Source organism: Acidobacteriota bacterium (assembly GCA_030697165.1).
Taxonomy (GTDB): Bacteria; Acidobacteriota; Vicinamibacteria; order Vicinamibacterales; family UBA2999; genus 12-FULL-67-14b.
This window is the reverse complement of the sequence record JAUYQQ010000008.1, coordinates 120,344-351,029: the sequence shown is the minus strand read 5'-3', so window position 1 is coordinate 351,029 and position 230,686 is coordinate 120,344. Positions and strand designations below refer to the sequence as shown.

Sequence of the window (230,686 nt, the reverse complement as noted above, 5' to 3'; positions counted from 1 at the left end):
CGGCTCGGCCAAGACCTACGACATCGAGGTGTGGCTGCCCAGCCAGAAAGCCTACCGCGAGATCTCGTCGTGCTCGAACTGCGAGGGGTTCCAGGCGCGCCGCGCCAACATCAAGTTCCGGCCGGCCGGCACCGGCAAGGCCGAGCACGTGCATACGCTGAATGGTTCGGGCCTGGCCGTCGGGCGCACGTTGATCGCCATTCTCGAGAACTACCAGCAGGCCGATGGTTCGGTGCTGATTCCCGAAGCGCTCAGGCCATACATGGGTGGGCGGGATAAGATCAGTAGCCAGTAGCCAGTAGCCAGAAAAACGTTTGGCTTTCTGGCATCTGGCTACCGGATACTGGCTACTGACTTGCGGAGAGATGGCTGAGTGGTCGATAGCGGCGGTCTTGAAAACCGCTGAACCTTCACGGGTTCCGGGGGTTCGAATCCCTCTCTCTCCGCCAACTCACTCGGCTTTTCGCCTCGTTCGGCGGAGAGAGAGGGAGTCGGACTCAATTGTCGGCGCTAGCGCGCCGCCAACAGTGCGAATCCCTGGTACCGCAATACTCGCTCGCTTCGCCTCGCTAGACAGATTGCCAGTTAGAGACACCTACATGAAAAGACTATCGTTCGCGTCGCTGCTCTTGTTCGCCACCATCGCGTGCGGCGGCTCTACTCCAACTTCTGAACCCACCGAAGGGGCTCCCATGGCTAATACCGGCGTCAACGAACTGCAGATGGTCGACTCGAAGGTTGGCGACGGCGCCGAAGCTGTGTCTGGGCGGGTGGTGCGGGTGCATTACACCGGCTGGTTGTTCGACGCGTCGAAGGCCGACAAGCGCGGCGCGAAGTTCGATAGCTCCAAAGACCGTAATGACCCGTTCGAGTTTCCGCTCGGTGGCGGGCAGGTCATTGCCGGGTGGGACAAGGGCTTTGCCGGCATGAAGGTGGGCGGCACGCGGGTGCTGACCATTCCGCCCGCCCTGGGCTACGGCGCCGGCGGGGCCGGCGGCGTCATTCCGCCAAACGCGACGCTCGTGTTCGAGGTTGAGCTGCTCGAAGTCAAGTAGTCCGGCTGAAGCCGGACGCTACATCTGTAGTGTCCGCCTTTAGGCGGACCACACCATGCACTGTAAACATTTCGGCGTCTGCGGAGGATGCAGCCTGCCCGGTGTCGATTACGCCGAGCAGCTGCTCCAGAAACAGGCGCGGCTGGCGCGGTTGCTGGGCATGCCGGTGCCGCCGCTCGTGCCGTCTCCGCGCGAAGACCGGTTCCGCACCAAGGTCGCCTTTGTGTTCGGGCCCGAAGGGCAGGGCCGCGGCCTGGTGATGGGCCACTACGCCCGCGGATCGAAGCAGATTGTCCGCGTTGACGAATGCCCGGTGCACAGCGATCGCGGCAACCGCATTGCGTTTGCGCTGCGCGATCGCCTGGTGCGCGCCCGCATTTACGGCGTCGGCGCCCAACGTAACGGTCTCGTCCGCCACATCATCGTCCGCACCACGGAGGACGACCGCCAGGCGGTGGCCATGCTGGTGGTGACGAAGAACGACAAGGCGCTGCGCACACCCATTCGAGGGTTGCTGGCCTCGGCGGATCGCCCGGACGGATTCTTCATCAACATCAACGACCGTCCTGGACCCTTCATGGTGGGCTCGGAAACCATCAAGATTGACGGCCACAGCCACGTCAAGCAGGACGGCATTCTCGAGACGTCGTTCCTGGTGTCGCCGACGGCGTTCTTCCAGACCAACGTCGGCGCGGCCCGGGAGATCGTGAAGCTCGTCGTCGAAGGGTGCTTCGGTGCTGGCGTGCTGGCGTGCTCGAGTGCGGCGGAGGGGCCACCACGGGTTCTGGATCTGTACAGCGGCAGCGGGTTGTTCGCTCTGCCGCTGGTCAAGTCGGGCGCGCGGGTGACGGCGGTGGAAGAGAACCGCCAGGCCATGAAGGACGCCGAGTCCAACATCCGCCTGAACCGCATTCCGGGCGGCCTGGTGCGGTTGATCACGGCCAGCGTCGAAGACACGTTGCCGCGCGTGGCCAGGGACAAGTGGGACGCGGTGGTGCTCGATCCGCCGCGGCAGGGGTGCCCGCCCGAGGTGCTGGACGGGGTGTTCAACCAACTGGCTCCGGCGAGGGCGGTTTACGTGTCCTGCAATCCCGAGGCGCTGGCGGCCGAGTTGCCGGTTATCCTCAATGCCGGGTACCGCGTGACGAGCATTCAACCCGTCGACATGTTTCCTCACACCGACCACATTGAAACCGTGGTGGCCTTTTCGCGCGGATGAATTCGTTCACTAAGGGCGTGGTGATCGCGTCGACGCTGGTGGTGGCGTTCGCCCAGCTGTACCTCGCCACCCGGCTCACATACCTCGAACTGATGGGCCTCGCCACCGCCGGCTTCGCGATCGGCCTCGTTACCGGCCGCTGGCGGCCAGGCGTGGTGACCACCCTGCTGTTGTCAGTGGTGTACGTGGCGCCGGCGATCCACGTGGCGCTCGGGCGCTTCGAGAGCGCGAGCCTTGAAATTGCCTGGGCATTGCCGTTGCTCGGCCTGATCCTCTCCGGCCGCGCCGGCTGGCGCTGGAATGTCCCTTCGCGCTTCCGCTGGCCACTTGTCGCCTGGGCTCTCGTCATCGCCGTGTCGTGGCCCATCGTCTTCTTGCGCGAGCTCGACTTCCGCATCTGGACCCTGTTCATGCCTGGCGTGGCGAACACCAGCATTGGCATCACGCCCTGGGAGGCCGCGCATGGGGTCGCGTACTGGGCGCTGGTCAACCTGTTGGGTTTGCTGTGGTTCGATCGTTTGTTCGGCTGGTATGCGAACGGCGGGCTGGCAGAGTTCCGCGCCCGTGCGATCTACCCGATGGCAACCGGTGCGTTCGTGGCCTGCTTCATCAGCTTCTACCAGGGCGCGATCGACATCCAGTTTCTGAATCCTCACCAGTGGCCGTACATGCGCCGCGCGTCCGGCACTCTCGGCGACGCCAATATTCTGGGTGCGGTGGCCGCGTTGTGGGCGCCGCTGCTGGTGTTGCTGGCGCGCCGGCTGACGCCGCCATGGCCCGCGATTGGCGGCATCATCGGCGTGTCGGTGGCGGCCCTTGGTGTTGCGATGTCCGGCTCGCGGTCGGCCTTGATCGGCCTCGTGCTTGGAATCGGCGCGCTCGCCGTGGAGGGCCTGCTGGCGTGGCGTCGTTCGGCGGGACCATCGCGGCGGCTGCCACCGGCCAGGCAGTTGCTGCCGATCGTGGCCGGGCTCGCTGCTCTCGTCCTCGTCGGCTGGCTGGCCGCCACCGGCTCCGCGGTGACGAGCGTCGTCAGCCGAGGCGCTGTCCGCTATATGCCGTTCTTTGGAGAGGTCAGCATGGGCCAGGCGGTGTTCGAGATTTTCTGGGAGCGCTTCGGCTACGGGACCGCGGCCGTCCAGATGATCAGGGAGCATCCCGTCAGTGGGACCGGCATCGGCACCTTCCACACGCTGGTGAATGACTTTTCGATGTTGGTTAACGGCAAGAACCTGGTACCCGACAACGCACAGAGCTGGTACAGACACATGCTCGCGGAACTCGGCGTGCTGGGCAGCCTGCCGTGGATCGCGTGGTGCGCGGTCTTCGGGTGGACGTTGTTCTCGCGGCCGCCGCCGTCGGCCGATCGCTTTGCGGTGGGTGTGTTGCGAGCGACGCTGGCTGCCTTCGGAGTCATCTCGATGATGGGAATGCCCGGGCAATCAATGCCCGTGGCCCTCACGTTCTGGACGCTGGCGTTCTGGTTCGTGATGGAGCAGGGAACGCCTGAGGAGCCGCGGCCATGGTCGCCGGTGGTTTGGGGCGCGACGTTCGTGCTCGTGCTCGCGCACGCCGGGCTGACCTATGCCGACGCGCGCGGCGACCTGCGGCCGCGCAACCGGTCCATGCGTTTCGGGTGGGACTACCGCTATGGCATCAGCAACCCCGAGCTGTCACCTGACGGCTCCCCCGGCCGCCGCTGGACCGAGCTGCGCTCGCTGTCGATGGTTCCGGTCAAGGGCAAGGTGCTGAAGTTCGTGGCGTGGGTTGATCACCCCGACGCCGATGAGCGTCCTGTTCACACGCGCGTGTGGGCCGACAAGCGGCTGGTCTATGACGACGGCCTGAAGCGGAGCGCGGCGATCTTCCTGGACTTGGAGCCGGCCCCAGGCCAGACGCACTTGATGATCGAAACCGAGATCAGCCGGATGTGGAGCCCAACCGACTTCGGCCGCAGCGATCGCCGCATTCTCGGATTGTCCGTGCGCGACTGGACGTGGGAGTAGTCCGGCTAAAGCCGGACTCTACCTTTTGCCAACCGTTCGTTCGAGATAGGCGCGAATCGTGTCGTAGGTGTGCGCTTGCGTCCAGGCATGGACGACGCGCGCGTTGAGATCTGACAGGCACGCCGTGCGGTCGAGGATGAGCGTGGTGAAGGCTTCCTTGGTGAGCGCGAACGCGCCGGCCGGGATGCTCGCGAGCTGGCTGGCCACGGCAATGGCCCGTTCAAGCAACGACTCGGCCGGGCACTTCTCGTCGACGAGGCCGAGCGTGACGGCCTCGTCCGCCAGCACCGTGCGTCCCGTGAAGACCAGGTCGCGGAACACCGCATCGGTCACCCGCGCCGCGACAATTTGCAGCGGCAGCGCCGGAAACGGCACGCCCACCACCAACTCCGGCACGCCCATGCGCCCGGTGCCCTCGGCCATGATGCGGCGATCGCAGGCGGCGGCCAGGATGCAGCCGCCGGCAATAGCGTGGCCATTGACCGCCGCAATCAGCGGCTTCGGGAAGGTCAGCGTGTCGCGCAGCATCGTGTCGAGCACCGGAAGGAAGCGCTCGCCGTAGGCCGGGCCGTCCTTGATCACCCGGAACAGGTCAACGCCCGCAGAGAACGACGAGCCCGTGCCCGTGACCACCACCGCGCGCACCGGCGCGTCAGCCGCGGCCTTCAGCTCCGCGGTAAAGGCCTCGCCCAGCTCGATATCCATGGCGCTGACCTTGCCATGCGCCAGGCGCAGCACCCGAATGCCATCCCGATCCTGTCGTTCGATCATGCCGGCAGATTATCCTATTGCTTCATGACCCAGATCGTCGAGGCGCGACCCGCCGCCACCGTGATCGTCCTGCGGGAGGGCGACCCGTTCGAGTTCCTGCTGTTGCGCCGCAACGACAAGGTGGCCTTCATGGCCGGCTCCTACGTGTTTCCCGGCGGCCGCGTGGATCCGGGCGACCATCCGGCGCCGGGTTCGGCGATGCCGCCGCACGCGTTCAGCGACCTCACCGATGCCGAAGAAGCCGCCTACCGCCAGGCCGCCGTCCGCGAAGTGATGGAAGAAGCCAACGTCACGATCGCGCCCGCTGACCTGGCGCCGCTGGCGCACTGGGTCACCCCGGAGATCGAGATCCGCCGTTACGACACCCGCTTCTTCCTGGCGCGCCTGCCCGACGGGCAGGACCCCCGCCATGACGATGGCGAGATGACGGCCCTGGAGTGGATGTCGCCGAAGGCCGCGATCACCAGATTCGAGCGGCGCGAGCTGCTGTTGCCGCCACCAACCTGGACGACCATCCGCCAGCTCGAAAAGTGCTCATCGATCGACGAAGTGTTCGTGTGGGCGCGGCAACGAACGGTGGTCCGCATCATGCCGGGCTTCGTCAAGACCGAGAGCGTGACCATGCTCACGCTGCCGGGCGACCCGCTCTTCCCATCGATTCCCGGCTGGGAGGTGCCCGAAGAAACGCGGTTCGTGCTCGAAGGCGGCGCCCGATGGCAACCACTGAAACCCTGACCGCGACCATTGATCGCCTGATCGCGCTCTTCAACGCGAAAGGCATGGACCTGCCCGACGGCTTCTTCGATCGCCGCACGCAGTTCGTGCTGAACGGCGCACCGTTCGAAACGCTGCTGGGCCAGCCGCCCACCGATCCGCTGGTGCTGATGCTGGCCAGGGGACCCGCCGGCTATCGCTTCATGGCCAAGGCGCTGCAGCACGCGCTGCCCGACGCTCGCGTCGAGCGCGCCGCTCTCGACACCGGCAGCGATCCCTTCTTGATCACCACGCGGCTGCGGCTGTCGGGCACGCTGCGCGGCAGCGGCGGACGGCTCGACACCGCCGTGGCGGTCACGTTGAAGCTGGGCGAGCCGGGCCGGGTTGGCGTGGCCGAAGCGGTGGTCGATCCGGGCGACCTGGATAGGCTCCGAGCGGCCCGCCTGGAACCTTGAGGTCGATTCGCGTGTGGTCGAGACGACCTAGTCGAGACTGATGAAGCGGTACAGCACGCGGATCACGCGGTACGCCTCGGGCATCGACCCGGCGGGCGCGCGGATCCAGGTCCTCGTCTGGTCGTCGCCGATCACGCCGCTGATGCCTTCCATGTCGACCGAGATGTAGACCTTCTTGCCTTGTGCGGATGCATCAAACGCAACCACGAAGGACGCGAAGCCATCTTTCAAAGACAAGACAGGCATTTTGGTATTCCTTGAAAGAGTTACTTCGTGTCCTTCGTGGTTCTTACTTCGTGTCCTTCGTGGTTAAGGGTTCGTCTCCGGCAGTTGCAGCACGGCCCGGACGAAGTCTTGTTCCGGCAATCCGCCCATGATCTCGATCGTCTCGTTGACGATCGTCTTGGGCACGCCGGTGACGCGGTACTTACGGCTCAGGTCCATGAACTCCGTGGCCTCGACCGCGTCCGCGGTGATCAGCGGGTTGGCGGCTGCCATCTTGTGTGCGAGGACGACCGCCCTCGGACAGTGTGGTCAAGTGGGTGTCGAGAACACCTGGATGTGAGTGGGCGTGGTGACCGCCTGCACCCACGCCATGGTCTCGGGCTCGAGGTCGATCTTGCCGGTCCCCGCGACCAGGATCGCCTCGACCAGGCCGACGAACTCGTAGCCGGTCGGCGCGCCGTACATGCGCATGCGGGTATCGACATCGTTAGCCAGGATGACGATGGCCGGGGCCTTGTCGACCTTGTACTTGGCCTTGTCATCGAGATCGAGGACGAAGTTCTTTTCGACCACGGTGATCTTGTCGTTGAGGCCGGCGATTTCGTCGAGGATCTGCTTGGCGACCGGACCGCTTTCGGATCCGCCGAAGGCCTGCGTGAAGAGCAGCAGCTGTACGGGTTGGGTGATGGTGGAGAGATGTTGCTTGAGCGTTGCTTCGTCCTGCGCGCTGAGTAAGCCCATGCCTCGATTATCGCTCACCGGCTCGCCAGTGGAGGCGCAATGGAAGCCCGACACTAGAACTTGAACAGGTCGTCGAAGGCCTTCTTGGCGCCGGTCGGCTCCTTGGGGTTCTGGCTCACGGCCGCGGTGGTTTCGCGCTCGAACGAGGTCCGGCCCGAGAACAGCGGGCAGTCGTTGGCGACGTCCTTTGGCGAAACGCGCGCCGGAATGCGCTCGGCGCATTCGAGGCTGGCACTCGGGTCGAAGTTCACGCACTGCACACAGGAGCGCAGGTCGACCTGGCATTTCGGGCACTTGCTGCGCGACATGATCTCGGCATCGACGATGGTGCCGCAGCGGGCGCAGCGGGCAACCTGGCGCGACGACATCATGCGGGGGTTGCGCGCGCCTTCCGACGAGATGCGGCGGGCGCCGGCGGGGGCGCCCGGTTCGCGCTCGGGCTTGGGCGTGGCCGGCCGATCGGGGCGTGGCCCCGAAGGGCGGTCGCTCTCTTGATACCCGCGCTGTTTGTATTTGCGATCGTCGGACACTACGGCTGCTCCCGCGCCGAGGTGATCTTCATAGGGGGCAGAATATACGCGCGGCTGATGTTGGCGGGAAATTGTTTCTTGTCGGGAGGGTAATTGCGGGTCGGGAGGGTGTTACTTGTCGGGATCCCGACGGGAAGTTCCCTCCCGTCAAGGATTGCCTTCCCGGCAAGGTGTATCGCCCCGTCAAGAACCGGGAGGCAAGAATTGCCAAGACGCATGGCGCTGGGTTTAACAGTGGGGGAAGCACCGGGTGGCCCATCACCATGCGCTGGCAGGATGCTAGTTATGCGCGCACAAGATGCGTTTGTCAAGGGACCGTCATTAATTGTTCTTATGGAATATCTACTAATAGTGGTTGGTCTGTTGACCAACTACTACGTGGATTCCGACAAATACGGTCGCATTTGCGCTACCTGAAGCCTTGTGGAAATGCCGGGGACTTTTATATACAATCCCAGCTTGCGAAATTTTTCACAAAGGTCGCTCCCGAAGATATTCGGGTTAAAGTGTGCGACTTCGGCACTGCTATTTTGAGCTGGTGCCCTAACACCCGGGGGCTGCAAGGGACGCATGTCGCAGGTATTCCCAAAGAGCGCTAACGCCTGGTCCAAGGCCAGCGTGCTCGCCATCGTGTTCGTGCTGCTCAGCCTCGGCTGGGTGGTGCTCACGCTTCAACGTTCTGATTTCGTCACGTCGGCCAATCAGTTCGTCGAGCAACCCGTGCAATTCAGTCACCAGCACCACGCTGGCGGCATCGGCATCGATTGCCGGTACTGCCACACGTCGGTGGAGGTGTCGTCGTCGGCCGGGATCCCGCCGACCAAGACCTGCATCAACTGCCACTCGCAGATCTGGTCGGACAGCCCTTACCTCGAACCGGTACGGGCCAGCTTCCGCGACGACACGCCGCTCAACTGGGTGCGCGTGCATGACCTGCCCGACTTCGTCTACTTCAACCACAGCATCCACGTCACCAAGGGTGTCGGCTGCGAAACCTGCCACGGCCGCGTCGACAAGATGCCGCTGATGATTCAGAAGGTCTCGCTCCAGATGGAGTGGTGTCTCGATTGCCACCGCGACCCGTCCCGCTTCGTGCGGCCGCGCGAAGAGATCACGACGATGGGCTACCAGCCGGCCGTGGCGCAAGCGGAACTGGGCCCGCGCCTGGTCAAGGAATACAAGATTGCCGGCCTCGCACACATGACTAGTTGCTCGGTATGCCACCGATGAAACCGATGCACGCAGACGAAACCGATCCGAAGGCGCACCGGTCCATGAGCGCACCGATTGACCTCCAGGCCGTGCGGGCCCGACTCGAGCAGAAGGGCGGACCGCAGGTCTGGCGCAGCCTTGAAGCGGTCGCCGAAACGCCCGAGTTCAAGGACTACCTGCACCGCGAGTTCCCGACCAACGCGTCGGAATGGCTCGATCCGGTTGGCCGCCGCTCGTTCATGAAGCTGATGAGCGCGTCGATGGCGCTCGCCGGCGTCACCGCCTGCACCGTGCAGCCGACCGAGCTGATCGTCCCGTACGTGCGCCAGCCGGAGGAAACCATCCCCGGCAAGCCGCTGTTCTTTGCCACCGCCATGTCGCTTGGCGGCGTCGCCACGGGCCTGTTGGTCGAAAGCCACGAGGGCCGCCCGACCAAGATCGAGGGCAACCCCGACCATCCCGCCAGCCAGGGCGCCACGGACCTGTTCGCGCAGGGTTCGGTGCTCACGCTGTACGATCCGGACCGTTCGCAGACCATCACGCAGCTCGGTGAAATCCGCCCGTGGAGCGCGGTCATTGGCGCGGTGCGCGGCGGCTTGTCGGCGCAGTCGGCCACCAAGGGCGCCGGCCTCCGCATCCTCACCGAAACGGTGAACTCGCCGTCGCTGGCGGCGCAGATTCAGCAGGTGCTGCAGCAGCAGCCCAACGCCAAGTGGATCCAGTGGGAGCCGATGCCGCGCGACAACGCCCGCGCCGGCGCCCGCACCGCATTTGGTGAATATCTCGAGCCGGTCTACGACCTGTCGAAGGCCGATGTCATCTTGTCGCTCGACGCCGACTTCCTGGCGTCGGAAGGCGCCGGCAACCTGCGCTACGCGCGCCAGTTCGCCGGCCGCCGCCGCGTTGAAGAGAGCGCCGACAACCTCAACCGCCTCTACGTCGTCGAGTCCAACCACACGGTGACGGGCGGGCGCGCCGACAACCGCCTGCCGCTCAAGTCGAGCCAGGTCGAGGCGTTTGCGCGCGCGGTCGCGCAGCAGGCCGGCGTGGCCGGCGTGACCGGCACGGCGCCTGCCGGCAGCGAAGCGTTTGTCGATGCGGTGGCCAAGGACCTGGCGGCGCATCGTGGCCGCGCGGTGGTGATGGCCGGCGATTCGCAGCCGCCCGCCGTGCACGCGATTGCCCACGCGCTCAATGCCGCCATTGGCGCGGCCGGTGAGACGGTGTCGTACCTGCCGACCCCTGAAGCCGTGCCGACCGAGCAGCATGCGGCGCTGCGCGAGCTCGTGACCGACATCGAGGCCGGCCGGGTGCAGATGCTGGTGATCATCGGCGAGTCGAACCCGGTGATGAGCGCGCCGGCCGACTTCAAGTTCGCCGAGGCGATGAGCAAGGTCGCCCTGCGCATCCACTCGGGCCTGTTCTTCGACGAGACGGCCACGCTCAGCCAGTGGCACGTGCCCGCGGCGCACTACCTCGAGGCGTGGGGTGATGCGCGCAGCTTTGATGGCACCGTGTCGATCGTGCAGCCGCTGATCCAGCCGCTGTACGGCGGCAAGTCGGCGAACGAAGTGATCGCGACGCTGTCGGACCGCCCCGAACGCGCCGGCTACGACGTCGTTCGCGAATTCTGGGCGGGTGAGGCTGGTAGGGCGGGTCAGGCGGGTGGGGTAATACCAGCCGCGACCGCACCCGCCCTACCCGCCCCACCCGCCCCACCGGCCCAACCCGCCGCCACTTTCGAACTGTCCTGGAGAAAGTGGCTCCATGATGGCTTCATTGCCGGCACGGCGTTCACGCCGTCGGCCGCGGTGGTCGCGCCCGATGTGGCCAGCCGCATCACCGCGGGTGCCGCCGTTGGCGGGATCGAGATCAACTTCCGCCGCGACGAGACGATCTACGACGGCCGCTTTGCCAACAACGGCTGGCTGCAGGAACTGCCTAAGCCCGTGACCAAGCTCACGTGGGACAACGCCGCGTTGATGGCGCCGTCAACGGCCGAAGCCAACCAGCTGCACACCGGCGACCTCATCACCATCACGCACGACGGCCGGACGCTGGACGTGCCGGTGTGGATCACGCCGGGTCACGCCACGGACGCCATCACGGTGTCGGTCGGCTACGGCCGCACCGCCGCCGGCCGCGTCGGCAACCTGGCGGGGTTCAATACCTACCTGCTGCGCGGTTCGGCCTCGCCGTGGTTCGGCGAGGCGACGATCGCCAAGACCGGCGACACCTACGACCTGGTCGGCACGCAGGACCACTGGTCGATCGAAGGCCGCAACATCATCCGTTCGGCCACGCTCGAGGAGTTCAAGGCCAAGCCCACCTTCGTCAAGGAGATGGAGCACCTGAAGCTCGACAAGCGCATCTCGCTCTACGCCGACAAGGAGTACAAGGGCGACCAGTGGGGCATGGCGATCGACATGAACGCCTGCACCGGCTGCTCGGCCTGCATCATCGCGTGCGTTGCCGAGAACAACATCCCGGTGGTCGGCAAGGCGCAGGTCAAGCGCAACCGCGAAATGCACTGGTTGCGCATCGACCGCTATTTCTCGGGCAACCTCGACACCCCCGACACCTATTACCAGCCGATGCCCTGCCAGCAGTGCGAGAACGCGCCCTGCGAGGTGGTGTGCCCGGTGTCGGCGACCGTTCACAGCGACGAAGGCCTGAACGACATGGTCTACAACCGCTGCGTCGGCACCCGCTACTGCTCGAACAACTGCCCGTGGAAGGTGCGCCGGTTCAACTTCCTGCTCTACCAGGATTTCACGACGCCGCAGTTCAAGATGCAGCGCAACCCGGACGTCACCGTCCGCAGCCGCGGCATCATGGAGAAGTGCACCTACTGTGTGCAGCGCATCAACGCCGCGCGCATCCAGTCGAAGCGCGAGGATCGCGCGATTCGCGACGGCGAGGTGGTCACCGCCTGCCAGGCGGTGTGCCCGACCAGCGCGATCGTGTTCGGCAACATCAACGATCCCAACAGCCAGGTGGCCAGGCTGAAGTCGAGCCCGCGCAATTACACCACGCTCGATGACCTCAACACGCGGCCGCGCACGACGTATCTCGCGGCGGTGCGTAACCCGAACCCGGCACTCCCCTCGAACCCGATGGTCGGCGGCCACCATGCCGGCACCGAGGATGGGGGCGGACACTAATGGCGATCAAGACCAAGACCGCGTTGCTCGAAGAGTCGCCGGTCATTCTCCCGGGGCACGACTTCGAGACGGTCACCGAGACCGTCGCGGAAATCCCGCTGTCGAAGCGCTTCCCGCTCGGCTGGATTGGCCTGCTGCTCGTCGGCCTCAGCCTCGCCGGCGCGCTGCACATGGCGCTCGGCTACCTGGTCCTCAAGGGGATCGGCATCTGGGGTAACAACGTCCCGGTCGGCTGGGCGTTCGACATCATCAACTTCGTCTGGTGGATCGGCATCGGCCACGCCGGCACGCTGATCTCGGCGATTCTGCTGCTGTTCAAGCAGCAGTGGCGCATGTCGATCAGCCGCTTTGCCGAAGCCATGACCATCTTCGCGGTGGCCTGCGCGGCGATCTTCCCGGTGTTCCACACCGGCCGTCCGTGGCTCGCCGCCTACTGGCTGTTCCCGTACCCGAACGCGATGGGCCTGTGGCCGCAGTTCAAGAGTCCGCTGATCTGGGACGTGTTCGCAGTCTCGACCTACGCCACCGTCTCGATCGTGTTCTGGTATATCGGCATGATTCCCGACATGGCGACGCTGCGCGACCGCGCCGTGTCGAAGGTCAAGGCGACCATTTACGGCATGCTGTCGCTCGGCTGGCGCGGGTCCGCGCGCCACTGGCATCGCTACGAAGTGGCGACGCTGATTCTCGCCGGTCTGTCGACGCCGCTGGTGCTGTCGGTGCACACGGTCGTGAGCTTCGACTTCGCGGTCTCGGTGATTCCCGGCTGGCACGCCACCATCTTCCCGCCGTACTTCGTCGCCGGCGCCATCTACGCCGGCTTCGCGATGGTGTTGACGCTGGCCATTCCGGTGCGCCGGTTCTACGGCATGGAAAGCCTGATCACCATGCGCCACATCGACAACATGGCCAAGATCACGCTGGCGACCGGCCTGATGGTCAGCTATGGCTACGCGATGGAAGCGTTTTTCGCGTGGTACAGCGGCAGCCCGCACGAGCGGTTCATGATGTGGAACCGCATGTTCGGCCCCTACGGGTGGTCGTACTGGACGCTGATCGCGATCAACATGGTGATGATCCAGTTGCTGTGGTCCCCGCGAGTGCGCCAGAACACCACCGTGCTGTTCGTGATGTCCTTGCTGATCGGCGTCGGTATGTGGCTGGAGCGGTTCGTCATCATCGTGACCTCGCTCAACCGCGACTTCATCCCCGCCTCGTGGGGCATGTATTACCCGACGCAGTGGGACTTCATCACGTTCTTCGGAACGATTGGCCTGTTCCTGACGCTGTTCCTGCTGTTCCTGCGGTTCGTGCCGATGATTTCAATCTTCGAAGTCAAGATGCTGCTGCCGCAGTCGAAGGTGAAGGGCGACCATGCACACTAACGAGCCGACCAACCGCCTGCATGGCGTGATGGCGGAATTCGAGTCCGCCCAGGCCGTGGTCGATGCCGCGCGCAAGACCATGGCGCAGGGGTTCACCAGGGTCGAGGCCTACTCGCCGGTCCCGATCGAGGAACTGAACGATATCATCCACCGCAAGCGGACCAAGCTGGCGCAGATCGTCCTGGTCGCCGGCCTCACCGGCATGGCCACCGGCTTCGCGCTGCAGTACTGGGCGTCGGTGATCGAATATCCGATGAACATCGGCGGGCGCCCGCAGGCCAGCTGGATCACCTTCATCATCCCGTCGTACGAACTGACGATCCTGTTCGCCGCCCTGTCGGCGGCGATCGGCATGATCGTCCTGAACGGGTTGCCCCAGCCGTATCACCCGGTGTTCAACGTCGAGCGCTTCGCGATGTGCAGCTCCGACAAGTTTTTCCTGGTCGTGGAGTCGGCCGATCCGAAGTTCGACCAGCAGGGGACGGCGGAGTTCCTGCGCAGCACCGGCGCGAAGGGAGTCTACGACGTTGACGAATAAGTTCACCTGCGCATTCCTGGCCGCCGCCTCGCTGTTGGTCGCGGGCTGCCGCCAGGACATGCACGATAATCCGCGCTACGAGGCCTACGAGGCCAGCCCGATGTACCCCGACGGCCGCGCCTCGCGCTCGGCGCCGCTCGGCACGGTCGCGCGCGGCTGGCTGCGCGATGACGAAGCGCTCTACACCGGCAAGGTGGCGGGGCAGATGGTCGAGCAGTTTCCGTTCGCGATTGCGCACGCCGACCTGGCCCGCGGCCAGCAGCGCTACAACATCTACTGCACGCCCTGCCACGGCAAGCTCGGTGACGGCAACGGCATGGTGGTGCAGCGCGGCCTGCGCCAGGCGGCCTCGTACCACCAGGATCGCCTGCGCCAGGAAAAGACCGGCTACTTCTACGACGTGATTACCAACGGCTTCGGCGCCATGCAGGGATACGCGGAGCAGATCCCCGTCCGCGACCGCTGGCTGATTGTCGCCTACGTCCGCGCCCTGCAACTCAGCCAGCACGCGTCGGTCGACGACGTGCCCGCCGACCGGCGCGCCGATCTCGACGCGCCACCGGCATCCACGGAGAGACATTAATGGCGGGCCGACGCGCCAGCCATGCGAACCGCTCCGTGGTCGCGGTTTCATTTCCGGAGAGTAGACGCCAGTGACCGTCACTTCTGAATCGTTCAAAGCGGGCGAGACGCCGCTGCCCGGCCTGAAGCAGTTCGGCCTGATCGCGGCCGTCCTGGGCGTGGTGCTCACCGGCGCCGGCTTCATGATGTCGGGCGCCGACCGCTTCTTCCAGGCCTACCTGGTGGCCTACACCTTCTGGACCGGGGTCGCGCTCGGCTGCCTGGCGCTGCTGATGGTGCAGCACCTGACCGGCGGCGCCTGGGGCGTGGTCCTGCGCCGGCCCATGGAAGCCGCGGTCCGCACGCTGCCGTTCATGGCGGTGCTGTTCCTGCCGATCGCCTTCGGCATGCACTCCCTCTACGAGTGGACGCACGAGAGCGCCAAGACCGACCCATTGCTGATGCTGAAGGCCGGCTACCTGAACACGCCGTTCTTCCTGGCCCGCCAGGCCATCTACTTCGTGATCTGGTCGGTGATGGGTTACCTGCTGACCTCGTGGTCGGCCGAGCAGGACCGCACCGGCGATCCGGCGCTGGCCGGCAAGATGGAGCGGCTCTCGGGCGGCGGCCTGGTCGTCTACTTCCTCACCATCACCTTCGCGATGGTGGACTGGACGATGTCGGTCAACGCGCACTGGTTCTCGACCATCTGGGGCATGCTCTACATCGGCGGCCAGGGCCTGTCGGCGTTCGCGTTCTGCATCATGGTGCTGGTGATGCTGGCGCAGACCGCGCCCATGAACAAGGTGGTGACCACGCATCACTTCCACGACCTGGGCAAGTTCCTGTTTGCGTTCCTGATGCTGTGGGCGTACCTGTCGTTCTCGCAGCTGCTGATCATCTGGTCGGCGAACATCCCGGAAGAAATTCCGCACTACATCATCCGCTGGGAAACCAGCTGGCGCTACCTGAGCGCCTTCATCATCATCGGGCACTTCATCGTGCCGTACGCGCTGCTGCTGTCGCGCGACCTGAAGAAGAACGCCGGCAAGCTGAAGGTGGTGGCGATCTGGATCATCTGTGCCCGCGTGGCCGACTACTACTGGCACGTCGCCCCCGAGTTCCACAAGGGCGGCATGAGTTTCAGCCTGCTCGACATCGCGCTGCCGCTGGCGCTCGGCGGGATCTTCATTTCGATCTTCGTGTCACAGCTCGCCGGGCGCCCGCTGCTGCCCGTGAACGACGCTGGGCTGGATAAGGCACTGAGCCATCATGTCCACTAACGAGCACCTCAACCCCCACGACGTCGAGTACGGGCCCAACCCGCCCGGCGCGCAGTACGAGCACACCGACATCGACACGTCGGTCGGCTACAAGTTCGCGCTGTGGCTGTTCGTCGCCATGCTGATCTCGGTGGCGATCGTCTATGGCACGTTCTGGTTCTTCGAGAACCGGTCGCAGGCCGCCGATGCCGCGGCGCAGAAGTACCCACTGGCGGTCGGCCAGCAACGCAACCCGCCGGTGCCGAACCTGCAGATGCAGCCGTTCAAGGACATCTACGTGCTGCACGAGGGCGAAGCCCAGAAGCTGGGCAGCTACGCCTGGGTCGACAAGGACGGTGGCGTCGTCCGCGTGCCGATCGACCGGGCGATGGAATTACTGCTGCAGCGCGGGCTGCCAGTCCGCGCCGATGGCGGCGATGGCAAGACCGTGGTGCCCCAGGATAGTTCGTCGGGGCGAACGATCGCCCCTCGATGATCTGGCGATTTGGTGATTTGGCGAGCTGGTGATTGTGGTCCGGATTTGGTGATTTGGTGATCGGATGATTTGGCGGGGTGAGCTGCGAACGGCGGTGATGGCGATGAGCGCGGTCGCGCTCATGACGGCGGTCGTGTCGGCACAGGGCGCGGCGCCGGGGGTTCGGCCCGCGCAGTCGCTGCCGTCGGGCCAGGTGCCGGGCGTGCTCGGCCAGGTGGCGTTCGAGCAGCGCCTCAACGAGCAGCTGCCGCTCGAGTTGCCGTTCACCGACGAAACCGGCGCGACGGTGAAGCTCGGCGACTACTTCGGCAAGAAGCCGGTGGTGCTGGCGTTCGTCTATTACGAGTGCCCGATGCTGTGCACGCAGGTGCTGAACGGCCTCGAAAGCGCGCTGCGGGTGATCAACGAAACCGTCGGCAAGGAATTCGACGTGGTGACCGTCAGCTTCGACCCGCGCGAGACGCCGGTGCTGGCGGCGGCCAAGAAGGCGGCGTACCTGGATCGCTACAAGCGGCCCGAGGCGGCGCAGGGCTGGCATTTCCTGACCGGCAGCCAGGCGTCGGTCGACGCGCTGACCAAGGCGGCCGGCTTCAGCTACGTGTGGGACGAGCAGTCGCAGCAGTTCGCGCACGCCAGCGGCATCATCGTGGCCACGCCCGAGGGCCGGATGTCGCGGTATTTCCTCGGCATCGACTACTCGCCGCGCGACGTCAAGTTCGCGCTGATCGAGTCGTCGGCCGGCAAGATCGGATCGCTGGCAGACCAGCTGTTGCTGTACTGCTACCACTACGATCCGAACGCGGGGAGCTACGGCTTCGTGGCCATGAGGGCCGTGCGGATTGGTGGCGCCGCCACGCTGGTGGCGCTGTTTGGATTCATGTTCGTGTCGATTCGGCGCGATCATCGCGCGACCGGACACTAGCTAATGACAATATTCGGCATTCCAATATTCCCAGAGCAGGCTTCGACGTTCGCCAAGGACGTTGACGCGCTGTATTTCTTCATCTTCGCCGTCAGCGCGTTCTTCGCGGTGGTCGTCGCGATAGCGGTGATTTACTTCGGCATCCGCTACCACAAGACCCATAACGGCGAGATTGGCGCGCGCATCGAGGGCAGCCTGCCGCTCGAGCTGCTGTGGAGCGTGATTCCGACCATCATCGCGATGGTGATGTTCGGCTGGGGTGCCACGGTCTACTACCACCTGCGCCGCCCGCCCGCCGAAGCGATGCACATCTACGCCGTCGGCAAGCAGTGGATGTGGAAGTTCCAGCACCTCGAAGGCCAGCGCGAGATCAACGAGCTGCACGTGCCCGCCGGCCGGCCGATCAAGATCACGATCAGCTCCGAGGACGTGCTGCACAGCCTGTTCTTCCCGGCGTTCCGCACCAAGATGGACGCCATCCCCGGCCGCTATACCGAACTCTGGTTCGAGGCGCAGACGCCGGGCGAGTACCACATCTTCTGCACCGAGTACTGCGGCACCAATCACTCCGGCATGATCGGCACGGTCAAGGTGCTGGAACCGGCGCAGTACCAGGCGTGGCTGCAGGGCGGGGCCGTGGAGGGCACGCTGGCGCAGCGCGGCGCCAAGCTGTTCAACGACCTGGCCTGCTCGACCTGCCACCTCGACACCGGCCAGGGCCGCGGGCCCTCGCTGAAGGACATCGTCGGCAAGATGGTCGAGCTGCAGGACGGCTCGACGGTGCTGGCGGACGAGGCCTACCTCCGCGAATCGATCCTGAACTCGCAGGCCAAGATCGTGAAGGGCTTTCAGCCGCTGATGCCGACCTTCCAGGGTCTGGTCAGCGAAGAGAACCTGGTCGCCCTGATCGAACACGTCAAGTCGCTGTCGCCCAATGCGACCACGGCAGCAGCGCCCGCGACGGGCGCCGCCGCCGCCACGCAGAATCCGGCCGCCGCCGCGGCTGAGAAGAAGTAAGCCATGTTGGACAAGCTCAAGATTCCCGAGCGGAACTACCTGAACAACGGTCACGGCCTGGCGTCGTGGCTGCTGACCAAGGACCACAAGCGGATCGCGATCATGTACCTGATCTCGATCTCGGTGATGTTCTTCCTCGGCGGCCTGTTCGCCGTCGGCATCCGCCTCGAGCTGGCGACGCCGCAGGGCGACTTCGTCTCCGCCGACACCTACAACAAGTTCTTCACCGCGCACGGCGTGATCATGGTGTTCTTCTTCCTGATCCCGTCGATTCCGGCGGTGCTCGGCAACTTCCTGATTCCGCCGATGATCGGCGCCAAGGACCTGGCGTTCCCGCGGATCAACCTGCTCAGCCTCTATATCTACTGGATCGGCGGCGTGTTCACGCTTTATGCGATGCTGGCGGGCGGCGTCGACACCGGCTGGACCTTCTACACGCCCTATAGCGCGACCGGGTCAAACAGCAACGTCGTGCCGGTCGCCCTCGGCGTCTTCATCGCCGGGTTCTCGTCGATCCTCACCGGCCTCAACTTCATCGTCACCATCCACCGGATGCGCGCCCCCGGCATGACCTGGTTCCGCCTGCCGCTGTTCGTGTGGGCGCACTACGCCACCAGCCTGGTGCAGGTGCTCGGCACGCCGGTCATCGCCATCACCATCGTGATGCTGTTCGTCGAGCGCGCCTTCGGCTTCGCCATCTTTGACCCGGCCCGCGGCGGCGACCCGGTGCTGTTCCAGCACTTGTTCTGGTTCTACTCGCACCCGGCCGTCTACATCATGATCCTGCCGGCGCTCGGCGTGCAGAGCGAGCTGATCTCGACCTTCTCGAAGAAGACCATCTTCGGCTACAGCTTCGTGGCGTTCTCGTCGCTGGCGATCGCGGTGTTCGGGTTCATCGTGTGGGCGCACCACATGTTCGTCTCCGGCATCTCGACCTATGCCGCGATGGTGTTCTCGTTCCTGAGCTTCTCGGTCGCCATCCCGTCGGCGGTCAAGGTCTTCAACTGGACGGCGACGCTCTACAAGGGCGCCATCTCGTTCGAGACGCCGATGCTCTACGCCTACGGCTTCATGGGCCTGTTCGCCATCGGCGGCCTGACCGGCCTGTTCCTGGCCACGCTCGGCATGGACATCCACCTGCACGACACCTACTTCGTGGTGGCGCACTTCCACTACATCATGGTGGGCGGCGCGATCATGGGCTACATGGGCGGCCTGCACTTCTGGTGGCCGAAGATCACCGGCCGGATGTACTCCGAGTTCTTCTCGCGGATTGCCGCGATCCTGGTGTTCGTCGGCTTCAACCTGACTTTCCTGCCGCAGTTCGTGGTCGGCTACCTGGGCATGCCGCGCCGCTACCACTCGTATCCGGACGAGATGCAGGTGCTGAACGTGATGTCGTCGGCGGGCGCCAGCGTGCTTGGCCTCGGCTACGCGCTGCCGGTGATTTACCTGCTGTGGTCGCTCAAGAAGGGCGAAGTCGCCGGCCCCAACCCGTGGGGCGCCTCGGGCCTCGAGTGGCGCACGCAGTCGCCGCCGCTCACCGAGAACTTCATCGAGGTCCCGATCGTCGAGCACGAGGCCTACGAGTACGAGCACGTCGTCGCCAAGGAGAAGCATCTTGTCTAACCCGGTAGTGCACGCTGACGGGCACGGCCAGGCGCACGCCGCCCACCACCCGGCGCTGCAGCACCATTTCGAGACGATGGGGCAGCAGAAAGAAGCTGCCGTGGTCGGGATGTGGGTGTTCCTGCTCACCGAAATCCTGTTCTTCGGCGGCCTGTTCGCGGCCTACATGGTCTATCGCATCTGGTACTTCGATGCGTTTGCCGAGGCCAGCCGTTCGCTCAGCCTGTTCTGGGGCGGCCTCAATACCGCCGTGCTGATCGGCAGCTCGCTGACCATGGCCATGGCCGTGCGCGGCGCTCAGACCAACAAGCGGACCGCCACCGTCAACTGGCTGATCCTGACGATGATCCTGGGCGGCGTCTTCCTGGGCGTCAAGGTGATCGAGTACGCCGACAAGTTCGAGCACCATCACGTGCCCGGCTACAACTTCCAGTGGGCCGCGGCACACGAAGCGCCGGCGGCCGGGGCAGCTGCCGCGCCCGCCGCGGCTGCGGCCGCGGAGCCCCATCGCGAGCTGACCCTCAGTCCCGAGCAGCTGCAGCTGACGACCCAGATCTACTTCAGCCTGTACTTCACCATGACGGGCCTGCACGCCCTGCACATGATCATCGGCATCGGCATCATGCTGGTGATCACGTGGATGGCGTATCACGGCCGGTTCGACGAGCATTACTACACGCCGGTCGAAATGGCCGGCCTCTACTGGCACTTCGTCGACATCGTCTGGATCTTCCTGTTCCCGCTGCTTTACCTCGTCGAGAGGCACACGTAATGTCTGGACACGTTTCTCCCGTCAGCCTCTACGTCACCATCTTTGGCGCGCTGATGGTGTTGACCGCGGTCACCGTCGGGGCGGCCTTCATCGACCTCGGCCAGCTGAACTTCTCGGTGGCCATGCTGATCGCCGGCTTCAAGGCGACGCTGGTCATCTGGTACTTCATGCACGTGAAGTACGCGAGCAAGCTGACCAAGCTGACGGTCGCGACCGGCCTGTTCTTCCTGGTGATCCTGCTCGGGCTGTTCATGGTCGACTACGGCTCAAAGGCGCTCACGCCGATGCTGCCGAGTCTGCAGTAGGTTCAAGCGCGAAGGTTCAAGCCCGCGGGTTCAATCACGTGGGTTCAATCACGTGGGTTCAAAGGCGCGCGAACACGTTGTAGCGCGCCTCGTTCGTTGCTCCGCCGTCCCCCTTCACCACTTCCATCTGCACCGCCGAGACGCCGATCTCGGCGAAGGCGCGCAGCATCCAGCGTTGGTCGAACCTGGCTTCAGGGACGTCCAGCAGCGCCACCGCGTGCGTGGCCTTGGCGGCCATGCGCGCCAGCACGCCGCGGGCGTAATCCACATCGGGAAAGGCGCCGAAGGCGCGGCACACCACCACTTGCCACGGTTGGGCGGGATCGAGCTCGGTCAGGAGGCCGGTTGTAAAGCGCCCCTCCGGCATCGCGGCTTTCGCCTCGGCGATGAGCGTGGCATTGGAGTCGAGCCCACCCACCATGAAGCCGTTGTCGTGGAAGGGAAGCAGGAACTCGCCCGTACCGCAAGCGACCTCGAAGACTTCGGTGCCGGGTCCGATATCGAGCGTCTCGGCGACGTGCTCGACGTCCTCGAGCCTCACTGCTTCTCGAAGGCCGCCAGGTCGATCGTGGCCGTATCGACCTGCACGGACGCGACCTTCGTGCCGCTGGGCACGCGGAACGGGAACGAGCACTGGTATTCGGGCTGTGAACCCGGATCGATGATGGCGACCGAGGTGTTGTAGACCTTGCCGGAGGCGTCGGTCAGCACCGGTTTCTTGACGATCGTTTCCTTGAACGCGGGTGTGACCTTGAACGCCATGGTCACGACGGCGAACTCTTCGCCGGCCCTGGCGTTGCCACGCTGGGAGTTGGTGGTCGGTGGACAATCAACCAGGGGCACATTTTGCGCGCGCGCGACGCCGAGCGCGGTGATCTCGAGGCCCTGGTAGTTGGTCGGCCGGCCTGACTGAATCGCCAGGCCGGCTTCCACCTTCGCCAAGGCTACGGCGGACAAGCCGAGAATCGCCATCACGGCCAACTTCATCACAGCGGCGCGTCAGGATTGGCGAGCGTGCGCCACATGTGCGAACTGGGGGTGTTGTCGTTACCGAGCCCTTCCTTCGGTGTCTTGAAGTGGCGCCCGATGATGTCCTCGAACGGATCGATCGAGACCTTCGCGTTCGGGTCGAAGGCGTACAGGTCGTTGACCGTCACCAGGCGCGGCTCCATGTACCACTTGTGGTTGCGGAGCATCTTGTAGGTGGCCTCGATGTGCGGCGGCGGCACGTAGTCCTGGCCGAAGATGCGGTAGTAGAGATCCGGATACTCGTAGCCCGCGTCGGCGTCGGCATAGAACCGCAACGTCTGGTGATAGCGGATGCCGAACGTGGACTTCTCGGGGATGTACGGCTCGAACAACTGCGCGCCCCACCACCCGTGGTCGGCCTTCATCAGTGCCTGCGCGCAGTCGTGCAGCAGGCAGGCCAGGATGATCTCTTCCGACATGCCGGTCTTGAGCGCGCGCGTCGCGCTCTGCAGCACGTGGTTGGCCGGCGCGAAGCGCAGGCGGAAGAAATCCTGGAGGGTCGGGTTCTTGGGCATCTCCGGGAGGCGCTTGACGTTGCCGCCGCGATTGCCCGAGGTGAAGACGTTGCCCGCGCCGCGCCGGAAGGAGCGCGTCTCGATCTGCGCCTCGAGCTCGGCGACAGTCGGAAACTTCTCCTGGCCACTGGCGGCGGCGGCCTGCTCGTCGAGCTGGTCTTCCATCCAGTGCTCGAGCGCGTCGGCCTTGGCCTCCGAACTCATCAGGCTGACGGCGGTGGTGCCGCCAAGGCTGGCGATGAAGGCTCTGCGGTCAATCTCCATGGGTGTCTCCCTCGCGAGACGATAGACCCATTGGGCCAGGGGTTCAACCCAAATTCACAGCCCTTGGGCCGCCACAGCCTCGGGGACGGCGCCTTGCGTCGTGAGGTCGGTGAGCCATTTGCTGGCGAATTCGCGGGCCGCGTCGGTGGCCGGCTTGCCCGCGCGAAAGCACATCTTCCATTCGGCGGGTTTGGCCTCGAGGGCCGCGTCCGCGAACTTGCGCACTTTGCCCTGCTCGACCAGCCGGGCCGTGTAGTCGATGTCGCGCGTCCCGTCGAGAAACGCGCGGAGCCGCAGGGCGACCAGCGCCCGCGGGTCGGCCGGATAGGCGGCGTCGAACGCCTTCGTCGCGGCCGCGTGCGCGCTGACCTGCTCGGTTCGCTGGGTCTTCAGGACACTCTCGAGTTCGGCCTTCCGCGGCCCCGTCTCCATCGCCGTAAACTGCGCGCGCATGGTCTCAAAGCCTTCCTCGAGCGTCGCCTTCTGTTCCGGGGTGATGGCGTCGCTGCCAAACTGCTTGCGCAGGGCCTCGACCTGCTGCTCGAAGCCGGCGCGTTGCTTGGCCAGCACCTGGTCGGCGGTCAGCTCGGCGGGCAATGGGTCCGGGCCATTGGCCTCGCGATGGTCGGCGTAGCGGCGCCTGAACTCATCGCTCTCGACAAACGCGCGCGCCAGCGTCGTGGCGGCATTTACCATGGCGACTTTGGCCTGTGGCGTCGCGGCCGTGAACACTTCGGCCTTGCCGGCAACCGACACCGCGCCGGCCATGAACGAGTCGAACACGGCCTCCCGGGCGCGCCCTTCGGTGATGCCGACCTGCGTGGTCACGGCTTGTCCGGCGAGCGTGGTGCCGACGGCGATCGCCGCGAAGAGGGCGCCAATGACGGGTCTGCGATTCATGTCGCCAAGAATAAGGGCAAACACGAAGATCACGAAGGACACGGAGCACTCTTCTTTACACGAACAACAGGTCGGTCTTCGTGGTCTTCGTGACCTTCGTGTTAGGAAAGGCTAATCCGCCCGTGTCGCCGTCAGCGGATCCACCCGAACGGCGCGCCAGGCCGGCAGGATGCTGCCGGCCACTGCCATCAGCAGCGCCAGGCCGGCGGCGGCCGCGAAGACCGTGGCGTTTGCCGGTTCGACGCCCGCCAGCAGCGACTGCATCGACCGGGCGGCGGCATAGGCCACAGTGACGCCAATCGCGACGCCCATGCCCGCCAGCAAGGCACTTCTGCCGGCGACCATCTTCAGGATGTCGCGCGCGGTTGCGCCGAGCGCGATGCGCACGCCGATCTCACGCGCGCGTGCCGACACCGTGAAGGCGAGCAGCCCGTGAATCCCGATGGCTGCCAACAGGACGGCGGCGGCCGCGAACGCGCCGAGCACGCGCAGTTGGACCACCCGCGGCGCCGTCTCGAGCGTCATCACTGCCTCCAGCGTCCTGATGTCGGTGACCGGCTGCTGACTGTCGGCGCGGTTGATGATCGCCCGCACGGACGGGATCAACGTTGTCGACGTTACGGTCGAGCGAATCACCAGGTCCTTGGGCACATAAAAGGTGAGCTGGCCGTCGAACTGCTGCGCGGCCGGCATGTAAACCTGCGGTTCGCTTTCGCGCTCGAGGCCGCGCACCCGGATGTCGCCGACCACGCCGACAATGGTGCGCGCCGCGAAGGCGACCGCGAACTGGCGGCCGACGGGATCCTGGTTGGGGAAGTGCTCGCGCGCGAACGATTGGCTCACGACGGCGACCCGCTGGGTGTTGAGCGTGTCACTGGAGGACACGTCGCGTCCCTGCAGCAGGGGTGTGCCCATGGCGTCAAAGAACCCGGGTGTCACAAAGCGCACGCTGGCGCTTCGCTGGTCGCGCGGATCGGGCGCCACGAAGCCGCCGGGACTCTCGGGGTCCTCGGCCGTCGTCAGGATCGGCCAGATTCCGCCGCGCATCGTCATGGGCAGAAAGCTGATGTACGCGGCCCGCGTGACGCCCGGCAGCGCGTGGACCTCGTCGAGCACGCGTTGATAGAACTGCTGGCGCGTCGTCGTCAATTCGTACTTGGGGGTGGGGAGCGCCGTGCGCAACGTCAGCACGTTGGTCGCGTTGAAACCGGGATCGATGGCCTGCACGCGCAACAGCGCCTGGATCATCAAGCCCGCCGACACGAGCAGCACCACCGCCGCGACGATCTCGGCAACAACCAGCGACGAACGCAGGCGTTCGGTGCCCCGTCCGGTGCCGCCGCGCGCGCCTTGCTTCAACGCCGACCCGTCCGCCCGGCGGCAAACCTTGAGCGCCGGCAGCACGCCGAATGCGATGCCGGTAAGCAGCGTTAACACCGCCGCGCCACACAGCATCCGCAGGTCGAGCGGCGGGACCTCCGCAATCGGCAGCATCGAGGGCACCAGGCGCACGACGAGCGGGGCCGACACCACGGCCAGCAGGACGCCGAGCGCACCGCCGGCGCCGGCCAGCAGCAGGCTGTCGGTGAGCATCTGGCGGACGAGCCGATCCACGCTTGCGCCAACCGCCGCCCGCACCGCGAACTCAGTGCGTCGGGACAAGGCGCGGGACATCAGGAGGTTGGCGAGGTTGGTGCACGCGATCAGCAGCACGCACAGCGATGCCGCGACCAGGGCCGTTAGCAGCATGCGCGATTGGGCCCTGACCTCGTCGCGCCAGCGGAACGCGCCGGCGCTGGTGTCGGCCAGCTCCTTCGGGTGCTGCTGCCTGAGTTGCTCGGCGATGACCTGCATCTCCGAACCCGCCTGCTCGAAGGTGACGTCCGGCTTCAGCCTGGCGATCACGCCCAGGTAGTGGTTGTTGCGATCGTCGTCGCCGGTCTGAGGGTTGAACCGGAACGGCCGCCAGAAGTCGCTCTCACGATCGGGAAAGATGAAGTCGGGCGGCATCACGCCGACGATCACGGAGGTGGCGTCGTCGAGCGCCAAGGTCTGCCCGAGCACGTTGGGGTCGGCGCCGAAGCGCGACCGCCAGAGCCGATCGCTGATCACAATGGGATTCTGGTCCGACGCGATGTCCGACTCGAGCAAGGTGCGGCCCAGGGTCGCCGTGCGGCCGAGCAGCGTAAAGGCGCCGCCGGTCACGCGCTGTCCGGCAATTCGCTCGGGTTCACTGCCGCCGAGCAGCGTGGCGGCGGTCCCGGTGTAGGCCTCGACCCCCTCGAACGACGAGGCCAGGCGCTGCCAATCCAGGAAGTTCGGCGGCGACGGCTCGAGCCGTGAGTTGCCGCGCGTCAGCTGCGTTTGCCACAGCTTGACAAGCCGTTCCGAGTTTGGGAACGGCAGCGGCCGCAGCAGCACATGGTCGGCGACTGAGAAGGTCGCCGTGGTCGCGCCAATGCCCAGGGCCGCGACGACGATGGCGGTGATGGTGAAGCCCGGGGTGCGGCGGAGCGACCGGACGGCGTACTGCAGGTCTTGCTGCGTAATATCGCCATGCACGCGGGCGGCGTTGAGGAGCGCGTCGCCGAGTGCGCGCAACAGGAAGACGATCCGCCCAAAGCCGCGGGTGGCCTGCCACTCGCGGGCGAACACCGCGCTCATCTCGCCGCCATACTCGGCCCGAAACGACCGCGGGTAGAGCCGCAACAGCGCGCGATAGAACCGCATCACGCCTTCCCCGGCATGAAACCGCTGGCGCGGGCCAGCTTGATGAGGTCGGTGAGCCGCGAGGCCTCGGCCTGCGCGACCGCCTGGCCAAACCTGGTAATGGCGTAATAGCGACGACGCTCGTCGTCCATTTCCGGCGCCGGCCGCTCGTGCGTCTCCACGATCAGGTCGTCATCGAGCATGCGCTGGATCGATCGGTACAGCGTCCCCGGGCTCAGCCGGACCTCGCCCGCCGTGCGCGCCAGCACTTCCTGGATGATGGCGTAGCCGTGGCGGTCTTCGTCGGCCACGGCCATGAGGATGTGGAACACTGCCGGCGGGAGCGGCAGCAGGGATTCGGGACGGGGTCCAGACGGGCTCATTCCGTAACTATATCCATGGTGGATATACCTTCCATGGACATAGACGGAAGGCGCCGGCAAAAGGTTTGCGGGCCCCGTCGGCCGGGCCCGCCCGGCTAGCGCTGCGGCGTTGGCGCGGGCGCGGTGACGATGCTGAAGGTGAGGCTGGTAAACATCATCTCCTCGAACGTCTGGTCGCCCCAGCGGACGTCCTTGGTCGGATCGGGATTCGACTTATTGGCCGGCGAGTTGTCGTACCATGCCGAGGCTTCGAGCTTCGTGCCGGCCGGCAGGCGGAGCGGCTCGCGGAACACGTACTCGTGCTGCCAGTCGAAGTCGTAGTTGGGGACCGACAGAATGGTTTCGCGCCGGCCACCCGGGTAGACCACCTCGTAGCGCCAGCGAATACCCCTGACGTGGGTGTGGGGCACCATGCTGAAGAGCAGGATGTCGCTGTTGATGGTCATGCTGGCGTCAACGCGATGATTGGCGGCTCCCGGCGGGATGTGCAGGCTGCCATTGATGAGGGGCGTTGACCTGAGCGCGACTCGAGGAGGCGCGGCGGCGAATTTGATGCCGAAGCGCGACCGATCGGTGGTCGCCTGGCCGATGGTGGTGTAGTGCATCTGGAAGACCAGCGAATGCCCCGCCGGCAGCAGCATGGCGGTGCCCTCGGGGAAGCGCCGCACTGAATTGCCGGGCACATAGCCGCCAATCGAGGGGCTGAGCGGACCGGGACGCGGCCGATCGTTCGGACCCGCCGCCTTGCGTTGATCGGGAGGCAGCGGCGGTCCGCCGGTCTGCCCGGCGGGAATCTGGGTATTGCCATCGAAGGTGAAGATGGGCGTCGGCCGTGCCGCTGCTGTCCGTGCCGCACCACCTGCCGGAGCTGCCGCCGGCGGCGCCATCGTATAGACGATCACGTGATGCACTACCTTGGGATTCCCGGGCCGCAGTTCCCACGCCTGAATCCACCGGTCCTCGGCGAAGTTGGCCGGCACCACGAGGTACTGATAGTCAACGACCCCGGTGGCCGGGATGGGGTAGTCCTCCTGCATCGACAGCACCGCGTCGGGCTCGCCAATGCTCCAGCCATTGGGATACCGCGGCGCCGGCGGCAGGTCGGCCGCGTTGCCTTCAGGCGCGCCGCCCTTTGCCCAGCGGTCGACTATCGACTTCTGGGCGTCGCTCAGGCGGCGCTCGTTGACGAACGCGCCGTACGCCGGGTCGGCGTGCCATGGCGGCATGGTGCCGTCGGCCACCCTGGCGGCGATCGCGCGCGCCCACGGCCGGGTGTCCTTGAAGGTCACGAGCGACATTGGCGCGATCTCGCCGGGCCGATGGCAGGTCACGCAGTTCGCGAACAAGATCGGGGCGACGTCCTTGTTGAAGGTGGGAACCGCCGCGCCCGGCGCGGTCTGCGCCGACGCCGGCGAAGCCCCCCACGAGCCAAGCAGTACCACCGCCACCACCACCCAGTGCGTCATCGCCATGCTGAGACTCCTTGGCCGCTCCGGTACGGCTGAGCCAAAGAATACGAGCGCCCGCCGCTGTTAGCAACCGGCAAGCGCTCCGCACTCAACGAGCGGGCTTCGACTGAACCGTGACCCGGTGGCCGCGGATCTGCGTGCGTTTCAGGGCCGTAATCACGCGTTCGGCGTGCTCGTCGGGGATCTCGACCAGCGAGTAGTCGTCGTGAATCTTGATCGCGCCGATCACGCCTGACGGGATCTTCGCTTCGCCGGCAATGGCGCCAACCAGATCCGCCGGCCGGATGCTTTCGTCCTTGCCCACGCTGATGCGCAGCAAGGTCATGGGGCCTTCGTCCCTCGGCGCCCGTGACGCCGGCCGCGGAGCACGATCGTAGTCACGCGCGGGCGAGTCGTACGAGCGTGACTGACGCTCATCCACCACCGGAACGTCGCCAACCACCGTCTTGTCGGCGCTCTCGTTGGCCATGGCCACCGCCGCGGCGGCAATGTCGATCATCTCGAATTCCTGGGCGAGGGATTCGACCAGCTCCTTGGTGTCGTCGAGTCCGCCCGCGGTGATGCGCTCGCGGATCGCATCCTTGGCCGCCTCGAGCCGGCGCTTGCGCAGGTCGGCCTCGGTCGGCAGCTTCCCAATCTCCACCTTCTGCTTGGTGAGGCGCTCGACGTACTGCAGGAATCGCTGTTCGCGCGGGGCGCACAGGGTAATCGCCACGCCCTCGCGGCCAATGCGGCCGGTGCGGCCAATGCGGTGCACGTAGACTTCCGGCGCCGTCGGCAGGTCGTAGTTGATCACGTGCGAGACGTGATCGATGTCGAGGCCGCGGGCGGCGACGTCGGTCGCCACCAGGATGTCGGCCTTCTCGCTGCGGAACAGCTGCATCACGCGGTCGCGCTGCTTCTGCATCATCCCGCCGTGCAGCGCCTGCGCGCCGTAGCCGTGCGCGTTCAGCGTGTCGGTGAGTTCATCCACCTCGAGGCGCGTGCGGCAGAAGATGATCGCCGACTTGGGGCTCTCGAAGTCGAGGATGCGGCTGAGCGCGCCGGTCTTCTGGCCGCGGCCGACGATGTAGGCGACCTGGCGGACCTGGGGGAGCTTGCCGGCGGCGCGCTTCTCTTGCGCGATCTGCACCTTCTTCGGCGTCTTGAGGTGCTTGCCGGCAATCGACAGGATGCGCGGCGCAAAGGTCGCGGCAAACAGCGCCGTCTGCCGCGTCTCGGGCGTCTCGGCGATGATCGCGTCGATGTCTTCCGAGAAGCCCATGTCGAGCATCTCGTCCGCTTCGTCGAGCACCACCATCTCGATCGTCGCCAGGTTCAACGTCTGTCGCCGCAGGTGATCGAGCACGCGCCCCGGCGTGCCGACCACGACTTCGGCGCCGCGGCGCAGCGCGCGGATCTGGTGATCCATCGGCGCGCCGCCGTAGACCGGCACCACGTTCAGGTTCGAGCCCTTGGCGTATTTGTGCAGCGCCTCGGCCACCTGCATGGCCAGTTCGCGCGTCGGCACCAGCACCAGCGCGCGGGCCTTGCCACGATTGGTCTTGGTGTCTTCCGCCAGCCTGTTCAGCAGCGGCAGCGCGAACGCCGCCGTCTTGCCCGTGCCGGTCGCGGCCTGGCCGAGCATGTCGTGGCCGGCGAGCAGCACCGGAATGGCTTCACGCTGAATGGGCGTGGGTTCTTCGTAGCCCAGTGCCGATACGGCAGCAACGAGGGGCGCGGCGAGTCCGAGCGAGGCGAAACCGGACGTGTCGCCGGCGGTTGGGGTCTTCATGTGAGTTTTGTTCTCTGTCTTTCGTTGCGGTCTACTGTGGAGGCAACCCTTTAGGGTTGCCTATTCGTTGGCCTGGCAGTTGGTCTTGAGCCAATCGGCATAGCCTGATTCGTCGAGTTCACCCGCGGCCAGTGCCAGCGTCTGAATGGTCGCATCGACTTCCGATGCGCTGAACGTCGCTCCGTTCCGTTCGAGGAACATGATCGCGATCGTGAAGCCCGTCCGCTTGTTGCCATCAACGAACGGATGGTTCTTCACGACTCCGAACGCGTACGCCGCAGCCAATTCGAAGTTCGTCGGCTGGCCGTAGGCCAGCAGGTTCTCCGGGCGGGCAAGAGCAGAGTCGAGCAGGCCGCTGTCACGAACGCCAGTGGCGCCGCCGAAATCCGCCAGCAGCCGCTCGTGGGTGGCGAGCACCGCATCCCGAAGCAGCCAGAACGGCGCCGTCACTTGGCGAGTTCGCGCAGAGTGTTACGGTAGCGACTGATTACACTGTCGGCTGCTTCCATCTGCTTCTTGAACTCGTCGTTCGACGGACCTACGCGCAGGCTGCCATCGACCGTTTCGGTCACGCAGATGGTGTCTCCTTCGCCAACCTTCAGGTGGTTGAGCACTTCCTTGGGAAGCACCACCCCAACCGAGTTGCCGATTTTGCGGAGCTTGAGCTCGACGACCATGCGCTATTGTATCAACAAATGTTATAACACCCCAACTACTCATTCCGGAGCGCGACGATCGGATCCACCGTCGTCGCGCGCCTTGCCGGTAAGTAGCTGGCAATAAAGGCGATAGCCGTCAGGAACAGCGCCACACCAATGAAGCTGATCGGGTCGCTCGGCGTCACGTTATAGAGAATGGAGGCGATCACGCGCGTCGCGCCAAAGGCGCCGATGACGCCCACGGCGACGCCGATGAGCGCCAGCGTCACGCCTTGCCGGACGACGAGGCGAAGCACGTCGGCGCGCTGCGCGCCGAGCGCAATGCGCACGCCCATCTCCTGCGACCGCTGCGACACGGAGAACGACAGCACCCCATAGACGCCGATGGCGGCGAGAAACAGCGCCGCCGCGCCAAAGGTCCCGAACATGAACCCGAACAACCGGTATTGCCAGAAACTCGACTGGCGCAGGTCCTCCATGGTCCTGACGCTGAAGATCGCGAGGCCCGAATCGGCGGCGCGAATCTCGCCGCGAGCGGCGGCCGCGAGTGCCGACGGGTCTCCGGTTGTGCGAATCACCACTCCGCTGTTCTGGAACACTGCGAAGGGCAAGGGCACCAACGCCACCGGCAGGGGCGCGTCGTCCGTCATGTCGTACTGACTGACATCTGGCGCGACGCCAATCACGGTGAACCAATCGTCGGCGGTCGCCTCGGCCAACCGGAATCGCGCTCCGACGGGGTCGCTGCCAGGCCACAACTTCCTGGCCATGGTGTCGTTGATCACCGCCACCGCGGTGCGGCTCACGCCCTCGGCGGGGGTGAAGTCTCGACCCTTGATCGGTGTGAGCCCCAGCGTCCGTTGGAATCCCTGGGTAACGGGAATATAGAGAACGCGCGGCTCCTCGCCGCTCGGCACGGCGCGGCCGTCCACCACGACCGCCCGCTCGCCGCCGCCACCGCCGTCCAGCGGGATGAAGTTGGAGGCATAGGCCGCCTCGACTCCGGGCAGGCTCTCAATGCGCCGGATCACGTCCTCGACGCGTTGATGGCGTTGCTCCGGGCGTGGATACGCTTCGGTCGTCATGAAGAAGCGCAGGGTCAGCAGCGGGCTGGTGTCGAAGCCGGCACTGGCGCTCTGCAGGTTGATGAAACTGCGCACGAACAAGGATGCGCCCACGAGCAGCACCAGCGCGAGCGCGACTTCAGCCACCACCAGGCCGTTGCGAACACGGGCGCGGCGGCCGCTTTGTCCCGAGCCGCGCGCGCCGTCGCGCAGGGCCTCGGTCAGGTTCAGCCGTCCCGCCTGCAGCGCCGGCGCCAGGCCGAACACGAGTCCAGTGAGCGCCGAAACGACCACGGTGTAGGCAATGACGCGGGGGCTGATCGACCAATCGATGTAGTACGGAATGTCATCCCGTGGTACCGCGCCGTCAAGCAGCCAGACGCCAAGGTAGGCGACCGCCAGGCCGAGGGGCGCGGCGGCAAGACCGAGCAACACGCACTCAGTCAGCAACTGCCGAACCAGTTGCGCACGTCCGGCACCGAGCGCCGCCCGAACCGAGAACTCGCGCTGTTTGCCCGATGCGCGGGCCAGCATCAGGTTGGCCACGTTCGCGCACGCAATCATCAGCACCAGCGTGACGGCGCCCATCATGGTCAGCAGCACCAGCCGGACGTCGTCGGGAATGAACTCTTCGGCCATGGGTCTTGCCATGGCGCTCCACCCCTCGTTGGTCGTTGGATACTGCGCCGCCGCCGTGGCCGCCATCGCGGCGACATCCGCGCGGGCCCGCGCCAGATCGACGCCGGGTTTCATCCGGGCGAATATCCAGAGGCTGCGACTGCTGCGTGGGTCCGCCGCGGCCAGCGGCCCCAGCGGGATCCACACTCGCTGATTTTCGGGAAAGCGGAAGCCGGGCGGCATCACGCCGACGATCGTGTGGGGCCGGCCGTTGACCGAAACGGACCGGCCAATAGTCGAGGCGTCGCCGTTGTAGCGCCGCCGCCACACATCGTCGCTGATCACGACCACGGGTTCGGCGCCGACCTGATCGTCCTGCGGCGTGAGGTGGCGGCCGAGCGCTGGCGGGATGCCCAACGTGGGAAACAGGTCCCAACTAATGGCCGCTCCGTCGAATTGCTCAGGCTCCGCGCGATCGGCCAGCGTGATGGTGCGGCTGCTGACGGCGACAATGGCCGACAACGTGGTGGTCTGTCGCTTCCAGTCCTGCAGGCCCTGGTACGAGACACCGGCCTCGCGGATCCCGCCACGCTCGAACGTTTCGTTCAAGATCAACAGGCGCTCGGCCGCTGCATACGGCAACGACTTGATCAGGACGCCGTCGACCATGCTGAAGAGGGTCGCGTTGATGCCGATGCCCAGGGCCAGGCACAGCACGACCAGGGCGGTGACGCCGCGGTCGGCGACGAGGCTGCGAATGGCGTATTTGATGTCTTGGAGCAGCATGCCTCTGGGATATACGGCCGGCCGTTAGTTAGTGTTCGCCTCCCGTGGCCCCTCAGACCGGCCAAACCCCGTGGCTACGGCCAGAATCACGACGACGATCAGCGCCCAGGAGTAGATGTTGTGCATGCCGGCGTCAAAGGCCGAGATCCGGGGCATCCCCAAGGCGACTCCCGACTGCGTGGCGTTGGAGGAGAGAATCGTCGGCAGGAAGTACGGCAGCAGGAAGGGCCAGGTGCAGACCGTAAGATCGAGCAGGTTGGCGCGGCGATAGGGCCCAATGCCGGCCCGCCCGCCCGTGGCGGCCGCGAACGGACCGACCGCCAGGACCGCGACCACGCTGTGCGTCGTCAACAGCACCGCCGCCGACACGGCCGCGACGATCCCGGCTTCGGCGCGCATGGCGCTGGCCGCGTGCCCGGCACGCGTGACGAAACGTTTCAACACCCCGGTGGCCTCGAAGCCCGAGACCAGCGCGACCAGCAGCAGGGTGAACACCGACACCCCGACGCCGCGCTCGAGACCATCGATGATCAGGCTGCGGGCCGTGAAGCTGCCGGCCTCGAAGCGCAGCAGTTGATCAGCGCGCAGCAAGCCGAGTGCGAGACCGAGCACGATCGCCACTCCCGCACCCGCGATCAGCGATTCGACCAGGTGCCGCTTCAGTAACAGCATCACAATCACCAGGATCGGGACCAGGATCATGGGCAGGCCATCGGGCCGGCCAACCGCCGCGGCGATCGCTCCGGCGGTGGGTGCTTCGACAGCGCCGCCGGCCACGGCGTACGCCGCCAGCGCGACCGCGGCCGCCGGCAGCACGTACTTCAACCGCGCCCGCACCGTGCCGGCGATGTCGGCCTGCTGCGTTCCCGCCGACGCGATCGTGGTATCGGAAATCGGCGAGATGCTGTCGCCGAATGTCGCGCCGCCAAGAATGGCGCCGATCAACATCGCGGGCTCCGCACCAGTCGCCGCGCCGGCCGGATAGAGCAGCGGCCCGCCAATGATAATGGTGCCGAAGCTCGTGCCGGTGGAGGTGGCGACGAGGCAGCACACCACGAACGCGGCGGCGACGTAGGCGCCGCCGCCTACGCCCGCCGAGCGCGCCAGCCAGATCAGCGCCTCGACAAAACCGGCGGCGCCGAGCAACGTGCTGAGCACGCCGGCGAGCAGCCAGGCCATGATCATCAGCATGACGATCGGCTGGGCCATGCCGGCCAGCAGCGCGTCGCAGTAGCGGTGCCGATCGCGGGCCAGGGCAATGCCGGTGGCGATGGCCGCCAGCAGGATCGGCCAAAAGCCGCGTTCGTCGGGCGCGCCCATGAACGCGAGCCACCCCACGCCGCCGAGGAATACTGCGAACGGCGCCAGGGCGCCGGCGATTCCGCCGCGCATCACGACACTGGGGCGCCCGCCTTCAGTCGGACGGTCAATTGCCACTTCCGGCATCGGCGCTATAGTACCCGCCATGGCGGATCGTGACGACAGCTTCGAGCTGTATGACTTGCGCGTGGCAGTCATCGCCACCGAGCGGGCCATGGTCTGCAGCCATGCCGCGGGCGATTGGTTCGAGGTGCGCGGCGAAAACCTGACGCTGCCGGCCGGGCAGGCGTTCTCGATCTACGCGCTGGCGGCGCTGCTGCCGCTGCTGCCCGCCAAGCAGCGGGTGACGCATGCCCACGACTGGATGACCACCGACACCGATATTGCGTGCCCCGATCCCAACTGCGGCGCGCGGTTCCGGATCACGCGCCTGGGCAAGCGGACCTTCCGCCATCGTGACGTGACGGCCGTACCCCTGCCACCAGCATGAGCATTCCGCGGATCGCGATCGCACCGGGATACGACATCTCGCGCATCCTCAAAGGCGGCTGGCAGCTGGCCGGCGGCCATGGCACGATCGATCGAGCGGCGGCGCTCGACGACATGGCGCGCTTCGTGGACGCCGGCATCACCACGTTCGACTGCGCCGACATCTACACCGGCGTCGAGGAACTGATCGGCGCCTTTCGGCGCGGCCGGCGCGGCGTGCCGATTCAGGTCCACACCAAGTACGTTCCCGATCTCAACACGCTGGCCACCGTCACGCGCCGCGATGTCGAGGCCGCTATCGATCGGTCGCTGGCGCGTCTGGGCGTGGCGCAGCTGGACCTGGTCCAGTTCCACTGGTGGGACTACGCCGTGCCGCGCTACGTCGACGTGGCGCGATGGCTTGATGACGGCCGCCGTGCCGGCAAGATTGCGAACCTGGGCGCGACGAACTTCGACAGCCGCCGGCTCCGCGAGCTGATCGACGCGGGCGTGTCCCTCGTGTCGAACCAGGTCCAGTATTCAGTGATGGACCAAAGGCCTGCCACGGCGATGAGCGCGCTCTGCGAGGAAGCGGGTGTTCAGCTGCTGTGCTATGGCGGCCTGGCCGGCGGCTTCCTGTCGGACCGCTATCTCGATCGACCGGCGCCACCCGCGCCGCTCGATAACCGATCGCTCGTGAAGTACCGGTTAATCATCGATGAGTTTGGCGGGTGGGACGGCTTTCAGCGGTTGCTGCGCGCACTACACGACGTGGCCACACGCCACGGGGTCACAATCGGCACGGTCGCGCTGCGCTGGGTGCTCGATCGGCCGCAAGTGGCCGGCGTCATTGTCGGGGCGCGCCATGGCCGGCACCTGGCCGACCTGCAGACGGTGGCGGCCCTGACGCTCACGCCGGCCGACCTGGCGACGATTGCCTCGGCGCAGGCCGGCTCGGCCGGCCCGTCAGGCGACGTTTACGAGCTGGAGCGGACACCGGGCGGCGCGCACGGCTCGATCATGCGCTATACCCTCAACGCCGGACCCCACAGTCCGGTAGAGTGAATGGTCGGAAGTCATCCATGCGCATAGTCATTGTCGGCGGCGGTGAAGTGGGGTCGGCCCTGGCCCGGGCCCTGGCCGCCGAACACGAAATTGCGGTCATCGATAACAACCCCGCCATCGCGGATCGCTTCGCGTCCCTCGATGTCGATTTCGTTCACGGCAGCGGCACCAGCGAAGACGTGCTGGCGCGCGCCGACATCAAGGGGGCCGGGTTCTTTATTGCCTGCACCGGCCTCGACGAAGTCAACATCGTGGCCTGCGCGATCGCGAACCGCATCTCGAGCCCCGAGACCATTTGCCTGGTTTCGCGCGCCGACTTCATCGGCTCGTCCAGCAACGCCGGCCTGGCGCCCTTCGGCATCAACCGCGTGCTGTGGCCCGAAGCGCAGCTGGCCGTGGATATCGAGCAGGTGGTCACCGCGCCGGGCGCGATCGATGCCGAGGTCCTCGCCGGCGGCGTGGTCCGGCTGCTCGAATACAAGCTGGACGACTCGTCGCCGCTGGTGGCCGCCCCGGTGGGCGCGTTGCACTTGCCGCGCGGGTCGCTGATCGTCGCCGTCAAGCGCGGCGGCAGGCTGTTCGTGCCGCGCGGCGCGACGCAGTTGGCAGCGGGCGACAAGGTCATCCTGATGGGCACGCCCGAGGCCATGCGCGAGGTCCAGAAGATCGTCCAGCCGGGCGCCAACCAGGGGCGTCAACGCGTCACCATCATCGGCGGCGGCGACGTCGGTCTCGAGGTGGCCGAACGCCTCGAGAAGGCCGACAACGTTGACGTGCGGATTGTCGAGCGTGGCCAGGAACGGGGCGCCCTGCTGGCCGCGCGGCTGAAGCACACCCTCGTGTTGAACGGCGACGGCACCGACCTGGAGTTCCTCGAGTCCGAGGATGTCGGCCATAGCGATGTGCTGGTGTGCGTGATCGACAACGACGAGCGCAACCTGCTGGCGTCGCTGCTCGGACGCCAGCTCGGTGTTCCGAAGATCGTGACCCGGGTCAGCCGCCCTGGCAATCTCCGCCTGTTCGAACGGGTCGGCATCGACGTGGCGCTCTCGGCGCGCGGCGCCGCGGTGGCGGCGATCCTGCACCAGATTTCCGGCGGCACCTCCAGCCTGCTGGCCGTGCTCGAGCACGGTGAAGCGCGCGTACTCGAGCTGACCGTGTCGAAGGACTTCGAGCCGCGGCAGCTCAAGGGCATCGGCACGCCCGAAGATGTCATCGTCGCCGCCATCCTGCGCGGCGACCACGCGATTGTGCCGCGGGGCGACGACCGCATCGATCCCGGCGATCGCATCCTCGTCTTCTGCACGCGCGCGGCGGCGCCCCGGGTGCAGGCCTACTTCAGCGGCACGGGTGCGTAGTTCGCGATGAGGCTGTCGCTCGTCGTTCACGTCTGCGGCCTCATCATCCGCGTCTTTGGCGTGATGTTCGCGGCGCCGGCGGCGATTGCCCTGGCCTACGGCGAGCGCGCGGACGCGATCGCTTTCCTGGTGTCTGGTGCGGTCACGACGGCAATCGGCCAGGCCATGCGCCGCGCCGGTGGCGTCGACGCCGAGCAGGCCATTGAACGCATGCGCCGGGTCGAGGGCCTGGCGGTCGTCTCGCTGTCGTGGCTGTTCATCTCCTGGTCCGCGGCCCTCCCGTATTTATGGGTGGGCCTGAGCCCGATCGACGCGATGTTCGAGTCGATGTCGGGCCTGACCACCACCGGCGCGACCGTCTTGCGCGACTTCTCGCTCTACGGACAGGGCCTTTTCTTCTGGCGATCGATGACGCAGTGGCTCGGCGGCATGGGCGTGATCGCCCTGTTTGTCGCGGTGTTGCCGCGCCTGGCGATTGGCGGCCGCGAGATCTTCTTCGCCGAAGCGTCGGGCCCGGACGATGAGAAGGTGAGCCCGCAAATCCGCCGCACCGCGTCGCTGCTGTGGCGGGTGTACGCCGGCCTCACCATCCTGCAGACCCTCGCACTGAGGTGGGCGGGTTTCTCGTGGTTCGATTCGATCTGTCACGCGTTCACGACGCTGGCCGCCGGCGGCTTCTCACCTCACCCGCAGTCGATCGCCGGCTACAACAACCCCACCGCCGAGTGGGTGATCATCGGGTTCATGTTCCTGGCGGGCGCGAACTTCGCCCTGCAGTACCGGGCGCTGGCGCAGCGCAGCATTCAGTTGGTGCTGCGCGACGAGGAACTGCGCGCCTACACGGGCGTGATTGTCCTCGCGACTGTCGCGCTGGTGTTCATTCTCTGGAACGCCATGTCCGCGGGCGCCAACCTCCGCACTTCGCTGTTCCAGGTGCTGTCGATCCTGACGACCACCGGATACGCCAGCGTGGACTTCGAGCTGTGGAGCCAGCAGGCAAAAACCGTGCTCCTTGGACTGATGTTCATTGGCGGTTGCGCCGGGTCGGCCGGCGGCGGCCCCAAGGTCGTCCGCCACCTGTTGCTCGCGAAGTTCACCATGCAGGAACTGCGGCGCATGCTGCACCCCCGCGCCGTGCTGCCGGTCAAGCTCGGCGGACGGGTCGTGCAGCCCAGCGTGCTGCAGGGCGTGATCGTGTTCTTCCTGTTCTACCTGCTGACGTTCGCGGTGTGTTCGATGATCGTGATCCTCTTCGGCGCCGACATCGTGACCGGCATTTCGGCGACGGCGGCCTGCCTGGGCAACGTCGGCCCCGGCTTCGGCGCCGTCGGCCCGATGGGTCACTTCGCCGACCTTCACCCGGTAAGCCGGATCACGCTGACGGCGGCGATGTGGATTGGCCGTCTCGAGGTGCTGACGGTGCTCGTCATCCTGCGTCCTGAAGCGTGGCGATCGGGACGGTGGTCGTCGGGCGAGCGGGCAGCCTCGTGATCAGCGAAACGATCGCCGTGGCGGCGATGACGGCGGCAAGCAGGTAGAAGACCGTGGTGTAGCTGCCGGTCCACTCGACGCACCACGCCAGCAGCAGCGGGCCCACGGCCGACGCGAGCACCGTCATTGCCTGCGCGGCGCCCTGAATCCGGCCGAGGTGCTTGCGGCCGTAGACGCGCGGCCACACGCCGAAGAACAACACCATCACCAATCCACCGCCCAGTCCCATCGCCGCCGCCCAGGTCATCACTTGGGTGATCGTCGTGACATGCGGAAGCGCCGCGAGTCCGGCGGCCAACACGAACAGCGAAGTGGCCATCAATCGCGGCAACGACATCCGCATGGCGAGCCAGCCGCCGCCGAAGTTGCCGAGCAGCCCGGTCATGGCCGTGACCACCAACGTCTGGTAGTAGACGTCGGGACCGAAGCCGCGCTCCGCAAGAATGGATTCGTTGAACAGCCCGATGCCCGACGCGACCAGCCCGTAGAGCGCGGTGCCGATCGAGAACAGCCAGAACGCCGGAGTGGCGACGGCTTGCTGCCAGGTGTATCCGGATTCGGGCTGGTAGGGCTGGTGGGGCTGGTAGGGCTGGTGGGGCGGGTGGGTCTGGTGGGGCGGGTCGGCGGTGCCGCCGTCGGGCCGAAGACCGAGGTCTTCCGGGCCCCGGCGCGCGAGCAGCCAGCTGAAAGGCGCCAATCCCAGCGCCAGCGACAAGCCAACGGTGAGCCAGGCTCCGCGCCATCCCCAGAACTGCACCAGCGCCCCGACGATGGGAAAGGCCATCATGAAGCCGATGCTCAGCACGATGCTGTAGGTCGCCATCGCCAGGTCGATCTTGCGGACAAACCAATGCCCGACCATGGCAATGCTGACCACCGACAGCGCGCTTTGCCCCAGGCCGCGGGTCAGCGTCACCGTGATCGCCAGCGCCCAGAAGCCTTGCGCCGTGGCCATGACGCACACCGTGATGCCGAGAGCGACGGCGATCGTCGTGAGCACGACTTGCGAGCCGAAACGATCGAGCACCCGGCCGATGCCGATGGCGAAGACCGACCCGACGAGCGTCGCCCACAGGTTCAATTCCGCGTAGTCCACCCGGCCGATGCCCAGATCGGCGAGCAGGGGCTCGGTGACGAGGCCCAGGCCTTGCGTCCGTCCCGGGAGGGTCCCGACCATGGCGGCAGCCGCCAGGCCGACCATCACCCACCCGTAGTAGACGCGCGTCAACTCCACCCTCGAGGGGCAGGACGGGCCGGTCGCGAGATAGAATTGCTGTCCACATGAAGATCGTACGGATCCTTGCCTACCGTGTCGAGTTGCCGCTGCACGAAACCACCTACAAGTGGTCGGGTGGCAAGTCGGTGACCGTGTTCGACTCCACTGTGGTGCGCGTCGAGACCGATGCCGGGCTCGTCGGACACGGGGAGGTCTGCCCGCTCGGGCCGTTTTACCTTCCGGCCTACGCCGAGGGCGTGCGATCGGGCATCCGAGAGCTCGGCCCTCATTTGATTGGCGCCGACCCGCGCGAGCTCACCAAGCTGAACGGCGTCATGGACGCGGCGCTGAAGGGACACGCCTACGTCAAGAGCGGGATCGACATCGCGTGCTGGGACATCCTGGGGCAAGCCGCCGGCCTGCCGGTGTGCGAGCTGCTCGGTGGCCGCTACGGCGACGACTTCCACCTGTATCGCGCGATCTCGCAGGAGTCGCCCGATGAAATGGCCAGCCGCGTCGCCGGATACCGCGCTGAAGGCTATCGCCGATTTCAGCTCAAGGTCGGCGGCGATCCCGATGTGGATATCGCGCGCATCCACACGGTAGCGGCGGAGCTGCAGCCAGGCGACCGGCTGATCGCCGACGCCAACACCGGCTGGACCCAGCACGAAGCCATGCGGGTGGTGAAGGCCGTGCGCGACGTCGATGTCTACATCGAGCAGCCGTGCCTGACCTACGAGGAGTGCCTGAGCATCCGCCGGCACACGCCGCATCCGTTCGTGCTCGACGAAAACGTCGACGGCCTCGACATGCTGCTGCGCGCGAAAGCCGATCTCGCGATGGACGTCGTCAACCTGAAAATCAGCAAGTTCGGCGGCCTGACCAAGACGCGCCAGGCCCGCGACCTGTGCGCGAGCATGGGCATCGCCATGACCATCGAGGATAGCTGGGGCGGCGACATCGTGACCGCGGCGATTGCGCACCTCGCCCACAGCACGCCTACGCCCCTACTGTTCACTAGCACCGACTTCAACAGCTACGTCACCGTGTCGATTGCCGAGGGCGCCCCGCAGAGGACGAACGGCCGCCTGGCGGCGTCCACCGCCCCTGGCCTTGGCGTCACACCACGAATGGACGTGCTCGGCCCGCCCGTGCTGGTCGTGGAATGAGCGCTGGCGCGTCGGCCGGCGGGGTGAGCTAGGCTTCCTTGCCCTGCACGATTTCCACGCTGGGTCTGACAACGGACTCAGTTCACTGGGGAGACCGATAATGCCGCTTATTGTCTTGCTTGACACACCCCGCTGAGCTATAAGACAGCCTCCGACCACCTTTCCACCTTTCCACCTCTGGTTTGGGATGTGGATTCGTCTCGTGTTCCAGGAGGAATCGTCCATGCGAACAACCCTGTTCCTGCTGGGGGCCGGCGCCGCCGTTTGCGTCGCCGCCGCCACCCCGCCCACTCAGACCCAGCCTCCGGCGCCGGTGAGCGCCACAGCCGCGGCGCCAGTTGCCACGCCAGCCGTCACGACTGCCAACGTGCCGATGCCGACGCTCACGCCTGACGAGCAGAAGGCGCTGGCGCAGCGCTTCTCGCCCGAGCGGCTGGCGGCCGTCCGCGCGCGCTTCCAGGCCGATGCGCAGCGGGCGGTTCGTGACGAGGCGGAGCAGGGGTTCCGCGAGCCCACGGCCGGAGAGGCCGCGGCTCTTGCCGGGCCCTCATCCCAGGGCGCCGCCGCCGAGGTGGTGCTCCCCGGTGGCGGCGCGGCGCTCAAGGCCGATGCCGCGAGCCTCGAGTTCGTCAAGGTGACCGTCGGCAAGGACGGCACGGTCATCACACACGACGGAAAGGGGGCGCGCCGTGACCAGTAGAGTCGCCTCGATCGTTCTCGCGCTCGCCCTTCTCGCGGGCCCGGCCGCCGCGCAGTCGGCCCGCATCATCGTGGTCAACGGCGACGGCCCCGGTATCGGCTTCAACGACCCGACACCTGCCACTCCTGTGGGCGGCAATCCGGGCACGACGCGTGGCCAGCAGGCGCTCAACGTGTTCCAGCACTCCGCCAACCGGTGGGCGGCCAACCTGCAGAGCCAGCAGCTCATCACGGTCATCGCGACCTTCACACCGATGACGTGCTCGCCGACATCCGGCGTGCTCGGGGGGGCGGCGCCGAACTGGAGTGTCCGTGACTACCCGGCAGCGACGGGCGGGACGGAACTCGAACCGAACACTTGGTATCCCGCGGCGCTGGCGGAGAAGCTGACCCGCCAGGAGATCACGGAGTTGATCGACCCGAACGACGCATACGAGATCTTCACGCTCTTCAACAGCCAGCTCGGCATCGGCACATGCCTGACCGGCAACGGGTGGTACTTCGGTCTCGACAACAATCAGCCTGCCAATCGCATCGACCTGCTCTCGGTGGTGATGCACGAGTTCGGGCATGGTCTGGGCGTCACCGTCGGGCCGACCAGCGGCGAAACCGGCGCCCGCGCCAACGGCTACCCGTCGGTCTGGGAGAGGCGGATGGGTGACCTCTCGACCGGCAAGCGCTGGATCGACATGACCAACGCGGAACGCGCGGCGTCGGCCCGCAACACGAACAACCTCGTGTGGGTCGGCCAGAAGGTCACTAACGTTGTGCCCTCCGTGCTCGACTTCGGTCTGCGCCTCGAGGGCATCGACCCCGCGTTCGCGCCCCAGGAACTGGGTGCGTCGGCCTTCGGGCCGACGATCCGGAATGGCAGGGGAGTCGAGGGCTTCGTGGTGGCGCCCAACGATGGCGGCGGGATCTCGCTGCTGGACGGGTGTGAGCCGTTCCCCGCGGGGGCGCCGATCGCCGGCAACATCGTCCTGGTCAATCGAGGCACCTGCCCGTTCACCACGAAGGTGCTGAATGCCCAGAACGCCGGTGCGCTGGCGGCGCTGATTGCCAACAACGGCCCGGGCCCGCTGTCGCTTGGAGGCGCCGGCCCGACGATCACGATTCCCAGCTTCGGCATCACGCAGGCCTTGGGCGCGCAGCTCCGCTCGTACCCCGCCCCGCCGCTGGTGCGGATCGGGCTGCACCCACTGGAGCGGCAGGGCACCACGGCCGGCTTTGCGCGCCTGTTTGCGCCCAACCCCTTCCAGCGCGGATCGTCGGTCTCGCACTTCGACGTCAGCATGACGCCAAGCGTCCTCATGGAGCCGTCGATCACGTCGGACCTCACGACCAAGGTGAAGAACCCGTTCGACCTCACCCTCGCCCTCCTGCGCGACATCGGCTGGTAATCAGCAGGACACAAAAGGGCCGGTGCGAGCCGCGCGCTCGTGCCGGCCCTGTGTTTCAGTCCCGACTCCCAAGCCCCATCTCCCCGCGGAAGTCGGCCGTGGGCGCGTGACCATCCTGGTGCGCCGCATATCGCGGATAGCCTGCTGTAATGTCTCGCCCGAAGTCCCGATGAGAAGCTTCCTGCCCGGCGTCATCTGCGCAGTGTGCGGCCCCTTCGTGTCTTCGTCATGGGCTCAGGGATGGCCGGCGTTTCGAGGGCCGGACGGGCAAGGGCACGCAACCGAAAGTCGATTGGCGACTGAGTGGAGCGAGTCGAAGAACATTGCCTGGAAGACCGCCGTGCCCGGCCTGGGATGGTCGTCGCCGGTCGTCGCCGGTGGCCGACACGGCGTGCAAACTGAGCCGCGGCGCGCCGCTCACGCCGTCGCCGCTGGTCGTTGGTGATGTGCTGTATGTCGTGACCGACGGTGGCATTGCCACCTGCCTTGACGCGCGCACCGGCGCCACCCTCTGGCAGCAGCGGTTGGGCGGCGCGTATTCAGCATCCCCCGTTTTCGCCGGGGGAGCATATACTTTTCGGCTGAGCAAGGCGTGGCCACGGTCACTGCCGGGTCGGCTCGTTGTTCGCGGATTGATAGTTACTTGTTCTGAATCATGGAGAAACGTCGATGAGCACACGGCGCGCGATTTCATCCCTAGGGATATTGGTAATGACGTTGATGGTCAGCGCGACGGCGTCCGCGCAGGCCGCGGCCGGCCAGAAGCCCTTCGAGCCCCAGGTCGGGCAGGCCGGCAAGGACGTGGTATGGGTCCCCACCCCCCAGGCCGTCGTCGACAAGATGCTCGACATGGCCGAGGTCACCAAGGACGACTTCGTGATGGACCTGGGTTCGGGCGACGGCCGCACCGTGATCACCGCCGCCAAGCGCGGCGCGCGGGCGATGGGCGTTGAGTACAACCCCGACATGGTGGAGCTGTCGAAAAAGAACGCCGAGGCGGCGGGGGTCTCCGCCCGCGCGACGTTCGTGAAGGCTGACTTGTTCGAGACCGATTTTTCGAAGGCCGACGTCATCACCATGTTCCTGCTGCCCTCGATCAACATGAAGCTTCGCCCGAAGCTGCTCGACCTGAAGCCGGGCACGCGCATCGCGTCGAACACGTTCACCATGGAAGACTGGCAGGCCGACGAGACCTCGACCGAGACCGATGGCTGCTCGAGCAGCTGGTGCACGGCGCTGTTCTGGATCGTGCCGGCCAAGGTGGAAGGCACGTGGGGCACGCCGAGCGGCGACCTCAAGCTGACGCAGACGTTCCAGATGATTTCGGGAACCCTCGGCAACCAGGCCATCCAGGGCCGCCTGCGCGGTGCCGAGATCACGTTCACGGCCGGGAACACGAAGTACGCCGGCACGGTTGACGGCAACACCATCAAGCTGACGTCGCCATCGGCGATGACGGCGACAAAGAAATAGGGGGCCCAAGGTGGCTCAGGTGCCTCAGGTGCCCCAGGGGCCTAGGGTGCGGGTTCTGAAACGGGCGGGTTGACCCACTAGGTCATCCGCCCGTTTCGTGTTTTTGGGCCCGAATGTCTGTAAATGTCACCAGAAGTCATATCTCCTTGCCTCAGCCATGCGGCCTTGTAATCGGGTGTATAGTCTGCCCAGATAGGGAGGCTAGGTAGCCGAGCTAGCAACTGGCTCAGCCCCTGGCTTGCGGGAGTGTTGGGATGAAAAGCGTCGGTTCCATCACCCTGGGCGCAATGTTCGTGTGCCTCGGGCTCGTAGTCGCACTCGCGGGACAGCAACCCGCCCCTAAGGCGCCAGCCGCCACCACGGGCAAGCCGGGATCTGTACCCACTTCCGCGCCCGGCGCTACGGTGGGCAAGCCCGCGACGACCAAGCCTGTTTCCTCGCACGCCGCCGCGAAGCCGGTGCTGGCGTCAACCATTTCCCACGAAGAACAGAACGCGCTCGTCAAGCGCTACTGCGCCGGGTGCCACAGCGATCGCGCCAAGGCGGGCAATCTGTCGCTTGCGTCCTTCGATGCCGCGAAGGTCGGTCACGAGTCCGACATCGCCGAGCGGATGATCCGCAAGATGCAGGCGAGCATGATGCCGCCGCCCGGCATGCCGCGGCCCGAACCGGCCGTCTACCAGAAGTTCATCACCTCGCTCGAGACGACCGTCGACAGCTACGCGCGGGCCAACCCGAATCCCGGCGGCCGCACGTTCCAGCGGCTGAACCGCCCCGAGTACTCGCGCGCCATCAAGGAACTGCTCGACCTCGACGTCGATGCCGGCCGCTGGCTGCCGCTCGACACGATGAGCGCGAACTTCGACAACATCGCCGACGAACAGGCGCTGTCGCCGACGCTGCTCGAGTCGTACTTGAACGGCGCCGCCGACATCAGCCGCATGGCGGTGGGCGACAAGGACGCGCCGTCGATCGACTCCACTTACACCAACCCGAGCTACATGTCCCAGCACCCGTGGGACTACGTCGAGGGCGCGCCCTACGGCACCCGCGGCGGCATGGTGGTGAATCACGTGTTCCCGGCCGACGGCGAATACGCCTTCGAGATGACCTTCAATGCCGGTGAGAACACCCGCTTCGAGGACATCGACATCTCGATCGACGGCGAACGGCTGGCGCTGGTCGAGTACGAACTGATCAACATTGCCGGCGCCGACGGCCGCGGCCAGACGCCGCTGCGCACCGAGCCGTTCCTGGTGCGCGCCGGCCAGCGCAAGGTGGCCGCCGCGTTCGTCCGTAAGATCGACGGCCCCTACGAGGACCTGATTCGTCCGCACGACTGGTCGTACGCCGGTGGCGGATCCGGCGGCAGCGGCATTACCACCCTGCCGCACATGCGCGACCTGGTCATTCGTGGCCCGCTCAAGACGACCGGCATCTCGACCACGTCGAGCCGCCAGAAGGTCTTCACCTGCCGGCCGACGTCGCCCGGTGACGAAGCGGCGTGCGCGCGCCAGATCGTCACGCGCCTGGGCGCGACCGCGTACCGCCGTCCGCTGGCCGCTGCTGAAGTCGATCGGCTGATGCCGTTCTACGAGTCGTCCGCCGCCAAGGGCGGTTTCGAGATGGGGGTGCGCGGCGCGCTCGAGGCGATCCTGGCCAGCCCGCACTTCATCTTCCGTCTCGAGCGCGCCCCGACGGATGCCCGCTCGGGTGGCACCTATCGCGTCGCCGACGTTGACCTCGCGTCGCGGTTGTCGTTCTTCATCTGGGGCCTGCCCCCCGACAAGGAACTGCTCGACGCCGCGGCGAAGCGCGAGTTGTCGTCGGCGGCGGGCCTCGAGAAGCACGCGCGGCGCATGCTCGCCGATCCCCGCTCCGAAGGGCTGGCCGATCGATTCGCGGCCCAGTGGCTGCGCCTGCAGGACGTCGAGAAGGTGCACCCCGACCCGAATTTCTACCCGAACTTCGACGAGAACCTGGCCGAGGCCATGCGCAACGAGACGCGCCTGTTCTTTGCCAGCCTCGTGAAGGACGATCGCAGCATTCTCGACCTGCTGACTGCCGACTACACGTTCCTGAACGAGCGGCTGGCGCGTCACTACGGCTACCGCGGCGTCACCGGCAACCAGTTCCGCCGCTTCACCTATCCGGACGACTCGCGCCGCGGCGTGCTCGGCCAGGGCAGCGTGCTGGTGCAGACCTCGATGGCCAACCGCACCTCGCCGGTGCTGCGCGGCAAGTGGGTGATGGAAGTGCTGCTCGGCACGCCCCCGCCCCCGCCGCCGCCCGACGTCCCGGATCTCGAGGCCGCCGGCGAAGCCAAGGAAGGGCGCCTGCTGACGACGCGCGAGAAGATGGAGATCCACCGGAAGAACGCGACCTGCAACTCGTGTCACCGGTTCATGGATCCGATTGGCCTCGCGCTCGACAACTTCGACGTCACCGGCAAGTGGCGGGTGCGCGAGAACGGCATGCCGCTCGACACCACCGGCGACTTCTACGACGGCACCCCGGTGACGTCGCTGGCCGAGTTGTCGGCCGTGCTCAGCAAGCGGCCGACGCCGCTGGTGCGCAACTTCACCGACAACCTGATGGCCTACGCGCTCGGCCGCCGGGTCGAGTATTACGACCAGCCGACGATTCGCGCGATTGCGAAGTCGGCCGAAGCGAGCAACTACAAGCTGTCCTCGTTCGTCCTCGGCGTCGTGAAGAGCGATGCCTTCCGGATGAAGCGGGTAGAGACCGAAGTCACCACGACCGAAACCAAGGCAGGGAGATAACGATGTCGTACCTCACTGGTAAGCACATGCCGCGTCGCACATTCATCCGGGGAGCCATGGGCGCCGCGGTGGCGCTGCCGTTCCTGGATGCAATGGTGGCCGCCAAGGGCATTGGCGCCGCGCCGGCGGCGGCCGAGCGCACCCGCCTGATCTGCATCGAAGAGGTGCACGGCCTGGCCGGCTGCAACAAGTGGGGCGCGACCAAGCACCTGTTCGCGCCCGAGCAGGTCGGCGCCGACTTCACCATGGTTGCCGACAGCGCGCTCAGTTCGCTCGAGCCGTATCGCGACTACCTGACGATTGTCAGCAACACCGACGTCCGCATGGCCGAGGCGTTCACCGCCCCGGAAATTGGCGGCGACCACTTCCGCTCGAGCGCGGTGTTCCTGACCCAGTCGCACCCGAAACAGACGCAGGGCTCCGACATCTGGGCCGGCACCTCGTTCGACCAGTTCTATGCCCAGAAGTACGGGCAGGCGACGCCGCTGCCGTCGATGCAGTTCTGCATCGAGAACCTCGACCAGGCCGGCGGCTGCACCTACAACTACTCGTGCGCCTACACCGACTCGATCAGCTGGGCCTCGCCCAACGAACCGCTGCCGATGATTCGCGACCCGCGCGTCGCGTTCGACATGCTGTTCGGCACCGGCGGCTCGCCGCAGGATCGCATTGCCCGCCGCCAGTCGCGCCGCAGCATCCTCGACTGGATCCAGGGTGAAGTGGCCAGCGTGCGCAGCGAGCTCGGCACCGGCGACAAGAACCGCCTCGATCGCTACCTGACCAACGTTCGCGAGGTCGAGCGCCGCATCCAGGCCATCGAAGCGCGCAACAGCAGCGGCGAACAGCGCGAGCTGCCCGAGGCGCCGGCCGGCGTGCCCGACTCGTTCTCGGAGCACATGAAGCTGATGTTCGACCTGCAGGTGCTCGCGCTCGAGACCGACATGACGCGCATCATCTCGTTCAAGACCGGCCGCGACTCGCAGAACCGCGTGTTCCCCGAGAGCGGTTCGCTCCAGCCGTTCCACCCCGCGTCGCACCACGGCGACCGCGAAGACCGGATCCTCGAATTCAACAAGATCTGCAAGTACCGCGTCAGCCAGGTGACCTACCTCCTCGATCGCATGAAGGAATCGATGGAAGGCGACCAGAACCTGCTGGACAAGACGATGATCGTGTGGGGCTCGCCGATGGCGGATCCAAACGTGCACAATCACCGCCGCTGCCCGCTGATCCTGCTGGGCCACGCCAACGGCGCGCTCAAGGGCAACCTGCACATCAAGGCCGCCAACGACACGCCGATGGCCAACGCGTTCATGGCCATGGCCGAGGGGCTCGGCATGGAAATGGATCACTTCGGCGACAGCACGGGCAAGCTCTCGCTCACGCAAGCGATGCCGTCGACGGCCGCGGTCTGATCAGGGATCAGGGATCAGGGATCAGGGAAGTTCGTGCCAGGAGGGCGGCACTTCGGTGCCGCCCAAGTTCGTTCAGGGAGAGCCGAATGAAGCGTCACGTTTCCATCAGTCTGGCTATTGCGTTGGTCCTGACGACCGCGCTCGGCGCGCAACAGCGGGTCTCACCGATCGCCGACGCCGCCATGCGCGGCGACCAGGCCGCCGTCCGCGATCTGCTGAAGCAGGGCGCCGACGTCAACGGCGCGCAGGGCGACGGCATGAGCGCGCTGCACTGGGCCGCCGAACGCGGCGATGCCGAACTGGCCGAGATGCTGATTTACGCCGGCGCCAACATTGCTGCGGTGACGCGCATCGGGCAGTACACGCCGCTGCACCTGGCCGCCAAGTCGGGCAGCGCCCCGCTGGCCAGGACGCTGCTCAAGGCCGGCGCCGACGTCAACGCGCGCTCGACCAACAGCGGCGCCTCGCCGCTGCACCTGGCCGCCTCGGCCGGCAGCGCCGAGATCATCAACATCCTGCTCGATGCCAAGGCCGACATCAACGCCGTGGAAGGGGAAGCGGGCCAGACGCCGCTGATCTTCGCGGCCGGCCTCAACCGCGTCGACGCGGTCAAGGCCCTGCTGGCGCGCGGTGCCGATGCCGCGGTGACCACCAAGGTGATCGACATCCCGAAGTTCAACGCGCTCGACCGCGCTGCTGCTGACCGCCAGCGCAAGGTGCTCGAGGGTTTCGTCGGCAAGGACACCGAAGCCAAGCCCTCGCCCAGCCAGGTGCAGGCCGCGATCCAGGCCGGCCGCGAGATCGTGCGTTCGGGCAAGATCCCGCCGCCGGATCCGAACGCGCCGCCCGACCCGCGCGCCAACTTCAACCCCGAGGAGATCAACCCGCCGGTCGCCACCAAGGGCGGCATGACGGCGCTGCTGCACGCGGCGCGCCAGGGCTACCTCGAAGCCGCCGAGGCGCTGCTCGATGGTGGCGCCAACATCGACCAGCAGAACGCCGGTGACGGCACCACGCCGCTGCTCACCGCCATCATCAACGGCCAGTTCGACACCGCGATGATGCTGATCAAGCGCGGCGCCAACACCAACATCGCGGCCAAGAACAACGGTGTTGCGCCGCTGTGGGCCGCCGCCAACACCCCGTGGCAGCCGCGCACCCGTTTCCCGCAACCGCAGGAAATGGAGCTGCAGAAGCACACCTACCTCGAGGTGATGCAGGCGCTGCTCGACAAGGGCGCGGACCCGAATCACCGGATCGGCTCGCACCCCTGGTACCTCGTCTACACCGGCTGCGGCAACCGCAACTGCGGCCTTGCCGACACCTCGGGCTCGACCGCGTTCTGGCGCGCCGCCTACGGCGTGGACGTCATGGCGATGAAACTGCTGGTGGCCTACGGCGCCGACCCGAACATTGCGACCATGTCGCCTCGCGAACGCGCCCGCCGCGGCGGTGACTTCGTCGCCGGTGGGGGCCAGCCGCAGGGCGCCGGCGGCGCGATCATGCCGACCGCCGAGAAGGACATGGAGAAGTACGACGCGCCGGCCATTCCGTACGGCGGCCCTGGCGCCTTCCCGATTCATGCCGCCACCGGTGTCGAGTACGGCGAAGGCTTCGCCGGTAACGCCCACCGCCACGCGCCGGAAGCGTGGATGGCGGCCGTGAAATACCTGGTCGAGGAGCTTGGCGCCGACGTCAACCACCGCGACAACGACGGCTATACGCCGCTGCATCACGCGGCCGCCCGCGGCGACAACGAGATGATCCTGTACCTGGTCAGCAAGGGTGCCGATCCGAAGGCCGTCGCGCGCAGCGGCCAGACGACGGCCGATATGGCCAACGGTCCGGTGCAGCGCCTGTCGGCCATTCCCGAGACCATCGAGTTGCTGATGAAGCTCGGCTCGAAGAACAACAATCGCTGCGTGACGTGCTAGTCCGGCTAAAGCCGGACACGACATTCAAGTGTGGCGTCCGCCTTTAGGCGGACCAGGGGGTCTATGAGCGAGATGAACCGTCGTGACGTGATGAAGACCGGGCTGGCCGTGGCGGCTCTCGGCGCGGCGAGCAACTTCGATTGGATCCTCCCTGCGTTAGCGCAGGGCGAAGTGATGGTGCCGTTCTCCGATTCGCACCAGACCTTCAACGCCAATCCCGCGATCGATCGGCGGTTGTTCGACACGCGCACGCTGAGCGGCGCCTACACGCCCACCGACCAGTTCTTCACCACGCAGCACTACGGCCATCCCGAAGTGGACGCCGCCGCGTACCGCCTGAAGGTTGGCGGCGAGGTGAACTCGCCGAAGTCGCTGTCGCTCGATGAGATTCGCAAGATGGGCAGCACCGAGCTCATCGCCGGCTTCGAATGCTCGGGCAACCGCCGCCCGGTGCAGGGCCTGATCGGCAACGGCCGCTGGACCGGCGTGCCGCTCAAGACCGTGCTCGACGCCGCCGGCCTCAAGGCCGACGCGCACGAGATCGTGTTCTTCGGCGCCGATCGCGGCAAGGAAACCGTTGCGTTCCGCGGCACCAACTTCGAGGTCGAACAGCAGTACGGCCGCAGCCTCCCGCGCGCCCGCGCGCTCGCCAGCGACCCCGCGCCGTTCCTCGCCTATGCGCTCAACGGCGAGCCGCTCACCAAGCACCAGGGCGCGCCGCTGCGCCTGATCGTGCCGGGTTGGTACGGCGCCCCGAACGTGAAGTGGCTGTCCGAGATCGTCGCGCAGCCCGATCCCTACATGGGCAAGTTCCAGACCCACTGGTACCGCACGCTCAAGGGCGAGATGATCAACGGCGAGATGAAGTGGGTCGAGACCGGCATCACGCGTCTCAACCTGAAGTCCTTCGTCGCCCGCGTCACCAAGACCGGCAACGCGCACAAGCTGACCACCATCGTGCTGAACGACGGCACCCCGATCAAGTCGGTCGAAGTGAAGATCGACGATGGTCCGTGGCACGCCGCGACGGCCGATTCGTCAACGACGGCGAAGTACGGGTGGAAACTCTACCACTACACCTGGAACGGCGCCAGCGCCGGCGAGCACACCGTGATCTCGCGCGTCACCGACGCCAATGGCAAGGTGCAGCCCACCGAAGCCGACCTCGCGAACAAGAAGACCTTCCTCGAGGACAACTCGCAGCATCCCCGCAAGGTGATGATTTCCTGAACCTGACGGGAGTCGGGAGTCGGGAGTCGCAAAAAGGGGATCAGCCTGTGGGCCGGTCCCTTTTTCTTTGTATGATGCCGGGAACCTGCGATGCCGACCGCCATTCGACTCGTCCTGATTGCGCTTTTCGCCGCCGGCTCGCCACAGGCCGCCTCGGCACAGGTGTCCACGTCTCCTGCGTTGGCCGGTCAGGTCGACGCGATCTTTTCCCGTTTCACGCCAGATACGCCTGGTTGTGCGGTCGCCGTGTACCAGAACGGCCGGACCATCTTCGCCAAGGGGTACGGCTCGGCCAATCTCGAGTACGGCGTGCCCATCACCCCGGCCACGCCGTTCATCGTGGGCAGCGTCTCGAAGCAGTTCACCGCCGCGGCGATTGCGCTCCTGGTCGAGGAGCAGCGGCTGGCGCTCACCGACGATGTGCGGAAATACGTGCCGGAGCTGGCGGATTACGGCACACCGATCACGATCGCCCATCTCGTGCACCACACCAGCGGGCTGCGTGACTGGTGGGAGCTGGTGGCCCTGGCGGGCCTGCGTTTCGACGACACCTACGCGGTGACGGATGTCCTCGAGATGACTGCCCGGCAGCGCGGCCTCAACTTCAAACCCGGCGATCGGTATCTCTACAGCAACACCGGCTACATTGTCCTCGGCATCGTCGTCCAGCGGGTGACCGGCAAGACGCTGCGCGAGTTTGCCGCCGAGCGAATCTTCGGCCCACTGGAGATGACCAATTCGCACTACCAGGACGATCACACGCAACCCGTGCGGGGGCGCGCGTACGCCTACAGCCCTCCAGTGAACGGCCGCTACGCGATCAACGTGTGGAACAACGATCTGGTCGGGCAGGGGGGCGTGATGACGACGGTGGTCGATCTCGCCAAGTGGGACGACAACTTCTCCACCGGCCGCGTCGGTGGGCAGGGGTTTCTGACGCGTCAGCTCGAGCGCGGCCAGCTGAACGACGGGACGACCCTCAACTACGCGTTCGGCGTGACCGTCGGCACCTATCGCGGACTCGACCTCGTTGAACACACCGGCAGCACCGGTGGCTATCGGGCGGTGCTCACGCGGTTCCCGACACACAAGACGACCGTCGCCGTGCTCTGCAATGTCAGCAACGCCGAGCCGGCGACACTGGCTCACCGCGTAGCCGATCACCTGCTGGGCGCCGCCTTTACCGGCCCCGCGCCCGCGCCGTCCCCGTCAGCTGTGGCCGCCGCGGCGGCGGCTCGCGCCGGTGCCGCCACGCCGGTGCAGTCGGTGGAGGCGATGGGCCTGTTGGCGGGCCAGTACTATTCGGAAGAGCTCAACGCCAACTACGAGATCACCGTCAACGGATCGTCGCTCACGTTGAAGCGGCCACGGGCCGTTCCCGAGACGCTGACGCTCATTGATGCGGCCTTTCTTCGCAGCTCGGTCGGGACCCTGCGCTTCACGGTGGGAAGTGGCGGGCGTGCCACCAGTTTCGTCCTTACGGGCAGCCGCGTTCAGGACATCGTGTTCGTGCGCCGGTAGCCGGCGGCCCCGAGTAGACGCGGTCGTTATTGGCTCGCAGGCGTGAACGCCGCCTGCGCCTTCTTCAGCGCCCTGATCGTGATGTCGGCGCGATAGTCAGCCAGCTTCTTTCCGTTCTCGACCAGCTTTTCGATCGAGCCGATCTCCACCCCGTAAATGCTGAACTTGCCGGCCTTGATGCGCTGCTCGGCGTGCACCAGCTTCGGATCCTGGACCGCCACGAGCGCCTCGTAGTGGTAGTCGTCGTGAATGTCCCAGCGCGTCGCTGACTGGACGTCGGGCACCTGGACGATGCCGAGGGTCTGCTTCAGGTAGTTGTAGCTCCATTTGTCCTCTTCGTAGTACTCGGACAGATAGAACACGCGCGACGGGCTGCCTTTCCACTTGGCGTTCAGTTCGCTCGCGACCTCGATCATCGCCGGCGGGTTGCCGCCGCTTTCGGCGACCATGACGATGTCCTTGAAACCCTGGCTCTTGAGGCTGGTAATCGCGTCGCGCAGCAGCGCGCGATAGGTCTCCTGGCTGACGCAGAACGAGCCGGGCGTCAAGCCGTCGCGGTCCGGATCGCACGGCTCCCACGTGACGAGCGGTGCCACCAGGGTCTTGGTGTTCTTTCTCGCAATCACCTCGAGCGTGGTCTTCAACACGTAGTTGTGCTTGCCGGTGGCAGTGTATGGCCCGTTCTTCTCGACGCCGCCGGTGCCGAGGAACACCGTCGTGTAGCCGTCCTTCATGAGGTCGCGCACTTCCATCCACGACAGCTCTTCAATCCAGACCGAATCGAGCATGTCGATGGGGCGCACGCCCTCGGCGATGGCGGTGGCGGCCTGACGCGCCTTGCGCTCGGCTTCCTGCTCGGGTGTGAGCGGCGCGCGCGGCGGGCGCTGCGCAAAGATCGAGGTGGAGACGGCACCGACAAGCAACAGCGACGCACCGAGCATCTTGGTCATGGTCATGGTCATGGGTGTCCTCCGGGCCGCGCCCGTGCCCGACATTCTAGGTCAGTTGGCGGCCTTGCTTGGGGTCACGGTCGCCTTCTCAACAATCGCGTCGTAGGCATAGCCCGAACCAAAATCCTTGTCGGTGGTCAGCGTGCCCGAGATGGTCACGATGTCGCCGACATTGACCGTGGCGCTGGTTGTGACCGTCAGGTCGTTGGTGCCGTCCTTGGCGGTGCCGGACCCATCCTGCAGGTGAAACCAGTTGCTGCCCATGACCTGGTTGTTGACCTTGACCACCTTGCCGCGGACCACCACGGCCTTGCCGGACAGCTCCTTGCGCTTCGCCCAGAGGTCGGCAATGGTGATGCCCCCGGGTGCGGGCGCGATTGGTTCGACCACTTGCGGCGCACCCGCTGGTGTCGGTTCATGGCTCGTCGCCAGGGCGAGCGCCGCGGTGCCGTCAGCTGGCGGCACGATCTGGCCATTGCGGGTCACATTTGCCACGAAGTAGATCACCGGGAAACTGCGATTCAGCGTCTTGCTGTTGAAGTTCTCCATCGGCATATCGATGGTTGCCGAGATGCGGTCGCCGACCTTGACCGGCAGCTCGCCGGCAGCAATCCACATGTCATTCGATTCGGTCTTCAGCAGCGCGTAGGTGTAGCCACCCGAGTTCATGGTTTCGGCAATCGTGCCGGTGATGGTTGCCGCCGCCGGGGCCGCTGCCGGCGCAGGCGTAGCCGCAGCCGCGGGTGTGGTCGTCGTGGCCGCCGGCTCTGGGCTGCAGGCGACGAGGCTGGTGACAGCAAATAAGATGACAATGAAGGCGCGGTTCATGGCTTTCTCCTGCGATGACGTGGACGAATATACAGCCATGGTACCGCAGGCCGGGCCAGACCGCGGCTTTCGCCAGGTGCAAATTTGCCAGGAAGAACGCTGAAGGGCCTGAGCGATTGTCGCCGCTATTCCGACCGCAGCGCGACCAGTGGATCCACCAGGGTCGCGCGGCGGGCGGGAAGCCAGCACGCGAGCCACGCGACGCCGAGCAGCAGCACCGGCACGCCCACCAGCATTGGCACGTCCTCGGCGCCGCCAGCGAAGAGATGCAGGTCCACCATCACGGCCACGACCATCGCCAGGACGACGCCGGCGGCGATCACCAGCATGCTCTCCTTGACGATTTGCTTCACCACCCGATCCGTCGTTGCCCCAAGGGCAAGGCGGACGCCGATCTCCGAAGTGCGATGGGCGACCGAGTACGAGACGACGGCGTAGATCCCCAGCGATACGAGTGCCAGCAACAACGGCGCGATGACCAGGAACATGCGCGCCGGAATCTTCCGCAGGAACAGGTTGCGCTCAACGTGCTCCGCCATGGTGCGGATGTTGTAGACCGGGAGCGACGCGTCGATCTCGCGCACGGCCCGTTGCACCTCGGAGGCGAGCATCGTTTCCGAGCCCGGCCGCGCGCGCAGGTGCACCTCGCCAAGGTAGCGCGGGCGGTCCCGGTAGGAGAGGAAGAACGCCGGCGTGGGCGGCTCGCCAAACGCCTCGTAGGTGGAGTTCCTCGCGATGCCGGCAATCGTGTACGTGACACCGCCGTTCATCAGGCCGCGACCAATCGGGTCGGCAGGCGCAATAAATCGGCGGACGAACTCTTCGTTGACAATGACCTGGGGTGGCTGCGTGCGATCAGACAGGCCGGTGAAATCACCGCCGGCCACGAGCGCAATGCCCATGGTGCTGAAGTAACCGGGCGACACGATGTTGCTGAGCGCCAGCTCCTGCTGCGCCGTCGTCTGCGCGCGGCCTTCAATCGTGAAGCCGCGCATGGGCAGGCCATGAATGTCGAGCGGCATGGCGTTGGCGATGGCCACCGATTCAACCGCGGGCACGCGCTTCAGGCGATCGAGTAACTGGACGGCAAACTGCCGGGCGTAGTCGTCGGTCGGTGCGCCGGGGCCGAGGTCGTAGGTGGCCAGTAGCAGCCCTTCAGTGCGGAAGCCGGGGTCGGTATCGCGAGTCTCAACGAAGCCCTGGAAGAACAGGCCGGCCACCACCAGCACGAGCACGGCAAGGCCGCACTGCGCCGCCATCAGGCCGTCGCGCATGGTGCTGCGGCCGGCGCCCTTCAGTCCGCTTCGAATCGCGTGCTGCGGGTCGATGCGTCCGAGCTGCCACGCCGGCGCGGCGCCGAACAGCAGGCCGCTGCCGACGCCGAGCGTGATTGCGAACAACAGGCCGAAGCCATCAAGGCTGGTTTGAAAGCGAACGGGGAACGCGCCATACGCGGGCATGGCGCGCAACGCTTCTGTGCCCCACCAGGCGATCAGGATTCCCAGGGCCGCGCCGAGTAGCCCCAGCAAGACGTTCTCGACCAGCAGCAACCTCATTACGCTGCCCGGCCGCGCACCAAGCGCCAGGCGCACACCAACTTCTCGGTAGCGGGAACTGGCCCGAGCCAGCACCAGGTTGGCGGTGTTGCCGCACACGGCCAGCAGCACCAACAACATCACGCCCTGCAGCAGGCCAAGTGCGGTCACGAACATCTGCTGCGGCCCGCGAACCGCCTTCCAGAATGGCCGAAGCTCGCCGCTGATGCGCTCGTTGGTCTCGGGAAACTGCGCGGCCAGCGCGCTCATCGCCGACACCAGCTGGGCGGTCGCTTCGGCCGCGGTGGCGCCAGCGCGCAAGCGCCCGATCGCCGAGTAGCCACGCTGGCTTCGCGACTCGAGCTCGGCCGAACCAAAAACCAACACCGGCGCGAGTGTGGCTGGCACCCACAGGTCGAACTGCAGGCCCATGATCGTGCCTTGGAATCCCTCTGGCGCGACGCCGACGACTGTCAGGCGACTGTCGTTGACCTGCAAAGTTTGGCCGATGGCATCCGGGCTGCCGCCGAAGCGCGTGTGCCAGTAGTCGTAAGAGAGGACCACGATGGGCTCCGCCCCTGCGACATCCGCTTCATCGGGCCGTATGAATCGTCCGGCGGCGGGCCGCAGGCCGAGCGCCGCAAAGTAGTTGCCCGACACCAGCAGGGCATAGGTCCGTTCGGTTCGCGCTGCCTCGCCGACGTTGAGCGGCGCCATCCGATAGGCGATGAGCTCGTCGATCGCCTGGAGCTGCGGGACCAGGTCGCGGTACTCGGTCCACGACATGCCAGGGTAGGTGCCGGTGTCGGTCTTCGGTTCAACCGAGAGAAAACTGGCGCCGTTCGACACGCCAGGCAGCGGCTTCATCGTCACCGCCTGCAGCCACGAAAAGACCGCGGTGTTGACGCCAATGCCGACGCCCAGCGACACGATGACCACCGCCGCCAAACCGGGCGAGCGGGCGATCATTCTCAAGGAGTGCGAAATCACTGGCCTCCGTGGAGCAGCCGTCCAAGAGCGGGCCCGAGTCCGAAGAAGTGCATCGCGAGGGCGAGCGCGATGACGCCGCCGGCAGCGATGGCGAAGAGAAGCTTTGAGCCAGTCAGCATAGGCAGACAGCCTACTCACCCGAGGCTGAACCGGTCGTGAAGGCTTCATTCAGGTGTCGTTCAGCCTCAAAGCAGGCACAATTGCCTCGTGCGCATCCTGGTGGTCGAGGACGAAGCCGCCTTGTCTGAACAACTTGCGACCGCCCTGGCTGCGGCCGGCTATGCCGTCGATTGCGCAGCTGACGGCGAACGTGCCGACTTCCTGGGACGAACGGAGGGATACGATGCCGTGGTCCTCGACCTGGGCCTTCCAAAAATGGATGGCCTCACCGTGTTGCGCCGATGGCGCGAATCGGGCATCGCCATCCCGGTGCTGGTATTGACGGCCCGCGGCAGCTGGCACGAGAAGGTCCAGGGCATTGACGGCGGCGCCGACGACTACATGGCCAAGCCGTTCGAGATCGAAGAGGTGCTGGCGCGCTTGCGCGCGCTGATTCGCCGCGCCAGCGGGCACGTGACCCCGGAAATTCGCATCGGCCCGCTCGTGCTGGACCCTCGCGGTGCGCGCGTCACGCTCGCCGGCGCGCCGGTCAAGCTGACCAGCCACGAGTTTCGCGTCTTGTCGTACCTGATGCATCACCGCGGCCGCATCGTGTCGCAGGGCGAGCTCACCGAACACATCTACTCGCAGGGGTTCGATCGTGATTCGAACACCGTGGAGGTGTTCGTGGCGCGACTGCGCCGCAAGCTTGGCGGCACCTTCATCGAGACGGTGCGCGGCATGGGCTATCGCATCGAGGGCCGGTCGTGAAGGCGATGCTGTCGCTGCGTGCGCGCGTGTTCGCCGGCGCGCTCCTGTGGTCGGCGGGCCTGTTCCTCGGCGCCGGCCTCCTGCTGACGCATTACATGCTCTTCGCGCCGCAGGCTGCCGGCAACTTCCACAGTTTCTTTTTCCATTTCATGTGGCCGATCGCGATCACGACGGTGGTGTGCCTCGTAGTCGGGCTCTCACAGGTCCGCCGCGGGCTCGCCTCGTTCGACGAGCTGCGCGCGCGGCTGGTCGATGTGCGTGAAGGCCGCCACAATCGCCTCGAGGGCGACTATCCGGTGGAAGTGCAGCCCCTCGTCAGCGATTTGAACGGGCTGTTGAGCGATCGCGAACAGCGTGTGGCCCGGGCGCTGACCAAGGCCGGCGACCTTGCTCATGGCCTGAAGACGCCACTGACGGTGCTGAATCAGGAGGCCGAGCGGGCCAAGGCGGGCGGCCACACGGAAGTGGCGGCGGCCATCACACGGCAGGTGGACCGCATGCGCCGGCAGGTGGACTACCACCTGGCGCAGGCCCGCGCGTCGGCATCGGGCGGCAACCCGGGCGTGCGGTGCCATGTGCTCACCTCCGCCGATGGCCTGGCCCGCACCATGCACATGCTGCATGCCGAGCGCGGCGTCCGCGTGGACGTCGAGGTGTCGCACGAACACTACGTGCAGGGACAGCGCGAGGACCTCGACGAGATGCTCGGCAACCTGCTCGATAACGCCTGCAAGTGGGCGAAGTCGCGGGTGACCGTGGCCTCGGCGATCGAGCCCGGCCGCGTCGTCATATCCGTGGACGATGATGGCCCCGGTCTGGACCCGTCGCTTCGAGAGGCGGTGCTGCGCCGGGGCGTGAGGGCAGACGAGGCGGCGCCCGGCTCGGGTCTGGGCCTCGCGATCGTCCGCGATCTTGCGGAGCTATATGGTGGCTCGATCTCGCTGCACGAGTCGCCGTCGGCCGGCGTCCGCGCGCGCTTGGAGCTCCCCGGAGCCTAGCTCCTGGTCATTTTCGCGCGTCGATGGCGGGAACGTCGTACGCCAGGATCTGGGCGTCCGCCGTCACGAGCGTGTGCCCCTCGGTGAGCGCCTGCGCGATCAGCAGACGGTCGAATGGATCGCCATGATGCCGAGGCAGGGAAGCAAGGCGCAACGCGTGGGCGACAGGGTTCGGCCTTCAGCCATAGCCAGCAGTGCGTGTCGAGCAGGAGCACTACAAGCCCCACTTCTTGAGTTCCTGGTCCGATAGCGGCGCGTCAAAGTCCGGGGAGATCCAAATCTTCCCTTTCCAGTCGCCGGTGCGGAGCTTCTTCCTGGGCGCCGGCGTGAACGGCACCAGCTTGGCCACGGGCTTGACTGGCCGGCGCGCAAGGCCGCGTGCATCGATCCCGCAACGGCGTTGCGCGCCGAATAGCGACCGCTTTAGGCAACACTTCGATCTTGGTGGCGGTATGGGCGGCGTCAGGTGAGCCATTACTCACGGTGAGCCGCGGGCCTGACGTCATCTCAGGAGATCAGAAGCCCAGGAGTTCAACTCTAAGCTACTCCTGATCTCTTGATCTCCTGTTTCACTTAGGCGCCTTGCCGAACACCTCGACGATGGTGGCGGTGACGGTGCCGGTGTTCTTGAAGGTGTGCATGACGCCGCCCTTCAGGTCGACGACGTCGCCGGCCATCACCTCCACGGGTTCCTGGCCTTCGATCGTCAGGACGAGCTGGCCCGTCAGCAAGGTGAATACGTGGTAGGTGGTGTTCACGTGATTGTGCATGCGGCGGACGGCGCCCGGCTCGGCCCAATCGCGCAGGACCCGAAACTCCGGACGGTCCATCACTACCATGGATGAAATGCCGGGATCGCCGGCGACCGGTTTGCCCTTCTCGGGCCCGCCGATGGCCTGCGCATCGATTGGTCCGGCTTCCACCTCCGCCAAGGCTACGGCGGACAAGAAAGCCGGACGCCACATCAGTAGGGAGCAGAGCACAAATGCCGCGAGCAGTAGGGATCGCCTCATGCGCCCTATACTAACCGTCGCCATGGCCACGCGCGTCCTTTTCACCCTCAGTCTCTTGCTTGCGGCGACGGCGGCAACGGGCGGCCAGGCGGGGACGCCCGACATCTTCTTCAACCCGACCCGCCACGCCGTGGCCGACGCCATGCTGCAGCTGGCCGGCGTGACCGCCGGCGACGTGGTCTACGACCTGGGATCCGGCGACGGCCGCATCCCGATCATCGCGGCGCAGAAGTACGGTGCTCGCGGCATGGGCATCGAGATCAACCCGAACCTGGTTGCCCAGTCGTGGGGCAACGCCAACGACGCTAAGGTCGCCAACCGTGTCCGCTTCATCACGGGCGATCTTTTCGAGGCCGACTTGAGCGAGGCGACCGTGGTGACCGCGTACCTGTCGCCGAGCATCATGAAGCGCCTGATGCCGAAGCTGCGCGCCCTCGCGCCGGGGACGCGCATTGTCTCGCACCAGTTCGACATGCCTGGCTGGCCGTCCGACGAACGCCGCCGGGTGGATGAGGCCGAAATCCTCTTGTGGAGAGTTCAAAAATGACGTCCGCCGCGCGCACGCTCGAGATTCGAGGCACCCTCCAGGCCGATTTTGCCGATGTGCTGACGCCGGCGGCCGTGGCCGCCCTCGAGCACCTCGCCCATTTCGATCGCGATCGCAAGACGCTGATGGACGAGCGGATCGCACGCCGCCGCCAGCGCGCCCGGAACCAGCAGCGCATTGGCTTTCTGCCAGCCGGCGACCTGATCGGCCGCACCGCCATCCGCGTCAGCGACGCGCGCGAGGGCCGGTTCACCGGCAGCGAGATCCCGCCGGACCTGCAACGCCAGTGGATCCAGGGCACCGGCCCCGCTTCGCGGCCACATGCACCAGTTGAAGTCGGCCTCCGTAACGTCGCGTACGCGCTGCTGTCGGGCGCCGACGGCTGGATGTTCGACGGTGAAGACGCCCTTGGACAGGTCTCAACCATGTCGCTGGAGAATCAGCGCAACCTGAAGCTGGCAATCCACGAAGATCCGCTGTTCCTGAAGGTGGCCGAGCAGGTCGCCGCCGAGATGAACCAGTGGGCCGCGGGGTTCTTCCAGCGGCCCATCATCGACGACTGGCGCCGGCAGTTGCGCTTCACGACGAAGATCTTCCGCGCCCGCGGGCTGCACCTCGACGATCGGCAGGTCCGCCACGCCAGCGGCGAAGGGTTTTCCGCTTCGATCGTTGACGCGACGCTCTACGTGGTGAACAACCATCGCCGTCTCCGCGACGCGGGCGCATCGGTGGTGTTGTACCTGCCGAAGATCCAGACCGCCGAAGAGGCCGCCCTGTGGAGCGACCTGCTGTCGGCGCTCGAGGCCCACCTGGGTCTCGAACCCGGTGCCATCAAGGCCTATGTCCTGGTGGAGCAGATCGAGGCGTGCTTCCAGTTGATGGAGATCCGGGCCGCGCTCGGCCGGCATTTCGTCGGCTTCAACACCGGGCGCTGGGACTACATCAACAGCGTGTCCGATGCCATGGCGTGGGACGGCACCTTCATCAACCCGAACATCGACGCCATCACGATGACCTACGGCTACATGCGCCAGTACGAGGATCGCGTGCGCCGGGCCGTGAACACCCCAGACCGCGAGGGCCGCTTCGCGCTATGGCAGGGCGGCATGGAGCCGAACATCCCGGTGGGGTCTGAAGCCGGTGTTGCCGCCGGCATGAAGCGCGCGCTCGCTGGCGCCGAGCGGGAACAACGCGAGGGCGCCAGCGGCAAATGGGTCGCCCACTGGAAGATGGTCCACATCGTCCGGCCGGTCTGGGAGCAGGCCGGCGAGGCCAACCAGATGGGGCGCGCGTTTCCGCGGCTGACCTACACCGATGCCGATGCGGTGGGCCTGACGCAACTGGAGCCGGCGCCACGCACCGTGCGCGGCGCCCGCGATCTGATCAGCGTGGCCATCCAGTACGGCAACGCCTTCGGCCAGGGGCTGCAGGCCGCGGCGCTCAAGCCCGCCGACTTCTTTGGTAATGACGATGTGCTCTATCTGATGGAAGACATGGCGACGGGTGAGATCCGGCTGAGCATCCTATGGGAGTGGCTGCACAAGCAGGCCGTGCTGACCGAGGGCGAGCACGCCGGCGAGGTGTTCTCGGCCGAACTCTGCGCCCGGCTCATCGACGAGGAGTATGCGAAGCTGTTGACTGCGGCGAATCGCGACGTCCACGAGGTGTCAAAAACCACCACGCTGCCTATTGCCCGGGAGATTGTCGTGACCTACGTAATGGGCCACACCAAGCTGCCTTGGTATATCGATCTGCTCAACATCAACCTCGGCAACCACGATCTCAACGAGGCCAGACGCCGAATCAGGCTGGCCGCAGACGCCTTCGCCACCGATGGCACAAGGATCACGGCGAACCTCGACTTCTCACGAAAACCAGCCACCGATTGACACCGATTGACACCGATCTCCAGGTTCTGCCTTGACCAAGGAAATCGGTGTTTGATCTGTGCCTAATCGGTGGCCGCTTTTAATCCGTGGCCGAGAGCGCGGCAATGTCCGACTTGGCTTCGCTGCGAGCGCGCGCCACTTCACCGGCCGCGTCGAGGCCGGGTTTCGACGCGCGAATCGCCGCTTCGAGCGACTGCCCCTCGACGAGCACGCGGTGCTTGAGCAGGATGAACGGCACCTGCGTGTTGCGTGCGGCGTGGGCAATGGTCGCAAACTGCTCGGCATCCTTGAAGCCTTCAACGGCCATCGGGATCCTGGTGCCGCGGGCGAGCACGGGCTTCATGCGGTCGTGCAGCTCGGGCGCCGACACCGGAATGGTCATGACCAACTTCGGCGCGCCGGCTTTGGCGGGAGCCACCGTGGCCGGCAAAGCGCGTACCACCCGGGCGCGCCGCGGCGTGGCCTTCACCGGCTCCGGTGCCGGCGCGGCGATGGTCTCCTCAACAGCCACCGGGGCCTCGGCCATCGCGCGGCCCGATGTCATCTCCGCGCCAACCCATACGCCAAGGGCAACACCACCGATGAGTCCGAGCGCCGCGGCTGAGGTTGTACCGTTCTTCATGCCGTTGATAATCCAAGAAGCGTGCCCGTCTGTTCGTGGGCGAACGGAACGGTTTTCGCCGTGTGATCGGCGAATTTCTTACACGGTGAGGTATAAGAGGCCAGAGGACAGCCCATGCAAAAGACACTGCTCGTCGTCGTTATCGGTTTGATAGCCGGCTGTGCTTCAGAACTGGTCGCGCAGCAGCCCGCTCCGCCGCGTCCCGTGCCCACCGGCGCGTGGGCGCCCAAGCCGATCAAGACACCCGGCTATGTGCCGCCGCAGAAGCCATGGGTCAAACTCGCGGACCTGAAGGCGAAGCACAAAGGGCAAGCCGACTGGCACGAGCTGCTGGTGAATGACGGGCGGCTGACGGCCGAGTATTTCTTCGCCGCGCCGGGCACCAGGGTCAGCCAGCGATTTCATCCCGACACGCGCGAGTGGTTCGCGGTGGTTGAAGGCGAAGTGCGGGTGGAGATCGAAGGGCAGGCGCCGATTACGGCGCGCCGCGGGTCGTTGATTAACATCCCGCGCCAAACCATCTACTCGGTGGAAACCATCGGCACGACGCCGAGCCTGCGATTTGTCGTCAACGTGGCCGGCGCCAAGACGATGTATCCGCAAGAGGCCGCCCCGCCTGCGCCGGCGGCCGGCACGGCTTGGGTGCCCGTCACCATCAACCGCACACCCGGCCGGTACGACGAGTTCAACCAGCCGCACCTGAACATTCACGAGGCCGCGGCGAAAAACGAGAAATACTCCGGCGGCCGCTTCGTTCGCGATGACAAGTCGGAGATGCTCGTGCTCTACGGCCACGAGAAGAACCTGCCGCCGCCGAATCCGCTCGACAAGGGCCACTTTCACGCCGAGAGCGCGGAATTCTGGCTCGTGTTCGCCGGGCAGATCCGTTACGCATTCGAAGGGCAAGAGCCGTTCGTGGCCAGCGAGGGCGACGTAGTGTACGTGCCCGCCAGCACCTGGCATGCCACGCGCTATACCGGGCCCAACCCATCGTGCCGGCTCTCGATCACCGAGTACGTCGGCAACGCGCTGTTGCTCGAGCCTCGTCCGGTCAAATAGACGGGCGGGCTGAAGCCCGCCCCTACGGGTGGTAGAAACGCAGGGGCGCACTTTAGTGCGCCCGGAAGCGCTAGCGGTCGTTTAGCCTGATCGACCGCGCGACGCGGGTAAAGGCGGCTGAGTAGAGGTCGATCTCCCGATCCGGCGCGACCGCGAGGTGATAGAAGAGGTTCCCGTCAGCCAGCAGCGTTGTGTAGACATCCACGTGCTCGACCCCGCCAAGGACCGAGCGCCCTTCGAGCGGAGTGAGGATGGCGGCGCGGCCCGAGAGCTGCACGCTACGCTGGGAACCGGCCACCCGCATGCCCTCGTTGCCCTGAAGGAAGCCCTCCACCAGCGTTTGCGTGGCCTGCCGAAGGTCGCGCGATGACGCGCGCATGACGCCCATCTCGACGCCGTGGGTCATGGTCTCCTGTCCGTTAGCCTGGCCGTAGCCGTTCTGCGGCACGTACTTCACAGAGCTTTCTGACGCGAGCGCCGTCCAGTTGCTGGGGATGCTGACCTGGAATAGCTGCCCGCCCTTCACTGTGCGGTACTGCGCTGAGGGTCGCGGCACGGGATCGCCGACCCGTCCTACTGATACCGGCGCGCGGTTACCCTCGCCGCTCTTGGCGTTCCTCTCGACCTCGGCCATCGTGCGCGCCGGGCCGAGCGAAGTCAGGCGCGAACGGGTGCGTGCGAAGCCGCTGTCGTCGGGCCGCGGTGCCACGCGCAACTGATTCGCTTCCTGCGTGATGTACTGCGTGCGGTTGCCGGGATTGGGGTGGCTGCTGAGCCACTGGGGCGGGGCGCCGTTGCCCTGCTTGGCAATGGTCTCGAACATCCGCGCCAGTTCACGCGGGTCATAGCCGGCGCGTGCCATGATCTGCGCACCGAGCAGGTCGGCCTGCTTCTCGTAGTCGCGGCTGTATTTCATCATCCAGGTGCCGAGGCCAAACTGCGAGCCCTGGGCGATGACCTGTCCGAGGCCGCCGCCGACCACCGCGCCGGCAATGGCGCCGGCGAGCGCGCCAATCTGGAAGCCCTGCGCCTTGGTGGCGTTGGCCGTGCCGTGGCGCAGCAGCACGTGTGCCAGCTCGTGCGCCATCACGCCGGCGACTTCGCCTTCGCCGCCCGCTGCCTCGATCATGCCGCGGTTGACGAACATGGGGCCGCCGGGCAACGCGAACGCGTTGATGTCCTTGAGGTTCACCGGCGTGAACGAGTAATCGAACTGCGGCTTGTTGAGGTCGGCGGGCGCCGCGCTCACCAGCCGGTCGCCGAGCCGTTCGAGGTAGCCCTCGATCTGATCGTCGGTGATGATCGGGTACTCCCTGCGGACCTCCGCGGAGGCTTCCCGGCCAATCTGCACGTCCTGCTCGACCGTAAACTTGTTCTTCGGTGGGGTCACCTTCGTCTGGGCCACCACGGTGGTAGCGACCAGGGTGAACACCAATGCCAGCCGGCTGTGCAGTTTCATCTCGATGCTCCTCACGCGAAACTGTTTCAAGAATCGCGCCGTCGGCCAACGTCCCCTTTGAGTCTTTTATATCCAAAACCAGATGATTTCGGCAGCAAACTGCCCAGAATCGGTAACACGGCAGAGCTGGGCAAGGGTTTCCAGGGGTTTCGATGGGCACGACACTTGCTCTCTCCACACCCGTGAGCGCAATTGTCGCGCTCGGGGAGTGAAAGATGAAAATTGGAATTGGTGTGATCGCCGCGGTGCTTCTGACCGCCAGCGTCACCGCAGCGCAAACCGGCACCGACATGGCAGCCCTCGAACGCAAGGTTCAGGACGCCCAGTCGGCGCTCGCCCGCGTCGAACTCACGGGCAACTACCGTGAGCTGAAAGACCTCGAAGACGACCTGGCCTACCTGCGCGTCAAGGCGCGCCGGGGCGAAACCGTGACCGCCCGTGAACGCCGCGACCTGAGCGATCGACTCGATCGTTACATCGCGCGCGTCGGCGGCACCTCGAACAACAACAACAACTACGATTCGCGTGACAATCGCGATCGCAACAACCGGCAGAACAACAATCAGCAGGGCAACAACCGCCAGAACAACAACCAGCAGAGCAACCAGGCGGCCCGCACCATCCCGGCCGGCAGTGAGCTCGACGTGCGCTTGAGCACCGCCCTCACGTCCGACACCGCCAAGGTCGAGGATGCGGTCGAGGCGACCACGGTCGTCGACCTGTATCGCGGCGAAGACCTGATCGTTCCGGCGGGCTCGCGTCTGACCGGGTACGTCTCATCCGTCGAGCGCGCCAGCCGCACCGATCGCCAGGGCAAACTGACGATTCAATTCACCCGGCTGATTGTGAACGGCCGTACGAATGACGCTCGTGCGCACGTGACCGAGGCGCTTGAAAGCGACGGCCTCAAGGGTGAGCTTCCTCGCATTGGCGCCGGCGCCGGCGTGGGCGCCATCATCGGCGGCATTCTCGGCGGCACCAAGGGTGCCATCGCCGGCATCCTGATCGGCGGCGGCGGCGTGGTCGCGGCCACCGAAGGTAAGGACGTGCACCTGCCCGAGGGCACCGTGCTGCGCGTGCGCTTTGACGATGCGGTTCAGCTGGCCCGTTAGAACCAGGAGCGTGGACCGGGGTATACCCGGCCACGCACACCGGCCTGTCCAGCTAACTCCCTGAGGTAAGATCGCCTTCTTGGGGAGACCAACATGAAGCTCAGAGTGATCGCGGCCGCCTTGACCCTTGCAGTGGGCGGCGCCGCCAGCAGTGCAACCGCACAGGGCGTGGACCCGCGTCCGGCCAATAATCCCGAACAGAAACCCGCCAGCGCCGGACAAACCGATGCGCCCGAGACCAAGTCCGGCGTCGCGTTCGACGTGGTGACGGTGGCCGAGGGGCTGGTCAACCCGTGGAGTCTGGCGTTCCTGCCGGGTGGCAAGATGCTCGTGACCGAGCGGCCGGGGCGCCTGCGCGTACTCGGCGCAGACGGCACGCTGTCAGCGCCAGTCGCCGGCCTGCCGGGGGTTGACGCGCGCGGCCAGGGTGGCCTGCTCGACGTGGTGCTCGACCCCGCGTTCGCCAAGAACAACCTCATCTACTGGAGCTACGCCGAGCCGAAAGAAGGCCAGGCCGGCTTCAACAACACCGCTGTTGCCCGCGGCAAGTTCGTGGACGACCCGGCGGCGCCGCGGGTGGACGAGATGCAGGTGATTTATCACCAGCGCCCCTCGTTCAACTCGCCGCTGCATTTCGGCAGCCGCCTGGTGTTCGGCCGTGACGGCACCTTGTTTGTCACCCAGGGCGACCGGTCGAACATTCCGGGTCGCATGCAGTCGCAGAACCTGGATAGCGGCATTGGCAAAATCGTCCGCATCAACACCGACGGTTCGATTCCAAAGGACAACCCGTTCGTCGGCAAGGAAGGCGCGTTGCCGGAGATCTGGTCGATTGGTCACCGCAACATCCAATCGGCGGCGCTGCACCCCACCACCGGCGAGTTGTGGGAAGTCGAGCACGGCACCCGCGGCGGCGACGAGCTCAACATCGCGCGCAAGGGCAAAGACTACGGCTGGCCGACGATTGCCTATGGCATCGAGTATCGCGGCGGCGCCATCACCGGCGGCATCACGCAGCAAGCCGGCATGGAGCAGCCCGCGTACTACTGGGATCCCGTGATCGGCCCGAGCGGCATGGCGTTCTACACCGGCAGCCTGTTTCCGGCGTGGAAGGGCAACCTGTTCGTCGGCGGCCACGCCACCAACGACCTGGTGCGCCTGGTCCTGGACGGCGAGAAGGTGGTGGGAGAAGAGCGGCTGCTGAAGGATCTGCAGCCAAAGCCCGAACGGATTCGCGACGTGCGCGTCGGTCCCGACGGCGCCATCTACGTCGTCACCGACAGCTCCACCGCGCGCATTCTCAAGTTGGTTCCGAAATAAGAAACAGGAGTTCAGGAGGTCAGGAGAATTACTTTCTTCGGGCCTCTTCGTCTCCCGTTATTTCTTGCCGCCCGTGTCGACCTTGCCCTTGAGGGTGGCGCCCTCTTCCATCACGAACGTCGGCGCGTTCACGTCGCCCTCGATCGACGCCGTCGACTTCAGCTCGACCCGCGCGGCACCCACGACATTCCCGACCACCGAGCCGCTGACAGTGACCACCTTGGCGGCCAGGTCGGCCACCACCGTCGCGCCGGGACCAATCGTCAGGCTGTGATCCCCCAACTCGATGGTGCCTTGCACCTGGCCGTCGATCACCAGATCTTCGGTCGAAACCACATCTCCCCGAACCAGGATCGATCCGCTGATCCAGGACGCTCGCCGCCGTTCTTCCATCAACGCCTCCGGTCTGATGGTACGTCAAGCGCCGGCCTGGCGGACGAAAGCTTCGATCTGGTCGGCGCCCATCGCGCCGGCCGTGCGGGCCGCTTCGCGGCCGTGCGCGAACACCGCCAGGGTCGGAATGGACTTGATGCCCAGGCGCGCGGCCACGTCCTGCAAGTTGTCGATGTTCACCTTCACGACCACCAGCCGGCCGGCGTTGCGCCGGGCCACTTCCTCAATCTGCGGGGCGACCGTGTGGCACGGCCCGCACCACGGCGCCCAGAAGTCGACCAGCACCGGCAGCGGCGATTGCTGCACCACCGCATCAAATGCGGCGGTCGCATCCGCCCCGACCGGGGCCGCCGCCGCCGGCAACCCGGCATGGCACTGCGCGCACCGGGCCGGGTGGTCCAGACGGGCGAACGCCGTCCGGTTCTGCTTCCCGCACGACGGGCAGGCGGCGATCACGCCGCGGTCATCCATTCGCAAGGCGCTCATACCTGGAGACATGCAAACTCCGCGCTCGCGGCGGTCTTGCTGACCTCTATAGCGGCCAGAGGCCGGCCATTTGTCCCAATCCCCAGACATTTCCAGCCGTTTTCCATTGGTACTTCTCTTGCTCTCTTGGCAGCCAGCCCCTCGCGGCCAGCGCCGGGGTGGGAGGAATTCATAACATGCTGCTGAAATCTGCGCTCGCAGTGATGCTGGCCGTTACGCTGACCGGGTGCGCCTACGACACTTACGGCAACCGCGGCGGCTACGGCAACAACGGCCACAACGGCCGCCACGGCTCGCGCAACGAGCGGGCCGCATACGACAGCGGCTACCGCGACGGACAACGCCAGGGCCGCGACGATGCGCGTGACGGCGACCGCTACGATCCACGTGGTCAGCGGGACTACCGCACGGCCGACAACGGCCGTTGGGGCTCGCGCTATGACGATGACTACCGCGACGGGTTCGTTCGCGGCTACCAGGAGGGTTACCGGGACGGCCGGGGAAATCGCGGGAACGGCCGCGGGCGGCGCCGCTAAAACGACATACAATCCGGCCGCGTAGTTCCGGAAGAGCCGCCCAGCACCGATTAGAACTTCACCGGGCCGTTCCGAAGGGACGGCCCAACACCGCCTAAAAGGTTTGACGGGCGACCCATTCGCGATAGAGGGAGTCGCTGGCGACGTAGCGATTGGCTTCCCTCATCACAATGTCCTGGCGCACCAATGCCGCGAGTGCGGCCTGGACGGTGGACGCGCCGGGCAGCCGATGCCGCGTGCGCACATCCGCCGACAACAACTCGCGGCCATCCTGCAGTACGAGCGCCCGCAGTACCGCGCGCTGCGGCAGCGTCAGCCGTTGCCATGACTCCTCGAAGATGGTGTGTTGCTCGCCCAGCAACCGTGTCAGCGTGGCGTGGAGATCGGCGAGTCCGACGGTCCTGCGTCCGGCCGCCCTGGTGTCGTCCCAGGTCTCGTGGGCCAGGCGTTGCACGTCGTACGGCACGTTGGCAGCGAGGTCAACGATCGCGGCGCCGAGCCCTGGCTCCGCTCGCATGCCACTCGCCGCGAAACGCTGATCGAGAAAATCGGCGAACAACGCTTCGTCGATCTTCTCCAGCCGCATCACCGGCCCGGCCTTGTAGAACGGCCGGCGCGGGCCGAGCATCCGTTCCATCAACGATGGTTCCGAGCCGGCAAACACGTAGCCGACCGCGCGCTGGTCCTGCACCGCGGCCCTGAGTGCGTGCTCGACGCTGCCGCCGTTGAACGAGGCAATTGCCTGGAACTCGTCGAGCGCGATCGCCAGGCGCTGCTTGCGGGCGGCGGCGATTCGTCCGGGCAACGCGAACACCTCGGCGGCCAGGCGGGCGGTGTCCCGGGCGGTGCGCACCGACGGAAAGGCCAGCGCGAACCGAGACTGGCCCATCGGGTCAGTGTCAAAGCGCAACTCGGGCCGCACGGCCTGCAGCAGCTCGCCGGCCCACCGGCGCAGCCGGCTGGCGGGCGTGTCAGCGGCGATCAATGCCTGGGCGTAGGACTCGAGGAAGCCGATGTACGAGCTGGACGCGGCGACCGTCACCTCGACCGTGAGCACCCGCTGCCCGGCGAGGCTGCGCAGGACGTCGCGGACCAGCGACGACTTGCCGTAGCGCCGCGGCGAAATCAGGAACACCTTCTGGCCGGCGGCCAGGTCGGCAGCCAGGCGCGCCCGCTCATCGTCGCGGTCGGCGAAGGCCCCGGCGGTGACGATCTCGCCGTAGATGAACGGGTTCCCTGGTTCCATTACGTCATTATACGTAATGATTACGCAAAATAACGTAATCGGCCGGGCCGGCGGCGGCCCAGGTTGACAGCGGTCAATTAAATGAACGACCATTAATTTCTTATGGCCCGCCCCAAGAACGCCGACGGCCAGCGCACCCGCCAACTGATTCTCGACGCCGCCCTCGACCTGTTCGCCGACAAGGGCTTCTTCGGCACCAGCCTGCGCGACGTCGCCAGGGCGGTCGGCGTGCGCGAGAGCGCCCTCTACAACTACTTCACCGGCAAGGACGCGTTGTTCGAGGCGCTGCTCGACGCCCACCAGGCCATCAAGTCGGAACGGCTGACCGTGTTTGCCGAGGGCCCCATCACCGATGGCCGGGCCCTGCTCGAGCGGCTTGCGATCACCACGCTGGAATGGTTCGTCGAGCCCCGCGAGCAGAAGATGTTCCGGATCCTGCTGTCGGACGGCGTGCGGATGGCCAGGCTCGGTCGCGTCAACCTCTACGAGCGGCTCACCAGCGGCCGCGTCGGCGTCGCCGCCATCCTGCAGCGCCTGACCCGTGACGGCTGGTTGCGCAAGGCCGATCCCCACCTGCTGGGCGTGGCGTTCATGAGCCCGCTCGTGATCTGGCGGCAGTTGCATGCCATTGATGCCGACTTGCCCATGATCAGGAACCCGCGCCTCTACGCGCGGCAGCATGTCGACCAGTTCCTGCAGGGCGCCGCGGCCCCATCGGCGCGGCGTCCGGCCGCCGGCCGCGCGCGCGTCCGTGCCTCGAAAACCCCCGCGCGCCCGGCGAAGTCCCGGCGTCCGTCGCAGTAACCCTGAAGGAGCGCCGCCCGTGTCCCGTCGAAATCTCGTCCTCGTGTTCTTGAGCGCCACGTTAGCGGTCGGGTGCGACCGCGCCGGTGCCGACGCGCCGGCCTCGCCCGCCGCCGCCGCCGTGATCAACGTCACGACCGCCGTGGTGGCGGAGGAGCCGATCAAGCGCTTCATCCGCGTGAGCGGCACCCTGACCGCGCAGGAGGATGCCGAAGTGGCCGCCGAAGTGGCCGGCCGGGTGATGGCGACGCCGGTGGAGCGGGGCAGCCGCGTCAACGCCGGCGACAGCTTGATCCGGCTGGCGGCAGCCGAGGGCGAGGCCCAGGCGATCGAGGCGCAGGCCAATGCCGCCCAGATCGAGGCGCGGCTCGGGATTGCCAATGGCACGCCGTTCGCGGTCGACCAGGTGCCCGAAGTCGCCAACGCGGCGGCAGCCCTGCAGCTGGCGCGCACCGAGTTCGAGCGCGCGCGCATGCTGCACCAGCAGCAACTGTTGTCGCAGGCGGAGTTTGACCAGCGCAGCGCGCAGACCGAGGCGACCGAACGCCAGTTCGACATGGCGCGCAACACCGCGGCCCAGCAGTATCAATCGCTGCTGGCGGCCCGCGCCCGCGTCACGCTGGCGCAGAAGGCGCTGTCCGACACGACCGTGCGCGCGCCGTTTGCGGGCATCGTCGGCGAGCGCTTCGTGTCGGTGGGCGACTACGTCACCCGCGGCACCAAGGTGGCCACGGTGATGCGCGTCGACCCGCTACGCGTGGAGTTGACGGTGCCCCAACAGTTCGTGTCAGCGGTCGCGAGCGGAAGCGCCGTCACTTTCGAGGTGGACGCCTACCCGGGCGAGAAGTTTGTGGGCGAGGTCCGGTTCGTGTCGCCGTCGCTGGCGGCGGCCACCCGCGCTCTCACGCTGGAAGCAATCGTGCCGAACGGCAGCAATCGCTTGAAGCCAGGCTTCTTTGCCACGGCGCAGATCGAGCACGCCAGCATGCTGCCGGGCTTGCTGGTGCCGGCGACCGCCGTGCGTACCGTGTCGGGCACGGCCCGGGTGTTTGTCGTGAACGGCGACCGGGTTGAAGAACGCGTGGTCATGGTCGGCCAGGCGGTCGGCGAGCGCGTCGAGGTCACGAGCGGGGTCAAGGCGGGCGAGCGCGTGGTCGCCAGTGGCGTGGAGCGAGTCGTCGACGGCGTCCGCGTCGTCGTGAGGTAGCCCATGCAGTGGCTGGCTGAGATCTGCGTCCGTCGACCGGTGTTCGCCTGGGTGCTGGTGCTGTCCCTGACGGTGGTCGGGCTGTTTGCCTTTGGCCGGCTGGGTGTCGACCGTTTTCCCAACATCGATATCCCGACCATCTCGATCACCACCCGGCTGCCCGGCGCGGCACCCGAGCAGATCGAGACCGAAGTCACCGACAAGATCGAGGAGGCGGTCAACACCATCAGCAACATCGATACCCTCAGCTCGACCTCGTCTGAGGGCATCTCCCAGGTGGTGGTCTCCTTCACGCTCGAGAAGAACGCCGATATTGCCGCGCAAGAGGTGCGCGACCGCATCAACCGCGTGCTGCCGCTGCTGCCGCGCACGGTGCTGCAACCGACGGTCGAGAAGCTCGACTTCAGCGCCGCGCCGGTGATCACGGTGGCGGTGACCGCCGACAAGCCGGTTCGCGACATCACCGAGTTTGCCGACAAGGTCCTCAGGCGCCGGCTGGAAAGCTCCGACGGCGTGGGCCAGGTCGTCGTCATTGGCGGCCGCAGCCGCCAGCTGAATCTTTGGCTCAACACGGAACTGCTGCGGGCGCAGAAGCTGTCGGTCAACGACGTGGCCCGCGCGTTGCAGTCGCAGAATGCAGACATTCCTGGCGGCCGCATGGACCAGGGCGCCGAATCGGTGACCTTGCGCACGCGCGGGCGCATCGAAACCATCGACGCCTTCGGCGACGTCGTGCTGCGCAGTGTCGATGGCCACCCGATTCAACTGCGCGATGTGGCGCGCATCGAGGACGGCATGGCCGAGCCGCGCACGCAGGCCAGCGTCAACGGCGAAGCCACCGTGCTGCTGCAGATCCGCAAGCAGTCCGGCACCAACACCGTCCAGGTCGCCAACAACGTCAAGCAGCGCCTCGCCGACCTGGCCGCCATCCTGCCCGCCGGTTACCAGCTGCGCATCGTTCGCGACGAGGCCCAGTTCATCGAGGCGTCGATCGCCGCGGTGCAGGAACACCTCATCGTCGGCTCGCTGCTCGCGGCCTTGGTCGTGTTCCTGTTCTTGCGCAATCTCCGATCGACGGTCATCGCCGCGATCTCGATCCCGACCTCGATTGTCGCCACCTTTGCGCTGGTCTGGTACATGGGCTTCACGCTCAACATGCTGACCATGCTGGCGCTGACGCTTTCGGTCGGCATCGTGATTGACGATGCGATCGTGGTGCTGGAAAACATTTTCCGGTTCATCGAAGAGAAAGGCATGCCGCCCATGCAGGCGGCGGTCGAAGCCACCAGGGAGATTGGCCTCGCCGTGATGGCGACCACCTTCTCGCTGGTCGCGATCTTCGCGCCGGTCGGCTTCATGAGCGGCATGGTCGGCAAGTTCATGCAGAGCTTCGGCCTGACCATGGCCTTTGCCGTGATGGTGTCGCTGTTTGTCAGCTTCACGCTCACGCCGATGATGTCGGCGCACTGGCTGAAGCCGGCCAGGAAGGGCGCGCACGGCGACTCGAAGCACAACCGGCTGTTCGATCCGATCGACCGCAGCTACACGCGCATGCTGGAGTGGTCGATGGCGCACCGCGGCCTGGTGGCGATCGGCGCGATCCTGGTGCTGCTGTCGAGCGTGCCGCTGTTCCAGATTACGAAGGTGAACTTCACGCCCGAAGACGACCAGTCGCAGTTCGACGTGACCATGCGCGCGCCGGAGGGCACCAGCCTGGCGTCGATGGAAGTGCTGGCCAACCGTCTCAGCACGGCGGTCCGCGCCATTCCCGAAGTGGAGTTCACGCTCGTGACCGTGGCCGGCGATGCGGCCGGCACGCTGAACACCGCCAGCATGCTGGTCCGCCTGCATCCCATCGAAGACCGCGACCGCGATCAGTTCGAGGTGATGGCGCAGGTGCGCGACGAGATCCTGCCGCCTTATATCGAGGCCGGCATCCGCACGGCGGTGCAGCAAGGCGGCGGGCCCGGCGGCGGCGGCGGCGGCATCCAGTTCATGATCCAGGGCCCCGACCTGAAACAGCTCGAGGAGTATAGCGAGGCCCTCCGCGTGAAGGCCCTCGCCATTCCCGGCCTGGTTGACGTCGATACGACGCTGAACGCCGGCAAGCCGGAAGTGTCGGTCTATCTCGACCGGCCCAAGGCGGCCGACCTGGGCGTCTCGGTCGCCGATGCCGCCGAAGCCATTCGGCTGCTCGTGGCCGGCGACCAGGTGACGACGTTCAACGATCAGGGTGAGCAGTACGAGGTGCACCTGCGCGCGGAAGAGATCAACCGCAGCACGACCGAAGCCATTGCCGGTCTGCCGGTGCCCTCATCGCGACTGGGCATTGTCAGCCTCGACAACATCGCCTCGTTCACTCGCAGCGACTCGCCGGCCACTATCAACCGCATGGGCCGCCAGCGGCAAGTGACGCTGAACGCCAACATGCTGCCCGGCACCTCGCAGGGTACTGCCCAGGAGCAGATTGCCGCGGCCGCCGCCGGGCTGAACTTCGGTCCCGAGTATCGCGCCGACTTCTCCGGCCGCTCGCGCGAGCTGAACCGGACCGCCACCGCGTTCCTGACCGCGATCGCCCTGTCGTTCATCTTCATGTACCTGATCCTGGCCGCGCAGTTCGAGTCGTGGCTGCACCCGGTGACCATCCTGCTGTCGTTGCCGCTCACGCTGCCGTTCGCGCTGCTGTCGCTCATCATCTTCCAGCAATCGCTCAATATCTTTTCGGGCCTCGGCCTGCTGGTGCTGTTTGGCGTCGTGAAGAAGAACTCGATCCTGCAGATCGATCACGCCAACCAGCTGAAAGAGGCGGGCATGAACACGCACGACGCGGTCGTGCAGGCGAGCCGCGATCGACTGCGGCCGATCCTGATGACCACGCTGGCGTTTGTGGCGGGCATGATTCCGCTGGTGGTGTCGCAGGGCGTGGGTGCGGCGACGAACCATGCCATCGGCTGGGTCGTGATCGGCGGCCAGACCATGGTGTTGCTGGTGACGTTGCTGGTCACGCCGGTGGCCTACTCGTTGTTCGATGAGCTGCATGGCGCGCGGGTGTTCGCTCGCGGCTGGAACTGGCTGCGCTCGCGACGCGCGGCTCAGCATCCCGTGACACCGCTGTGAACGGGCGCCGGTGCCGGGCTCCCGTGGCGATCTGTCAGTGCCTGGCGAGGTACTGCTGCATCACTTCCGCAATGCGCGACGCGCGCGCCTTGGCTTCAGTGGCCATTGGCCCTTCGAAGTTGGCGTCGACGTTGGCGTGAAACTGCTCGATCCACCGGGCGAACTCGCGCGCGCCTAGCGGTGTCTGGCGCGCCAGGGCGAGGTGCACCGCCATGGGGCTGCCCTTGAAGCCGGGCTCGCCAAAGAGCACGGCCGCCCAGAAGCCGTACATCTTCGGCAGGTGCACGCGCCAGTCGATCTTCGCGATATCGTCGAAGATGGGGCCGAGCAGGTCGTCGGCCCGGACGCGATCGTAGAAGGTGTCGACGAGGCGGACGACATCCGCCCGCGACTCGATGTCCGGCAGGGCCGTGGGGGTATCAGGCATGGGTCATCACCGGGCCTCGGGGGTGCTCACGAGCGGCGGCGCGTTGGTTTGCGGCACGTGGCAGGCCGTGCAGTTCCAGCGCGCGCCGGCCAGCTGCGGGCGCGCGACGCCGGGGGCCTCGCGTGTGTCCACGAAGTGGCTCGCCGGCGCCGGCGGCGGTCCGGTGGTGGCGCCCGCGCGACCATGGCATCGCACGCACGCGTTGTTCCGTCCGGTGATGGGTATCAGCCCACGGATGGCGTGGGGCACGAGCGGCGGCGCGCCTTCCCACGCGCGCGGCAGCCGCTGGCTCTGGCCGGGCCGCTGGTCGTTGTACTCGTAGGCGGGCGGCGTATCGGTCGCCGCAGGCCTGTCCGTCGTGGCTTGTCCGAGGAGGGCTGGCGGCGCGGCCAGCAGCATCACCATCGAGAGGAACACCTGCCGTCGCACGATTACCCTCCAGCCGCAGTGGGGTCGGTGGCCCGCACCACCCGGACCGCGCACTTCTTGTAGTCGGTTTGCTTCGAGATGGGACAGGTGGCGTCGAGCGTCACCAGGTTGATGAAGACGTTCTCGTCGAACCAGGGCACGTACACCATGCCGCGCGGCATGCCGTAGCGCCCTTCGGTCTCGACGCGCAGCCGCACGCGACCGCGACGCGACTCGATCCAGGCCGAGTCATGGCGCGACAGCCCTCGCGCCTTGGCGTCCTCGGGATGCATGAAGAGCAGCGCCGCCGGCACCGCGCGGTGCAGTTGGGGCACGCGGCGGGTGATCGTGCCCGAATGCCAGTGTTCGAGGACGCGGCCCGTGCTGAGCCACAGGTCGTAAGTGGCATCGGGCGTCTCGGGTGGCGCCGCGTACGGGCGGAAGAAAATCTTGGCCTTGCCGGCCAGCGACACCGGCGGCCCTGGCGCGGGGCCGTGGAGGTCGCCCGAGGGCTGCGACTTCATCGCCGGTCCGTAGAAATCGATCGCGGCGCCGGCGCGCACGTACGGGTCGTGTTCACCGTTGAAGCGCCACCGTGTCTCCTTGCCGTTGACCACCGGCCAGCGGAGCCCGCGCACGTCGTCCGCGAGGTAGGTGTCGAACGATGCCAGGTCGTGCGCGTGGCCACGGCCGAACGACGCGTACTCCTCGAAGAGCGCCTTCTCAGGAAACCACCCGTCCCCGAGGTGGACGGCGGTGTCGTTGGCGTGGCCCTTCGCCACGGGATCCGGCCAGGCCACCTTGCGTCCGGCCGGCGTCGCGAAGAGCGCCTCGTACAGCGTAGTGTCCGGCGCCAGGCCGTGGGCCTTCGCATGCTCGATCACGTCGGGTAGCGTGCCGTCCGTAAAGCCCTGGGCGACCAGGCCTGCCACGCGCTGGCGCCCCCAGACGTCGGCAATCGTGAAGCGCTTCGAGAACTCGAGCATCTGCCATAGATCGGAGCGCGCCTCGCCAGGGGCGGACACCTGCTGGCGCCACAGCTGCGTGCGCCGTTCGCTGTTGCCGTAGCCGCCCCACTTCTCGAAGATCATGGCCGACGGGAGCACCAGATCGGCCACGCGCGTGGAGATGCCGGGGTAGACGTCCGACACGACGATGAACGCGTCGAGCTGCCGCGCCGCCTCCACCCAGTGGCCGGCGTTGGCCGTGGACTGGAACGGGTTGGTCACCTGTACCCAGAGCCACTTGATGCGGCCGTCCTCGAGGTCGCGCATCATCTGGATGATGTGGCTGCCCGCCTTGGGATTGATCGTCCCGGCCGGGAGCCGCCACAGCTCCTCGGCGCGCCTCCGGTCGGCGGCGCTCTCTACGGTCATGTCCGCCGGCAGCCGGTTTGCGAACGTGCCCACTTCGCGGGCGGTCCCGCAGGCGGAGGGCTGGCCCGTCAGCGAGAAGGCGCTGTTGCCGGGCTTGGCGTACTTGCCCGTGAGCAGGTGCATCATGTACGCCTGCTCGTTGAGCCATGTCCCGCGCGTGCTCTGGTTGAAGCCCATCGTCCAGAACGAGACGACCTTTCGTGCGCGGTCGGCGTAGGCGTCGGCCAACTGCACGAGCTTGGCCTTGAATTCGTCCAGGGGCTCGTCGGCGCGGCCTCGCGCGAGAGCGGCCACGAAGTCGAGGGTATAGGGCTCCACGGCCTTGCGAAACTCGTCGAACGAAATGAGCCAGTGGTTGTGGGCCTGCGCGCTGCGGGCCTGCGGCACCGCCCGGCCCGCGTCGGCCGCCCGCCCCTGCGCCACGGCTTCATCCTGGGAGAGGACATGCGCGCGCTGCTCGGCTCGCGTGTCCCGCTCGGCCGGACGCATGCCGCGGTCGTCGTCGCGCAGCCCGTACCCAATGTCGGTGGGCCCGGCGGCGAACACGCAGTGGTTATCGACAAACTCGCGATCGACCGCGCCGCGGGCGATGATTTCCCGCGCGAGGTAGTTCCAGATGGCCAGGTCGGTCTGCGGCCGGAACACGATCTCCACGTCGGCCAGCGCCGAGGTGGGCGTGGTGAACGTCGTCAGGTGCATGATGCGGTAGCCGGGGTCGGCCAGCTTGCGCGCGGTGACCCGCGCCCACAGCATGGGGTGCATCTCGGCCATGTTGGCGCCCCAGCTGACGACGGTGTTGGTGAGCTCGATGTCGTCGTAGCAACCGGCGGGCTCGTCGATGCCGAAGGTCTGCATGAATCCCGCCACGGCCGAGGCCATGCAGTGGCGGGCGTTGGGGTCGAGGTTGTTGCTGCGCCAGCCGGCCTTGACCAGCTTGGCGGCGGCGTAGCCCTCCTGGATGGTGTACTGTCCAGACCCCATCACCGCCACGCCGGTCGGCCCCAACTCCTGGTGGACGCGCTTGAACTGGCGCGCCATCTCCTCGAATGCCCGCTCCCACGTGACCGGGGCGAACGCGCCCTGCTTGTCGAAGCGGCCGTTCTTCATGCGCAGCAGGGGCGTGGTGAGCCGGCCCTCGCCGTACAAGATCTGCGCATTGGCGTACCCCTTGACGCAGAGCAACCCGCGATTGACCGGGGAGTCGGGGTCGCCTTTCACGGCCACGACCCGGCCCTCGTTGGTGGCAATCTGCAGGCCGCAACCAGTGCCGCAGAAACGGCAGACGCCCTTGTCCCAGCTCCACGACTCCTGGCCGTCGCGGGCGAGTGCCGCCAGGCCGGCGGGGAGTTGCAGGCCGGCGGCGGCGGCGGCGGCCGCCGCGGCGCTGGCCCGGAGGAACGCGCGTCGGCTATGACCCGTCAAGCGGCACCTCCGGCCCAGGGGGCCTTGCGGTCGGCGGCGGGACCGTCGACGTAGTGGCACACCACGGCCACCGACACCACGTGTGCCAGGCTGGCCATGGCGGCGTACCCATTCTTCAGGTCTTCGAGCGTGGGCGTTTCGAGGGTGGTGACGAGCCGGCCCCCGGCCTCGTCGCTGACGTGCACCACCACGCCGGGGAGGGCGGCGAGGCTGCGTGCCACGGAATCCAGATGGCCCGGTCGCACCGTGACGAGCAGGCCCGACACGTGCGCCTGCCCGTATGCAAAGGCCGGCATCACGGCAATGATGGCTGTCGGCACCCCGTTCTGCCATGACGGCCGTCATATCGCGCCGGGCTGGCGGCCCTCGGGGCAGTTGGAGTCGAGCGGCGGTGGGTGGCCTTCACCTCACTGAGCCATGCCGCTGTAAAGTACCGGCGTGACACAACTGCCGGACGCTGTTCGGGCCGAGCTGGCGCCTGGTGCCCGGCTGCGCGCCGCGCTGAACTACGCCAACACGCTGCTGATTTCGACCCGGGGCGAGGAGCCCACCGGTGTCGCGCCCGACCTCGCGCGCGAGCTCGCCAAGCGAGCCGGGGCCTCAGTCGAGTTCATCGGCTATGCCAACGCCGGCCTGGCCGCGGATGCCGCCGCGACCGGCGCCTGGGATGTCGCGTTCATCGGCGCTGAACCACAGCGTGCTGCCGAGATCACCTTCTCGCCGGCCTACGTCGAGATCGAAGCGTCCTACCTGGTGCCGGCCGGTTCCTCGTTACTGCGAATTGACGATGTCGATCGCGACGGCGTTCACATAGCCACCGCGGCGCGCGCGGCCTATACGTTGTTCCTGCAGCGCACGTTACGCCACGCGGCGCTGGTCGAGGCCGAGGGCCTCCCCGGCGCATTCGAGAGGTTTGTCGAGATGCGGCTGGATGCCTTGGCCGGCTTGAAGCCCAACCTGGTGGCCAACGCTCGCCAGCTGCCAGGCGCGCGCGTGCTGGAAGGCCGATTTACGTCGGTGCAGCAATCGATGGGTGTGCCCAGGCGTCAGGCGGCCGCGGCGCGCTACCTCGAAACTTTCGTCGCCGAGATCACCTCGTCGGGCCTGCTGCGCGACCTCATAGCGCAGCATCGCGTCGAGGGCCTGTCGATTGTCGCCAGATAGACCTACTTGAACAGTCCGTCGCGCGCCGCCGCGGTGATGGCCAACACCCCGGGGTGCTTCAATCGCCTTTCTGCCGAGATCGCGTAGTAGTGTTCGCGCACGGCACCGGTCAGGCCGATGGCACGCACCCCGTAGATGCGGCCGATGTCCTTCGCGATCACCACCGGCGCGGGAAAGACGGCACCCGTATCGTGCGCGAACGCCTTCATCAGCGCCGTGTCCTCGAACTCCGCGACGATGCGTGGCCGCAACCCGGCGGCGTCGAACCAGGCGTTGAGGCTGCGGCGAGCCGCGGTATCGACCGAGGGCAGCACCATCGGCACCTCCTGCAGCGACTCCGGGAAACGCCGACGCAGCCGGGCGGCGAGGGCCGCGGGCGCAAAGAACGCGGTATCCGACTCGCCCAGCAAGTGATTGAAAACCTTCACGCGAAGGTGCGACGGTGCCGGGGAATCGGCAATCACGAGGTCGACGCTATGCAGCGCCAGGTCGGCCACGAGTTGTTCAACGCTGTCCTCACGGCACATCAGGTGCAGCGGTGGTGACAGGTGCGCCGTCGGTCGCAGCAGGTGGCAGACGATCAGCTTCGGCACGGCGTTCGCCACGCCGACCGCCAACTGCATGGGCCGGCCCGGCGGCCGGCCGCGCAGGGTTTCAACCAGTTCACGACCGATACCAAAGATCTCGTCGGCGTGCCGGTAGACGATGCGGCCAGTCTCGGTCAGTGCCAGGGTCCGGCCCTGCCTCTGGAACAGCCGCTCGCCCAGCGACTCCTCGAGCAGGCGGACCTGGGCGCTGATGGTGGGCTGTGACAGGCGCAGCTTGACCGCGGCCTTCGACACGCCGCCTTCCTGGACCACGGTCCAGAAGTAGAGCAGGTGATGGTAATTAAGCCAGAGAGTGGACTCGGGGACCGTCACGGTCTATAGTTTAGGCCTTCAGCCGCGGCCCTCTCGATCGGATTTGTTATATGGAGGGTTTGCCTTGACCGGTTCGTCGGCCAGGCGCCTTGCCGGCCTCGCCTGAGGACAAAGCGATGCCACCGATAACGACTATCTATTGGCATTGCGCTCCGCCAAGGCCTGATCCTGTGGCGTGATCAGCATGACCACACTCGATCCGGTCGTCCTGTTCTTCCTGCTGGGCCTCACCGCCGGCCTGCTGCGCGCCGACTTGCGGCTGCCGCCGGCCATCTACGACTTCCTGACCATCCTGCTGCTGCTGACCATCGGCCTGAAGGGCGGCGTCGAGCTGGCGGCGCAGCCGTTTGGCGCGCTGTTGCCGCAGATGTTGGTGGTGGTCCTGATGGGCGTCCTGCTGCCGCTGGCGGCCTACCCGGTCCTGCGGATCGCAGGCCGCCTGGCGAGGGCCGATGCGGCCTCGATTGCCGCGCACTACGGCTCGGTGAGCGTTGGAACGTACGCGGTGGCCGTCGCCTATCTGGCCAGTCGGCAGGTCGCTTTTGAGGGATACGTCGCCGTGTTCCTGGTGCTGCTGGAGATGCCCGCCATCGTCGTGGGAATTTTGTTGGCGCGAGGCATCGACCGCAACGCGCCCTGGCGGCCGATCGCGCGCGAAGTCCTGCTGGGCAAGAGCATCGTGCTGCTGCTCGGCGGGTTAATCATTGGCTGGGTCGCCGGCGCCGAGGGCATCAGGCCAGTCGAGCCCCTGTTTATGGATCTGTTCAAGGGCGTGCTCGCCCTGTTCCTGCTTGAAATGGGCCTGATAGCCGCCGGCCAGGCCGGGAGCCTCCGCCGCCATGGCGCGTTTCTGGTTGTGTTCGGCATTGCCATGCCGCTGGTCGCCGGCGCCCGTGGCGCCGGGTTGGGGTGGGGGATGGGGCTGTCGGTGGGAGGAACGGCGCTGCTGGCGACCCTGATGGCGAGTGCGTCGTACATCGCGGTGCCCGCCGCCATGCGCCTGTCGGTACCCGAGGCCAATCCGGCGCTGTCGCTGGCCGCCTCCCTGGGGATCACCTTTCCTTTCAATATCGTGGTCGGCATTCCCCTCTACCACCGGTTTGCCGAGTACCTTTATCGCCTGGGAGGATGACCACACCATGTCCGTGGAACATCGCAAGCTGGTGACCATCGTTACCGAAGCCGCACTGGAGCACGAGTTGGTTGGCGAGATTCAACGGCTGGGTGCGTCCGGCTACACCATCACCGACGCGCGCGGTAAGGGCGGCCGCGGCGTCCGCAACGCCAGTTGGACGCCGAGTGCCAATATTCGGATCGAAGTGGTGTGCCAGGCCGGCGTCGCCGATGCGATTGCGGCCATGCTCCAGACGCGCTATTACGACAACTACGCCATGATCCTGTACATCGGCGAGGTCGCGGTCCTTCGACCCGAAAAGTTCTGACCGCCAGCCCCCGCTCAGCCGCACCCGCGGTTACGCCGCGCCCTCGGGCCGCCGGCCAGTCGTCACCACCCGCACGGCGGCGCGCGGCTGGTTGGCCGGGCTGGTGAGCGGCGTCTTTCGCTTGCTGCTGCCCGGCTGATCGCTGTCAAAATGTTGACCGAAGTAGATCATGGTGCCCTCGTCCCCTCTGGCTGGTGAACCAGCCGCTGTGACGAGGTCAATGTAGCGAGCGCTGCGGCCGATAGACAAATAGATAGTTAACTCGAATAAATTAGTTTTTTGTTATGTATCTGCCGCACCCCTTTGGACGGCCGTTGGCGGGGAGCGAGTCTTGCTCAATGCCGTCAATTCGACGAGGACGCCCCCCTGCAGAGGGCGTCCCCGCGAACCATCACTAGTGCTTGTACGGCGGCCGCGCGAGCCACTCCAGCGGTTCGTCGCCGATCGGCGCGCCGGGGGGCGCCGGCGATGGCGGCATAATCCGCCCCGAGAGCTGATCGTTCACTGGCCGCTCGATGAAGCGCTTGATGTCAGCGGCCATCATCAAGCGATGGGCGCGCTCCGATTCAGCCTGCGAACCCGCGGCGGCCGGCCCGACATTGGCCGCCCGCGCCCGAAGCCGATCGAGCTTGAGAGACGCGATCGCCCGCACCTGGGCGTTGGGCGCCGCGCTCGCCAGCCACATCAGGCGGTCGACCAGCACGCGTTCGGTGGCGCGCCGGACCTCCGCTTCATAAGTGCCCGACGTCGGCGCGTCGAACGTGGCCCTCACCAGCCGGTCAATCACCTCACCCAATCCGGGCAGCGACTGATCGACGGCGGACTGGGTGACCATGCGCGCGGCGCGGTCGGTCTGGAGCATGAAGCCAATCGTGACGTCGGCGGCGATCGACGCGGGGTTCACGGGATCGAAGCCCTCGCCGGTGGTGCGCGGGAACAGCTCGCGGTGCGAGGGGTAGCCTGGCGGCCGCGGCGGAATCAGGTCGAGGATGCGCTTCGGGATGGTCAGCTCCGACGGCTTGAGCGTCGCGGTCAGCGCGTCAATCGCCTTGCGCTGCGCTTCGCCCGACACCCAGCTCACCGGCGTGCGGCCATCGTCTCGCATCGCGTAAACGAAGTCCTGGCCGCCAATCGACGATGAGGTGCTTTCGACGGCGTAGCGGTGGTACATGTAGATCGGCACCAGTGGTTCTTCGATCATCACAGTGGGCACACCGGTGCGGATGGTGTTGGTGCCGATGCGATCGAGCGCGGCGCGCCGGACCTTCATCAAGCGGGTCAGCTCGTCGGTCTGGTTGGCGCCGTTGGTCCACTGGTCGGCATTGGGGTGGATGCTGATGTCCTGGTTGGTGAAGTAGCGCAGGTCCGCCGCCCAGGCGTCGTTCTGGATCTTCAGCAGCGCCGCCGCGTCTTCGGCGCGATTGGGAAACTCGCGGTAGCCCCAGTTGATGGCCACCTTGTCCCACTCGCCGATGTTCTGGTGGTAGGCACGCGAGAGATCGATCGTGCCGTCCTCTTTCAGCTCGGCGAGGGCGACCGGATAGTCCATCACCGAGATCCAGCCCTTGCTGCTGTTGTAGTAGTTGTGGCCGATGCCGAGGGTGTGCCCAACCTCGTGCGCCGACAACTGGCGGATGCGCTGCAGGGCGGTCTCGTAGAGGACCGCCGGGCGTTCGGTGCCGTTCGCATACGGCGACAGCAGGCCCTCGAAGATCATGTAGTCCTGGCGATCGCGCAGCGAGCCGAGCGTGACGGTGGCCTTGATGATCTCGCCGGTGCGTGGATCCGACACCGAGCCGCCCATGCTCCAGCCGCGGGTCGAGCGGTGGACCCAGTTGATCATGTTGTAGCGGATGTCCATCGGGTCGGCGCCCTCGGGCAGCACGTCCACCTTGAACGCGTTGCGGAAGCCGGCGGCCTGGAACGCCGCATCCCACCACATCGCGCCTTCGATCAGCGCCTTCCTGACGTCTTCGGGCGCGCCGGAATCAACCCAGTACTGGATTGGCTTCACCGGCTCGCTGATTGCGGCGGTGGGATCCTTCTTCTGCAGGCGATGGCGGCGGATGAGCCGGAACTGGATCGGCTCGCTGATCGGCTGGCTGAAATCCACGAACGTCGCGCCGCCGTAGCCGGCGCGCGGGTCGTCGTGGCGAGGCGTGTAGTTGTTGTCGGGCAGCTGCACGAACGAGGCGTGCTCGCGAAGCGTGACCTCGTTCGGCGAGGGTGTCACGCTGGCCACGGAGCCGGAAAAGAGGCCGCCGCCAAAGCCGCCGCCACCACCGCTACCACCAGCGCCCGGAGGCGCAATCGGCGCCGGGCCCTGGGTGGGACCGCCGCCGCCACCGCCGCCAGTCGGTTCGTTGACGAACGTCAGCGTCATGTCGACTTCGGTGTTCATCGGGAAGTTGCGGGTGTTGGGCAGGTAGAAAGCGCTGCGGGTGCGGTCAAGGCGGTAGTTGCCGGGGCGCAGGCTGCCGGCGGCGCCGGCCACGTCGCGCAGGAAGAAATCGGTGGCATCCACGAGCACGCTTCCGCCGGACTCGGCTATCACGGCGAACCCCCACAGCGTGGACTTGGCGAACGATTCGGCGACCGATTTCACTTCGAGCGGGTTCTTGCTGCTGGAGCGGAACGACTGGTTCGGTTGCACCAGCATCACGCGCGGACCGACGCGCTCGAAGTAAACCAGGCGCCCGCCGCCGCGGCCGGTGCCGCGGTCGAGACCGATGTCGTTCGAGCCGAGACCGGCCGAGAGGCCGGTCGAGAACAGGAACTCGGTGTCGAACCGCGAGATCTCCAAATACATGGAGCCGGTGCGTTCATCCCAGTACAGCGGGAAGTAGCCGTCCATCTTCTTCATGCCGGTGGTGCGGTCCTCGATGGACTGCAGGGCAGCGGGACGCTGTGGCTGCGCGGGAGCCTGGGCGGAGATCGCCGGACCCGTGAGCAGGATGGTACCGATAAGCAACACGAACAGTTTCAACATGGCCACTCCTTGGCGTGGTCATTCTACTGTTCGGCGCACCTCCGTGAAGCCCGGCGTTGCCTGCGCAAGACAACGAATGACAAACGCCGGGCCCCCGAGCATCAGGCGGCCTGGATCGACAGGCTCACCTTCACATCGTCGCCGACGAGGAACCCGCCGGTTTCGAGCGCGGCGTTCCAATTCAGGCCGTAGTCCTTGCGGTTCAGCGTGAGCTCCGTTTCGAACGCCACCTTGGCGTTGCCCCACGGGTCCTTGGCTTCGCCGAGGTAGGCGACCGGCAACGTGATGGTCTTGGTCACGTCGCGGATGGTCAGGTCGCCGGTGACGTCGAACTGGCTGTCGCCGCGCGCGGCCACCGCGGTGCTCTTGAAGGTCAGCAGTGGGAACTTCTCGACATCGAAGAAGTCGGCCGAGCGCAGGTGCTCGTCGCGCTGCGCCTGGCTGGTGTCGATGCTCTTGGTCTGGATGGTGAATTCAACCGACGAGCTGGCCGGCGCGTCGGCAGCGAACGTGACGGCGCCGTCGAACTCGGCGAAGCGGCCGCGCACCTTGGTGATCAGGTGGCGGACCTGGAACGTCGCCTCCGAATGGGCCGCGTCGATCTTGTAGGTCTTGAGCGTGGGAACGGTGGCGATGGCGGTAGTCATGATGGTCTCCTGAACGAAAGTTACAACAGTTATTGTTTAAACACGTATTGGACGCAAAAAATGGACTCAGGGTTTCTTACGAACTTCGGCCAATCCGTCGATGACCGCCCGCAGGCTCTTCTCGCTTACGTGGCCCAGCTGCGTTTGCACCAGCTCGCGCATCGGCTTGTCGAGCTTGTCCACGAGGTCCAGGCCCTTGCGGGTAATTCGGGTCGTCACGTAGCGGCGATCCTCGGCGCTGCGCTGACGGGAGATCAAGCCGGTCTCTTCCATCCGGTCTAGCAACCGGGTCACGTCAGGCACCTGGGCCACCAGGCGCTCGCCGACCTCGTTGCGGCACAAGCCGGCAGCGCCGGCCCCGCGCAAGATGCGCAGCACGTTGTACTGGCTCGGCGTCAGGGCGTGGCCCTTCAGGGCCTGCGCCACCTGGTGGTCGAGCACCGCCGCCGTCCGGGCAATGCTGAGCGCCGCCTCTTCCTTGAGGCTCGCGAACGGCTTGTTCTGCTTCAGTTCCGCGGCCAAGGCCGATGACATGTCATGACAGTAGGTGTTTTCACACCTATTGTCAAGCACACGTAATTCAGACCTAATCCAGCCGGTGGTAGGGGATCTCGGTGAACATCGGCAGGCCCGCCATAGTGATGATGTCGACCAGGCCGGCGCGTTCGTGGAATTCCTTGCTGTCGCGGTCGATCACGATGGTGTTCGGATAGTGCGGCGCGAGCCGGCGGAACTCCGCGTCGATCAGCCGGAACCGGCGCACCATGTTCTCGGCGCTTTCGTGCGGCCGGTTGCGCAGCCGGATGTGCTTCTCGATGGTGTCGGTGCTCGACGTCAGCACGATCACCTTGTCGGGCGACCACGCGTCGCCAATGGCCAGCACCTGGCGCAGGGCCGCGTGGTGCTCCTGCGGATATTCGGCGATGTGCGCCTCGAGCGTGATCCGCGCGCCCTCGAAGAAGATCACCTTGGCCGGCGAGTCGTTCAGCGCGGCGTCCTGGTAATTGGCGTCGTAGAGGCGGCCGAAATACTCGGTGACGCCGACGGCGTTGACGCCATTGGCAATGTCCTCGAGCACGCGCGGATCCCACACGCCCTTCTCACCTTCGCCGTACGCCCCGTTGTGGTACAGGTCGGCCAGCTGCCTTACGAGGGTGCTTTTGCCCACCCCGGGCCCGCCGACGATCGCCACGCGCATCCAAGGATATTGGCCTCAACCGCCCGACCTCGTCCATATCCTTCTGCGCGTCCGTGGCGGCCTGCCACATCAGCATCACCGCCGACGCCCGCCACGGACGCCAGCGTTCGGCATGCCGTTCGAGTTCACGAGCGCTGCAGCCGCCGGCCCTCTGCCGCAGGATCAGGTCGCCGGCCAGAAAGGCGTCGGGGTCACCGAGCGCCCGCATTGCGATGTACTGTGCAGTCCAGGGGCCGATCCCGCGCAAGGCCTCGAGCGAGCGCGTCACCTCCGAAGCCGGCGTGTTGCTGAAACGCACGTCCCCAGCCAGGACTGCGCAGGCAAGGGCGCGAATGCTGCCGGCGCGGGCAGAGATGACGCCAACCTCCTCGATCGGCGCCTCGGCCAACTGCTCGGGGACCGGGAAGAGGCGATTGAGGCCGTCGGCTCCTTCGACCACGCCGCCAAAGCGCCTGGCCAATCGGCCGGCAACCGTCGTGGCCGCCGCCACCGACACCTGTTGTCCCAGGATGGCGCGCACCGACACCTCGAACCCGTCCCAGGCCCCCGGAGTCCGCAGCCCGGGATGCCGTGTGAGGACAGGCCCAAGCCAGGGATCGCCACCCAGGTGCTCGGCGACAACTGCGGGATCCCCGTCCAGATCGAACATGCGCCGCACGCGTGCAACGATTAGCGCATGCGCGCGAGCGTCGGGGAACCGGATAGCCAAATCGATCGCCGGCGCGGCCGAAGACAGGCCTACCGCGAGGGTGCCGACCCGGCCGTCGATCGCGATGGTTCGCCGATAACCATCTGCTTCGACCACCTCCACCCCAGGCGTGGCGCGCGCGGCCAGGAAGCCAATCAGCGCACCCCAATCGAATGGGGCCCGATAGGCCAGGCTCACGCGGACCGCTTTCGTCACGACCTCGAGCTTAGCGCGGATATTTAAGGAGTGGTTCTTGCAAGCTAAGATGGGATGGTGACTCGTCTGTTCACGCTCCTGTCGCTCGTCCTCATGCTCGTGGCAACTGCTTGTGCCGACGCGCCACTCAGCCTTGCCAACATCCAGGTCGGCCGTGCCCTCAACCCCGACCGCAGTGTGGCCAGCATCACGACCCTGTTCAAGCCCAACGAGACGATTTACGTATCGGTGCAGACGGCGGCAGCCGGCAAGGGCACCGTCGGCGTGAAGTGGATGTTCGGGACCCAGGTGATCGACGAGCCGGTCAAGCAGGTGTCGTACGACGGTCCGGCCAGCACCGAATTCCACCTGGTCAACTCCGGGGGTTTTCCAGCGGGCGACTACAGTGTTGAAATCTTTCTCGACGGCGTGTCCGTCGGCCAGCGAACCTTCAAAGTGGGTGAGATGTAGATGATCCAGCAGGGATTGATCGCCGCGGCGATCGCAGTTCTGATGTCCTCCGGCCAGGCCACGCTGCGTCCGGATCCACCCATCAAGTGCTCGAGCTGCGACGAATGGAACGAGCCGATCGAGCCGTTCCAGGTTTACGCCAACACCTACTACGTTGGCACCGCGGGGCTGTCGGCCCTGCTAATCACCGGGGAAGCGGGCCACGTCCTGCTCGACGGCGGCCTCTCCCAGTCGGCGCCACTCATCGCGGCCAGCATCCGCAAGCTGGGCTTCAAGCTCGAGGACGTCAAGCTGATCCTGAACTCGCACGCGCACTACGACCACGCCGCCGGCATTGCCGCCCTGCAGCGCGCCAGCGGCGCCACCGTCGTGTCGAGCGCGTCAGGCGCGCAAGGCTTCGCCATTGGCAACGCCGTACCCGATGATCCGCAGGCCGGCTTCGGCAACAACGACTTCCCGGCGGTCAAGAACGTGCGCGTCGTGAAGGACAAGGACGTGGTGCGCCTCGGACCGCTGGCGATTCAGATGCACAACACGGCCGGACACACACCCGGCAGCACCACCTGGACGTGGCAGTCGTGCGCTGATGGCAACTGCCTTAACCTGGTCTACGCCGACAGCATTTCGGCCATTGCAGCGCCGGGATTCCGCTTCACCGGCGATGCGAAGACGCCAAGCCGCGTCGATCAATTCCGCAAGAGCATCACCACGGTCGGTGAACTGCCGTGCGACATCATGATCACCACGCACCCGATGGCCACCGACCTGGCCGGCAAGCTGAAGAAGCGGGCCGCGAAACCGGCCGTGGACCCGTTCATTGATCCGCAGGCCTGCCGGGCGCTGGCCGCCAACGCCATGAAGGCGCTCGAGGCGAGGGTCGCGGAAGAAATCAAGAAGTAGCCAGATGCCCGTAGCCCGTAGCCAGAGGAACTCTTGCTCCCTGGCTACTGGCTACTGGCTACTGGCTACTGGCTACTGGCTACTGGCTACTGGCTACTACTGCTGCGGCTTGCGGTAGCTGCTGACCGGCGGCAGGTACGATCCGGTGCCCGGCGTCGGCGCCGGCTCCGCGACCACCGGCATCGTCAACGTGCCGATGCCCTCGATGCTCGCGGTGATCACGTCACCCGCCTTCAGGAAGCTCGGCTTGCCGCGAACGGCCGAGCCCATGCCCACTCCGCCCGAGGTGCCGTTGTTGACCAGGTCGCCCGGGAACAGCGTGATGATCGACGACCCGTACTCGATGATCTCGTAGACCGAGTGAATCATGTCGCCGGGCAGGCCCTCCTGCATCTGCTGGCCGCCGACCGACAGCGTCTGGCGCAGCCGCTTCATGGGGTCGCCGTAAAACTCTTTCGGCACGATCCACGGACCCATTGGCGCAAACGTGTCGTGACCCTTGCCGACGAACCAGTCCGAACCGGGACGCGAGTCTGGCGGACGTCCGCCGCGATCGGACACGTCGATGGTGACGGTGTAGCCGAAGATGTACTCGGCCGCCTTGCTCGCCGGCACATACTTCGCGGCCTTGCCGATGACGATGCCGAGCTCCACTTCCCAGTCGATGCGATCGCGGCCATACGGCAGGATCACGTTGGCGCCGTTGCCGATGATGGCGCCCTCGGTCGGCTTGAGGAACAGGTACGGCACGCCGCGCGAGGCGCGCCGCTCATCGGCCGCCTTCTTCTGCTGCTCGGGCGTACCGCCCTCGTTGACGTGGCTGTAGAAGTTCACGGCCGCGTTCAGGATCTTGCGCGGCTGCAGCGGCGCGAGCGTCCGCACCGCGGCGAGGTCGTGGATATACAGCGGGCGCGGGCTCGCCGACACGCGCTTGTTGGCGACGATGTCGTTGACGATCTCGTACAAGCGGGTCTTCATCCCATACTCGTACTGGCCGACCAGCGCCCGCATGTCTTCAGGCATCGGGATGCGCGGATAGGCGGGGTTGCGCTCGAGCGCGCGGTTGGCGGCGTTCAGGTCGACGATCAGCTTGTCCTGGAGGACGATGCCGATACGTTCGTCGCCGGCGATCTCAAAAGTGCCGAGCTTGAATGGTTCGGCGCTGGTGATGGCGGTTTGAGCGGTTGACCAGGACGGGCTGGCCAGAAGTACGAGCAGGACGGTAATCAGGATGCGTTGCATGGCGGGGTAACTCTGACGCCCCGCACCGGGCCCTGTCAACCACCCTGTTGAGCTGGCTATTCATACCGCAGTGCCAGGATTGGGTCGATCTGGCTCGCCCGCCGCGCGGGAATCATCCCCGCCGCCGCCGATACCAGGGTCAGCAGCGCCATGGTCGAGACGGCCATCCATGGATCGTTCGGCTCGATGCCGAACAACTGCGACGACACGTACCGCCCCAGGGCAATCGCCGCGGGGACGCCGACCACCAAGCCAATGACCAGCAGCAGCAGGACTTCCTTCATCACCAGCCAGACCAAGGACGCCGGCTCGGCGCCGAGCGCCAGCCGCAGGCCCAGCTCCTTCTTGCGGCGGGCCACGATGAACGCCATTACGCCGTAGAGGCCAACCGAGGCCAGCAGCGTCGCCAGCAAGCCGAAGCCGGCCGACAGCATGGCGATCAGGCGATCGCTCAACAGCGTTTCGTCGAGCTGGCCCTGCAGCGTCTTTATGCCGAATACCGGCATGCCGGCATCCAGCCGCTTGACCTCGCTTCGCACCAGGTTGAAAGCGCTGCTCGACGCATCGGTCGTGCGCATGTAGAAGGCCACGCCGCCGCGACCCCAGCTGGGAATGAACACCTGGCGGCGTACCCCTTCGCGCGGGCCTTCGTAGAGCGAATCGGCGACCACCCCGACGATCTGAATCGTCAGTTTGGCCTCGGGCCCCGGACCGAAGCCGACGTGCCGGCCAACGGCGCTCTTGTCGCCGAAGAAATGCCGCGCGAACTTCTGGTTGACGATGGCAACCGTGGCGTCTTGCTTCGCATCGGCACGGGTGAAGTCGCGGCCCTCGATGAACGGGATGCCCATGGTCTGGAAGTACCCGGGCGACAGCGAGTTCATGAACGCCTGCATGTCCTCGCCTTCCTCGGCTTGGTGGCCCTCGACCGACATGGTGCTGTCCCATTCATCGCCGGCGAGGATCGACACCGACGCGGTGCCGGCCGACTTCACGCCGGGCGACGAGTTGAGGCGATCGAGCAATTCGCGGTAGAAGTTCACGCCCTGCTGGTTCTCGTAGCCGCTGAGCGCGGGGTTCAGCCGAAACGTCACCAGGTTGTCGAGTACAACACCGGTGTCGGTGGTCTGCAGGTTCTGCAGGCTGCGCACGAACAGGCCGGCGCCAAACAGCAGGAGGAAGCTGAGCGCGACCTGCGCTGCGACCAGGCCCTTGCGCAGGAACAAAGATCCGCCCGACCCGGCAATGCCGCCCACGGTGTCCTTGAGCGTGCCCCACTGATCGGGATTACTTGCCTTCAGTGCGGGCAGCAGGCCAAACACCACGCCGGTCAGCAGCGTCAGCGAGAACGTGAACAGCAGGATGCGCAGATCCGGGGTCGGCTGCACCAGCAGCGGCTGGTCCGATGGAATCAGCGAGATCAGGCCGCGGGTGAGCGCGACCGACAACAGGATGCCGGCCGAGCCGCCGATGAATGACAGGAGCACGCTTTCGGTCAGCAACTGCCGCACCAGCTGTCCGCGGGTCGCGCCGAGCGACAGCCGCACGGCAATTTCCTTCTGGCGCATGAAGCCGCGGGCGATCAGCAGGTTGGCGACGTTGGCGCACGCGATCAGCAGAACGAGGCCGACCATCGCCATGAGCACGACCAGCGCAGTGGAGAAGTCGTTGCGCAGCGACGAGTACCCCATCGCCGCCGGCTCGACCTTGAGTTGCCCGGTCATGAAACGGTCGCGCACGAACTGGGTCCAGTTCTTCGCGCCGGGCAGCGTCATCTCGTGCTGGCGGATCTGCGTGAACAGGCCCTGCATGGGCGCCTGCGCGGTTTCGGCGGTGTAGCCTGGCTTGAGGCGCGCGAACACCTGCACCCAGCGCGTCCGCTCGTCGTTCATCCTCACCCATTCCCACTCGGGCACCACCACCGGCTTCATCTGGATCGGCACGCGGATCTGCGGCGAGCGCGCGGGATCGATCCCGGCAAAGCCTTCGGCCGAGACGCCGACGATCGACATGGGGTAGTTGTTGACCAGAATCTTCTTGCCGATCACGGCCGGGTCCCTGCCGAAGCGCGTGACCCAGTAGTGGTGGCTCAGCACCACCACCGGGTGGCCCTGGTAGACCTGGTCGTCTTCCTGCGAGTTGAAGACCCGGCCGAGCGCCGGGCCGACCCCAAGCATGGTGAAGAAATTACCCGACACCATCTCGACCTCGACCCGTTCGGTCTGGTTGTCAACGCTGATCGAGGCGGAGGCCAGCCGCCGCGCCAGGACCTCGGCCAGCGGCTCGCCGCGCTTCCGGTACTCCTCGTAGATGGGATACGAGTGCATGCGCGAGCCCATGTTGCTGCCGCTGTGCGGACCCTGCTGGTGGAGCATGACCAGCTCATCCGGGTTCTTGACCGGGAGCTTGCGCAGCAGGATCTGGTCGATCAGTGTGAAGATCGCCGTATTGGCGCCAATTCCCAGGGCCAAGGACAGGACGGCGACGATCGAGAACAGCGGGCTGCGGAACAGGCCGCGGACGGCGAGCTTCAGGTCGTTCATTACGCGGGGTTAGACGGGTCGCCCCGGTCCGGGGTTGGGACGGCCACCCCCGCTATCGCGCGCGGGCCTTGCCGCCGCGCACGCTGACCATCAGCTTGACGATCTCTTCCAGCACGCTCGGCTCGAGCCCTTCGGTATGGCCCTTGTCGAGCCGCACGAAGTCGGCGACGACCCGGCCATCACGGCACTTCGGGTAGATATAGGCTTCGGAGGTGCCCGGCCGCGCATGCCTGGTCGGTGGCGGTCACATAGCCGGCGCGGGAGTCGACGATGTCGGCGCGGCGTAGGCGGTACTTGTCCTTGAGGTCAACGATCGGGAAGTGCCAACCCTGAACCGATTCGGACCGTCTTACGTAATCAAAAGCTAGGGTGCCTAGGGTGCCTAAGGTGCCTAGGGTGCCAGGGTGCCAGGGTGCCAGGTGCAGATAATTGGCCGGAGGGGTCATGTCGTTTTTGAATCGTCTGTTGGGGAAGAGCGAATCGCCGAAGCAGCGCGTCCAGGTCTGCGTCGAATGTGGCATGCCGGTGGCAGACCACAAGCAGTGGTGCTCGATCCTTCAGGGCCAGAACGAGATGAAGCTGAAGGCGGCCGAAAAGCAATCCGCCTGATCAGTGTGCCGCTGGCACGGGAGTCGCAATGACCCAAAGGCCCCGGAGGCCCATGTGTCACAGCGTCCCGACGACGAGTCTGCTGATTCCGATCCGTTGCTGTTGTTCGCGACCGAGCCGCAGCCCGAAGCCGCACTCGCGCCGCAAGTCGAAATCCCGATAGAAATCGAACCGGCCCGCGCCACTCCGGAGCGGGCCGCGCTCGTTCACCGCGCCGAAACCGCCGAGCGCTTGCTGCGCGAATCAAGACGAGACGCCGCGGCACTGAAGCGTGAGGTGGCGACCTTAGTCAGCGCTGCCAAGGACAATCGCGCCCGGGCGCGCCGGTCTGCCGTCACCCTTGGTCTTGCCGCGGCCTGCCTGGTCGCGCTCGTGACCGTGGGTTGGCGTTCCATTCCTTCCGTGGCGCCACCCATTGTCGCAGCCGTCGAGCCGGCGAGGGCGGCGGCCGTTGACCCGCCGCCGGCCATCACGGAACCGGAACCCACGACGGAAGCCAGGCCCCCAGTTCCCGCTCCGAGACCTGTTGTTCGAGCGCGCGCGCCGCAGCGCACCGAACCCGAGCCTCGAGCACAGTTTGTCGGAACGCTGTCGATTGAGGCCGTGCCCACGGGCGGGGAAGTCTTCATCAACCGACGGAGCGTGGGCAAGGCACCCGTCCGCTTGTCGGGGCTGCGGGCGGGCTCGCACCTGGTGTGGATTGAGCGCGCGGGCTATCGGCGCTTCACTCGCGTGGTGACGGTGCCCGCGAACCAGGTCACGCGGGTCAGCGTGGCGCTCGAGCGGGACGATTCGCCCGTGCCGCGCCCTTAAGCTCATCCCGGCCAGTTTCTGCCCGCGTGAGAGGTCTCGGGCTAACGCGTTGCGATAAGCTAGCGGCGCCACTATGACCACCGCTTCCCCTCTGAGCGAGACCATGTTCGGCGCGAGCACCGCCCGCGCCCTGGCCACACCGGCCCTCATCCAGCAGATGATCGATTCGGGCGACGGCATCAGCGACCTGGTCCTGTCGCCGGGCCGGCCGCCGCAAGTGGAGCGCCACGGCGACCTGGTGCCGGTCGAGATTGCCGAAATGCCCATCTTGCGCGCCGAAGACACGGCCGGCGTCGCCTGCGACCTGATCAACGATAACCAATACCTGCTCGGCACGCTGAAGGACCAGGGCGCCTGCGACTTGTCGTACGTGCTGCCCGAACGGTGCCGCTTCCGCGTCAACGTCTTCCGCCAGCGCAACACCTACGCCATCGTCATGCGCATGATCGCGTCGCGCATTCCGAGTATTGCCGAGCTCAACCTGCCGCCGGCGATTGCCGATACGGCGACCTTGAAGAACGGCATCGTGCTGGTGACCGGGCCCACCGGATCGGGCAAGTCGTCCACGCTGGCCGCGATTATCGACCTCATCAACGAGAGCCGCGCTGAGCACATTCTCACCATCGAGGATCCGATCGAGTTCCTGCACAAGCACAAGAAGGGCACGGTCCACCAGCGCGAGCTGCATACCGACACGCCGACCTTCGCGCTGGCGCTGCGGGCCGCGTTGCGCCAGGCGCCGAAGGTGATCCTGGTCGGCGAAATGCGCGATCGCGAGACGATTGAGATCGCGCTGACGGCGGCCGAGACGGGCCACCTGGTGTTTTCGACACTGCACACCATTGATGCCTCGAAGACCGTCGAGCGCATCGTCGGCACCTTCGACGTGGCCGACCAGCAGGCGGTGCGCGCGCGCCTGGCGGCGTCGTTCCGCTACTTCATCTCGCAGCGGCTGCTGCCGAAGAAGGGCGGCGGGCGCATGGCGATCATCGAGATGCTGAAGTCCACCATGCGCACGCGCGAGTACATCGAGAACGGCGAGAAAGAAGGGCGCTCGCTGATCGACGCCATGCGCGACGGCGTGCTGGACGGCATGCAGTACTTCGACGGCGAGCTCGAGAAGCTGGTGCGTGCGGGCCTGATCGCGCCGTCGACCGCGTATCTCTACGCGACCAACGCCGGCAACCTGCGGGTGCAGCTGGCCGACGTGCCGGATGAAGATGATCTGATCATGAGATAGGCCTTAACAGGAGGATAGGAGTTCAAGAGGCATTTGATTTCCAAACTCTTTAACTCTTGATCTCCTGTTATTCCGATCTGAGCGCCTGCATCACATCCACGCGCGCCGCCCGCGCGGCCGGCATCAGCGACGCGAGCACTGCCGCGGCCATCAGGAGCAGCGCGGCGCCGGCCAGCGGCGCCGGTCCGGGCATGCTCAGCTCGCCGATGAACCCGCCGGCGAATCGCGCCAGCGCCAGCCCGCCAACAACGCCCGCGGCGACGCCGAGTCCGGCAATCACGGCGCCTTCAGCGAGAATCTTCGCCAGCAGGCTCGACGGCGTCGAGCCAATGGCCAGCCGCACGCCAAATTCGCGGGTGCGCGCGCTCACCGAGAAGGCCAGCACGCCGGCCACCCCGACCACGGCAATCGTGAGCGCGACGGCGGCGAAGCCGCCAAACACCATGGCGTTCAACCGGTCCGGCGCCAGCACTTCGGTGCGGACATCCTCGAGCGTGGCCGCTTGCTCCACCGGCTGCTCCGCCGACAGGTCGCGGATGAGCTTCGTGACCGGCGGCACCAGCGCGTAGGGATCGGTGGCGGCGTGCACGAACAGCCGTCCCTGGAACATCTCCTGCTCCATCGGGTGATAGACCGCGATTACCGGCTCCGCCACCACGTTCTCATCATCGAGGTCTGCGACCACGCCGATGATGCGGCGCGGGCCGTTGCTGACGCCGATGAACTTGGTGACCGGGTCGGTCCACATGAGGTTGCGGTTCAACGCTTCCTGGTTCGGGAACATTCGCTTGGCCAGGCTCTCGCTGACGATTACCACCTTCTCGCCGTCGGTGCGATCGTCGGCGTTGAAGTCGCGGCCGGCGATGATCGGCACGTTGAGCGCGCGGAAGAAGCCGGGCGACACGGTGCGGAACTTGGCGCGCGGATCGTCTTCGCCGTCGGCCTTGCGGTAGCCCTCGACCGTAAACTGCGCCGCAAACCATTGGCCGGCGTCGCGCCACGGCACCATGGTGCCGATCGCCACCGTCTCCACGCCGGGCAGTTCGCCGATGCGGCGAATGACCTCGCGGTAAAACGGCAGAATCAGCGCCGGCGGCCGCTCGTAGTTGACCGGCACGTTGAGCACCAGGACATTGCGGGTGTTGAAGCCCGGGGCCGTCGACTGCAGCGCAATCAGCGTCGTGACCAGCATGCCGGCGCCGGCCACCAGCACGAACGACGCGGCGATCTGCGTCACCGCGAACAGGCGCAGCCGGCGATTGGTGCCGCTCGTAATGCGGACGCTGCCGTTCGACAACCCGAGTCCATTCGAAGCCTCGGCCGAGGGCAACCTGGGCACGAACGCCAGCAGCACGGCCGCGATCAAGGCCAGGGTGACGCCGACCCACAGCAACGTGGCGTCAACGGTCAGGTCGAGGGCGCGTACCGAATAGCGTGACGCGTACCGGGCCAGGATCGCCACCATGGGCCGCGCGATCAGCACGCCCAGGATGGCGCCGGCACCGCACATCAGCAGGCTTTCGGCCAGCAGCGTCCGCCGCAGGGCCGCGCGGCTGGCGCCGAGGGCCGCGCGCACCGCCAGCTCGCCCTCGCGTCTCACCGATCGGGCCAGGATCAGGTTGGCGACGTTCGAGCAGGCGATGATGAAGATCAGCGCCGAGGCCGCCAGCAGGATCAGCAGCACGGTTCTCGCCGGCGACACGATCTGGTCGCGCAGCTGCACCGCGTTGATCTGGAAGTCGTCGTTCACCGGGTAGTCCTGGCGGTGCTCGGTGAGCATCGCGCCATGGGCGGTCTGCAGCTCGGCGCGGGCTTGCTCGAGGGTCGCACCGGGCGCGAGCCGGCCAAAGAGCTCTGTCATGCGGTGCACCCGCCCGTCCACCATGGTCGCGTCCATGTGGTGCGAGCTGGTGACGACGTTCGCCATGAGTTCGGTCTGCGCGGGATACGGAATGGACGGCTCGAGCACGCCGACGATGGTCACGGCGCGGTCGCCGAGCTTGATCACCGTGCCGACAACGGACGGATCGCTGTTCAAGCCCGTGCTCCAGAAACGGTGCGTCAGCACCGCCGTCGGCGCCGCCGCCGGACCGTCGTCTGTCGCGTCGAGCAGGCGCCCAGCCACCGGCCGGAGCCCCATCACGTTGAAGTAGTTGCCGCCCACCACGCCGGCCCGGACGACGCGAGGTTCGCCGAGGCCGACCATGGTGAACTCGATGGTGGAGAAGTCACCGAACGCCGCAATCGACTTCACCCGCGCGCGCAGATCCCGGATCTCGGGCACCGAGAAATTGGCATTCTCGGAGCCGCGACCTTTGGCGCTCTGGCGAATGTAGATCAACCGCTCCTCATCGTCGTTGACCAGCGGCTTGAGCAGCACGCCGCGGACCAGGCTGAAGATGGCCGCGTTTGCGCCGATGCCGAGAGCCAGGGTGAGAATGACCGTGATGGCCACTCCCTTGACCCGGCCGAGGGACCGAAGCGCGACGCGGAGATCGATGATGAAACTCATGACTGCTGCAACTCCTGGGTGAGGTCTTCGAGACGGTCGTAGACCGGCACCGAGAAACCGGCGCCAAGATTACCCCACCCGGCCCATAGACCGGCAGGGCGAATACCTGCGCATGGCGTTTGCAAAGCCGTCGCTCCGGGCGTAGAGTGCGCGCATGTTCCTGAAGCACGCCACCGCGACTGCCGTCCTGTCACTTCTCCTGGTGGGCACCATTTCGGGCCAGGCGCCGCGGGGCCGCGCCCTGGCGATCGAGGATTACTACCGCATCAAGACGATCGGCGATGTCTCGATCTCGCCCGACGGCACGCGCGTGGCCTATGCCGTGTCTACCCGTATCGAAGACGACAACACGAACGCCATCGAAACCTACATCGTCAACGTCGATGGCTCGGGCGAGCGGCGCATCACGCACCACGGCGCCAACGTCGCGAACCCGCGGTGGACCGACGGCAACCAGTTGTCGTACTCCCTCAACGCGCGCGTGGCCAGCGCGGTCTTCATCGGGCCCGGCGCGCCCGCCCCGGCGCCGAGCGTGCGAACGGTGGACGGACGGTGGCAGATCCCCGTGAATGCGGCCAACGCGACGCCGGTCGCGTCGCCGCCGGCGATGCCGGGAGTGCTGAGCGCCGACGGGCAGTGGCGTGCGCACGCGCAAGACGGCCCACGCCGTGCCACGGAGCCCGCCACGGGCACTGACTTCGAGAAGCGCCACGCCGACCGCTTCCAGGGCCGCACCTTCGACTGGATGCGCTTCCAGCAGGACGGCCAGGACTACCCGGTTGCCGACCCGCGCCTGCGACCGGCGGCCGAGATCACCGTCACGCCGGCTGCCGGCGGACCAGGCAAGACGCTGACGACGCTCGGCATGCGTCCGGCAAGTCTGGCGTGGCACCCGGACGGATTGCAGATCGCCTTCACCGCCGACGAGTCATGGCGCGACGAACAGTCGTACGAAGACCCCGACATCTACATCGTCACGACCGCGGGACAGGTCAGGAGGCTGACCGCCGACGGCTACGTCTGGAGCTCACTTGCGTACTCGCCCGACGGCCGGTTTCTGCTTGGAGAGCGCACGTTCGGCACCGACATGATCATCGAGCAGCGGCTGAACCATGGCGGTTCCAACGACCTCTTGGTGTGGCCCGCGGATGCGGCACCCGGCGTCGCGCCGCTCAACCTCACGGGCTCGTGGGACCTCGAGCCGAATGCGCCGCGCTGGTCACCCGATGGCCGCTACGTCTACTTCGTGGCCGAGAAGGGCGGCACCACCCACCTGTTCCGCGTGGCCGCGCAAGCAGGAGCCACCGTCGAGCAGGTGACGCAAGGCGAACGGCGCCTCGGCAGCATCACCTTTGACCAGTCGATGACCAGGATCGCGTACACGGTGGGGACTTACGACAGCCCGTCGGAAGTCTGGACCGCCAACCTCGACGGCTCATCTGAACGCCGTCTCACGAACGTGCACGCGGAGATCCGCGACGCCATCGGCATCACCCGCACCGAGCGGCAGACGTGGCGCAGCACCGACGGCACCACGATCGAGGGCTGGCTTACTTACCCGCATGGCTACGACCGCGCAAACGGTTTCTATCCGCTGGTGGTGTTCAACCACGGCGGCCCGCACTCGGCCGTCGGCTACGGCTTCAACTTCAAGCAGCAGTACTTCGCCGCGAACGGCTACTTCGTGCTCGATACCAACTTCCGCAGCTCAACCGGCTACGGCGACGCATTCAAGTGGGGCACGTGGGGCGCCTGGGGCACCAAGGACGGGCAGGATGTCGTGTCGGGCATCGACTTCGTGCTGGCGAACTACCCGGTCGATCGCGGCAAGGTCGCCACCATGGGGCATTCGTACGGCGGGTTCATGACCAATTGGCTGATCACGCAGTACCCCGATCGCTTTGCCGCGGCCGCCTCCGGCGCCGGCATCTCGAACTGGTTCAGCGACTACGGTACGGCCGACATCTATCGCACCAAGGAAACCGAGTTTTACGGCGCGCCGTGGAATGAACGCGCCATCGGGCCAATGATCGCCCAATCGCCGCTCATGCAGGCGGGCAAGGTGCGAACGCCGACCCTCTTCATCCAGGGCGAGCAGGACCAGCGCGTGCCTTACGAGGAAGGGGAGCAGATGTACTTCGCCGTGCGGCGGCAGGGCGTGCCGGCGAAGATGATCCAATACGCCGGCCAGCCTCACGGCATCAGCGGTCATTGGAACAACGTGCACCGCATGCTGAACGAGCTGAAGTGGATCGACTCGTACGTCAAGAACGGAACGGCTACCCCGACCGCCCAGAAGCAGTTTTTCGAGTAACGACGGGGTAGAACTTGGGGCGGCCGAGATGAGTATGATGGGAGGTCCAAACCAGGAGGCTCTGAATGGTTCGCAAAGTGTTGGGATTGATCGCCGGCGCCGCGCTGTTGTCGGCCACCGTGCTGGCGCAGACGCCGCTTCGGTCAGCGCTTCACGACTACCGCGTGGTCACCGTCGTGGATTCGCTGGTGCAGCCGTGGTCCATGGCGTTCCTGCCGGGCGGCGACATGCTGATTACCGAACGGCCCGGCCGCCTGCGCATTGTGCGCAACGGCACGCTGTTGCCCCAGCCGGTCGAAGGCGTCCCCGCCGTCTCGTACGCCAACCAGGGCGGGCTACTCGAGGTCGCGCCGCACCCGGACTTCGCGTCGAACCGAATGCTGTACCTGACATTCTCGAAGCCGCTGGCCGACGGCAAGGAAGCGACGACGGCGCTCGTGCGAGGCCGGTTCGAGAACGATCGCCTGACCAACGTGCAGCAACTGTTCGAGTCGGTCTCGAAGGGCCGCGGCCACTTCGGCGGCAAGATCGCGTTCGACGGCAAGGGCTTCCTGTTCCTGACCCTCGGCGATCGCCAGGTGCCACCGACGGGCAATCTCGAGGCGCATCCCGCGCAGGATCTGACCAACCATCACGGCACGATCGTTCGCCTGCATGACGATGGCCGGGTGCCGGCGGACAACCCGTTCGTCAGCCGCGCCGGTGCGCGCCCGGAGATCTGGAGCTACGGCCATCGCAACGTCCAGGGCATTGCCGTCCAACCCGAGACCGGCGATGTGTTCGCGACCGAGCATGGTCCCATGGGCGGCGACGAACTGAACCGCATCCTGCCCGGCCTCAACTACGGCTGGCCGGTGGTCGGGTTCGGCGTGAACTACACGAGCGGCCTCGCGATCCACCAGGGCACCATGCGTGAGGGGATGGAGCAGCCGCGCCACATCTGGGTGCCGTCGATCGGCATTTCGGGCGGGATGTTCTACACCGGCGATCGCTTTGCGCAGTGGAAGGGCAACTACTTCACCGCGGGCATGTCCGGGCAACAGCTCGCGCGTCTCACCATGAAGGGCACGAGCGTCGTCAACGAAGAAACCCTGGTGCCGCAGATGGGCCGCATCCGCGACGTGCGGCAGGGGCTCGACGGTTTCATCTACCTGGCCATTGAAGACCGCGACGGCAAGCCGACGCCGATCCTGCGGATGGAGCCCGTCGAGCGCAGCACCAGATGAACAAGAGACCAGGAGATCAGGAGAAAAACTTTCCTCCTGATCTCTTTAGCTCCTGTCTAAAGATGTGGTGTCCGGCGTTAGCCGGACCTATCGCGCCAGAATCTTGCCGGCAAGCGCCTGCGTCAGCTTGCCGGCATCAACGACCGCGATGCCGTTGACGAAGACGTAGTCGATGCCTTCGGAATGCTGGTGCGGTTCGAAGAACGTCGCCTTGTCGCGAATGGTGGCCAGGTCGAACACCACCAGGTCGGCGGCGAACCCTTCGCGCACCTGACCGCGGTCGGCCAGCCGCATGATCCGCGCCGGCAGCGACGTGGCCGCTCGAATCGCGTGCTCCAGCGTGATGGCGCCGCGATCGATTGCGTAGTGCCGGATCTTCCGCGTGAAACTGCCGTAGAACCGCGCATGCGTGGCCGGTCCATCCGCCGGCAGGGCGATGCCGCCATCGGTGGAGGTTGCGACCCACGGCTGCTTCGCGATCAGTTCCATGTCGAACTCGGCCATCGAGAACCCTCGCATGCGCGCGCCGCCGTTGCGAGTGGTCAGGCCCTCCATCTGGATTCTGATCGCGGCTTCGACGGGATCGAGCTTCCACAGCCGCGCGATCTCCGCGAGCGACTTGCCGTAGAGCGACTTGTCGGTGAACTCGTAGACGGTAATGTTGTCGGCGCCGCCGCGGCGGCGGATCTCGTGGGCGATGTCGCCGCGCACCTGCTTGGCCGTGGGCGGATCGCCGAGCACGCGCTTCAGCATGGCCGCGCGATCGGTCGGCGGCTGGCCGCCCGCGGCTCCGGGCGCCCGCGTGGCCCACGCGGGGATCAGCACCGTTGAGCCGTCGGTGCCGCTGGTCGGGTACGGATACTGATCCGCCCACACGTCCACGCCTCGATCGCGAGCGCGTTGGATCAGTGTGATCGCCGTCGCGCTCGATCCCCAGTAGTGCTCGCCCTTGGCCTTGAGATGGGACGCGACCACGCGGGCGCCCGACTTCTCGCCAATCTCAATTGTTTCGCGCACTGCGTCCAGCAACGTCGGGGCGATGGGGCCGTCCTGGCTCGGCACGTACCACAGCGGGTCGCTGCCCTCGCTGCGCTCGTGCGAGATGTAGACGCCGTCAACCGCGGGTAGCTCACGTGCCAGCTCCACCACTTCGTCGGTCGTGCTCCAGCGCCCGGGGTCGTACTCGAGGCCCGCCGACAGGCCCACCGCGCCTTCTTGCAGGGCCTGCCGCACGAGCGCCCGCATCTTCTCGATCTCATCCGTCCGCGCCGGCCGTCGCACATCATCGCCCATGACCCGGCGTCGAACGGTGCCGTGACCGACCAGCAGCATGGCGTTCGGTCCAATGCCGTTGGTCTCGAGCTGCCGGCGCTGGTCGGCCACCGGCCAGGGCGAACGGCCGTCCTGATTGACGACAACGGTGGTGATGCCTTGTGAGACGAGGTTCGGTGCCGATCGCCGTACCGGATCCGGATCGCGGAACCCGCCCCGCGGGCCCGACCCATCGTCCGCATGCGAGTGGATGTCAATGAAGCCAGGAGCGACGTACTTGCCGGCGGCATCAACGACCCGCGCCGCCTGCGCGTTGGCGAGCGATCCCACGGCGACGATGCGCCCGTCCTGGATGGCGATGTCGGCCGGAAACCATGGGTTGCCGGTGCCATCGAGCACGCGGCCGTTGCGGATCAGCAGGTCGTAACGCGCCGCGGGCTGGGCGGCGAGCCCTGCGGTGAGGACGGCCAGAACGACGATCCCAATCGACGCAGTCCACGCTTTCATCGCGCCATTATCGGTGAACTCGGGACCTTGTCCTAACCCACCATCCAAATAGACTTTCTCCTGATCTCTTTAGCTCCTGTTTCGACGCTGCGTGGCGGCGTAGACGACAGTCGCGGCCACGACGCACACCCCGAAGCCGAGCCATTCATCGAATGTCAGGCCGGTAAGCAGCCACAGGATCACCGCGCACGCCAGCCAGGGCACGGCGCCGGCGGCCGGCACCGTGAACGCGGTGGCCGAGCGATCACCCTGCACGCCCAGCTGCCGCAACCGCCATGAGGCGAGCGCGCAGCCCAGGTATAGCGCCAGCGCCGACACATTGGCGAGAATCGCGAGCTTCTCGAACGTGCCGGAGATGGCAAGTGTCAGGCCCAGCAGCGACTGCGCGATGATCGCCGCTTGCGGCGTTCGGTGGGTCGCGTGCACGGTCGCGAGGGCACGGGGAAGGAACCCGTCCTGGGCCAGCGCAAACACCATGCGCGGAATCGAGAGCGTCATGCCGCCCAGGTAACCAAACATCGACAACGTGGCGCCGCCCAGCAGCAGCGCGCGGGCCCATCCGCCCATCGAAGCACCGGCGGCATCGGCGAGTGGCGAGACCGTGGCCTGCGCCAGGCCGTCGCCGAGAATGCCCTGCGCCACGGTCTGCAGCGCGAGATACAGGACGGTGATGCCCACCATGGCGAGGGCGATCGCACGCGGCACGGTCCGCGCGGAGTCGCGCACCTCGCCGCTCGGCACGAGCGCACACTCGATGCCGGCGAACGCGAAGATCAGCAGTAACGACGTGCGCGCGACATCCCCGGCGGCGGGCATCGCGGCGACCCGCAGGTTGTCGACGTCGATGAAGAAGAACCCGCCAATCGCAATCAGCAGCAGCGGCAACAACTTGGCGACGGTGGCGATCGAATTCAGCCGCACTCCCAGCGTGACGCCCCTCAGGTTGACGATGGTCCAGAAGCCAAAGGCCGCGACGAGGATGCCGATCTCCATGCCACGGCCGGCCAGGACCGGCACCAGCAAGCCGAGGCCCGAGGCGAACACCGTGGAGACCGCCGCCGTGGCAAAAGTGCCGAGCATCCAGAGCAGCACGCCAGAGAGGAAGCCCGCGTAGGGGCCGAATGCCGTGCCGACATAGGCGTATGGCCCGCCGGTGAGCGAAACGCGGCTGCCCGCGTCGGCAATGCACAGCACGATCAGGCCCATCGCGACGGCGCAGACCAGGTAGGCGATGGGCGCGGCCGCGCCGAGTGACCCCGCGACATTCGCCGGCAGCCTGAAAATGCCACCGCCAATGGTGATGTTGATGATGGCCGCGGCGAGGCCGAACGTGCCGATCACGCGGACGAGCGACTCGTTCCCGGCCGTGGATGAAGACATGGACCGGGATGTTATCGTGTTCACAGCAATGCGACTTTGGGATATTTCGCCGACGATCTCGGTTGCGACGCCGTGCTTCCCCGGCGACACGGCGTACGCGCAGCGGTGGAACGCGCAGATTGGACCGGGCTGCCCGGTCAACGTCAGCGCCATCACCCTCTCGCCGCACCTTGGAGCGCATGCCGACGCGCCGCTGCACTACGGCGCCGATGCCGCCGCGATCGGCAGCGTGGACCTGTCGCCGTTTCTCGGGCCCTGCCGCGTCATTCACGCCATCGACAAGGGCGCGTTGATCACGCCGGAGCATCTGGGCGATCCTTCCACCTTCGCGCGTCGCGCTTCGGCGGACAAGGAAGGGTTGCCTCCACGGATCCTGGTGCGGACCTGCCGGCGCGCACCGACGGAGTGGTCACCCACCTTCAGCGCCTTCGCACCGCAGACCATCGCCTGGCTGGCCAAGCGCGGGGTCCGGCTGGTCGGTATCGATTCGCAGTCCGTCGATCCGGCCGACAGCAAGACGCTCGACAGCCACCAACAGCTGCTGGCGCACGACATGCGCGTGCTCGAGAACCTGGTGCTCGACGATGTGGACGAGGGTGATTACGAGCTGATCGCCCTGCCGCTGAAGCTCGCGACTGCCGATGCCTCGCCGGTGCGCGCCGTCCTGCGGTCGCTGCCATGACCCGCGACGAATGCCTCGCCCGTGATGCGGCCGATCCCCTTGCGCCCCTGCGCGCGCAGTTCGACCTGGCCGGCGCCGACGCCGAAGGCGTCATCTACCTCGACGGCAACTCGCTTGGCGTCCTCCCCGCCGCCACCGCCGCCCGCGTCGCTGCGGTGGTGCAGGACGAGTGGGGCGTCGGCCTGATCCGCAGTTGGAACCACGCCGGTTGGATCGACCTGGGCCAGCGCATCGCCGCCAAGATCGCGACGCTCGTCGGCGCCGGTCCCAGCGAGGTCGTCGTCGCCGACTCCACCTCGGTAAATCTCTACAAGGTCTTGAGCGCCGCCATCGCGATTGCGAAGGCGAGCGCGCCGCCGCGCACGGTAATCGTGTCGGAACGGACCAACTTTCCGACCGACCTTTACATTGCCGACACGCTCGCGCGCGCGCATGGCTTCGAGCTCGTCCTCGCCGATGCGGACACCATCCCCGCGCTGCTCGATCGTCGCACCGCCATCCTGATGCTGACGCACGTCAACTACCGCACCGGCCGCATGCACCGCATGGCCGAGGTCACGAAGGCCGCGCACGCTGCCGGTGCGTTGGTGGTGTGGGACCTGGCCCATTCGGCGGGCGCCGTGCCCGTGGATCTCACCGGCGCCGATGCTGACTTCGCGGTGGGATGCGGCTACAAGTACCTGAACGGCGGCCCCGGTGCTCCGGCGTTGGCGTGGGCGCATCCCCGTCACGTGGCGTGGATGGACCGCGAGCAGTGGCGCCAGCCGCTATCGGGATGGCTGGGTCACGCGGCCCCGTTCGCGTTCACGCCCGACTATCGGCCCGGGCCGGGGATGTCGCGATTCATGTGCGGCACGCCGCCCATGTTGTCGCTGGCGGCGCTCGAGTGCGGGGTTGACACGGTGTTGGCGGCGGAGCCATTCGGCGGCATGGCGGCAGTTCGCGAGAAGTCGATCGCGCTAACCGACCTGTTCATCGCGCTCGTCGAGTCACGCTGCGCGGGTCACGGACTGACGCTGGTCACGCCGCGCGCGCCGGCCGACCGCGGCAGTCAAGCCAGCTTCGCGCACGCCACCGGCGGCTACCCGATAGTGCAGGCGCTGATCGCGCGCGGCGTGATCGGCGACTTTCGCGCGCCCGACATCCTGCGCTTCGGCTTCACGCCTCTCTACACAAGATTTGTCGATGTGTGGGATGCCATGGCCCATCTGGAACAGGTGATGACGTCGGGAGAATGGCGCGAGCCACGATTCAACGTCCGCGCCGCCGTGACCTAAATGCTTACAGGAGATCAAGAGACCAAAAGAAACTCTTGATCTCATGGCCTCCTGTTGTTTATTGCGATCTCGTACGACCGAAGCCTCGCCGCGTGATCGTAGATGTGCGACACGATGATCAGCTCGTCGGCCCTGGTGCGCTCGACGAACTCCGCCATCTGCGATTGGACAGTCTCGGGCGATCCGACAAACGACACGCGCGTTCCCTGATCGACAGTCGCCGTATCTGACGGTTCGCGCTCCCACTCTTTCGACGGCGGCGGCAGCGTCACAGGACGCCCGGCGCGCAAGGCGGCGAATGACTGCCTCCCAGACGAGGCCAGGAACCGGCCCTCGGCATCGGTGTCCGCGGCCACGACGTTGACGCCGAGCATCAGGTACGGCTGCGGCAGTTGTTGCGAGGGCTTGAACCGCTCGCGATAGATCGCCGAGGCCTCGCCGAGCAGCGCCGGCGCAAAGTGCGAGGCAAACGCGAAGGGCAGTCCCAGGGCCGCGGCCACTTGTGCGCCGAACGTGCTCGACCCAAGGATCCAGATCGGCACGGCCAGCCCGCCGCCCGGGACTGCGCGCACCGCCTGGCCGGGCTGTGGCGCGTGGAAGAAGTCCATCAGCTCGATCACGTCCTGTGGAAACTGATCGGGATTGGCATTGAGCGTGCGGCGCAGGGCATAGGCCGCGGCGTGGTCGGTCCCCGGCGCGCGGCCGAGGCCCAGGTCCACGCGGCCGGGGAAGAGCGACTCCAGCGTGCCGAACTGTTCGGCCACCTGCAGCGGCGCGTGGTTGGGCAGCATGATGCCGCCGGCACCAATGCGAATGGTCGTCGTGGCGGCGCCGACCTGGCCAATCAAGACCGCCGTCGCCGCGCTGGCAATGCCGGGCATGTTGTGGTGCTCGGCGAGCCAGAACCGCCGATAGCCCCAGCGCTCCGCGTGCTGCGCCAGGTCGACCGTGTTACGGAATGCGTCGGCCGCGGTACCGCCCTCGATGATGGGACACAGGTCGAGAACCGAGAGTGGAACCATTCCACATCATGGCACTCATCGTGCACGCTGGAATCCGTCACGTCGACGAAAAGAGGGGCCTCCGCATGAGCTACATCAAGACATCCGATGGAACGAAGCTGTACTACAAGGACTGGGGCACCGGCCGACCGGTGGTGATGATGCACGGGTGGCCGCTATCGTCGGCGACCTTCGACGATCTGTCGATGGCACTGGCAGATAACGGTTTTCGAGCCATTTCTTACGACCGTCGCGGCTTCGGCCGATCGCACCAGCCGTGGGAGGGCTACGACTACGACACGCTGGCCGACGATCTTGCGGCCGTGCTGGAGCACACAAAGGTGAGCGATGCCACGTTGCTGGGCTTCTCGATGGGCGGGGGCGAGGTGGCGCGGTACCTGTCCCGCCATGGCACGTCGAAGGTGCAGCAGGCCATCCTGATTGCGTCAATCGTTCCCTACATGTTGAAGACGACAGACAATCCGAATGGTACCCCGCAGGCCATGTTCGACAAGATCGGCGCGGCTATCAAGGAAGACCGGGCGAAGTTCTGGTCGAGTTTCTTCAAGGGCTTCTACGGCGTGAGCACGGCGTCGCAGTCTGTGAGCGACGAGGTCCTGGAGTGGTCGCGCGATGTCTCGATGTACGCGAGCCTCAAGGCGACGCTCGAGTGCGCGAAGGCCTTTGGCACCACGGATCTGCGTCCCGATCTCGCGGCCTTCACCGTGCCCACGTTGATCATCCACGGCACCGAGGACAAGACGGTGCCGATCGATGCGTCGGCCCGCGCGGCGGCAGCAGGCATTCCGGGCTGCACGCTGATCGAATACGAGGGCGCGCCCCACGGGCTGCTGGCCTCGCACAAGGATCGGCTGATTGCTGACGTGCTGAAATTCGTCAAGCAGTCCGGCTAAAGCCGGACTCTACATCGATGTGGCGTCCGGCCTGATGTGGCGTCCGGCTTTAGCCGGACTATCTAGTTCGCGAACGCGGCAATACCGGTTTGTGCGCGCCCCAGGATCAGCGCGTGAATATCGTGCGTGCCTTCGTACGTATTCACGACCTCGAGGTTCACCAGGTGGCGGATCACCGCGAACTCGTCGGTGATGCCGTTGCCGCCCATCATGTCGCGCGCCATGCGGGCAATCTCCAGCGCCTTGCCGGCCGAGTTGCGCTTCAGCAGCGACGTGAGCTCCACCGCCGCCGTGCCTTCGTCCTTCATGCGGCCCAGGCGCAGGCAACCCTGCAGGCCGAGCGCGATCTCGGTCTGCATGTCGGCGAGCTTTTTCTGGATCAACTGGTTGGCCGCGAGCGGCCGGCCGAACTGCTTGCGCTCGAGCACGTACTCACGTGACCGCAGCCAGCAGTCTTCGGCAGCGCCGAGCGCGCCCCACGAAATGCCGTAGCGGGCGCTGTTGAGGCAGGTGAACGGCCCCTTCAGGCCCTTGATGTCGGGGAACGCGTTCTCTTCGGGGCAGAACACGTTGTCCATCACCACTTCACCGGTGATGCTCGTGCGCAGGCCGACCTTGCCGTGGATCGGCGGGGCCGTCAGGCCCTTCATGCCCTTCTCCAACACGAATCCCCGAATCTCGCCCGCATCGTCTTTTGCCCAGATGATGAAGACGTCGGCGATCGGGCTGTTGCTGATCCACGACTTGGTGCCGGTGAGCTGGTAGCCACCATCCACCTTCTCGGCGCGGGTCGTCAGGCTGCCGGGATCGGACCCCGCGTTCGGCTCGGTCAGCCCGAAGCAGCCAATCCACTCGCCGGTGGCAAGCTTGGGCAGAAACTTCTTCTTTTGAGCCTCGGTGCCGAATTCGTTGATGGGCACCATCACGAGCGAGCCCTGCACGCTCATCATCGAGCGGAAGCCGGAGTCCACGCGTTCGATCTCGCGCGCCACCAGCCCGTAGGCGACATAGCCAAGCCCAGCGCCGCCGTAGGCCTCCGGGATGACAATGCCGAGCATGTCGAGGGCGCCCAGCTCGCGGAAGATCGACGGGTCGTTCTGTTCCTTGCGGAACATCTCGAGCACGCGCGGCGCCAGCTTGTCCTGGCAATAGGCGTGGGCGCTGTCGCGCACCATGCGCTCTTCGCTGGTCAGCTGCTGATCGAGGAGGAACGGGTCGCTCCAGTCGAAACGGGTCTTGGTGGTAGCCATCAGCAATATCGTCCCCTTTCCTCAAGTTGGAAACCACTACTTTCTTATATTGGATATGAGACGGCCTCTACCTATTCACTATCGTCATGAACAACGCCGACCTCGAGTGCGCGACGAGGGCGTCGGCGTGGACGTCACCGATCACGGTGAAGACCAGGACGCGGTCACGCCAGTGCCGGCCATCGAGTAACGGGGTCCATGCCCATATCGCATGCTAAAGATAAATAGATTGCGCTTTGGTTATGCTTGGCCTTCCTCTCTAATACCGACCAGGGAAATGGGTGCACACCAGCAGCGGTCTCTATATCGATCGAGCGACGAGCACGATGCCTGTGGCGTTGGCTTCGTCGCGCACATCAAGGGCGTCCGTTCGCACGCGATAGTCCGCCAAGCGCTCGACCTCCTCATCAACCTCGAACATCGCGGCGCCTGCGGCTCGGACCCCGACACCGGAGATGGCGCCGGCATCCTCGTGCAGATGCCCGACCGGTTTCTGCGCAAAACCGTGCAGTTCCTGCTGCCGTCGGCGGGTGCATACGGCGCCGGCCTGGTGTTCCTGCCGCACGACCACAAGGTGCAGGCGCAATTGCGGGCCCTCGTGCATCGCATTGCCGTCGAGGAAGGGCTGGCCGTGCTGGGCTGGCGCCCGGTGCCGACCAACCTGGCCAAGATCGGCACGAGCGCGGCGGCCGTCGCGCCGGTGTTCGAGCAGTTGTTCATGTGCTCGGCCGACACCGGGCCGCGCACGACCGGCCCGGCCTTCGAGCGGCAGCTCTACCTCGCGCGCAAGCGGATCGAGCACGAACTGGCGACGTTGAACCTGGCGCCGCAGCACCGCCGCGACTTCTACATCGCCAGCCTGTCGGCCGGCACGCTGATCTACAAGGGCATGCTCACGGCGACGCAGATCGAGGGAATGTTCCCCGACCTGTCGGATCCGGCCTTCGACTCCGCGCTCGCGCTCGTGCACCAGCGCTTCTCGACCAACACCTTCCCGTCGTGGCCGCTGGCGCATCCCTACCGCTACGTCGCGCACAACGGCGAGATCAACACGCTGCGCGGCAACGCCAACTGGATGAAGGCGCGCGAGGGCCTGCTGCAGTCGGCGGTGTTCGGCGACGACCTGCAGAAGGTGCTGCCGGTGATCGTGCCCGGGGGCAGCGACACGGCGACCTTCGACAACGTGCTCGAGTTCCTGGTGATGTCAGGGCGGACGCTGCCGCACGCGGTGCTGATGATGATCCCTGAGCCGTGGACCGGCAACCCCGCCATGGATCCCGCGGTGCGCGCGTTCTACGAGTACCACGCGTCGCTGATGGAGCCGTGGGACGGACCCGCCTCGATCACGTTCACCGACGGCACGCTGATCGGCGCGGTGCTCGACCGCAACGGCCTGCGGCCATCGCGCTACTGCATCACCAAGGACGACCTCGTCATCATGGCCTCGGAAGTCGGCGTCCTCGACATCCCCGCCGACAACATCGTCCGAAAAGACCGCCTGCGGCCCGGCAAGATGCTGCTGATCGACACCGCCCAGGGCCGCATCATCAGCGACGAGGAGATCAAGCAGACATTGGCGAGTGAGCAGCCCTACGGCGACTGGCTGCGGCAGAACCAGGTGGACATCGAGAACCTGCCCACCGCCGCCGCCGAGCGGCCCGACCACCAGACGGTGGTCCGCCGGCAGCAGGCGTTCGGCTACACGCAGGAAGACTTGCGCGTGCTGATGACGCCGATGGCGCAGAACGGCGAAGAGGCGATTGGGTCGATGGGCACCGACACGGCGATCGCGGTGCTGTCGGACCAGCCGCGCCTGCTCTACGACTACTTCACGCAGCTCTTCGCACAGGTCACCAACCCGCCGCTCGACGCGATTCGCGAAGAGCTGGTCACGTCGATGGGGTCAACCATCGGGCCCGAGGGCAACCTGCTCGACCCGACGCCGGCCAACTGCCGCCAGATCAAGGTCGAGTTCCCGGTGCTGCACAACGACCAGGTAGCCAAGCTTCGGCACCTGCCGCCGGGCTCGCCGTTTCGCTCGACGACGCTGCCGCTGCTGTACAACCCGGATGACGACGGCCCGGGGCTCGAGCGGGCGATGGCGGAGTTGTGCCGCAAGGCGAGCGCCGCGGTCGCCGCCGGCTACGGCATCCTGATCTTGTCGGACCGCGGTGTTGACGCGAAGCACGCGCCCATTCCCAGCCTGCTGGCCACGGCCGGTGTGCATCACCACCTCGTGCGCGAGGGCACGCGCACCAAGTGCGGCCTGCTGGTGGAAACCGGCGACGCGCGCGAAGTGCATCACGTGGCCCTGCTGATCGGCTACGGCGCCGGTTCCGTCAACCCCTACCTGGCGTTCGAGACGCTGGACGACCTGATTCGGCAAGGGGCGCTGCCAAACCTGACCCACCACCAGGCGGTGACCAAGTACATCAAGGCGCTCAACAAGGGCGTGCTGAAGGTGATGTCGAAAATGGGGATCTCGACGCTGCAAAGCTACTGCGGCGCCCAGATCTTCGAGGCGGTCGGCCTCGACCGGCAGTTCGTCGAGAAGTACTTCACCTCCACCGCCTCGCGCATTGGTGGCGTCGGCGTGAAGGAGATCTCGGAAGAGGTCCGGCAGCGCCATGCCCGCGCGTATGGTGGTGCCGTCTCGTCGGCGTTGGTGAACGGCGGCGAGTACCAGTGGCGCAGGGATGGCGAGGTGCATCTCTTTAATCCCGACACCGTCTTCAAGCTCCAGCACGCCACCCGCACCGGCCAATACGCCATTTTCAAGGACTACACGCGCCTGGTCAACGACCAGAGCCGTCAACGCGCCACCCTGCGCGGACTGTTCGGCATGACGCCGTTCGGCCCGCCCGTGCCACTCGACGAGGTGGAGCCGGTGGAGCAGATCCTGCCGCGCTTTTCGACCGGCGCCATGTCGTACGGATCGATCAGCAGCGAGGCGCACGAGACGCTGGCCATTGCCATGAACCGGATGGGCGCCAAGTCGAACACCGGCGAGGGCGGCGAGGATCCGGCGCGCTACGTGCCCGATGCGAACGGCGATTCGCGCCGAAGTGCGATCAAGCAGGTGGCCTCGGGCCGGTTTGGCGTGACCAGCGAGTACCTGGTCAGCGCCGACGACATCCAGATCAAGATGGCGCAGGGCGCCAAGCCCGGCGAAGGTGGCCAGCTGCCGGGCCACAAGGTCTATCCGTGGATTGCGAAGGTCCGTCACTCGACCCCAGGGGTCGGACTGATTTCGCCGCCGCCGCATCACGACATCTACTCGATCGAAGACCTCGCGCAACTGATCTTCGACTTGAAGAACGCCAACCCGGTGGCGCGCGTGCACGTGAAGCTGGTCGCCGAATCCGGCGTCGGCACCGTCGCTGCCGGCGTGTCGAAGGCGCATGCCGACGTGGTGTTGATCTCGGGTCATGACGGCGGCACCGGCGCCTCGCCGCTTACCAGCCTGAAGCACGCCGGCGTGCCGTGGGAACTGGGCCTGGCCGAGACGCAGCAGGTGCTGCTGATGAACCGTCTGCGCGACCGCATTGTCGTGCAGGTTGACGGCCAGATGAAGACCGGGCGCGACGTGGTGGTGGCGGCACTCCTGGGCGCCGAGGAGTTCGGCTTCGCCACGGCGCCGCTGGTGGTCATGGGCTGCGTGATGATGCGCGTGTGCCACCTCAACACCTGCCCGGTGGGCATTGCCACGCAGGACCCCGAGTTGCGCAAGACCTTCGGCGGCAAGCCGGAGTTCGTCGAGAACTTCTTCCACTTCATCGCGCAGGAAGTGCGCGAGCTGATGGCCGAACTCGGCTTCCGCACCCTCGACGAGATGATCGGCCGCGCCGAATGCCTCAACTTCGAACCGGCGGCCAACCATTGGAAAGCCCACGGCGTGGACCTGTCGCAACTGCTGCACGTCCCCGAGATGCCCGTGGATGCGGCCCGCCGGGCCACCTGTAAACAGGACGCGGGCCTCGACCAGGTGCTGGATCGCCGGATGATTGAGCAGGCGGCGCCGGCCCTGGAGCACCGCGCGCCGGTTGAGCTGTCGTTCGCCATTCGCAACACCGACCGGACCGTCGGCACCATGCTCGGATACGAAGTGACCAGGCGCTACCGAGGCGCCGGCCTGCCCGACGACACTATCTGGGTCGACTTCACCGGCTCGGCGGGCCAGAGCTTCGGCGCGTTCATTCCGCGCGGCATCACGCTGTCGCTGGCCGGCGAGGCCAACGACTTTGTCGGCAAGGGCCTGTCGGGCGGCCGCTTGATTGTTCGTCCACCCAGGAACGCCGCCTTCGCCGCGGAAGAGAACGTGATCATCGGCAACGTCGCGCTCTATGGCGCGACCAGCGGCGAGGCCTTTATCCGCGGGGTGGCCGGCGAGCGATTCGCCGTGCGCAACAGTGGCGCCCAAGCCGTGGTCGAAGGCGTTGGCGACCACGCCTGCGAGTACATGACCGGCGGCCGCGTGGTCGTGCTGGGCCAGACCGGCCGCAACTTCGCGGCCGGCATGAGCGGCGGCATTGCCTACGTGCTCGACACCGACGGCTCGTTCGCCCTGCACTGCAACATCGACATGGTGGCGCTCGAGCAACTCGAGGATGGTGCCGAGATCGAACTGGTGCGCAGCCTGATCGGCCGGCACGTCGAGTTGACCGGCAGTGCCGTCGGCGAACGGGTGCTGCAATCGTGGGCGACCATGCACAAGCAGTTCGTGGTCGTGATGCCGCGCGACTTCAAACGGGTAAAAGAGGCAGAGGCGAAAGCACGGGCCGAGTCCCGTGAGCCGGCGTTCAGCGACCTGGTGGCGTAATGCTTTCACTGAAGCACGGAAACACGGAAGCACTGAAGCAATCTTGGGAAGGTCAAAGGGTGTGTTCTGAAATCGGGTTTTCAGTGATCCCGTGGTTCCGTGATTCTGTGGGCCGCATTCATGGGTAAGCCAACCGGATTCATCGAGTTCTCGCGCAGCAAGCCGCCGTCGCGGCCGGTGGCGGAACGCATTGGCGACTACCGCCACGTCTACACGGCCTATCCCGTCGAGGACCTGACGCGCCAGGCGGCGCGTTGCATGGACTGCGGCATCCCGTTCTGTCACCAGGGCTGTCCGCTTGGCAACCTCATCCCCGACTGGAACGACCTCGTCTACAAGAACAACTGGCGGGCGGCCATCGAGCGGCTGCACCAGACCAACAACTTCCCCGAGTTCACCGGCCTGCTGTGCCCGGCGCCGTGCGAGGGGTCGTGCGTGCTCGGCATCAACAAGGATCCGGTCACGATCAAGTCGATCGAGTTGTCGATTGTCGATCGCGCCTTCGACGAAGGATGGATCGTCCCCGAACCGCCGGTCACCCGCACCTGGAAGAAGGTGGCCGTAATTGGCTCCGGTCCCGCCGGCCTGGCGGCCGCCGCGCAGCTCAATCGCGCCGGCCACAGCGTGACCGTGTTCGAGAAGTCCGACCGCGTGGGCGGGTTGCTGCGCTACGGCATCCCCGAGTTCAAGATGGAAAAGCGGGTGCTCGACCGCCGCCTCGAGCTGATGCGGGCCGAGGGGGTTGTGTTTCGCACCGGCATGAACGTCGGCGATGACGTCACGGCGCAGGACCTGCAGCGCGACTTCGACGCGATTCTGCTGGCCGGCGGCGCCGGTAGTCCCCGCGACCTCACGGTCCCAGGGCGGGAACTCACAGGCGTGCATTTCGCCATGGAGTTCCTGACGCAGCAGAACCGCAAGTGCCAAGGAGACGATGTAGGGGCGCACTTTAGTGCGCCCGAGATCACCGCTGCCGGCAAGCATGTCGTGATCATCGGCGGCGGCGACACCGGCGCCGACTGCCTCGGCACCGTGCACCGCCAGGGCGCCCTGTCAGTAACCCAGCTCGAACTGATGCCGACGCCGCCACCCGCGCGCGCCGACGACAACCCGTGGCCGCTGTGGCCCAAGATTTTCCGCACCTCATCCGCCCACGAAGAGGGCGGCGAGCGCGTCTACGCCGTCGCGACCACCGAGCTGACGGGCGACAGCGACGGTCGCGTCCGCACGCTGCATGGCCACAAGGTGAGCCGCGTCGTGACCAACGGCCGCGCGTCGTTCGAACCGCTGCCCGATAGCACGTTCGAGATGAGGGCCGACCTGGTGCTGCTGGCGATGGGCTTTGTCGGACCGGAGAAGAGCCGCCTGCTCACCGACCTCGACGTCCGCATGAACGACCGCGGCACCGTCGCGCGCGACGAGCAGTGGATGACGAACGTCCCCGGCGTCTTCGCTGCCGGCGACATGCAACGCGGCCAGTCGCTGATCGTCTGGGCGATCGATGATGGCCGGCGCGCCGCCGCCGCGATCGATCAGTTCCTCGCAACCACCAACTAGTCCGTACAAGAAAAAGGCCGGACACATTGCTGTGGCCGGCCCTTGTCGTTAGTCTCTGACTGCGTTACGGCAGTGCGAGCGTCGTGTAGCCACCGTTGCGCGGCATCACGAGATACTGCTTGCCGCCATGCATGTAGGTCATCAGGCCGTACTGGCCCATGGCGCGGGTCGCCACCTGGCCCACGCGCTTGCCGGTTGCCTTGTCGATGGCAAACAGGTGCGGGCGGTTGTCGGCGGTCTGGCCGGTCGCGAACAGAAGCGTCGAGGTCGCCGCCATCGCGGCGTGGCCGCGGCGGCCCCAGTTGGTGTCGAACGTCAGGCCCTTCATCAGCGGATTGTTCTTGAACTGATCCTGCTGGGCCTGTGCCATCTCGCCGTGCGGGATCATCCACACGTGATCACCGGTGTTCATGTTGATCGCGACGATGCGGCCGATCGGTCCCTTGAAGATGTCGGGAATGCCGAACAGCGGATCGTTGGGATCCGGCTTGGCCGGCGGTGCGCCTTCGCCACGCGCCGTGGCCCACATGGCCAGCGTCGTGCCGGTCATCTTGTCGTTGTCCTTCTCCTTGGCCGGAGCGAGGATCGTCGGCGAGCAGCCGTTGAACGTCGTGATGAACAGGTAGCCCGTCGTCGGGTCGGCCGCCGGTGGGCCGGTGATGTTCGCACCACCCGCGCCGCCGGGGCAGATGTTCGCGGGGCCCTTGCCCTCCTTGTTGCCGCGGTGCGTCGGCGGGGCGAACAGCGGCGCCAGCAGATCACGTTCCTTGGCGCGCGCGAGCGCCAGGCGCTTGATCTCGGGCGTGTAGTCGATCACGTCGTCTTCGGTCCGGCCCTGCTTGTCGAACGGCAGGGGCTTGGTCACGTGCGGCTGCGTCGCCGCCAGCTTCTCGGTCGGCACCAGCGACTGCGGCGCTGGTTTGTCGACGAACGGCCAGATCGGCCGGCCGTTGGTGCGGTCATACGAGTAGACCCACGACTGCTTTGTCACCTGGAACAGGCCCGGGATCCGCTTGCCGTCAACCGTCACGTCCATCAGCACGGGCGCGGTCGGCGTGTCGTAGTTCCAGATGTCGTGGCGTACCAGCTGGTGGTGCCACACGCGCTTGCCGGTCTTCACGTCGAGGGCAATCACGCTCGTGCCAAACAGGTTGTCGCCGGGACGGAAGCCGCCGAAGTAATCGATGGTCGCGCCGTTGGTCGGGATGTAGACCAGGCCGCGCGCCGGGTCGGCCGACATCGGCGCCCACGACGAGATGTCGCCGGTCCACTTCCACGCATCGTTCTCCCACGTCTCGTGACCGAATTCGCCCGGCCGCGGAATGACGTGGAACTTCCAGAGGTACTTGCCAGTCTTGACGTCGTAGCCAAGGATGTCGCCGGGCACGTTCTCGACGCGCGTCTGGTTGTAACCCTGCTCGGCCGAGTTGCCGACGACCAGCGTGTCGTTGACGACGATGGGCGGCGAGGAGGTGGTGATGTAGCCGAGCGTCAAGGGCAGGCCCTGCGCCGGGTCATACGGCAGCTTCGCGTTCAGCCACGGATCCCAGTCGGCAATCAGGTCCTTGAGCATGTCGACCGAGCCGGTGGTGGGGAAGCCGCGCACCGGAACCGCCCCGCCCCACTTCTCGAGCGGCTGGCCGGTCTTGGCGTCGAGCGCGTGCAGGAAGAAGCCCGGGGTGGTGACAAACACCACGCCGCGGCCGTCGATGCGGCCGTAGGCCACGCCCTTGCCGTGGTTCGAACGCATCGAGTACGCGTGACGCGGCGTCTCGGGTTCCTGGAACGTCCACAGCGTCTTGCCGGTCGCCGGATCCAGCGACACCACCGTGCGGCGCGGGCCCGACGTGGTCAGCAGCATGCCGTCGACATAAATCGGCAGCGAGCGGCCATTGACATCGCCAATGTCGACGCCCGGGGCCGACGCGGCGCCCCACTCCCAGGCCACGGCCAGCGAGTTGAAGTTCGACGCGTTGATCTGATCGAGCGGCGAGTATCTCGTGGAGTCATTACCTCCCGTGATCGTCGTCCAGTCGGCCTTGTTCTGCGCGACACCGGCCAGCCCCGAAAGGACCACCGCGACCGCGACCACCAACCCGCCCACAAATGCGTGGCGGGTCCACTTACCCGATATTCCCCTTGTCATCGGCACCTCTGCTATGTGCTCGCGCGCCTGCCCCGAAGAGGTGGTCGCGCCGAACTATAAGTACAGCCGGCCAAGAGTGCCTGTCCAGACGGTTTCTGTCAACCATTTGCGCAGGGGGGGAGCGTGGTGTACAAGCTTAAAGCTCACCTTTCGGTCACCCAGAACAACCATGTCGTCCGCGAAGCGCCGGGACCGGCGCGAGGGAACACCCCCCCGTCCTGAACAATCGTTCGATGCCCCGGGAGCACGCTCGACCGGCGTCCTGCTGCTGCCGCTGGTATTCACCGCCGGGCTGCTGGCCCTGACGCTTCTGCCCCGGATCCAAGCAAGCCAGGCTCTGTTGTGGTCGTTTTGGGGCTCTGGCGCGATCTTGCTGGCGTGGCTCGGCGTCATCTTCCTACGGGATCGCGAGGGGGGCTCGCCCGGCATTTACCTCGCTCCTCCCCGCCAGCAGCACTACATCCAGGCCTGCTGCCATCTGACCGTTTACGCCTATTGGGGCTACTACTGGCGCCCGGTCTACGACTTTGCCCCGCTGCTGGCCGGCCAGCTCCTGTTCGCCTACGCGTTCGACATGTTGCTGGCGTGGTCGCGCCGCGAACGCTATGGCCTGGGCTTCGGGCCGTTCCCGATCATCTTCAGCACCAACCTGTTCCTGTGGTTCGTGGACGACTGGTTTGCGTTCCAGTTCCTCCTGGTCGCGGTCGGCTTCGCCGGCAAGGCGTTCGTGCGGTGGGAGCGCGATGGAAAGAAGGTCCACATCTTCAATCCGTCGGCGTTCTCGCTGGCCATCTTCTCGGTGGTGCTGCTCGCCACCGGCACCACGCACCTGACGTGGGGCCAGGAAATTGCCACCACGTTCAGCCTCGGCCCGAACATCTACAAGGTGCTGTTCGGTGTGGGGCTCGTGGTCATGTACTTCTTCTCGATCACGCCGGTCACCGCCATGGCGGCGCTCACGCTGTTTGGCGGCAGCCTGATCTACACCGCCATCACGGGCGTGCCGTACTTCGTGGATTCAGACATCCCGTCGGCGGTGTTCCTCGGACTGCACCTGCTCGTGACCGATCCCTCCACGTCGCCACGAACGCCACTCGGGCGCGCGATCTTCGGCGTGTTGTACGGGCTGGGCGTCTTCGGCCTGTATGCGCTGCTCGGCGCCATGGGCATGCCGACGTTCTACGACAAGTTGCTGTGCGTGCCGCTGCTGAACCTGGCCGTGCCGGCAATCGATCGCGCGGTGCGTAACCTGGGCGAACGGCCGTGGATCCACGTGCTTGGCCTCGACCCGCCGCTTGGCCGCGCCAACCTGGCCCACATGGGCGTGTGGGTCCTCGTCTTCGGCGTGATGACCATGACCGGCGGGGCAGACGGGATGCACAAGGGCGATTCGCTGCCGTTCTGGCAGCAGGCGTGCGCGGCCGGCAAGCCGCAGGCCTGCGAGCGGCTGTTGCGAATCGAAGCGTCGTACTGCGGCGACAACGCCGGGTGGGCCTGCAACGAACTGGGCCGGCACTACACCGAAGGCCGGTTGGTGCCTGCCGACCCCGAACGCGCGTTTGCGTACTTCTCGCGCGCGTGCGAGGGACGCTTCCAGGCCGGCTGCGTCAACCTGCTCGACTCATCTTCACCGGCGCAAGCCAACCCACGGGCGTTTGATCTGCGGTTGCTGTTGCGCGAGGGCGGACCGAACCTGATGGAGATGCCCGAGCCCGATCTCTACACGCGCGCGTGCAAGCACGGGTGGGACTTCGCGTGCGGCACGCAGACGGCGACGCGATGAAGTTGAGGTTCGGTTCCTTCTGCCTGGCCGCCTTCGTCGTGGCGGTGATCGCCTCCACGCCCACGGACGGGCAATCGCTGTCGACAACGGGTGTTCCCGAATTTGTCGAGATCCCCGCGGGACCGTTCACGATGGGCGCGGATCCCGCGGTCGACCCGCGTGCGTTCGACAACGAGAAGTGGTCGCCGTCGCAGGGTGAAGGCATCGTTGATGTGCCCGCGTTCTATCTCGCGCGGCACGAGACCACCGTGGCGCAGTACGCCGCGTTCGTGAACGCGACCAAGGCGCCGGTCGATGCCACCACCCTGGCCGGCCACCCCACGCATCCGGTGACGTTTGTCAGCTGGCCCAACGCGATCGCGTACTGCCGGTGGCTCGAGGGCGTGCTGGCGAAGGCGCCGGGTCCGGCGGGCGACCTGGTTCGCGCCGGCTGGCGCGTGCGCCTGCCGACCGAGGCGCAGTGGGAAAAGGCGGCGCGCGGCGGCGATCGTCGTGCGTATCCGTGGGGTGAGCAGCCGCGAAAGGATCGCGGCAACTTCGAGGGCACGGGCGTCACGCCAGTGGGGCAGTTCGCGTGTCCAGAGTGCCCGTACGGCCTGGCCGACATGAGCGGCAACGTGTGGGAGTGGACGAGCAGTCCCTATCAGCCGTATCCGTACGATCCGTCCGACGATCGCGCGAACCTCGACGCGGATGCGTTGTGGGTGATGCGCGGCGGCCACTTCGCAGACGCGGCACGCCAGGTTCGCACGACCACCCGCGGCGCCGCCGATCCCGGCGCTCGACGCGCCTTTATCGGCTTTCGCGTCGCCCTGGTCCGCTAGGGCTCGGTGGAGGCAACCCCTTCTCTGGGGTTGCCTGCTTCCCGTTACAACTTCGTCACACGGCAAACTCGACCATTCGGGGCGGCGAAGTTTACTTGATGTAACACACAATTAACTTTACTGTTACTTCACTGTTGTATGGACGTGAGCCAGTCGCGGTGGTTCGCCTCGTGTGCGGTCGCGGCAATTCTGATTGCCGGTTACTCGACTAGCGCCTTCGCCCAGACCCAGCTCGCCAAGTCGCAGCTCCCGAAAACGAAGCCCGCTGCTGACGCCAGGATCATTCACGCCAGCCATCCGGCGTTGGTGGCCAGTGTGCTCCGGCTGCATGCCGGCAGCGCCGCGTGGCGACAGGCCATCGACGACCTGGCCGCGACCGGCCGCCGTGCGCTGCTCGTCACGCCCGACCAGGTGCGCGTCGCCGACTCCGCCGGTGGGCCGGCCAAGCCGTTCGACGACCGGGTGCTCGCCGAGGTCCAGCCTATTCCCGGCGAGAACGACACCGTTGACCTCGTCGTCGTGGTCGTCAACGTGGAGTTGCTCGAAGTGCTGCACGCGCGAAATGGACGGATGTTCGACCTCGACGCCGACCTCGACCGCATTCTCGCGCACGAGGTGTACGGGCACGCGCTGCCGTATCTGCTAAAGGGCCACATGTCGGGCCGGTGCGCCGACCCTGCGCCGGGCCAGCGCGCCACCGAGGCATGCGCCATCCAACGCGAAAACGAAGTTCGCGTGGAGCTTGGCCTCGGCCGCCGCGACGACTACGGCCTGAACGGCCTGGCGCTCGCGCGCCGCCACCACCGCTAGTCAGACCCGAATTGCACTCCAGCGAACAGCCCGCGGCTAAGCGGTGGCTTAGGCCACTACCGGCAGGTAGTCTCGTTTGACCCCAATGGTGACCGCACGGTCGTTGGCTGTTCTCAGCTCGTCGTCGACGTGATACCGCGCGAGCCCGGCGATCGTGATCCTGGTGCCGCGCCAGGACTTGAGCCCGGCATCGCACGGTTCGCCGGTGGCCCGCGACTGCAGATAGGCCCGCAGGCCTGGGCGATCGGCCTCGGTGGCGACCACGAGCGACAGCAGGCCGTCGGCGGGGTTGACCTCGGGCGTCAGGCGGATGTTGGGCCCGACCGAGGGCATGTTCAGCACTTCCACCAACAAGTAGTCGCCGGCGATCAACGTGCCATCGATGTTGATCTCATGCCGGCGCGGCTCGAGGTCATCGATCAGCTCCACGTACATGTCGCGCGCTTGCTGAAGCTGGGTGGCGACGTCAGCGTTGGGGTCGACGGCCGTGTTCGCACGTCCGATCGCGGTTGCGACGAGACCGGCGCCGACGCTCTCGAAGAACGGAGTTTCGCCAGCGGCGTCCTGGATGATGCCGGCGTCGATGCGGACCACTTGCTGTCCGGCCCACGCCGCGATCACCTGCCGTGGCTGTCCGCGAAGGTTGAGACTGTCGGCAATATTGTTCGCGGTGCCGAGCGCAAGCACGCACAGCGGCACCTGGCCACCCGCAAGGGCCCTCGCCGCGATCGCCACCGTGCCATCGCCGCCGGCCGCCACGACTGCATCCACGCTTGCATGCGACGTGAGTTGCAGTTCCGACGGGTGCCTGATCACGCGAGCGACTGAATGACCCGCGTCACCGATCATGGCGGTCACCTCGTCCATGGAGAGGCCCTCGCCGGCGTGTGGGTTCCAGAAGAGACAGACGTTCATGCGCGCCAGCTTTCTAGCACATCCCGTGCCGCTGGCCGGTCTCTTGCATTTACCCGTGCAATGAGAATCCTCGTGTGCAATGACGATGGTATCTACAGCCCGGGCATTGCCGCGCTGGCGGAAGTCGCAGCCGAGTTTGGCTCGGTTCGCATTGTGGCGCCCAACGTCGAGCAATCCGGGATGGGCCACGCCATTACCGCCAGCCGTCCGCTGTCGTACCGACAAACGCCCATTCACGGGTTCCCCGCGTTTCGCGTCAACGGCACGCCGGCCGACTGTGTTGCGCTCGGCGCCCATCAATGGGAAAAGGTTGACCTGGTGGTGTCGGGTTGCAATCTCGGCCTTAACATCGGCAACTCGATCTGGCATTCAGGGACCCTGGCCGCCGCGAAACAGGCGGCCCTGCTTGGCCTGCGCGGCATCGCGTTCAGCGCCCCGTCGGGCATCGATGACTTCACGACGCTGAAACCGTGGATGCGCCGCGTGCTCGAGGTGTTAGCGCCGGCGCACGAGCTGTCCCTCGTCAACGTCAACCTGCCGAAGGATCCGCGCGGCATCATCTGGACCCGCGTGTCGGTGCGGCAATACGACGGGCTGATCGTGCCGACGAAGGATCCGCTGGGCCGCGAGTTGTTCTGGTTCAGCGTGAAGCCGCTCGAAGGCGCCGACGAAGGCACCGACCGGTGGGCGATCGAGCAACGGTGGGTCTCGATGACGCCGCTGCGGCTCGACCTCACGGACGAGGTGCAGCTGACGGAAAGCCGCGAGCAGCGGCCGATGGATGAAAGCCTGGCGGCCGAGGTGTCGCCGCCGAGGTCGTCGCCTGAAGCCGTGAAAGAAGTCGAGTTGGACGAGGCGCCGGTGCTGCCGCGCGTGTCGTGAGCGTCAGCGCTGGCAGACCGGGCAGTAGTAGGTCGATCGCGCCGCCTGGGTGAGCTGCCGGATCGTTCCGCCACATCCCTTGCGCAGGCACGGCTCGCCGGCCCGTTCGTAGACGCGGAACCGTCCCGCTCGGTACGGTGATTCCGAGCGGCGAATCGCGTTCGTCAGCACGGCCTTGATCGAGGCGGCCAGTTGCTCCGCTTGCTTGCGCGGCTTGCCGGTGATGGTCGCGATGCTCGAGGCCTTGCGCAGCGGGGACAGCCGCGCGTGGTGCAGCGCTTCGCTCGCATAGATGTTCCCAAGGCCGCCAACGATGCGCTGATCCAGTAGCGTGACCTTGATGGGAATTCTCTTGCCGCGGCACGCGCGCGCCAGCGAGGCGGCGGTAAAGGTGGGTGACAAGGGCTCGGGACCCATCGCCTTCAGCGAGGGGTAGTCGTCCGCGACCGGCGCGAGATCCATGAAGCCAAACCGCCGCGGGTCGTTGAACACCACGCTCTGGCCCGACGACATCACGAACACCACGTGGTCGTGCGCATCGGCCTCACGCGTGCGGTCGCCGATTGGCGCGACGTGGAACCATCCCGACATGCCCAGGTGCATGATCAGGCTCTCGCCGGACGACAGCGCCACGACCAGGTACTTGCCGCGCCGCAGCACGGCTTCGACGGTGGTGCCGCGCAACCGCTCGGCAAACCGGTCGGGAAATGGGATGCGAAGGTTGGGTCGATTGAGAATCACGCGCCTGAACTTCGCGCGATGCAGGGCCGGCTCGAGCATTCGGCGGACGGTTTCGACTTCAGGCAGCTCGGGCACGCAGCAATTCTAGACTGTGCTTACAATGGGTGTGTCCCGTCAGTCTGCGATGCCACCTGGCGGCGGGGTTCTGACATGCGTTACGTGTGCGTTCTACTGATCGTTCTCGGACTTCCGCTGTCGGCCAGCGCCCAGGGGAGCATCGGCTTGCCACTGCCCGCGATCGGGCTGCCGATGACCGTGCCGTATCAAAAACCCTGGGAGTGGACCGTGCCGGCGCCCGCGTGGGAGAGGCAGGATCCGCCGGCGTGGGAGCGCGGCCCGCGTCCCGCGCAGCCCATTCACAACCCTCGCGAGCGACGGCGTCCGGGACGACCCGTGTACCCGACGTATGGAATTGGCTACGCGTACGGCGTGCCCTACGTCATGGCGCCTGCCGTCGCACCGGGTGCCGAACCGCCGCCAGTGCCGCCGCCGGCACCACCGCCACCACCGCCGCCGGTTCCAGAGATCATCTACGTGCGAGTCGAAGTACCCGCCGCGCCCGTGGTGGTGCCGACCGGCAGCAGGACGCTCTACTTCATCCCCGGCTGTTACCTGGGCAATGTGCTGCCCGATAAAGACCGGCTACCGGCCGGCTGCGACATCAGCCGCATGAAGACACACGTGCCCCAATAGAACAGGAGATAAGAAGTTAAAGAGTTAACTCCTTATCTCTTGACCTCCTGTTAGTACTGAATGGTCTCGCCCGCGAGCGCGGGCACTGTCTTTGGCGAGAGCCGGTTCTTGCTCGCCTGTTCGTAGCCGTGCGCGATCTTCAGCAGCGTCGCATCGCTGAACGGCCGGCCCATGATCTCGAGCGCCAGCGGCAGGCCCTCGGCATCCCATCCCGCCGGCACCACGATCGCCGGCATGCCCGCCGTTGACACCAGGTTGTTATCCCTCAGCCCATCGTCTGACACACCCACCGCGGGCGCGCCGAGTGGCTTCATGGGATAGACCAGCGCGGCGACGCCGTAGCGATCCATCAAGCCGATTAGCTCCTGCCGCATCATCTTTTGGTTGAGCAGCCGCGCTTGGTAGTCGGCGTTGGTGTTGAGGTCGCCGGCCTTCATGGTGTCGTTGAAGCGCGCCTCGAGCACGCCCCCCTTCAGCCACCTGCCGGTGCTAAAGAGTTCGGCAAACGACTTGACGGGGCTTGGTCCGCGGCGCTTCAAGTAGCTGTCGAACGATGCGCGCAGCTCGAAGCTGTTCACGCGCAGCGACGGCATCAGGCCGATCAGGTCGGTGCCGGTTGACAGACCGTCGATGACGATGGCGCCGGCGGCGGTCAGCACGGCGAGCTGCTTGTTGATGATCGCGTTGCCGGCCTCGACCTCGGGATCCTTGCGGAACAGGTCGCGCAAGACGCCCACGCGCACGCCGCGCAGGCTGTTGGCCGGCAGCGAAGTGAGATCGGCCACCTGGTGTTCAAGGCTCTCGCTGGTGGCCAGGTCGTCGGCGTCGAAGCCGCGAATCACGCTCAGCACCACCGCCGCATCGGCGGTCGTCTTGGCGTGCACACCGACGCGGTCCTGCGTAAACGAGATGGGGAGCACGCCGGCACGGCTGACCAGGCCGCGTGACGGCACCACGCCGACCAGAGCGCTATTGGCCGCCGGGCTGCGCACCGACACGCCAGTTTCGGTGCCCAGGCCGACGGTGGCGAACGACGCGGCGACGGCGACACCGGTGCCGCCGCTCGATCCGCCGGGGTTCTTCGCCAGGTTGTAGGGATTCAGGATCTGCCCGCCGACGGTGCTGAAGCCGCGCACCGACTGCGCCATCTCGTCCATGTTGGTTTTCGCGATGATGATGGCGCCGGCCGTCCGCAGCTTTTCGATCACCGTCGCGTCGAGGGCGGGACGGCTGCCGGCGAACACTTCATTGCCGCCGGTGGTTGCCATGTCGGCGGTGTCGATGTTGTCCTTGGCGACGATGGGGATGCCGTGCAAGGGTCCGCGGCGGCCCTTGGCCTTGCGCTCGGCATCGAGCTCCCGGGCAATCTCCACGGCTCGCGGGTTGATGGTGATGATGGCGTTCAGCCGCGGGCCCTGCTTGTCGTACGCCTCGATGCGCTTGAGATACAGGCCGACGAGGCCCTCGTAGGTCAGCTTGCCCGCATCCACTGCCGCCTGAATATCGGCAATGCTCGCCGTCGTCAATTCAAACGACCGCGTCTGCGCACGAGGCGTGGCGAGCGAGACGACAACAAGCGCAGAGACGAGGATGAAACGTCTGAATCGCATGCGCAATCCTATCTCAGCACCTTGGCACCTTGGCACCCTGGCACCTTGCCTATCGACAGGCCGTGGCCGATGGTCGAGGCTCTGCCATCCTGACATCCAGGTATTGAACCTTGGGCGGCATGGTCGGCGCCAGCGTGATCGACACATTCAGGTCGCCACGCTCGCACTTCATGGTCCACTGCCCGCGCAGCCAGTTCTCGACCGTGTCGAACGAGGTGGGCGCGGTGCACGTGCCGACCTTGGCGCGCAGGTCGGCAATCTGCTTCTGTCGCCGCTCTTTCGCGCTATCCCGGTACAGGTTCATGGCGGCCATGTCGTCGGCCAGCTTGTCGTCCCAGTCCATGATCAGCCGCGAGACCGCGTCGCGCGACTGCACCAGCGTGGGAGACGGCTGCGGCATGCGCGGCTGCAGGGCGCCGGTCTTGTTCATCAATTCGAAGGCCTGCGTCACCACGCCGCCCCAGCCCGTGTAGGTGACATTGCCGAATGCGATCACGCCCACGCCGTAGCTCGGCAGCCAGCGCATCATCGATCCGTAGCCGGGCAGGCCGCCGCTGTGCGCGACGATCTGGTCGAACTCGCACGACTGGGTGATGCCGAGGCCGTAGCCGTAGCCGCCCGAGTTCAGGTTGGGCGCCCCAGCGGCGGTGCGCGTCACGATCGATGGGCGCGAGCGCCAGATCTGCTGCATCTCGCGCAGCGACGCCCGGCTGATGGGTCCGGTCTCGGCGCCGTCGCGCGGCGGATACGCGGCCAGCAGCGCACCGACGTACTTGGTCAAGTCCGAGATCGACGTCAGCATGCCGCCCATCACGCCGAAGGCGCCGTCGGCGAGCGCCGGTTCGAGCTTCCACTGCTCGTCTTCCCAGCGATAGCCGAGCGCCATACGATCGGCCGCCACCGCCCTGGGCTCGAGGGTTGTCGAAGTCATGCCCATCGGCTTCAGGATCTTGTCGCTCAGGTACTGCCGATACGGCTGGCCCGAGACGTTGGTGACAATGCGGCCGAGAATGGCGAAGCCGTAGTTGGCGTACTCGTAGGCCACGCCCGGCGGGTTCGAGAACGGGATGCCCTGCTGCATCATCCGCGTGAACGCTTCCTCGGTGGCGTCCAGTTGTTGATCGCCCCACGGGTTGTCTTCAGGAAAGCCGGCGGCGTGTGACATCAGGTCGCGCACGCGGATGCGCGGCGAGTCGGAGGTGGGGTAGTGCAGGTTCTTGAGCTCGGGGACGTGCTTCTCGGCCAGGTCATCGAGCGACAGCTTGCCCTCGTCTCGGAGCGCGAGAATCGCCATGGCGGCAAAGCTCTTCGACATTGAAGCAATGCGGAACACCGAGTCGCGGGTCACCGGCGACTTGGTCGTCAGATCCCGGTAGCCCGCCACGCCAATGTGCGCCAGTTCGCCGTCGATGACGATGCCCCAGGCGGCGCCGGGCACGTGCGCGCGCGCCATGAACTCCGCGACGACCTTGTCGATCTCGGGGAAGGCCGTCGCGAGCTTCGCCCGACGGCTGGGATCGGCAAACACCGCCGGCGGATTGGCCACCGCCGTCGCGGTGGCAACCTGGGCCGACAGGCGGCCCGCACCCTGCGACGCGACCACGACCAGGGCAGTAAGGGCTAGAGACCGACGAATGCGTGCGCTCATGCTTATCGTGATTTGACCAGTATTCGTTGTCCGTCGCCTTCGCCTCCAAGCCAGACGAACGGACCGTCACCTTGGGAACTGGTCGCAGCGGAGCCGCAGTTCAGATTCACGGATCGGTTTCCCGTCATCGTGAATGCCGAACCCCAGCAGCCCGTGTTATCACAAATCGTGACGGACGCACCGCTCGACACGGAGAAAGATTGGGTCTGTGGGCAGGCCATCTGTCCAAGGACGGCCCCATTCGCGCGCACCTGGATCGCGCCGACCACACACGAACATTGCGAGATCGAGACTGACAGCGTGAAGACTCCTCCTCCCGGTGATGGCGCAGGCGTGGGCGCAGGCGGCGGGGCAACCGGCGTGCAATTCGCCGCAACGCCACGTCCGTCAATCTGATCGAACACCTTCTGTTGCGAAGTGGAATGGTCACATCCGGATACGCGGTAGCGGAAATATTCCTGCACCCAGATGACGTTGCCTTCCACGTCCACAAACGTCGGCGCGGAGGGTCGCCGGAGCCCGTCTCGGTACTTGGCCTCCAACTGGACCATGAAATCTAGCGGCTGCTGGCGGCTGGGGAACGTGGCGGTGTTAGTACTCCCACACACCGGCTGAACCCCAAACCCTTCGATCTGCTGGAAGACCCGCGTGATGGCGTCGACATGCGAACACAAGTTGACGCGGTAGCGGAGGTACTCTTGCACCCACACCACCGTGCCTTCCTGATCGACATACGTCAGGACCGATGAACGTCGCAGTCCGTCGCGATACTTAGCCTCGAGTGCCGTTCTAAAGAACAGGGCCTCCGTCCGCGGCGGAAAGCTCACGGCGGTCGGTCCCGAAACCTCTGAAGGCAGGCGCGACCCGCCGGGCTCGGGGATCACTCCGGCTGGGGCGCTGCTCCCGGCAGCGCCGCTTGCACTGGCCGCCGCGGGCGCCGTGCTCGATGGCGCGGTCGGTGCGTGTGAACGCGATTCGGGCCCGCTGCAGGCCGTTGCATTGGCCAGCAGCAAGGTGATCACGAAGACAACGCTGAGCGTGCGAAAGTGACGATGCGTCATCGCTACCCCCAACCAAGAGTTTAGAGCTGACAGAAACGCTGGTTGGTGCGCGCGCCGTCACCAGAGCGGCACACTGGGCCAACCGGAGGACGGCGCGCAGTATTCGCCATCCCTCCTTCGGAGTCAACGACCGATTCTCGGTCAGCGAACGGGTCGAAAGAATGGCGAACTCGTGGCTGAGGCCACGGCCGCACCGTCACCGGCAGCGTCACTACACCGCCTCCGCGGCGGATCTCTCGGCTTCGATCGCGGATCCGGCAAGCCCGTATTCCAGATGGCCCTGCCCGCCCCGTCGGACGTCGGCAACATCGTCCTGATGGCGGCCGGGGGCGTCATGTTCGTGCAGAACGTAGGCCAGCCCGCGAATTCGTCCATGGTGCACGCGATCGATTTGGCCAGTAAGCAGGTGCTGTGGAGCCATGCGACGGGCCGTCCCCACCAGTACGACCCGACCGGGCGGTGGCCAACGCGGTTCCTCGTACCTGTGGATAACGGGCTGTACTACGAGAACGAGCAGTTGATCGTGAAGCTGGTCGCTCCGTAGATCAACGCGGCCGCAGGCCTTGAACTTCGGTGATCATCGCGAGCCATAGTTCAAGCGTCAGGTCGGCAGCGACGACATTGCCGAACTGGAAGCGAAGCTCCGTCTGGTACCGCTCTCGCAGAAGGTTACAGTCCAATCCGGGTCCCAGCGCGAGATGTTTCACGTCGTCGCGGTCGTGATCGGCATTACGTGCCAGCTTGGCCAGGACCAGATCGTGCCGCTCGAACGCCCTGAGGCGGAGGTGTTTCAACTCGCCGAATGGGATGTCCACCAGTCGCTGCTCATAGTCTTCTGGCACGGTCGCCACGGTAACGATGTCGAGGAAGACCTGGTGGCGGCGAGCCAGCTCACTTCCCTTGCCGCCGATGTCTTGCAGGGTGCGAAGATCGGTGGTGCCTCGGGCCTCGATGATGTCGACGTCGGCGGTGGGGCGGAGCAGTCCATGGCGTTCCGCAAGGACGAAGCCGCCGAGGCAGTGCAGCTCGGTCGGACCTCCGAGCCGCTGATCAACCTCGAGCAGGAATGATCGCCAGGGTTCGCGCAAGCCGCCGGTGGTCATGGCTGTGGCGTGCGAGCGGTCAGCGTGCTGAGCATGTTCCAATGCTTGGCTTCCGGAGAGCTGTGCTGTTGCAGCCAGCGCTCTTCGGCGTTGGTCATTGAGGACCGGCCAAACGCATCCTGTTTCTGAAGGCGGGAGTTTTCGAGACGCGCTTCAAGCGTCCGCAGCACTGCCGTCGTCTGGACCTCGCGCGCGGCTTCCGCGAGGCCCCGAGCCACCGAAACCACGAAGCCGAGCCGGTTCTGCAGGTCCGCCTGCTTCGCGCGAGACACCACCCAATCCCAATCGAGGTTGGCGTACGTGCGCACCAGCCACGGCAGCGACTCCACCACTCGCGCATCGAGATGGTCGGCCCCGAGTGCTCGCAACAGAACCTCGGCGGGATTGGCCGGCTGGCGATCGCGCAAATAAGCGAACCCGTCGTAGCCCAGCGTTCCAACCGCTTGCGTGGCACTGGCGCTATCAAGTGGTTTGCCGGCGCGAAGCGGCAGCGCCGTGGCCGGCAGGTCGAGACAACATGCCAACCGGTCCACGAGGTCCGGAGGCAGTGGCCGTCGACCGCGCTCCAGAAGCGACACATAGGCCTGCGAGACGCCCAACTGCTCGGCCAGTTGTTGCTGGTTCCATTGGCGCTGCTCGCGGGATGCCTTTAGCTGCAGGCCGGTCATGAGGCATTATAACATTGGATGTTATAATGAGAGTGTGTCGCATAAACTGTTTGAATGCAGTAGCTTATGCCTATGCTACAGCTCAGATACTCCGTCGCCTCGAGCCTCGACGGCTACATTGCCGGTCCCAGCGGCGAGTTCGACTGGATCGTCGTGGACCCAGAGATCGACTTCGAGGCGCTCTATGCCGGCTTCGGCGGACTGGTCATGGGCCGTCGCTCCTACGAAGTGTTCCAGGCCACCGGCGGCTCGCCTGGTCCGGCGCTGCCAACCTATGTCTACTCGCGGACGTTGCCTGAGGGCGAGCGCAACGGCGTAACCTTCGCGCATGACGCCGTCAGCCACGTCCGCGCGCTCAAGGCATCGGGATCGGGCAAGCCGCTGTGGCTGTGGGGTGGTGGCGACCTGTGCCGCGAGCTGGCCGCGGCGGGACTGCTCGACGGCATCGACGTGGCGATCATCCCGGTGGTGCTTGGCAAGGGCCTGCCGATGATGGCCACGCCGGGACCGCAACTGAGCCTGAAGCTCAAGTCGCAGCGTCTCTATAAGCAGAGCGGCACGTTGTTCGTCGAGTACGACGTCGTGAACGGATAAACAGGAGATCAGGAGATCAGAAGTAAACCCGGTTTCTCCTTATCTCTTGATCTCCTGTTACTTGCTTGCTCCCCCTTAGCCAAGCCGTCAGGCAATCGCCCAGCACGTCGATGGCGTAGCCGCCTTCCTGGACTACCAGGGTCGGTAGTTGCAGCTCGCGCACACGGCGGCCGATGGCACCGAAGTCCCCGGCCTCGAGCTTCAGCACGCCAATGGGATCACGGGCGTGTGCATCGAAGCCAAGCGCCACGACCAGCGCCTCCGCGCCGAACTGCTGGATACGTGCGCAGGCGGTGTCCACCGCCGTCATCATGGTGCCGCCGGTCGAGCCATGGGCGAGTGGCAGGTTAAGGTTGAAGCCCTCGCCTTCGCCGATACCCGTCTCGCCGGTATAGCCGGTGAAGAACGGATAGTAATTCTTTGGGTCGGCGTGGATCGACACCGTCAGCACGTCGGCCCGGGAGTAGAAGATCTGCTGCGTGCCGTCGCCGTGATGGGCATCGACGTCGAGAATGGCGACGCGGTTGAATGCCGAGCGAAGCCGCTGCGCTGCCACCGCGGTGTTATTCAGGAAACAGAACCCCGACGCGCGATCGGCTCGCGCGTGATGTCCCGATGGCCGGCACAGCGCGTAGACCAGGCCTTGCGACGCGGCCACGGCATCGGCTGCGGACACCGCGGTGTTGCACGATTCGCGGATTGACTCCCAGCTGTTCGGTCCGAGCGCCACCGACAGGTCGCCCAAGTACCATCCGGTGCGCGCGACAATGCTTTCGGCCGGGCAGTCTGGACGCGCGCGCTCTTCCGGGCGTCCGCTCCAATAGGGAAACGTGTTGGGCCACACCTCTGGACCGTGTTCCGGCAGCGTGCGCCAATGGTCCCAGGCGGTCTCCAGGTACGCCAGGAAGCCGGCGGTGTGCACCGCCAGGCGCGCATCCACGTGATCGCCTTTCGGCGCCTCCGGTTCCACTCCCATCGCGCGCAGCGCGCCGAGTAGCGCGTCCACCCTGGCCGGCAAGTCTTTCGCCGGCACCATCCGGCCGTAGCGCATGAACTGCTGCGGATCGTGAACCGACTGCCGCGGGTGATAGAACGCTCGCATTGACATCGCCAAATTCTATTGAAGTCTTTGTCTCTTGACCTCCTTATCTCCTGTTGACCCTCTTGCGTAGTGCCCGGAAGGCCGCGAGCATCTCCGCGTACGTGAAATTCGCGTTGCGCCCGCTCGGGTTGGGCAGCACGAACACTTCGGTGTCGCCAATGCGTTCCGGCTGTGGCCCGAGCGTCACCTTGTCCTTGCGCTCCGGAAACATCGCCCGGAACACCGTCACCCCGACCATCGCAATGACGGGCGGCTTGAAGCGCAGCACCTTGCGCCGCAGCCGCAGCCGTCCGTCCACATACTCCGCCGGCCCGAGCGTGCTGATACTCGGCGTCGCCCTCGGCACGATGTTGGTGATGCCGTAACCAAACTCCGGCAGTCGGTCATCGTCTTCAAAGGTGATGCGCTCGGGCACCAGCCGCGACTCGAACAGCAACTTCCAGAACCGGTTCGAGGGGCCGGCGAAGTGATGGCCGCTCAGTGCCGAACGCACGCCTGGGTTAATGCCAACAAACAGGACCTGGACACCGGGCTGGATGCGGTCGCGCAGGGGCGGGAACGAACTGAAATCCTCGCGCATAGTCTAAGGACGATTATGACGCCCGACGGCCCGGTCCGCGTTCTGGCCCAATTTGACAGCTTGGCCAAGTTCTAAACAGCGCAGGATCACTGGGATTTCCAGCCATCAGCGCCACCCTGTGCAACTGCCGAGAAAGTCCAGTCCGATGTCCGTCTAACACTATGTCGGCCGATCAAAACGAAAGGCAGAGTCATGGGCACCCTGGTCCTTCGCGTCGTTGTCTTAGCCGTGCTACTGCTCGCCGATCACCGCCTGGCCGAAGCCCAGGGGTTCGAGATTGACCTGGCATCCGCGGCCACTGACGCCGGAAGAGCGTCGGTGAACCCGGGAACGCATGTGGTCACGTTCTCCAACCTGTTACCCGGTCGCGCATACAGCTTGTCGATTCAGCACCATTCGTTACCGCCGGAGCCACTGCCCGCGAGTGTGATTCCGCGAGGCCTGGCGTCGGCCACTGAACGGGCGATGATGGAGACCTGTCCGGCGGTCAGCAAAGCCATCGCTGACCTCCTGGCCGCCACGGCCGAAACCCACGTGGCCGCACTGTCCGCAGCCATCCAAACGGCGCTGGATCAAGGGTGTGCCGATCAGGCGATCGTCGTTCGAGCAAGAGCGATCCTCGCTCGCACGACGCGCAGCATGACGGTGACCATCAAGGAGGGCGAGGAAGTTGAGATACGCCTATGGCGCGATGCCACGGCCGAAAGCCAACCCGCCGCGCAGTGGACTCTGGTGCTCACCGGGCCGGCTCGAGGCCAGTGGGTTACGACCTACGGCTTCTCCTTTGCGAAGAACGGCGACGAGCGTTATTACGCCAAGAGCGTCGAGAACGGACAGTTTTCGATTGCGGAGGAACGCGAGATCGACAGCGCGACGCTGGTGCCGTCAATCTTCTTCACCTGGCAGTCGCGCAAGAACGAACTCAAGAACTGGTCGATCGGGCCCACCGTCGGCCTGGGCGTGACCGACGCTTCGCCGGCCGTGTTCGCGGGCCTGGGCATTGCGTTCAATCGCAACATCGGGCTCGTGCTCGGCGGCTCCATGCTGAAAGAGACGCGATTGGCCGGCCAGTACACGAAGGACCAGGTTATTTCGGAGGCCCTGACCCCGGATCAGCTGCACACCAAGGTCTGGCGTCCGGTGCTCTCTGTCTCTGTCACGCTGCGGCTCGATGGCAACCCCTTTGGCGGAGAGGAGAACGAGCCCACTCCGGCGCCTGCGGCGCCACCCACACCTGCGCCGGCCACGACGGCCAAGCCGACGCCGGTCGTGAGCGGCGTCGGCAATGTTGAGACGAATCGCGAGTCTGCCGCTTCGGCGTTCTCGTTCTCGAGCGCGGGGTATCGGTTGTCTTACACGGAAGCCGGCGACCTCGAGAAATCAAGTGCCGCCACGAGAGACCGGCTGCTCAGCGCGGTGTCCGGCGTCACCGACGTCTTCATCATGAGCCACGGCTGGTGGAACAGTGCTGCTGACGCCGATTGCCGTTATCGACAGTTGGCCGACGGACTAAGAAGCCGGATCCCGCAAGACCTTCAGCCCACCATCAAACCCGTGATCGTCGGCATCTACTGGCCGTCCGTGATCTTTCCCACGCAGTCCGGGGACTGCGCACCCGTCGTCCGCGTGCCGACCGGCGCCGAAGCCATGGTGCAGGGCTCATTTCGCAACGACCTGTCGGCGTGGGCCGAAGCCGCGTTCCCCGCGGCTTCGCGGCTGACGAGCTTTGAAGCCGATCGCCTCCGCGTGGTTGAGCTGTTTAATAAAGAGCGGCTTGGCGAGCGGCTGACGCGGGTGGAAACCATCGAGCTGATGACCATTCTTGATCGCTGGCGCCGCGCCACTCCGAATGCCGACGCCACGGCGAGCGACGGCGCCGCGGAGGAGATGTTCCTCTCCGATCCCGTGTCCATCACCGACGAGTGGCTGGGTGCCACCAACCGGGGTCCGGCCGAGAAGTTCTCGCTCGCCAAGATCCTGGACTTTGGCAATGCCTTCACCTTCTGGACCATGAAGACCCGAGCCGGTGTGGTTGGCTCGAGAGGCGTGTACGACCTGGTGAAGGCGATTCGCGAGCGCGGTGGCGACAGTGTGCGGATTCACCTGATCGGTCACAGCTTCGGAGGCCGGCTGGTCGCGGCCGCAGTGGGTGGTCGCGGCCCGGCGTCCCTCAACCAGGTAGATTCACTGATCATGCTGGAGGGCGCCTTCTCGCATTTCGCGTTCTCCACTGCCGACCAGATCAAGCGCTTTGGGTTCCCTGGCGACAAGAACGGCGCCTTTGAACCGGTGGTCGCGAGTCTGTCCACGGCGACGCCAGCGGTCAGGGGCTGGATGGCGGCCATGTTCTCGGCCGGCGACCTGCCCAACCAGGTGCTGTATCCAGTGGCCTCCAGGATCAAGGGCAGCGACCGCGAGGGTCTCAAGGTGTTGCGATACGGCAGCATCGGCGCCTCCGGTTTCCAGGGACCGCCGGCCAGACTGTTGCGTCTCGACGGTCTGACCGAAGCCGCGGCGGCAGCTGCCTTCAGCGATCGCGCCACCAGGCTGGTCAACGTCGATGGCAGCAACGTCGTGATGAACCACTCCGACCTCATTCACGACCAGGTCTTTGACACCATTTGGGCGGCCGTTCAGGCCGCCAGCGTCGCGCCCAGGTAAGGAGGAACACCATGATGACTCGATGCTTCTTCGTCGGCATGGTCTACTCGGCGCTAGTTCTCCTCGGTGATCGAACCCTGCTTGTGGACGACCTGTCCGCGATGCAGGCGGCCTGGCGCCCAATGACGCTGCATGCGAAGTCACCATTGGCCGTCAACAAGACCACTTTCTTCGCGGTCGCCAATGATGGCGCGACGATTGTTCGACAAAGCCTCGCGACCGAGGGACCGTGGGAGGTCTTCAAGGCCGGCGCCGCGCGGCCTGTCGCCGGGCTCGCCGCGACGGACCGTGAGCTGTACGTGTCGTATGTCGGCTCGTCAGAAATCTCGGCGATCGAAATCATGACCGGCGAGGCCAGGACACACCTGATGATGGGGCCAGGTGTCTCGCCGTCGGAGTTGGCGTTTGCCGACAACCTGTATGTCGCCGATCGGTTCTCGTCGAAGCTATATCTCATCGGCAACAACGAAGCGGTGGACGTGACACCGCCCTTTGAGAGGGCCTCCGCCTCATCACGGCACTACATCGCCAGCAGCGAGCAATCCCTGCTGATGACCTCTCCAGACGAAGGTGTGGTCTGGCAGGCCTCGGATTTCGGTCGCTCACCTTCCGCGCCCAAGTGGGCCGAGATTCAGAAGCCGTCCAGCCAATCGGCGTCGCTGCAGTTGCCGGTGTCCGACGACATCGTGACCGCCGGCGAGGTGAAGTATCCGCTCCGGCCGACCGTGATCACGTCGAACGGCAGCGTGTTCTACGTGGCCGATGGCAATTCAGACAATGTCTTCGCGTCATCCACGCTGTGGCCGCGGCCGACGCGCCTGCGCTACGGCGCGAAGCCGGTGCAAGTGGCCGCGGGCCTGGTGGCCACGGACCAGAACCTGTTCGTGTTGGACGGGGCTCGCGGCGTGATCGAGCGCTGGCCGCGGTTCACCCCGACCCGGATTGGCTGCTCGATCTCCGAGGTCAAGCCCTCCACGGCGCCGCCGTGTTCGCAGGAACAGTACGCGGCCCTGGCGAGACTGTTTGACCGCTTGCACCGCGAACGACTGCTTCCCGTGAGGTTGTTGCCGCCCAGTGCCAGTGGCCCTGATGCGGTGCGTGCTGCCGGCTTTGCGACCGTGTCGATGCAACGAGCCATGACTCAGATCGCGTGCGCGCTGACACCCGATGCATGCAATGCTGGCCAAAACGACTTTGTGGCGGATGGCAGGGCTCGCAGCCTCACCGTTCCGGATGTCTACGGCGAGAGTTTCGTGGATATCGGCCCCGTGATCCTGGACGGCAAAAACACGCTTGGGCAGTTGGCCGACGCCGCCGTGCCGACGCCGCAGTTGTCGGTGTTCGCGGGCGAATCGCGGCTCGCGCAGTACAACAGCGCGACCAAAACGTCGGAGCCGTATCGAGATCTCAGCAAGGGCCTGGCCTCGATGCCCATCGAGCTGGTGCGTTTTGTCGTTGGCCTTCCTGACGATCAGATCCCAGTCCTGATCAAGCAGTTCCCAACGCTCCGCTTTACAGCGCTCCGGCGGTCTCCGTCGCAATCGGCCTCGATCGCCGCCCAGCCCGAGCCGCAGATACCGACCGCCGAGGAGATCCGGCTGCTTGATGGTCAGAAGCGAACCGGCATCGGCATCAAGCCCGGATTCACGCCACCGGCGCGCAACGGACTGATGTATCTCGGTTTGGTCGAACAGTCCGTCGATGAGAATCATCCGCTGTTGGTTGGCTTCATCGGCGAGCCGAGGAGCCGCGAAGATGAGTCGGCACCCGCCGCCGAGGACCCACCGTCGCCCCTGCAGCTGACGGTTCGTGATTTCGAGGATGACGATCACGGCACCGCCGTGGCGTCGCAGATCGTAGCCGTGACCTCGCAGTATGCGAGCGGAGCCCTAGCCGCAGGCACACAACTGCTGCCGTTTGGCACGGACGACGCGGTGATTAGTGAAGGCATCAGGAATGCGTACTTCAACCACGACGTTCGCATCTTCAACATCAGCCAGGCGTTTCGGCCGGGTCAAGAACCAACCTCGCTATTGGACCGGATCAAGCAAACACCCGGTGCGCTGTTCGTCGTCGCCGCCGGGAACCACATTGCCGAAAACATCAATATCAGCGTCTGCAGCGACACGTTCAAGATCTACCCCGCCTGCCTGGGTGGCTACCCGAACGTGCTGGTCGTGACGGCGACCACCCTGGACGGCCAGGCCATTCTCCCGCCCAAGCCCGGCAAGCCTGGCGCCAATTGGCATCCCGGGATCGTCCACGTCGCAGCCCCTGGCGATGGTTTCTACGCGGCAGGGAAGAGCAGCGGTTACGTCAAGGTGTCGGGCTCGTCCTTCTCGACGCCGCTCGTCACCGCAACTGCCGCGTTGCTGTACCGGCAGGGCGTCACCAGTCCGTGGGACCTCAAGCAACACATCATAGAGACCGCCGACCAGGTCGACGGTCTCAAGGGCCGCGTGTTGAACTCGGGACGGCTGAACGCGGCTCGCGCGACATCGACGGTCACGCACGCACTTGGCGTCAACAATCAAGGTGATGAGTTGCTGATCGAACTGGTGCGGCCAGGAACGGAAGTGCGGTTCGCCACGGCCACCACGCAGTTCGTGCTCAACCTCCGGCAAATTCGCCGATTGATCAGACAGCCTGGCAACAAGTACTGGCTTCTCTACAGTCCGATCGAGCCCCCGGCGGCGCTCGACCAGGCCCAGGATCAGACGCCGCTCCGGCTGATAAGCACGATCGTGGACGCGGGTAACTGGCCAGTGCAGTACGTGCTTCCGAACGGCGTGCGGAAAAGTGACGGCAGGTTGACGGACTTCAGGGATTATGCGGGCCCCGTCCGCTAATCGCCGCTCGACCGTCGCCGCCGCGGCCGTTGCGATGGTGATGGGTGCGCACGCGGCCGGCGCCCAATCGCCGCCGTCGTTCGCCCGAACGGTGGTCAGTGCCGTCACGAAGGCGTTCAGCAGCAGCGAGGTGCGCTCACCGCGGTTTCCGCCGGCGGCGCGGGGTCTCGTGTGGTCGGACCGTGTGGCGCACTCCGATCCCGTGGCCGCCCTTCGTGTCTACGTCACGATTACCGGTGGCGGCACTGGCTGGACCCTGGTCATTCGCTCCGAAGCCACCGGGCTGGTCGCCGACACGGTCACGCCGCAGACACCGCTCGACGCAGCCGGCGGATTCTGGTCGAGCGACGTTCACGGAAGCGTTGCCGAGGTCAGCCTGAACACCAAGGGGGATGTCAGCGGTTTGACCGTTGCCATTTCCACCTATGGCTACTCCGTCATGTCAGCGCAGCAGCAGGCCATTCACGGCATTGATGCGCGGTTGAACATTACCGAAGCCGGGCCGCGGGTCCAGGAGCTGGCCAGGCCCGTAGTCCGCCTGAGAACGATGGTGCCCAACCTGGGTGAATCGAGCTGCACGGGGTTCCTCCTCAACGATCGCCTGGTCCTGACCAACGAACACTGCGTCACCACCGACACCGAAGCCCGCGCGACGCTCGTTGACCTGGGTTACGAAACCGGGAAGAAGCCCGTGATGCTGCGGGTCGAGGCGCTGCTGTCGGACGATGCGGCGCTGGACTATGCGCTGCTGCGGCTCGAGCGCGCCGCGCCGGCGGAATGGGGCCGCGTAACGCTCGACCCGGCATCGAACATCGCCGTGAATCAGCGTCTGATCCTGATCGAGCATCCACTGGGTGGCTTCAAGCAGGTGTCGCTCGAATCGTGCGAGATTAGCGACGAGAAGATCGCGGGGGCGACCGCCGCGCCAACCGACTTCGGCCACCGGTGCGACACCCTGGTCGGCAGCTCTGGGTCACCGGTGATGGACGACGGCTCGGGCGCGGTAATTGGTCTGCATCACCTTGGGTTCGACACGGCCAAGAAAATATATGTGAACCGTGCAGTCCCGATTGGTCTCGTACTGACCCACATCAGGAGCACTTTGGGCTGGACGACAGTGCCGCCCTGAGGAATGACGCGACGGATCGTGAACGGCGGGTTCTTTAACTACTTCGTCGGGAATAGGCGCTTCTCGGCCGCGGCCATCTCTTCGTTCGCCTTCTGGAACCGCGTGCGGTTGGCCGGCGTGTCGGTCATGCGGCCCAGGTTCATGGCCTGCACGATCTTGAAGGCCTCGAAGTACTGCGCGTCCTGCAGCAGGCGTGCCTGCTTGCGGCCAAACTCGAGCATGAAGCGGCCCTTCAGCGTGGCCGCCATCGACGGCCACTTTGCCGCCGGCGTCTTGAAGCCCTTAGCGTTGGCGAACTCCGGATAGAACGCCTGCGGCGACGGCACCACCGTCCAGCGCTCGAGCCGGTCCATCACCGTCGCGAACTGCTTCGGCTGCAGCATGATCGCCGAGTTCACGTTGTGGCCAATCGTCTTGCGCAGGAAGCTGAGGTAGCGCGCGGTGTCGCCGGTTTCGGGCGTGCCCGGAACGTCGTAGCGCGAGAAGTCGAACGACGCGCGCAACTGTGCCGCATAGAACAGGAATGCCGCGTCTTCGAGCCGGTTCAGCGAGAACGCGGTCTGCGCCGCGAAGAACAACAGCATGGGGCTGACGAGCGAGGTGTCGGCGGTGATGGCGTTGACGACGGTCGTCAGATGTTCGCGGGTGCCGGTAAAGGCGTCCCCGGCAGGGCTGTCGTTGGTCCACACCAGCGTTTTCAGCCAGTCCACCGTCACCCTGGTCTGCGCCGATGCCGGCGGCGTCGCCACCATCAGGGCCACTACCAGCAAGGCCGCCATCCCGAACCGTCGAGTCATGCGGTCTATCTTACGTTGGATGATTTAGTGATCTGGTGATTTGGCGGATTGGTGATTTTGTATCGGGATCTAATGATGTAGGGATTTGGAGACTTGCAATTTGGTGATTCGCTCGTCGCGCTGTTTCGAGGCCGCGACCGGCCGACAATCTTCAGATCGCGAGATCCCAAAATTACGCAACCCAAATCACCAATTCACAAGATCTCGAGACCACAAGATTGTGAGCGCCGTCTACCGCCGCCGCCGGGACTCGATCAGTGTCAGCAGGTCAACGGGATCAACCGGCTTGGTGAAGTGGGCGTCGAATCCCGCATCCAACGTTCGGCGGCGATCTTCTTCCTGGCCCCATCCCGTGAGCGCGATTAGCGTCATGCCGACACCCCACGGCTGTGAGCGGATGCGCCGGCACGCATCTTCGCCGTTCAAGCGGGGCATGCCAATGTCGAGCAGCACGACCTCCGGCCGGTGACGCTCCGCGGCGTCGACCGCGTCGATCCCATCATAGGCGTTGAACACCTCATTGCCCTTCAACCGCAAGAACGCGGACAGGCTGTCCGCTGAGTCACGGTTGTCGTCAACGACGAGGATTGTCGCGGTTTGAGCTGCCGATCGTGCCGCGGGTTGACTGGGCGCTGACGGCGGCTCTGTTTCGTCGCTCAGCACCGGCAGCCGGACGATGAATTCACTGCCCGTGCCGATGCCGTCACTGCGTGCCTCGACACAGCCGCCGTGGGCCTCCGCGAGTTGCCGCGCCAGCGCAAGACCAATACCGAGCCCGCCTTTGGCTCGCTCGCGCGATCGATCGGCCTGGAAAAACATTTCGAACACGAGCGGCAGCTTGTCGGCGGGGATGCCCACGCCGGTGTCCTTCACGCGGATCGTGGCGGTGCTCCCGTTCTGTTCCGCGGTCAGATCGATGCGGCCAGATGGCTCGGTGTACTTCGCGGCGTTGTTGAGCAGATTCAGAATGACCTGAGAAAGCCTGACCACGTCACCGTCGAGATAAACCGGCTCGGACGGGAGCGATACGGTGAGTGTGTGGCCGGACGATTCGATCAGGGGCCGGCTCGCCTCGATCGCGCCCGCGACCACGTCGGCCAGGGCCACGCGCTGCTTGCGCAGTTCGAACTGGTTGCGCGTGATCCGGCTGACCTCCAGCAGGTCGTCGATCAACCGCGTCAGGTGGTCGACCTGCCGCTCGATTACGGCGCGGCTCCAACGGGCCTCGGGCGCTTGCGACCCCTGCAGGTGAAGAACCTGGACGGAATTGCGAATGGGCGCCAGGGGGTTGCGCAGTTCGTGCGCCAGCGTCGCCAGGAACTCGTCTTTGCGCCGGTCGCTCTCCTGCAACGCGTGCAGAAGTCGCAAGCGCTCCAACGCCACCGCGACGTAGTGACAAATCGTCTCGATACAGGCCACTTCGTCGGCATCGAATCGATCCTTGGTCCGGCTGGCGAACGACAATGCGCCGAGCAGCCGATCGCCCGCGAGCAGCGGGTTACATGCGTAAGATCGGATGCCCAGCGGTCTGAGCGCCCGCGTCACCGGTTCACTTGACTGCTGAATGGCGCTGATCACCAGCGGCGTGCGCTGCACCGCGACGGTGTCGCAGAGGGCGTCTTCAAACTTCACGCACTCGAGCTCCCGTGCGGCATCCGCGCTAATGCCCTGATACGACGACAGGCTCAGCCGATCACCGCTATCGGCGGCCAGGTAATGGAAATACGCGTCGATGCCGAGGTGGGCGCCAAATTTGTCCAGCAGTCCGCGCAGCATCGCGTCGGGGTCGCTGGCCACGAGCAATACCGACGCGGCCTCCCACAGCAGTGCCAGCCGTTCGCTCTGACGCCTCAGAGCGCCCTCGGCGCGCTTGCGCGGCGTGATATCCCTGGCGATTTTGGAAATGCCCTGGATGCGCCCCGAATCGTCGAGAATCGGTGAGACCATCAACGACACGTCGATTCGGCGTCCGTCCTTCGCGACGCGGACGCTCTCGTAGTGCGCGATCGACGTGCCCCGCGACAGCCGACCCAGGATCGTCGGCAACTCATCAATCCGCTCCGGCGGAACGAGCGTGGCGAACGGGCGGCCGACAATCTCGCTGGCGGTATACCCGTAGATCGCCTCGGCGCCGTGATTCCAGCTCGTGACGATGCCGTTGAGATCCTCGCTGATGATGGCGTCTCCCGACGACTCGACAATCGCCGCCAACCGCCGCCGAATCTCCTCGACCCGTTTCTGCTCGGTGACGTCGCGCGTGAAGCAACGGGTGTGAATGAAACGGCCATCCTCCCACAGCACGCTGGAATCGATCGTCACGTGTCTGAACGAGCCATCCTTGCAACGCATGCGCGCTTCGCGATCGCGCACGCGCTCGCCCGCCCGCAAGCGACGCAGGATGTCGTCACTCACCTCGCGGTCGACGTGAAACTCGGCGATGTGATGTCCGACGTACTCATCGACGGCATATCCGAGCAGATCCAGTTCGGCGCGGTTGGCGCGCAGTATCGTGCCGTCGGCTGCGACCCAATGCAGGCCGATCGTCGCATTCTCGAAAAAGTCCGCCAGCTCCTGCTCGCTGCGCCGCAGCTGCTGTTGCGAGCGTCGTTGCTGCAGCACGATGGCGGCCTGGTTACACGCCACACCAAGCATCAGTCGATCCGTTTGCGTCGGGAAATCCGCTTGCTCCGCGCCGGCGACGAGCGTGCCACAATCGCTTCCGTAACCGAGCGGCACGGTGACCACTCGCAGCAAGCCACCACCGAGTGGATTGTTGATCGTCGTGGCGCCGCCGGCGAGGTCACCGCAGTCATCAAACCCGCGGCTGAATGCCCCCAGGTGGTCGTCCGAAATCGGGCCCCGCGGAGTGCGTGCCGTCTCGACCGCGATGTTACCGTCGGCCCCTCGCAATCGAACGCCGACGATATCGATGGGCAGCGCGCGGAGCAGAACGCCGGCCAGGCCGTCGGCAATTTGCGGAAGATCGTTCTTGCTCCAGACCGCCGACAGCGTCGACAGCGCGGCAAGCTCGCGTACGCAGCGACGCAACGAGACCGCGTCGTCGGAACTGCCGTTGGTCGCAGCCGGCGCCATCGCTTAACGGGCGCTTTGCCGAGCGCGCTGCTGGATTTCGCGCAGCATCTCATCGGGCGGCACGAAATACGGATTTTCCTGGAGGATGCCGCCGATGATGACCGCCGGGTGCGTCCGCATGATGTCCATCACGACTTCAGCACCAAACTGGTGCAGATCGTACGTTCAACACACGGCATCGTCATACTGAGGCAGCACGTAGTTCAGGCGTGTCTCGTATTCGAGGATGTCGCCGACGCCGGGTCGATCCTCGAGCGCCCATTCCATGTTCGCGACCAATCGAGTCAAGGGATAGCCACGGGTCTTCCCATCGCGCAACACGTCCTCGATTAACGCCAGCATTCGGAACTGATCGAAATGTCCGTCGATCAGATAGGCATCTTCCCAGCGACGAATTTCCAATTGCCCGGTGCGTTCGGTATCCGCGACGGCGATGCCGGCGGCTTCCAGCTGCCGGCGGTGTTCAGGACGGTGGTCGTCTTTGACGATGTGGAAGGCCCGGTCGCCCTGGTCGAAGCCCTCAGTGATGAAAGGGAGCAGCACCCGGTACTCGTCGGCCTTGGAGTGGAAGAAGGCGCAGACGTGGCGCGTAGCGCCGAGCGTCGTTCCCGCTAATCGCACCTGCCGAGCGGACGTCGTCATCAATGTTCACCTTGGCCCGTAAACCCCAATGCCTTCGTCGCGACGCGCAGCAAATTCCGCATGGTCGAGGCAAGAGTGGTCAACCAACGGGCTATTCCGAAATGATGATACGCGTGTTGGATGACAACCCCATACAAATTGAGCACGCAACCCGGACGCGATCACGGTCGTGCGTCGACAGCTCATCACTACCAGAGACCCCGGCATGCCGAAGCCATGCCTTTACGTGCGAGTTCGCGCGTATCCGCGCAAGGCGCCCGCCAAGCTCGGCAGTTCCGGAGAGCTTTGTTTCACGTTACGGGCCCCAATGCCTTTACGATGACGGCGTGGATCTGGGCGATCCCTTAGCTCGGCAGTGTTCTCTTCTGTAGATCAGTATCAGAAGCGCGACTCGGGAGCGGTGCTGCCTCATGCAGACTTTGTTTGATACCCCGCTGACGGCCTGTTTGCATCTGACGCAGGCGCTCAGTTCGACGCGGACCGTCGCGCAGGTCTATGAGGCCGCTCTTGAGGCTCTCGCTCGAGGCCTCGGAGTCGAGCGCGCGTCGATTCTGCTGTTCGACGCCGATGGCGTGATGCGTTTCAAGGCCTACCGCGGGCTGTCTGGCGCATATCGCGGCGCGGTGGAGGGACACACGCCGTGGTCACCCGAGTCTGTCGATCCCCAATCTATCGTCGTCGCTGATGTGAGCACCGAACCCTCTCTGAGCGCGTACTTGCCGACGATTCGTGCGGAAGGCATCGCGGCGATGGCGTTCGTCCCGCTGGTGAGCCAGAACCGCGTGATTGGCAAGTTCATGTTGTACTCAGAGGTACGCCGTGAGCTCACCCCCGAGGAATTGCAACTGGCTGGCATTATCGCCGCGCAGGTGGCGTTTGCCGTCGAGCGCACCCGCACCGAGGAGTCTGCGCGCCGCAGCGAGGAGCGGCTTCGTTTTGCGTTAGACGCGGCGTCGATGGGGACGTGGGACTGGGACCTGGCGCTGAATACGGTCAAGTGGTCAGACAATCTTGCCCGCATGCACGGCCTGCCGGAGGGCACCTTCGACGGAACTTTCGCAAGTTACGAGCGCGAGATTCACCCGGACGACCGAGAACGGGTCTTGGCGTCGGTACAGCGGGCGATTGCCGAAGGCATGCCGCACGACGTCGAGTATCGCATCGTGGCACCCGATGGCACCGTACGGTGGGTCGACGGACAAGGCCTCGTCGAATACGACGACGGGCGGCCGGTGCGCATGACCGGGGTGTGCATGATGGTCACCCGCCGAAAAGAGGCGGAGCTTGCCCGACTGGCCGCGGCGGAAGAGGCGAGCCGGCTGAAAGACGAGTTCCTTGCGACGCTGTCGCATGAGCTGCGGACCCCGCTGAACGCAATCCTGGGCTGGGTGCGGATGCTCGAGATGGGCGGGTTATCGCCCGACCGTACCCAGCACGCGATCGACGTGATCGCGCGAAACGCGAAATTGCAGGGGCAGTTGATCGAGGACATCCTCGATGTGTCCCGGATCATCACCGGCAAACTTGAGATCGAACGCAAGCCGGTATCGTTGCAACAGGTTCTTGACACTCTGGTGAACAGCGTGGCACCGGCGGCCGCGGCCAAGCAGATTGAAATCGTGTCGGCGATACCCTCCGATCTGCCGGAGATCGTCGGCGACCCGCGGCGCTTGCATCAGTTGTTTGGCAACGTGCTGTCTAATGCGCTGAAGTTTACGTCCGAGGGTGGCAAGGTCGAGATCGCCGCCGACGTCCACGCTGGCGTGGTCAGCATCCGCGTCAGAGATACCGGGTCGGAATCGACGCGGAATTCCTACCGCACATCTTCGACCGGTTTCGGCAGGCCGACATCACCGCGACGCAACGCCACGGCGGTCTTGGATTGGGAATGGCCATCACCCGACATCTCGTCGAACAGCACGGCGGAACCATTCACGCGGTCAGCGCTGGCGTCGGATCGGGGACGACGATCGTCACGACGCTTCCGGTGAGTGGACAGACGGCGCTCTCGCGCTTCAACGGCTAAACGTTCTGGGCCGGTGCCGGCGCGTCGACGTCAGGTATCCATGAGGAAAACTGGCGGATCAGTTCGAGCAGCTCATCAGGCAGGCAGGGCTTCACAATCACTGCAGTGAAGCCCGCTGCGAGGCACTCGACCCGCGTATTCTCACTCGCATGGGCTGTAAACGCGATGATCGGAACGTTCCTGAAACGTGGCTCCTGCCTTAGCTCGAGCATGGCATCGACTCCACTCAGGTCGGGCATGCGAATGTCCATCAAGACCAGGTCCGGCGTCCACATCGTCGCCGCGCGAATCGCATCACGCCCGCTCTCGGCGGTAATGACACGGTAGCCACTGGCGATTAAGTACTCCCGGTAAAGGTCGCGGGTATCTTCATAATCATCGGCGAGCAAAATTGTCTTTGCACCGAGCTGGCCTCTCGGCACGTCGGGAACGGCACGGTGGTGAGCGCCGGCGACCCGCTGCACGTCATCTCCAGCCGTATTGAGATGGCAAAGGTCATACGCGCACAGGATGTCGCAGCCCGTCGAAGCCGTCAGCTGGTGGCCAACCAGCTCGAGCTCAAGGGCAGCATCGAGTAAGCCGCGTTCTGCCAATAGCGTCACCAGCTCAGCGAAAATCCGCACGCGTTGTGGGTGCGCGCCGGCGATGAATTGCTGGACGGCTTCGGCAAACCGCCGGGTATTGGGTACGCCGTCAACGACGATGTCGCGAAGCATGGCGTCGGCATCGACAAACGTCACCTCGCGCGTCGCAGGCTCATGGCCTGACTGTTTCAGTGACTCACAGATCGCGCGCCAGTGCGTTTCAGTGGCCAGGACGATCGATCGTTCCCCCCGGTCCACCCCCTGAAGGATGAAGCGAGTGACAGCCGCGCACAAATCAAGGTCGTCGCGATAGAAGTGCACGACGTGTTCGCCGGCGTGATGATGTGTAGACATCGGCTGGTATGTTAACGATCGAGAGTCGCCGAGGCAATTCGACAGCCGAGCTGGTGGCTCCAATAGACCAATTCCCGAGCTCGCCCAATCCCAACAGACCCCGAGGCGGAGCTCGTCAGAACTGGAAGACGACGCCGGCCCCAGCGCGGGAGAAGTTGAGCTTGTCGCTGCGCAGTGTGATCCCCAGGATCGTGACGGCCGGAAACGAATGGTAGTAGCGCACGTCGCCTCGCACGCCGAAGTGGTCGCCGAGCAACGCGAACACGCCGCCACCCACGACATATCCAAACGAGGTGTCGTTCGTCGAGAGCAGGTCCGTCGTCCTCAATTCGAACCGCGTCTTCATGATGCCCGTGCCGGCCAAAAGGTAGGGGCGGACGGGTCCGACCTTGGGTGCCAGCATGACGTTCCCCATCATCGTCAGGACGTTTGACGACAGTCCCGGGGCCTCGCCGAAGAACTTGGGCGAGTAGGCCACCTCGGTTTCGGCGCCGAAGAACGAGCCAAACTTTCCCAGGCTGAGGCTGAGGTTGCGCTGCTGGTTCTCGCAGTCACTCAACTGGGGACATCCCGACACGCCGCCGAAGTTAACGCCGAGAAACGGGCTGATGAAGCCCTGGGTCCGCGCCGGCGCCGCAGTGCCGATGATGATGAGGACGGCGAAGATGCTAAGCCGCAGTGCGCGTTGGATAACCATGCTGCGGCACAATTATAGAGCCATGGTCCCGAGGTCAGCGTCCACGACCTTATGGGGGAGGACCGCCTGAGCGCGCCGCCATGGTACGCCGGCCTGTTGGGATCCCAGACCGTTGACATTCTTTGGACGACGATGGCATCGTCGTCGTCGACGCTACTGGGCGTCGGACTGAAGGCGGTATGGCAGAGATCACCATCAACGAAGGCTTGGCCTGGCTCAAGACGCTCAAGAAGCGCCACGAGGAGCTGGTGGCGCTGCGCAATGACAACGCGCACCGGGAACGGCGCTTCTACGGCGCGTCCGCCGACAAGGAGATTATCAAGGAGCCGATCTACGACGTGAGAATCCTCGACCGTATGGTCACGCGAGTCGCGCGGGAGATTCGGCTGCTCGAGCAGGCTCTCAAGACCACGAACGCCAAGACGCCAATCGAGGCGTATCAGCAGGACGATGCGGTGTTGGGAGAGTTGTCGTAGCGAGCTTGTGGGGAAGGCAGGATGGGCGCGCGGTCTAGTGGGTCTGTCAGCCCACGAAAAGCCCAAGAGACGATTGGTCCCTGCAAAGGATCCGTGGTTGATGGTCAGTCGTCGCTGGTAGGTGGTGCGGTGGTGCGCAAGTGCCGCTGCAGTGTCGTCGCTGCGTTACTGGTTTCACCTGATCGTGGACTTCCTGTCCTTCCCCTCCCTACGCCTCTGTCCGTGCGACGTGCCCACAGTTCCAGCCTTGACAGGGTCAGTGGCACACCTTACCTTGACTCTATGAGAGTCGATCTGACGCCGGACCAGCGGGCGTTTGCTCAGCGGGCCATCGACAGTGGCCGCTTCGCGCGCGAAGAAGACGCGGTCGAGGAGGCGCTCGCTCTGTGGGAAGAGCGTGAGCGGCGGCGGCACGAGATCCTGTCCGCTCTGGATGAGGCCGAGGCCTCTCTGGCGCGCGGGGAAGGACTTCCCGTGACCGAGGCCTCCATGAAGGCTCTTGCCGAAGACGCGAAGCTCCGCCTTCGCCGCCGCATTGCTGCCGAAGGTTCCCCCACGGCGAGCTGATGGCCCATCGGCTGTCGCCGCAAGCCCAGGCCGACGTCGATAACCTCGCGTACTACCTGTTTGTCGAGAGCGGTAGCATTGCGACTGCAGACCGCATGATCGAGTCACTTACCACAAGATTCAGCCTGCTTGGGTCGCATCCACGGGCCGGCCGTCGGCGTGATGATCTCCGACCCGGCCTGCGCGGATTCCCCGTCGGTGAGTACGTCATCTTGTACCGCGTCGAGGGGGACGACGCGGTGATTCTGCGGGTCATTGGCGGTCGGATGGATATCGAGTCAATCCTGCGAAGCGATCCCTGAACCCACCGCACTGCGGCTACCACCCGCCCCCACCGCCGCCCCCTGAAGATCCGCCGCCGCTGCTACTGCTCGAGCTGCTCGATCCTCCCGAACTGCTCGAACTCTCTGCGCTGATCGGTGCGGCCAGGCCGGCCGCCATCGTGCTCCACGACGCGCCGCCACCGCCGCCACCGGAGCGGCCGCCGGCAAAACCGGTCCACGTGCCCGATCCGGAGCCCTCGCCGGAGCCGAACGAGCCTGACGATGTGCCGCCGCCAGAACGCTTCGTAGATCCGCTGTCGCGCTGTGCCGACCATTCGTCCATGTGCTTGCCGAGCCCGAACGCCAGGATCCACGGGAACCACTCGTCGCGCAGTGCCGGGCGGTCCTTCGCGAGTTCAGCGATGAAGAACTCGCGGCCCGAGGCCAGCGTCTTTCGGAAGGCCAGCGCGGCGCGATGCTGCGTGGACTTGAGCGCGCCCACTCCTGCAAACAGAACTGACAACGCGAGCAGCACGACCCCAACGACCAGGCTGTCAGTGGCCGGCTCAACGCCGCTGTCGGCCCATCGCCACAGATAGAGCGCCGCTGCACCCACGCCCAGGGCCACTGGGATCAGGCTCGCGAACGCCTTGTTCGGACCCCACTGGATGTTGGCGCGAAAGCGCAGTCCCTGCGCCCGTGCGACGAGGACCAAGGTCAGCGCGCCGAAGGTCAACAGGGCCGCCACGGTGGTGCTGATGTAGTCGTTCATCCATTCAAGACCGACCAGGACCGCTCCGGCGCCATACAGGACGGTTGCGACCATCGGCACGCGCCACGGCGTCCGGCCGGCCGGCAGTATCGCCGCGGCGCGCTCCTCGAGGCCGGGGCGAATCAGGTCCACCGGGTCAAAGCCGGTCTTCTTGTAGTGACGCTGGACCAGTGCCGTGGAGGTGTCGGTGCGTTTCTGGAAGAACAAGCCGTCCACGAGCGCCCGCTCGTAGCCGTCGAGCGTGTCGCGGTCGACCGCCAGGTGCAGCGTCATCGACTTCTTCTTGGCGCCGCTTGTGAGCTTGCCCTCCGCGACCAGCCGCGCAATCAACGCCACCACCTCCGCGCCCTCGACCTTGGTATCCCACGCCGCCGCCACCACTTCAGCCGGGTGCTTCACGATGTGCTCGCGGATCCACGCCTCGTCTACCTGCGCATGGAGCGGCGCGAACCGTCCGTACCAGCGCTCGCGGGCGAAGACCCAGCCGACCACGACGATCGGAATGAGTAGCAGCGACCACAGGGCGCGGACAATCCCGAGTGGCAGGTCCGTGGCGAGTGCCACGGGCACGCCGGCGCCGGTGTAGCGGAGCGGAATCGTCACCACCAGCCCACGGCCCGGCGGCACCTGCTCGGCGGTGTAGCGGCTCTGCACCTCGGCTTGCGGCTGCCACGCGGAATCAAACGTCAGCGCCACGCTCGCGCGGGTGATCACCCCCTGGCGATCCGGAAACAGAAAGTCGTGATCGAGTGTGTAGTCGTCGCCATTCTTAAGGACGATATTCGATAGCTGATAGCGAAGGACGTAGGTCCTGCTGGCACTCTCAAACGGCGCATCGTCCGGCAGCCGGCTGCGCCAGCGGAGGGTCGTGTCATCGGTGAACGCGTAGTCGTCCACATCATCCAGGCTGCTGTCGCGCACCATCGGGATCGAGCGGTCGCCGTCGGCCCGCTCGAGGCTCACCAGCCGCAACTGCTGGCGCGGGCGAATGTTGAAGCGCCGTTCGCCGCCGTTCCAGTCGCCGTAGAACACCATGGTCTGGGTTTCGGTGACGTTCAGCCGGCCCTCGGCGTCGAGGTGGGCGGCAACCTCGACGAGGTCCCAGTGCAGCGCGCGCTGCGCCAGCGCGCCGGCAGGCAGGGCAAGAACGCAGAGTGCAACCGCGCACGCGGTGACGAGTCGAGGGGTCATCGGCACTAGCCTACCCCTTCGCCGCTGTCGTCCGGGTCATGTCGGCACCTCTCGCGAGTTGCACACCCGATTCTTCGACTCGGTTCTCCGACCCTGGTAAGTCATATCATTGAGGCAGGTCGCATCCGATGATTGGCGTCATCGTCTCCATCGCGCAGCTGCTTTGTTCCGGGGCGCAATCCTCGTATTTGGGGTGCGATACGTTGCCCCTGCGGGAGGGTACAGCGGGGATCCATGGCGGCGTCCTCGACGCGCTGTCGGCGAATCCCATTGCCGATCTCGAAGTCCTTCTCTTCGAAGTCGACGCGGGAGGCGTTCGCGGTCCGGGACCGCGTCCGCGAAGTGCTGTCACACGCACCGACGCTGCCGGAAGATTCTCAGTCAGCCAGATCGGCGCGGGCTCATATCGAGTACGGGTGACCGGCAAGACCCACCAGCCGATTTGCTTCGGTGGCTCCCGTGAGGAGCCTGAACGATGTGAGGGAATCCCCGTTGACGATAATCAAATCTGTGACGTGGTCATCTTCGCTCGTCCCGCCGCGATCATCAGGGGCCGCATCATCGGTCACGACGGTCGCCCAATGCCCGATGCCTCTGTGAGCACCATGTGTCTGGGTCCGGAGCAATGTCTGGAACACACGAAGTCGGATGCCGACGGTCGATTCGAAATAGGGGGGATTCCACCAGGCGAGGTCGCCCTGTCAGCAGACTTCCCCGCCGGTACCGGTGGTGCCGAGCGTGCTTACTACCCGGGCGTTTGGGAGATCGACGAGACACAGCCAATTGCCGTAATCGCCGGGCAACCGGTCAATATCGACTTCCGGCTACCAAGAGCCGTGATGGGATCGATTAGCGCTCGGGTCGTTGGGCCGGAAGGGTATCGCCTCGATCGATTTGAATTGTCGCAGTCAGACCAGTCGATGCAAGCGCTGGATGGCCCGGTCGTGAGAGTCGACAACCTTCGAGAAGGGCGGTATCTCCTCCACGCGCTCGGCAGCGCTGACGGCAAGCAATACGCGGGATTCAAGCAGGTCGACGTCTCTGAGGGCCCTGTCGAGGTATTCATCCAGCTCGAAGCGGCTGGCCTGATCAATGGACGCATCATTGCGGAGGAGGTTGGCGTTCCGCTGTTGGATGGTAGCGGCATCTCGGCGTGGTGGTTGCTCGATGACGATGTGGTCGGCGCAGTCCGTGTCGACGTTTCCGCCGACGGCTCTTTTTACTTTGGCAATATCTTCGGGGAGCGCATATTCAAAGTCGGTTTGGCCAAAGGGTGGCGCGTCGTCAGCATCCGTGCGGATGGAAAGGACGTTACTGATGACGTGTTGCACGTCGCACCGGGATCGCGCACCCAGTTAACGATTACCGTCGGTCGTCAATAGAAGAGGACGCGACGTGGGCAGGTTGGGCTGAGGCGGACCTACATGCCGCCGCGCCGTTTGCGCGCGGGCTTCCGCTTGGACGTGATGATCCGCCGAGCCTCGCGCAGGTGGCTCTCGAGCGCGTCATCCGCGATCTGATCGAGCAGGATGCCCACCCACCCCGCGGTGCCGACGTACGGCGGGTTGAAATAGACGCCGGGCGATTCTTCGATCATCAGCGACGCCAGGCCGTCGGCCACCGGCACCCACACCGCCAGCCGGCCATCGTCCCGGTGGTGTTCGGCAAACATCGCGAAGCAGTCCTTGCCCTGCTCGACGAAGAAGCAGGGCGTGCCGTGCGACATCTTCTCGAACGCGCTGGGAAGCGTGGCGCAGAGGCGGCGGATCCGATCGACCTGTCCTTCCCGTCCGCCTTTGCGCCGGCCCGTGCCCCCGTCGCGCGTGGTGACTTGCCGGGCTCGGAACTTCGCGATTCGCTCGATCAGGCGGACCGGCACGGGCTCAGACAACGGGAACTTGAGCGTCCCCTTGCTGCTGCGTTCGTATGGCGCCAGGTCTTTGCCGAACGCCTCGACCATCGCATCGCTCGCGGGATAGAGCGAGTAGTGCGACTGCCACCCGGCGAAATACAGCACGCCGACGCCGTTCAGCGTATAGGCCGGCATTTGATAGGCCAGCCCTTCTTCCGCATTCGGAAGCCCCTTGAGAATCGCCCGGCGCACCGCTTCCAGGCTGGCTCGAGATTCTTTCGGCTTCGACGCGATGTAATCCCGCACCGATGCGAGGCGCCTTCCCGGCCGTTTTGCCGGCATGAATTAGGCCAGGCTCGATGCGCGGGTCGCGAATGGTGCCCGCCGCATCCTGACACCCGTCGCATCAAACACCGCATTCGCCACTGCCGCCAGCATCGGCTTCACCACCGTCTCGCCCGCGCCGTAATGCTGCAGGTCGGGGCGATTCGGGTTTGGGTCGCCGTTCACGATCACCACGTCAATCCGCTCCGGCGTGTCCTCGTGGCGCAGCGTTGGGCTGGTGTTCCAGTCCACGCTGGTCACCTTCTCGACGTCGAACGTCACCTCTTCATGCAGCGCGCGGCTCAGGCCGTAGAGGGTGCCGGCTTCGAGCACGCGAATCAGGCCCTCGGGGTTGATCACCAGGCCGCAGTCGTGGGCCACGACGATGCGCTTGGCCCAGATGCGGCCGGTCTTCTTGTTGACCTCCACCTCGCAGATGGTGGCGACGACGGTTTGGCTGCGGTAGGCGTAGGCGATGCCGCGGCCGGTGAGGATGTCAGCCGGGGCTGAAGCCCCGGCTCTCCGAACGACTGGTGATGGCCTGGTATCCCAGCCGAACTTTTCGGCGGCGGCTTTGATACACGCGATGGAGCGGGCGCGCTTGAAGCCGCTGTCGTCCTGCGTGCTGGCCTGCAGCATCCGCAGACGGAACTCCACGGGATCGGCCTTTGCCTTCGCGGCGAGCTCGTCGATGAACGACTCCAGCGCGAACTGGACTTGGGGGCCGTCGGGGTCGCGCAGGTTGCCCAGGCGAAGCGGCGTCTCGAACGGCTGGGGCAACGGCACCACGCGCGTGGTGTTCTTGCGGTTGGGGATGACGTACATGTCCGACGGCAGCGACGCGCGGCCCGGAGAGGGCGGCGACTTGCGTGTGCCCATCAGCTGCGAGATGAGCACCGTTTCGTGCTCGTTGTAGCCGACGTGATTGTGGTCCGCCGCGCACGCGTCGTAATGCAGCGCCACGACGTTACCGGCCGCGTCGAGGCCGCCGCGCATCTTGAAGGAATACGCCGGACCCTTGGTGTCCCACGCCGTCTCTTCCTGCCGGCTCCACTGCACCCTCACCGGCCGCCCAATCTCGTTCGCAATATACGCCGCCTCAAACCCCGCATCGTCCGCCGCGGTGCGGCCGTAGCCCTGCGGGCCCTCCATCCAGATCACCCGCACGCGGTCGCGCGGCATCTTCAGGAACTGCGCCACGCCGTTCCTCATGCCATACGACTTCATGTCGTTGGTGTAGATGGTCATCTGCCCGTTCGACGGATCCGCCATGGCATGCGCGGGACCAATCGAAGTGTGACCCTGGAATGGCACGTCGTAGTCGGCCTCGACGATGGTGGCGGCGCCGGCGAGGGCAGTGTCGACGTTGCCGATCTCAGTGGGCTTGCCGGTGGATGACGGCGTGGCCGCTCGCATGTACTCGAACAGCTTGTCGGAGGTGGGGAAGGGCGCGGTCGCCGGCTTCTTCCACTCCACCTTCAACTGCCGCGCCGCGCGAATGGCGTTCTCCTCCCGCTCGCACACCACCGCGACGTAGTTGCCCTTGCTCACCACCTTGACGAAGCCGGGAATACCCTTCACGGACGATTCGTCGATGCTGACGAGCGTCGCGCCCACGAACGGCGGCCGCACGTTGCGCGCGTGCACCATGCCCGGCGCCTTCATGTCCACCGCCCACTTGAGCGAGCCGTCTACTTTCGGCGGCACGTCGTAGCGCGGATGCGACTTGCCGACGTTCTTCATCTCCTGCACCGGCTTCAACTTCGCAATGCCGGTGGTGGTGTCGGTGTTCTTGCCGGTCAGCGTGACGTTGAACCGCTTGCCGCCCACCAGGTCGCCATAGGTGAGGGAGCCAACACCAGTGGTGTTGTCCTCTGTCACCGAGATCACGCCGTCGGTGACGCCCAGTCGCGAGACCGGCACGCCAAGCTGCTTCGATGCCATCTCCAGCAACACGCGCCGCGCTTCGGCTGCGACGCGGCGCATGGGATAGCCGTCGGTCTGCAGCGCATCGGATCCACCCGAGCCACCCTGGTCGACAGTGTTGTGCGTGCTGCCCATCACGCAACTGGTGTTCTCGTATGCGATGTCGAGCTCGTCGGCCATGATCTGCCGGAACGCCGTGCCGGTGCCCTGGCCCAGGTCGGTCTTGCCGACGAAGAAGGTGGCCGTGTTGTCGGCGCGGATGACGATCCACGAGTCGAGTTGCAGGAAGTCGGGGTCGGGGTACGGGCCGGCCGCTTGTCCAGGCAACCCCAAGAAGGGGTTGCCTCCACCGAAAAGCACTTCTCCTGAGGCGGCAATTCCGACGACGAGCATGCCGGTGTTCTTGATGAAGTCGCGGCGGGAGTTCACAGCGCCCCCTTCGACATGTTCGTCGCCGCCAGCTTGATGGCCTTGTTGATCCGGTAATACGTCATGCAGCGGCAGAGGGTGGCGTTCATGCCCTCGCGGATCTGCGCGTCGGTGGGGTTTGGCGTCTTGTCGAGCAGCGCCTTGGCGGTGAGGATTTGCCCGTTCTGGCAGAACCCGCACTGCGGCACCTGCTCGTCAATCCACGCCTGTTGCAGCGGATGGAGCTTGCCGTCCTGCGCCAGGCCCTCGAGGGTCGTGATCTCCTGGCCCGCCACCTGCGACACCGGGCGGATGCAACTGCGCACCGCCTCGCCCTTGATCAGAACGGTGCACGCGCCGCACTGGCCGAGGCCGCAGCCGAACTTGGGGCCCGACAGGTCGAGGTCGTTTCTGAGGACATACAGCAGAGGAGTGGAAGGCTCGACGTCAACCGTGTGCGCCTTGCCGTTCACCTGCAGGGTGATGTTCGCCATGCGGGGAGTGTGGCCCGGACGTCAACAGGAGATCAAGAGATCATGAGCCAGGAGATTCCAACCGCCCGAGCACGCCGTGCACATCGTCCAGGCTGCCGACCAGGCTCGGGCCGAGATCGAAGCAGGCTTGTCGATCACGGACAAGCCGGCGCGGAGGGCGTCGTTCACGATGGTCTTGAACGGAAGGCGCGACTTCTGGACCGCCTGCTCGAGCCGCGCGGCCACGTCCTTGTCCAAGGTCAGTGTGGTCCTCATATTGTCGGTCCTCGCCATGGCGGCTCGATATTAGCCTGAGGACCGAGAAATTGGCTGGCCCAGCCGTAGCCGGCCGAAACTGCGGCATACTTTCACCCTAGACTTGTTCACATTTTTTCGAGGAGCTTCAATGACCCGCGCGACCTCCGTACGACTGATGCCTGCCCTGCTGCTGATGGGCGTGATTGGCTTTACCGCGTCCCCCCAGGCCCAGGCCCCGGCGGCCCCTGCCGCGGCGACGCAGAAGCCGGCCCCGCCCGCACCGCAGGCGCTGACCTATGAAATGGCCGTGCAGGTGATCGATGCCGCCGAAGCCGAAGCCCGCAAGAACAACTGGAACGTGACCATTGTCGTCACCGACGCCGTGGGCACCCCGGTGGTGCTGCGCCGGATCACCGGCGCCAGCGCGCGCTCGTACGACATCGCCATGCGCAAGGCCGCCACGGTGGTGGCCGCGAAGATGACCACGGCGGAGTACGGCGCGAAGATGAAGGAGAAGGCCGTCACCGAAGTGCCCAATGGCATCACCTTCGCCGGCGGCGTGCCGATCATGCGCGGTGAGGAGTTCCTCGGTGCAGTGGGCACGAGCGGCGTGACCGCCGCGCAGGACGAGATCATCTCGAAGGCCGGCGCCGGCGTCATCAAATAAGAAACAGGAGATCAGGAGGTCAGGAGACTCTACTTGCTCCTGATCTCTTGATCTCCTGTAAAGACCGCCTCGGCGAGATGGAGCTGTATCACCATCGCAATACGGGGCATACGCCTCAATAGGCCGCAAGCCACATCAGGCTGCTTCACCCTGAAGAAGCGCCGTCACCGATCGCCCCAACTCCTCACGCAGTTCCGCGTCGCTCTCGAACGGCGGGCGCACCGCCCTGGCCCGCACCTCGAAGGTGACCGGCGCGCCGCCAAAGATGCCTGGCGTCACGACGACTCGGGGGCCGACTAACTGCACGGTCCAGTCACGGAAGGGCTGGGCCGACACGCCGCCGGTGCAAAACGCGAGCGAGATCAGATCGCCGAGCCGCAGGAACGCGTAGTCGGCCTCGAGTTGTTCGGGCGATCCGCCGCTCTCGCGCAGCAACGCGGCCCGGGACTTCTCGAGGCCGGCAAAGAACCCGGCCCATGCCGCATCGCTGCGGAAGCGGTCATAGGCAAACAGGGCGTGACTGGCGACGAGCGCCGCCGCCCAAGGGTCGTCGGCCAGCCCCGCGACGGCCCGCGGCCAGACGCCCTGGCGCACGCTGACTGGCGCGTGGATGAAATCCACGACGTCGCCGGTCCGCATGTCGACCGTCGGCTCCTCGTCCAGCTCGCGCCACCCATCGTCATGGTCCCCAATGGCGCGCAGGATCGCGTTGCGCCGCGGGTTCTCCACGAGCGACACGCAGTGCTCCATGATGCGGCGCGCGAGTTGAGCGTGGTCCGGCTGGGTGATCAACACGCAGCCGGCCTCAGCGGGCCTGACAATCATGATCGATTCGAGATAGGGCGCAAGATGCCTGAATCTTACAACGCCAAGTCGTACAATCCCTTGATGACCGGCCGGGAGTGCTATCACTGCAAGGAGTGGGTCGACGCGGGCGTGGTCCACGACTGCTGGACGACGACCGAGGCGGCGCTGACGGCCGACTTGTCCGAGGACCTGCGCGAGGCGTGGGAGCGGCTGCGCGAGACCCTGGCCGAGCTGGGCGACCAGCGCATTTATGCCTCGGGCACCTGCATCATGTTCGCGCGCGAGACGGTCTACTGCTTCGTGCGCCCAAGGCGCAGCTTCCTCGAAGTGTCGGTGTTTCTCGAACGTGCGCTGAAGTCGCCCCATGTGAAGCGGGTCGAGGCGCGCTCGAAGACCAAGTTCGCCAACATCCTGAAGATCGCGCACCGCGACGCCGTGGAACCACCCTTGACCGACTGGTTGCGCGAAGCCTACGACTTCGAGGGCGCAACGGCCGTGAAGAAGAAGAAAGCCACGAAGGCGAAGCGCCCCAAGGTGTCGCCGAAGTTCCTGAGCTAACCGCGCCCCATCCCTGTGATTCGAAATACCTCATCAGTAAGGGTCCGCGGACGGTGTAGGATGCCCGGACAGTGGAGCCCTCGGACCTCGCGGCACACCGGCCGGCGACGACTGGGGACTCGTCCGATGACGCGATCGTTGGCCAGGACCTCGACAGCTGGATCACGTCGTGGGACAAGAACGCCGAGCGGCTGTTCGGATACTCATCAGCCGAGGTTCTCGGCCGCTCCATCTCTGTTCTCATCCCTTCAGAACGGTGGCCCGAAGAGGGCATCCTGGTGTCGCGGATCAAGCGCGGTGAGCGAGTCGAACCGTTCGAGACGGTCCGGAGGGCCCGAAGCGGTCAACTGCTGGACGTGATCATTTCCGCTTCGCCTGTCCGCGACGACGCGGGCGCGATCGTCGGCGTGTCGAAGCGGTTTCGCGACATCACCGGGAACACCGCTGCGCTCGCGATGGCCGAACGCCAGCGGCAACAGCTGACCGCGCAGCTGGAAGACGAGCGCGCCCGGCTGGTGGAAGCGCAGTCGGTCGCCAAGGTGGGCAGCTGGCACACCGACCTGTCCACCATGGTCGTGACCTGGTCGGCCGAGACGTATCGCATGTTCGAGACGAGCCCCGCCGAATTCGACAATAGCCACCAGGCGTTTCTCAGCTACGTCCATCCCGACGATCGCATCAGCGTCGATACGGCGCTGACCCAATCCATGGCACGGACAGAGCCTACCGCCGTCCAACATCGCATCCTGTTGCCCGATGGCCGCATCAAGTTCGTCGAGGAACGATGGGTGGTGTCGCATGACAACGACGCGCGCCCGGTTCGAGCCCTGGGCACCTGCCGGGACATCACCGAGCAGAAGCACTTCGAATCCCGCATCCAGCATCTGAACCGGGTCTACGCCGTCCTCAGCGCGATCAATCACACCATCGCCCGCGAGCGAGACGTGAGCGCGATGCTGGCGGAGGCCTGCCGGATCATCGTCGAGACGGGCGAGTTCAAAATGGCCTGGGTGGCCTTGCCTGGCGCCAATGGCCAGCTTGGCATTGCCGCGCACGCCGGCGCGGCGCCCGATACGCTCGACCTGCTGGCCCGATGTCTTCACGAGGCTGCCACCGACGGCCATCCGTTCCGGCCACATGACGCCTATGTCACGGGCCTTCGGCTGGTCCTCGATGACCTCATCAGCGCACCGCCGCCGCCGACTGCGTGGGCGGCCGAACTTCGCCGCGCGTCGATGGCTCGCGGCTACCGGGCCATGGCGGCCCTGCCGTTGGTGACCGAGGGCGAAGTTCTCGGCTCGCTGAACATCCACGCCGGCGAGCGCTATGCGTTTGACGACGAGGAGCTGGGGTTGCTGGAGAATCTGGCCGGCGACATCGCTTTCGCGCTGACCGCCTATCGACGCCAGGCCGAGCAGCAGCTGACCGATGCCGCCCTGCGAACGAGCGAAGCGCGCCTGCGCGAGTCGCTCAGCGAGCTCCACGACGTATCAACCCGTCTCAATGATGCGCGCGAACAGGAACACGCGCGCATGGCCCGCGACATCCACGATCACCTTGGCCAGGCGCTGACAGCCCTCAAGCTGGATGTCGCCGAGGTGAAGCGCCGCCTCAAGGCCGGCGATCAGAAGGCGGTCGGCGATCGGCTGGACGAGATGGCGGGCCTGATCGATGGCGCCGTCAACGACGTCCGCCGGGTGGCTGCTGAACTGCGGCCGGTCGTGCTCGACGACCTGGGCTTCGTGATGGCGATCAAGGCCTATTTGCTCGACGTGGAGCGGCGCAGTGGCCTGCAGTGCGTCTTGACCACTGAGCTGGTCGATCTGCCGATTGCCACCGATCGAGCCACGGCGCTGTTCCGCATCCTGCAGGAGGCGCTGACCAACGTCATTCGCCACGCCGGGGCCCGGCGCGTGCACGTCGCCCTCAGTGCTAATGACGACAGCGCGCGCCTGGTCATTCACGATGACGGGTGCGGCATTCCCGCCGCGGAACGCCGCAACCCGCGGGCTATAGGCCTGGTCGGCATGCGCGATCGTGCGCGGTTGTTCGGAGGCAGCGTCACGGTGGCCGGCGGTCCCGGCGAGGGCACGACCGTGGTCGCCGCCCTGCCGCTCGTGGAGTACCCCGCGTGATCCGGGTCATCCTCGTTGACGACCACCCGATCGTCCGCCGCGGATTGAAAGAGACGCTGGCGGCCGAGGCGGACCTGGCCGTGGTGGCCGAAGCAGAGCGGTCGGAGGAGGTGCTCGCCGCGCTACAGCAGCACCCCTGCGACGTCGTTCTTCTCGACCTGTCGCTCCCTGGTCGCGGCGGCCTGGACGTGCTCAAGGATGTTCGGCGCGATTTTCCCGGTGTTCGCGTCCTCGTGGTGAGCACCCACGACGAGTCCCAGTACGCCGTGCGTGCCATGCGCGCGGGTGCGGCCGGCTACCTGACCAAGAACAGCGCGCCCGAGGAACTGGTCCGGGCCGTACGCTCGGTGGTCAGCACCGGCCGCCACATCACCGACGACGTGGCGTCGGCGCTGGCGGAGTACGCGCTGGACGATCGGTCCGGATTCCTGCATGAACGCCTGTCCGACCGCGAGCACGAAGTGCTGAGGCGGTTGACCGCCGGGCGAACGGTGTCCGAGATTGCCGGCGAGTTGTCTTTGAGTGTCAAGACCGTCAGCACCTACCGCAGCCGCATGGTCCAGAAGCTTGGCGCCAAGTCCACAGCGGACCTGGTCCGCTATGCCATTGAGCACCAGCTGTTCAGCTAGACCTCCAGCCATGTGGCGTCCGGCTTTAGCCGGACCGTGCCAGTAGGACTCGTCCTACACGGCAAACCTCCTCCCGCCGACTGCGCCAGCCCAACCGCGCGCCCTATAGTCCTCATGCGACCGAAGGGTTCGTTATCACCGTGAGAATAATCGTCGTCGACGACTCAGAGACATTCAGGCGCAGCGTCAAGCGCCACCTGGCCGAGGATCCGGCAGTGGAGATCGTGGGAGAAGCCGCGGACGGTGATGCCGCGTTGCTCGAGATCGACCGGCTTCGGCCAGATGTCGTGCTCCTCGACTTGTATATGCCAACGATCGACGGATTCAGCGTGCTGCGTCACGTGAAGAAACACTTCGCCTCGATCAGGGTGATCGTACTGACGAGCGATGCGTCGGCCGACGTTCGCCAACGCTGCATGACCCTGCAGGCTGACGCGGTGATCGACAAGGGCGATACGGGTCTGCTGGTTTTGCCGACGCTGTGGGAGTTCCAATGACTGCTCCAGACCTTGCCGCAGCGGAATACGCCACCAGCATCGTCGACACGGTTCGCGCGCCGTTGGTGCTGCTGAGCGAGGACCTGCGCGTGGTCACGGCCAACGCGTCCTTCTTCGCCGGCTTCGGCGGCAGCCTCGAGAGCGTGCAAGGGCGCCGACTCACGGAGACTGGCGATGGGAAATGGGACGTGCCGGCGCTCAGGTCCTGCCTGGAAGAGGTCCTGCCCGAGCGCCTGGAGGTCCGGGATTTCGAAGTGGTACAACCGGGCCCTGCCGGGCGGTCACGCACCCTGCTGCTGAATGCCCGCCAGCTTCAGCACGCCGGCGGCGCCGTCCAGATGATCCTGGTGGCAATCGAGGACGTGACCGAACGCCACCGCCTGGCCCGTGAGTTGGCCGAGGCCATGCGTGAACTCGGGGCGCGCAACCGCGAGTTGCAGGACTTTGCCTCGGTCGCTTCGCACGACCTGCAAGAGCCCTTGCGCAAGATCCAGGCGTTTTCTGGGCGGCTGACCAATGCCTGCGGCGAGGCCCTGCCGGCCGAAGCGCGCGATTACCTGGCGCGCATCCAAAGCGCGGCCGGCCGCATGAGCGTGCTGATCAACGACCTGCTGAGCCTGACGCGGGTGTTGACCCGCGGCCAGACGTTCACGGGCGTGGACCTGCAGGAGGTCGCCAACGGCGTGCTGACCGACCTTGAAGAGACGATCGCTCGTGCCGGCGCCCGTGTCACGACCCGCGCCATGGCCGCGGTTGACGCCGATCCCACGCAGATGCGCCAGTTGCTGCAGAACATGATCGGCAACGCGATCAAGTTTCGGGGCCCCGGTCCCTGCGAGGTTGAGGTGTTCTGCGAGTCGGGGTCCGAAAGCTGCCGGCTCACGGTGGAGGACAACGGCATCGGGTTCGATCAGAAATACGCCGAGCGCATCTTCGATCCGTTCCGGCGGCTGCATCTCCGCGGCGAGTTCGAAGGCACCGGCATCGGGCTGGCGCTCTGCCGTCGCATCATGGAGCGTCACGGCGGCAGCATTCACGCCGAGAGCCGTCCCGAGGGCGGCGCCCGGTTCATCGCCACCTTTCCCAATTCGCGAGTACAACTATGACCACCGGCTCAACGCTCCCGATCGTCGTGATGCTGGCCGACGATGACCCCGACGATTGCCTGCTGGCCCGCGATGCGCTGGCGGCCGGGCGGAACCAGGTTCAGCTGCGCGTTACCCGGGACGGCGAGGACCTGATGGACTACCTGCACCGGCGAGGCGCCTACCAGGACCCGGCAACGGCGCCGCGGCCCCAGCTGATCCTGCTCGACCTGTCGATGCCGAGAAAAAGCGGCCTCGAAGCGCTGGCCGAGATCAAGGCGACCCCGGCGCTCCGGCAGATTCCGGTCATCATCATGACCACGTCAAGCCAGGACGAAGAGATCTGCCGGAGCTACGACCTCGGCGCCAGCTCGTTCGTCACCAAACCCGTTCGCTTCGAAACCCTCGTCGATGTCATGAACAACATCGACCGCTATTGGTTCCAGACGGTTGAGTTACCTGAATGACTTTGTCTTCCATTCTTCTTGTTGACGACGACCAGGACGATTACGAGCTGACCCGCACGCTGATCCGCCAGTTCGACGGGGGCGAGATCGCCGTTGACTGGGAGCCGGACTTCCACCGCGGACTGTCGTCGCTGCTCGAGCGCCGGCACGACGTGGCGTTGATTGATTACCGGCTGGGCGCCGACAACGGCGTCGAGCTCCTGAGGTCCGCTCGCGCGCGCGGCTGCGGGACGCCGTCAATCATTTTGACCGGCTCGAAAGAGCGCGAGATTGATGCCGAGGCCTTGAGCGCCGGCGCCGACGACTACCTCGTCAAGGGCGAGGTCACCGCCGAGGCGCTCGAGCGCTCACTGCGCTATGCCGTGGAGCGCCGCGCCGCCCTCGAGGCTGGCCGTCAGCGCGAAGAACGGCTGAAGCAGATCGAGGCGGCGCTGAGCAAGAGCGAGGCCGACTATCGGGCGTCGTTCGAGAATGCCCCGATTGGCGTGGCCCACACCGGCCTCGACGGCCGCTGGTTACGCGTGAACCAACGCCTCAGGCACCTGCTGGGTTACCCTGAGGATCAACTCCACGGGCTCACCTTTGCGGCGATCACGCACCCCGACGACGTCGGGCAGAGCATCGAGGCGCGCAATCAGCTGCTGGCGGGGGCGATCCCGCAGTACGTCCGCGAGAAGCGTTATCGGCGCGCCACTGGAGACTACGTCTGGGTCAACCTGACCGTCTCGCTGCGTCGCGACGACCACGGCGAGCCGAAGCACTTCATCGCGATCGTCGAGGATATCAGCGAGCGCAAGCTCGCGCAGCAGGAACTCGGCCACATCTTCGACCTCTCGCCCGACATGATTTGCACCTCGACCTTCGACGGTTATTTCACCCGCACTAATCCGGCCTTTACCAAGACGCTCGGGTACTCCCCCGAGGAGCTGAAGGCGGAGAAGTTCATCAACTTCGTACATGAAGACGACCGGGCGGCGACCCTCAAAGAGTTGGGCCGTGTTGCTGAAGGCGTCACCACCTTCGGGTTCACTAATCGCTACCGGACCGCCGACGGCAGCTATCGCTGGATTGAATGGCACTCCAAGACCGACACTGACGCGCGATTGATCTATTCGATCGCGCGCGACCAGACCGACAAGCGCCTGCTCGAGAACCAGTTCCGCCAGTCGCAGAAAATGGAGGCGGTCGGTCGTCTCGCCGGTGGCGTCGCGCACGACTTCAACAACCTGTTGACGGCCATTCTCGGCTTCGCCGAGATGACCATGGAGCAGTTACCCGAGGGCGACCCGCGGCGCAAAGACATCGGGCACATCCTCCACGCCGGCCACAGTGCGACCGCGCTGACGCGCCAGTTGCTGGCGTTCAGCCGCAAGCAGATCCTGGCCCCCCAGGTGCTTGATCTCAATGCCCTGGTGGGCGACATGCAGCCGATGCTGCGTCGGCTGATCGGCGAAAGCGTCGAGATCGTGCCTGTTCTCGACGATGCGCTGCTCCGCATCAACGCCGATCGGGGCCAGCTGGAGCAGGTGATCCTGAACCTGGTGGTCAATGCGAGGGACGCCATGCCGGGCGGCGGCACGTTGCGCCTCGCCACCGACATGGTGCACATCGACGACACGTTCGTGGCGGAGAACCCCGGGTCAGCGCCTGGCCATTACGTCAGGCTGACGATTGCGGATACCGGCACCGGCATGTCCCCTGAAGTGCTGGCGCACCTGTTCGAGCCCTTCTTCACGACCAAGGAGCAGGGCAAGGGCACCGGACTCGGGCTGGCAACGGTCTACGGCATCGTGAAGCAGAGCGGTGGTTACATCTCGGTCAGTTCTCGTGAGGGCGAGGGCACCGCCGTCACCATTCACCTGCCCAGCGTGCAAAGCGCTGCCGTGCCGGTCGCGGCCAAGAAGGGCGGCGATAGCGCCACGCTGATCGGCACCGAAACCATCCTCGTCGTCGAAGACCAGCGCGAGGTGCGCGAGGTCATCCGCTTTGTGCTGAAGCGCCAGGGCTATACGGTGCTCGAGGCCGGCGACGGCGTCACGGCGCTGTCGTTGCTCCAGGAACACCGCGGCGTTGTGGACCTGATGCTTACCGACGTCGTGATGCCGATCATGAGCGGCCGCGAACTGGTGGCCCGGGCCCACGCGCAGAATCTGTCGGTGCCGGTGCTCTATATGTCGGGCTACACGGACGATGAAATCATGAAGCACGGCGTACTGGTGCACGACATCGACTTCCTGGCCAAGCCGTTCCAGCGGACGCAGTTGCTGCTGCGCGTGCGCGAAGTGCTTGATCGGCCGGTCTGTCGTCTCAAGCAGGGGTGAACGACGGGGCGGTGAGCAACCGCCTCACGGCATCGATCTCGGCCTCGTTGATGGTGTGACCCATGCCGGGATAGATGCGCTCATCGACGGCCGCGCCCATGCGCCGGAACACCTCCGATGATTCGCGCACCCGCTCGACGGGGATGTGCGGATCGATATCACTGCAACCGAGGAACACCGGGGTGCCGTCGAACGACCCGGCGTAGTCGCGCGTCGTGCCCGGCGGCCCGATCACCCCGCCGCTGAAGGCGGCGATTGCCGCGTAGCGCCTGGCATGTCGTGCCGCGAACTCGAGGGTCAGGCAGGCGCCCTGCGAAAAGCCCATCAACGCCACGCGCTCGGCCGGCAGGCCGTGCTGTGCGAAGTGCTGCACGAGTCCTTCGATCACCGACAGGGCTGAGCCAAGACCCGGCTCGTTGCGCTCCATGTTCGTGAGAAATGAATACGGATACCAGGCGTGGCCCGCGGCCTCGGGTGCGAGGTAGGCCACGTCGGGTAGCGCGAACTGGTGGGCGAGGCCCAGGATGTCCTCGGCCGAGGCGCCGCGGCCGTGAATGAGAATGGCGCCGAGCCGCGCCTGCGCGGGCGGTGGGCCAAGGGTCAGGACCGGCTGGTGGGCGTGCGGATGGCTGCTCAATCAAGGCCCTTCAGGTTGGCGACAATCTGTCGCCGCTGTGGTTCGAGGAACGGGGGCAGCACGACTTTCTCGCCGAGCGTGGCGTGGTCTTCGTCCACGCCGAAGCCGGGGCCGTCGGTGGCAATCTCGAACAGCACGCCGTTCGGCTCGCGCACATACAAGCTGCGGAACCAGAAGCGGTCGACCTTGCCACTGTTGGGGATGCGAAACTCGTTCAGCCGCTCGGCCCACGCGTCGTAATTGGCGTCGATGGTTCGGAACGCGACGTGGTGCACACCGCCGGCGCCCTGCTGCGCGGCTGGCAGGTCGGGCTGCACCGCGACGTGCAGTTCCGCATGCGGTCCGCCCGCGCCCATTTCGAACACGTGCACGGGCGATCCCGGAGTATCGGGATGCGGATAGTCGCGCACGGGCCGCATGTTCATCACCCTGGTCAACAGGCCGTCGGTCGGATACAGCGTCGGCACGCTCATCACGATCGGCCCGAGCCCGCGAATCTGCCGATCGGCCGGTACGGGGCTGCGGTCCCACACCACCGGCGGATCCCCCGCCCCGCCGTCATCCACCAGGGCCAGCCGCTGGCCTTCCGGATCCTCGAAGGCCAGGGTGAGCCGCCCGTCGCGCTCGGCGATGGGCCGCTGCTTCACGCCGAGCTCGGTGAACCGTCCGGCCCACCACGTGAGCGTGTCGGCGCCGTTCACCCGCAGGCAAGTGAGGGTGATGCTGCGCGCGCCCCGCCGCTCGGGGGGCGCCGGCCAGTCGAAGAAGGTGATGTCGGTGCCCGGACTGCCCTGCCCGTCGGCATAGAACAGGTGATACGCGCTGACGTCGTCCTGGTTGACCGACCGCTTGACCAGGCGCATGCCCAGAGTCTGGGTATAAAAGCGCCGGTTTTCGCGGATGGCGGCGGAAATCGCGGTGAGGTGGTGAATGCCTGAGAGGTCCATGAGACAGCCCCAACATTGTCGCATGAGAGGTTTTGGCGGGCTGGCTGTCTACCGTACAGAACGCCCATGAATATCTCGGCACAGGCATTGGGAGGCAATTCCGCGCAGCGGCGCAGCGTCCGCGTCGTGACGCCTCCGCTGTGGGTTCACATTGCCGACAGCCACGGCCGGCTGCTCAACGTGAGTGCCACGGGTGCGCTCGTGCAGATCCAGCGCGATCTGAGCGCCCCGCAGGTGTGGCCGCTCGTCATCGACGACGACACCGGGCCCGTGGAACTGCATGTCAGGGTCGTGCGGTCACGACCCGTGTCGATTCAGTTGCCGCATGCCGCCTGGCGGCGGCAGGAGTTCGGGGTGGCCGTCGCGTTCACGGTTCTGCACGACCGTGGCCGGGCACTGATCGAGAAGCTCTGCCGCTCCAAGTTCAGCCAGTTCGAATAGCCCGTCCATCAGCCTGAAGGCGGTCTGTCAGCGCGGGCGACCCGGAATGGGAATCGGGCCGGCGGCCTTCACCTGGCTCCAGATTCGACGTCCGACCTTGTCGGCCTCGGCGATCAGGCTGTCTTCATCCACGGTCAGGATCTTGCGGCTGCGCATCACGAATCGCCCGTCAACCATGACCGACTCGATGTCGGCCGGCTGGCCGTTGTGGATCCACGTGGAGACGATGCGGCCCGAGGGGACGAGGTGGGCGCGCAAGGTATCGACCACGAGGAGATCGGCCTTCTTGCCGACCTCGAGCGAGCCGATCGTCCGAGGCTGATTCACCGCTCGCGCGCCACCGAGGGTGGCGTCCTCGAGCATGTCTTCGGGCTGCGGCCTGGTGCCAGGGAAGGGATCGCGACGCTGGATGCGTTCGGTCAGCAGGGCAATGCGCATGACCTCGAACAGGTCGTTGGTGTTGTTGTCGGTGCCGTTGGCAATGGTGCAGCCCGCCGCCCGCAGCAGGTGGATGGGCGGGATGACGCCGCGGTTGGCGGCCATGCCCGCCTGGTGCGAGATCACGGTGCCCGACTTTGCGAGCAGCGCGATGTCCGCGTCATCCACGTACCGGCAGTGCGCGGCAAACAGCCGCGGTCCAAGGAAGCCGTGCTGATTCAAATACGCCGGCGGGCGCATGCCGTGGTGCTTCAGCATGAAGTCCACTTCGGCGGTGCTTTGCGACAGGTGAATGGTGTAGCCGAGGTCGTGCTTGTCGGCGAACGCGCGTACCGCCCGCAGCAACTCGGGCGATGACGTTTCGGCGAGGGCGGCAGCGGGGAACACGCTGATGCGACCCTGATTGGCGCCGTGCCACTTGCCGAACAGGTCGTTGATGCGCTGCAGTCCCTCATCACGCAGCCTGGCTGAGAACCGGGGTGTCACGCTCGTGGCGAAGCCCTCGGGCGCCATTGGGCCGGCCACGTTCTCGCTGTCTCTCACGGCCTCGGCCAGCACCATGCGCAGGCCCGTCCCCGCGAGCGCCGCGGCATGCCGCGCGATGCCGCTCGACATCTCGACGAGCGTCGTCGTGCCGGTGCGGATCGCCTCGAGGGCGCCGATCGTCGCCATCAGCGTCGCCTCTTCGCCCTGCAGCAGGCTGCCGGGTTGGACGGCGAGGCGCGCGGAGTTGGGGAAACCGAAGTCTTCGTTGAAGCCGCGGCCGAGCGTCTGGGCCGCGTGCGCATGGCAGTTGATCAGGCCCGGAAAGAGCGCCTTGCCGCGGCCGTCGTAGACGTCGGCGCGCGGATGCGCCTTCAGCAGTTGGTCGGTCGGGCCGATCGCGGCAATGCGATCGCCCACCACCGCCAGCGCGACGTCGTCCTGGACCTGGTCCACGGTGACGACCGTGGTGTTGATGAAGACGACGGTGGAGTTCGCGGTGGGCTGGGCCTGGCTACTGTCCGGCTGGAGGAGGAGTGCGGCGGCACCAGCACCGGCCCCGGCTAGCAGTTCGCGTCGTGTCAGGTCGATGGGCGTTAGCATGGCGCACGGTATCAACGCGGCCAGCGCGAGGTCAATCCACAGAAAAACGCGGCCGGTGGTTCCAAAGTTCTAGCGGCACGGATGCGATCAATGTACTGATCGGTTTGTGAAGTTGTTTGCAGTCGCAAGAATGCTCCGGCCCGGCGTGTGGTTGGCGTGTATCGTGGCCCTGTCTGTACCGTCGCCGGCACGCGCTGACGCCACGCTGTTGTTGGGCGAGCCATACGGGCAGTTTGGGAAGATCACTCCGACCGGACATGCGGCGGTGTACCTGAGCCGAATCTGTGCGTCGACACCCACCGAGTTGCGGCGATGTCTTCCCGGCGAGACGGGGGTCGTCATCAGCCGATACCATCAGGTTGGCGGGTTCGACTGGCTGGCGGTGCCGTTGATCCCATATCTCTATGCGGTCGAAAGCGCCGATCAAGTGCCGTCGTTCGCCGACGCGAAGACCGTGGCCACTCTCCGCAACGAGTATCGCCGGTCGCGGCTGCTGGAAGTCGCGCCCGATAGCGCGAATGGCGCACCGCCACCGGGTAATTGGTTTCAGCTTATCGGAGCGGCCTACGACCGCAGGATTGTCGCTTTTACCGTGCCCACCACCATCGCCCAGGACGACGAGCTGATTCGCCACTTCAACGCCGCTGAGAACCGGGGGCGGTTCAATTTCTTTCTTCGTAACTGTGCTGACTTCGCGCGCGACCTCCTGAACCTGTACTACCCAAAGGCGCTGCGCGCCAGCTTCCTCGCGGACCTGGGCATGACGACCCCGAAGCAGGTTGCGAAGGCGCTGGTGGACTACACCTCGCGGCAGCCCGAGCTCCAGCTGTCAACGTTTGTCGTGCCGCAACTTCCTGGCAGCCGGCCCGAGAGCCGCAACCCGCGGGGAGTCACTGAAGGGTTGATTAAGACCAAGAAGTACGCGATTCCACTGTTCCTGACGCAACCGTGGGTTTCCGCGGGTTTTGCCGCCGGCTACCTCGTATCCGGACGCTTCGACATCAACCGCTATTCAACTGTCTCTTACGACCCCGTGGACCTCGAACGACTCGCGGTCCACGTCGCTGGTCTGGAATAAGACGATCGGTTGGGCGGCAGGTCACGCTTGGGCTGAACGGCAATGGACTACAATGCCGCCACTTTCAACCAGCCTGAACTCAATAGGGAGCCGAGGACCCATGTCACCAGTTGAGACGATTACCGCGGCCTACGCCGCATTCGGCCGAAACGATCCGTCCGTCCTGTTCGGGGCCATGGATCCGGCCATTAGTTGGAACGAGGCCGAAGGCAACCCGCTCGCCGACCGCAATCCGTACGTCGGTCCGCAGGCGATTGGCGAGGGCGTCTTTGGCCGCCTGCTGGCGGCGCTCGACAACTTCACCGCCGTGCCCACGACCATCATCGATGGCGGTGATCACGTCGTGGTGCTCGGACGTTATCGCGGCGCCAGCAAGGCGGACGGCGCGTTACTCGACGCCCAATATTGTCATGTGTATCGCTTCCGCGACGGCAAGGCGGTGACATTCCAGCAGTACACCGACACCGCGCAGTGGGCGCGCCTGACGATGTAGAAAAAGGGTCTGGAGAGGGCGGCGCCCTAGGACATCTGCCGATCGGCGTCGCCTTCGTCGCGTCTTAGCCTGGCCTCGAGCCAGAACGTCCCGAAGGGGACCAACGACAGCACACCGGCAATCCACCCAAGCCGGGTCCCGAGGTGGTGCCACGCGAGCGCGAGTGTCGCGACATAGGCAATGAAGAGCACCCCGTGGGCCATGCCGACCACCCTGACCGCCATGTCCATGCCGAGCCCGTACTTCAGCGGCATCGCCACGAAGAGCAGCAGCAGGTAGGAAATGCCTTCCCAGAAGGCCACGATGCGGAATCGGCCGACGGGTGTGTCAGGAGAAACGGGGACGCCAAGACTCACGTTCATGCGATCGTGCCACGCCGGCTCAAGGGTTGTCCATCGGACGGTGGTGCAACGCGTAATACGACGCGGGCACGACCAGCATGTTCAGGATGGTGGACGAAGCCAGCCCGAAAATGATGACGCTGGCCATTGGCGCCTGGATCTCGCTCCCCGGCTCGCCCGCGCCCATCGCCACGGGCACGAGCGCCAGGCCCGTCGACAACGCGGTCATCAGGATCGGCACCAGGCGATCGACCGAACCCCGCGTCACGGCGTCGCGCAGATTGGTGACACCCTCGTCGCGCCGCAGGTGCTCGATGTGCGACACCAGCATGATGCCGTTGCGCGCGGCAATGCCCAGGAGGGCGATCAGCCCGATGATCGACGCGACCGAGAGGACCCCGCCCGAGGCAAAGACACCCGCGATCCCGCCGATCAGCGCCAGCGGCAGGTTGACCATGATCAGGCCGGCCAGCGACGCCGATCGAAAGGCGGTCGCGAGCATGAAGAACATCGCGACCACGACGCCGACGCTGAGCCACAGCAGCAGCGACGACGCCTGTTCACTGCTCTCGAACTGCCCGCTGAACTCGATGCGGTAGCCCGGCGGCAACCTCACGCCTTCGGCGACCGCCCGGCGGGCATCCGCGACGACGCCGCCGAGGTCTCGACCAGCGACGTTGGCCGTCACGGTGATCTTGCGCTGCACGTTCTCGCGGCTGATGAAGTTCGGGCTCCGGTCGACAATGACCTCGGCCACCGCCTCAATGGGCACCCGGCCGCCAGTGGCCGTGAGTAGCGGCGTCTGGCGAATGGCGTCGAGATCCGGCGCGTCAGCCGCCGGGTAGCGGACCACCAACGGTACGGCGACCTGCTGATCCATGACCTGTCCCACTTCGCGCCCCACCAGGGCGGTCTCGAGCGCCTCGGCCGCCGCGCCCGACTGCAGGCCGAAGCGTCCGAGCGCAGCCCGGTCGAACTGCACTCGCACGGTGGGAATGTCGGTCTGTTGTTCCACGGCGAGGTCGACGAGGCCGGTGATGCCAGCCACGGCGGCCTGCACGCGGTCGCCGATGCTCCGCAACTCGTGGAGGTCATCGCCGAACACCTTGATCGCCACGTTCGCGCGCGTGCCGGAGAGCATGTGGTCAATGCGGTGAGAAATCGGCTGGCCAATCGTCACGTTGACACCCGGCACCAACGAGAGGCGCGTGCGAACGTGCTCGAGCACCTCGTCGCGGGTCCGCTCGCTGGCCCGCAGCTTCACGTCGATCTCGGCCGACTCGACCCCCTGCACGTGCTCGTCCCGCTCGGCCCGGCCGGTGCGCCGGGCCGTGCTGACGACTTCCGGCACGTCCCTGAGCAGCCGCTCGATTGATGTGCCCAACTGGTCAGATGCCTCCAGGCTCGTGCCCGGCAGCGTCACGGCGCTGATCACGAGCGCGCCCTCGTTGAACTCGGGCAGGAAGGCGCGGCCCATCCGGGGCAGAGCGACCGCCGTCAGCACCAGGAGTACGGCGGCGCCCGCGAACACGATGACGCGGTGATCGATCGTGGCGGGCAGGATGCGCGCGTATTGGCGCTTGAGCCACTGCGCGAACGCGGGCTCGGTCGCCTCGCGGACCGACCGCAAGCGCGGCAGCAGGTACGACGCCAGCACCGGCGTCACCGTGAGCGCGACGACCAGCGAGGCAAACAGCGCGATCAGGTACGCCAGGCCGAGTGGACGGAGCAGGCGCCCTTCGACATCGCCGAGAAAGAACAACGGCAGGAACACCAGCATCACGATCAGCGTGGCGAACACGATCGATCCGCGGATCTCGCTGCTGGCGGTGTAGACCACATCGAGGACGGGCCGGCGGTCGCCCTCGGCCCGCTGGGCGTTCTCGCGCAACCGCCGCAGAATGTTCTCCACGTCCACGATCGCATCGTCCACCAGGGCGCCAATGGCGATGGCCAGGCCGCCCAGGGTCATGCTGTTGATGGTCAGGCCGGCCAGCCGGAAGGCAATCACGGCGGCCAGCAGCGACAGGGGAATCGCGACCAGCGTGATGCCCGCCGCCCGCAGGTTGGCCAGGAACACGATCGTGACGAGCACGACCAGCACGGTGCCGTCGCGAAGCGCGGCGTTGAGGTTCGCGAGGGCCACCTCGATGAAGTCGGCCTGGCGCATGACGTCCCGCTCGATGCGCACGCCCTCCGGCAGCGTCGCCTGGATGCCGTCGAAGGCCTGCTCGAGGGTTCGCGTCAGCTGCAGCGTGTTCACGTCAGGCTGCCGCTGGATACCGAGGATGATGGCCGGCTCGCCGTTGAAGGAGCCTTCGCCGCGCCTGAGCGCCTCGCCCATGCGCACGGTCGCCAGGTCGCGAACGAAGATCGGCCGCGTGTCGCGAGTGGTCACTACTGTGCCCTCGATGTCGGCCAGGGAGCGGATCAGGCCAACGCCCTGAATCAGGTACTCCTGCCCGGCGGCGACCCGGAATCCGGCCGAGGTGTTGCGGCTGGCGCCACGCAACGCCTCTTCCACCTCGGTCAGTGACACGCCGGCGGCGGTCAGGCGATCGGGCGAAACGACCACCTGGAACTGCCGCTCGCCGCCGCCGGTCGCCACGACCTGGGAGACGCCCGGCACGGCGAGCAATCGCCGCCGCACCTGCGTTTCGGCAATGGTGCGCAGCGCCAGATCGTCGTGACGGTCCGAGCGCAGTGCGACAAACAGGATCTCGCCCATGATCGACGACACCGGCGCGAGGGTCGGAGGGTCGACGCCCGAGGGCAGGTCGGCCGCGACCGCCGTGACGCGTTCGCTGACGGTCTGGCGGGCCCGATAGATGTCCTCGCCCCACTCGAACTCTACCCAGATGACCGCGATCCCGACGGCGGTTGCCGACCGGACCCGGCGCACGCCGGCCGAGCCATTGAGCGCCGTTTCGATCGGAAAGGTCACCAGCGCTTCCATGTCGGTCGGCGCCATCCCCTGGCCTTCGACCAGGATCGTCACCGTGGGTGCGGTCAGGTCCGGCAGCACATCCACCGGCATGCGGACGGCAATCCAGCTCCCCACGCCGAGAAAGATCACGCTCAGGGCCAGCACCAGCGGCCGGTTGCCCAGCGACCACTGAATGATCCGGTCGATCACGACGCACGCTCCGGCGCGGTTCGATCAGTGCACATGGCCGTGCCCCGGTGTTTGCGGCGAGAGGGCCGCGAGCCGTACGAGGTGCGCCCCGCGCGTCACGATCCGCTCACCGGCGTCGAGGCCGACGACCTGCACGTAGCCGCCTTCACGGGCCGTGCCCAGGCGAATCGGCCGCCGCTCGAAGCTCTCGCCGCCCGCCTGCACAAACACGATCGGCTGGCCCGCATCGTCCACGACCGCGGCGGCAGGAATGGTTACGCCCCCGGCGGCGCCGGCGCCAATCAGCCGCAACGACACGGCCTGGCCAATGGCGACGGCCGCCGGCGGATTGTCGAGCGCGAAGATGATGGGCACCGATCGTGCCTGCCGATCGACGACCCGGCCGACCGACACACGGCGGCTGGCCCGAAGCGGGTCGAGGCCCGGCACCACGACTTCCGCCTCGACCGCGTCCTGCACCCGTGACAGGTGCTGTTCGGGCACGGCGCCCACCACGTGCACGCGGTCCAGTGAGACGATGCGGTAGAGGAGCTCACCGGACTCGACGGTGGCGCCGGCCGTCGCGAACGACTCGGCGATGATGCCCGCAATCGGCGCCCGCAACGCCACGCGCTCGCCCGCTTCGCCGGCACCCTGGCCACTGCGGCTGATCTCCAGGTGCCGGAGTTGTTCTTCGGCAATCTTCATCCGTGCCGACGCGGTGTCCCGGGCCACACGCGCTTCGTCGAGGCGGCGGGTCGGGACCGCGCCAGCCGTCACCAGCTTGTCAATGCGCGACAGGTTCTGCTCGGCCAGGCGCAGTTCGGCCTGGGCGCTCGATAGTTCAAGGCGCAGTACCGGGCCCTCGCCGACGCGATCGTTCCGGACCACCAGTTCCGCGAGCGTCTCGCCGCGGCCGACCCGGCTGCCGGCGGCACGGTTGCCGCCGCTGGCGATGCGTCCGGCCGCCGTGGCCCGCACGTCGGCGCTGCCGCCGGTGCGCGGCTCGATGGTGGCGGGGACGACGATCACTTCGCGGCGGGCGGTGTCGTCGATACGCATGGTCGCGAAGTCGAGCGTCCACTGCTGCTCCTTGAGGAACGCGGTGGCACCCTCTTCACTTTCCTCGATTGCGGCCAGTGCGGCCTCGGCAGTCGGGTGCACCGTGACCGCACCGACGCGGTGCTCATCGGCCAGTCCTGGTGCGTGGACCTCGACGGCCATCTGGTAGTGGCGCGCGGCGGGCACGGTCACATCGATCCCGAAAATACCTGGCGTCGACGGGCCATCGACCTCGAAGCGCGTGATGGTCTCACCCTCGAACCGGACCACGACGCGCCCCTCGCGGAGCGGCGAAAAGTCATCGAGATTGGTCAGGTGAATGGCGAACCGCGCTTGCGCGCCAGCCACCAGGGGTGGGTACTCCATGAAGAGTTCGCTACGCGGCGACCACACCGTCACGGCAATCGCCGCGGGCTCTTCAGGCGGTGGCACCGGCGGCGGCGTTGATCGGCAGCCGGCAAGCGCGCCGAGCGCCGCCGTGACACTCAGGGCGAGGACGACTCTGTAAGACATGACTACCTTTCTCTCCCGATGGCGCGGTCGAGCTCGACGGCCGCGCGGCGCGCGAGCGCGGAGGCCTCCAGCGAACGCAGGCGGGCGTCAATCGCCTGTCGCGTCGCATCGAGCAGTTCCAGGATGCCGAGCTCGCCTTCCTCGTAGGCGACGCGCGCGGTGGCCACCAGTGGCTCCGCGGTGTCGGCCACCGACCGGCGGTACGCCTCGGTCTGTGCCCGTCGCAACGCGACGGAGGTATGGGCCGTGCGGACGTCGGTCTCGATCTGAAGGCGCAATGCTTCGGCCTCGGCGCGAGCACGGTCCGCCTGGGCCTGAGCGTGGACGATGGCGCCATCCCCGCGGTTGAACAGCGGCACGCCGAGGTCGACCGAGAACTGGTAACCGTTGTGCAGCAACCCGTCCGTGCCGGAACGCTTGAGCCCGGCACTGAACGTCGGCACCGGGATGCGCAGGCGCTCGGCGGCGCGCCGTTCGGCGTCGAACTGCGTGGACGTCAACTGACGCGCGCGATGGTCAAGGCGTGCGGCCAGGGCCTGTTCGACCAAGGTCTCCGCCGGGGGGAGCGGCGTCTCAGCCTGTAGCTCACCCGCCGCGACCAGCCGATCGGGCTGTGCGCCGGCTGCCACGTAGGTAGCGAGCGCGCCCCGAGCGCGGACCCGCTCGATGCCTGCCGACGCAAGTTCGTGTTGGAGCTCTGCCAGGGCACGGGCACCGCGCATACGGTCGTAGGTCGAGCCTTCCCCGGCCTCTTCACGCGCGCGGAGCACGTCTCCGAGGCGCGCGAGTTCGGTCACCGCCTGCCGCAGCGCGGCCTCCTGCTCCTGCGCCAGGAGCAGGGCCGCGAAGGCGTGGCGGAGTTGCGACACGCGCTCGGCGACCGCGAATCGGACCTCGGCATCGGCGCTTTCTCCGGCGAGCTGGCCAGCGTCGCGCAGCAGTCCCAGCCGACCCGACACGGGAATTTCCTGGCGGCCGAGGTAGAAGGTGTCCGACGCATCGGCCACGCTTTCCCGGTTGAACGAGACGCTGGGGTTCGGCCACCGCGCGCGATCGATGAACGCGGCGCGGACTTCGTCGACACGGGTTCGCAGCGCGCGCACCACGGGGTCCTGCGCCAGCAGGCGTTCGATGGCCTGGTCTTCGGTCAGTATCGATACCGGATCGGCCGGACCCCGCACCTGGGCCGATGCCGAGACGGCGAAGCACGACAGGAGCGCTCCCGCACACAGGCGGATCGCAAGACGCATGGCGTCACCTCAAAACCAAAATTGCAGACAGAAACAGCAACGAGCCGAGGGCGGCTCAGGCGTACAGGCAGGCGAACGTCGGCGGGGCGCGAGGAGAGCGGGGAGCGATCAGCGGTGGTGCGTGAACCGGCGGCAGGGCGCCAACGGTCGAGGTCCAGCTTCGAACGGGCACGGCGAGCGTGCTCTTCGCCAGGATACTGCCGACGGGTAGCGGGGACGACCAGTGGGCGGTCGCCGGTGATGAGGCAACGGTGTCTCCGACGTAGACGATGTCTTCTGGTTGTGCCTCGTTGGCGGCGTCGTCCGGTGACGATGCTGCCGGTTCGTGCGTGTGACGGCCGGCCCCGTGCGCGTGCCACAGTGGTTGGGTTGGGTCTCCCGCGTGGTCGCGGTCCTGCGCGACGCGGTGGCCGTTGGCCGCATGGAGATGCGCCTGCGACGTGGTCGTGCCGCTGGCAACCATCGCCAGCACGAGCACACCGGTGCAGAGACGCGACCACATAGACAGGCATCGTCCGTCGTTCCATGAGGATCTGTCAAGGTCGGCTTGACACAAAACGCCCGGCGATAAACCATCACCGTGTGAGGCGGAGCGCGTTCGCGCACGGCTTGGAGAAGCAATCATGAAGCAGATCATCAGCGGTGTTCTCGCGATGGCCATGGTCGTCGCGTTCGCGCCGCTCGTCGTGGCACATGAAGTGACATACCGTGGCACGGTCGTGTCACAGGAGACCGGCCGCTACGCGCAGGCCAGCGGCGGCGTGCGCGAGGTGCGGGAGCTTCACGTCACGGTCGTTGACGCGAAGACGAAGAAGCCGTCGAACCGCGTGTTCGTCATCGTTGACGGGACCAAGATTCTGCGCGGCAAGGCGCCCGTCACGCTTGCTAATGCGGGCATCCAGAAGGGCGAGTCGGTCGCCGTCACCATCGACCACGACAAGCCTGGCGACGAGGCCATCAGGATCAGTCTCGAGCAGCGCCCGTAAGCGCCCGATTTTTCACTCGGCCGTAAGCGCTGGTGGTGCGCCGCCGGCTTGCAGGCGTTGCAGGCCGTCGCGCGTGCCGGCCAGGACCACGCGGTCGCTGGTTGACAACGCCCGATGCGGATCGGGCGCATCGAGCCCTTCATGCTCCTTGCCGACGGCGAGCACCGTGACCCCATACCGCGCGCGCAGGTCGAGGGCCGCGATCGTGTGTCCGATCCATGCCGGGAGCGAGCTTACCGGCACTTCCGCGACTGAGAAGTCATCGTGGTCTTCCTGCTGGTCCGGATAGTCGATTCGCGCAAGGTATTCAACGGCGTTATCGAGGGCGGCCGGCTGGCCGGACAGGATGACGCGGTCGCCGGGGAACAACTGGAAGTCGGGTCCGGGACTGAGGAAGCTGCGCCCGCCGCGGCTGACGGCCAGCACGGTCGCGCCGAATTCCTCGCGGAGCGGAACATCGGCGATGCGATGGCCGGCCCATTTCGAAATCGATCCCAGCCTGATTTCGCGGACGCCCGGCGCCGCGCTGGCAATCGCGCTCAAGCGGTCCGCTGCCGCCGTGACGGCGTCGGCGGCTTGTTCGGCGGCATCCGCGTACGGCCGCAGCAGGACATCGGCGCCCTCGACACGCAGCGTATCGCCCTCATCCGCGGTGCGACAGGCCACCGCCACCTTGCCACGGTAGTGCCGGTCCCGAAGATGATGCAGCAAGACCCGGCTCGTTTCGGGATCCGGCGCGGTGCTGATCACCCAGCTGACGCCTTCGAGCGGCAGGTGATCAAAGAGCTCAGGGTCACTCACATCGCCGTAGACCACCGGGATCCCCTCTGACCGCCAACGCGCGAGTGCCTGTGGGTCGAAATCGACGCCCGTGACCCGGCGGTTTCGCAGCAACAGGTGCCGCACGATGCCGCTACCGTATCGGCCGAGGCCGAGGACAATGACGTCCGCCCTTGGCGGAGAAGCCGTCTCTGCCGCCGTCTCGCGGTACGGCGCGCGTCGCTCGAAGACGCCGAGCCAGGGGGCCAGCCACTCATAGAGACGCGCGGAGTGAATAATCATGTACGTCGAGAGCCCGATCGTGATCAACCCGACGGTCGTGATCAGGCCCATGGTCTCCGGTTGCACATGACCGACGCTGACGCCGAGAGCGCCGAGGATGAGTGAGAACTCGCTGATCTGGGCCACCGTGAGCCCGGCCAGAAAACTGGTGCGCTTGCGGTAGCCCATTAGCCCCATGATCGCGAGCACGATCAGGGGATTGCCGATCAGGACAAACACCGAGAAGATCATTGCCTCGCCCAACGTGGCCCCGAGGAGCGACAAGTCAAGCCGGGCGCCCAGGTCGATGAAAAAGAACAGCAGGAGGAAGTCGCGCACCGTGACCAGCCGGCTTCCGATCGCCTCACGATACGGCGTTGACGCCAGTGAGGCGCCGGCCACGAATGCGCCGACCTCCTTGCTGAGCCCCAGGGCCTCGCCGACGGCAGCGAGCATGACGGCCCAGGCGATGCCTGACAGCACCAGCAGCTCAGGCAGGCGGGCCAGCAAGGTCGTGACCGCGGGAAGGACCCACACGGCCATTACCGCGATCACCGCCAGGAACCCGGTTCCCTTGGCCACGACCAGCGCGGCGTGGACGGCCAGGCTCTGATCCCCGGTCCCGGCGGTCCCGATCGCGGTGATCCCCATCATGGCGAGAATGACCGCGATGTCCTGGACGATGAGAAAGCCGACCGCGATGCGTCCGTGAAGCGCATCGATCTCCCGCTTGTCCGACAGGAGCTTGACGATGATGATCGTGCTCGAGAACGTCAGGGCGACGGCCACGTAGGTGGCGCTGAGCGGGTTCATTCCCAGGGCGACCGCGATCAGAAACCCGATGACCGACGTGAAGATGATCTGGCCGATACCAGTGGCCAGCGACACCGGGCCGAGCGTTCGGATGGTTTGAAAGTCGAGCTTGAGGCCGACCACAAACAACAGCAGCGAAATGCCGATGCTCGCGAGCAGCGCGATCTCCTCGTGCTGTGTCACCAGGCCCAGTCCTGCCGGCCCGACGAGAATGCCCACGGCGATGAACGACACGATCAGGGGCTGCCGGAGCCAGGTGCCGACGGCACCGACCAGCGCGGCGGCCAGCAGGATCAGGGCGATTTCGGCGAAGGCGTTTCCAGACAGCATGCAGTCCCTCTTGGTTCTTGGATTCTTCCACAGGGACAAGAGAAATCACCCGTTTGTCTCGCCTGGAAGCGCAGATCTCTAACCTTTTCCGGGTGCGATGAATGGCGCAACACTTGCTTTAAGGCCTCCAGATCACCTCCTGAAAGGCGGCCGCCAATGCAAGATCAGAAAGACCGAGACTCGGGGAATGTGCGCGGTCTCCTCGAGTTGACGGCCACGCCTTTCGCTGTCGCCGCTTACCGCCCCCGGGCGCCCATCTACCTCCAGGGTGACCCGTGCGACCACGTGATGTACATCGAGCAGGGACGGGTGTGGCTGGCGGTGACGGCGCGCCGTGGCAAGGAGGTGATCTGCGATCTCCTGGGGCCAGGCGCGTTCCTGGGCGAGGAGGCGCTCGTCGGCCGTGCCGAGCGGCGGCAGACCGCAATCGCCTTGACCGCCACCGAGGTACTCGTCGTTGCGAAGGGGCACATGATTCAATTGCTCCGGACGCAGCCAGATCTCCTGAATCGGCTCGTCGCACACCTCTTCGCGCGCAACGCCCGTCTCGAAGCCAACCTGACCGATCAGCTCTTGAGCTCCAGCGAGCAGCGGCTGGCGCACATGCTGCTCGTCCTGGCGAGCTGCGATGAGCGGCGCTCGCGCCGATGCACGCTACCTGACCTCCCGCAAGCCATCATCGCGGAAATGGTGGGGACCACTCGATCACGCGTGAACTTCTTCATGGGCCGGTTCAAGAAGCGCGGCTTCATTGAAGAGAAGAGCGGCGTCCTCCACGTCAACCCGGCGCGTCTGCGGTCTTCTCAGCCTTCCGGCCATGACCCCGCGCAGCGCCTCCGCGGAGGCGCGCGGATAGCCCAGCGTCAGGATGTAGCTGCCGCGCCGCCCCACCTCGTCCATGACGGGCGCCCTGCGCACTTTTGAAACCTTCTCTCGCAACCGTGACTCTTACTGATAACGGTCGCCAGTAGTGACACCACCCTCACCGGCCGCGCGCGGCGCGTGATCGCAAGTCTTCGCGGATGGAGCGCGCGGCACGAACGATTCCTGTGGGCCGGCCTCATCGTGGCCGTCGTGGTGATCCAGTGGCCGATGCTGAAGGGCCTCTACTACCGATCGGCGGCAGCGCCGCCGCCGCCGACGTCGATCCAGTGGCGGACCGACCTGCCGTCTGCGCTTCTCGAAGCACAGCGCACAGACAAGGCGGTGCTGGTGGACTTCACCGCCGATTGGTGCCCGCCCTGCATCGTCATGAAGCACGACGTCTGGCCGGATGACGCGGTGGAAGACGCCGTGACCCGGTCCTACATCCCGGTGCTTATCGATGTCGACACCGACACGACGGTGAGCGAGCGTTACGGTGTCCGGGGCATTCCAACGGTTCTCGTGCTCGACGCCACTGGGAACGTGGTCCGCCGTGGCGATTTTCTGAACGCGTCCGGCATGGTGAAGTTTCTGACGCGCGCCCGCTGACCATCGAGGTCGCGCTCGGTCACGTCCACGACGTGCGTTCTATGTCCGCCCCTTCCCTCTACCCCGCAATCCATCGCCGAGTTGCCTACTTCACCGTCAAGCGAAGCTCGGCAAGGTTGGCTCTGACGATCTCGCGCAGCTGTTGAAAGCTCTCCAGATGGCGAGCCCCGATTCCAGTGGCGTTGAGAAAAGTCTCGCTCCCGTGCCTGATCCTGATGAGGATGTGCTGTGGCGCCGACTTCGGTTGACTTCGGTCGTAGTAGTCGGGATTGACGGTGACGTAGACGCGGCTCTCCCTGTCGGCCAGGGTCGTGAAGACGTGGGCGTACCCATTCAGCGATTTCACCTCGACCTCCTTGACGATCGCGACCCCGTCGGGTGATTCGCTGAGCAGTCCCTGATAGTAGGCCAGCCGCTGCGCGCTGGTGCCGGACCTGGATTGCAGGATCTCGATCTGCTTCTGCAGGAACTCGCGCCTGGTGACGACCCGGAATGGCAGGACTCCCGCACGCGTGAGCCACCAGACGGTCGTGCCGTCACCGAAATTGAACTCCTGGATGCCCTGATCATTGGCCTGAGGCAGCTCGGTCTTGTCCTTGCGCTGGTAATACCCGCGGGGCAGGAAGCTGAAGCCGGTGTCGCGGGGAGCGTTAGCCTCGTCCACGAAGCTCGTGTTGACCTGAACCGACACGTTCCCGAGCGACACGTCCCGGGCGGCCGGCTTGCCGTTGAGGCACTCGATCTTGTGATGGCTCAGGACGAAGCTGTAGGTGTTGCCATACCGGGACTTGTTCGTCACGGCCTGCGGCAGGATGTCGTAGTTCGCGCTGTAAAGACCGATCGCGCCAACCGGCACGAAGGCGGACTTGAACATATCCAGGACGCGCACCATCAGCTTCCGTTCGGCGGCGAGCTCGACGGCGGTGACCTGGCTGGTGTTCTGATCCGGCTGCGGCTTCCAGACGTTGGTGAGCGAGTTGAACTGCGCACTGTCGCAGGGGGTGGTCTGGGCCGCGGCGGGCAATGCGATCCAGGCCAGCGACGCGAGTGACAGCAGCAGGCAACGGGTGATGGTCATGGTGTGGATGCAGGAACCGCGGTGGCGGCTCGCAGCGCGGCCAGAGCGTATCAGATTCGCGCCCACAGGTTTAGAATTCCCGCCATGACGTGCTGAAACGGGTCGTGGACAGTTCCGCCATCCATGCGTGCGACCCAGTAACCTGGGAAAATCAGAAGTCGCGGCTGTCTGCGTTCAGATTGCACCGGCGGGCAGCGCGGATGGGGACGGCCTTCCCATCGGCGTGCCGCCGGTGCCCGCATCGCTATGATGCGGGCGTGAGATCAAGCGCTTCGACGATCCGCGTGAACGGCAGCTTTGCCGCCTCGTTCACCTTCCGCACGTCGTCGGCGCTCTGCGCGTCGAACAGGCACATGCACCGTGACTCGCCAGGTACAAACGTGCTTCGGATGTACCGCACGGGCGTGCCATCGGCCGTGAAGCGCTGCGACGTCGTGATCGCAGCCTGCTGGGCGCCCCCGAGTGCGGTCATCGTGATCCCCGCGAGGTCCCGTTCCACCATGTAAACAGCCATGCTCCTGCTCCCTTCAAGTCGTGCGCGGCATCGCTTGACAGAAACGACCCGCCACGGAGTGTATGATCCCGGTTCGGCGGCCGTTCGTCCTCAACAGCAGGGTTAATAAAGCTCAAAAATCCTCAAATATGGGCAAGCCTTCTGAGTCGCTGTACCAATTCGGACCGTTCTGCCTCGATGGCCTGCGCCGCACGCTTTCCCGCAACGGCGAGCGAGTGCCGATGACGGCGCGCACCTTTGACGTGCTGCTTGCCCTCGTGGAGCGGCCCGGCCAAACGGTCGAAAAGGACGAACTCCTTCGGATTGTGTGGCCCGACGCCGTTGTCGAGGAGGCGAATCTCACGCAGCAGGTGTTTACGATTCGGCGGCTCCTCGGTACGGCTCCCGGTGACGCCGGGTACATCGTGACGGTGGCGCGACGTGGTTACCGGTTCGTGGCGCCGGTGGCGCGCGTCCCGGCTCGGCCATCAGACGCGTCGAATCGCGCGGCGCCGACGCCATTCTCGCCGGTCATCCGGCTGGCAATGCCGCTGCCGGCCGATGCGCCGCTCGGGCCCAGGGCCGAGCGCGTATTAGCCGCCTCCCCCGACGGCCGGACGATCGTCTATGTTGCCGCCGGTTCGGCGGGCCCCCGCCTGTATCAACGGAGCCTGGACGGCGTCGACGCGATCGCGGTTGCGGCGACGGAAGGCGCTGGCAATCCATTCTTCTCGCCGGATGGTGAGTGGATCGGGTTCACGAGTGGCAAACAGCTGCTGAAAGTTCCAACCCGCGGCGGACCGCCGCAGACCATCTGTGAGATTCAGGCAGGCGAGGTCCGCGGCGCGACGTGGCTTTCCACCGGCGCGATCGTCTTTGCCCCGGGGCCCGCGGCGGCACTGTGGCGAGTGTCGCCGGACGGGGGCAGCCCGCGCCCGTTCACGCAACTGCGATTCGAGGCTGGCGAGCGAACGCACCGGTGGCCGCACGCGCTGCCTGACGGAAGCGGTGTGCTGTTCACCCTCGGTCATGCCGACGCAGGCTCGTTCGACGAGGCGAGCCTCGCGGTGGCGGACCTTGCTGACCCAGCCCATCGCATCGTGCTCAACCACGCGACCGATGGCCGTTGTTGGGATTCGCGCACCGTGATGTATGGCCGTCAGGGGGCGTTGATGGCCGCGGCATTCGAGCCGTCCAGACGCGACGTGATCGGAGCGTCGGTCGTGGTTGTGGCCGGAGTTGAAACCTCGCCAACCGGCGCGGTTCACGCCGCGTGCTCGGAAACGGGAGTTCTCGTGCACGCCGCGGGTCGCGCACAAGTTCCGGCCGGCTCGCTCCTGACGCTGGCACGAGATGGAAGGGTGCTGCACGCGAGGCCTTGCGACGACGTCGTTGAGGAGCCCAGGATCGCTCATGATGGCCGCTCCGCAATTGTCGGTCGTCGTGGACGCGGATCGGATCTGTGGCTCTACGACCGTGTTCGCCAGGCGTTCAGACGGGTGACGTTCGACGGGAAATCATTTGCCGGGATTTGGGGTCCGGGTCGGGACTCGATCACGTGTAGCTCCAGCGCCGGGGGCGTCGCGGATCTCTATTGTCTGGAACCCGATCGCGGCCTCGATCCGCGGTCTCTCCTACGGACAGAATTTGACAAGGTGCCCGGTGCGTGGTCGCCCGACGGGTCAGCGCTCGTCTACACCGAGTACCACCCGAAGACCGGTGCCGATATCTGGGTCCTGATCGCCGCCACCGGAGCGACGCGACCGCTGGTGCACACGAGGTATAACGAGTTTGGGCCGACGTTTTCGCCCGACGGGCGGCATCTCGCGTATACCAGCGATGAATCCGGCCGGCCGGAGGTCTACGTCGTGTCGCTCCCTGATGCGTCGGACAAGTGCCAGATCTCCACGGACGGCGGGGCGGAGCCGATCTGGTCTCCTGACGGGCAGGAGTTGTTCTACCGTGTCGGTCACCGCATGATGCATGTCGACGTGCGCGGCGGGCCCCACCGGGCCGGTGTGCCCGCCACGCTGTTCGAGCATCGGCACGTGCCCGGCGCTCTGACCGGTCTCGCGAACTACGACGTGGCGGCCGACGCGGGCGCGTTCCTGATCGTGGTCGAGCAGGAGGCGCCGACGACGATGATGCTGCAGGTCACGATCAGCCCGCCAGGTTTGCCATGGGCGGGAGGAATCGCCCGTCCGGAGTGAGAGATCTCTCCACCGGAAGAGATTGGCTGGAAACTGAGTCCGACCTTTCATCATGAGCGGGTTGGCCTCCGCCGTTTGGCAGCGTTTCGATTCGAGGCTCCGCGCCTGACCACGGCCGCGGGCACGGCAGCCGCCGGCTCATGCGAGGCCTGACTGTCGAGTCGACCATCGGCAAGCGGGCCGCCGACGACCTCGATGTTGTCCTCCACGATTGAATTTCGAACCGGTGCCGCACGCCATCGACATCGGTGACAACGATTGGCGCAATCGGCGTGTCGTCGAAGTCGACGCCCAGTCGCTCAGCCAACTCCGTGTTGAAACAGCGGGAGCAACGTTCGCCCACCTCGGCCACCGAGATTGAATCGTAGGGTTGCAGAACCTTTCCGCATAGGCCGCATCGGCGGCGTTCTTCGTCCTGGTCGTCGTGCCTCATGGCGTCACCCAATGCTCGGTTATCAGCTCGAGAGAAAATACCGTCGCTTGGGGTCCTGAGGGCTGGTGCCGACCTCACGAACCAGCCCACGCTCCACCAGTCGAACCATGCGCGTGCGCGTGGCGCGCGGCGTCAGGCCGATCGCCTTCGCGACCTCGCTGGTCACGCGCCCAGTGCCGTCGCTGAGGGAGGCAAGGATGGCCTGCTCCGTCTGGTCGAGCGCCGTGGCGCTGACTTGCTTGAGCCACAGCGTCACCCTGAATCGGTTGCCGATCTCCTCGAGCGTCGGCGGTGCCAGCCCAGCATCGCGGCAGGCAGCAGTCATGCGCTGAATGCCGCTGCCCCATTGCTCGATCAGACCCAGCGCGTGAAAAGTGCGGCCGATCACGCGATTTCGCAATCGGGAAATCCCTCGCGGCAAATCTTCCAGGGTGAGCCCTGCCACCCAGGCATGACAGGTCGATCGCTCGCCGGCCTCCTCGGAATCGGTACGACGTTGGGCACAGTGTCCTCCGGTGATCGCGACGTTCTGCTTAGGTTAATCGACTCGAGCAGCGCAAACACTCGAAGGCGCCCGACGAAGTGGCTCACACGATGGCTGCGATTGGGCCGCTACGGCAGGCCGAAATCGAGTCTGAAGCGGAGACATTTTGGAGACGGCTAAGAGGTCGCTGTGCGTAAGTCGCGGTCCCAGCGACCACGGCGGCGTATCAGCGTTATTGCGCAAGCAAATCGACCGATGGGCCTTGGCTTGGCTCCAGTCGAAGTTCTCGCGACGACAGCCTTGGCCGCTCGCGCGACTCGTGTTTTCAGTCGGGCAGGGCAAACGCCACGACCGTGTCGCCCCCCTGCGGGTCCAGCAACCCGTGGCCACCGCACGAGAGTGCCACGTACTGCCGCCCGCCCACCTGGTAGGTCATCGGCGCGGAGTTGCAGCCCGCCCCCATCCGGAAGCTCCATACGCGCTCGCCCGTGGCGGCGTCATACGCGTCGAACCAGCCCGACGTTCGGCCCGCGAACACCAGTCCGCCGGCCGTGGCCAGGACGCCGCCCGCCAGGGGCTGGTCCGTGCGCTGCGTCCACGCCACCTTCCCCGTCGCGGGGTTGACGGCGGCCACGCTGCCAAAGCGTTCGTTGCCGCGCCGCTGTTCGCGCGGCAGGAAGTAACCCTCGATGCGCTGGTTCACCGAATAGAGCAGTCCAGTGTCCTGGCTGTAGGCGCCGGGCGACCAGATGGTGCCCGCCACGCCGCCCGGCATAATGTTGGCCCCCGCGACGCCACCCACCGTGCCGCTCACCGGCATGTAGTTGTCGGACCGCGTGACCAGGGTGCCCTTCTCCGCATCCAGCACGTAGAGGTTGGCCATGCCGGTGAATTTGCCCACGACGTCCTGCGCGCGTCCATCACGGACGAGGTTGAACAGGATGGGCGGCGTCGGACCCGATGCGCCCCAAATGTCATGCGGCAGAAACTGATAGCACCAGACCATCGAGCCGTCTTCGATGCGGAGCGCACACACCGAGTTGGTCCAGCGCATGTCGCCCGGATGCGGCTCGGACGGCGGTGGAAAGGCCGTGGGATCGGGTCCGCCTGTGGCCACGTACACCAGTCCGCGCGCGGCGTCCACCGTCGGCGTCATCGGCGCGCTGGCCCCCCCGGTCTTCCAGCCGTCCCGCAACCGCTCACGGTTGGCCTTCTCCCACGCGATGTCGCGGTTGAGGCTGATGGCGGGATTCCCCGGCATGGTCTCCACGAAATCGCCCCACCAGCCGCCCTCCTCGGGCGACGGGATCGCATGCCAGGTCCAGCTCAATGCGCCGGTGTTCGCGTCGAACGCCTGCACCATGCCCCGGTCCACGAACGAGATGCCTTGAATAATGAGGCCGCGAGCGGCGACCGGCGCACCCGTGAGGCGTGGCGATGCGGTCTTCACCTCGAAAGCCTTCTGCCCCGTCGCACGGTCCAGCGCCAACAGCGTGCCGTTGAGGGTCCCGACGTAAACGCGGGTGCCATACACGGCCACGCCCCGATTGGGCCCGAAGTGCGTGGGCAGGTGCAGATCTTCGGTGGCCGCCTGATCGCTTGCCGCTTTGCCCTGCACGCCCACTTGCCAGGTAACTTCGCCGGTCGTCGAATCGAGGCGGATGACCCGCTGCACGCCGCCTTCTCCGGGCGTGCTGACATACATCTCACGGCCGAGCACGACGGGCGTGTTCTCGAATGACCCGACGATACCGGTCTGCGCGATCCAGGCGGGCCGCAGCCGCTTTACGGTGCTGCGATTGATCTGCGCGAGAGGCGAGTAGCGCGTCTGGCCCCAATCGCCGCCATACGTGGGCCAGGTGGCGGTCCGTGCACGATGCCCCTCGCGAAGCAACTCATCGGTCACCGCGCCCACTGCATCGTTCGGCTCAGCCGCCGAGGACGCCGCGCCCTGTGCTGCTGAAGGTGCACCGGTGCCGCCCTGAGCCGGCGGCTGGTCCCGACCCCGGCATGCGGCCGTAACAGCTGCGAGTACCACGATCAGGCCAACCCAGGCGACCGCGCCCGTGCGACCCGGCATCACCGCCCGTTTCATCATTTCCCCCCGCGCTCGTCAGAACCGATCGATGCCAAGGGTCAGGCCAACCGCGAACTCCCGGCCGGGCGATGGCTCGAAAAATCGATTGCCGATCGAGTTGACGATGGCCGACGAGTTGTAGCGCTCGTTGAAGATATTGTCGAGGCTGACGAACGGGCGGAAGCGCATCCCCAGCCAGCGGCGGTCGAGCCCCAGCCGCACGTCGACCACTCGATATGACCAGTTGTCGATGGTGTTCGCGCTGTTCACCGGGTACGCATCGACGAACCGGTACTGCGCGGCGGTGAACAGCCCGAACGGCGCCTCGTAGGTAGCCCCCAGCACCACCTGGTGCGGCGGAGCACCAGGCTCGGTCTTGTCGGTGAAGTTGCCTTCGGGTGCGACAAAGCCGCCGTAATGGAAGTCCTGCAGCGTATAGGCGAATCGCCCCTTCAACCTCTCGGTCGGCGCCCACTCGAAGAGCACCTCGAGGCCGTTGCGCGTCACCTCGCCGGCGTTCCTGAAGTACGCCTGTTCATCCGGGCGCTGAAAACGGACGATGGCGTTGTCGAGCGTCGAGAAATAGCCGGCCACCTCGAAGCGGAGCCGCCACGGCTCGATGGTGCCTCGTGCGCCCATCTCGAAGCTCCGCAGGTCCTCAGGGCCGAGGTCCGGGTTGAATCCCCCTTCGTCCGTCGGCCGGTTCGAGAGTTCCACGGTGGTGGGGGTTTGATACGCGGTAGCGAGGTTCGAGTACAGGTTCAGCCACCGTGATGGCACGAAGGTCACGCCCACCATCGGGCTCACGGCGTCGAGGGTGCGTTCGCCGGACTGGTCGCCGTTGGTCAGGAATCGATCGGTGGCGCGGAAGCGGAAGCGGTCGTACCTGGCGCCGCCGACCAGGTTCCACCGCTCGCCCAGCCGCGCGGTGAGGTGCACGAATGGGCTGACGGACCGCACCTCCTCGAGCTGGGCCAGACGCAAGGCCCCCTCCTGCGCCATTCCGCCACCCGGAGGGACGCCGTTGTTCCCGTACTCCGCGCGCTCGTCGTGCTGCATCGAGATGTCGAACCCCGTCGTCCACGTGACCGGCAGCGACCACGCGGTCGCCGCCCCGGCATACTCGGAGCGGATACCGGCGGCGCGGCGATCCACGGTGACGATGGCAGCCGGGATTGGATTCCAGACATCCCGCCACACCCCCCAGGCCGTGGCGCGCAAGACGTGACCGTCCGAGATCTGATGCTGCAACGTCAAGCCGGCCTGCTGTTGCGTGGTGGACTCGCCCCAACCCTGCGTGAACGCTTGCGGCCGAACGCTCTGTGGGTTGTTCCGGGCATCGGCCAGCGTGACGGTACTGGCGCTTTCGCCGAACGGCAGATCGTAAAGGTTGAAGACGCCTCGAATCTCGGTCGCGCTCGAGGGCGCGACCCGCACTACCACGTTGGCGCGCCGAACTTCAGCGACGCTGTGCAGGCGGAACCCGTCGGATTCCATCCGGCTCGCGTTGACGAGGTAGCTTGCCTTCGGCGTCGCGCCGGCCACCTTCACCTGCTGCTGCTGATACCCATAGCTGCCCCACTGCACGTCGGGCTGAACGGCAATGCGTCCGGCGGGCGGGAACTCGGTCTGCAGGGCAATGACGCCGCCTGCGGAGTTGCCGTACAAGACCGAGCTCGGCCCGCGGAGCACTTCCACTCGTCCCAGCGATCCGAGATCGATGTTGGTCGGCTCCGTCGTGCCATCGGCCATGGTCATCGGCACGCCGTCCTGGATGATTTGCACGCCGCGCATCCCGAAGCGTGGCATCGGCGCGCGAATCGCAAAGCGGACGCCGCCCGACAGGCTGTAGTTGCGGCGGTTTTCGACATAGAAGCCGGGAATGCCGGCAAACGCCTCAGCGGGAGAGGCACGGCGCTGGAACGCCTGAATCACATCGCCTTCGATCACCGAGACCGCATTGGGCACCGTCGACCGGTCCTGCTCGGTGCGAGTGACGGTCACGGTGACGGTTTCGGTGAACGTCGCGACGTCGAGAGTGAGGTCGAGGGCGCGTGTCTCACCAGTGGTGATCGTAACCAGCGCCTCGCGGCTGCCGAATCCGGCCAGCATCGCCTCGAGCCGATAGTCACCGGCAGGCAGCGCCCCGATTTCGTATCGGCCCGCCGCATCGGTGATCGCATTTCGGAGCGTGCCGGCTGGCTGCGACTCGATCGTCACGCCGACCCCGGGAAGCGCTGCCCCACTGGAGTCCCGTACGGTGCCGGCGAGTGTCCCCTGCAGGGCCTGCGCGTCCAGCTTGAACCCGGGCAGCAACGCGTGGCCCCAAAGCAGCCACACCCATAGTACGCCCGCGTCGGCCAACCGACGCCTACGGTTCGTCATGGGTCGATGTTACAACGAGTGCGCCGCACTACTTTTAGACGCCGAATGAAGTGGCTTGGTGTTTGGTATACAGATCTCGGACCGACTCAGGCGACCAGCACCCGGCCCGCCCGGCGGGTCGACGACGACCGTGTATAGGCGTGTCCGAAAGATGTCTACAGATATCGGATCGGAACGGCCGTGAACGGGCCGCGTCCGACCCGGCCGGTGTGTTGACAATGTGTATACGCCCAGCTATCGTTGTGACAACGACATTCGGCCGCCGAAACAGCAGGAGTTCATCATGGCAACCGTGACAGCACGAACTAGGGTCATCAATTTGCGCACCGACGAAGCGCGTCGCACGCTGATCGATCGGGCCGCTGAGGCGCTGGGGAAAGACCGGACAGAGTTCATGCTGGACGCCGCCACCCGTGAGGCCCAGTCCGTTCTTCTGGATCGCCGGCTGTTCCATCTGGACGAGGCGACATTCCGACGGTTTGCCAAGGCGCTCGATGCTCCGCCGGCTGATAACCCGCGTCTGCGCAAGCTGCTCGCCAAGCGCGCGCCTTGGGAGCGATGAGCGGTCCGATCAGTGCTCCGCAGCATCTCACCAGCGAGCACGACGTTTCGGCGTTCGACTGCGCCTCCCCTGAACTGAACGACTGGCTGAAACGTCGAGCATTGCAGAATGAGAGTAGCCGTGCTTCGCGGACCTTCGTGGTCATCGGCGACGGACGTGTCGTCGGCTACTACGCATTGACCACCGGCGCCGTCGCTCACGCCGAAGCGACTGGCAAGGTGCGGCGCAACATGCCGGAGCCGATCCCGGTCATGGTCCTCGTTCGGCTGGCCGTCGATCGGGCGCATCAAGGGAGTGGCCTCGGTTCCGCACTTCTCCGGGATGCACTCCTGCGAACGCTCACCGTGGCCGAAACCGTGGGCATCCGCGCGATCCTGCTCCACGCCATTTCTGAGGAGGCGAAACGCTTCTACCTTCACCACGGCTTTGCGGAGTCTCCGGTCGATCCCATGACGATGATGATCACCGTGGCGGATGTCGAGAAGGCCCTGGGGATCGCCCGGGCGCAGGGTCAATGACCACGACGGCCGTACCCGAGTTATTGTGCCAGCAAATCGACCGATGGACCTCGGCTTGGCTCCAGTCGAAGTTCTCGCGACTGCTCCAACTTCGTGCTCTCGATCCAGGCCCCTTCAATTATCCGATCGAGGTGTTCCCGGAATGGCGGGGCAAGGCTTTCTATCTCTCCGCCCGGTATCGAGCCCGGAGCCGACGACCAGAGGATGACTTCGTCGTCCGGCGCACGCGGATGACGCTTACCGGGTTCGGCAGGTTCGACCTGGCGTACTTTCGCCACACCAACAAGTGGCTCACGGTTCACCGTAGGCTCACGGCTGCGGAGTGCTTTCGGGAGATTCAGGAGGGCGAGATCTTTTGGCCGACGACGTGATGGGCCAGCTGTAAGGTTTGACCGAGAACTGGCGTTCTACAGAGTGAGAGGTCTCTCCTCTGGACGAGTTGGCTGGCTGTCAGGGACGGAATTCGCAACTTCCTCGTTAGGGCGGCGTGAGGGGAAGCTGGTTGTCCGAAATATGTATACAAACTTCGGACAGCTTTAGGCGACCAGCACCCGCGCCCGGCCTGCGGTCCGAGCGCGCGGCTTGACGACGATCTCGACGTCGCTACCCAGCAGGACGAGCAACCGAACGAGCCGATCGAGCGAGAACCCGGCCAGACGGCCTCGGACCAACGCCGACACCTTCGGCTGATCGAGGTTCAGCAATTCAGCTGCCGCGGCCTGCGTCAGCCGGCGCTTATCGATCGCCTCGGCAATCTTGCGGGCGAGTTCCGCCTTTGCGAGCGCCTCCGCCGGACGCGGGTGCCCGAGATCCTCGAACACGTTGCCGCTCCCGACGATGTAGTCTTTCCGCGCCATCGGTCTACTCCTTCTTCCTGCTGATTTCGGTGGCCTGCTTCAGGCGCTGTTTGATCAAATCGAGATCTGCCTTCGGCGTCGCAATGCCGCTCTTCGATTTCTTCTGAAACGCGTGTAGCACGAACACACGATCGGCGAACCGGACCGTATACACCGAACGGAACGTGTCCCCGCGCTGATCCGAGACGACCTCCAACACGCCCGACCCCAGCCCCTTCAGCGGCTTGGACTACACGTGCTTCTGGCCGCACTGGGCCAGGTAGATCGCATAGCCCATCTCGTCCTGCACGGCGGCCGGGAACTCTTTGAGCTCTCGAAGCGAGTCGCCGAGCCAGATCACGGGCTTCAAAGACGGCGCCGGCATCTTCGGACCCAGCATGCCATATTTGGCATGGGCCGCGCGAATGCCAATGGCTCGCCAAATGTGATGGTCGGTTGAGCAGGGGAGGGCCGATTTCGTCAGTCTCGGCGGCGTGTAAGGTTTCGCCCCAAACTCGCGTTCAGACAAGTAGGGATGGGTCTGCCTTACGGAAGAGTTTGGCTGGGAGGCAGGGATTCGAACCCCGATAAGCAGAGTCAGAGTCTGCTGTCCTACCGTTGAACGACCTCCCAGTAGGTTAGGAACCTCCGATTATATGGGACGATTCCGGCCACGGGCAAGGGCCGAGAGGGCTGCGACCCTCCATTCACCGCCTTTTGGGCAATATTAGGACCTGACATGCGTATCCGCCGGGCATTGGAGGGCGACATCGCCGCGATGCACGCCATTCGGCTCAGCGTGCGCGAGAATCAACTGGACGACCCCGGCTCGGTCTTGCCACACCACTACCAGGCCTTCCTGACCGACGATGGCCGCGGCTGGGTCGCGGAGATCGACGGTCGCATCGCCGGCTTTGCGGTTGCCGATCGCGTTCATGCGAGCGTCTGGGCGCTATTCGTGGATCCAACCTTCGAGGGGCAGGGAATCGGGCGGCGGCTGCATCAGACCATGATCGACTGGCTGTTTGAAACCGGCGCCGAGCAGATCTGGCTCAGCACGAGTCCCGACACCAGGGCCGAACGCTTCTACATTGCCGCGGGCTGGCAGCCGGCCGGCCTCGCAAGCGGTGAAGCCTGCTACATCTTGTCTAGAAAGGCTCCGACAGCGTGACGACGTTCTCCCATGGATCGAAGGAGCGGCTGACCGCGCACGACCTGGGACGGTTTCCCGGCGAGACGCTGTTCGACGGCATTGGCCGCGCGGTGTGTCACGCCGGCTGTCTCCCTCGAAAGGAACTCTATGAAGCGTGGGAGGTCGCCCGCCGCGCCCGCCGCCTGTTCCGCGGCGGACGGGTCGTCGACCTTGGCGCCGGACACGCCCTGCTCGGACAGATCCTGCTGCTTCTCGACGACACCTCCCCCAACGTCGTCGCCGTGGACACCCACCTGCCGTCGTCATGCGCAAAGCTGCACGAGGCGCTGGTCCACTCGTGGCCACGACTGGCGGGACGCGTCGCGTTCGAGATGCAGCCGCTCGACGCGATCGAGCTGCATCGGGACGATCTGGTGGTGTCGAGTCATGCCTGTGGCGCGTTGACCGACGTGGTGCTCGCGCGCGCGGTGGCCGCCCGGGCCCGCGTCGCGGTGTTGCCGTGCTGTCACGACCTGGCGGCCAACGACACCGGGGCACTGTCGGGCTGGCTCGACGGACCGCTGGCCATCGACGTCATGCGCGCGGTCCGAATGGAACGGGAGGGCTACCGCGTCTGGACGCAAACCATCCCCGCCGATGTGACACCGAAAAACAGGCTGATGCTCGCCTCGCCCTCGACACATTAGGCACTTTGGCACCTAGCACCCTGGCACTCTGGCACCCACCCTTGGCACCGTAGGCACCGTAGGCACCCTAGGCACCCTGTTCCTTCGCTGGTCAGCTTCTTGCACCAGCGAGGGCCATGTCGAACCATGCCAAAGATCTGATGACCGCCGATCCGCAGTGCTGCACCGCGGAAACACCCCTGAACGAAGTTGCCAAGCTGATGGTCGAATGCGACTGCGGTGAAATCCCTGTCGTGGACGATGCGAAGAAGCTCGTCGGTGTCGTCACCGACCGCGACATCGTCTGCCGCGTGGTCGCCAAGGGCCAGAACCCCTCGGCCATGACCGCGCAGGACGCCATGTCACACCCGGTGATCTCGGTCACCGAAGACGCCACGCTCGAAGACGTGCTGGCGAAGATGGAAGAACACCAGGTGCGCCGCCTGCCCGTGGTTGACGCCAGCGGCAGCTGCTGCGGCATCATCTCGCAGGCCGACGTGGCCATGGTCGCGGACGAGAGCGAGACCGGCGAGATGGTTCGCGAAGTCTCGCGCGACGTGGTCGCGAACTAAGAGAAAGGTCCGGCAAGAAGCCGGACACTACATTAGAGGGAGGCAACCGTCCGCCTGTCCCGCCGAAGCGCGTGGCGCGAAGGCGGAGGTTGCCTCCCCAGTTGACCGCGATTGGCTTCGCAGCATACTCTCCGGCGCGCCCATGATCTTTCAGAGCCGCTACTCCCCTGTCGACATTCCCCGCGTCACTCTACACGACCTGGTGCTCGGCAAGGCCGCCACACTGGGCAATGCGCCGGCCCTGATCGAGGGGGCGACCGGCCGCGTGCTCACCTGCGCGCAGTTGGTCGAGCAGACCCGCCGCTTTGCCGCCGGGTTGTCGCGTGCCGGCATTCGCCAGCGCGACGTGGTCGCCATCTGGTCGCCCAACTCGCCCGAATACGCGGTGGTGTTCCACGCGGTGTCGCGGCTCGGCGCGGTCCTGACGACCGTCAATCCCACCTACACCTCCGAGGAACTGGCCTATCAGCTCAGCGACGCGGCCGCGCGCCTGCTGATCACGACGTCCGCGCTGCTTGACAAGGCCCGCGAGGCGATCGCCGCCACCGGCAAGACGATTGACATCATCACGATTGATGAGGTGGCCGGCGTGCCCTCGATGGCCTCCACCATGGTTGACGCCGAGCCGCCGGCCGTCACGATCGATCCCGACTGCGACATCGTCGTCTTGCCGTATTCGTCGGGCACCACCGGATTGCCCAAGGGCGTGATGCTGACGCATCGCAACGTGGTGGCCAACCTGCTGCAGATCGACGCCATGGAGCCGTCAGAGATCCGCGCCCTGCTGGGCGTGCTGCCGTTCTTTCACATCTACGGCATGGTGGTGATCATGAACCACGGGTTGCTGCGCGGCGCCGCGGTGGTGACGCTGCCGAGGTTCGATCTCGAAACGGTGCTGCGGATCCTGCAGGACTACCCGATCGCGATCGCGCACGTCGTGCCGCCGGTCGTGATTGCGTTTGCCAAGCACCCGATGGTCGACAAGTTCAAACTGTCGAACCTGCGCTGGCTGTTCTCGGGCGCCGCACCGCTTGGCAGCGAGATCACGAATGCCGTCGAGGAGCGGCTGAAGATCAAGGTGCGGCAGGGCTACGGCATGACCGAGTTGAGCCCGGTGACCCACTACACACCGGACGGCGGCGAGCGCGCCGGCAAAGTCGGCCTGCTCGTACCCTCAACCGAGATGCGCATCGTCGATCCGGCGACCGGCGAGGACCTGCTCGAAGGTGATGACGGCGAGGTGTGGATCCGTGGGCCGCAGGTGATGCAGGGCTACCTGAACAACCCCGAGGCCACCGCGTTCACCGTCGATGCCGATGGCTGGCTGCACACCGGCGACATCGGCCGCGTCGATGCCGAGGGCTACCTGGAGGTGGTGGACCGCTTGAAGGAACTGATCAAGGTCAAGGCGTTCCAGGTCGCGCCCGCCGAGCTCGAAGCGGTGCTCCTGAAGCACCCGAAGATTGCCGATGCCGCCGTGGTCGGCGTTCCCGATGACGAGTGCGGCGAGGTGCCGAAGGCGATCGTGGTCGCGCGCGAGCCGCTGACGGGCGACGAGGTGAAGGCCTTCGTCGAATTGCACGTCGCCCACTACAAGCGCCTGCGCCACGTGGCGTTCGCCGACGCCATTCCCAAGTCGCCGTCAGGGAAGATCCTGCGGCGCCTCCTCAGGTCCTGATGAAGAGGGCGGCCTTCTCGCCAATCATCACGGCCGCCGCGTGCGTCGGCGCGTTCACCACCTCGGGCATGATCGACGCGTCGGCGACCCGCAACCCCTGAACACCGCGCACCCGCAGCGTCGGATCGACGACAGCCATCGAATCGGCGGCAGGACCCATTTTGCAGGTGCCGGCGCCGTGGTAAATGGTGTCTGAATCACGGCGCACGAACGTGGCGAGGTCGGCGTCACTCTTCACTGCCGGACCCGGCAGGAGCTCGTCGGCGATCAGCGGTTCATAGGCATCGGCCGCGGCAAACCAGCGGGCCAGCTTCACGCCCTGCACGAGGGCCGCGACGTCCGACTCTTCCTGCAGGTAGTTGGCGCGAATGATCGGCGCCGCCAGCGGATCGGTCGAGCGTAACCGCACGTCGCCCCGCGATCGGGCCTGCACCAACGAGACAGTGATCGTGACGAACTTGTCAGGAGTTTCGACGCCGCGGCCGACGTAGAACTGCAGGTTCGGCGGATTGCCCCACTCGCTGGAGTGCGAGCGCGTGAAGAGTCCGGCGGTGACCGTAGATCCCGGCAGCTCGGTCTTGCCGTTCCAGCGGACCGACAGCTTCAGGTGGTCCTGGAAGTTCTGCCCCACGCCGGGAACATCGGCCACGACCGGAATGCCCAGCCCCTTCAGCTGATCGGCCGGGCCAATGCCCGACAGCATCAACAGCTTCGGCGAATCGATCACGCCGCTGCAGACAATCACCTCCCGGGTCGCGCGGGCCTGTTCGGGCTTGCCCTCGCGCAGGTATTCGAGACCGACGCATCGGCCTTTCTCGATCGTTAACTTGGTCGCCTGTGCGTGCGAGCGCACCTCGAGGTTCGGGCGCGACAGCACGGGGGTCAGAAAGGCGTCCGCGGCGCTGTGCCGCTGTCCGTCGAGGATGTTCTTCTGGTAGTACCCCGCGGTGTTCACCGGCGACGGCATGTTGAAGTCGAAGCGCGCGTCGCGCTGGTAGCCGTTCTGGGCGGCCGCTTGCAGGAAGGCGCGGTGGCCGGCATGCGGATCGGTGCAGATCGACACGGCCAGCTCGCCGTCGGCGCCGCGCCACGGCGTTTCGCCCAGCTCGTTCCGCTCGGACTTCTTGAAGATCGGCAGCAGCGCGTCGTAACCCCAGCCCGGGTTGCCGTCACGCTCCCACCGGTCGAAGCAGAACTGGTGGCCGCGGATGAAGGCCATGGCGTTGACCGCACTCGACCCGCCGTGGACCTTGCCGCGCGGAAACGCGATGCGCCGGTTCAGCAGGCCGGGCTCGGGCTCGGTCGCGTAGCCCCAGTCGTACTTCGACCCCATCAGCGACACCCATCGTCCAGGCGTCGTCAGGGCCGGATCGTCGTTGACCGGACCGCCGGCCTCGAGCAGCAGCACGCGCGCCGCGGCATCGGCCGACAGCCGATTGGCGAGCACGCATCCAGCGGAGCCGGCGCCGACGATGATGAAGTCGAAGTCCCTGCGGGGGGATTGGGTCATGCCGGCGAGAAGGGGCGAAGCGCCGACCAGTTTGATGAAGTCACGTCGTTTCATAGTTACAGGCGACCACGAAGTGTGCCCAGCCGCGCGATGACCCGATCGCGACCGAGGAGAACCAGCATCTCGAACAGTCCTGGACTGACCATACGACCGGTCATGGCCAGGCGTGTACCGTGAATCAGCGTGGCCGCCTTCACGCCCCGGGCCTCTGCAAGGTCGCGCAGGCGCTTCTCGAGCGCGGCCTCGGTCCAGTCGGCCATCTCGCCATAGGCCTGCCTGAGCGCTTCCAGGTGGTCCTTCGCCTCGGGCGCCGACAGGTGCTTCCTGATGCCCTCGGCGTCGTAATCGGTGGGATCGACGAAGAAGGGCGCGCTCTGATCGCGGAAGTCCGTCAGCTTTTTGCAACGTGGACGCAGCAGCGCGAGCACTTTCGACAGCCATCCCGCATCGCCTTCGAGCCCAAGCCGTGCGATCAGTTCGGCATCCGACAACTTCAGCAGGTACTGGTGGTTGAACCAGTCGAGCTTCTCGGTATTGAACACCGCGTTGCCGCCGCTGATCCCCTCGAGGTTGAAGCGCTGGACCAGCTCGTTTTTGGTGAGCAGCTCGTCGTTGCTTCCCGTGCCCCAGCCGAGCAGCGCCAGAAAGTTGAACATCGCCTCGGGCAGGTAGCCGAGCTTCTCGTACTCCATCACCGAGGTCGCGCCGTGGCGCTTGCTGAGGCGCTGCTTGTCGGCGCCCATGATCAGGGGCACGTGCGCGAACGTCGGCGGCGTCTGGCCGAGCGCGTTGTAAAGCAGCACCTGCTTCGGCGTGTTCGAGATGTGATCGTCGCCGCGCACCACATGGGTGATCGCCATGTCGATGTCGTCCACGACGACCGACAGGTGATAGGTCGGGTGCGTGTCCGACCTCAGGATTACGAAGCTCTCGATGTGCTCGTTGTCGAACTCGATCGGCCCGTGCACGCTATCGGCAAAGGTCGTCTTTCCGGGCGGCACCTTGAAGCGGATGGCGCCGCCGTCTTCGAACGCCTGGCCGCTGTCGAGCAGTTGCTTCGCTGCGGCGCGATACCGCTCGAGGCGCTGCGACTGGTAGTACGGCGCGTGCGGGCCGCCCACTTCGGGGCCTTCGTCCCAATCAATGCCCAACCAGCGCAGCCCGTCGAGAATGCCGGTAACCATCTCGGCCTGCGATCGCTCGACGTCGGTGTCTTCGATCCGCAGGATGAAGGTGCCGCCGTGGCGGCGGGCATACAGCCAGTTGAAGAGCGCCGTCCGCGCGCCGCCGACGTGCAGGTAGCCGGTGGGGGAGGGGGCAAAACGAAGACGAGGCACCTGGCTATTATTCACCGTTGCGGGCGCTTGGTCTGCAACCTCACCGGTTCCTCCGGGAGGGAATTGAGCGTCGTGTCGGCGCACGACGGGCAGATGCTGTGCGTAAACTCCGCCGCGCTGTGGGTCGAGACGTAGGCTTCGACCTGCGTCCAGTAGCCCTGGTCGTCGCGGATCTTCTTGCACCACGCGCAAATCGGCAGCATGCCCTTCAACGTGTGGACGCGCTCCAGCGCCTCCGCCAGCGTTTCGGCCTGCTCACGGAACCGTGCTTCCGACTCCCGCTTCAACCGGTAACGCGCATAGAGCAGGCCCAGGCTGACGATCACCAGGCCGGCGATGACGCCGAGCGCCAGGCGTTCAATCCGTGTTCGCGCCAACTCGGCATCGCGCACGCGGCCCTGCTGCTCGAGCAGCTGGATCTGATGCTGCTGGCGCTCGGCCTCCTGCGCGATCTGCAGCCGCTGGAAGCGCGAGGCGTTCTCGACGCCGAACATCCGCGCGCGCGCCTCCTGGTACTGGACCTGGTGCTGGTAGGCTGCGCGGTGGTCGCCCCGTTCGGCTTCGGTTTCGGCCATCGCCTTGAGCAGGTTCGATTGCATCAGCGGCGCATCGATGCGCGAGCCGATCGCGAGCGCGCGCTGATAGGCGGCCAGGGCCAGCGGCAGGTTCTTCAACTGGCGATGGAGTTCGCCGAGGTTGAACTCGGTCGCCATCTCGCCACGGGCGTCGTCGTTCTCGCGCCGCAAGGCCAGCGCCCGTTGGTAAGTCCCGAGCGCCGCTGCCGGGTTGGCCTGCGCTTCGACCTGGCCGATCGCGTTCAGCGACACGCCCATGGCGCGGCGGTCACCGAGCTCCTCGCGAATGGCGAGCGCGCGCTGGTAGGCCGCGAGCGCCGCGGCGTAATTGCCCATCTCGTAATGGACCAGGCCGATGTTCTGGTGCGAGAACGCCTCGCTCGACTTCATGCCCAGTTCGATCTTCAGCGCGAGCCCCTGCTGGTGGCGGGCCAGCGCCTTGTCGTACTCGCGCATGTTGCGGTGCACGTTACCCAGGTTGTTGTTGGAATAGGCCAGGCCTTCCTTGTCGCCGGTCCGCTCGCGAATGGCGAGGGCCTTCAGGTGATACTCCAGCGATTCCGGATACCGCGCATCGTCGGCCTCGATCAGGCCAAGCGTGTTGTAGCCCTGCGACTGGCCCCAGTCGTCACCGGCCAGGGTGTACAGGCGCACCGATTCGAGCGCGGCCTGGCGGGCTGGGTCGAGCAGGCTCTGGTTGCGGTAGCCGTAGGCCACGTAGTTGAGCGCCTCGGCCTCGCCGCGCACGTCCTTAGCCGCCCGCGCCGCCGCCTGCGCCTTCTGGGCCGCCGCGAATGAACGGCCGGGGTCGGTGTCGCTGAATTCCCTCGCTTCGGCGTTAAGGGTCGCAATTGGCCCCGTCGCCCCGGGTTGCGCCCAGGCTTCGCCGGTCCCGAGACAGACCAGCAGGGCAATCATCCAAGTCCGCACCCTGAAAGGATAGTCCCTACCGCACCTGGCGTCGGAACCCCCGCTTCCCGGTATACTGGAAGACCTGCGCGCGGTGAGGTGGCCGAGAGGCTTAAGGCGGCGGTTTGCTAAACCGTTGTAGGGGTTTAAATCCCTACCCAGGGTTCGAATCCCTGCCTCACCGCCATCAAGATCCCGCTAAGTTGTTCTCTCAAATGAGCTTCGGCACAGCAGTGTTCGAAGGACGAATCCCTGCTGCCAGCGATCCGCAAGTTGTTGTCGCCACTGGAGTTCTTGCGAGCGGGTCCGCTGGCGTCTCCAAAATGTCTCCAAGCTCCTGATGACCTCCGTCCTCAGGCGTTGGCTTCGACGACCCGAACGCGTCCGCGCTGACGACGGCGCGGCTTGGCCCTGATGACGATCTCGACATCCTGACCCAGCGTGGTCAGCAGTCGCATCAACCGGCCGCTCGAAAAATTGGCGAGGCGACCACTGAGCAGGGCCGATACTTTGGGTTGATCGATGCCCATGAGGCTGGCCGCAGCCACTTGGGTCAGACGGCGTTGCTTGACGATGTCCTGGATGCGGCTGGCGAGCTGAGCCTTTGCGAGTTCTTCTTCCGGCTCCGCGAAGCCCAGATCGGCGAACACGTTTCCGGAACTCGGCGTCACTAGAATCCCTGACTTTTTCGCCATTGTGCGTAGTCCTCTCTTGCGCGGATGAGTCGAGTCTTGATCAGATCGATATCTGACTTGGGTGTCTCGATGCCCTTACGAGACTTCTTATGGAAGGCATGTAACACGTAGACGACTTCGGCGAAGCGAACCGTGTAGGCAGCCCGGTAGGTCTCGCCATCGAAGTCGTCAACGACCTCCAGCACACCCGCGCCGCCGAATCCTTTGAGTGGCTTGGCAAAGGACGCTTTGGAGCCAGTCTGGGCCTTCCATAGTGCCTGGCCAACGCGCCCCTTTACTTCAGCGGGGAAGACACTTAAATCTTCCTTGCTGCTGCCGATCCAGCGGACAGGTTTCGTTTCAACGTCTGGTACGGGCGCCTTCGACATGCGGCGACTCCTCATCATATGCCTTTTCAGGCATAGCGGCAACCTGCGACTGGGCGTGTCGTCGCAGTGCGCGGCGAACTGCGCCTTCGCGAGCAGCTCGTCATACCCGATTCGGGAGCCTGCCGCGCCGGGCTTGACATGCTACGTTCGCAGCACTAAGCTGCTGCGAACGTAGCACATGGACACCAAACTCAGCCGCCGCGAACGCGAAATTCTCGATGCTCTCTACGCCTTCGGCGGCAGCGCCGACGCCGAAGGCATCCGTCAGAGCCTCACCGATCCTCCGACCTACTCCGCCGTGCGCGCGATGCTGGCCAAGCTCGAAGCGAAGGGCGCCATCACGCATCGCGCCGAGGGCCTGCGTTACATCTATTCTCCCGTTACCTCGCGCACCACCGCGCAGAAAAGAGCGGTGGGCCAGCTGACGCGCATCTTCTTTGGCGGCTCCGCCAGCGAGGCGGCCACCGCCCTTCTCAAGCAGGAAGCCTGGAGCGACGACGAGCTCGACGCGCTCCGGAAGGAAATCGAGCAGGTTCGCAGGAACCGGAGGAAGTGATGGTGCCAAGTCTGTCCAGCGCGGCGCTCCTGTTGTCGGGCTCATTCGAGCTGTCGCTCCTCGTCAAAGCCACACTTCTGCTCGCGGTTGGATTGATCGCGGCGCGATTCGCGCACAGGGCCCGCGCGTCCGTACGTCACCTCGTGATTTCGACATCCTTCATCGCCCTCGCGGCGCTGCCTGTCCTGATGATCAGCGTTCCGGCGTTGACGATCGATGTGCCCGTGGCATCAACAATCGTGCAACCGGTCAATCGCATCGCCTTCACGCCCGCGCCAATCGACGGTGTGCCGATGGCGCCGAATGTGGTCGAGCGATCGCTCCCAGCCCTGTCTGCCTGGCCGTGGTTGCGCCTGGCGTGGCTGGCGGGAGTGATTGCCTTTCTGTTTCCAGTCGCGTCGGCGTTGTGGCGGCTGTCCATGATCCGCCGAACCGGCCTGCCGGTGGCCTGGCCCCGCGCGGAACTCGCTCGCCTCGCCGAGTCGCGCGGCGTCTCCGTGGCTGTCGAACTGCTCGAGCACGAAGCCGTGCCCGGGCCCATGACATTCGGCATCAGCCGTCCCGTCATCGTCCTGCCACCCGACGCGCGCGAGTGGCCCGAGGGCGAGCTGCGGTGCGCGCTCATGCACGAGATCGAACACATTCAACGAGGAGATTGGCTCATGCAAATCATCGCTCGCACCGTGGCGGCGTTCTACTGGTTCCACCCGATGGTCTGGTCGGCCTGGCGGCGCTTGTGCCTTGAGGCGGAACGATCGTGCGATGACGCGGTCGTGCTCCGCGAGGAGCGGACCGCCTACGCCGAACAGCTGGTGACGCTGGCGCAGCGGATGTCGGCGACGCCGGTTCAGCCGATTCTGGGTATGGCGAACCGCAGCGACCTGTCCACGCGCGTGACGGCGGTTCTCGACGATCGTCTCCACCGCGGCCGCACCGGGTTCGCGCTCGCCGCCGGCACCGTGCTGGCTGCGGCCCTCGTCGTGGGGTCGGTCGCGCCGGTGCGGGCGGTCGCCAGGGCGGCAGCCGCTGCCGTCACGACTGACGATCAGTCATCGCGGCGCGCGCCGGACGAGCGCAAAGCGGGCGTACTCGATCGCGAATTCCACGCGGCTGCGAACCCAGGAGAAGTCGGAGGCGTCAAGGAATTGCCCAAAGCCGGCGCCAAGGGGAGCGCGAAGGTCGAAGGAGACAGCAGCCCCCAAGCGCCAGTGAAGACCGCGACTGACCAGAGCCGCTCGATCTTCGTGCTGGGCGAGGTTCGTATGCCTGGCAGGTACACCTTCGAAGGACAGCTGACCCTGCTTGAAGTGATTGCGAAGGCGGGTTCGCTGACGGTGGCTGCCGGCAACGTCCTCATTGTTAATCGCTACAAGGACCCTGCGGCCGTCGGCGTGACGCCGGCAATGCCCGGAGACAAAAGTGCCGCCGAAGAAGTGGTGCGCTTGGCCATTGACGACCTCAGAGCGGGCCGCATCGTGTCCAACCTGTTGCTGCAGCACGGCGACACGGTGTTCGTCCCCCCGGCCGACGCGTTTTACGTCACCGGCTTTATCAGGAGTCCGGGACGATACGTGCTCGTCCCGAACATGACGGTTGATCAGGCGATCGCCGTTGCCGGCGGTGTCTCCGAACGTGGCTCGCCGAGTGGCATCAAGATCATCCGGCGGGTCAACGGCCAGCCAGTCGAAGTCGATGCCGGCCTGGACGATCTGGTCCAACCGAACGACACGATTCGGGTTGGTCAGCGTCCCCAGTAGGCAGTGGAGTTCCCGGCATTTAGTGGACAGTTGTTGTGGTGCGAAGACCGTCTCCACCACGTCTCCAAAACCTCGGTTGAATCGCGCGGATTGCTGTGGACGCCAGGGACCTCGCACGATGAAGTAAGCGGCTGGGATTCAACCTCTTAGAGCCAGAAGTCGTTCGCCATCACCAACTTAGGAAATGGGCGCTCGAAGAGTTCGAATCCCTGCCTCACCGCCATCATTCAGGCCTGCGGCCTCACTCCTCAACGCCGTCTTTCACAATTTCGCATCCGCCAAACCCGTGTTTTCACTCCCTTCGTGGGAATTTCGGCTGCCGGGCCGTCCAGCTATGCTTGCGCGCGTGACACTCAGCCGTTAGGCTTCATGGCACGTGTCCGAGAAGTCCCCCCAAGCAGCACTCCACGACTGGTTTGCCGCCCATTCGCAGGTCCGCGACGTAGTCCTCAACCTGGGCGTGGCCCTGCTTGCCTGGGGGCTGGCCGAACTGGTGCTCTTGCCGGTGGTGGATGGCCAGTCCCTGACGCCGCTCTGGCCGCCAGTCGGCCTGGCGGTGGCGGTCACTTATTTGGGGGGGTTCCGGTTCCTGCCTGGCATTGTCCTGGGCTCGTTCGCCTTGCACGCCCGGCACGAACCCTTGCCGTGGGCCGCGTTCATCGCGCTGGCGCAAGTGGTGCAGCCGTTGATCGTGGTCAGGATTCTTCGCGCACTGAAGTTTGATCCGCGCCTCGAGCGCGTTCGCGACCCGATCATCCTCTCGCTCCTGGCCGGCCCGGCCGGCGCACTGGTCGCTGCTATCTTCGTGATCGGTGTCAGCTTTCTGGCGGGTCGGGTCGCGCCGGGTGAGTTCTTCTATGGACTGACCTTATGGTGGCTGCGCGACTGGCTGGGCACCATGGTCATGGCCACGTTGATCTTCGCGTGGGCGAAGGGTCGCAGCCTGTCCTGGACGTGGCCGCGGATCGCCGAGGCCGTCGGGCTGATAGTGGTTCTCTTTCTGGGCGCGCAGTTGGTGTTCGGCCTGTGGGGCATCTTCGCCGGCCGCGACGTTCCTGTCGTGTTCATCTTCTTCCCGATTATCGGGTGGGCAGGCCTGCGCTTTGGGCCGCGCGGCGCGGCCACCCTGGTGGCGCTGATTGCCAGCTTCGCGCTGGCCGTTGCCGGGTTGGGCGCGGGGCCGTTTGTCGCCTTCCCGGTGGAGTTCACGCTGTTCCTGCTGTCCTGCTTCCTGACGCTCGCGTCGCTCAGCGGCCAGCTGCTGGCCGCCATCATGGCCGAGCGCGACGATGCGCTCGAGCGGCGGCTGCTGCTCGAAGAGCAGCTGCGCCACTCGCAGAAGATGGAGGCCGTGGGCCGGCTGGCCGGCGGCATCGCGCACGACTTCAACAACCTGCTCACGGCGATCATCGGCTACACCGAGATCGTGCTGACGTCGCTCGATCCCAAGGACGAACGGCGCGCCGACGCCGAAGAGATTGCCCGCGCCGCCATGCGCGCGGCCGACCTGACGAAGCAGATGCTCGCGTTCAGCCGCCGCCAGGTGTTGCAGCCGAAGATCATCGACCTCAATACCGCGCTCAGCAAGGTCGAGCCGATGCTGCGCCGGGTGATCGGCGAAGACATCGTGCTGACGGTCACCGGCAAGGCGGCCTCGCCCCACGTGCGTGTCGACCCGGGCCAGGTGGAGCAGGTGGTGATGAACCTGGTGGTGAATGCCCGCGACGCCATGCCCCAGGGCGGCCGGATCACCGTCGAGGCCGCCGATGCCGTGCTCGATTCCGCCGCGCTGGCCGATGCCCCCGACGTCAAGCCCGGCAATTTCGTGATGCTGTCGGTCGCCGACACCGGCGTCGGCATGCCGCCGGAAGTGCGCGCCCGCATTTTCGAGCCGTATTTCACCACCAAGGACGTCGGCAAGGGCACTGGCCTCGGCCTGTCAACCGCCTACGGCATTGTCCGGCAAAGCGATGGCCACATCGCGGTGTCGAGCGAGCTCGGCCGGGGCACGACGTTTCGCATCTACCTGCCCCGATCGGAAGCGCCGCCGGTGGTGGCGGTCGACCCTTCAGTGGAGAAGATGCCCGACGGCACCGAGCACATCCTCCTTGTCGAAGACGATACGTCCGTGCGCCGGCTGTCGAAGGAACTGCTGCTGCGGCTGGGCTATTCCGTGACCGAGGCGGCCTCGGGTCGGGCCGGGCTGGCGCTCGGCACTGACGACACGCGCCACTTCGACCTGGCGTTATGTGACGTAATTCTTGGCGACATGAGCGGCCCGGCGGTGGCCGAAGCCCTGCGCGCGCTGCGCCCGTCGATTCGCGTGCTGTATATGTCCGGCTACATGGACGAGGCGATCGTGAAGACCGGCGTGCTGGACGAAGGCAAGCCCTTCCTCCAGAAGCCGTTCACGCCCATGCAGCTGGCGAAGAAGATTCGCGAAGTGCTCGACGAGCCGGAGGCGGGAAACCTGTGATCGGCGAAACCATCTCGCACTACCGGGTGTTGTCGCGCCTGGGCGCCGGCGGCATGGGTGTCGTCTACGAGGCTGAAGACACGCGACTCGGCCGCAAGGTGGCCATCAAGTTCCTGCCGGACGAAGCCAACGCCAACGCCGGGGCCGTGCAGCGCTTCCTGCGCGAAGCGCGCGTCGTGTCGAGCCTGAACCATCCGCACATCTGCACGCTCTACGACATCGGCGAACATTTGGGCCGGCAGTTCATGGTCATGGAGCTGCTCGACGGCCAGTCGCTGAAGGACCGCGTGGCCAAGGGCGCCATGCCGCTCGAGGAAGTACTCGAACTGGGCGCGCAGATGGCCGATGCGCTCGACGCCGCACACACCCAGGGCGTTGTCCACCGCGACATCAAGCCCGCCAACCTGTTCCTTACCCGCCGCGGCACGCTGAAGGTGCTCGACTTCGGCGTCGCCAAGCTCAGTAAGACGGTGCGTGGCCAGGACCACCTGGACTCGACCATCGGCGCCACCGATCAGTTGACGACGATGGGGACAACGATTGGGACGGTGTCGTACATGTCGCCGGAGCAGGCGCGCGGGCAGGAGATTGATGCCCGCAGCGACGTCTTCTCCGCCGGCATCGTCCTCTACGAGATGGCGACCGGACAGCTGCCGTTTCCCGGCACGACGGTTGCGACCATTTTCGAAGGGCTGCTCACGAAGAAGCCATTGCCGGCGTCGCAGCTGCGGGCGGGGCTGACGCCGGAGTTCGATCACATCATCGACAAGGCGCTCGAGAAGGATCGCGAGACGCGTTACCAGGGCGCCGCGGAACTGCGCGCCGACCTGAAGCGCCTGAAGCGGGCGGCCGAGAGTGGCACCACCGCCGTCGCGGCCGCGCCGGTCGATGCCGCGTCCGGCACATCTGATGTGGCGTCCGGCTTCTTGACCGCCGGAGCCTCGGCGAAGGTGGTTAGCCGGACCATACCGGCGTCCGGCACGGCTAATGTGGCGTCCGGCACCACTGATGTGGCGTCCGGCTTTAGCCGGACCATGCCGTCGGCTCCTGCGGCACCTCCCGCTCGAGGCTGGCGGAAGGGCCTCTTGATCGGCGCGCCGCTCGTGACGGTGGCCCTGGTCGGCGGCTTCCTGCTCTACCGCTCGATCACGACCCCGGCGCTGACCGAGAAGGACACCGTGGTGCTGTCGTCGGTCGTGAACCGCACCGGCGACACCATGTTCGACGACACGCTTGGCGAGGCGCTCGCGCTGCAGTTACGCCAATCGCCGTTTCTCACGGTGGTGTCCGAACAACAGGTGCAGGCGACGTTGCGGCTCATGAGCCGCAATCCAAGCGAGCCGATTACCGCCGAAGTGGGCCGCGAAGTGTGCCAGCGTGCCGGCGGCAAGGCGCTGCTTGGCGGCACCATTGCCATGCTTGGGTCGGCCTACGTGATCACGCTCAATGCACAGGACTGCCTGACCGGCAGCGTGCTGGCCGAGGAACAGGTCCAGGTCGACGCGAAGGAGACCGTGCTTGCCGCCCTGGGCGGGGCGGTCTCGACGTTTCGCGAGAAGCTCGGCGAGTCGCTTGGTTCGATTCAGCGCTACGACGCGAAGATCGAAGAGGCGACGACCCCGTCACTCGAGGCGCTCAAGGCATACAGCCAGGGACTGCGGACCCGGCGCACGACCGGGGACTTCGATTCGGTGCCGTTCTTCCGACGCGCGGTGGAGCTCGACCCGCAGTTCGCGCTGGCGTACGCGCGCTTGGGCACGGTGTATTCCAACCTTGGCCAGGGCGACGAAGCCCGCAAGATGACGGCGAAGGCGCACGAGTTTCGGGCCAAGGTGAGCGAGGTCGAACGGCTCTACATTGAAGCGCGGTATTACAGCGTGGTGGAGCCCGACGCACAGAAGGCGCTTGATGCTTACCGGGTGTGGCTCGCCGCCTATCCCAACGACTACACCGCGCTGGCTAATTCGGCGCTGCTGCTGCGGCAGCGTGGCGAGTTGACCGAGGCGCTGCGCAACCAGGAGGCCGCCACCCGCGTCGCGCCCGACCAGCCGATCGCCTGGCAGAACCTGGGAGACACCTATTTGAGCCAGGGCCGCTTCGCCGACGCGCGACCGGCGCTCGAGACGGCGCTGGCTATCCAGAACAACGCCGGCGCGCGCGGCAGCCTGTTCACCCTGGCGATTCTCACGGGCGACCAGGCGCTGGCCGATGCGCAAGTGGCGGCGGTGGCCGGCAAGCGCGAGGAGATTGACTTCCTCCAGGTCCGGTTTCGCGCAGCGGCGTATGCCGGGCAGCTGCGTCAGGCTTCGGCCTTCGCGGCCGAGTGGCAGTCGCGAATGGAGGCCGCCAGCCGCCGCGACCAGGTCGGCCAGGCCTTGGTCAGCCTGGCGATCAACGAGGCCATGGTCGGTCTGACCGACAAAGCCCAGGCGCGCGTCGAGTCGGCTTTGGAGGATGAGCTACTACCAGCCAGCGCGCTCGACGAACGCCTCGTGTTGGCCGCGGTCACCAGGGACGGGCGCAGCGCGCGCGAGCTGATGCCGGAGGCGCTGGCTGAACTGCGTCGCCAGTCGGCTGGCAGCTCGACCGCCGCGACTGCGGAGCGTGCGTATCGCGGCGTCCTGGCGCTCGCCGAGAACAAGCCGGGCGAAGCCATCGCCTTGCTTGAGCCAACCGCGTTTACGCCGGAGCACGCCGATGTGATCGGCCTGTGGACGATCGCCCAGGTTCAGCTCAAGGACTGGCCGGCGGCCATCAAGGGCCTGACCCTGCTGACCGAGGACACCTTTCAGCGCGGCCTCGGTACGGCGAAGGCATATGCCATGGTGGAACTGGCGCGCACGCACGCGGCGCTCGGTAACCGCGACGAGGCCCGCAAGAGCTACCAGGCCTTCTTCGAGTTCTGGAAAGACGCCGATCCCGATGTGCCGCTGCTGCTGCAGGCGCGAGACGAGTTCTCGAAATTGGGATCGTAAGGTCCGCCTAAAGGCGGACACCACATCGATGTGGCGTCCGGCGACACCGATGTGGCGTCCGGCTTTAGCCGGACCGTTACCGAATGGTCTTCGGGGCCTTCTGTCCCTCAGGAATCAGCGTCACGTACTTCTGCCCCGCCATGGTCTTCTTGAGATCCTCGCGCGCCCGCTGAATCAATTCAGGTGAGCGGTACAGGTCGATGGCCGAACCGGCAATGGTCTTGGCCGCCACCATCATTCCCTTCTCGCCGATGCTGGTGCCGGTGCACGCCACGATCTGCCAGCTGTGGCCAGGCGCGCCGTAGGAATAGGTGGCGGCGGTGAACTGGCCCACCGGGAAGAACCACGTGAGGTCGCCCACATCGGTCGAGTGCACGCCCTGGGTCGGCGGGCCGCTCGAGAGCGGCTCGACGCGGTCCGACAACGCGACTTCGGGCAGCGGCTTCAGATCCTTCTGGGTGGCGCGGGCGAACGCCCGTTCACGGTCGTCGAACTTCGGTGGTCCCACCAGTTCCAGGTTCTTCTGGATCACCTCCGCCAGTGTGCGGTTGGGCAGCACTTCATGCAGGTCGGCCTCCACCCGCGTTTCGATCAGCGTCGTCCGGCTCATGGCCGCCGCGGCGCGGGCAATTTCGGTGAGCCACACGAATGACTCCTCGACATCCGCGTGCTTGTTGGCGCGCAGGTAGTACCAGACCTCCGCCGACGGCGGCACCACGTTCGGCTGGCCGCCGCCGTTGGTGATGACGTAGTGGATGCGCGTGTCCTCCTTGACGTGCTCGCGCATATAGTTCACGCCGACGCTCATCAACTCGACCGCATCGAGCGCGCTCTTGCCCTGGTGCGGCGACACTGAGGCATGCGACGGCAGGCCCTCGAACCTGAATTTCACCGAGACCATGGCTTTCGAGTAGTCCCACGTCGCCATGGTGCGGTCGAGGGCGTGCCACGAGAGCATGGCGTCCACACCCTTGAACATGCCCTCGCGCAGCATGTAGGTCTTGCCGATGCCGGTCTCCTCCGCGGGCGTGCCGAACAGCTTGACGGTGCCCTTGATGGCGCCCGACGCGAGCGCCTGCTTGATGGCGATGGCGCCGCCGCTGCTGGCGGTGCCGAACACGCTGTGGCCGCAGCCATGCCCGGCCGACGCGCCGGCGCGATTGGTGCGCTCGGGCGAGGCGTCCTGCGACAGCCCGGGCAACGCGTCGAATTCCGCGAGAATGCCGATCACCGGCCGGCCGGTCCCGTAGCTGGCCACAAACGCCGTGGGCATGCCGGCGACGCCGGCCTCGATGGCAAAACCATTCGCGCGCAGCAAGGACTGCAGCTCTTCAGATGACTTGGTCTCTTCCAGACCGGTTTCGGCCCACGTCCAGATGTTGCGGTTGACGCGGTTGAGAACCGGGGCGTTGGCGTCGACCCAGCCGAACGCGGCCGACTTGGGATCGGATTGGGCGGCGGGCTGGATGCCAATCATGAGCAACGCGAACGCCGCGAACAGCTTCTTCATGGCTGAGATTCTAGTCCACGGAATTTGCCACAGAGGACACAGAGACACAGAGGACACGGCACCGTCAGACCGGTCGCCGGCCGTAGGCCGGCCCCCAACGACTCTGCCACTGTCCACCGGCCTGTCTTCTCTGTGCCCTCTGTGAACTCTGTGGCCAAGGTTCGTGGCATGCTAAGCGGAATGGCGAAACGGTTTCTCGCAGTCATCGTCCTCCTCCTGATCAGCTCGACCGCGTGGGCGCAGGCGCCGGTTGAATACACGCTGTCGTTCCCAACCCCCGAGCATCGCTGGATGCAGGTGGAAGTGAAGTTTCCTGCAGTGCCGGCCGGCGTGCTGCAGGTGCGGATGGCGCGCACCTCGCCCGGTCGCTACGCGCTCCACGAGTTTGCGAAGAACGTGTTCGACGTAGCGGTGGTGAACGGCAAGGGCCAGCCGCTGGCGGCGGCGCGGCCCGATCCGCACCAGTGGGACATCGCCGGCCACGACGGCACGGTGGTGGTGACCTACAAGGTGTTCGGCGACCGCACCGACGGCACCTACCTGGGCATCGACTCGATGCACGCCCACATCAACATTCCCGCAGCGCTGATGTTCGCGCGCGGCTGGTTCGAGCGTCCCGCACGTGTCACATTCGTGCAGCCCCCCGGTAAGACCTGGAAAGTCGCGACGCAGCTGTTTCCGACGCCCGACCCGCTGGTCTTCACCGCGCCCAATATCCACTACCTGATGGACAGCCCCACCGACTTCAGCGCCTTCACCTTGCGTGAGTTCACGGTCGACGATGGGCAGAAGCGCGCGGGACCGCCGCCGACCTTTCGCATTGCCCTGACTCACGATGGCAGCGAGGCCGAGGCCGACGCCTTCGCCCGCGACGTCGAGTTGATCGTCCGCGAGACCATTCCGATCTTCGGCGAGTTGCCGCAGTTCGAGACCAATACCTATACGTTCCTGAGCACCTACCTGCCGTGGGCCAGCGGCGATGGCATGGAGCATCGCAACAGCACGTCGCTGACGAGCTCGGGCGCGTTGCGCAACCCCGGGCAGCGGCAAGGCATTCTCGGCACGGTCTCGCACGAGTTCTTCCACGCCTGGAACATGGAGCGCCTGCGCTCGGCCGGCGTCGAGCCGTTCGATTTCGAGCAGGCCGACATGAGCGACGACCTGTGGCTGGGCGAGGGCTTCACCAGTTACTTCGACAGCCTGATCCTGCATCGCGCCGGCCTGTTGCCGCTCGAGGGGCTGCTCGGCGAACTTGCCGGATCGATCAATGCCGTGACGCTTGGACCCGGCCGCCGGTTCCGCGGCCCAATCGAGATGAGCCGGATGGCGCCGTTCGTGGACGCTGCGGCATCGATCGATCGCACGGCCTTTCCGAACCTCTTCATCTCGTATTACACCTACGGGTCGGTGATCGGGCTGGGCCTCGACCTGTCGCTGCGCGACCGTTCGAATGCGCAAGTGACGGCCGATCACTACATGAAGGGGCTCTGGGCGCAGTTTGGCCGTCCTGGGCAGAAGGAGCCCGGGAAGGTGAGCACGCCCTACACCATCGACGGCCTGAAGGAATCGCTCGCCAAGGTTGCCGGCGACCGTGGGTTCGCCAACGACTTCTTCAGCAAGTACGTCGAAGGCCGCGAGGTGGTGGATTTCCCGCGCCTGTTCGCGCGCGCCGGGCTGGTGATGCGGAAACGGGCGGCCGGCAAGGCGTTCGCCGGCCAGGTGCAGTTGCAGGCCGGCGGCAGCGCCCTGCGCGTCGGCGGGCTGGTCCCCATGGAATCGCCGCTCTACCAGGCCGGGGTCGCGCAGGATGATCAGATCGTCAACCTGGGCGGCGTTGACCTGACCTCGATGGCCGCCTTCGAGCAGGCCCTGGCGCAGCAGAAACCAGGCGTCGCGGCGCCGCTGCGCTACGTGCGCCGCAGCGGAGAAGTCGTCAACGGCAGCATCACCCTCGAGGAAGACCCACGCATCGAGATCGTGACCCTCGAGTCAACGGGCGGCACGCTGACCGACGATCAGCGGAGGTTCAGGGCGTCATGGCTCAACTCGCAAAGACGGTAGTTGCGTTCGTTCTGTTGGCCGGCGTCACGGTCTCAGCACAGGCGATTCGCAACGTACCGCGCATCACGATTGACGAGCTCAAGGTCTTGATGGAGCAGAAGGCGGTCGTCGTGCTCGATGTCCGCGACCCCGGCGCGTTTGCCAAGGGCCGCATTCCCGGCGCCGTCAACATCGACTACACCCAGATTCTTGCCAGGGGCGCGCAGTTCGCCGGCGAGACGCGGACGATCGTCGCCTACTGCGCCTGCACCAACGAGATGACCGCCGCCCGCGCGTCGGTCGATCTGGCCGCGAAAGGCATTCCCGGCGCCAAGGCGCTCAAGGGCGGCTGGGATGAGTGGGTGGCCCGCAATGAGCCCATCGAGAAATAACTGAAACTGACACTGAAACTACCAACTTAAACTTTCAACCTTCAACTCTTTAACTTTCAACTCTCACCGCGCGAGCCGCGCCTGCTCATCTTTCATCCACGCCTCCCACCCCTCGGCGGTGACGACGTGAAGTTCGCCGCGCATGCGGTAGTGGCCAAGCCCGCATAGTTGCGAGCAGGCAATCTCCCAATCCCCCGTCATGGTCGGCGTGAACCATGTCCTGGTGGTCATGCCCGGCACGGCGTCCTGCTTCACGCGCATCTCGTTCAGCGTAAAGCTGTGGATCACGTCGCGGCTGGTCAACTGGATCACGGCCGTGCGATCCACCGGCAGCGTGAGGATGTTGAGCAGGCCGATGTCGTCGCCGGCGGCCGCGTCCGTGCGATCGATGCCGAGCGGGTTCGAGGCACTGATCAGTGCGTTGTCGGTCCTGCCGAACACGCCGTCGGGTCCCGGGTAGTGGATGTTCCAGGCGAACTGCTCGCTGGTGATGCGCACCTCGATCGGCGTCACGCCCGCAGGCGGTGGCGACATGCGCGATGACCACGCTGGCAGGGCCTGGGTCGTCAGGATCAACACCTCGCCGAGGATCACGGCGCCGATGGCGATGAATGGCCACCGCCCGCGGACGCCGGTGGCGCGCGGCTCCGGGTTGGCGCCGCTGCGGAACCTGATCAGGATGATCACGAACAGTGCCAGCCAGGCCGTGAAGATCACGAGCATGTGCCAGTGAATGCCGAGCAGCACGGCATCGAGCATCCCCGCGTGAGCCGAGGCGGCGGCCGGCAGCCAGCGCTCGATCACGGGTTCCTCTCGCGCAGCACCCACAGCCGCCACGCGAACCTGGCGAGTGCGAGGACCACCACCGCGGTGACGAGCACCAGCGTGCCGACGCCGGCGCGGACGCCGGCCGCGATGGCCGCGCTTTCAGACGGTCCGCACAGCGGGCAGCTCACGATCGGTTACCCCACATAGAAACCGCCGACCATGATCAGCCACAGCAGGGACAGGAAAATCCAGTAGCGATGCGTGGCTTCGAGGCGTGCCTGCCAGCGCGCGGGGTCGTCGGCCTTGATGCGAACGCCCGGTCCCGCCATCCACCCGGTGAACACCGCGCCGGCGAAGACAAAAGCGCCGTGTACCGCGGTGAGCGTGAACCAAAGGGCCAGTTGCAGGCTGGCTGATGGGATCAGCCCTTTGCGCATCATCAGCAGGGCATTCAGCAGCGTCACCCAGACGAATGCCAGTGCCAGCGCGTGAGCGGCGATTAGTCGGATGCGTGGCGATCCGAATGCCGCCGCGGCGCCCAGCAGCAGCGCGGTTGCTACCCACGGATACGGCGCGAGCGGGTCCGGCCACTCGAGCGATCCGGCGCGGAGCATGACATACGCCGAAAACAGCGACCCGAAGAACATGGTGCACGAGGCGAGGAAGAGCCAGTTCCCCAACGCCGATGACGACGTGCCGGTGTCGGGCCGAATCACAGCCGCAGATTTTCCGGTCGTCACAGCCGCAGATTCTCCGGTCGTCACAGCCGCAGATTTTCCGGTCGTCACAGCCGCGGAGTGTCCGGTCGTCACAGCCGCAGAGTTCTCGGTCGTCACAGCCGCAGATTGAGCAGGGGATTCAGATACCCACTCTCTGGTGCTGGCATCCCACGGGTTATCGACGCATCGAGCCGTCTTGCGGCTGCTGATCCACAGGTTCCAAAGGAAGGGCAGTTGGAAGACACCCAGTAGCACTGCGGCGTAGGTCATGTGCGTTTGCCACATCAGCGTTGGCTGCGCATGCGCGTAGCTGGCGCCGGCGTCGTAGAGGCGTCGGTTTACGCCCATCAGGCCGACCACGAACATCGGCATGAAGATCAGGTTCATGCAGACGAACGATCCCCAGAAGTGAACCTGTCCCAGCCGCTCGTTGAGCATGCGGCCGGTGATCCGCGGGAACCAGTGGTAGATGCCGGCAAAGAGCGCAAACACCGTGCCCGGCCCGACCAGGTAGTGGAAGTGGGCGACGACGTAGTAGGTGTCGTGCAGCGTGACATCGCTGGCGGCGAGGCCGAGCGGCAGGCCGGTAAGACCGCCGATGCCGAACATCGGCAGGAACGCGAGCGCGAACAGCATGGGCGTGGTGAAGCGGATCGAGCCGCCCCACAACGACATCACCAGCGACGAGATCAGGATCACCGACGGGATCGAGATGATCATCGTCGTCACCTGGAAGAACAGGCTGAGCGTCGTGCCCATGCCGCTCAGGAACATGTGATGGGCCCACACCACCATCGACATGCCGCCCATGAACAGCACCGCGGCGACCATGAGGCCGTAGCCCCACAGCGGCCGTCGCGCGTTGACGGTGATCACCTCGGCGACGATGCCCATAGCGGGCAGGATCAGGACGTAGACCTCGGGATGGGCGAGGAACCAGAACAGGTGTTGCCAGAGCAGCGGATTGCCGCCGCCCACCACCCCCTCGAGCGGCACGCCGCCAATCACCAGCCCCGACGGCATGAAGAAGCTGGTGCCGGCGACGCGGTCCATCAGCTGGAACACGGCTGCTGCCTGCAGCGCGGGGAAGGCGAGCAGCAGCAACAATGCGGTCACCAGTTGCGACCACACGAAGAACGGCAGCCTCATCCAGGTCATGCCGGGCGCGCGGCCCTGGACGATCGTCACCAGCATGTTGATGGCGCCGAGCGTGGACGACAGGCCGAGCAGGATGATGCCGACGAGCCAGAAGTTCTGGCCGGCCGTGGCGATGACCGCCAGCGGCGCGTACGACGTCCAGCCCGAGTTGGCCGCGCCGCCCTCGACGAAGAAGCTCGCGAGCATGACCAGGCCGCCCACGAGATACAGCCAGTAGCTGAGCGCGCTTAGTCGCGGGAATGCGACCGCGTTCGCGCCAATCTGCAGCGGGACGAAATAGGTGCCGAACGCCGATGCGGCCAGCGGCACCACGGCGAGAAACACCATCACCGACCCGTGCATGGCGACGAGCTGGTTGTAGAACTCGGGCAGCATGATGCCACCGGGCGCATTGGCCTCGCCCAGCATGGGCGAGAGCCACGCCGGCAGCGGCTGGCTCGGCCAGGCCAGTTGCCAGCGCATGAGGATCATCAGGAGGAACCCGACCAGGAGGAAGAAAAGGGCGGTCAGGCCATACTGCAGCCCCACCGTCTTGTGGTCGGTCCAGCGCACGGAGGGATTGTACCGGCTTAGGGGCCTAAGGGCTTAAGGGCTTGTACAATATCGGGACCATGAAGCGCACGATCCTTGCCATTGTCTCGGTGATCCTGCTGGTCCTCACCACCTCCGGATCGCTCAGCGCGCAGGCGCTGGAGCCGATTCGCTACACGCTGCGCTTTCCTGCGCCGCACACGCACTACTTCGAGGTGGAAGCGGCGATCCCGACCGCGGGCCGGCCCGAGGTCGAGGTCTACATGGCGACCTGGACGCCGGGGTCATACCTGCTGCGCGAGTACCAACGCCACGTCGAGGCGGTGACCGCAGTGGCCGGCAGCAACCCGCTGGCGGTGGAGAAGTCGAGCAAGAACCGCTGGAAGATCCAGACCGCGGGCGCGCGATCCGTCACGCTGCGCTACCGCGTGTACGGCCGGGAGATGACGGTGCGCAACAACTGGGTGGAGGCCGGGTTCGCCATGTTGAACGGCGCACCGACCTTCATCACGCTGGTCGAACGCGCGGCGCGACCGCACGAGGTGCGAGTCGAGCTGGCCCCCACCTGGAAGAGTGTGCAGACGGCACTGCTGCCGGTCGGCGGCGCGCCCAACACGTTTCGCGCCGAAGACTTCGACACGCTGGTCGATAGCCCGATCATCATCGGCAGCCCGGTGACCCGCGAGTTCACCGTGGATGGCAAGAAGCACGTGCTGGTGCTCGAAGGCGATCCGTCGCTGTTTGACGCGGATCGCGCCGCCGCCGACGTCAAGAAGATCGTCGAGGCGGGGCGCGACGTGATGGGACCGCTGCCCTATCCGCACTACTACATGCTGAACATGGTGGTCGAAGCCGGCGGCGGCCTCGAGCACAAGAACAGCTTCCTGACCATGTCGGGCCGCTACACCACGCGCAACCATCGCGCCTACATGGGGTGGCTGGGCCTGGTGGCGCACGAGCACTTCCACGCCTGGAACATCAAGCGCCTGCGCCCGGTGGAGCTGGGGCCGTTCGATTACGAGAACGAGAACTACGTCAAGACGCTGTGGGTCGCCGAGGGCTTCACCGACTACTACGCGGAGGTGTTGCCGCGCCGCGCCGGGTTGGCGACCCGAGACGAGTTTCTTGATGGCCTGTCGGATGCGATCGAGGCGGTGCAGACCACGCCGGGCCGCCTGGTGACGCCGGTGGACATGTCGTCGTACGACACCTGGATCAAGCAGTATCGTCCCGACGAGAACACCGCCAACACCAGCGTGAACTACTACCCGAAGGGCGCGGTGATCGCGTTCCTGCTGGATGCGAAGATCCGCAAGTCGAGCAACGCCGCGCGCACGCTCGACACCGGCATGCAGTGGGCCATGCAGCGCTACTCCGGCGACAAGGGCTTCACCCCCGGCCAGTTCTACCAGGTGATGAGCGAGGCTGCGGGGACCGACTTGAGGGGCTGGTTCGCCTCGGCAGCCGAGTCGACCGACGAACTGGACTACCGCGAAGCGCTCGACTACTTCGGCCTGCGCTTCCGCCCGGTTGACACGCGTAGTGCCCGCGCGTTCATCGGCGGCGGCACCCGCAACGACGCCGGCCGGCTGGTCGTGACTTCAGTTCGCCGCGGCACGCCCGCGATCGACGCGGGCTTGAACGTGGATGACGAAATCCTGGCGATCGATGACGTGCGCGTTCGCGCCGACGGGCTGGCCGCCCGCCTCGAGCTCTACAAGCCGGGCGACAAGATCTCGGTGCTCGTGGCCCGACGCGACAAGTTGACCCGGCTCGAGGTCACGCTGGGCGCCGATCCGGGCCGCCCGTGGCGTCTCGAAGTTTCGCCCACGGCCACCGCCGAGCAGCGGGCGCGGCTGATGGCGTGGACCGGGCAGTAACCGTTACTTTTCGCTGAATCGGGAGCGTTTCCTGGGTTCGAAGGCCACCCAGGAGACGCCAGCCCGACCCGCCCCCAACCTTTCCATCTCCAATTCCGTCTATTCCACGTGGTTATGCAATTCATGCGTGGCGGCCTGTGCGCCGCTCTTGTCCTTCTCGTCCCCACGTTCGCAACGGCCGCCAACGAGCGGCGCGTCACGCTGGCGATCGAAGCCGTCGCTGTCCCCGCGAATGGCCCCATCCTCGTGGACGGCAAGCTGAACGAAGAGATCTGGCAGCAGGCGCCCGTGATCAACGAGTTCGTGCAGCGCGAACCGGCCGAGGGCGAGGCGCCGACCATGCGCACCGAAGCCCGCGTGGCGTACGACGCGGATGCGGTATACGTGGCGGTCCGTGCCTTCGACACCGACGCGAGCCGGCTCGTCGGCATCCTGACCCGCCGCGATCAGCGCTCACCGTCGGACTGGATCCGCATTGTCATCGACTCGTACTTCGACAAGCGCTCGGCCTACGAGTTTGGCGTCAACCCGGTCGGCGTGAAGTCCGACCGCTACTACTTCAACGACGGCCAGAGCGACGAGAGCTGGGACGCGGTCTGGGATGTCGAGATCACCAGGGATGGCGACGGCTGGAGCGCCGAGTTCCGGATTCCGTTCTCGCAGCTGCGCTTCAATGTGCTCTCGGGCGGCCCGGTCGGGTTCGCGGTGATTCGCGAGGTCGGCCGGCTCGCCGAGACGTCCAGCTGGCCGCTGCTGTCGCGTAACGCCAACGGCTTCGTGTCGCAGTTCGGCGAGATGCGCGGCTTGAAGACGGTCGGCACGCCGAACAAGTTCGAGCTGCTGCCCTACAGCGTTGGCAAGCTTGAGACCCAGGCCGTATCCGGGAACGACCCACTCAACCGGTCGGTCGATCCTGGCGCCACGGTGGGCCTCGACATGAAGTACGCGGTCACGCCGGGCCTGACCTTGACCGCCACGGCGAACCCAGACTTTGGCCAGGTCGAAGCCGACCCGGCCGTGGTGAACCTCGATGCCTTTGAAACGTTCTTCCCCGAGCGGCGGCCCTTCTTCGTCGAAGGGTCCGGCACGTTCCGTTTCAACATGGACTGCAACGACGGCAGCTGCACCGGGCTCTTCTACTCGCGGCGCATCGGCCGTGCGCCGCAGGGGTCGGCGAATGCCGGGGAAGGTGAATTCTCGAAGGCGCCGGGCGCGGCCACGATCATTGGTGCCGGCAAGCTGACGGGCCGTCTCGCCGGGTTCTCGCTCGGCGCGCTGACGGCGGTGACTGCCCGTGAAGATGCCGAGATAGCGGGCGCTGACTCGGTGGGCTACCGCAGCCAGACCGTGGAACCGCTCAGCAGCTTCACGGTGTTGCGTGCGCGCAAGGAGTACGCGAACCAGTCGTCGCTCGGGCTGATGACCACCGCGACGATCCGCCAGAACGATGCTCATACCTCGTTCCTGTCCGACAACGCGCTGGCGACCGGCCTCGACTACGACTTCCGGTTGTCACGGATGTACAGCATCAGTGGCTACCTGGCCGGCACCCGCATCGAAGGCAGTCCGGAATCGATCACGCGACTGCAGCAGAACACTGTTCACGGCTATCAGCGTCCCGATGCCGATTATGTCGAGGTCGATGCCGCGGCGACGACCCTGCGGGGCCATGCCGGCGCCATTGGGTTCGGCAAGATTTCGGGCGAGCGTACGCGGTTCAACTCGAACTTCGGCTACAAGAGCCCTGGTTTCGACAGCAACGACCTGGGCTTCCTGCGGCGCGCCGACGAGAAGACGGTAAGCAACTGGTTCCAGTGGCGCAACTTCACACCCGGCAAGTACGTGCGGACGCGCAATTTCAACCTGAACCAGTACGCGGCCTGGAACTTTGGTGGCGATCGGTTGTATTCGGGCATCAACCTCAACTCGCACTGGACGTTCACTAACTTCTTCAGCATCGGCGGCGGCTACAACATCGACGCGGCGCCGTTCCGCGACCGCGTGACCCGTGGCGGACCGGGCGTGCTCGGCAATCCCGGCAACAGCGTCTGGTATTACGCCAACACCGACAACCGCAAGGACTTGTCGTTCTATTACAACGGCGACTTCGGCGGCGACCGCCTTGGTTCGTCCCGCTACGGCTTCAGTCCTGGATTCAACTGGCGCGCCTCTTCGTCGATGTCGCTCAGCATGGGCGTGCGCTACAGCGTGAACCACGATCAGTCGCAGTGGGTCAGAAACTCGACCCTGGAGAGCGGCGCGACCCGTTACCTGTTCGCCCGGATCGACCAGAAGACCGTATCGATCAACACGCGTTTCAACTACACGATGACGCCGACCCTGTCGCTGCAGGTGTATGCGGAGCCGTTCGTGTCGGCCGGCGATTACTCCAATTTCAAGGAACTGGTTGACGGCCGCGCGCCCGAGTACGGCGACCGCTACCGCCCGGTCGAACACACCGGCAATCCGGACTTCAACATCCGCTCGTTCCGCACGACCAACGTGCTGCGGTGGGAGTACAAGCCCGGCTCGGCGCTGTTCGTGGTGTGGCAGGCGGGCAAGCAGGGCTACGAGAACGTCGGTGACTTCCGCTTCGGCCGCGACTTCAGCGGCGTGTTCTCGGCGCCGTCGCACAACACGTTTCTCGTAAAGTTTTCTTACTGGTTGAATATGTAAGAAAACTTCTTGCCGGGAGGGCACTCCTTGTCGGGAAGGCACTCCTCGACGGGAGGGCACCTCTTGTCGGGACCGCAGGAGCACCTCCCGACCAGCCGTCCCCTCCCGACGAGTGGCGCGCTCGCGTCAGGATCAGCAGAGCTATAATCTCGCCACCTCATCCTGATGGCGCTTCCACCAAGCTCCCGGATCGGCGCCTACGAGATCCTCGGCCTGCTCGGCGAGGGTGGTATGGGCCAGGTGTATCGGGCGACCGACACCAACCTCAAGCGCCAGGTCGCGCTCAAGGTGCTGCCAGACTCGGTGGCCGGCGACGCGGAACGGCTGGCGCGTTTCCAGCGCGAAGCTGAGGTCCTCGCGGCCCTGAATCATCCGCACATCGCGGCGATTTATGGTTTGGAGCGGTCCGGCTCCACGACTGCGCTCGTGATGGAACTGGTCGAGGGTGAAGACCTTTCCGAGCGAATCGCGCGCGGCGCCATTGCTCTTGATGACGCGCTGCCGCTCGCGAGGCAGATCGCCGAGGCGCTCGAAGCCGCCCACGGGCAGGGGATCATCCACCGCGATCTCAAGCCTGCAAACATCAAGGTGCGCACCGACGGCACCGTGAAGGTGCTCGACTTCGGCTTGGCCAAGGCAATGGACCCGCCGGGCTCGTCGACCGCGAATGCGATGAACTCCCCGACCTTGTCGATCCACGCGACGCAGGCGGGGATGATCCTCGGCACCGCCGCCTACATGTCACCCGAGCAGGCCCGCGGCGCCATCGTCGACAAGCGCGCCGACATCTGGGCGTTCGGCGTCGTGCTCTACGAAATGCTGACCGGGCAGCGACTGTTTGATGGTGAGACGGTATCCGACACGCTGGCGAGTGTGCTGAAGACCGACGTTGACTGGTCGCGGCTGCCGAACGAAACGCCGGCGTCGGTTCGTCGTCTGCTGCGCCATTGCCTCGCGCGCGATCGCAAGCAGCGGCTGCAGGACATCGGTGATGCGCGCCTCGAGCTCAGCGAGGGTGGCGCTCATGATGTCGTTGCCCTGTCCCCGTCGGCCCCGGTGCGCACACCGTGGCTACGCCTGGTGGCAACCTTTGTTGCCGGCGCGGCAGTGACGTTCGCGGGCGGCGCCGCGTGGATGACCAGTAGCGCGCCGACCGCAGCCCAGGACAGTGATCGGGCATACACGTTCCTGATCACGCCGGCCGACGGCGTGGCCCTGGAAGACCCGCCGAACTTCGCCGTGTCGCCAAACGGCCGCAGTATCCTGCTCAGGGGTTTCGACCAGGGCATCGCGTACTGGTACGTCAAAGACCTGGCGACCGGCACACTACGCCGCCTCAGCAGCACCCAAGGCGCGACGGGCTGGGCCGCCTGGTCGCCCGACAGCGATTGGATTGTGTTTGCCCGCCAGTCCACTCTCCACAAGCTCGCCATTGACGACACCCGGCTGGAAGCCATGTCGAATCGGGGCGCCGCTTTCGGCGGAGTTAGTTGGTCGCCTTCCGGGGAACTTCTGCGCGTGACAGACGGCCGCCTGATCGCCATTCGCGCACCGGGTGCGCCGGCGCACACTGTGATTGAAGCCAGCGAGACGTTGCGTTTGCTGCAGTGGCCCTGGGCGCTGCCCGATGGGAAGCAGTTACTGATCGGCGAGGCCAGTGATCCGACGGGCGACATCTTCATAGCCAAACTTGATGGTTCCGAACCACCCCGCGCCCTGGAGAAGGGAAGTCAACCCGCCTTCGCGGCGCCGAACTGGCTCCTCGCCGTGCGGGGGCAGCAGTTACTTGCCTGGCAGTTCGACCCGGTTGGTGCCGTCGTCGAGGGACCGCCGAAGGTGATCAGTAGCGGGATACGGACGCGCGGCGGTCTTGGCGGTCGCCTGTTCTCGGCATCCCAGACCGGCGTGCTGGCCGTGCGCAACGATGCGGCCAGCGAGGTCACGCAGCTCACGTGGTTCGACCGGCGCGGAACAGAGGGTGCCCAACTCAAGCTCACCCGCCATTGCCGGAATCCAGAGCTCTCGCGCGACTACCGGCGAGTGGCGATGGAGTGTTACGAGGGCGCCACCCGCGACATCTGGCTGTACGACCTCGCTCGCGACGCGGTGTCCCGATTCACGACGGACCCTGCCGACGATTCAGACCCGGTGTGGTCGCCCGACGGCAGGACCCTCGTCTTCTCCTCGAACCGGAAAGGTGCCGCGGATGTGTTTCGCAAGAGCCTTGGCGGTGCGACCAGCGAGGAGCTGATGATGGAAACGCCAGGCAGCACGCCGGTGATGGCCTGGTCGCCTGACGGCAAGAGCATTGTCGTGCTCGAGGGTGGCACACAAGACCTGATCGGCTACGAAGCTGGGGCAAGCCTGACGCCCACGCCGATTGTGGCGGATGCATTCACATCGCTCGAACTGCAGTTCTCGCCGGATGGGCGTTTCATTTCATACAGTTCCGATGAATCCGGCCGGGCCGAGATCTACGTGCAGCCGTGGCCGCAGACTGGCGAGAAGTGGCAGGTGTCCACCGATGGGGCGACCGATGGCCGCTGGCGCGCCGACGGCAGAGAGCTGTTTTTCCTCAGCCCCACGCGCGAGCTGATGGCGGTCTCCATCGATGCCGCAAAGGGGTTCCGGGCCGGCACGCCAATTCGTTTGTTTCAGACAGCGGTGGCGGGACCGCTCGGGAGCGGCCATCGTTTTCCCTACGCGGTGTCCGCCGATGGCCAGCGGTTCCTAATCTACGTCAACGACCGCAACGCGCCGCCGCCGTCGATTTCCGTCATCGTCAACTGGCCGGCGCTGCTCAAGAAGTAGCCGGGATCGAGCGGCGGCTCCCGACGGGATGTGCCCTCCCGACAGGAAGTTCCCTCCCGACCAGTGATGCCCTCCCGTCCGGAACCGTCCGAGACTATGATCGGTCTGTGTCCATCCGCCAGAACATCGCCGACTTCTTCCACGGCGCCGCCTATGGCTCGTACGAGCGGGAGCTGCGGATGCAGGCCGCGGAACTGAACGACATGTTCCTGCTGCTCTGCTACATGGAAGTGGTCGGCCTCCCGAATCCGGCCACGCTGTACCTGCTGGACGTCTATCCGTACCTGCTCGAGCAGTTCCACCTGTGGCACAAGCGCATGGGCATGGACCGTTCGCCGCTCGGCAACCTGCCCTGTTGCTAGCGATGCGCCACCTCCTCGAGAAGAAGGTCCTGTTCTTCGGCGGCAAGGGCGGCGTCGGCAAGACGACCTGCGCGTCGGCGACGGCGCTGGCGGCGAGTCATGCCGGCAAGCGCGTGCTGCTGGTGTCCACCGATCCGGCGCATTCGACCTCCGACATCTTCGAACGCAAGATCGGTCCCGAGCCGGTGGAGCTGCTGCCGAACCTGTGGGGCCTGGAGATTGACGGCGCGATCGAATCGCAACGCTATGTCGCCCACGTCAAGGAAAACATCCAGGGGCTGTTCGGCCATCACATCCTGAAGGAAGCGAACAAGCAGATCGACCTGGCCGCGAGCATGCCCGGTGCCGAGGAGATGGCGCTGTTCGATCGCATCGGCGGATTGATCCGCGGCGAAGACACCCGGTTCGACCTGATCGTGTTTGATACCGCGCCGACCGGACACACGCTGCGGCTGATTCGCATGCCCGAGTTGATGGAGGCGTGGATCCGCGCGCTGTCGCGCTCGCGGCAGGCCATGCTCGGCATCGAGCAGGACGACAAGACCGACCCGGTGATGATCTCGCTGACCGGGCGCCTCGAAGGCCTGCGCGAGTTCCGGGCGCGGCTGCTGAGCCCCCGCATCAGCGCCTTCATGCTGGTGCTCGTTGCCGAGCGCCTGCCGATCGAAGAGACCGCCCGTGCGATCGAACAGTTGACCGAAGCCGGCGTCACCATTGGCGGCCTGGTCGTGAACCGCATTCTGCCGGCCACGAGCCCGGATCCGTTCCTGCAGTCGCGTCACGCGCAGGAAGTGATCTACCTCGACGAGATCGACCGCCGTTTCGCAAAACTGTCGCGCGTGAAGGTGCCGCAGTTACCTTCCGACGTCCACGGCATCAAAACACTGGAAACCTTGTCACAGATCCTCGTCCCCAACGGAGCACTCTCCCGATGATCATCCCTCGCCCGGCCGAAAATGAGTTCGCGCCCTTCTATGCCAGTTATGTCGCCAAGGTCGGCGATCGCGGCCCGCTGGCGTTCCTGAACGCCCAGGTGACCGAGTTCGAGCGGATCCGCGGCCTGGCCGACGCCAAGGGCGACCACCGCTATGCCGAAGGCAAGTGGAGCGTGAAGGAACTACTGGGTCACCTGGCCGACGCCGAGCGCGTGTTTGCCTATCGGCTGCTGCGCATTGCCCGCGCCGACCAGACGCCCCTGGCCGGCTTCGATGAAAACGCCTGGGCCGAGGTGGCGCCCCACGGCCGGCGCACGCTGGTCGAGGTCGTGGACGACCTGATTGCCGTCCGCCGTGCCACGATCACGCTGGTCGAATCGCTCGACGCCACCGCGCTTGGCAATGTCGGCGTGGCCAACAACAACCCGGTCTCCGCCCGCGCCATCTGCTGGATCATCGCCGGCCACGCCCAGCATCACCTGGGCATCCTGCAAGACCGCTACTCCGTCGGGATTTGATTCAAACAGGAGATCAAGAGTTCAGGAGGAACCCAATTCTTTCTCTTTGTCTCCTGATCTCCTGTTTATTCTCTTTGGGCGCCGGGCGTCGCTGGGGTAAGCCGGGTGACGCCCTTGGTTACTGACTCAACCTTCGTGCGCGAGTAGGCGACGGGGAAGTACGAGCCCTGCGCCCACAGTTCAAACAGATCTCGGTAGTGCGGGCTGTCGGGATCGCCCGACTGTCCCGGGGTATTGATGCCCACGGAGTTGTCCCAGTCGTCCGTGTCGGCGATGATCTTGAGCGACCCGCCAGCGGTCTGGTTGTCGCCGGCGCCCGTCGCGCTCACCGTCATGCTGTCGCCGCCCCTGGGCAGCGGACCAACTTCAAGCCTGGCGCGCGTGGCGGCGTTGACCGCTGCCGACAACGGGTGCGTGAGCCGCGCGTGGTGATACCGCTCCTGTCCGTACTGCCAGCCCTGCATGTCGGGACCGAACCGCTTCGTGAGTTCCGCGACGGCTTCATCCATGCTGCGTGCGACCAGCGCGTCCCGGCCGGCGATGGGGTTGGGGCCAAAGCGGCCATCGGGCGCGTGCAGCCAGTCAATCATCCGCTTGGTCGCGACCGGCGTGATGCCCGCCTTGCGGAGTGCCTCCGGCACGACCACGTCGCGCGTGTTGGCGAGGATTCGCCGCTGCCACATCGCGTAGACGCCGGCGGCGGTTGAATCCTGGTCGAGGACGAAGTCCCAGTTCGCCAGCAGGTCGCGCGCCTTCGCGCTCGCAGGATTCGACAGCGCCACGCGCATCAACAGCGGTGTCAGCGCACGAGCCACGACCGACAGATCGTCGTTTTGCAACCGCGCCATCTCCGGAATGGTGAAGAGCCGGCCTGACCCAAGCACTTCGGTGATGCGCGAGGCGCGGAACGCATCGGCCCAGTTGGTGACGTGCAGCAGATCCTTGTAGGGATAGGTCTCGGGCAGCAGGTAGTTATTGGCCGTGGCAATGAAGCCGCGCGACGGATTGGTCTCGGACGGCAGCGCCTTGATCGGCAGGTAGCCATCCCATTCGTACCGGCCATCACCCGGAACCGGCAGCACGCCGCTCCAGTTGCGGCGGATTGGCTGGATGCCCGACGCCTGCCAGCCGATCGTGCCGCTGCGATCCGCCCACACCATGTTCTCCGAGGGCATCTGGTTGTGGCTGCACGCCTCGAGGAACTCCTCCCAGTTGCGGGCCTGGTTCATGCGGAGGCTGGCCAGGTAGGGCGCGCTGCCCGGTTCCATCCAGCCCGCGCGCAGGGCGTAGGCCTTGCGGTTGGCGCGGTCTTCGAACACCACGGGACCGTGGCGCGTGTACTTCAACTGCACGGCTTCGGGCTTCGCGCCCTTCACGGGAATGGTGTCGGCGATCACCCGCATGGGCTCCCAGCCGCCCTTGTATCGATACTCGTTGGCATTGGCGGGGTTGGTGTCGTACACGTAGAGGTCCTCCGTGTCCTGGCCGAAGATCGTGAGGCCCCACGCGCCATGTTCGTTGTGGCCAATCGACACGCCGGGCAGTACGGGCTCGCCACCGCCGATTACGTTCCAGCCCGGGGCCACCAGGTGCACCCAGTAGCGCAGCGACGGCGCCGCGACCACCCGGTGCGGATCGTTGGCCATGATCGGCCTGGTGCTGACGGTCTTCGATCCCGACACGACCCAGTTGTTGGACCCGATGTCGCGCGGATCGGCCTCGAGCGAAAGCGGGCCGGCCGGGTCAGCGGCAATCGGGTTCGGCAGGCCACCCGCGACCTGCGCTGATCCTCGAAACTCCGGCAAAACATCTTCGGGCTGGAACTGAATGGCGGTGCGAAACGCGGTGTAGAGCTCCAGCACGTTGTCGGGAAACGTTTTCGGGTCGATGGCGGCGTCGAGTTCGAAACGGGGATTGCCGCCCTGGAAGTACATGAGCGCGCGGGTCTCGTCGATGCCAATTGCCTTGATCGCGCGCATCGATCGCGCTTCTTCGCCGGCATTCGCCGCCAGCGCCTGGTGGCGCGAGATCACCGCCGCGGGGGTCCAGCGGCCCGGCGTGATGCCGAGCATCCGGAACTCCATCGGCAGGAGCGCCGCGTTCTGTTCGGTCTCGGCGATGTAGGCATTGACGCCCCGCACATACGACTCGACGATCGTCTTGCCGCGTGGGTGATACCGGTTCAGCTCATCGTCCAGGTCGCCACGAAACATGTGGAGGCGGGCGCCCTGGTCGCGCCGCGCCTCGCGTGGCCCCAGGATTTCGGCGACGGTGCCGGTTGCCTGGCGGCGCCAC

The 230,686-nt window shown here is 66.0% G+C and carries 199 protein-coding genes, 3 tRNA genes and 5 pseudogenes (2 of these 207 cut by a window edge); 111 read left to right on the top strand and 96 right to left on the bottom strand.

Features of this window, described 5'->3' with window-relative positions; translation table 11 throughout:
• The 5 genes from serS to Q8T13_07845 form a co-directional block, all read left to right on the top strand.
• On the top strand, positions 1-295 hold the 3' portion of the coding sequence (gene serS, locus Q8T13_07865; protein MDP3717662.1) for a serine--tRNA ligase. Its footprint begins 992 nt before the window's first position; the window shows 295 of its 1,287 coding nt (coding positions 993-1,287); its start codon lies beyond the left edge, outside the window; the stop codon is at positions 293-295.
• A 64-nt stretch (positions 296-359) separates the two neighbouring features.
• Positions 360-449, top strand: a tRNA-Ser gene (locus Q8T13_07860).
• Positions 450-692: 243 nt separating this feature from the next.
• On the top strand, positions 693-1,055 hold the full coding sequence (locus tag Q8T13_07855; GenBank protein MDP3717661.1) for an FKBP-type peptidyl-prolyl cis-trans isomerase: 363 nt from the start codon (positions 693-695) through the stop codon (positions 1,053-1,055).
• 55 nt (positions 1,056-1,110) lie between these two features.
• Positions 1,111-2,274, top strand: coding sequence for a 23S rRNA (uracil(1939)-C(5))-methyltransferase RlmD (gene rlmD / locus Q8T13_07850; protein MDP3717660.1), 1,164 nt, complete (start codon positions 1,111-1,113; stop codon positions 2,272-2,274).
• A complete protein-coding gene (locus tag Q8T13_07845) occupies positions 2,271-4,280 on the top strand; it encodes an O-antigen ligase family protein (protein MDP3717659.1) in 2,010 nt (669 codons plus the stop codon). The genes rlmD and Q8T13_07845 overlap by 4 nt, the downstream gene beginning before the upstream one ends.
• A gap of 18 nt (positions 4,281-4,298) precedes the next feature.
• Here Q8T13_07845 and Q8T13_07840 read toward each other — a convergent pair whose 3' ends face one another.
• Entirely contained in the window at positions 4,299-5,051 is a 753-nt protein-coding gene (locus tag Q8T13_07840; protein MDP3717658.1) for an enoyl-CoA hydratase/isomerase family protein, read from the bottom strand.
• A 24-nt stretch (positions 5,052-5,075) separates the two neighbouring features.
• Here Q8T13_07840 and Q8T13_07835 point away from each other — a divergent pair, with 24 nt between their 5' ends.
• Positions 5,076-5,786 carry an NUDIX hydrolase gene (locus Q8T13_07835; protein ID MDP3717657.1) on the top strand — a complete coding sequence of 237 codons (711 nt, stop codon included), beginning with the start codon at positions 5,076-5,078 and terminating at the stop codon, positions 5,784-5,786.
• Entirely contained in the window at positions 5,765-6,220 is a 456-nt protein-coding gene (locus tag Q8T13_07830) for a hypothetical protein (protein MDP3717656.1), read from the top strand. The genes Q8T13_07835 and Q8T13_07830 overlap by 22 nt, the downstream gene beginning before the upstream one ends.
• Positions 6,221-6,247: 27 nt before the next feature.
• Here Q8T13_07830 and Q8T13_07825 read toward each other — a convergent pair whose 3' ends face one another.
• The 4 genes and pseudogenes from Q8T13_07825 to Q8T13_07810 all read right to left on the bottom strand — a co-directional run bounded on the left by Q8T13_07825 (position 6,248) and on the right by Q8T13_07810 (position 7,716).
• Positions 6,248-6,466: a hypothetical protein gene (locus tag Q8T13_07825; GenBank protein ID MDP3717655.1), complete on the bottom strand. Its 219-nt coding sequence runs from the start codon at positions 6,464-6,466 to the stop codon at positions 6,248-6,250.
• A 63-nt stretch (positions 6,467-6,529) separates the two neighbouring features.
• A pseudogene (locus Q8T13_07820) lies at positions 6,530-6,742 on the bottom strand (thioredoxin family protein).
• A gap of 12 nt (positions 6,743-6,754) precedes the next feature.
• Positions 6,755-7,186 (bottom strand): hypothetical protein, encoded by a 432-nt coding sequence (locus Q8T13_07815; GenBank protein ID MDP3717654.1) that lies wholly within the window; start codon positions 7,184-7,186, stop codon positions 6,755-6,757.
• 53 nt (positions 7,187-7,239) lie between these two features.
• The gene (locus Q8T13_07810) at positions 7,240-7,716 is read right to left on the bottom strand and encodes a hypothetical protein (protein MDP3717653.1); all 477 of its coding nucleotides are present in this window, start codon (positions 7,714-7,716) and stop codon (positions 7,240-7,242) included.
• Between the two features lie 570 nt (positions 7,717-8,286).
• Here Q8T13_07810 and Q8T13_07805 point away from each other — a divergent pair.
• The 12 genes from Q8T13_07805 (at position 8,287) to Q8T13_07750 (ending at position 20,979) form a co-directional block, all read left to right on the top strand.
• Positions 8,287-8,946 carry a cytochrome c3 family protein gene (locus Q8T13_07805; GenBank protein MDP3717652.1) on the top strand — a complete coding sequence of 220 codons (660 nt, stop codon included), beginning with the start codon at positions 8,287-8,289 and terminating at the stop codon, positions 8,944-8,946.
• A 44-nt stretch (positions 8,947-8,990) separates the two neighbouring features.
• Positions 8,991-12,092 carry a TAT-variant-translocated molybdopterin oxidoreductase gene (locus tag Q8T13_07800; GenBank protein ID MDP3717651.1) on the top strand — a complete coding sequence of 1,034 codons (3,102 nt, stop codon included), beginning with the start codon at positions 8,991-8,993 and terminating at the stop codon, positions 12,090-12,092.
• Positions 12,092-13,477, top strand: a complete 1,386-nt coding sequence (gene nrfD / locus Q8T13_07795) for an NrfD/PsrC family molybdoenzyme membrane anchor subunit (GenBank protein MDP3717650.1) — start codon at positions 12,092-12,094, stop codon at positions 13,475-13,477. The genes Q8T13_07800 and nrfD overlap by 1 nt, the downstream gene beginning before the upstream one ends.
• On the top strand, positions 13,467-14,015 hold the full coding sequence (locus Q8T13_07790; protein ID MDP3717649.1) for a DUF3341 domain-containing protein: 549 nt from the start codon (positions 13,467-13,469) through the stop codon (positions 14,013-14,015). Before nrfD ends, Q8T13_07790 begins: the two co-directional genes overlap by 11 nt.
• The gene (locus Q8T13_07785; protein MDP3717648.1) at positions 14,005-14,598 is read left to right on the top strand and encodes a cytochrome c; all 594 of its coding nucleotides are present in this window, start codon (positions 14,005-14,007) and stop codon (positions 14,596-14,598) included. Before Q8T13_07790 ends, Q8T13_07785 begins: the two co-directional genes overlap by 11 nt.
• Before the next feature lie 70 nt (positions 14,599-14,668).
• Positions 14,669-15,859 carry a hypothetical protein gene (locus Q8T13_07780; GenBank protein MDP3717647.1) on the top strand — a complete coding sequence of 397 codons (1,191 nt, stop codon included), beginning with the start codon at positions 14,669-14,671 and terminating at the stop codon, positions 15,857-15,859.
• Positions 15,849-16,334 carry a hypothetical protein gene (locus Q8T13_07775; GenBank protein MDP3717646.1) on the top strand — a complete coding sequence of 162 codons (486 nt, stop codon included), beginning with the start codon at positions 15,849-15,851 and terminating at the stop codon, positions 16,332-16,334. The genes Q8T13_07780 and Q8T13_07775 overlap by 11 nt, the downstream gene beginning before the upstream one ends.
• Positions 16,335-16,398: 64 nt before the next feature.
• Complete coding sequence (locus tag Q8T13_07770; protein MDP3717645.1) at positions 16,399-17,256, top strand: SCO family protein; 858 nt, start codon at positions 16,399-16,401, stop codon at positions 17,254-17,256.
• Between the two features lie 3 nt (positions 17,257-17,259).
• Entirely contained in the window at positions 17,260-18,273 is a 1,014-nt protein-coding gene (gene coxB / locus Q8T13_07765; GenBank protein MDP3717644.1) for a cytochrome c oxidase subunit II, read from the top strand.
• 3 nt (positions 18,274-18,276) lie between these two features.
• Positions 18,277-19,902, top strand: coding sequence for a cytochrome c oxidase subunit I (ctaD, locus tag Q8T13_07760; protein MDP3717643.1), 1,626 nt, complete (start codon positions 18,277-18,279; stop codon positions 19,900-19,902).
• On the top strand, positions 19,895-20,674 hold the full coding sequence (locus Q8T13_07755) for a cytochrome c oxidase subunit 3 family protein (GenBank protein MDP3717642.1): 780 nt from the start codon (positions 19,895-19,897) through the stop codon (positions 20,672-20,674). Before ctaD ends, Q8T13_07755 begins: the two co-directional genes overlap by 8 nt.
• The gene (locus tag Q8T13_07750) at positions 20,674-20,979 is read left to right on the top strand and encodes a cytochrome C oxidase subunit IV family protein (GenBank protein ID MDP3717641.1); all 306 of its coding nucleotides are present in this window, start codon (positions 20,674-20,676) and stop codon (positions 20,977-20,979) included. The genes Q8T13_07755 and Q8T13_07750 overlap by 1 nt, the downstream gene beginning before the upstream one ends.
• Positions 20,980-21,037: 58 nt before the next feature.
• On the opposite strand, the gene Q8T13_07745 is transcribed toward Q8T13_07750, so the two are convergent.
• The 12 genes from Q8T13_07745 to Q8T13_07690 all read right to left on the bottom strand — a co-directional run bounded on the left by Q8T13_07745 (position 21,038) and on the right by Q8T13_07690 (position 34,595).
• Positions 21,038-21,520, bottom strand: a complete 483-nt coding sequence (locus Q8T13_07745; protein MDP3717640.1) for a hypothetical protein — start codon at positions 21,518-21,520, stop codon at positions 21,038-21,040.
• Positions 21,517-21,966, bottom strand: coding sequence for a hypothetical protein (locus Q8T13_07740; GenBank protein MDP3717639.1), 450 nt, complete (start codon positions 21,964-21,966; stop codon positions 21,517-21,519). Before Q8T13_07740 ends, Q8T13_07745 begins: the two co-directional genes overlap by 4 nt.
• Entirely contained in the window at positions 21,966-22,787 is an 822-nt protein-coding gene (locus tag Q8T13_07735; protein MDP3717638.1) for a hypothetical protein, read from the bottom strand. The genes Q8T13_07740 and Q8T13_07735 overlap by 1 nt, the downstream gene beginning before the upstream one ends.
• A gap of 54 nt (positions 22,788-22,841) precedes the next feature.
• Positions 22,842-23,687, bottom strand: a complete 846-nt coding sequence (locus Q8T13_07730) for a hypothetical protein (protein ID MDP3717637.1) — start codon at positions 23,685-23,687, stop codon at positions 22,842-22,844.
• 111 nt (positions 23,688-23,798) lie between these two features.
• On the bottom strand, positions 23,799-26,417 hold the full coding sequence (locus Q8T13_07725; GenBank protein ID MDP3717636.1) for an ABC transporter permease: 2,619 nt from the start codon (positions 26,415-26,417) through the stop codon (positions 23,799-23,801).
• Entirely contained in the window at positions 26,417-26,779 is a 363-nt protein-coding gene (locus tag Q8T13_07720; GenBank protein ID MDP3717635.1) for a PadR family transcriptional regulator, read from the bottom strand. The genes Q8T13_07725 and Q8T13_07720 overlap by 1 nt, the downstream gene beginning before the upstream one ends.
• Before the next feature lie 95 nt (positions 26,780-26,874).
• Complete coding sequence (locus Q8T13_07715; protein ID MDP3717634.1) at positions 26,875-28,251, bottom strand: thiol-disulfide isomerase; 1,377 nt, start codon at positions 28,249-28,251, stop codon at positions 26,875-26,877.
• Between the two features lie 85 nt (positions 28,252-28,336).
• Positions 28,337-30,022 carry a DEAD/DEAH box helicase gene (locus Q8T13_07710; protein MDP3717633.1) on the bottom strand — a complete coding sequence of 562 codons (1,686 nt, stop codon included), beginning with the start codon at positions 30,020-30,022 and terminating at the stop codon, positions 28,337-28,339.
• Positions 30,023-30,082: 60 nt separating this feature from the next.
• Positions 30,083-30,472 (bottom strand): type II toxin-antitoxin system death-on-curing family toxin, encoded by a 390-nt coding sequence (locus tag Q8T13_07705; protein ID MDP3717632.1) that lies wholly within the window; start codon positions 30,470-30,472, stop codon positions 30,083-30,085.
• Positions 30,469-30,699, bottom strand: a complete 231-nt coding sequence (locus Q8T13_07700; protein MDP3717631.1) for an AbrB/MazE/SpoVT family DNA-binding domain-containing protein — start codon at positions 30,697-30,699, stop codon at positions 30,469-30,471. The genes Q8T13_07705 and Q8T13_07700 overlap by 4 nt, the downstream gene beginning before the upstream one ends.
• A 35-nt stretch (positions 30,700-30,734) precedes the next feature.
• Positions 30,735-33,149 (bottom strand): ABC transporter permease, encoded by a 2,415-nt coding sequence (locus Q8T13_07695; GenBank protein ID MDP3717630.1) that lies wholly within the window; start codon positions 33,147-33,149, stop codon positions 30,735-30,737.
• Positions 33,150-33,173: 24 nt separating this feature from the next.
• On the bottom strand, positions 33,174-34,595 hold the full coding sequence (locus Q8T13_07690; GenBank protein MDP3717629.1) for a Na+/H+ antiporter NhaC family protein: 1,422 nt from the start codon (positions 34,593-34,595) through the stop codon (positions 33,174-33,176).
• A 19-nt stretch (positions 34,596-34,614) separates the two neighbouring features.
• On the opposite strand from Q8T13_07690, the gene Q8T13_07685 reads away from it, so the two are divergent.
• The 4 genes from Q8T13_07685 to Q8T13_07670 are packed head-to-tail and all read left to right on the top strand — an operon-like array spanning position 34,615 to position 38,851.
• Positions 34,615-34,959, top strand: a complete 345-nt coding sequence (locus Q8T13_07685) for a TIGR04076 family protein (GenBank protein MDP3717628.1) — start codon at positions 34,615-34,617, stop codon at positions 34,957-34,959.
• Positions 34,956-36,002 (top strand): aldo/keto reductase, encoded by a 1,047-nt coding sequence (locus Q8T13_07680; GenBank protein MDP3717627.1) that lies wholly within the window; start codon positions 34,956-34,958, stop codon positions 36,000-36,002. Before Q8T13_07685 ends, Q8T13_07680 begins: the two co-directional genes overlap by 4 nt.
• A 17-nt stretch (positions 36,003-36,019) precedes the next feature.
• Positions 36,020-37,360 (top strand): Trk system potassium transporter TrkA, encoded by a 1,341-nt coding sequence (trkA, locus tag Q8T13_07675; protein ID MDP3717626.1) that lies wholly within the window; start codon positions 36,020-36,022, stop codon positions 37,358-37,360.
• 6 nt (positions 37,361-37,366) lie between these two features.
• The gene (locus Q8T13_07670; GenBank protein ID MDP3717625.1) at positions 37,367-38,851 is read left to right on the top strand and encodes a TrkH family potassium uptake protein; all 1,485 of its coding nucleotides are present in this window, start codon (positions 37,367-37,369) and stop codon (positions 38,849-38,851) included.
• On the opposite strand, the gene Q8T13_07665 is transcribed toward Q8T13_07670, so the two are convergent.
• On the bottom strand, positions 38,787-40,079 hold the full coding sequence (locus Q8T13_07665) for an MFS transporter (protein ID MDP3717624.1): 1,293 nt from the start codon (positions 40,077-40,079) through the stop codon (positions 38,787-38,789). The two genes, Q8T13_07670 and Q8T13_07665, sit on opposite strands and share 65 nt — an antisense overlap.
• A gap of 53 nt (positions 40,080-40,132) precedes the next feature.
• Here Q8T13_07665 and Q8T13_07660 point away from each other — a divergent pair, with 53 nt between their 5' ends.
• The 10 genes and pseudogenes from Q8T13_07660 (at position 40,133) to Q8T13_07615 (ending at position 53,691) form a co-directional block, all read left to right on the top strand.
• Entirely contained in the window at positions 40,133-41,236 is a 1,104-nt protein-coding gene (locus Q8T13_07660) for a mandelate racemase/muconate lactonizing enzyme family protein (protein MDP3717623.1), read from the top strand.
• Between the two features lie 223 nt (positions 41,237-41,459).
• The gene (locus tag Q8T13_07655) at positions 41,460-41,936 is read left to right on the top strand and encodes a hypothetical protein (protein MDP3717622.1); all 477 of its coding nucleotides are present in this window, start codon (positions 41,460-41,462) and stop codon (positions 41,934-41,936) included.
• Positions 41,926-43,335, top strand: coding sequence for a peptidase (locus Q8T13_07650; protein MDP3717621.1), 1,410 nt, complete (start codon positions 41,926-41,928; stop codon positions 43,333-43,335). Before Q8T13_07655 ends, Q8T13_07650 begins: the two co-directional genes overlap by 11 nt.
• Before the next feature lie 446 nt (positions 43,336-43,781).
• Positions 43,782-43,844 (top strand): annotated as a pseudogene (locus Q8T13_07645) (hypothetical protein).
• Positions 43,845-44,055: 211 nt separating this feature from the next.
• Positions 44,056-44,808, top strand: a complete 753-nt coding sequence (locus Q8T13_07640; GenBank protein ID MDP3717620.1) for a class I SAM-dependent methyltransferase — start codon at positions 44,056-44,058, stop codon at positions 44,806-44,808.
• A 254-nt stretch (positions 44,809-45,062) separates the two neighbouring features.
• Entirely contained in the window at positions 45,063-47,591 is a 2,529-nt protein-coding gene (locus tag Q8T13_07635; protein ID MDP3717619.1) for a DUF1592 domain-containing protein, read from the top strand.
• A 26-nt stretch (positions 47,592-47,617) separates the two neighbouring features.
• A complete protein-coding gene (locus Q8T13_07630) occupies positions 47,618-49,006 on the top strand; it encodes a DUF1552 domain-containing protein (protein MDP3717618.1) in 1,389 nt (462 codons plus the stop codon).
• Between the two features lie 86 nt (positions 49,007-49,092).
• Positions 49,093-50,940, top strand: a complete 1,848-nt coding sequence (locus Q8T13_07625) for an ankyrin repeat domain-containing protein (protein ID MDP3717617.1) — start codon at positions 49,093-49,095, stop codon at positions 50,938-50,940.
• Positions 50,941-51,012: 72 nt separating this feature from the next.
• On the top strand, positions 51,013-52,170 hold the full coding sequence (locus tag Q8T13_07620) for a molybdopterin-dependent oxidoreductase (GenBank protein MDP3717616.1): 1,158 nt from the start codon (positions 51,013-51,015) through the stop codon (positions 52,168-52,170).
• Between the two features lie 90 nt (positions 52,171-52,260).
• Positions 52,261-53,691: a serine hydrolase domain-containing protein gene (locus Q8T13_07615; protein ID MDP3717615.1), complete on the top strand. Its 1,431-nt coding sequence runs from the start codon at positions 52,261-52,263 to the stop codon at positions 53,689-53,691.
• Between the two features lie 26 nt (positions 53,692-53,717).
• Here Q8T13_07615 and Q8T13_07610 read toward each other — a convergent pair whose 3' ends face one another.
• The 3 genes from Q8T13_07610 to Q8T13_07600 form a co-directional block, all read right to left on the bottom strand.
• Positions 53,718-54,653, bottom strand: coding sequence for a creatininase family protein (locus tag Q8T13_07610; GenBank protein ID MDP3717614.1), 936 nt, complete (start codon positions 54,651-54,653; stop codon positions 53,718-53,720).
• A gap of 39 nt (positions 54,654-54,692) precedes the next feature.
• Positions 54,693-55,469 (bottom strand): DNA-binding protein, encoded by a 777-nt coding sequence (locus Q8T13_07605; protein MDP3717613.1) that lies wholly within the window; start codon positions 55,467-55,469, stop codon positions 54,693-54,695.
• Between the two features lie 125 nt (positions 55,470-55,594).
• A complete protein-coding gene (locus tag Q8T13_07600; protein MDP3717612.1) occupies positions 55,595-57,973 on the bottom strand; it encodes an ADOP family duplicated permease in 2,379 nt (792 codons plus the stop codon).
• 228 nt (positions 57,974-58,201) lie between these two features.
• Between Q8T13_07600 and Q8T13_07595 the strand changes: the two genes are divergently transcribed.
• Both Q8T13_07595 and Q8T13_07590 read left to right on the top strand, forming a co-directional pair.
• Positions 58,202-58,864 carry a response regulator transcription factor gene (locus tag Q8T13_07595; protein ID MDP3717611.1) on the top strand — a complete coding sequence of 221 codons (663 nt, stop codon included), beginning with the start codon at positions 58,202-58,204 and terminating at the stop codon, positions 58,862-58,864.
• 5 nt (positions 58,865-58,869) lie between these two features.
• Complete coding sequence (locus Q8T13_07590) at positions 58,870-59,862, top strand: HAMP domain-containing sensor histidine kinase (GenBank protein ID MDP3717610.1); 993 nt, start codon at positions 58,870-58,872, stop codon at positions 59,860-59,862.
• A 7-nt stretch (positions 59,863-59,869) separates the two neighbouring features.
• Here the strand turns inward: Q8T13_07590 and Q8T13_07585 are convergent, their stop codons facing one another.
• The 3 genes from Q8T13_07585 to Q8T13_07575 all read right to left on the bottom strand — a co-directional run bounded on the left by Q8T13_07585 (position 59,870) and on the right by Q8T13_07575 (position 60,785).
• Positions 59,870-60,016, bottom strand: coding sequence for a hypothetical protein (locus Q8T13_07585; GenBank protein MDP3717609.1), 147 nt, complete (start codon positions 60,014-60,016; stop codon positions 59,870-59,872).
• A 60-nt stretch (positions 60,017-60,076) separates the two neighbouring features.
• A complete protein-coding gene (locus Q8T13_07580; protein MDP3717608.1) occupies positions 60,077-60,211 on the bottom strand; it encodes a hypothetical protein in 135 nt (44 codons plus the stop codon).
• Positions 60,212-60,431: 220 nt separating this feature from the next.
• Positions 60,432-60,785, bottom strand: coding sequence for a cupin domain-containing protein (locus Q8T13_07575; GenBank protein ID MDP3717607.1), 354 nt, complete (start codon positions 60,783-60,785; stop codon positions 60,432-60,434).
• Between the two features lie 112 nt (positions 60,786-60,897).
• Here Q8T13_07575 and Q8T13_07570 point away from each other — a divergent pair, with 112 nt between their 5' ends.
• Entirely contained in the window at positions 60,898-61,422 is a 525-nt protein-coding gene (locus tag Q8T13_07570) for a methyltransferase domain-containing protein (GenBank protein ID MDP3717606.1), read from the top strand.
• Complete coding sequence (locus Q8T13_07565) at positions 61,419-63,311, top strand: malate synthase (protein ID MDP3717605.1); 1,893 nt, start codon at positions 61,419-61,421, stop codon at positions 63,309-63,311. The genes Q8T13_07570 and Q8T13_07565 overlap by 4 nt, the downstream gene beginning before the upstream one ends.
• Before the next feature lie 79 nt (positions 63,312-63,390).
• On the opposite strand, the gene Q8T13_07560 is transcribed toward Q8T13_07565, so the two are convergent.
• A complete protein-coding gene (locus Q8T13_07560; protein MDP3717604.1) occupies positions 63,391-63,933 on the bottom strand; it encodes a hypothetical protein in 543 nt (180 codons plus the stop codon).
• A gap of 114 nt (positions 63,934-64,047) precedes the next feature.
• On the opposite strand from Q8T13_07560, the gene Q8T13_07555 reads away from it, so the two are divergent.
• Positions 64,048-64,992, top strand: a complete 945-nt coding sequence (locus Q8T13_07555) for a cupin domain-containing protein (protein MDP3717603.1) — start codon at positions 64,048-64,050, stop codon at positions 64,990-64,992.
• Between the two features lie 70 nt (positions 64,993-65,062).
• Here Q8T13_07555 and Q8T13_07550 read toward each other — a convergent pair whose 3' ends face one another.
• Entirely contained in the window at positions 65,063-66,451 is a 1,389-nt protein-coding gene (locus Q8T13_07550; GenBank protein MDP3717602.1) for a M48 family metallopeptidase, read from the bottom strand.
• 215 nt (positions 66,452-66,666) lie between these two features.
• Between Q8T13_07550 and Q8T13_07545 the strand changes: the two genes are divergently transcribed.
• Complete coding sequence (locus Q8T13_07545) at positions 66,667-67,563, top strand: hypothetical protein (GenBank protein MDP3717601.1); 897 nt, start codon at positions 66,667-66,669, stop codon at positions 67,561-67,563.
• A gap of 93 nt (positions 67,564-67,656) precedes the next feature.
• A complete protein-coding gene (locus Q8T13_07540) occupies positions 67,657-68,883 on the top strand; it encodes a PQQ-dependent sugar dehydrogenase (protein MDP3717600.1) in 1,227 nt (408 codons plus the stop codon).
• 57 nt (positions 68,884-68,940) lie between these two features.
• On the opposite strand, the gene Q8T13_07535 is transcribed toward Q8T13_07540, so the two are convergent.
• Both Q8T13_07535 and trxA read right to left on the bottom strand, forming a co-directional pair.
• Positions 68,941-69,276, bottom strand: coding sequence for a polymer-forming cytoskeletal protein (locus tag Q8T13_07535; protein ID MDP3717599.1), 336 nt, complete (start codon positions 69,274-69,276; stop codon positions 68,941-68,943).
• A gap of 24 nt (positions 69,277-69,300) precedes the next feature.
• The gene (gene trxA / locus Q8T13_07530; GenBank protein ID MDP3717598.1) at positions 69,301-69,762 is read right to left on the bottom strand and encodes a thioredoxin; all 462 of its coding nucleotides are present in this window, start codon (positions 69,760-69,762) and stop codon (positions 69,301-69,303) included.
• 176 nt (positions 69,763-69,938) lie between these two features.
• Here trxA and Q8T13_07525 point away from each other — a divergent pair, with 176 nt between their 5' ends.
• Positions 69,939-70,298, top strand: a complete 360-nt coding sequence (locus Q8T13_07525; GenBank protein MDP3717597.1) for a hypothetical protein — start codon at positions 69,939-69,941, stop codon at positions 70,296-70,298.
• A gap of 94 nt (positions 70,299-70,392) precedes the next feature.
• On the opposite strand, the gene Q8T13_07520 is transcribed toward Q8T13_07525, so the two are convergent.
• Positions 70,393-71,544, bottom strand: coding sequence for an AAA family ATPase (locus Q8T13_07520; protein MDP3717596.1), 1,152 nt, complete (start codon positions 71,542-71,544; stop codon positions 70,393-70,395).
• 102 nt (positions 71,545-71,646) lie between these two features.
• Here Q8T13_07520 and Q8T13_07515 point away from each other — a divergent pair, with 102 nt between their 5' ends.
• Genes Q8T13_07515 through Q8T13_07505 form a run of 3 tightly spaced genes read left to right on the top strand, consistent with a single transcriptional unit; the run spans position 71,647 to position 76,672 of the window.
• Complete coding sequence (locus Q8T13_07515; protein MDP3717595.1) at positions 71,647-72,348, top strand: TetR/AcrR family transcriptional regulator; 702 nt, start codon at positions 71,647-71,649, stop codon at positions 72,346-72,348.
• Positions 72,349-72,367: 19 nt separating this feature from the next.
• Positions 72,368-73,555: an efflux RND transporter periplasmic adaptor subunit gene (locus Q8T13_07510; GenBank protein MDP3717594.1), complete on the top strand. Its 1,188-nt coding sequence runs from the start codon at positions 72,368-72,370 to the stop codon at positions 73,553-73,555.
• A gap of 3 nt (positions 73,556-73,558) precedes the next feature.
• On the top strand, positions 73,559-76,672 hold the full coding sequence (locus Q8T13_07505) for an efflux RND transporter permease subunit (GenBank protein ID MDP3717593.1): 3,114 nt from the start codon (positions 73,559-73,561) through the stop codon (positions 76,670-76,672).
• A gap of 34 nt (positions 76,673-76,706) precedes the next feature.
• Here Q8T13_07505 and Q8T13_07500 read toward each other — a convergent pair whose 3' ends face one another.
• The gene (locus Q8T13_07500) at positions 76,707-77,099 is read right to left on the bottom strand and encodes a group III truncated hemoglobin (GenBank protein MDP3717592.1); all 393 of its coding nucleotides are present in this window, start codon (positions 77,097-77,099) and stop codon (positions 76,707-76,709) included.
• Here Q8T13_07500 and Q8T13_07495 point away from each other — a divergent pair.
• Complete coding sequence (locus Q8T13_07495; protein ID MDP3717591.1) at positions 77,098-77,421, top strand: hypothetical protein; 324 nt, start codon at positions 77,098-77,100, stop codon at positions 77,419-77,421. The two genes, Q8T13_07500 and Q8T13_07495, sit on opposite strands and share 2 nt — an antisense overlap.
• A 109-nt stretch (positions 77,422-77,530) precedes the next feature.
• Here the strand turns inward: Q8T13_07495 and napA are convergent, their stop codons facing one another.
• Positions 77,531-80,305 carry a nitrate reductase catalytic subunit NapA gene (gene napA, locus Q8T13_07490; protein ID MDP3717590.1) on the bottom strand — a complete coding sequence of 925 codons (2,775 nt, stop codon included), beginning with the start codon at positions 80,303-80,305 and terminating at the stop codon, positions 77,531-77,533.
• Complete coding sequence (locus Q8T13_07485; GenBank protein ID MDP3717589.1) at positions 80,302-80,625, bottom strand: chaperone NapD; 324 nt, start codon at positions 80,623-80,625, stop codon at positions 80,302-80,304. The genes napA and Q8T13_07485 overlap by 4 nt, the downstream gene beginning before the upstream one ends.
• 118 nt (positions 80,626-80,743) lie before the next feature.
• Here Q8T13_07485 and Q8T13_07480 point away from each other — a divergent pair, with 118 nt between their 5' ends.
• On the top strand, positions 80,744-81,469 hold the full coding sequence (locus tag Q8T13_07480; protein MDP3717588.1) for a transporter substrate-binding domain-containing protein: 726 nt from the start codon (positions 80,744-80,746) through the stop codon (positions 81,467-81,469).
• A gap of 2 nt (positions 81,470-81,471) precedes the next feature.
• Here the strand turns inward: Q8T13_07480 and nhaR are convergent, their stop codons facing one another.
• Complete coding sequence (gene nhaR, locus Q8T13_07475; GenBank protein ID MDP3717587.1) at positions 81,472-82,389, bottom strand: transcriptional activator NhaR; 918 nt, start codon at positions 82,387-82,389, stop codon at positions 81,472-81,474.
• 184 nt (positions 82,390-82,573) lie between these two features.
• Here nhaR and Q8T13_07470 point away from each other — a divergent pair, with 184 nt between their 5' ends.
• Entirely contained in the window at positions 82,574-83,521 is a 948-nt protein-coding gene (locus Q8T13_07470; protein ID MDP3717586.1) for a sodium-dependent bicarbonate transport family permease, read from the top strand.
• Positions 83,522-83,528: 7 nt separating this feature from the next.
• Complete coding sequence (locus Q8T13_07465; protein MDP3717585.1) at positions 83,529-83,831, top strand: transcriptional regulator; 303 nt, start codon at positions 83,529-83,531, stop codon at positions 83,829-83,831.
• A gap of 30 nt (positions 83,832-83,861) precedes the next feature.
• Here the strand turns inward: Q8T13_07465 and Q8T13_07460 are convergent, their stop codons facing one another.
• From Q8T13_07460 to Q8T13_07435, 6 genes are all read right to left on the bottom strand, one after another.
• The gene (locus tag Q8T13_07460; protein ID MDP3717584.1) at positions 83,862-84,002 is read right to left on the bottom strand and encodes a hypothetical protein; all 141 of its coding nucleotides are present in this window, start codon (positions 84,000-84,002) and stop codon (positions 83,862-83,864) included.
• Positions 84,003-84,225: 223 nt separating this feature from the next.
• Complete coding sequence (locus tag Q8T13_07455; protein MDP3717583.1) at positions 84,226-86,820, bottom strand: zinc-dependent metalloprotease; 2,595 nt, start codon at positions 86,818-86,820, stop codon at positions 84,226-84,228.
• Positions 86,821-86,921: 101 nt separating this feature from the next.
• The gene (locus tag Q8T13_07450; GenBank protein MDP3717582.1) at positions 86,922-87,467 is read right to left on the bottom strand and encodes a YceI family protein; all 546 of its coding nucleotides are present in this window, start codon (positions 87,465-87,467) and stop codon (positions 86,922-86,924) included.
• Positions 87,468-87,533: 66 nt separating this feature from the next.
• On the bottom strand, positions 87,534-88,001 hold the full coding sequence (locus Q8T13_07445) for a MarR family transcriptional regulator (GenBank protein ID MDP3717581.1): 468 nt from the start codon (positions 87,999-88,001) through the stop codon (positions 87,534-87,536).
• A gap of 52 nt (positions 88,002-88,053) precedes the next feature.
• Positions 88,054-88,545: a hypothetical protein gene (locus tag Q8T13_07440; GenBank protein ID MDP3717580.1), complete on the bottom strand. Its 492-nt coding sequence runs from the start codon at positions 88,543-88,545 to the stop codon at positions 88,054-88,056.
• 22 nt (positions 88,546-88,567) lie between these two features.
• On the bottom strand, positions 88,568-89,569 hold the full coding sequence (locus tag Q8T13_07435) for a DNA-3-methyladenine glycosylase (GenBank protein ID MDP3717579.1): 1,002 nt from the start codon (positions 89,567-89,569) through the stop codon (positions 88,568-88,570).
• Between the two features lie 54 nt (positions 89,570-89,623).
• On the opposite strand from Q8T13_07435, the gene Q8T13_07430 reads away from it, so the two are divergent.
• Together Q8T13_07430 and bla are read left to right on the top strand one after the other, a co-directional pair.
• Positions 89,624-90,019: a hypothetical protein gene (locus Q8T13_07430; GenBank protein ID MDP3717578.1), complete on the top strand. Its 396-nt coding sequence runs from the start codon at positions 89,624-89,626 to the stop codon at positions 90,017-90,019.
• Complete coding sequence (gene bla, locus Q8T13_07425; GenBank protein MDP3717577.1) at positions 90,020-90,919, top strand: subclass B3 metallo-beta-lactamase; 900 nt, start codon at positions 90,020-90,022, stop codon at positions 90,917-90,919. It abuts the gene before it with no gap.
• A 96-nt stretch (positions 90,920-91,015) separates the two neighbouring features.
• Here the strand turns inward: bla and Q8T13_07420 are convergent, their stop codons facing one another.
• Positions 91,016-92,161 carry a fumarylacetoacetate hydrolase family protein gene (locus Q8T13_07420; GenBank protein ID MDP3717576.1) on the bottom strand — a complete coding sequence of 382 codons (1,146 nt, stop codon included), beginning with the start codon at positions 92,159-92,161 and terminating at the stop codon, positions 91,016-91,018.
• A 56-nt stretch (positions 92,162-92,217) separates the two neighbouring features.
• Positions 92,218-94,704 carry an ABC transporter permease gene (locus Q8T13_07415; protein ID MDP3717575.1) on the bottom strand — a complete coding sequence of 829 codons (2,487 nt, stop codon included), beginning with the start codon at positions 94,702-94,704 and terminating at the stop codon, positions 92,218-92,220.
• A gap of 444 nt (positions 94,705-95,148) precedes the next feature.
• On the opposite strand from Q8T13_07415, the gene Q8T13_07410 reads away from it, so the two are divergent.
• The 3 genes from Q8T13_07410 (at position 95,149) to Q8T13_07400 (ending at position 97,366) form a co-directional block, all read left to right on the top strand.
• Positions 95,149-95,313 carry a hypothetical protein gene (locus Q8T13_07410; protein ID MDP3717574.1) on the top strand — a complete coding sequence of 55 codons (165 nt, stop codon included), beginning with the start codon at positions 95,149-95,151 and terminating at the stop codon, positions 95,311-95,313.
• Positions 95,314-95,367: 54 nt separating this feature from the next.
• Positions 95,368-96,126 (top strand): PEGA domain-containing protein, encoded by a 759-nt coding sequence (locus tag Q8T13_07405; protein ID MDP3717573.1) that lies wholly within the window; start codon positions 95,368-95,370, stop codon positions 96,124-96,126.
• Positions 96,127-96,199: 73 nt separating this feature from the next.
• On the top strand, positions 96,200-97,366 hold the full coding sequence (locus Q8T13_07400) for a PilT/PilU family type 4a pilus ATPase (GenBank protein MDP3717572.1): 1,167 nt from the start codon (positions 96,200-96,202) through the stop codon (positions 97,364-97,366).
• Between the two features lie 67 nt (positions 97,367-97,433).
• Here Q8T13_07400 and Q8T13_07395 read toward each other — a convergent pair whose 3' ends face one another.
• A complete protein-coding gene (locus Q8T13_07395) occupies positions 97,434-99,878 on the bottom strand; it encodes an ADOP family duplicated permease (GenBank protein ID MDP3717571.1) in 2,445 nt (814 codons plus the stop codon).
• Between the two features lie 154 nt (positions 99,879-100,032).
• Between Q8T13_07395 and Q8T13_07390 the strand changes: the two genes are divergently transcribed.
• Complete coding sequence (locus Q8T13_07390; protein MDP3717570.1) at positions 100,033-102,192, top strand: S9 family peptidase; 2,160 nt, start codon at positions 100,033-100,035, stop codon at positions 102,190-102,192.
• A gap of 65 nt (positions 102,193-102,257) precedes the next feature.
• The gene (locus Q8T13_07385) at positions 102,258-103,418 is read left to right on the top strand and encodes a PQQ-dependent sugar dehydrogenase (GenBank protein MDP3717569.1); all 1,161 of its coding nucleotides are present in this window, start codon (positions 102,258-102,260) and stop codon (positions 103,416-103,418) included.
• A gap of 87 nt (positions 103,419-103,505) precedes the next feature.
• Here Q8T13_07385 and Q8T13_07380 read toward each other — a convergent pair whose 3' ends face one another.
• Together Q8T13_07380 and Q8T13_07375 are read right to left on the bottom strand one after the other, a co-directional pair.
• On the bottom strand, positions 103,506-105,197 hold the full coding sequence (locus Q8T13_07380; protein MDP3717568.1) for an amidohydrolase family protein: 1,692 nt from the start codon (positions 105,195-105,197) through the stop codon (positions 103,506-103,508).
• Between the two features lie 69 nt (positions 105,198-105,266).
• Positions 105,267-106,577 (bottom strand): APC family permease, encoded by a 1,311-nt coding sequence (locus Q8T13_07375; protein MDP3717567.1) that lies wholly within the window; start codon positions 106,575-106,577, stop codon positions 105,267-105,269.
• A gap of 28 nt (positions 106,578-106,605) precedes the next feature.
• Here Q8T13_07375 and kynB point away from each other — a divergent pair, with 28 nt between their 5' ends.
• Together kynB and kynU are read left to right on the top strand one after the other, a co-directional pair.
• Entirely contained in the window at positions 106,606-107,259 is a 654-nt protein-coding gene (kynB, locus tag Q8T13_07370; protein MDP3717566.1) for an arylformamidase, read from the top strand.
• Positions 107,256-108,536: a kynureninase gene (gene kynU / locus Q8T13_07365; GenBank protein ID MDP3717565.1), complete on the top strand. Its 1,281-nt coding sequence runs from the start codon at positions 107,256-107,258 to the stop codon at positions 108,534-108,536. The genes kynB and kynU overlap by 4 nt, the downstream gene beginning before the upstream one ends.
• A gap of 41 nt (positions 108,537-108,577) precedes the next feature.
• Here kynU and Q8T13_07360 read toward each other — a convergent pair whose 3' ends face one another.
• Complete coding sequence (locus Q8T13_07360) at positions 108,578-109,558, bottom strand: LLM class flavin-dependent oxidoreductase (GenBank protein MDP3717564.1); 981 nt, start codon at positions 109,556-109,558, stop codon at positions 108,578-108,580.
• A 65-nt stretch (positions 109,559-109,623) separates the two neighbouring features.
• Between Q8T13_07360 and Q8T13_07355 the strand changes: the two genes are divergently transcribed.
• Positions 109,624-110,451 carry an alpha/beta hydrolase gene (locus tag Q8T13_07355; protein MDP3717563.1) on the top strand — a complete coding sequence of 276 codons (828 nt, stop codon included), beginning with the start codon at positions 109,624-109,626 and terminating at the stop codon, positions 110,449-110,451.
• A gap of 62 nt (positions 110,452-110,513) precedes the next feature.
• Here Q8T13_07355 and Q8T13_07350 read toward each other — a convergent pair whose 3' ends face one another.
• Positions 110,514-111,701: an acyl-CoA dehydrogenase gene (locus Q8T13_07350; GenBank protein MDP3717562.1), complete on the bottom strand. Its 1,188-nt coding sequence runs from the start codon at positions 111,699-111,701 to the stop codon at positions 110,514-110,516.
• 55 nt (positions 111,702-111,756) lie between these two features.
• On the opposite strand from Q8T13_07350, the gene Q8T13_07345 reads away from it, so the two are divergent.
• The 3 genes from Q8T13_07345 to Q8T13_07335 all read left to right on the top strand — a co-directional run bounded on the left by Q8T13_07345 (position 111,757) and on the right by Q8T13_07335 (position 118,077).
• Positions 111,757-111,891 (top strand): hypothetical protein, encoded by a 135-nt coding sequence (locus tag Q8T13_07345; GenBank protein MDP3717561.1) that lies wholly within the window; start codon positions 111,757-111,759, stop codon positions 111,889-111,891.
• Between the two features lie 87 nt (positions 111,892-111,978).
• On the top strand, positions 111,979-116,520 hold the full coding sequence (gene gltB, locus Q8T13_07340; GenBank protein MDP3717560.1) for a glutamate synthase large subunit: 4,542 nt from the start codon (positions 111,979-111,981) through the stop codon (positions 116,518-116,520).
• Positions 116,521-116,640: 120 nt separating this feature from the next.
• On the top strand, positions 116,641-118,077 hold the full coding sequence (locus Q8T13_07335; protein MDP3717559.1) for a glutamate synthase subunit beta: 1,437 nt from the start codon (positions 116,641-116,643) through the stop codon (positions 118,075-118,077).
• 64 nt (positions 118,078-118,141) lie between these two features.
• Here Q8T13_07335 and Q8T13_07330 read toward each other — a convergent pair whose 3' ends face one another.
• On the bottom strand, positions 118,142-120,223 hold the full coding sequence (locus Q8T13_07330; protein ID MDP3717558.1) for a PQQ-binding-like beta-propeller repeat protein: 2,082 nt from the start codon (positions 120,221-120,223) through the stop codon (positions 118,142-118,144).
• Positions 120,224-120,392: 169 nt separating this feature from the next.
• On the opposite strand from Q8T13_07330, the gene Q8T13_07325 reads away from it, so the two are divergent.
• From Q8T13_07325 to Q8T13_07315, 3 genes are all read left to right on the top strand, one after another.
• Positions 120,393-122,006 (top strand): hypothetical protein, encoded by a 1,614-nt coding sequence (locus Q8T13_07325; GenBank protein MDP3717557.1) that lies wholly within the window; start codon positions 120,393-120,395, stop codon positions 122,004-122,006.
• Positions 122,003-122,830 carry an SUMF1/EgtB/PvdO family nonheme iron enzyme gene (locus tag Q8T13_07320; protein MDP3717556.1) on the top strand — a complete coding sequence of 276 codons (828 nt, stop codon included), beginning with the start codon at positions 122,003-122,005 and terminating at the stop codon, positions 122,828-122,830. The genes Q8T13_07325 and Q8T13_07320 overlap by 4 nt, the downstream gene beginning before the upstream one ends.
• A 144-nt stretch (positions 122,831-122,974) precedes the next feature.
• Complete coding sequence (locus Q8T13_07315) at positions 122,975-123,640, top strand: hypothetical protein (protein ID MDP3717555.1); 666 nt, start codon at positions 122,975-122,977, stop codon at positions 123,638-123,640.
• 48 nt (positions 123,641-123,688) lie between these two features.
• Here Q8T13_07315 and Q8T13_07310 read toward each other — a convergent pair whose 3' ends face one another.
• On the bottom strand, positions 123,689-124,555 hold the full coding sequence (locus Q8T13_07310; protein ID MDP3717554.1) for a diacylglycerol kinase family protein: 867 nt from the start codon (positions 124,553-124,555) through the stop codon (positions 123,689-123,691).
• A 60-nt stretch (positions 124,556-124,615) separates the two neighbouring features.
• Between Q8T13_07310 and surE the strand changes: the two genes are divergently transcribed.
• Positions 124,616-125,437: a 5'/3'-nucleotidase SurE gene (gene surE, locus Q8T13_07305; GenBank protein ID MDP3717553.1), complete on the top strand. Its 822-nt coding sequence runs from the start codon at positions 124,616-124,618 to the stop codon at positions 125,435-125,437.
• Between the two features lie 3 nt (positions 125,438-125,440).
• Here surE and mutM read toward each other — a convergent pair whose 3' ends face one another.
• Complete coding sequence (mutM, locus tag Q8T13_07300) at positions 125,441-126,253, bottom strand: bifunctional DNA-formamidopyrimidine glycosylase/DNA-(apurinic or apyrimidinic site) lyase (protein MDP3717552.1); 813 nt, start codon at positions 126,251-126,253, stop codon at positions 125,441-125,443.
• A gap of 75 nt (positions 126,254-126,328) precedes the next feature.
• Between mutM and Q8T13_07295 the strand changes: the two genes are divergently transcribed.
• Positions 126,329-126,871, top strand: a complete 543-nt coding sequence (locus tag Q8T13_07295) for a hypothetical protein (protein MDP3717551.1) — start codon at positions 126,329-126,331, stop codon at positions 126,869-126,871.
• Positions 126,872-126,921: 50 nt separating this feature from the next.
• Here the strand turns inward: Q8T13_07295 and Q8T13_07290 are convergent, their stop codons facing one another.
• The 3 genes from Q8T13_07290 to Q8T13_07280 are packed head-to-tail and all read right to left on the bottom strand — an operon-like array spanning position 126,922 to position 131,190.
• The gene (locus Q8T13_07290) at positions 126,922-128,481 is read right to left on the bottom strand and encodes an amidase family protein (GenBank protein MDP3717550.1); all 1,560 of its coding nucleotides are present in this window, start codon (positions 128,479-128,481) and stop codon (positions 126,922-126,924) included.
• Positions 128,482-128,530: 49 nt separating this feature from the next.
• On the bottom strand, positions 128,531-130,129 hold the full coding sequence (locus Q8T13_07285) for a serine hydrolase domain-containing protein (GenBank protein ID MDP3717549.1): 1,599 nt from the start codon (positions 130,127-130,129) through the stop codon (positions 128,531-128,533).
• A gap of 2 nt (positions 130,130-130,131) precedes the next feature.
• Entirely contained in the window at positions 130,132-131,190 is a 1,059-nt protein-coding gene (locus Q8T13_07280; GenBank protein ID MDP3717548.1) for a hypothetical protein, read from the bottom strand.
• Between the two features lie 172 nt (positions 131,191-131,362).
• On the opposite strand from Q8T13_07280, the gene Q8T13_07275 reads away from it, so the two are divergent.
• Positions 131,363-131,734: a hypothetical protein gene (locus tag Q8T13_07275; protein ID MDP3717547.1), complete on the top strand. Its 372-nt coding sequence runs from the start codon at positions 131,363-131,365 to the stop codon at positions 131,732-131,734.
• A 1-nt stretch (position 131,735) separates the two neighbouring features.
• On the opposite strand, the gene Q8T13_07270 is transcribed toward Q8T13_07275, so the two are convergent.
• A complete protein-coding gene (locus Q8T13_07270; GenBank protein MDP3717546.1) occupies positions 131,736-132,293 on the bottom strand; it encodes a DUF6036 family nucleotidyltransferase in 558 nt (185 codons plus the stop codon).
• A complete protein-coding gene (locus tag Q8T13_07265; protein MDP3717545.1) occupies positions 132,290-132,961 on the bottom strand; it encodes a helix-turn-helix transcriptional regulator in 672 nt (223 codons plus the stop codon). Before Q8T13_07265 ends, Q8T13_07270 begins: the two co-directional genes overlap by 4 nt.
• A 72-nt stretch (positions 132,962-133,033) precedes the next feature.
• Between Q8T13_07265 and Q8T13_07260 the strand changes: the two genes are divergently transcribed.
• Positions 133,034-133,555, top strand: a complete 522-nt coding sequence (locus Q8T13_07260; protein MDP3717544.1) for a dihydrofolate reductase family protein — start codon at positions 133,034-133,036, stop codon at positions 133,553-133,555.
• A gap of 16 nt (positions 133,556-133,571) precedes the next feature.
• Here Q8T13_07260 and Q8T13_07255 read toward each other — a convergent pair whose 3' ends face one another.
• Both Q8T13_07255 and Q8T13_07250 read right to left on the bottom strand, forming a co-directional pair.
• Entirely contained in the window at positions 133,572-134,657 is a 1,086-nt protein-coding gene (locus tag Q8T13_07255; protein ID MDP3717543.1) for a histone deacetylase family protein, read from the bottom strand.
• A 43-nt stretch (positions 134,658-134,700) separates the two neighbouring features.
• On the bottom strand, positions 134,701-135,237 hold the full coding sequence (locus Q8T13_07250) for a mismatch-specific DNA-glycosylase (GenBank protein MDP3717542.1): 537 nt from the start codon (positions 135,235-135,237) through the stop codon (positions 134,701-134,703).
• Between the two features lie 192 nt (positions 135,238-135,429).
• Between Q8T13_07250 and Q8T13_07245 the strand changes: the two genes are divergently transcribed.
• From Q8T13_07245 to Q8T13_07235, 3 genes are read left to right on the top strand one after another with little or no spacing between them, the layout of a single operon-like run.
• Positions 135,430-137,898 carry a hypothetical protein gene (locus Q8T13_07245; GenBank protein ID MDP3717541.1) on the top strand — a complete coding sequence of 823 codons (2,469 nt, stop codon included), beginning with the start codon at positions 135,430-135,432 and terminating at the stop codon, positions 137,896-137,898.
• Between the two features lie 11 nt (positions 137,899-137,909).
• Positions 137,910-140,747, top strand: a complete 2,838-nt coding sequence (locus Q8T13_07240; GenBank protein ID MDP3717540.1) for a S8 family serine peptidase — start codon at positions 137,910-137,912, stop codon at positions 140,745-140,747.
• A complete protein-coding gene (locus tag Q8T13_07235; protein ID MDP3717539.1) occupies positions 140,728-141,876 on the top strand; it encodes a serine protease in 1,149 nt (382 codons plus the stop codon). Before Q8T13_07240 ends, Q8T13_07235 begins: the two co-directional genes overlap by 20 nt.
• Positions 141,877-141,914: 38 nt before the next feature.
• On the opposite strand, the gene Q8T13_07230 is transcribed toward Q8T13_07235, so the two are convergent.
• The 4 genes from Q8T13_07230 to Q8T13_07215 all read right to left on the bottom strand — a co-directional run bounded on the left by Q8T13_07230 (position 141,915) and on the right by Q8T13_07215 (position 146,408).
• Positions 141,915-142,673, bottom strand: coding sequence for a hypothetical protein (locus Q8T13_07230; protein MDP3717538.1), 759 nt, complete (start codon positions 142,671-142,673; stop codon positions 141,915-141,917).
• A 231-nt stretch (positions 142,674-142,904) separates the two neighbouring features.
• Entirely contained in the window at positions 142,905-145,766 is a 2,862-nt protein-coding gene (locus tag Q8T13_07225; GenBank protein ID MDP3717537.1) for a PAS domain S-box protein, read from the bottom strand.
• Positions 145,767-145,769: 3 nt separating this feature from the next.
• Complete coding sequence (locus tag Q8T13_07220) at positions 145,770-145,898, bottom strand: hypothetical protein (protein ID MDP3717536.1); 129 nt, start codon at positions 145,896-145,898, stop codon at positions 145,770-145,772.
• Between the two features lie 33 nt (positions 145,899-145,931).
• Positions 145,932-146,408 (bottom strand): MEDS domain-containing protein, encoded by a 477-nt coding sequence (locus Q8T13_07215; protein ID MDP3717535.1) that lies wholly within the window; start codon positions 146,406-146,408, stop codon positions 145,932-145,934.
• Positions 146,409-146,818: 410 nt separating this feature from the next.
• Here Q8T13_07215 and Q8T13_07210 point away from each other — a divergent pair.
• A pseudogene (locus Q8T13_07210) lies at positions 146,819-148,192 on the top strand (PAS domain-containing protein).
• A gap of 65 nt (positions 148,193-148,257) precedes the next feature.
• Positions 148,258-148,434, top strand: coding sequence for an ATP-binding protein (locus Q8T13_07205; GenBank protein MDP3717534.1), 177 nt, complete (start codon positions 148,258-148,260; stop codon positions 148,432-148,434).
• Here the strand turns inward: Q8T13_07205 and Q8T13_07200 are convergent.
• Entirely contained in the window at positions 148,431-149,372 is a 942-nt protein-coding gene (locus Q8T13_07200; GenBank protein MDP3717533.1) for a response regulator, read from the bottom strand. The genes Q8T13_07205 and Q8T13_07200 overlap by 4 nt on opposite strands.
• 115 nt (positions 149,373-149,487) lie before the next feature.
• Positions 149,488-150,069 (bottom strand): outer membrane beta-barrel protein, encoded by a 582-nt coding sequence (locus Q8T13_07195; protein MDP3717532.1) that lies wholly within the window; start codon positions 150,067-150,069, stop codon positions 149,488-149,490.
• Positions 150,070-150,248: 179 nt separating this feature from the next.
• Here Q8T13_07195 and Q8T13_07190 point away from each other — a divergent pair, with 179 nt between their 5' ends.
• From Q8T13_07190 to Q8T13_07180, 3 genes are all read left to right on the top strand, one after another.
• The gene (locus Q8T13_07190; GenBank protein ID MDP3717531.1) at positions 150,249-150,545 is read left to right on the top strand and encodes a hypothetical protein; all 297 of its coding nucleotides are present in this window, start codon (positions 150,249-150,251) and stop codon (positions 150,543-150,545) included.
• 282 nt (positions 150,546-150,827) lie between these two features.
• Positions 150,828-151,112, top strand: coding sequence for a hypothetical protein (locus tag Q8T13_07185; GenBank protein ID MDP3717530.1), 285 nt, complete (start codon positions 150,828-150,830; stop codon positions 151,110-151,112).
• Positions 151,112-151,414: a type II toxin-antitoxin system RelE/ParE family toxin gene (locus tag Q8T13_07180; protein MDP3717529.1), complete on the top strand. Its 303-nt coding sequence runs from the start codon at positions 151,112-151,114 to the stop codon at positions 151,412-151,414. The genes Q8T13_07185 and Q8T13_07180 overlap by 1 nt, the downstream gene beginning before the upstream one ends.
• Before the next feature lie 16 nt (positions 151,415-151,430).
• Here the strand turns inward: Q8T13_07180 and Q8T13_07175 are convergent, their stop codons facing one another.
• Positions 151,431-153,338 carry a DUF2207 domain-containing protein gene (locus tag Q8T13_07175; protein ID MDP3717528.1) on the bottom strand — a complete coding sequence of 636 codons (1,908 nt, stop codon included), beginning with the start codon at positions 153,336-153,338 and terminating at the stop codon, positions 151,431-151,433.
• A gap of 128 nt (positions 153,339-153,466) precedes the next feature.
• On the opposite strand from Q8T13_07175, the gene Q8T13_07170 reads away from it, so the two are divergent.
• Complete coding sequence (locus Q8T13_07170; GenBank protein MDP3717527.1) at positions 153,467-154,720, top strand: carboxypeptidase-like regulatory domain-containing protein; 1,254 nt, start codon at positions 153,467-153,469, stop codon at positions 154,718-154,720.
• Positions 154,721-154,758: 38 nt separating this feature from the next.
• Here Q8T13_07170 and Q8T13_07165 read toward each other — a convergent pair whose 3' ends face one another.
• From Q8T13_07165 to Q8T13_07150, 4 genes are read right to left on the bottom strand one after another with little or no spacing between them, the layout of a single operon-like run.
• The gene (locus tag Q8T13_07165; protein MDP3717526.1) at positions 154,759-155,496 is read right to left on the bottom strand and encodes a DUF1801 domain-containing protein; all 738 of its coding nucleotides are present in this window, start codon (positions 155,494-155,496) and stop codon (positions 154,759-154,761) included.
• A gap of 39 nt (positions 155,497-155,535) precedes the next feature.
• The gene (locus tag Q8T13_07160; GenBank protein MDP3717525.1) at positions 155,536-157,869 is read right to left on the bottom strand and encodes a molybdopterin-dependent oxidoreductase; all 2,334 of its coding nucleotides are present in this window, start codon (positions 157,867-157,869) and stop codon (positions 155,536-155,538) included.
• A complete protein-coding gene (locus Q8T13_07155; GenBank protein ID MDP3717524.1) occupies positions 157,866-158,342 on the bottom strand; it encodes a (2Fe-2S)-binding protein in 477 nt (158 codons plus the stop codon). The genes Q8T13_07160 and Q8T13_07155 overlap by 4 nt, the downstream gene beginning before the upstream one ends.
• A 21-nt stretch (positions 158,343-158,363) precedes the next feature.
• Positions 158,364-158,597 (bottom strand): hypothetical protein, encoded by a 234-nt coding sequence (locus Q8T13_07150; protein MDP3717523.1) that lies wholly within the window; start codon positions 158,595-158,597, stop codon positions 158,364-158,366.
• 130 nt (positions 158,598-158,727) lie between these two features.
• Between Q8T13_07150 and Q8T13_07145 the strand changes: the two genes are divergently transcribed.
• Positions 158,728-159,246, top strand: coding sequence for a heme-binding protein (locus tag Q8T13_07145; GenBank protein MDP3717522.1), 519 nt, complete (start codon positions 158,728-158,730; stop codon positions 159,244-159,246).
• A gap of 135 nt (positions 159,247-159,381) precedes the next feature.
• On the opposite strand, the gene Q8T13_07140 is transcribed toward Q8T13_07145, so the two are convergent.
• Complete coding sequence (locus Q8T13_07140; protein ID MDP3717521.1) at positions 159,382-160,071, bottom strand: DUF3891 family protein; 690 nt, start codon at positions 160,069-160,071, stop codon at positions 159,382-159,384.
• A gap of 24 nt (positions 160,072-160,095) precedes the next feature.
• Between Q8T13_07140 and Q8T13_07135 the strand changes: the two genes are divergently transcribed.
• From Q8T13_07135 to Q8T13_07105, 7 genes are all read left to right on the top strand, one after another.
• Positions 160,096-160,611 (top strand): DUF5655 domain-containing protein, encoded by a 516-nt coding sequence (locus Q8T13_07135; GenBank protein ID MDP3717520.1) that lies wholly within the window; start codon positions 160,096-160,098, stop codon positions 160,609-160,611.
• 71 nt (positions 160,612-160,682) lie between these two features.
• Positions 160,683-162,746 carry a PAS domain S-box protein gene (locus tag Q8T13_07130; GenBank protein ID MDP3717519.1) on the top strand — a complete coding sequence of 688 codons (2,064 nt, stop codon included), beginning with the start codon at positions 160,683-160,685 and terminating at the stop codon, positions 162,744-162,746.
• Positions 162,743-163,375 (top strand): response regulator transcription factor, encoded by a 633-nt coding sequence (locus tag Q8T13_07125; GenBank protein ID MDP3717518.1) that lies wholly within the window; start codon positions 162,743-162,745, stop codon positions 163,373-163,375. The genes Q8T13_07130 and Q8T13_07125 overlap by 4 nt, the downstream gene beginning before the upstream one ends.
• 140 nt (positions 163,376-163,515) lie before the next feature.
• Positions 163,516-163,872, top strand: a complete 357-nt coding sequence (locus Q8T13_07120) for a response regulator transcription factor (protein MDP3717517.1) — start codon at positions 163,516-163,518, stop codon at positions 163,870-163,872.
• On the top strand, positions 163,869-164,978 hold the full coding sequence (locus Q8T13_07115) for an ATP-binding protein (protein MDP3717516.1): 1,110 nt from the start codon (positions 163,869-163,871) through the stop codon (positions 164,976-164,978). Before Q8T13_07120 ends, Q8T13_07115 begins: the two co-directional genes overlap by 4 nt.
• Positions 164,975-165,424: a response regulator gene (locus tag Q8T13_07110; GenBank protein ID MDP3717515.1), complete on the top strand. Its 450-nt coding sequence runs from the start codon at positions 164,975-164,977 to the stop codon at positions 165,422-165,424. Before Q8T13_07115 ends, Q8T13_07110 begins: the two co-directional genes overlap by 4 nt.
• On the top strand, positions 165,421-167,745 hold the full coding sequence (locus tag Q8T13_07105) for a PAS domain S-box protein (protein ID MDP3717514.1): 2,325 nt from the start codon (positions 165,421-165,423) through the stop codon (positions 167,743-167,745). The genes Q8T13_07110 and Q8T13_07105 overlap by 4 nt, the downstream gene beginning before the upstream one ends.
• Here the strand turns inward: Q8T13_07105 and Q8T13_07100 are convergent.
• Both Q8T13_07100 and Q8T13_07095 read right to left on the bottom strand, forming a co-directional pair.
• Positions 167,732-168,382, bottom strand: a complete 651-nt coding sequence (locus tag Q8T13_07100; protein ID MDP3717513.1) for a dienelactone hydrolase family protein — start codon at positions 168,380-168,382, stop codon at positions 167,732-167,734. The two genes, Q8T13_07105 and Q8T13_07100, sit on opposite strands and share 14 nt — an antisense overlap.
• Complete coding sequence (locus tag Q8T13_07095) at positions 168,379-169,329, bottom strand: ring-cleaving dioxygenase (GenBank protein MDP3717512.1); 951 nt, start codon at positions 169,327-169,329, stop codon at positions 168,379-168,381. Before Q8T13_07095 ends, Q8T13_07100 begins: the two co-directional genes overlap by 4 nt.
• A 66-nt stretch (positions 169,330-169,395) precedes the next feature.
• On the opposite strand from Q8T13_07095, the gene Q8T13_07090 reads away from it, so the two are divergent.
• A complete protein-coding gene (locus Q8T13_07090; protein MDP3717511.1) occupies positions 169,396-169,770 on the top strand; it encodes a PilZ domain-containing protein in 375 nt (124 codons plus the stop codon).
• A 27-nt stretch (positions 169,771-169,797) separates the two neighbouring features.
• Here the strand turns inward: Q8T13_07090 and Q8T13_07085 are convergent, their stop codons facing one another.
• Positions 169,798-171,294 carry an amidohydrolase family protein gene (locus Q8T13_07085; protein MDP3717510.1) on the bottom strand — a complete coding sequence of 499 codons (1,497 nt, stop codon included), beginning with the start codon at positions 171,292-171,294 and terminating at the stop codon, positions 169,798-169,800.
• Between the two features lie 163 nt (positions 171,295-171,457).
• Here Q8T13_07085 and Q8T13_07080 point away from each other — a divergent pair, with 163 nt between their 5' ends.
• Positions 171,458-172,372: a hypothetical protein gene (locus tag Q8T13_07080; protein ID MDP3717509.1), complete on the top strand. Its 915-nt coding sequence runs from the start codon at positions 171,458-171,460 to the stop codon at positions 172,370-172,372.
• Between the two features lie 100 nt (positions 172,373-172,472).
• Positions 172,473-172,865, top strand: a complete 393-nt coding sequence (locus tag Q8T13_07075; GenBank protein MDP3717508.1) for a nuclear transport factor 2 family protein — start codon at positions 172,473-172,475, stop codon at positions 172,863-172,865.
• Positions 172,866-172,891: 26 nt separating this feature from the next.
• On the opposite strand, the gene Q8T13_07070 is transcribed toward Q8T13_07075, so the two are convergent.
• Genes Q8T13_07070 through Q8T13_07050 form a run of 5 tightly spaced genes read right to left on the bottom strand, consistent with a single transcriptional unit; the run spans position 172,892 to position 179,648 of the window.
• Positions 172,892-173,227 carry a DUF3817 domain-containing protein gene (locus tag Q8T13_07070; GenBank protein MDP3717507.1) on the bottom strand — a complete coding sequence of 112 codons (336 nt, stop codon included), beginning with the start codon at positions 173,225-173,227 and terminating at the stop codon, positions 172,892-172,894.
• Between the two features lie 19 nt (positions 173,228-173,246).
• Positions 173,247-176,342, bottom strand: a complete 3,096-nt coding sequence (locus tag Q8T13_07065) for an efflux RND transporter permease subunit (protein ID MDP3717506.1) — start codon at positions 176,340-176,342, stop codon at positions 173,247-173,249.
• Positions 176,343-176,366: 24 nt separating this feature from the next.
• Positions 176,367-177,896 carry an efflux RND transporter periplasmic adaptor subunit gene (locus Q8T13_07060; protein MDP3717505.1) on the bottom strand — a complete coding sequence of 510 codons (1,530 nt, stop codon included), beginning with the start codon at positions 177,894-177,896 and terminating at the stop codon, positions 176,367-176,369.
• A gap of 2 nt (positions 177,897-177,898) precedes the next feature.
• Entirely contained in the window at positions 177,899-179,146 is a 1,248-nt protein-coding gene (locus tag Q8T13_07055) for a TolC family protein (GenBank protein ID MDP3717504.1), read from the bottom strand.
• Positions 179,147-179,201: 55 nt separating this feature from the next.
• Positions 179,202-179,648 (bottom strand): hypothetical protein, encoded by a 447-nt coding sequence (locus Q8T13_07050; protein MDP3717503.1) that lies wholly within the window; start codon positions 179,646-179,648, stop codon positions 179,202-179,204.
• A 121-nt stretch (positions 179,649-179,769) separates the two neighbouring features.
• Between Q8T13_07050 and Q8T13_07045 the strand changes: the two genes are divergently transcribed.
• Positions 179,770-180,132: a hypothetical protein gene (locus Q8T13_07045; GenBank protein MDP3717502.1), complete on the top strand. Its 363-nt coding sequence runs from the start codon at positions 179,770-179,772 to the stop codon at positions 180,130-180,132.
• 12 nt (positions 180,133-180,144) lie between these two features.
• Here the strand turns inward: Q8T13_07045 and Q8T13_07040 are convergent, their stop codons facing one another.
• Positions 180,145-180,675, bottom strand: coding sequence for a TrkA C-terminal domain-containing protein (locus Q8T13_07040; protein ID MDP3717501.1), 531 nt, complete (start codon positions 180,673-180,675; stop codon positions 180,145-180,147).
• An 18-nt stretch (positions 180,676-180,693) separates the two neighbouring features.
• A pseudogene (locus Q8T13_07035) lies at positions 180,694-182,316 on the bottom strand (cation:proton antiporter).
• A gap of 156 nt (positions 182,317-182,472) precedes the next feature.
• Between Q8T13_07035 and Q8T13_07030 the strand changes: the two are divergent.
• Both Q8T13_07030 and Q8T13_07025 read left to right on the top strand, forming a co-directional pair.
• Complete coding sequence (locus Q8T13_07030) at positions 182,473-183,240, top strand: Crp/Fnr family transcriptional regulator (GenBank protein MDP3717500.1); 768 nt, start codon at positions 182,473-182,475, stop codon at positions 183,238-183,240.
• A gap of 78 nt (positions 183,241-183,318) precedes the next feature.
• Positions 183,319-183,789 (top strand): thioredoxin family protein, encoded by a 471-nt coding sequence (locus Q8T13_07025; protein MDP3717499.1) that lies wholly within the window; start codon positions 183,319-183,321, stop codon positions 183,787-183,789.
• Positions 183,790-183,874: 85 nt separating this feature from the next.
• On the opposite strand, the gene Q8T13_07020 is transcribed toward Q8T13_07025, so the two are convergent.
• Both Q8T13_07020 and Q8T13_07015 read right to left on the bottom strand, forming a co-directional pair.
• Positions 183,875-184,867, bottom strand: coding sequence for a hypothetical protein (locus Q8T13_07020; protein MDP3717498.1), 993 nt, complete (start codon positions 184,865-184,867; stop codon positions 183,875-183,877).
• 244 nt (positions 184,868-185,111) lie between these two features.
• Positions 185,112-185,381: a DUF4242 domain-containing protein gene (locus Q8T13_07015; protein MDP3717497.1), complete on the bottom strand. Its 270-nt coding sequence runs from the start codon at positions 185,379-185,381 to the stop codon at positions 185,112-185,114.
• 128 nt (positions 185,382-185,509) lie between these two features.
• Here Q8T13_07015 and Q8T13_07010 point away from each other — a divergent pair, with 128 nt between their 5' ends.
• Positions 185,510-187,570, top strand: a complete 2,061-nt coding sequence (locus tag Q8T13_07010) for a winged helix-turn-helix domain-containing protein (GenBank protein MDP3717496.1) — start codon at positions 185,510-185,512, stop codon at positions 187,568-187,570.
• A 455-nt stretch (positions 187,571-188,025) separates the two neighbouring features.
• On the opposite strand, the gene Q8T13_07005 is transcribed toward Q8T13_07010, so the two are convergent.
• The 3 genes from Q8T13_07005 to Q8T13_06995 all read right to left on the bottom strand — a co-directional run bounded on the left by Q8T13_07005 (position 188,026) and on the right by Q8T13_06995 (position 192,949).
• Positions 188,026-188,448 (bottom strand): ATP-binding protein, encoded by a 423-nt coding sequence (locus tag Q8T13_07005; protein MDP3717495.1) that lies wholly within the window; start codon positions 188,446-188,448, stop codon positions 188,026-188,028.
• 364 nt (positions 188,449-188,812) lie between these two features.
• Positions 188,813-190,585 carry a PQQ-binding-like beta-propeller repeat protein gene (locus Q8T13_07000; GenBank protein MDP3717494.1) on the bottom strand — a complete coding sequence of 591 codons (1,773 nt, stop codon included), beginning with the start codon at positions 190,583-190,585 and terminating at the stop codon, positions 188,813-188,815.
• Positions 190,586-190,600: 15 nt separating this feature from the next.
• A complete protein-coding gene (locus Q8T13_06995; protein ID MDP3717493.1) occupies positions 190,601-192,949 on the bottom strand; it encodes a TonB-dependent receptor in 2,349 nt (782 codons plus the stop codon).
• Between the two features lie 283 nt (positions 192,950-193,232).
• On the opposite strand from Q8T13_06995, the gene Q8T13_06990 reads away from it, so the two are divergent.
• Complete coding sequence (locus Q8T13_06990) at positions 193,233-193,511, top strand: DUF1778 domain-containing protein (protein ID MDP3717492.1); 279 nt, start codon at positions 193,233-193,235, stop codon at positions 193,509-193,511.
• Positions 193,508-194,029 (top strand): GNAT family N-acetyltransferase, encoded by a 522-nt coding sequence (locus tag Q8T13_06985; GenBank protein ID MDP3717491.1) that lies wholly within the window; start codon positions 193,508-193,510, stop codon positions 194,027-194,029. Before Q8T13_06990 ends, Q8T13_06985 begins: the two co-directional genes overlap by 4 nt.
• 536 nt (positions 194,030-194,565) lie before the next feature.
• Here Q8T13_06985 and Q8T13_06980 read toward each other — a convergent pair.
• The 3 genes and pseudogenes from Q8T13_06980 to Q8T13_06970 form a co-directional block, all read right to left on the bottom strand.
• Positions 194,566-194,886, bottom strand: a complete 321-nt coding sequence (locus tag Q8T13_06980) for a helix-turn-helix transcriptional regulator (GenBank protein MDP3717490.1) — start codon at positions 194,884-194,886, stop codon at positions 194,566-194,568.
• Positions 194,887-194,890: 4 nt separating this feature from the next.
• Positions 194,891-195,250: pseudogene (locus Q8T13_06975) on the bottom strand (type II toxin-antitoxin system RelE/ParE family toxin).
• Between the two features lie 174 nt (positions 195,251-195,424).
• Positions 195,425-195,498 (bottom strand) — tRNA-Gln (locus tag Q8T13_06970).
• 106 nt (positions 195,499-195,604) lie between these two features.
• On the opposite strand from Q8T13_06970, the gene Q8T13_06965 reads away from it, so the two are divergent.
• The 4 genes from Q8T13_06965 to Q8T13_06950 all read left to right on the top strand — a co-directional run bounded on the left by Q8T13_06965 (position 195,605) and on the right by Q8T13_06950 (position 198,933).
• The gene (locus Q8T13_06965; protein MDP3717489.1) at positions 195,605-196,036 is read left to right on the top strand and encodes a GNAT family N-acetyltransferase; all 432 of its coding nucleotides are present in this window, start codon (positions 195,605-195,607) and stop codon (positions 196,034-196,036) included.
• Positions 196,033-196,704 carry a methyltransferase gene (locus Q8T13_06960; GenBank protein MDP3717488.1) on the top strand — a complete coding sequence of 224 codons (672 nt, stop codon included), beginning with the start codon at positions 196,033-196,035 and terminating at the stop codon, positions 196,702-196,704. Before Q8T13_06965 ends, Q8T13_06960 begins: the two co-directional genes overlap by 4 nt.
• A gap of 116 nt (positions 196,705-196,820) precedes the next feature.
• The gene (locus tag Q8T13_06955; GenBank protein MDP3717487.1) at positions 196,821-197,255 is read left to right on the top strand and encodes a CBS domain-containing protein; all 435 of its coding nucleotides are present in this window, start codon (positions 196,821-196,823) and stop codon (positions 197,253-197,255) included.
• A 142-nt stretch (positions 197,256-197,397) separates the two neighbouring features.
• A complete protein-coding gene (locus Q8T13_06950; GenBank protein MDP3717486.1) occupies positions 197,398-198,933 on the top strand; it encodes a 4-coumarate--CoA ligase family protein in 1,536 nt (511 codons plus the stop codon).
• Here the strand turns inward: Q8T13_06950 and Q8T13_06945 are convergent.
• The 3 genes from Q8T13_06945 to Q8T13_06935 are packed head-to-tail and all read right to left on the bottom strand — an operon-like array spanning position 198,923 to position 203,285.
• On the bottom strand, positions 198,923-200,497 hold the full coding sequence (locus tag Q8T13_06945; protein ID MDP3717485.1) for a GMC family oxidoreductase N-terminal domain-containing protein: 1,575 nt from the start codon (positions 200,495-200,497) through the stop codon (positions 198,923-198,925). The genes Q8T13_06950 and Q8T13_06945 overlap by 11 nt on opposite strands.
• 2 nt (positions 200,498-200,499) lie before the next feature.
• Entirely contained in the window at positions 200,500-201,780 is a 1,281-nt protein-coding gene (gene gltX, locus Q8T13_06940; GenBank protein MDP3717484.1) for a glutamate--tRNA ligase, read from the bottom strand.
• An 11-nt stretch (positions 201,781-201,791) separates the two neighbouring features.
• A complete protein-coding gene (locus tag Q8T13_06935; protein ID MDP3717483.1) occupies positions 201,792-203,285 on the bottom strand; it encodes a tetratricopeptide repeat protein in 1,494 nt (497 codons plus the stop codon).
• A 72-nt stretch (positions 203,286-203,357) separates the two neighbouring features.
• Here Q8T13_06935 and Q8T13_06930 point away from each other — a divergent pair.
• A tRNA-Ser gene (locus Q8T13_06930) sits at positions 203,358-203,451 on the top strand.
• Positions 203,452-203,617: 166 nt separating this feature from the next.
• Here Q8T13_06930 and Q8T13_06925 read toward each other — a convergent pair.
• Both Q8T13_06925 and Q8T13_06920 read right to left on the bottom strand, forming a co-directional pair.
• Positions 203,618-203,959: a helix-turn-helix transcriptional regulator gene (locus tag Q8T13_06925; protein MDP3717482.1), complete on the bottom strand. Its 342-nt coding sequence runs from the start codon at positions 203,957-203,959 to the stop codon at positions 203,618-203,620.
• The gene (locus tag Q8T13_06920) at positions 203,935-204,327 is read right to left on the bottom strand and encodes a type II toxin-antitoxin system RelE/ParE family toxin (protein MDP3717481.1); all 393 of its coding nucleotides are present in this window, start codon (positions 204,325-204,327) and stop codon (positions 203,935-203,937) included. Before Q8T13_06920 ends, Q8T13_06925 begins: the two co-directional genes overlap by 25 nt.
• Positions 204,328-204,505: 178 nt before the next feature.
• On the opposite strand from Q8T13_06920, the gene Q8T13_06915 reads away from it, so the two are divergent.
• From Q8T13_06915 to Q8T13_06900, 4 genes are all read left to right on the top strand, one after another.
• Entirely contained in the window at positions 204,506-204,883 is a 378-nt protein-coding gene (locus Q8T13_06915; GenBank protein MDP3717480.1) for a BlaI/MecI/CopY family transcriptional regulator, read from the top strand.
• Positions 204,883-206,640, top strand: coding sequence for a M56 family metallopeptidase (locus tag Q8T13_06910; protein ID MDP3717479.1), 1,758 nt, complete (start codon positions 204,883-204,885; stop codon positions 206,638-206,640). Before Q8T13_06915 ends, Q8T13_06910 begins: the two co-directional genes overlap by 1 nt.
• 376 nt (positions 206,641-207,016) lie before the next feature.
• Positions 207,017-209,116, top strand: a complete 2,100-nt coding sequence (locus Q8T13_06905; protein ID MDP3717478.1) for an MASE1 domain-containing protein — start codon at positions 207,017-207,019, stop codon at positions 209,114-209,116.
• Positions 209,113-212,091, top strand: a complete 2,979-nt coding sequence (locus tag Q8T13_06900) for a protein kinase (GenBank protein ID MDP3717477.1) — start codon at positions 209,113-209,115, stop codon at positions 212,089-212,091. The genes Q8T13_06905 and Q8T13_06900 overlap by 4 nt, the downstream gene beginning before the upstream one ends.
• A 76-nt stretch (positions 212,092-212,167) precedes the next feature.
• Here Q8T13_06900 and Q8T13_06895 read toward each other — a convergent pair whose 3' ends face one another.
• Positions 212,168-213,601 (bottom strand): amidohydrolase, encoded by a 1,434-nt coding sequence (locus tag Q8T13_06895; protein MDP3717476.1) that lies wholly within the window; start codon positions 213,599-213,601, stop codon positions 212,168-212,170.
• A gap of 180 nt (positions 213,602-213,781) precedes the next feature.
• Here Q8T13_06895 and Q8T13_06890 point away from each other — a divergent pair, with 180 nt between their 5' ends.
• Together Q8T13_06890 and Q8T13_06885 are read left to right on the top strand one after the other, a co-directional pair.
• On the top strand, positions 213,782-215,662 hold the full coding sequence (locus tag Q8T13_06890) for a M61 family peptidase (GenBank protein MDP3717475.1): 1,881 nt from the start codon (positions 213,782-213,784) through the stop codon (positions 215,660-215,662).
• Positions 215,638-216,033: a rhodanese-like domain-containing protein gene (locus tag Q8T13_06885; GenBank protein ID MDP3717474.1), complete on the top strand. Its 396-nt coding sequence runs from the start codon at positions 215,638-215,640 to the stop codon at positions 216,031-216,033. The genes Q8T13_06890 and Q8T13_06885 overlap by 25 nt, the downstream gene beginning before the upstream one ends.
• 63 nt (positions 216,034-216,096) lie before the next feature.
• Here the strand turns inward: Q8T13_06885 and Q8T13_06880 are convergent, their stop codons facing one another.
• Genes Q8T13_06880 through Q8T13_06870 form a run of 3 tightly spaced genes read right to left on the bottom strand, consistent with a single transcriptional unit; the run spans position 216,097 to position 219,230 of the window.
• A complete protein-coding gene (locus tag Q8T13_06880; GenBank protein ID MDP3717473.1) occupies positions 216,097-216,837 on the bottom strand; it encodes a hypothetical protein in 741 nt (246 codons plus the stop codon).
• Positions 216,834-216,989, bottom strand: a complete 156-nt coding sequence (locus Q8T13_06875; protein MDP3717472.1) for a hypothetical protein — start codon at positions 216,987-216,989, stop codon at positions 216,834-216,836. The genes Q8T13_06880 and Q8T13_06875 overlap by 4 nt, the downstream gene beginning before the upstream one ends.
• A 6-nt stretch (positions 216,990-216,995) precedes the next feature.
• Positions 216,996-219,230, bottom strand: coding sequence for a cbb3-type cytochrome c oxidase subunit I (locus Q8T13_06870; GenBank protein ID MDP3717471.1), 2,235 nt, complete (start codon positions 219,228-219,230; stop codon positions 216,996-216,998).
• A 59-nt stretch (positions 219,231-219,289) separates the two neighbouring features.
• On the opposite strand from Q8T13_06870, the gene Q8T13_06865 reads away from it, so the two are divergent.
• The 6 genes from Q8T13_06865 (at position 219,290) to Q8T13_06840 (ending at position 228,391) form a co-directional block, all read left to right on the top strand.
• The gene (locus Q8T13_06865) at positions 219,290-221,089 is read left to right on the top strand and encodes a PDZ domain-containing protein (protein ID MDP3717470.1); all 1,800 of its coding nucleotides are present in this window, start codon (positions 219,290-219,292) and stop codon (positions 221,087-221,089) included.
• Positions 221,090-221,203: 114 nt separating this feature from the next.
• Positions 221,204-223,765 (top strand): DUF5916 domain-containing protein, encoded by a 2,562-nt coding sequence (locus tag Q8T13_06860; GenBank protein MDP3717469.1) that lies wholly within the window; start codon positions 221,204-221,206, stop codon positions 223,763-223,765.
• Positions 223,766-223,930: 165 nt separating this feature from the next.
• The gene (locus Q8T13_06855; GenBank protein MDP3717468.1) at positions 223,931-226,576 is read left to right on the top strand and encodes a protein kinase; all 2,646 of its coding nucleotides are present in this window, start codon (positions 223,931-223,933) and stop codon (positions 226,574-226,576) included.
• 107 nt (positions 226,577-226,683) lie between these two features.
• Positions 226,684-226,938, top strand: a complete 255-nt coding sequence (locus Q8T13_06850) for a cory-CC-star protein (protein MDP3717467.1) — start codon at positions 226,684-226,686, stop codon at positions 226,936-226,938.
• A gap of 2 nt (positions 226,939-226,940) precedes the next feature.
• Positions 226,941-227,873 carry an ArsA family ATPase gene (locus Q8T13_06845; GenBank protein MDP3717466.1) on the top strand — a complete coding sequence of 311 codons (933 nt, stop codon included), beginning with the start codon at positions 226,941-226,943 and terminating at the stop codon, positions 227,871-227,873.
• Complete coding sequence (locus Q8T13_06840; GenBank protein MDP3717465.1) at positions 227,870-228,391, top strand: DinB family protein; 522 nt, start codon at positions 227,870-227,872, stop codon at positions 228,389-228,391. The genes Q8T13_06845 and Q8T13_06840 overlap by 4 nt, the downstream gene beginning before the upstream one ends.
• Positions 228,392-228,456: 65 nt before the next feature.
• Here Q8T13_06840 and Q8T13_06835 read toward each other — a convergent pair whose 3' ends face one another.
• On the bottom strand, positions 228,457-230,686 hold the 3' portion of the coding sequence (locus tag Q8T13_06835; GenBank protein MDP3717464.1) for a penicillin acylase family protein. It continues 242 nt past the right edge of the window; 2,230 of the gene's 2,472 nt are visible here — the last part of the coding sequence; its start codon lies off the right edge, out of view — the gene reads right to left on this strand; the stop codon is at positions 228,457-228,459.

Coding starts and splice junctions, on each gene's coding strand:
- Q8T13_07855 (MDP3717661.1), top strand. CDS start 693: ATGGCTAATACCGGCGTCAACGAACTGCAGATGGTCGACTCGAAGGTT.
- rlmD (MDP3717660.1), top strand. CDS start 1,111: ATGCACTGTAAACATTTCGGCGTCTGCGGAGGATGCAGCCTGCCCGGT.
- Q8T13_07845 (MDP3717659.1), top strand. CDS start 2,271: ATGAATTCGTTCACTAAGGGCGTGGTGATCGCGTCGACGCTGGTGGTG.
- Q8T13_07840 (MDP3717658.1), bottom strand. CDS start 5,051: ATGATCGAACGACAGGATCGGGATGGCATTCGGGTGCTGCGCCTGGCG.
- Q8T13_07835 (MDP3717657.1), top strand. CDS start 5,076: ATGACCCAGATCGTCGAGGCGCGACCCGCCGCCACCGTGATCGTCCTG.
- Q8T13_07830 (MDP3717656.1), top strand. CDS start 5,765: ATGGCAACCACTGAAACCCTGACCGCGACCATTGATCGCCTGATCGCG.
- Q8T13_07825 (MDP3717655.1), bottom strand. CDS start 6,466: ATGCCTGTCTTGTCTTTGAAAGATGGCTTCGCGTCCTTCGTGGTTGCG.
- Q8T13_07815 (MDP3717654.1), bottom strand. CDS start 7,186: ATGGGCTTACTCAGCGCGCAGGACGAAGCAACGCTCAAGCAACATCTC.
- Q8T13_07805 (MDP3717652.1), top strand. CDS start 8,287: ATGTCGCAGGTATTCCCAAAGAGCGCTAACGCCTGGTCCAAGGCCAGC.
- Q8T13_07800 (MDP3717651.1), top strand. CDS start 8,991: ATGAGCGCACCGATTGACCTCCAGGCCGTGCGGGCCCGACTCGAGCAG.
- nrfD (MDP3717650.1), top strand. CDS start 12,092: ATGGCGATCAAGACCAAGACCGCGTTGCTCGAAGAGTCGCCGGTCATT.
- Q8T13_07790 (MDP3717649.1), top strand. CDS start 13,467: ATGCACACTAACGAGCCGACCAACCGCCTGCATGGCGTGATGGCGGAA.
- Q8T13_07775 (MDP3717646.1), top strand. CDS start 15,849: ATGTCCACTAACGAGCACCTCAACCCCCACGACGTCGAGTACGGGCCC.
- Q8T13_07770 (MDP3717645.1), top strand. CDS start 16,399: ATGATTTGGCGGGGTGAGCTGCGAACGGCGGTGATGGCGATGAGCGCG.
- coxB (MDP3717644.1), top strand. CDS start 17,260: ATGACAATATTCGGCATTCCAATATTCCCAGAGCAGGCTTCGACGTTC.
- ctaD (MDP3717643.1), top strand. CDS start 18,277: ATGTTGGACAAGCTCAAGATTCCCGAGCGGAACTACCTGAACAACGGT.
- Q8T13_07750 (MDP3717641.1), top strand. CDS start 20,674: ATGTCTGGACACGTTTCTCCCGTCAGCCTCTACGTCACCATCTTTGGC.
- Q8T13_07740 (MDP3717639.1), bottom strand. CDS start 21,966: ATGAAGTTGGCCGTGATGGCGATTCTCGGCTTGTCCGCCGTAGCCTTG.
- Q8T13_07735 (MDP3717638.1), bottom strand. CDS start 22,787: ATGGAGATTGACCGCAGAGCCTTCATCGCCAGCCTTGGCGGCACCACC.
- Q8T13_07730 (MDP3717637.1), bottom strand. CDS start 23,687: ATGAATCGCAGACCCGTCATTGGCGCCCTCTTCGCGGCGATCGCCGTC.
- Q8T13_07725 (MDP3717636.1), bottom strand. CDS start 26,417: ATGCGGTTCTATCGCGCGCTGTTGCGGCTCTACCCGCGGTCGTTTCGG.
- Q8T13_07720 (MDP3717635.1), bottom strand. CDS start 26,779: ATGAGCCCGTCTGGACCCCGTCCCGAATCCCTGCTGCCGCTCCCGCCG.
- Q8T13_07715 (MDP3717634.1), bottom strand. CDS start 28,251: ATGGCGATGACGCACTGGGTGGTGGTGGCGGTGGTACTGCTTGGCTCG.
- Q8T13_07710 (MDP3717633.1), bottom strand. CDS start 30,022: ATGAAGACCCCAACCGCCGGCGACACGTCCGGTTTCGCCTCGCTCGGA.
- Q8T13_07700 (MDP3717631.1), bottom strand. CDS start 30,699: ATGGTCGTCGAGCTCAAGCTCCGCAAAATCGGCAACTCGGTTGGGGTG.
- Q8T13_07695 (MDP3717630.1), bottom strand. CDS start 33,149: ATGCTGCTCCAAGACATCAAATACGCCATTCGCAGCCTCGTCGCCGAC.
- Q8T13_07690 (MDP3717629.1), bottom strand. CDS start 34,595: ATGCCGGAAGTGGCAATTGACCGTCCGACTGAAGGCGGGCGCCCCAGT.
- Q8T13_07685 (MDP3717628.1), top strand. CDS start 34,615: ATGGCGGATCGTGACGACAGCTTCGAGCTGTATGACTTGCGCGTGGCA.
- Q8T13_07680 (MDP3717627.1), top strand. CDS start 34,956: ATGAGCATTCCGCGGATCGCGATCGCACCGGGATACGACATCTCGCGC.
- trkA (MDP3717626.1), top strand. CDS start 36,020: ATGCGCATAGTCATTGTCGGCGGCGGTGAAGTGGGGTCGGCCCTGGCC.
- Q8T13_07670 (MDP3717625.1), top strand. CDS start 37,367: ATGAGGCTGTCGCTCGTCGTTCACGTCTGCGGCCTCATCATCCGCGTC.
- Q8T13_07660 (MDP3717623.1), top strand. CDS start 40,133: ATGAAGATCGTACGGATCCTTGCCTACCGTGTCGAGTTGCCGCTGCAC.
- Q8T13_07655 (MDP3717622.1), top strand. CDS start 41,460: ATGCGAACAACCCTGTTCCTGCTGGGGGCCGGCGCCGCCGTTTGCGTC.
- Q8T13_07640 (MDP3717620.1), top strand. CDS start 44,056: ATGGTCAGCGCGACGGCGTCCGCGCAGGCCGCGGCCGGCCAGAAGCCC.
- Q8T13_07635 (MDP3717619.1), top strand. CDS start 45,063: ATGAAAAGCGTCGGTTCCATCACCCTGGGCGCAATGTTCGTGTGCCTC.
- Q8T13_07630 (MDP3717618.1), top strand. CDS start 47,618: ATGCCGCGTCGCACATTCATCCGGGGAGCCATGGGCGCCGCGGTGGCG.
- Q8T13_07625 (MDP3717617.1), top strand. CDS start 49,093: ATGAAGCGTCACGTTTCCATCAGTCTGGCTATTGCGTTGGTCCTGACG.
- Q8T13_07620 (MDP3717616.1), top strand. CDS start 51,013: ATGAACCGTCGTGACGTGATGAAGACCGGGCTGGCCGTGGCGGCTCTC.
- Q8T13_07615 (MDP3717615.1), top strand. CDS start 52,261: ATGCCGACCGCCATTCGACTCGTCCTGATTGCGCTTTTCGCCGCCGGC.
- Q8T13_07610 (MDP3717614.1), bottom strand. CDS start 54,653: ATGACCATGACCATGACCAAGATGCTCGGTGCGTCGCTGTTGCTTGTC.
- Q8T13_07605 (MDP3717613.1), bottom strand. CDS start 55,469: ATGAACCGCGCCTTCATTGTCATCTTATTTGCTGTCACCAGCCTCGTC.
- Q8T13_07600 (MDP3717612.1), bottom strand. CDS start 57,973: ATGATCGCCCGCTCGCCCGGTTTGGCGGCGGTGGTCATCGTGTCGCTG.
- Q8T13_07590 (MDP3717610.1), top strand. CDS start 58,870: ATGCTGTCGCTGCGTGCGCGCGTGTTCGCCGGCGCGCTCCTGTGGTCG.
- Q8T13_07570 (MDP3717606.1), top strand. CDS start 60,898: ATGGCCACGCGCGTCCTTTTCACCCTCAGTCTCTTGCTTGCGGCGACG.
- Q8T13_07565 (MDP3717605.1), top strand. CDS start 61,419: ATGACGTCCGCCGCGCGCACGCTCGAGATTCGAGGCACCCTCCAGGCC.
- Q8T13_07560 (MDP3717604.1), bottom strand. CDS start 63,933: ATGAAGAACGGTACAACCTCAGCCGCGGCGCTCGGACTCATCGGTGGT.
- Q8T13_07555 (MDP3717603.1), top strand. CDS start 64,048: ATGCAAAAGACACTGCTCGTCGTCGTTATCGGTTTGATAGCCGGCTGT.
- Q8T13_07550 (MDP3717602.1), bottom strand. CDS start 66,451: ATGAAACTGCACAGCCGGCTGGCATTGGTGTTCACCCTGGTCGCTACC.
- Q8T13_07545 (MDP3717601.1), top strand. CDS start 66,667: ATGAAAATTGGAATTGGTGTGATCGCCGCGGTGCTTCTGACCGCCAGC.
- Q8T13_07540 (MDP3717600.1), top strand. CDS start 67,657: ATGAAGCTCAGAGTGATCGCGGCCGCCTTGACCCTTGCAGTGGGCGGC.
- Q8T13_07535 (MDP3717599.1), bottom strand. CDS start 69,276: ATGGAAGAACGGCGGCGAGCGTCCTGGATCAGCGGATCGATCCTGGTT.
- trxA (MDP3717598.1), bottom strand. CDS start 69,762: ATGAGCGCCTTGCGAATGGATGACCGCGGCGTGATCGCCGCCTGCCCG.
- Q8T13_07525 (MDP3717597.1), top strand. CDS start 69,939: ATGCTGCTGAAATCTGCGCTCGCAGTGATGCTGGCCGTTACGCTGACC.
- Q8T13_07520 (MDP3717596.1), bottom strand. CDS start 71,544: ATGGAACCAGGGAACCCGTTCATCTACGGCGAGATCGTCACCGCCGGG.
- Q8T13_07515 (MDP3717595.1), top strand. CDS start 71,647: ATGGCCCGCCCCAAGAACGCCGACGGCCAGCGCACCCGCCAACTGATT.
- Q8T13_07505 (MDP3717593.1), top strand. CDS start 73,559: ATGCAGTGGCTGGCTGAGATCTGCGTCCGTCGACCGGTGTTCGCCTGG.
- Q8T13_07495 (MDP3717591.1), top strand. CDS start 77,098: ATGGGTCATCACCGGGCCTCGGGGGTGCTCACGAGCGGCGGCGCGTTG.
- Q8T13_07500 (MDP3717592.1), bottom strand. CDS start 77,099: ATGCCTGATACCCCCACGGCCCTGCCGGACATCGAGTCGCGGGCGGAT.
- Q8T13_07470 (MDP3717586.1), top strand. CDS start 82,574: ATGACCACACTCGATCCGGTCGTCCTGTTCTTCCTGCTGGGCCTCACC.
- Q8T13_07465 (MDP3717585.1), top strand. CDS start 83,529: ATGTCCGTGGAACATCGCAAGCTGGTGACCATCGTTACCGAAGCCGCA.
- Q8T13_07460 (MDP3717584.1), bottom strand. CDS start 84,002: ATGATCTACTTCGGTCAACATTTTGACAGCGATCAGCCGGGCAGCAGC.
- Q8T13_07455 (MDP3717583.1), bottom strand. CDS start 86,820: ATGTTGAAACTGTTCGTGTTGCTTATCGGTACCATCCTGCTCACGGGT.
- Q8T13_07450 (MDP3717582.1), bottom strand. CDS start 87,467: ATGACTACCGCCATCGCCACCGTTCCCACGCTCAAGACCTACAAGATC.
- Q8T13_07445 (MDP3717581.1), bottom strand. CDS start 88,001: ATGTCATCGGCCTTGGCCGCGGAACTGAAGCAGAACAAGCCGTTCGCG.
- Q8T13_07430 (MDP3717578.1), top strand. CDS start 89,624: ATGGTGACTCGTCTGTTCACGCTCCTGTCGCTCGTCCTCATGCTCGTG.
- bla (MDP3717577.1), top strand. CDS start 90,020: ATGATCCAGCAGGGATTGATCGCCGCGGCGATCGCAGTTCTGATGTCC.
- Q8T13_07420 (MDP3717576.1), bottom strand. CDS start 92,161: ATGCAACGCATCCTGATTACCGTCCTGCTCGTACTTCTGGCCAGCCCG.
- Q8T13_07415 (MDP3717575.1), bottom strand. CDS start 94,704: ATGAACGACCTGAAGCTCGCCGTCCGCGGCCTGTTCCGCAGCCCGCTG.
- Q8T13_07410 (MDP3717574.1), top strand. CDS start 95,149: ATGTCGTTTTTGAATCGTCTGTTGGGGAAGAGCGAATCGCCGAAGCAG.
- Q8T13_07400 (MDP3717572.1), top strand. CDS start 96,200: ATGACCACCGCTTCCCCTCTGAGCGAGACCATGTTCGGCGCGAGCACC.
- Q8T13_07395 (MDP3717571.1), bottom strand. CDS start 99,878: ATGAGTTTCATCATCGATCTCCGCGTCGCGCTTCGGTCCCTCGGCCGG.
- Q8T13_07390 (MDP3717570.1), top strand. CDS start 100,033: ATGTTCCTGAAGCACGCCACCGCGACTGCCGTCCTGTCACTTCTCCTG.
- Q8T13_07385 (MDP3717569.1), top strand. CDS start 102,258: ATGGTTCGCAAAGTGTTGGGATTGATCGCCGGCGCCGCGCTGTTGTCG.
- Q8T13_07380 (MDP3717568.1), bottom strand. CDS start 105,197: ATGAAAGCGTGGACTGCGTCGATTGGGATCGTCGTTCTGGCCGTCCTC.
- Q8T13_07375 (MDP3717567.1), bottom strand. CDS start 106,577: ATGTCTTCATCCACGGCCGGGAACGAGTCGCTCGTCCGCGTGATCGGC.
- kynB (MDP3717566.1), top strand. CDS start 106,606: ATGCGACTTTGGGATATTTCGCCGACGATCTCGGTTGCGACGCCGTGC.
- kynU (MDP3717565.1), top strand. CDS start 107,256: ATGACCCGCGACGAATGCCTCGCCCGTGATGCGGCCGATCCCCTTGCG.
- Q8T13_07360 (MDP3717564.1), bottom strand. CDS start 109,558: ATGGTTCCACTCTCGGTTCTCGACCTGTGTCCCATCATCGAGGGCGGT.
- Q8T13_07355 (MDP3717563.1), top strand. CDS start 109,624: ATGAGCTACATCAAGACATCCGATGGAACGAAGCTGTACTACAAGGAC.
- Q8T13_07350 (MDP3717562.1), bottom strand. CDS start 111,701: ATGGCTACCACCAAGACCCGTTTCGACTGGAGCGACCCGTTCCTCCTC.
- Q8T13_07345 (MDP3717561.1), top strand. CDS start 111,757: ATGAGACGGCCTCTACCTATTCACTATCGTCATGAACAACGCCGACCT.
- gltB (MDP3717560.1), top strand. CDS start 111,979: ATGGGTGCACACCAGCAGCGGTCTCTATATCGATCGAGCGACGAGCAC.
- Q8T13_07335 (MDP3717559.1), top strand. CDS start 116,641: ATGGGTAAGCCAACCGGATTCATCGAGTTCTCGCGCAGCAAGCCGCCG.
- Q8T13_07330 (MDP3717558.1), bottom strand. CDS start 120,223: ATGACAAGGGGAATATCGGGTAAGTGGACCCGCCACGCATTTGTGGGC.
- Q8T13_07325 (MDP3717557.1), top strand. CDS start 120,393: ATGTCGTCCGCGAAGCGCCGGGACCGGCGCGAGGGAACACCCCCCCGT.
- Q8T13_07320 (MDP3717556.1), top strand. CDS start 122,003: ATGAAGTTGAGGTTCGGTTCCTTCTGCCTGGCCGCCTTCGTCGTGGCG.
- Q8T13_07310 (MDP3717554.1), bottom strand. CDS start 124,555: ATGAACGTCTGTCTCTTCTGGAACCCACACGCCGGCGAGGGCCTCTCC.
- surE (MDP3717553.1), top strand. CDS start 124,616: ATGAGAATCCTCGTGTGCAATGACGATGGTATCTACAGCCCGGGCATT.
- Q8T13_07295 (MDP3717551.1), top strand. CDS start 126,329: ATGCGTTACGTGTGCGTTCTACTGATCGTTCTCGGACTTCCGCTGTCG.
- Q8T13_07290 (MDP3717550.1), bottom strand. CDS start 128,481: ATGCGATTCAGACGTTTCATCCTCGTCTCTGCGCTTGTTGTCGTCTCG.
- Q8T13_07285 (MDP3717549.1), bottom strand. CDS start 130,129: ATGAGCGCACGCATTCGTCGGTCTCTAGCCCTTACTGCCCTGGTCGTG.
- Q8T13_07280 (MDP3717548.1), bottom strand. CDS start 131,190: ATGACGCATCGTCACTTTCGCACGCTCAGCGTTGTCTTCGTGATCACC.
- Q8T13_07270 (MDP3717546.1), bottom strand. CDS start 132,293: ATGACCACCGGCGGCTTGCGCGAACCCTGGCGATCATTCCTGCTCGAG.
- Q8T13_07265 (MDP3717545.1), bottom strand. CDS start 132,961: ATGACCGGCCTGCAGCTAAAGGCATCCCGCGAGCAGCGCCAATGGAAC.
- Q8T13_07260 (MDP3717544.1), top strand. CDS start 133,034: ATGCTACAGCTCAGATACTCCGTCGCCTCGAGCCTCGACGGCTACATT.
- Q8T13_07255 (MDP3717543.1), bottom strand. CDS start 134,657: ATGCGAGCGTTCTATCACCCGCGGCAGTCGGTTCACGATCCGCAGCAG.
- Q8T13_07250 (MDP3717542.1), bottom strand. CDS start 135,237: ATGCGCGAGGATTTCAGTTCGTTCCCGCCCCTGCGCGACCGCATCCAG.
- Q8T13_07245 (MDP3717541.1), top strand. CDS start 135,430: ATGGGCACCCTGGTCCTTCGCGTCGTTGTCTTAGCCGTGCTACTGCTC.
- Q8T13_07240 (MDP3717540.1), top strand. CDS start 137,910: ATGATGACTCGATGCTTCTTCGTCGGCATGGTCTACTCGGCGCTAGTT.
- Q8T13_07235 (MDP3717539.1), top strand. CDS start 140,728: ATGCGGGCCCCGTCCGCTAATCGCCGCTCGACCGTCGCCGCCGCGGCC.
- Q8T13_07230 (MDP3717538.1), bottom strand. CDS start 142,673: ATGACTCGACGGTTCGGGATGGCGGCCTTGCTGGTAGTGGCCCTGATG.
- Q8T13_07225 (MDP3717537.1), bottom strand. CDS start 145,766: ATGGCGCCGGCTGCGACCAACGGCAGTTCCGACGACGCGGTCTCGTTG.
- Q8T13_07215 (MDP3717535.1), bottom strand. CDS start 146,408: ATGACGACGTCCGCTCGGCAGGTGCGATTAGCGGGAACGACGCTCGGC.
- Q8T13_07200 (MDP3717533.1), bottom strand. CDS start 149,372: ATGTCTACACATCATCACGCCGGCGAACACGTCGTGCACTTCTATCGC.
- Q8T13_07195 (MDP3717532.1), bottom strand. CDS start 150,069: ATGGTTATCCAACGCGCACTGCGGCTTAGCATCTTCGCCGTCCTCATC.
- Q8T13_07190 (MDP3717531.1), top strand. CDS start 150,249: ATGGCAGAGATCACCATCAACGAAGGCTTGGCCTGGCTCAAGACGCTC.
- Q8T13_07185 (MDP3717530.1), top strand. CDS start 150,828: ATGAGAGTCGATCTGACGCCGGACCAGCGGGCGTTTGCTCAGCGGGCC.
- Q8T13_07180 (MDP3717529.1), top strand. CDS start 151,112: ATGGCCCATCGGCTGTCGCCGCAAGCCCAGGCCGACGTCGATAACCTC.
- Q8T13_07175 (MDP3717528.1), bottom strand. CDS start 153,338: ATGACCCCTCGACTCGTCACCGCGTGCGCGGTTGCACTCTGCGTTCTT.
- Q8T13_07170 (MDP3717527.1), top strand. CDS start 153,467: ATGATTGGCGTCATCGTCTCCATCGCGCAGCTGCTTTGTTCCGGGGCG.
- Q8T13_07155 (MDP3717524.1), bottom strand. CDS start 158,342: ATGGCGAACATCACCCTGCAGGTGAACGGCAAGGCGCACACGGTTGAC.
- Q8T13_07150 (MDP3717523.1), bottom strand. CDS start 158,597: ATGAGGACCACACTGACCTTGGACAAGGACGTGGCCGCGCGGCTCGAG.
- Q8T13_07145 (MDP3717522.1), top strand. CDS start 158,728: ATGACCCGCGCGACCTCCGTACGACTGATGCCTGCCCTGCTGCTGATG.
- Q8T13_07140 (MDP3717521.1), bottom strand. CDS start 160,071: ATGATTGTCAGGCCCGCTGAGGCCGGCTGCGTGTTGATCACCCAGCCG.
- Q8T13_07135 (MDP3717520.1), top strand. CDS start 160,096: ATGCCTGAATCTTACAACGCCAAGTCGTACAATCCCTTGATGACCGGC.
- Q8T13_07115 (MDP3717516.1), top strand. CDS start 163,869: ATGACTGCTCCAGACCTTGCCGCAGCGGAATACGCCACCAGCATCGTC.
- Q8T13_07110 (MDP3717515.1), top strand. CDS start 164,975: ATGACCACCGGCTCAACGCTCCCGATCGTCGTGATGCTGGCCGACGAT.
- Q8T13_07105 (MDP3717514.1), top strand. CDS start 165,421: ATGACTTTGTCTTCCATTCTTCTTGTTGACGACGACCAGGACGATTAC.
- Q8T13_07095 (MDP3717512.1), bottom strand. CDS start 169,329: ATGGACCTCTCAGGCATTCACCACCTCACCGCGATTTCCGCCGCCATC.
- Q8T13_07090 (MDP3717511.1), top strand. CDS start 169,396: ATGAATATCTCGGCACAGGCATTGGGAGGCAATTCCGCGCAGCGGCGC.
- Q8T13_07085 (MDP3717510.1), bottom strand. CDS start 171,294: ATGCTAACGCCCATCGACCTGACACGACGCGAACTGCTAGCCGGGGCC.
- Q8T13_07075 (MDP3717508.1), top strand. CDS start 172,473: ATGTCACCAGTTGAGACGATTACCGCGGCCTACGCCGCATTCGGCCGA.
- Q8T13_07070 (MDP3717507.1), bottom strand. CDS start 173,227: ATGAACGTGAGTCTTGGCGTCCCCGTTTCTCCTGACACACCCGTCGGC.
- Q8T13_07060 (MDP3717505.1), bottom strand. CDS start 177,896: ATGTCTTACAGAGTCGTCCTCGCCCTGAGTGTCACGGCGGCGCTCGGC.
- Q8T13_07055 (MDP3717504.1), bottom strand. CDS start 179,146: ATGCGTCTTGCGATCCGCCTGTGTGCGGGAGCGCTCCTGTCGTGCTTC.
- Q8T13_07050 (MDP3717503.1), bottom strand. CDS start 179,648: ATGTGGTCGCGTCTCTGCACCGGTGTGCTCGTGCTGGCGATGGTTGCC.
- Q8T13_07045 (MDP3717502.1), top strand. CDS start 179,770: ATGAAGCAGATCATCAGCGGTGTTCTCGCGATGGCCATGGTCGTCGCG.
- Q8T13_07030 (MDP3717500.1), top strand. CDS start 182,473: ATGCAAGATCAGAAAGACCGAGACTCGGGGAATGTGCGCGGTCTCCTC.
- Q8T13_07020 (MDP3717498.1), bottom strand. CDS start 184,867: ATGACCATCACCCGTTGCCTGCTGCTGTCACTCGCGTCGCTGGCCTGG.
- Q8T13_07015 (MDP3717497.1), bottom strand. CDS start 185,381: ATGGCTGTTTACATGGTGGAACGGGACCTCGCGGGGATCACGATGACC.
- Q8T13_07010 (MDP3717496.1), top strand. CDS start 185,510: ATGGGCAAGCCTTCTGAGTCGCTGTACCAATTCGGACCGTTCTGCCTC.
- Q8T13_07000 (MDP3717494.1), bottom strand. CDS start 190,585: ATGATGAAACGGGCGGTGATGCCGGGTCGCACGGGCGCGGTCGCCTGG.
- Q8T13_06995 (MDP3717493.1), bottom strand. CDS start 192,949: ATGACGAACCGTAGGCGTCGGTTGGCCGACGCGGGCGTACTATGGGTG.
- Q8T13_06990 (MDP3717492.1), top strand. CDS start 193,233: ATGGCAACCGTGACAGCACGAACTAGGGTCATCAATTTGCGCACCGAC.
- Q8T13_06985 (MDP3717491.1), top strand. CDS start 193,508: ATGAGCGGTCCGATCAGTGCTCCGCAGCATCTCACCAGCGAGCACGAC.
- Q8T13_06980 (MDP3717490.1), bottom strand. CDS start 194,886: ATGGCGCGGAAAGACTACATCGTCGGGAGCGGCAACGTGTTCGAGGAT.
- Q8T13_06965 (MDP3717489.1), top strand. CDS start 195,605: ATGCGTATCCGCCGGGCATTGGAGGGCGACATCGCCGCGATGCACGCC.
- Q8T13_06955 (MDP3717487.1), top strand. CDS start 196,821: ATGTCGAACCATGCCAAAGATCTGATGACCGCCGATCCGCAGTGCTGC.
- Q8T13_06950 (MDP3717486.1), top strand. CDS start 197,398: ATGATCTTTCAGAGCCGCTACTCCCCTGTCGACATTCCCCGCGTCACT.
- Q8T13_06945 (MDP3717485.1), bottom strand. CDS start 200,497: ATGAAACGACGTGACTTCATCAAACTGGTCGGCGCTTCGCCCCTTCTC.
- Q8T13_06925 (MDP3717482.1), bottom strand. CDS start 203,959: ATGGCGAAAAAGTCAGGGATTCTAGTGACGCCGAGTTCCGGAAACGTG.
- Q8T13_06920 (MDP3717481.1), bottom strand. CDS start 204,327: ATGTCGAAGGCGCCCGTACCAGACGTTGAAACGAAACCTGTCCGCTGG.
- Q8T13_06915 (MDP3717480.1), top strand. CDS start 204,506: ATGGACACCAAACTCAGCCGCCGCGAACGCGAAATTCTCGATGCTCTC.
- Q8T13_06910 (MDP3717479.1), top strand. CDS start 204,883: ATGGTGCCAAGTCTGTCCAGCGCGGCGCTCCTGTTGTCGGGCTCATTC.
- Q8T13_06895 (MDP3717476.1), bottom strand. CDS start 213,601: ATGAAGAAGCTGTTCGCGGCGTTCGCGTTGCTCATGATTGGCATCCAG.
- Q8T13_06890 (MDP3717475.1), top strand. CDS start 213,782: ATGGCGAAACGGTTTCTCGCAGTCATCGTCCTCCTCCTGATCAGCTCG.
- Q8T13_06885 (MDP3717474.1), top strand. CDS start 215,638: ATGGCTCAACTCGCAAAGACGGTAGTTGCGTTCGTTCTGTTGGCCGGC.
- Q8T13_06865 (MDP3717470.1), top strand. CDS start 219,290: ATGAAGCGCACGATCCTTGCCATTGTCTCGGTGATCCTGCTGGTCCTC.
- Q8T13_06860 (MDP3717469.1), top strand. CDS start 221,204: ATGCAATTCATGCGTGGCGGCCTGTGCGCCGCTCTTGTCCTTCTCGTC.
- Q8T13_06855 (MDP3717468.1), top strand. CDS start 223,931: ATGGCGCTTCCACCAAGCTCCCGGATCGGCGCCTACGAGATCCTCGGC.
- Q8T13_06845 (MDP3717466.1), top strand. CDS start 226,941: ATGCGCCACCTCCTCGAGAAGAAGGTCCTGTTCTTCGGCGGCAAGGGC.
- Q8T13_06840 (MDP3717465.1), top strand. CDS start 227,870: ATGATCATCCCTCGCCCGGCCGAAAATGAGTTCGCGCCCTTCTATGCC.